Below are 230,686 nucleotides of genomic sequence, written 5' to 3'. Positions count from 1 at the left end.
CCTTTATCTTATTTATTTATATGATTGCCTTTTTATTTGTTGTAACCGCTCTCTTATCAGTTTTCCATGTTTCGGCATCGGACCCCATAAGTGGAGAGAAAGTGGAAGTTCAAAACCTCTTAAGCCGTGAAGGCATCCAATGGATTTTGCCGAATATGATTAAAAACTTTTCCGGCTTTTTACCACTGGGATCTATTTTAGCTCTTATGCTAGGGGTAGGTTTAGCAGAAAAAGTTGGATTGTTAGAAGTTTTGATTCGGAAAATGTCATTAAAAGTCTCAGGGAAATACGCTAGTTATTTAGTTGTATTTGTTGCCTTTTTTAGTCATGTTTCTTCTGATGCTGCGCTTGTTATTATGCCTCCCCTTGGTGCTTTAATTTTCCTTGCTGTGGGACGTCACCCTGTTGCTGGGTTGCTCGCTGCCATCGCTGGGGTTGGTTCAGGTTTCACCGCCAACTTATTAATCGTCACAACTGATGTCTTGCTTTCAGGAATTAGTTCGGAAGTAGCGAAAGGCATGAATGCAAATTTGACCGTTAATGTTACTGATAACTGGTTCTTTATGGCGACTTCCGTTCTCGTACTCACGGTAGTTATATCCTTGATTACAGATAAATTTGTCGAGCCGCGCTTAGGAAAGTATGAAGGTGGCGGCCAGCATAAAAAATTGGAGCAATTAACGAAGCAACAAAACAAAGCACTCCTGGCTACAGGAATTTCAGCATTGATTTTTATAGCTGTTATGGCCGTTCTAGTCGTTCCAGAAGGAGCTCTATTGCGAAATCCAGAAACTGGAGCCATTCTCCCCTCTCCATTCATGTCTGGAATTGTCGCAATCATCTTACTCTTCTTTTTTACAGTTTCTATTACTTATGGAGTTAAGGTGGGAGCAATCAAGAAACAAAATGACATTCCGGAATTATTGGTGGACCCAATTAAAGGAATGGCCGGATTTATTATTATGGTTTTCCCGCTTTCCCAGTTTGTCGCTTGCTTTAACTGGAGTAATATGGGTAAATTTTTGGCTTTATCCATCACAGATCTCTTGGAACAGCTAAACATAGAAGGTGCACCTGTCCTAATTGGGCTAATGTTCTTATCTGGACTTCTTTCCATGTTCATTGCCAGCGGATCTGCAATATGGTCTATATTGGCACCCGTTTTTGTCCCAATGTTCATGGTATTAGGCTATCATCCTGCCTTCGCCCAAATGTTGTTCAGGGTAGCGGATTCATCTGTACTGCCATTGGCACCTGTATCTCCATTTGTCCCACTATTCTTAAGTTTCTTACAAGAGTATCGAAAAGATGCAAAACTAGGAACTTATTATTCTCTTATTTTGCCTTACCCGATTATCATCTTCATCATTTGGACGCTATTGGTAGTCGTTTGGTATTTCCTTGGCCTCCCAATTGGTCCTGGAGTATATCCGAAATTACCGTAATTTGAAAAAATCTCAAGCGCCCCGCATGCCCCTTATCCGACTTGAGCGGCTGGGCTGCTTGGTCTGGACACCAAATCGTATTATATGAATTATCATCAAATAAATTAGGAGTGAAACGAATTGGATATTATTTCTTTAAGACGTGATCTTCATCAACATCCAGAAGTTGGCTTTACGGAATTTCGAACTGCTTCAAAGGTAGTGGAAGCACTAACTTCTCTGAAATATAACGTGATATTTGGGAAAGATGCTTTAGATGGTGATTCTCGCCGTGGAGTCCCCCCTATAGAAGTATTAGAGGAAACATTTAATAGAGCATTACAAGATGGCGCCAATCCAGAAATCCTCCAAGAAATGGAGGGTGGATATACTGCCGTCATTGGTATATTAAAAGGAAAAACTGATGGCCCAACCGTAGCTTTCCGCTTTGATATGGATGCATTGCCTGTTACGGAAAGTACTGATTCTGACCACTTCCCGCAAATAAACGGTTTTCGTTCCAAATATGAAGGGAATATGCATGCCTGTGCACACGATGGCCATACAGCAATTGGCTTAGGACTTGCTGAAAAATTAGCTGATGGGAATTTCGCAGGAACGGTAAAACTTATTTTTCAACCAGCTGAAGAGGGAGTACGCGGTGCCTATTCAATGGTACAAAAAGGGATTTTGAATGATGTGGATTATTTATATTGTCTGCACCTTGGCACAGATGTCCCCCTAGGAGAATTTCATGGTGGTTCTTCCGGCTTTTTAGCAAGTACGAAAATGGCTGCCCATTTTCATGGGGTATCTTCTCATGCAGGTGCTTCTCCGGAAAAAGGGAAAAATGCATTGTTAGGAGCAGCCACCGCATTATTAAATATACATGCCATTCCAAGATTCAGTTCAGGTTCTACCCGCATAAATGTAGGTATTCTTAACGGAGGAACTGCCGCTAATATTATTCCAGCGCATGCAAAAATGGTCATTGAGACCCGGTCTGTATCCGAAGAAACAAATGCTGAAGTGGAGCAACGTGTTCGAAATATCGTGGCTCATAGTGCAGGTATGCATGAGCTTGAACATGAAATTGAAATTATAGGTCAAGCAATTACGATTCGTTGTGATCAAGAACTTGTCGAACTGGCCATGGAAGAAGCCAGGAATGTAGATGGTTTTTCAACAATCAAAGCATGCAGGGAATCCGGTTCTGCAGGTAGCGAAGATGCAAGTTTTATGATTCGAAGAGTACAGGATATTGGCGGGAAAGGGACATATATGATTATTGGGACTGATATTCCTGCACCACATCACCACCCTAAATTTGATATTCAAGAAGAAGTTTTACCAAGGAGTGCAGAACTTTTGAATCTAATTGCAAGACGCCTATTAAAATAATTCTTCAGAATATATATAGGAAGGAAAGAGTGTAAAATGACACATGTAAATAGATTATCGGAAATCATTGAACAAAAAAAAGAAAAATTCATTGAAGTCAGTGACTGTATATGGAATTTTGCAGAAACACGCTTTGAAGAATATCAATCTGCTGAATTGCTATGCAGCACGTTAGAAAACGAAGGATTTTCTGTTGAAAAAGGTGTTGGAAACATAGAAACGGCATTTATCGGTAGCTTTGGGACCGGTAAACCTATTGTGGCAATCATGGGAGAATTTGATGCGCTGTCAGGTATGAGTCAAAAAAAAGCTACAGCTAAACAAGAGCCAATAGTACAAGGTGAAAATGGCCATGGATGTGGTCACAATTTACTTGGTACGGGATCTTTAGCTGCAGCTGTTGCTGTGAAGGATTATATGGAAGAGAATCATATAAATGGGACAGTTCGTTATTATGGATGTCCAGGAGAAGAAGGCGGATCAGGCAAAACCTTCATGGTCAGAGAGGGTTTGTTCGATGACGTTGATTTTGCATTTTGTTGGCACCCACTGGATGTTAACGGCGTTATGTCGATGGATTCGCTTTCCAATTTCCAAGTGTATTATAAGTTTAAAGGCAAAAGCTCTCATGCAGCAGCATCACCACATTTGGGACGGAGTGCTTTAGATGCCGTAGAACTTATGAATGTTGGCGTGAACTATTTAAGAGAGCATATTATTCAAGAAGCAAGAGTCCATTATGCCATAACGAATTCAGGTGGATTATCGCCTAATGTTGTCCAACAAGATGCAGAAGTTCTTTATTTATTACGAGCTCCAGAAGTTTCACAAGTTCAAGATATTTACTTGAGAGTTTGTAATATTGCTAAAGGAGCTGCCCTTATGACAGGAACTGAATTGGAAATCGTTTTCGACAAAGCCTGTTCCAATGTTATCCAAAACAATGTGCTAGAATCCGTCATGTACAAGAATTTTCAAGAATTAGGTATTCCACAACACGATGATAAGGAAAAACAGCTTGCCAAAGAAGTCCGCGCCACCTTAACCGAACAAGAAAGGAACGGTACAATCAATCCTTTTAAAGATAATCAAGATGATGCATTGGCAAATTGGTTAGAACCCATCGAGGGCTCCCAAGCGCCATTAACAGGTTCCTCGGATGTGGGAGATGTTAGTTGGATTGTTCCTACTGCCCAATGCACAACAGCTTGTTTTGTTCTTGGGTCACCATTGCATAGCTGGCAGTGGGTTACACTGGGATCAACATCCATTGCCCATAAAGGAATGCTTCATGCTGGCAAGGTTATTGCGGCAACTGCAGTAGAAGTGCTTCAAAATCCGGAATTAATTGAAAAGGCAAAAACAGAGCTAAAAGAACGATTAAAAGGGAAAAACTATATCTCCCCTATTCCGCAAGATGTAAAGCCTTCAGTTAAAAGATAGACTAGATTGGTGAGTTGCTGTAACCGTCAATTGTCCGTAGATATATGGTAATTTAGTTCATGGAAACTTATTATGGTTCGGAAAACATATCTTTCATCAAAAGATGTTCCCAAACCAACACCTTCAACTCCTCAAGTATGGTTTTTATCTATATGTTAGAACAAAGTTGATTGGAGAGAAAGGTGCGAGACTCCTGCGGGAAAAGCGCGTCTAGGGAGACCCCGCAGGCGCAAGCCGAGGAGGCTCGCGGACCGCCCGCGGAAAGCGAGTGCCTGGATCGGAAATCTACGTCCAAATTGTACAAGCCATAAAAAAACTGTGGTAAACTCGATTTCTTCGAATTTGTCTACAGTCCTCAGGGATCTTCGATTGGAAGGTCCCTTTTCCATTTTGGCTTTTATTAACTCTCGGAAACCTCTAAGTGTCATAAAAATTAATGGTAAGAAAGCTTATCCCTTCATATTCAACAGATATCCTTCCATATCGTGCTTGCTTTTTAATATAACTATTAGCTTTTCAGGGTCACTCTTTTGAAGATCTGCAAATCTCATTTTCATGTCTTTTTTGCGAGGAAAGTAGGTGGTCATGATAAATTTAACAAACTGCCAGTCTAATTTTTCATTGCAGCCTTCGCCCATATCAGGTCTTGTTTTACCTAGATAAGATAACCAACGTTTTATAACACGGTAAAGGCAAACACGGAGAGGAAGTTCTAAATATATAATCGTATCGGCAAGCTCCGAACGTAAATTAAAAGAATTACTATAGTTGCCTTCCATTATCCACTTGTCATGACTCAATACTTCCTTCTGAGCAGAAATAAAATCCTCTAAGGGAGCCTCCACCCAGCCAGGCCTCCAGTAGAATGTATCCAAATGATGTACTTCGATATCCAAATTATCTCCAAGTCTTCTTGCAAAAGTGGATTTTCCGACACCCGCGGACACTCCGATAACCATGATACGTTCCATTTATATACCAGCCTCCTCACTTTATTAATTGAAATAACCAGTAAGTCTACCAAATATATATAACCTTTTTAACATCCGTCTTCCTCTGCACTTCCCTTTTAGTTACATAGAAAAGGCGACCCTTCTTGAATGAAGAATCGCATCAGTTATAGAAAAGTTAGTATGGTTACTGCGGTGTCCTGTCAATGAACCAGCCTGACTTATATTATATCTCTATTAAATCAGTTGCCCTAAATGTTTCTTTGCCTCGTAATCAACAAGTTTTTCATCCAGCTTAATACGTGCCAGATAATCCGGGTTGGCTATAAGCGGACGTCCAATCGCCGCAACGTCAATAATGCCTTTTTCCAGTGCGGCTTCTGCGGTTTCAGGATCAAGCCCCCCTACACCAATTATGATTCCATCCCAGTGGCTGCGTACCAATTCATGCATCGTCAATCCTCTTGCAATCGGTTTGGTAAATTCCATCGTGGATGGGTGAATCATTTTGACTCCTGTTTCATTGAACGCTTCAATAAATGTTTGGATCGCTTTTTCAGGGTCTTCCCACATGTAAGACGGCTGGTCAATTTTCAAAGCCGAAAAACGAATAAGGGTACGTTCCACTCCAACCGCATCAATAACTGCTTTTAGCACTTCCTTCATAAAAGTCAGACGCTGTTTTAAATCACCACCGTACCGATCGCTCCTTTTATTGGAGGTGTCAGAATTGAACTGGTCTATTAAGTAGCCGTGTGCACCATGAATTTCAACGCCGTCAAAGCCAGCATCCATTGCATTCTTTGCAGCTTGTTTATATTGGTTCACAACTTCTGCAATATCCGTCTCTGTCATTTCTTCAGGAATGTCAAAAGGTTTACCGAATCGGGAAACCTTACCTTCTGCAGCGATGGGTGACGGAGCCTGCGGAGGAAGTCCTCCTGCAATTTCATGGTGACTTGCACGGCCCACATGCCAGATTTGCGCAATAATCGTTCCGCCTTCTGCGTGCACTGCTTCCGTTACTTTTTTCCAGCCGTTGATTTGCTCTTGAGTATATATTCCGGGAACCCCAGGATTGCCCTTTGCTCTTGGTGAAATCACTACACCTTCAGTAATGATAAGCCCGATTCCATCTTGTGCCCGTTTTCGGTAATATTCTACGGTCAGGTCATTCACAACACCCGTTTCTTTATCGGCAAACGCCCTTGTCATAGGAGCCATTGCCGTTCTTGTTTTTAAGTTCCATGCACCAATTGTTACAGGTTCAAACATTTTGGTTTTCATTGTATTCATTTGAATTCCTCCTGTTAACCGCCTTTACCTGGGCTAAATTTTAATAACTATTACTGTGTAAGATTATCCGATAAGTGGTTGATTTTCAAATAATTCACTCAGTTTTTATAGCTTCCGATAAAATATGGTAATAAAGACCAATGAAAACGATTTATTCACGGTTATTGTTTTTTCCAAACAAAAAGCCAGACAGAGAAAATCTTTCCCCTGCTGGCTAATTTATCTTTTTTCATTAATATCTTATTAGTCTCGAGCTGTCCTGATAAAAAACGACACGATCAAGCCAATGATTGCAAGGACAAGACCGAAAATAAAAGCATCTTGAACGCCTGCAGTCAATGAACCGCTGATGGCAGATGGATCGAACGGATCTTCTGCATTTGCCATATAATTTTTTTGGGATGCTGACATGATTGTAATGGCAACGGTTGTACCGATGGCCCCCGATACTTGTTGCAATGTATTCATTAGAGCCGTTCCATCCGGATAAAGATTTTTCGGCAGTTGATTCAGACCATTTGTCTGGGCCGGCATCATGACCATCGAAACACCAATCATAAGGAGGGTATGCATGACGATTACCATAATGATCGTCGTTTCAGTCGTTACGTTCGTCAAAGTCCATAACATGACAATCATGATAATGAAGCCTGGGATCACTAACCCTCTTGGCCCGAACTTATCAAAAATGCGCCCAGTAACTGGAGACATAATACCATTAAGCACTCCACCCGGTAATAGTACAAGCCCAGCAGAAAACGCAGCTAATGCAAGACCGGTTTGCAGGTATAACGGTAAGAGAATCATGGATGACATGATGATCATGAAGGTGATGAAGACGGTTATTAACCCTAACGTGAACATCGGGTATTTAAAAACGCGCAAATCAATCATCGGTTTGTCCATGTTGAATTGCCTCACAGCAAACAGGAATAGCGCTATAAGTCCAACAATGATCGAAGATAGAACTATCGTATTGCTCCATCCTTGCTCTCCGACAATACTAAAGCCATAAACAATACCCCCAAAACCAATGGTCGATAAAATAATGGATGGTACATCGATTTTAGGTTTGGTGATCGTTGAAACGTTTTGCATATATTTGAGACCGAATAGTAAAGCGATCACAAAGAACGGCAAAGACACCCAGAAAATGTAATTCCACTTTAGGTTTTCGATAATCAAACCTGAAACTGTCGGTCCGATGGCTGGGGCAAACATGATCACCAGCCCCATCAATCCCATTGTCGCTCCCCTTTTATGAATAGGGAAAATCAATAAAATGGTATTGAACATGAGAGGTAATAAAAGACCCGTTCCGATTGCCTGGATGACACGAGCTAGCATCAAGATGCCGAACCCAGGTGCAATTGCTGCAATGAGCGTCCCAATGATGGAGAACACCATTGAGGCAATGAATAATTGACGAGTATTGAACCACTGAATCAAGAGTCCCGAAACGGGAACCAATATCCCTAATGTTAATAAGTAACCCGTTGTCAGCCATTGCACGGTGGAAGGACTGACATTGAATTCTTGAATTAGATCCCCCAGCGCCATGTTTAATGCCGTCTCACTGAATAACCCAATGAACCCTGCAATTAAAAATGCAATTAATATAGGGGTCGTTCTAATGACTGGGTTTTGTTGCTGTGTTGCATCTGCAGACATAAAATAATTCCTCCAATTACTAACTGTTCGACCTAAGCTTAAGATAATTTTTCCGCATGACTTATTTATTTATTTATTTATCAGCAATAATGGTATCTGTTCCGCAATGGCTTGGAGAGGTTCCCCGTTTTTTGCCGTTAAGGATAAAAGGATACCGCCTTCAATTAAAGCATTAATTACGATACTCAATTCTTTTGCCCGTTTCTCACTGAATTCCGCCTCGAGTAATTTCTTCACATATATGGATTGCCAATCTTCTATCGCTTCTTGACAAGCCGTTCTTATCTGCTCACTCGTCGTATATGTTTCCGCTGCAATCGTCCCGATTGGCAGTCCTAATAGATTTTCACTATCACCAAATACCTCGGATAAACGAAAAATATGAGACTGAATGGCTTTGATAGGGTCTTCAATTTCATCAAATCCCCGTTTAATTTCATCTATCACGAATTCTTTTGTATGAATAATCGCCTCGATCGCCAATTCTTCTTTGCCTTTCGGAAAATAATGATACAGCGAACCTTTTGGGATGCCACTTTCCTCAATAATGTCCTTGAGCCCTACACCGTAATATCCACGTATCCGAAAAAGTCGGGAAGCAGCCTCAATAAGAATGTCTTTCGAGTTTCGTTTTTCTGCCATAGCTGGATCACTCCTTAAAATTATATCAACCGGTCTATTAGAGACTATACTTGGATATCATTGTTTTGTCAAAAATGACAAAGCCTATGAATGGAATATGCTATTGAACTCATTGAAAACAAAAAGAACACCTCATAATGGTGTTCTCTGCAAGTTTAAAAAATCGAGGAATCAATACCTACAATCCGCTACTTTTTTAAAACGCTTCCAATAATAATCAAAATATTCGGCCGGCCATCATTATCTTCAAGGATTCTTGTCATGATTTTTGAAATCAAGAATAGCAATTACAAACATGCCAAAGCTTAGCATTAGGGAAATAACTTCGAAAGTACCCATTCATACATCGCCTCCTTATATCCAGCTTTTCCTGATCAGAGATTGTCCTATACAAGAAAAAGATGAAGCAGTGGCTTTTAAACAAAAAAAGCAAACCCATCAGGGTCTGCCCTCGTACTTAATTCTTATGATTGATCGTTGAAACTTTCTTTTCAAAAGACCGATTACTGTTAATAACCAAGTTTTTTTTCCACAACGTTTATTAGGGGTTTACCGTCAGAAAAAAGCTTTAAATTTTTCAAGAATAATTCCATCACACGATCTAGGTATTTGGAAGAGTTGTAAGCATTATGTGGGGAAACCATGACATTTTCCAGCTGCCAGAAAGGGTGATCCTTAGGTAAAGGTTCTACTTCAAACACATCTAGAGCCGCTCCTGCTATGTGCCCATTGCTCAAGGAATCAATTAAATCTTCATCCACAATCGTATTACCGCGGCCGACATTAATTACATAGCTGCCTTTTTTCATTTTATTTAAGCGTTCTTTATTAAAAAAGTATGAGGTATCTTTTGTAAACGGGAGTGCCAAGACGACAAAATCGGACCTGGAAAGGACCTCATCCACTTGATCCATACCCATTATCAAATCCGCAGGTTCATATTCTTTGTTCCTCTTGGAGGGATTCCGGCGGCACCCAATAACGGTCATACCCAGTGCTTTACATCTCTTCGCTATCTCATAGCCAATATCACCATACCCAATTATCCCCACTGTCGCATTTTCAAGATCTTTCACAGGAATTTCAACCCAGGTTTTGTTTATTTGATTTCTGATCATTGTCGGTACGCCTCTTGCTAACGAAGATAGCATCGCAATTGTATGCTCGGCTATCGGGACAGATGTACAGCCTTTGACATTGGTGATGATGACATCACTGTTCTGTATATCTTCATTCAGCATGGCCTCAACCCCAGCACTGTCTGAATGGACCCATTTAATCCTTGGAGCTTTTTTTATAATGTTAAGATTATCATGAAGCCCCAGCGTATAAAGGACATCAAACTTTGATAAATCAACTGTTGGCTGTGGTTCAGGTTCGCCGAATTCCCATGGCTCGACAACAACTTCTGAACAAATCGCCTTAAACTCATTGATGTATTTTTCCGGTATATCGACCCTGATATAAAGTGAAGGTGCTATTTTCTTAGAACCAGACATTATAAAACCTCCTCAAGAACCTCCGATTCCCTTTTCCCTCTTTTATGGGAAGGCAATCCGTTGCGATTATACCATGCCGTGCTTTATGATCATTTCAAGAAATCTGGTTGCTCTTTTCTGATTCTGTCCCAAAGAGGTTGAAAACTCAGCCAACCCTCATATTCCGTTCCCGTTTGTTCTGCCGTTAACTTTGCATACTCTTCTTCTATAAAAATCCGCTTACCTACAGATTCAGCCATTATCTGTGCTTGACATGAACGTTCCATCGTTATGAACCACCAAGCAGCTGAATCTACAGATTGGCCGACCGTTAACAATCCATGATTGCGGAGGATGACAGCTTTGTATTGACCTAAAGCCTTAGCAATGCGCTTTCCTTCTTCGGATGCATAAACCACACCAGTAAAATCATCAAATAATGCATGGTCATTGTAAAATTGGCAGGCATCTTGCGTAATCGGATCTAGCAGTCTTCCTAAGGAAGACCATGTCTTTCCATAGACCGAATGAGCATGTGCCGCAGCAATCGCTTCCGGTCGCGCTTTATGGATTTCAGAATGAATGGCAAAGGCAGCACCATTCACAGAATGTTCACCCTCTACAATATCACCTTTATGATTAACCAATATAAGATCCGAAACGGAAATTTGACTAAAATGCATCCCAAACGGATTGACCCAGAAATGGTCTGTATATTTAGGATCACGGACGGTAATATGGCCAGCTATCCCTTCATCGAAACCGAACTTTGAAAAAAGGCGGAATGAAGCTGCCAAACGTTCCTTCCGGTGAGTTCGTTCCTCTTCCATTGTATTGAATGTTGCGGGTTGCAGGGAAATTGTCTTTGTCATTTTTCTTTCCTCCTCGATTCTGTTTCCTCATTTTTTGCCTACCATCAATTAGCCATGGTGTCCATGTCCGCATTATCCTTTACATCTTGCTTTACCTCATTATTGGGGCTGAGAAAAGTAAGGGTAGTGATGACAACAAAACTAGTAGCGAGTCCGTATAGAATGGGTTGAGTGGAGGAAGGTCCATTAATGACCAATCCAACAATAATAACGATCATGCTAGCTAGAATGGAGTAGAATGCAGCTTTAGCCGTGACTCTCTTCCAAAAGAAGCCAAGAATGATTGGAAAGAACACAGCGCCGGATAAGATTGCGTAAGCTACATCCAGTGCAACTAAAATATCTTGTATCCATATCGAAACGATTATCGTCAATACACCAATCGTTAAAGTTGTAATTCGAGATGTTTTTAAAAATTGACGTTCACTCATTCCTGGACCGATATATTTTTTAATGATGTCATTAACAACTAAAGTGGACGAAGCAAGCAAAGTTCCTGAAGCTGTGGACATAAGGGCAGATACCACACTCGCAATGACAACCCCCAATAGACCAGCAGGTAAAGTTTCCATCGCTATACTAGTAAATGCATTTTGTGGATCGCCTAAATTAGGAAGGATAATAAAAGCGCACATTCCAATGATACTGATTGCAATCGCATAAAAAACACTATATATTCCCGCTCCTACCGTTCCACCCCGGGAGATAGCTTTGGTTCGTGCGGTAAAAAGACGCTGCCAAATATCTTGGCCAACAACTACCCCTAGAGTAAATAGTAGGAAATATTGAAAAATTGTTTCTCCGCCAATATTGCCTAACTCGAAATGTGATGCAGGAAGATTTTCTTTAAGCGAGCCCCACCCTCCTGCCTTAGAGATGCTCATCGGAAGCATGATAAAGAAAATGCCGATCGTCATGATGACGAATTGCACGACATCAGTCATGGTGACTGACCACATACCTCCTAAAATTGTATAAAATAAAACGATCCCACCCCCGACTATCATGGACACCGTTAAGTTCCAGCCAGCCAAAACATGTAAAATTGTCCCCATCCCAATTACTTGCGTTACAGTCAGCATGAATGTGTAGATAACAGAGACAAGGGCACTGATCAATCTTGTTTGAGAGTTGTAGCGCTTCTCAAGCATTTCACTGATTGTCAATACTTTTAAATCAAAGATCTTATTTGTTAAAAACAACCCGATGGCAATAATGCCGAGCCCGATCATCACCACTAGCCAAATACCGGATATCCCAAACTGATAACCTAACTTTGCTGTTCCTAGAGTAGAAGCTCCCCCTAATATCACAGCAGCTAAACAGGATAAATACATAAAATGACCAAGATTACGTCCTGCCACAATGAAATCATCTGCTGTTTTTGCCCGTTTGGATCCGATTACTCCCACAATGATTAAAACAGAAAAATATAGAATCATGATCGATATATCCAAAATATGCATTTATACATCTCCTTTTGGGCTTGTTATGTTCTATCGCTTTGTAAAGAGGGAAGGAAGGGATTTCACCGATACCTTCCTTCTTTACAGTAAAAATGAGGAATTACTTGTTAAGCTGTGTTTCCAAATCTCCGGCTCTCTCTTTTTTCTCCAGTTTCCCTTTTTTTGCGAGAGCGATGAGTGTGATGAATTCATAGACAATATTAGCTGCTGCGGCAGCCGTGATTTGTCCGTGATCGTATGATGGTAAAACCTCAACAAGGTCGAATCCAACAAAATCTATATTCGTCAATCCTCTCACTAAGGCTAAAGCATCATCAATGCTGGCTCCGGAAACTTCAGGGGTACCCGTTCCTGGAGCATAGACCGGATCTAAAAAATCAATGTCAAAAGATAAAAACACCGGACCATCCGCAACACGCTCATGAATGACCCTTAGCATCTTTTCGACCCCGATACGTTTATAATCGTTTGTCGTATAAACGCCCAAACCTAAATCCCGGGCATCCTGAAGATCTTCCGGTCCATACAGACCGCCCCTCATACCAATTTGAAGAGATCGTGATACATCGATGAGACCCTCTTCTATCGCGCGGCGAAAAACGGTTCCGTGATTATACTTTTGATCAAAATAACTATCCCAAGTATCAGAGTGAGCATCGAATTGAAGCAGGGCAACTGGACCATGTTTTTTTACGATCGCACGTAACTCCCCTAGCGTAATGGAATGATCGCCTCCCAATGAAATGGGAATGATCCCTTTTTCAATGACGTGGGTAAGCTCTTCTTCAATCTTTTTATATGTTTCAGAAATATACCCCGGAATGATCGGAATATCCCCATAATCAATTCCGGATATATAGTCAAAAATATTAATATCTTGTTCTGGATTATAAGGACGTAAAAGGATTGAAAAATCGCGAATGGCTTCTGGTCCGAATCTCGCACCTGTTCTAAATGATTGCCCGGAATCAAATGGAATTCCCGTAATGACAAAATCCATATGTTCATCTACCCGTTCAACAAATGGGAGCCTCATAAACGTACGCACTCCACAAAAACGGGGTGATTTGAATGAGTCTTTCGGTTGATACTTCATCATGTAACATCCTCCTAAATTCTAATTCTGCTATTATTATTTTTCACTCCACTGCAATGGCAGATGTCATACAAACTTCCATCTTTTCAAATAGAATGGACATATATAACACCTTGTTTGGAAATTCTCTTCTTACCTTTTACTTAAGCAAGATTCAGGCCAACTATTTCGCTGCGGTATATAAGGCTTTTCATTATTTTGTTTCATCAAATGATTAAAAACTTAATCATTTTCTTGTTTTTTGATTTAATTTTTGATTATTTAGACTATTTGATTTATATTTTAATTAAACAGCATCCCAAAACCGAAAGGAGCGGAATGTATGTACGACGACATGCTGGAGGAAGAACTAAATAAGATTATTGAAACATCGAATAATAACATTCTCATTACCGATCAAGATGGAATCATTTTATATTCCAACCCAAAGCTTTGGGAGATTTATGGTATGGAAAGTGACTCTTATATCGGTACCTCCGTCTATCAATTAGAAAGCGAGGGCCTTCTCACACCTTCCATCAATGCGATTGTTTTAAAAGAAAAGAAAGCGAAGCGCATAATGCAGGAAACGAAAACGGGTCATGTTGTCATGTCGACTGGCTATCCCATTTTTAATAAGGAAGGACTACTCGTTAGGGTAATCAGCTATGGTCAGGATCAAACCGAGATCCTGCAATTGCAGGATCAATTTGAACAATTACAACGAAAAGTAAAAGGCTATCAAACGGAAGTCGAGGATTTAAGAGAAAAGGAACTGGATTACCATTATTTGATTGCTAGAAGTAATGAAACGAAGCATATTTTAAAAACGATCCATAATGTTGCAAAAACCGATGCCACGATTCTCTTATTAGGACCTTCCGGGGTAGGGAAAAGCACTTTTGCCCGTGCTGTTCATGACCAAAGCAACCGAAAGAAAGAACCTTTTATCGAAGTGAATTGCAGTACGATACCTGATAGCTTGTTTGAATCGGAAATATTTGGCTATGAGCCGGGATCATTTACAGGGGCAAATAAACAAGGGAGGCAAGGCCTGATTGAGCAGGCTGACAGCGGAACTCTTTTCTTGGATGAAATCGGGGAACTCCCACTTGCCATGCAAGCTAAATTACTGAAAGTATTACAGGAAAAAAAGATAAAGCGCATCGGTGGAAAAAAAGAAAACCATATTAACTTCCGCCTGGTTGCAGCAACTAATCAAGATTTGAAGGAGATGGTAAGTCAAGGTAAGTTTAGATTGGACTTATTTTATCGTTTGAATGTGATTCCCATCCAAATTCCGGCATTACATGAACGTAAAGAAGATATCCCTCTCTTAATTCAGCATTACTTACAGAAAACCAGTGATAAATACCAGAAATTCAAAAAAATCCATCCATCGACTTATGAAGTTTTGACTCATTATCATTGGCCCGGAAATATACGGGAATTAGAAAACTTAATTGAACGGTTGATCCTGACCATCGAAGAACCAATTATATTTCCCGAACACCTTCCGCAATCCATCACAGGGCAAATTGAACAGCCTGAAGACTCCAACTTCCTTGCAATCGAACAGGATTGTAAAGAGAATTTCGATTTAAAGAAGACACTGGAAAAGGTTGAAAGGCAACTGATTGCAAAAGCATGGGAAAAATGTAAAACCACATACGAAATGGCAGAACATTTGGGCATCAGCCAGCCAACAGTCATCTATAAATTAAAGAAATACAAAAAGTATTTGTAATTTCATCTGGACTAGAATCCCTGCTGACCTTGAATGGTCCTTAACCTTTAGTCATAAATGAATTCAAGCTAAGGGCGCTTTTTGAAACCTTATATGCCGGCAATTCAAAGTGAAAACTTTGAATCGGAAATAATGCCAATTAAAAAGCCCTAAACATTCAATCAAAAAAATCCACATTCAAGATGAATGGGATTCACAAATATCATTTACGTTTCCATATTATTACGGTTAAAGTTTACATTAATTAATCGAATGATAGTCAGTGAAGCTTCTGCAACACCTGTTAGCGACCATTCACAGGAACGGTAAACACAGTGTTGGTTCCATTCACTGTGAATGACCCTGAATTTTTGTTACTCATAAGCGGAAACCGGTTGCCCCCACTATTCCTGTTGGACCGGTTTCACCTGTTATTCCTATCGCTCCTGTAGCTCCGGTTGTTTCTCTGCTTTATAGACTCAATAATTCATACTGAAAAATTCATCCTTGTATGTTTCCCCAAAAATGTGGTTTTTTCACATCTTAGTCGACATGCAAAAAGGCTCCCATAAATGGAAGCCTTCAATTACTAACATAGCAATCTTGTCAAACATTTTATGCATTCAAGCTTTTTTCCAATTTGGAACCCCAAGATTCGCGGATGATCAACTCATCTTCCAGAACGAATTTTTTCTTTTCAATGGTTCCGCCTTTCATTAATGTCAGCAATAGGTTCGTTGCCTTTTTAATATTTTTTTTTGACCATCAAGCCAATATAAGGATCGTCGTCAAATAAAATCGATTTCATTTCTTTCAGGGGTTCCACCTGAAGAAAAAGGTGAACACCTAACCTGGCGCACGAATCGTAATCAAATCCCAACTGGGACCGGTCTTGGTTTCAGATAAACTAACCACTACTTTAAAGACATCTTAATGGTATTTTTAAATATTAATATTTCTAAACTTAATTGATTTTATCTTAGGAATCCTAGCCATCCTTAGAACTAAACCACTTATTAGTTCATAAATATTAACATACTAAACGACCTTCCTGCTCTCCCACTCTTCACTTTTCCATCAAAGACACCATTCTAAAAAAATATTTTACTATATCAGCAGATTAGGAATAACATAAACCTATTTTGAGATGATTCCATCAACAAAAAGAGGCACCCATAATGGGAGCCTGAATTTTTAGTGAAGGTAAGCTATTGTATGTGAACGGCCACCATTCCGCATCCCTATGCGACACGATAGTTGAGAAATGTGATATTCCACCCAGTAACTTAACTTTTCTAATGTACGGAATCTAAAAAAAGGATAGTAAGTTATTTCACTGCCTTTTTAATAGCCTTCACTTCATATAATGATCCTTCCGAACTGACGATATATTCAGGCTTTGGTTTCCCAAGGTTTGCTTTATGGCCTGCGATATGGGCTTCACTCTTTTCCCACTGCTTCCAATGCGCCCCCGACTCCCAATTGATCATAATGATGACCTCTTCATTGCCGCGTCGTACTTTTTTCACCTAGTCGATAACGATGCTCATTATCAATTATTGCGCCTTTGACTTGGGGCCTTAGAACTCTAAATCCCAAAAACAAAATAAAAAATGAATCAGAAAGTCATGCAGATCTTCCTGACCCATTTTTTATTGTCATTCACCTTTTATCTTTAAGACTTTTGGGAACATAGTCATTAAGTTTGTTAAATAAAGAAGTAATATAGGAGCTCAGTTCAAATCGATCATCCTGAACAAATTCAATTAACGACACTCCATCCTTTTTCATATCTTTTCCCCCTTTTAGTATTATCCCGGTGCATGAACATTTCAGTCACTAATACCTGTGTATCCCGCCATTAGTCCACTTACATCTACTCTCCATCGTTTTCTTTATTTGATTATACAAGAAAGCGCTTACAATGTAAAATATTATAATACTATAGATTGCTATTTAATTAGAATGTTCCAGTTATATAAAGCTTCATCTTCATCATATTTAAATTATCAAGCAGTGCTGGCTTTTAGGTGTACTTTCAATATCATTACTACTTGTCTTGTTCACAGTGTATGAAATTTCATGAAATGCCCTTCAATATTTCAGTTAAACGAAGGAACTCTTCCTTATCACGATTTCTTAATGAGTCATCGATTTCTTTTTCGATTTGTGCTCTCCGGTAATCACTAAGGGCCTTTTTTAAAACCATTTCAGCCATCTCTTCAGGTTCAAGCGATGTTCCTGGCAATTGCTTCTCCATACGAAACCAACTCCTTAACCTTTTTTCTATTATACTAAATAACTTGGAGATTATTATTATTTCTTTAAATCTTATCCTTTCCTCTTTTTCATTTCCTTATCCACATGATTTCCACTTTGCCACTCTTCTATACATAAAAAATTCTAAATGTTTTGAGTTTAATTTTCCACCTTAGTTAAGACTTTTTCATTTTATCCGGGAAGATTAAATCATTATTCCCATTACTTTAGAACGAATTATATTCCAATACAGGTGATGAGAGCTATGTTATTCGCTTCATTTTTTCAGAAAAATCAGAAATATATTGACCGGTATGGAAAGGCCCTCTAAAATAATCTAAATAATCCATTTTTTTACTTATATTCCTTAAGCATCATTTTTGTTCATTTCAGCTTTATTTATTGCTGTAAACAATTTTGATGAAATACTACGCATTAAAGGAGCATTTCCATGAAAAAAAGTCGCGTTCTTTTCGCTAGTTTAGCTGGTTCCGTTATTGAGTGGTATGATTTCTATTTATACGGGACAGCAACAGGCCTAGTTTTTACAACTCTATTCTTTCCCAATCATGATCCTGCGATTTCACTTCTTCTCGCCTTTGTCACTTTCGGGGCTGGTTACGCTGCCCGGCCAATCGGAAGTATCCTATTCGGCCATATGGGTGATCGCATCGGACGGAAGGCAGCACTCATGTTCACCCTTATTGGTATGGGAGGGAGTTCAATGCTTATCGGTGTTCTTCCCACTTATGCCCAGGTTGGGTTGGCCGCCCCCGCCATCTTGGTGGTGCTGAGGTTGATTCAAGGAATTTCCTTGGGAGGTGAATGGGGCGGAGCCATCCTATTGGCAACGGAATCTGCTCCAAAGGGTGTCCGTGGGTTATATGGATCCATTCCCCAACTAGGGGTCCCCATCGGTTTGGTTGCCGGTTCATTCAGCCTAACCCTTATCAGTTCCTTGACAACCGATGCCCAATTTTTAGCTTGGGGTTGGCGGATTCCATTTCTTTTAAGCGGTGTACTGATCGCATTGGCAATCTGGGTAAGGAGTGGCATTGAAGAAACGCCGGAGTTCCAGCAGCAGAAAGATAGCGGTGATCTTGCGAAGGTTCCCATTATTGAAACGTTGAAACACGATTGGAGAAGTGTGCTGCAAGTGATCGGACTAAAAATTGGGGACGGGTTCTTCAATGTATTCATCATGTCCTATGTTCTCGTCTTTACTACACTGTATTTTGGTTATTCCAAAGATTCAGCCCTTACCGGTTTAACGATTGGCTGCGCTACAATGCTAATTACCATTCCTGTCATTGGTTACATCTCAGATTTCATCAATCGAAAAATCATCTATTTTGGGGGCCTGATTCTCCTTTTCGTCTTGGCCATCCCATATTTCACAATGATTGGGCGTGGGGTTGGCTGGTTCTACATTATGCAGGCAGTTGTACTCGGCGTCATCTGGGGGGCCATTTTTTCTACACAAGGGACATTATTCTCAGAGCTCTTTCCAGCCAAGGTCCGTTATACTGGATTATCTGTCGGTTATCAAGTCGCGGCAGCCATTGCAGGTTTCGGTCCGCTCATCTGGACTGCCATGGCTGAATCATATGGCCCATCCCCTTTGGTATTTGGCGGATTCATGATGGCAGGTCTCGCAATTTCCCTGGCGCTTTGTATATTATCACCGCATTTCAGCAGAAGGATGGAAAAGGATAAAACACTCAAACCACATGAGCTGGATTTGAACTGATTATAAAATCTCTGGCATGAGTAATAACAGAGGCTGCACGTCCTATCACGGACGAGCGGCCTCTGTTATTTTGAATGCATATACCTAGCTATACTTCCTTGCTTCCTACAATATCCAAAAGATCAGAAAGCGTCCGGATTTCATATGTGGGCTTGATTCCCAGATTATTATCCTTTTGATGGGGATTGTACCAGCATGTATCCATTCCATAATTCAAACCGCCCTGTATATCTGATGTCAAGGAGTCACCCACCATCAACGCTTTCGATATATCCGTGATCTTTAACTTGGAAAATGCATAATCAAAAATCCCTCTATCAGGCTTCTGAAACCCAGCCTCTTGGGAAATTATCAAAGTCTCAAAGGTATTGCAAAGGGGTGACCCCCCGATTCTTGCTGTCTGCACTGTTGTGAAGCCATTTGTTATAATAGCCAGCCGGCATCCTCCAAGCTTCTCGCAAACCTCTAAAGCCCCGGGCAGAAGATGTATTTCCTTTCCCAAATGTCCAAGGTACGCACCGCTGAACGCATCCGCATCGATATCAAGCCCATGCTTCAGGAACAATCGCTTGAACCTTTCCACTCCCAGATTTGTTAAATCAATACGCCCCTGTTCCAAGTCCCTCCATAATACCTGGCTGATTTCTTGGTAGCATCCCGCATAATCCTCCGCCCCTGTGGGCAAACCGAACTCCAAGAAGACTTCATGCAGTGCTTTTTTTTCCGATATCCCAAAGTCTAGCAATGTATCATCAACATCAAATAAGATAATCTCGTATTTCATCGCTGCCTCCATAATCATTTTAGTCCAACTTAACACATTTCCTTTAGTTACGTATTAATTATGCAAATTAATGGTTGAAAACTACAAAAAGGATAGCTTTTAAAGGCTATCCTTTTTTGTATGGTTCTTTATAGAAGACGCACCCCAATTCTTTATCGATAGTCATAGAAGATAAGGCGAATAGGACGGTTTCCAATACCACGCTTCCATTGATCAAGAAGTGATTATTCGTTTAACCGGCTCTTCTTCCTGAACCATTTGTTGGTCTTTTCTTGTAAAAGCACTAACAGCCAGCATGACGATAAGGTTAAAGGTAATGGCGACGATCCCTATATCAAGATCCTGTATGAAATGTGGTGCCTTCGGTAATAAAGTGGCCATTGTTGCCTCTGCCAGAGTAAAGTAAGCGACCAACACCACCCCTAAAATCATTCCTGCAGAGGCCCCCGCTTTACTTACCGGATTTCTCTTAAGCAAGCTGAATACTAAAGGAGGGAAAAGCTGCAGGACAAAACTGTAAGCCATGGTCAGTAACGCAATCATCGTATTACCTCCATAGAATGTAAAGATTAAGGAGACCAATGATACGATTGGAACAAATATACGGGTTAGTTTGGCAAGCTGTTCATTCGATGTGTCAGGCTTAACGGCTTTATAAATATTCTTTGATAAAATCGTGGCTGCCGTCAAAATTAACATCGAGCATGGTACAAGGGCTGCAAGCATGCCTGCTGCTCCGACAACGCCAACAATCCAGGGCGGGAAAGCATCTTTCGCGATTTTAAATAAGGCAAGGTCGGTATCTCCGCCTTGTAGATTCGGTATCTGCAAAACCGCCGTAAAACCGATAAAAAGAATGAAAACCAGAATGATTTGATACAGAGGTAAAATGGCAGAGTTTTTCCTGAGAGCCGATTCGTTTTGGGAAGATAAACTCGCTCCAAAGCAATGCGGCCACATATATTGGCCCAATGCGATGGTCAGGCAAAGGGAAATATACCAAGAGATGCTAAACCCTTCATCCGGAAGCAATAAGAATCCCGGTTTTGTTGCTTCAAGAGTTTCGAACATTGGTTGTATTCCACCGAAGTAATGTATTGGCAAATAAATGCCCAAAAACACAATTACGACAAGAATGAGGATATCTTTCAATACTGCCGTCCAGGCCGAACCATGAATACCTGACACATATACAAAAACAGTTACGCAGAGCATTCCGATCCAAACAGCAACCGTTGGGGGAATCAATCCATATGATGCTTCGGAAACGATGATTTGAAAGCCTTTTAATTGTAATACGATATAGGGAATCATTGATAGGACCCCGATAACAGCAACCAGAAGTCCCAATGGCTTACTATTATACTTTTTTGTGAAAAAGTCAGATTGCGTCAGCACATTATGTTTTTTCGCATAGCGCCAAATAGGGGGTAAAATCCAGAAAGGAACGATGTAAGTAAGAGCACAAAATATATAGATAGTGGGACCGCCCATACGGTATGCCGCTCCGCTGGCGCCAAGAAACACAAAAGTCGAAAACATCTCTCCTGCCATCAGAACGAACATGATTAAAGAACCGAAGTTCCTCCCCCCGACTGCCCACTGGTCAAGCTTCATTTCGCGCCCCTTTTTTGCGCGGATACCTAAGTAAAAAGCCAAAACAAGAGTCATGATGATGATTAATATGGAACTGTTCATTTATTCTCCTCCTGTCTATCACAGATCACACTGCTAATATAAAGGCAGATGGATGTCAAAATAAGCCAGGCTGTGGACCAAAAGATAATGAAAGGCAAACCGAATATATATGGCTCCACACGGTTAATCACGGATAATGAGCCAATCGCGGGTATGACGCTGAGCAGCACAATGATTTTCTTCAAATTGAAGTCCCCCTCTTAATAAATCTGTTAATGAAACGACTGTGAAAGCGCTTAAAAAAATGGGTTATGCACCTTGTTCCTTAACCACCTTCACAATGGCAGTAGCTTCACTACTAACCTCAAAAAAAGAAACAATATTACAAATTTTCAAACTGCTATTATCATTTTCTCTCTAATTAAGGTTGCAGGTCGGATTCCAGTGTAATCACCTTTTCCCTGGCTTACATATAGCATAAGAGACAAAATTATGCATCATCTGTTATGTCATTTCCTTATGCCTGGAATCTATTATAATGGATGAACTTATCCCCCCTTCCTTTTATTATTTGCAAGAGTTATGCCAATCTCTTTTATTCATGACCATTCACCTATAACTCTTTTAATACTAGTGATTTAAGAATCCCAATGGCCTTACAATTTTGTTTTTTTAATATTGATCATCTGATTCCTGAGTTTTAATCACCTCACCTGAACTGTTTTTAACTCATTAAACAGGTGACAATGTTGAAAACCAAACATAAGGAAGTCTCCTCCCTGCATTTATAATCATTTTTCACTTGTAGGAATGATTGGCAATAGAATGTGAGAAGGAAATTCCCTGCTATGATAAATCGTTTGTCTGGCCGTTTTTGTTTCACTGCTTTCAATCATTGATTTCCCTGTATTCGGGTTGGGGGCATATTGCGGGAAACTGCTCGATGAAATTTCAAGCAAGATTCGATGACCTGGAAGAAATACATTGCTTGTAGCCCACAAGTTAATTTCGTATTCAACGATTTCCCCATCCAGTTCTTTTTCAGCTCGATGGCCGTTCCGGTATTTTGCGTTGACGATTCCCTCGGTTAAAATAAGCACTGTGCCATCCGGTGATTCATCCACAAGCTTTGCAGTAAAATCAGTGTCCGCTGCGTCAGTTGATGCAAACAACTTCACTTTAACCGGACCTGTTACTTCAAGTGCTTCTTTCAATGGCTCAGAAGTATAAACAAGCACGTCGTTCCGCTTTTCGATTTCGCTCTGATCATATGGCCCCATTGTAAGTGGGCCGGAAAAAAGTGTAGCTCCACCCTTTGTCGGTACAGGGTTTTGGGGATCATATATATATGAATCCGTCTTTTCACCCTCCTGCTCATTTCTGCTTAAGCGCCCATCACCTGTTTTCGTATTCGCTTTTCCATTACTGTGCAAATAATAACTCGTATATTCAGTCCGTTCAAGTGGCCATTCCATTTCATCACGCCATACATTAATCCCCATCACAAATATTTTCACGGGCGCTTCCTTCTCAATACCATTTTCGATGCCTTTCAGCCAGTGATTAAACCAGCGAATATGAAGGTTGGTAATATCTTCTTCAAGGTTAATCCAATCCCCGGACGCGTGCACTCCAAAAGAGCGTTCACCTTGGACCGAGGAAAAAAGGCCATGGCTCCATGGACCAACAATAAGTTTTTGAGTATTGCTTAGTTGGCCATTCACTTTGTTCATTTCCACGTAGTTTTCCAGAGTAGGGCCGATAAAACAATCATACCAACCGCCCAAATGAAAAGCAGGCAGCTGTATCCTATCAAATCTCCCAGTAATACTTGAATTCTGCCAATAAGTTTCGTCTTCGATTGGGTGATTCAAATGTTCAAAGAAAAAGTTATCTTCGTCCAGAACCTTTAATGGCGGCCAATCATTAATAGGTGCATATGCATACAATTCCTCAATATTGTTGAGGGAGTCAGCAAGCATTCGAAATTCTGAAGTCATTTCCTTATTTTTTTCATACTTCCGCTTCAGCAAATCAGGCATAATCGATTCCAATGTCCACGTTTCAAAAAGGCCGAGAGCAAAAGCCCCATTACGATAAACCGTTCCATTTCTTTGGTCATTCAGCGTCATTGCTGGAAAAATGGCGATTAAGTGTGGAGGTTTTTTTTCTGCTGCAAGCAGCTGCGTGTATCCATAATAGGATAGGCCAAACATGCCCACTTTTCCCGTAGAATACGAAAGTGAAGCCGCCCATTCCACTGTGTCGTATCCATCATCTGCTTCCTGGCTGAATGGCCGGAATTCTCCTTCTGACTGAAATCGTCCTCTCACATCCTGTATGATGACAACGAACCCATTTTCAACAAGACGATGGGTGTCCAAATAACGATGGGAATAGAGCGGTAAGTCCTTACTGTACGGAAGCCTGGTCAATAACACCGGAAAATGCCCAGTCAAATTAGGTCTGTATACATCCGCATAAAGTACGGTACCGTCCCTCATCGTGCATGGCACATTTTTTTCGACAACTATTTCAACTTTTTTCATCATAACCGCTCCTCTTAGCTATACCATTGTTTTGAGTTACTTTTGACTTTGAATTAATGATCCCCATTCTGTGTTCCTTTCGTAAAAACAAAGAGACCAAGTGCTTTTCTTTCCAAGCCTTGGCCTCTTCCTTTTTTATAAACGATTGGCTTAACACTTGGATGCATCATTATATTCCGATGACCATTCAAGTATATTGAATGATCCTTTATAAATTCACATCAGACCTTGGATAAAATGATTGACTCGATGATATCCGTTACCCGGTCCCCCACTTCGGAAGTGGATGCCGTGCCATTCATATCGGGTGTGAGTACCCGGGCTTCCAGCAACAGTTGCTCAATCGCATCAAGAACAACCTTACCATGTGATTCATAGCCAAAAAAGTCGAGCATTTGGCTTGCTGACCAAATGGAGGCAAGCGGATTTCCGATACCCCTGCCTGCAATGTCAGGAGCTGAGCCGTGAATTGGTTCGAACATCGATGGAAATTCCCTTTCAGGATTAATGTTGGCACCGGCAGCAAGGCCGATTCCTCCAGCAAGCGCTGCTCCTAAGTCTGTTAAAATATCACCGAACAGGTTCGAAGTGACAACGACCTCAAAGCGCTTCGGGTCTTTGATCATCAGCATTGCCGCTGCGTCGACAAGATATGAAGCCGTTTCGACTTCGGGATATTCCCTGCTGACCTCTTCGAATACTTGATCCCAGAAAACCATCGAATAATTCAGGGCGTTGGCTTTAGAAATGCTCGTGAGCGATCTGCCTTCTTTTTTCGCGGTTTCAAAAGCATATCGGATGATCCTTTCCGTCCCTTTACGGGAAAACACACCGTTTTGCAGAACAACTTCATGTTCCTGCCCTTTAAACAGCCAATCTCCTGCGCCAGAATATTCACCTTCACTGTTTTCGCGGATGAACAGCATATCAATATCTTCACGTTTCACATCAACAAGAGGCAAGTGAGCCCCTTTTAATAATGTCACGGGCCGGATATTGACATACTGATCAAAACTTTTACGGATTTTCAATAATAGCTCCCATAGTGAAATATGGTCTGGAACGCCCGGAAACCCGACCGCTCCCAAATAAATCGCGTCAAACGCTTTCAGCTTTTCGATCCCATCATCATCCATCATTCTACCATTTTCGGCATAAAATTCGCAGCCCCATGGGAAGTATGTGAAATCCAATTGAAAACCTGAATCCAGTTCAGCCACTTTTTTTAATACTTTTATGCCTTCATTAATCACTTCAGGGCCAATGCCATCTCCTGCGATGACCGCAATTTTGAATTGTTTCATAAATGATCTCCTCGATTTTCAGTCTTGGTTCCAAACGACCAATTTCATTTCGGTCATTTCTTCCACAGCGTATTTAATGCCTTCACGACCAGTCCCGCTTTCTTTGACTCCGCCGTATGGCATTTGATCGACACGATAGGTCGGCACATCATTGATGATCACACCGCCTACATGCAATTCCCTTGATGCGTACAATGCGTTTTTCACATTGTTTGTGTATATCCCGGCCTGCAAGCCAAAGCGGGAATCATTCACTTGATCAATCGCTTCCTTCACTGAACCCACTTTATTTACAATGACAACCGGAGCAAATACTTCCTGGCATGAAACTTTTAGCGTATGATCCGCATCTGTAATGATTGTCGGCTCAAGAATGTCACCTTGCAATTTCCCCCCTGCTGCGATCTTTGCCTTACTGCCTTTAGTTTCCTCAATCCAGCCCAATACACGTGCTGCTTCCCCTTTGGAGATTAAGGCGGAAATATAAGTATCCGGATCCAATGGATTGCCAATTCTAAGTTTTTTGGCCGCAGCAGTGAATTTTTCGACAAACTCTTCATACACTTCTTCATGTGCATATACACGTTGCAATGAAATACAGACTTGCCCCTGATTGGAGAAGGCACCCATGATGCAACGATCGATAATGTTATCGATATCTATATCTTTATCAATGATTAAAGCCGAGTTCGAGCCAAGTTCAAGTGTGGTCTTTTTCAAACCCGCTTTGTTGCGGATTCCGATTCCAACGCTTGGGCTGCCTGTGAATGTGATCATGCTTACCCGATCGTTTTCTAAAATCGCTTCTCCGACCGTGCTGCCCGGACCTGTCACTACATTTAATACGCCAGCCGGCAGACCCGCTTTTTCAAAAATTTCTGCGATGAAAAGTGCGGACAGCGGAGTTTGCGAAGCAGGCTTCAAAACAATGGTGTTCCCTGCAGCTATTGCCGGTCCGACTTTATGCGCCACTAAATTCATCGGGAAGTTAAATGGGGTGATGGCACCAATGACCCCGATCGGCTCTCTTAACGTGTAACCAATTCGGCCAACACCGCCTATGGCTGCATCAAAAGGAATTGTTTCACCGTGAATCCTTTTAGCCTCTTCAGCCGAGAACTTATACGTTTCGATGGTCCTTCCAACTTCCGCTTTTGCGAACATGATCGGTTTGGCTGATTCACGGGAAATGATTTCTGCCGCTTCTTCCGCATTCTCCATTAATAACGCAGCAGCCTTCTCCAATATATCCGCCCTTTGATAAGCTGGCATTTTTGCCATGACTTCGCGCGCATTGTAGGCGGCTGCAATCGCCTTTTCGGTCAGCTCTTTATCCGCCATGGCAATTTGGGCGATTTCTTCCCCGGAAAAAGGGGAATATAGCGGGGCATAGTTTTCCGTTTCAACTTTTTCGCCATTGATCATCAGACATTGTTTCATCGATTTAAATTGATTCGCTAATTTACTCATTTAGGGCCTCCAATACCATTTCATGAAATTGAACAATTGCTTTTTCCGAAGAAGAATATCTACCTTTGTTAAAGGCACGGGAGCGGAAACCGATTTGTTCCAGCTCTACAAGTTCCACATCTTCTTGTCGGACTTGTTCGGCAAACGTAACAAGATCTTTCTCTTCCTGAGTCAAATTCTCATCGCGGAAATAATATGTGTAAACAGCCAAAGTCGTTTCGTGATCAATCGGAACCATTTGAATGGTTGCCATATTTCCGGGACCTGGATAGATGGTCAACATCAAGTTAGGCCACAGCCAGAAAAAGGATCCACCTTGCATTTCCGCCTGATTTAAATCGACCGTTCCGTAATTTTTATCCGGTTTAACGATCGAACCTTGCAGTGAATAGTTATCGCAAGTAATGATTTGGTAATCATCCATATCGAGTGCAGCAACAAAGCTTGGATGTGCTACATGGCAATGGTCACATTCTAAATAGTTATCTATGAACGCTTTCCAGTTTGCCTTGATCACCCTCGTTTTTTGGCTTGTTCTTTTTAACTCACTTAAAAACGGGTATTTACTTAAACGGTCAAAGAAATCGCCGTAGGATTCGCTAAGCGGTTTTGCATTATCATCCAAGTTTACAAAAATTAGAGATTCCAAGATTTCCATGCGAACGGAGCGTAAACAGGCATCTTGTACACAGGCTTCATCTTCTCCTTTAAAATTCGGCGCTTTGTTCAATTTCCCATCCAATTTGAATGTCCAACCATGATAACTGCATTGTAAAATTTTCTTCTTTCCTGATTCACTTTTTTCAAGCTTAGTGGCACGATGCGGACAAACGTTATAAAAAGCGCGAATCACCTCATCCTGGCCGCGGTTCACTATGATCGGCTCGTTGGCTACTTCTGTCGTAAAGAATGATCCCACTTTTTCCAATTGGCTGACATGACCCACAAGCTGCCAAGATTTAGAGAATACTAGATCGATTTCCTTTTCGAGAACTTTCGGATCCGTGTATTTGTCATATGTCAATGTTCTTTCAAATGTACGATTTGTTACATTTTCCACCTTGTTATAAGCCATCATTCATTTCCCCCTAAAAAATGATTACTAGCATCCCTGCCATACTAGCTATTAAAATTTGATATTTTTTAATTGATCCGACCTTCCGCTTCAACCGGCTGACACTGGTATATTGGCGAAAGGTTCCGTCGCCAACTTAATCGAATCTGTCGGACAACCATCAAAAGCATCTTCCAAGTCTTCCTCCAGATCTTCGGATACTTCAGTTATTCCTGTGTTAGCATCCAGGATTGAAAAGGCGATTCCTTCATCGTTATAATCAAAAATTTCCGGTGCAGTCGCTCCACATGCCCCGCAAGCGATACATGTCTCCTGGTCAACTATTGTGTATGTAGCCATGTGGTTTCCCCCTTTTACATAATTAAACGGACGCTGTGCTTTTCTCTTTACCTCCCATTGTGCTCGTGCTGTGCAGCGGCTGAACTTTCGCACTTGGGTCGATATGAACTTTTGCATTGCTCACTGCTGTTGGAGCTTCACCGAACCCGCTAGCAATCAGCTTCACCTTTCCTTCGTACGTGCAAATATCTCCTGCTGCGTATATGCCTTTGATATTCGTTTCCATTCTAGAATTGACAACGATGGAATTGTTTTCGATTTCAAGACCCCAATCCTTTATTGGCCCTATTGATGATACGAATCCATAATTGACAAGAACGTCATCGACCTCCAATTCAAACAGTTTTCCACTCTTTGCATCCGTCACAATCACTTTTTCTATATTTTCTTCCCCGATCAATCCGGCTGGGAGATAAGGAGTCAAGACCTCCACCTTGGATTGTTTCAAACGCTCTACACTGTGTTCATGGGCACGAAATTTATCCCTGCGGTGAATGAGTGTCACTTTTTCGGCTATCGGTTCAAGCATTAGCGACCAGTCGACCGCCGAATCACCGCCACCGAACACAACCACTTTCTTATCGGCGAATTGACTCATATTCTGGACGAAATAATGAAGGTTGGCATTCTCAAATCTTTCTTCACCTTCAATTTTTAGTTTCCGAGGCTGGAATGCCCCGTTTCCAGCAGTTATGATTATCGCTTTCGTGTAATGTGTTTCTTCGGATGTCGTAATGGCAAACATCCCATCCGAAGTACGAACAATGGTCTCTACAGATTGATTAAGACAAATATCCGTTTTGAATTGACCCATTTGTTCCAGTAATCGATCGATGAGCTCTTGGGCCTTGATTTTCGGGAAACCTGCAATATCATAAATGTATTTTTCAGGGTACAAAGCAGATAGCTGCCCTCCCAATTGTGGGAGACTTTCAATGATTTTCACTGAAGCTTGGCGCATCCCCGCATAAAAAGCGGTGAACAAACCAACCGGTCCTCCCCCGATAATAGTGATGTCAGAGACTTCATACTTTTCTTCCAAATTCATTCCCCCCTAGATGTCTTCCTTGAAATAAGATAATTCCGCTTACTAGAATTCTGCTATGCTTAGATGTCGATTCATGCATAGCCAATCGTCAATTTCACCAATTGATAATTTTATATAATGCAATATGCATGCCAACCTCGAGACCCCCCCTTAATAAACAAAATATTTAGAATTTACTTTGAAAACGCTATCATACCGAGTTATAATTAACTCAAAATTGATGAAACATTATTCAGAAATCACTCATTCCCTTTTGAAAAGAGAGGATTAACTTATGAAAAGCACGGATTCTACTGAAAGTGTGGAGATGACGCTCCAAACTCTATTAAAAATTCTTGATCATTCCTCAGATGAGATTTTCGTCCTTGACGGCGAAAAGCGGATTCTTTACGTCAACAAGGCATGTGAGCGCCATTATGGGCTGAAACCTACTGATGTCATCGGCAAATATAATGTGGACTTATTTGAAAAAGGGTACTGGAAGCCCTCCATCGTGCCTGAAGTATTTAAAAGGAAAAAGCCTTGCTACATGAAACTGCAAACATATATTGGGACTGAATTGATGACATCAGCGATTCCAATTTTAAATGATGCAGGGGAAATTGAACTGGTCGTCACTACATCCACAGAAACCCAAACGTATAAAATGTTAAAAGCAAATGAAGCAAGTGGTGAGTCAAAAATCACTCATGACGAAGATGAAACGGGGAGATTCATTACTAATAGCGGTAAAATCAACCGTATCCTCACTTTTTGTGAAAAGGTGGCGCCGACTGATTCCACGATTTTGATCCAGGGGGAATCTGGAACGGGAAAAGGTGTGCTTGCCCATTTCATCCACCGGATCAGTAAGCGGAAAAGCAAACCTTTCCTGACGATCAACTGTGCAGCCATTCCGGAAGAACTGCTCGAATCCGAACTATTCGGCTATTCAAAAGGTGCATTTACCGGTGCAAACAAAACTGGAAAACGCGGATTGATTGAATCCGCAGACGGTGGCACTGTTTTTCTTGATGAAATTGGAGAAATCCCGCTCGCTCTGCAGGCAAAGCTTCTCCAAGTAATCCAGGACAAACAATTCATTCCCGTCGGCGGCAGTGAAATGAAAAAAGTCGACATCCGCATCGTCGCTGCAACAAACCAGAACTTAATAGAAATGGTCAATGATAAAAGATTCCGGGAAGATTTATTTTACCGTTTGAATGTGATTGATATTCAATTGCCTCCATTGCGAGAACGTAAAGAAGATATCATTCCCCTTACGTACAATTTTTTAAATAAGTTCAATGAAAGATATCATGAAAATAAAGTCATTTCGGAAGAATGCTTGAACCTATTAATTCATTATTCATGGCCCGGCAATGTACGCCAGCTCGAAAACTTGATTGAAAGGTTGGTCTTAATAAGTGACTCCGTTATCCTGATGTCCGACTTGCCTGAAATGATAACCGAGAACGTTGAACAGGTCACACAGATTGATCTCCCCACTACTCTCGATAAAGCACTTGATGAAACGAAACGGATATTGATCAGGAAATCTTACCAAACATATAAATCATCAAGGAAAGTCGCGAAGGACCTCTCTATCAGCCAAACGAAAGCCTCAGCATTGATCCGGGAGTACTGTGGGGACTTAATGAATAAATAGGCACAATGAAAATGCCAATGTCTGTCTATCCTTAAACAAGTCCATTTGCCCCCAACCGAAACATGCTGGTCATTCGTTGCTATTGATCGATGGTGAATGGTAAACACTTATATTCCAATTCATACGGGCTTCCATTTTAAATCAATCACTTAGCTATTAAATTCAGGTACGAACAGTAAATAAGAGACTTCCCCTTTGCGGGCAAGTCTCTTATTTTTAAGAAGATCCAACTATTTTTTCGCCTCTCGGCTTTGTACTATTTGAATCTGGTTCCCTTGTGATGCCAATTTGATTGAATTTATCATTAATGGATAGATTGTATGTCAATGATCCTGTGCCGGCTTCATCAGGCTTGAAAGTTCCTGCATTTGTCCGTTTTCCATCTTTCAGCAACCACACCTGATACACCTCGGACTTTTGAAGGCTCGGCAAATTCTGAATCTGAACGATTAACCTTCTTTCTTCACCTTGCTGCAAAATGTATGCAGCACCGTCCGTATTCATGGTTACAGCGGTCTTATCGGCAGGCTGCAAAGATAGCGATGTTTTAACCTCCATTGGCAGATCGATAGCTGCAAGTTCTTTTTTCAGTTGAATATTGGAATATAACAGCACGAACGCCAAAACCAGGGTGGCCAGCAAGAGACCTGAAGTGACTGGTGTAAACTGCTTAAAGAAAAAACTACTCCAATTCTTTTCCCTTCTCACCGGAACTTCATCATCAGTCTCAAAGACAAAATTCATAACCTCTGATTTCAGGGAAGAAGAAGGTTCTATTTCTTCGAAATCCCATTTCAATGAATTCCAGGCTTCCGTCATTTGTTCATACTCCCTAGTGCATTCAGAGCATTGCATTAAGTGTTCCGTGAATGCTTTTTTTTCTTTTTCTCCCAGTTCACCCGATAAAAATGAAAGCAGGTTAGTGCACTCTTTATCCATTTACAAACCACCTACTTCCAAATACTTTTTCAACAATTTAAGCGACTGGTGAAGTCTGCTCTTGATGGTACCAATCGGTTCATTTTCAATTTTGGCAATTTCCGTTAACGAGTACCCTTTCCAATACAGTAAATCAATCAGCCTTTTTTGCGGCTTGCTTAACTTACTTTTTGCATTGGCAATTTCACTGTGTAATAGCCCATTTTCTATATCATTATTAGGATCTTCTATGTCAATTGGATGGCTCATGTCCATGTGTTTGTTATTCCGGATATGAACGCTGTCTTTACGGACATAATCCACACACACATTTCGTGTAACGGTCAAAAGCCAGCTTACAAAGTGCCCCTTTTCGGGATTGTAACTGCTTTTTGTGGTCCAGAGCTTTAAAAAGACCAACTGCACAATCTCTTTTGTTTTTTCAGCATTTCCATTTGTGAACTTAAAAATAAATCCATAGATTAATTTAATATGCCGGTCATAAAGTTCTTCCAGAGCAGGACGATGCTTTTTCATTACTAATGCCATCAATTCCTTATCAAGTTTTTCTTTCAATCGCACCTGCAACTCCTCACAAGTAAATTTGGAAAAAACGTGTAACAGGAACGACCATCAGTGATCGTCCCCTTTTTCTTATTTTGGAAAAACCGTCTTGTTATTTACAATATACCAAACATTTTTCACACCTTCGCCATTGACATCTCCCGCTGCTTTATCATTCACAAAATAGTAGAGTGGAAATCCTTTGTACGTTACCTGCTCTTCCCCTGTATCTTCCCTTTTAATGGTTCCAAAGTCTTTTTCCTCAAATCCTTTAGGGGCGGCAAAATCCCTTTCCATGAACGGTGGCCATTTTTTCAGACAATCACCCATGCAATTGCTTTTTCCTGATTTATCATTCTTGAAAAAGTAAAGTGTCATTCCCTTGGAATCAGCCAGGTATTCGCCTGTTGTTTCACTTTCCAATAATTTTAGGCTTACTGCTTTTTCATCGGCAGTACCACTAACCACTTGATCATTTTGGGGTGAATCATCTGCTTCATTTCCACATGCCGCCAAAACTAGGACCATCATAAAAACTGAAAATACCATCCACTTTTTCATATACTCTCACTCCTCATAAATTTTACTTCCATCCCCATTTTTGAAATACTTGATGGGATTCTTCCGTTTTAAGATAATCAATGAATTGTTTTGCTTTTTTCTTGTTTTCACTCTTACTTGTTATGCTTACCGGGGTCCCTCTATAGAGCTTGTCTTCTTCAGGAAGTTGAACCAGGTCCGTCACATCCGCCAGACGGTAATGCCAGGATTCATATGTAATCCAGGCGTCCAATTTAGAATTTGCCTTCCATAGATCGATAGCTTCTGCACTGGACTTCACTGAAATGTCAATATTCCTGCTAATTCCAGGGATCAATCCTTTTCCTCCAGCCAAATCTTCCCATAGCCCCAGTTGCCCGGCTCCATTAACATCCACAATCTTTACGCCCTCCTTCGTTAAATCCTCCAATGACTGTATATTCTTTGGGTTTCCTTTTCTAACCAGAATTCCAGCTGACCGTACATACAATTCTGTACGTGTTTTTTCATCAAGGATCTCCGGATGATCATGCATGAATTCAGTCAGCATATACTCGGACCCTCCGTAAATGATATCCGCATCTCGTTTGGCTTGATCAATCCATTTTTCTTCAGGTCCCGCTGTAACTTCAACTTTTATCCCCGTTTCTTTCGTGAATTGTTCCGCCACTTCCTTGATAGGCCCAAGAGGGCCACCTGGACCGTATACTTTTACGACATCGTTGACAGCTTGCCCCCGTTTCGTACCTATTTCCGGTGAAAATCCTAACAGTACTGCCATTAATGAAATCCACCCGACAAAAATGACCTTTTTCAAGTCTTTCTTCTCTCCCTTCTAAAAAGCCTTTGTACTATAGATAACGGGACAAACTTCCAAACGGTTTGAAAAAAATTGTTAATTATTTTTATAAAACTTCTTCCCAAATATTTGACCCTATTTTTAGGTCTATAACGAATATCATCCTACTGCCAAATAATTTGGTAAAATGATCCTCAGCTATTCTACTTTTTCACTCATAACAAAAAAAACCCATTCGAAAAAGTATCTATTTTCGAATGGGGCATGGCATTAATAAAAATTGTTTTATTTTCGGTTCTTTAGATTCAGGGCGACTAGGGTAGGACAAACATACTCTTTCAATTCTCTCAAACCAAGTGGCAGAAAGGGTTAGCTTGATTTGCTTCCCTTTCTCTGTTTATTTCTTTTTCTAACCATAGCAATCACCAACAATAACAGAGGTATAATCGTTTGCATCAAAATTCCATGAAAAGGGAAGGCGACGATATCATATCGACTGACAGCCATAGAGCTAGGATACGACCAAAAGCTGAATTCTACAATCAAAATCCCTATCGGCCATACAACAGGACGATAGTCGGAGAGATTCAGCCACTGCGCGGTACCTAAAGCAGCCGCATAATAAAACACAGAAATTTTGACAAACGCTCCTACTATCCATACGGCCATGATGGCGGACTCCAAATGTTCAAAAAAGTCGGCCAAACTGATGTACCGAGATACATTCATCATGGGATAATTCTTCGTGGCTGTTGTTGACCCGAGTACAAAAAGAACCAGAAGATTCACCACAATTAACGTCATCATCACGGCAAAAACAGACATCATCCCGGATTTCATCCCTTTTTTCATATCGGTTAAAAAAGGGAGGAGAAAAATCATCAGAAAAAACTCGCTAAACCATCCACCCGGTATAATTGAACCCTTGATTGGAGGCATAATTCCATTCCCCAATATCGGGAATATATTCTTAAATTCAAGATCTGGGCCCAGTAGGACGATTAAAAGGAGGAGTGGAAAGATAAAAACAGGAACCAACAATTGGGCAGCTCTCCCCATCGCCTCTATCCCTCCACGGACGATAAAGGCACAGAGGAGTACCATCGATGCCATGATCACGCTAATCGGGGTTTTGACCAGAAAAGAGTCAACAATAAATTCTCCGTAACTTCTTAGGATTTGCCCTGTGATCGGGATATAAAAAAACAAGAATAAAAAACCGAGAATTTTCCCCGGAATCCGACCAATGATTTGTTCACTGAATTGGATAACCGTTTGTTTCGGATAAAGTTTGTGCAGTTTATAAGTGATATACACCGTCGCATACCCGATGAGAGACGCCAAAATGGGGGACAGCCATAAATCAGTTTTGGCATATTTCGCTGTGATGCTTGGAACACCGAGAACAGCCGTTGCCACAATCGTCGGATACATCATGAATGCCATCTGTAAAGATGAAATTTTACCTTTCTCCATCATCTTCCTCCTTTCCGTGATAGTATGTAAATTTGAAATCATGCAGCTAACAGATAGATTTACTTTTCATAAACTCTTCAATCGGCTTAAAAAAGAGTTTCAATCCATTCAGCTGGTTTCGGTTCCTTTATGATTTCTTTTCCTTACAACAGCAATCACCAACAATAACAGAGGAATAATCGTTTGCATCAAAATTCCTTGAAAAGGGAAGACGTTGATATCATTACGACTGACATCCACAGAGCTAGGCAACGACCACAAACTGAATATGAAAATCAAAATCCCTATCGGCAATACAACAGGACGATAGTCGGAGAGATTCAGCCACTGCGCTGTACCTAAAGCACATGCATAATAAAAAACGGAAATTTTCACAAACGCCCCCACTATCCATACCGCCATGGCGGCGGATTCTACATGTTCAAAAAAGTCGGCCACACTGATGTATCGAGATGCATTCATCAAGGGGTAAAGCTTTGTGGATGTTGTTGACCCAAGTACAAAAAGAACCGTAAGATTCACCACAATTAACGTCATCATCACGGCAAACACAGACATCATACCGGATTTCATCCCTTTTTTCATATCTACCAAAAAAGGAAGAAGAAAAATCATCAGGAAAAACTCGCTGAACCAGCCACCTGGTACAATCGCACCCTTGATTGGAGGCATTATACCATTCGCCAATACCGGGAATATATTCTTGAATTCAAGATCAGGAATCAGCAAAATGATAAAGATTAAGATTGGAAAAATGAAAACAGGTACAAACAATTCAGCAGCTCGCCCCAACACTTCTATTCCCCCACGTACGATGAACGCACACAGAAGCACCATCGATGCCATGATCACACTAATCGGGGTACGTACCAGAAAAGAGCCGACAACAAATTCTCCGTAGCCTCTAAGGATTAGCCCCGTGTTCTGGATATAAAAAAACAAGAGTAAAAAACCGAAAATTTTCCCCGGAATCCGACCAATGATTTTTTCAGTGAATTGGATCACCGTTTGTTTTGGATAAAGTTGGTGCAGTTTATAAGCGATATACACCGTCAGATACCCTATGAGCGCAGCAAAAATGGGGGACAGCCATAAATCAGTTTTGGCATATTTCGCTGTGATGCTGGGAACCCCGATAATAGCCGTTGCCACAATCGTCGGATACATCATGAATACCATCTGTAATGATGAAATTTTCCCTTTCTCCATCTGCTTCCTCCTTTCTTTAATAGTATGAATGTAATCCCGCAACACCCACTAATAGAGTCACTTTTCCATAAACTCTCCAAATGGCCTGAAAAGAATTTCCACCCATTGAGTGGGTCCTGACATCTGTGGGAGATTGAACATGGACAGAACCAAGCCAGTGAGGAGCAGTGTAAGAAATGCCACTTTATCTTTTTTGGGATTTTTTTTCATTTTAGGCCATTCAAACAAAATGATTAAAGCTACGATCACGGTTGTACACAAAAAAGCCCCCCATCTCACTTGTCCTTCACCTCATTTTCAGACAAACCTGCCGGTTTGTTTATATAGCCCTGTCTTCGAATATGGGCCGCAACATCGATTTCCACTTCCATTTCCGCGAATATCTCATCCCAGTGGTTAGCTACCTTATTAAACTGTTTAGGATATTTCCTATAGAAATCTTTACCCAACCCTAAAATGTCCGCTTTCTTATCCTGAGTATGCAGAAAAGCCATCTCGATGCGTTTTTCTATATCTTTTTGATATGCTCGTTCTGCAGCTTTTAGAGATTTTGGACTTGAAAGGTCTAAATTCGTTTCATTTTGTATAACAGCTCCTTCTGTTTTTACCTTCACCAAAAATTTCCATTTATCATTGATAATTTGCGGAATGATCTTGACTTGGGCTGTCACTGGATTTAAAGAAATCTCCCCTTTCACACCTTTGGGTTGAAAGGTCACGGTATACGATTCCATTTCATCTCTTAACCACAATATCCCTCTTGTTTCTTTTTCCGTCATCGTCCCGGTCATCTTATCTTTTTTAAAAACGGCTGTTCCAACAATGTAAGGAATTCCCTGTAATTTCGTTTGCCCTTTCCCCGGCGGCAATATTTTAACGAATGGAAGTGCAGCCGCTTGAGGCTTACCCGTTAACATTTCATCTAAATCCTGTATTGTGACCAGCATCCCAATATGTAAATCAGATAGTTCTCTAAGCACTTCCCCTGAATAGTTTTCCAGGGGTGGCAAAGATTCAAGGATAGGCTTTGCTTCCCCTTTGCTGACATACACATTTGCTTTCTCTCTTGGCTGCGGATGGCGCAGCAAAAAATCCATCTGCTTTTGAATTCCTTCCTTCGCTAACTTTTCACCGAATACAAATACTTTACAATGTCCCCAAAATATTTTTCGCGGAAGCTTGCTTTGAAGCTTAGACAATGCATCTGAAATATTGGAGCCTTTTGCAGATCTCACCATTGTCGTAACCCCACTCCCCCCTTGACTGCTCCCTCCTTGACCGCCTCCACTGCTAATTGAACTTGGAATAAAGACTTGGACGGATAGTTCGATTTGATTATTACCCTTCTTATCGATGGCGGCTGCTGTGACAATCGCCAAGTCAGTGATTTCTATTCGATCCCAACAACCGCTTAGAAAAGGGATCGTTCCACAAATAACGAGCAAAAGAAGGACGTTTTTCATGAAATGACGCCTCTTTCCTTTCTCCAATATCCTTTTTCGCCTCCAGCTATTATTCACTCCGTTTCACTCCCCCTTTTTGGATTTGGACTCTGTTCCGGGGCTTGACGGTATACATTAGAATCCCCTGTGAGACGCGGGCGTGTATCCATCATCCACCAAGGGGCTCTCCACAGCACATCTTTCAGCTCTTTACCTTTTAACGGCGCCAGTGGCGCTAAGTATGGAACGCCAAAGGAACGCAAGCTGCATAAGTGAATGACTATGGCGATTATCCCCATCATGATGCCAAGCAGTCCTAAGGTACCGGCAAGCAGCATCATTGGGAAACGCAGCATCCGGAAAGTAATTCCGGCAATATAACGGGGCATCATAAAAGAAGCGATTCCCGTAATCGCAACCACAATGACCATTGGCGCTGAAACCAACCCCGCTTGTACGGAGGCTTGACCAATCACTAGCGCTCCAACAATGCTGACAGCGGAACCTACTTGCTTCGGCAATCGGACCCCAGCCTCTCTCAGTGCTTCAAAGGTTATCTCCATCATCAATGCCTCAACTAAGGCTGGGAAAGGGACCGCTTCCCGGGATGCTGCTACGCTTAGCAGGAGTGCGGTTGGAACCGCCTCATGATGGAACGTTAAAATAGCAACATAAAGTGAAGGAAGCAAAAGAGATAATCCCATAAAAAAATATCGTAACCAACGGATAAAAGTGCCTGCCATAAAACGTTGAGCATAATCCTCTTGTGATTGAATCAAAGAAAAGAAGGATATTGGTGCAATTAAAGTAAAAGGGGTTCCTTCTACAAGAATGACAGCTCGTCCCTCCAGCAAGCTGGCACAGGCTACATCCGGCCGTTCTGTCGACATAATCTGAGGGAAAGGTGAAAACGGATTGTCCTCGATCATTTCCTCAATGTACTCGCTTTCTAAAATTCCGTCTATTTTAATTCGTTCCAACCGAGTTGTAATCTCTTCAATCAATGTTTTATCCGCAAGGCCATCAATATAAGCAATTGAAACATTTGTCCTGGTAAGAGTTCCAATCTTCATCGATTGTATTTTAAGGGCAGGACTTTTGATAATACGTCGCAATTGGGACGTATTTACTTCTAGAGATTCAATAAATCCCTCTCGTGACCCCCTAACTCCCCCCTCTGCCACAGGTTCTTCAATCGCCCGCTTTTCCCATTTGGACAATCCCAGAGAAAATCCATCGCTTCCCCCTTCATATAGAAGGATCGGGTTTCCAGAGGAAATCGATTCAATGCAATCCGCCAACATATTCACTTTTACCACTTTAGGAACGGGCATTTTATGTTCAATAAACTCATTTAATGGTTGTGGTTCTTTTGATGACTCTTGCATGAGTGGAGATAGCACATATTGCTCTATCGCCTCGATGTCTGAGAGTCCCGCAATGTAAATGAGCATCGCCCGCGTCTTTCCGAAAAGTAAGAACGAGCGGAACATGACATCCGAGCAATTATCATAAACAGAACGAAGTGTTTCTACATTTTGACTGAAATTCACATCAAGTGAATCTGCAGGCTTGGAATCCAGGTAATCATTTTGTACCAGGGATTTTTTTTCTTTCTTTTTTCTTAACAATTTGCCAACATTACGAATCAAGCTGGTTACCCCCATTTTTTTGCAGGTCGCTCTAACTCCATTTTTCTATGTTTCTTCATTAAGGGTATTTTATACAGAAAATCCTGATTCCAGCATGAACTTATATTTAGCAGAATTGAAAAGCTACGTTATAAGTTGATATTGAATAAATCGTAAACCTTTGTGATATCCTGTTTGTAATTAATAACTAAGGGGTATAACAAAAACCGAGGCTACAGATTAGTCGAATATATCGTCTCTGTTTAAGTATGGATTTTGACCAAGATATGCAAGGCCATAAAGTAGGGGATACTTTTTAAAGGATGTATATTCGCTTTAAAATACCTCTGCTTTTTTATCTTTTTCATAGAAGTTTCATGGGCAATCAGACTAAAACATTAGAAGATAAGGGAGATTCTATGTCATTCTTAATCACATTGCTCGGATTATTGGTTTCCACAATAATCGCTACAATATTAAATGCCAAATGGACTCGTATTCCACTACCGATATATCAGATATCCATGGGAGCAGTGCTTTCATTATTGCCATTTCAATTATCGTTGGATTTTCATTCAGAATTATTCATGATCTGTGTCATAGCTCCGCTGCTCTTTACAGAAGGAAAAAATACGTCCCGTAAAGAAATGCTTGAATTACGAAAGCCTATTCTGTTATTGGCCTTTGGGTTAGTATTTGTGACCGTTTTTGCAGGAGGTTTTTTCATCCACTGGTTAATACCCGATTTGCCGATGGCTGTCGCTTTTGCTTTAGCAGCCACGATTACCCCTACGGATGCCGTAGCGGTACAATCGATTACAAAAGGATTGAAATTGCCCGGAAATATGATGCCCATCCTTGAAGGTGAATCACTTTTCAATGATGCTGCTGGAATCGTTGCTTTTAAAGTTGCCTTGGCAGCTGCTTTAACTGGAGTATTTTCTATAAAAGATGCTTCGCTTAATTTTATATTTGTAGCTTTAGGCGGTATTTTTATAGGTATCCTATTGGGCTATTTAATCGTTAAATTACGATTATTTTTACGGGTTCATGGACTTGAAGAAATCTCCATGTCCATTGTTATTGAACTGATTACGCCTTTTGCCATATATATGGTAGCTGAAGAATTCCATGTATCCGGCATCCTGGCAGTGGTTGCTGCAGGTGTAATACATGGCATCGAGCGGGATCGCCTGCAGAGCTCCACTACTAAATTGCAAATTGTATCAACTAATACATGGTCTGTATTAGGTTATGTTTTGAATGGACTTGTATTTGCCTTGTTAGGATTCATGTTGCCGAGTATTTATCAGGAAATTGAGTCCGGCTTAAATAGGGGTAATCTTTTTGGGATAAGTGTTTTGATTGTTCTTTTATTATTGGTGATCCGTTTTATTTGGGTATACATTCTGCATGATACTTTTACGAAAAACAGAGTGAATCCATTAGAACAATTCATCATGTCAAGGGTTCATCCAGAAGATAGCAATGACACCGATGAGGAGAATGTTTCAAGATCACGATTTGCATTTTTGACATCCGTTAGCGGCATTCATGGAACCATTACATTAGCTACAGCTTTATCCATACCATATTTTATGCCGGATGACACTTTATTCCCAATGCGTAATACAGTCTTGTTTATCGCAGCTTGCGTTATATTGTTAAGCGTCATATTGGCTACAGTTCTCTTGCCATTACTGGTAAAGACACCGATTGAATTTAAAGATGAACGCCTAACCACTGAAGAGGCTTATAAAATTGTTTTAAATAAAACGATCAATCAGCTGAGCAAAGAAGCAACCATCGATAATCAGAAAGCTGTCAATCAAGTGATGGAAGATTTAAATGAACAACTGATAGATTTGGAGAGGGGAATAACGAATAGACCGGATAATCGGACAATACGAGATTTAGTGGAGCTAGGTGCCAACAAGGAATTGGAGGTCGTTTCCGGATTAGTCGAAAAAGGGACTATATCGGAAACAGCCTTTGAACTTTATAAAGTGTATATTTCAAGAACCTTAAATTATATGCAAAAATCGTCGTTGAAAAGGGCTTTGATCAATTTGCAGGCGATTCTTTTCAAGAAAAAGATCAATGTCAAATGGGATAAGAAATGGGAAGCGAAATTAGAGGACTCCATCGTTAAAAATGCTGACCTGATCCGGGAGTTCCGTAAAGCACAAAAAGAAGCTTCAAAGGAAGCTATTTCATTGATCAAACAACAAACTACACCTAAAAACCGTCATGAAGTCATGCTTGTCATTCAAAGATATAATCGTTATTTGAATCCATTCGGAACATTAAGTGAAAAAGAAGCAAATCGCTTTAAAGAGATGGTGAGTCATTTTCAGTTGAATGCGATGCAAATCGAACGTGATATCATTCAGCAAATGGTTGAAGATGAGCAAATATCCATGCAAACGGCAACTGAGCTTAGGCAAAACTTAATCTATGATGAAATGTTAATGATACAAAATTGATAAATTATAAAGAGACACCGATACAACAAGGAGCGGTGTCTCTTTATTTAAATCCAAAGGGGGTCAAACAAATGGAGTAATACCACAGGAAAAATGAAATGAAAAGACCTGCTATAGATCAAGCAGGGATAAGGGATTTCAGTTTAAGTTGGTACGGTATCTTCATGGCACCTGATCCCATTATCCTTTTTGGTGTTCTTGTTCGGTCAAATGGTAAGTTAATAGTTTTGCAGCTTAACTGTTGTTTCAATTGAACATACAGCAGTTGATGCAAGGATCATGAAGCCGGCGGGTTATATGAAAATGCCTTTATTTTCTTGCGGTTCAGCTTTACACCGCTCTAACTGATCAATCCACGCTCAATTCCTTCTTTTATCAAGTCCATCATTCAATATTTTCACTTGATAGCGGAAATAGAGATAGAAAATGATCCATATGATCATATAGAATGGCACGAAAATCGCTATTCTAGTCACTAGTCCTTTTGCACTAAATGGAATCCAACCAACAAAGAAGGATAATAGGAAGTAAAGAATGCTGACAGTCAGGAAGTGCAGAATGGTTTGAGATAACAAATTCCATTTTTCATTTTCAAAGAAGAGTGTTGCCGTGCTGAAGAACCAGCCACATAATATGCAGCCTATCGCGTTTTTTACAAATATTCCACTGTCTAATGCAGTGACTTCCCCAAAGCCAATGACCCCAAAACACGTCAACACCATCACGAGTGCACCAAAGCAAATCCCTACAAAGCTACGGAATAAAAGTGTTTTCATCATAATCCCTTCCTTTTCCATTGAAATGCTTTCTTGATTCCTTGAACATAGTGCCGAGAAACATATTCTTTTTCTCCTGATCGGAAATACACACATAACGTCCCGTTGAAAGATGCCTCAAATCTGCTTAACTCATCAAGGTTGGCTATCACTGACTTGGACAATCGAACGAACTGATTACCAGGAAGATCCCTTTCAAGCTCATATAATCTTTCTTTCATTTCGAAAGTACCCTGTTTCGTCCGCACCATTATGGAATCCTGCTCTGTGAACAAACAGATTATTTCTTCCGCCCGGAAAACATGCTGCATTTCTCCTTTCCTGCCGACAAAATACGGTCTTTTCCTCTCCTTCAAGCGCTCCATCAGGCATCAGTTCCTGCACTTCCTCATTCCATTCATGATTGCGGATAAGCACCTCTATCGCCTTGATCTCCTCATCTATCTCTACGTTAATTTTCATTCTGCGACCTCCCTTTGCTTATAATGTAAGTATATTAATATCTTGATATTTCGCTTGTGATTTCCAGCTACATGCCACTTTATAGCGATAACATGCTTGAAATGAATACTCAGATACACGAAATAACCGCCCAAATAATTGGACGGTCCTTTGATATAAATCTAATTCCGATTTTAAATACGTTTACATTGATTAAGTTCACTCTTTGCTTGTAAAAGTACTTGGCATCACCACAGCGATTACCTCTCCACGGGCGCAAAGTTTATCGATGGCAAATACCTCTGTTTCGATTCTCCATTTTTTAGGATGAATTTCATGAACCGTCCCAACGGCTATTAATGGCACATCATTTGGGGTTGGCTTTACGAACTCCACTTTCAGTGAAGCTGTCACGAACCTTGGAGGCTCCACTCCTTCTCCAACTTCATGACCATTTTTACGATGCAATGCAATAGCAGCGGAACCTGTTCCATGACAATCAATTAAAGATGCAATCAAGCCGCCATAAACAAATCCTGGAATTGCGATATGCTCTGGTCGTGGTGTATAAATTGTCCTTGTTTGCTCGCCTTGCCAACCCGTTCGAAAATGATGACCATCTTTGTTTAAGCGACCACATCCATAACACCATGCAAATTCATCTGGATAATCATCTTGAATCGCTTTTAGCACATTTTCCTCCATCATCTCTCCTCCTTTTTCAGAATATTATAACATCATTAAAGGATAATCGGTCTATTTGGGTAATTGCTGAAAGATTAGTTTTTTTTGTAATTCCGTGATTCTTTAGTAAGCTTACGTCCAAGTTTTAATTGGAATGGTAAACTGACGCAGCTTTATACATACTGTGGAAATCGACAACATACATAACAAGTTTGCAAGAAGCCCTGGTCCTTTACTCGATATAAATGACAAAGGCCCCTGTAAGCGTGCAGCATTCAGGAGCTTTCCTTTGACTAATATATAGTTGTCTGCCATTGCATTGACTAATTGCATTATTAGAAGTTAAGCCTTTTTCTTAAATCCCAATACTTGAATGTCATTTTACCCATTTTCGACTTCGAAAGTGAATCATATTTACGTCCAAGTGCTAGGTTTTGTTTTTCTAACTTAGTAATTTGTTTAAGTTGAACTGTGTTCAGTTTTTTTAATTGCTTTACTTCTTTAACTAATTCTTTATTTTTCACTTTAATTTCAGTGTTTTTATTATCGACAATTGCCCGTTCTTTCATTGAAATTTCCACATCTTTTGGTTTTAATTTAGGAATGCTGTAGGTTTCAAATCCTATCGTTTTTAAATATGGCATGTTATTTTGAAAATTTTGTTCAAAGTTTCCATAACTTTTATGGATGTGGAAAAATGTATAACATCCAGCTTTTTCCGCTGAAATGATTTGACCATACCCAGACAGTTTAAATAGTTTTTCAACTCGTTTTATTTCTTCAGGTATGTTTTTGACAATATAGGTGAAAACTTCGTCAACATTAAACTCTGCAGACAATTTTTTCACTTTTTTTGATGGTGTATGCTGATTCAGTTCATCAAAGTCATCTTCATCAATATAAAACATATCCGTACTTTCATTTACATAATCTGTAATACGTTTGCTCCATAATAGTCCTTGCAGTTTTTTTATTGCTTCCGAAAATAGAAACTGTCTGCTAACTTGATACATTCGTTGTGCCGCAAACTCATATATATCCTTATTACATAGCGCTAATTTGACAGCGTCACGGAAATCCTTCTCTGTAACAGCATATAACGGGTAATCTTCGCCAAAAAGCTTTATATGCATTTCGGTTGGATTCATTATTACAGCCTTCCTTAAGATCCCATACTCCAATAGCTTTGTAGACAGTTCCAGACTGCTGTCCATTTCCACACTTCTCCAGGTTATCCCAATATCACCGTTCACGATTAATTGTTGAGCATTCTCCCTTGTCAATGCCCCGTACCATGTAAGCCCATCTGTATTTTTAAGGAGGTATGCCGCTTCTTCCTTAAACTGAGAATCATCTTTAACCCATTTGAATTTATCCCCCGCTACATCAAGTGATAGATTCGGAATCTCGCGTTTTAATTCTTTAAAAGCAGTAATGATGGGAATGGTCTTCCAATCCGGGTCGAATTTCCCTGTATATACAAGTTTGTTTTTTAACCGGGTCTGCCCTTCTGCTGATTCAACGTTCGGTATCATCGGGGTAAGTAGGGAAACTTTGTTTTTTTCTTTATTCAAATTAAGAATCTCAATGACAAATTCGCACATCTCTTCTGTTTGACATAAGAAATACGCACACTGATCATATATATTTTTAATGCTCTTAAATTTTTCTTCATTAACATCCTGACCTATGTGAGTCAAGCCTGTAGCATAAACTAATGTATTCTTTATGATATGATTATGCTTTGCTATTTTTTCAACAGTCTCAATGCTTCTTACAAATAGCCAATCATATCCCTTTTGACTCCAATAATGAGAAATGAGCATTTCAGCTATATCAAAATCAATGACACCTTTTTTTACCCATTCATCATCGTTGGCTTCAAAAAAAGGATCAACAAAAGGATTGAGGATGGTTATATTATCAAATTTCTCAAGAGGCTGAATTAAAATATCACGTTTGACCGGGCTAGCTAAAAGTAAGTCAACTTCGATGTTGGAATCTAACGCAATGGTCGATGCTAAGGAAGATAAAAATACTGCAGATCCATCCATTGAATTCATGTCAATAAAGCCAAATAGAAGCACCTTCATTTTTCTGTTTTCAACTAGTTCATGTGAATTCAAAGTTTTCACTCCAATGACTGAAATCTGATATGAATTTTTATTTTTTTATTTGTTCTTTAATAGATGATTTAAGCGCAAGATATTTTAACGTGAATTTCCCTGCATATGTAACGTTGAATTTGTGTTCTAATAACTTAAGTCTTCGTATTTCTTTGTTAAGCTTAATATTTTCTTTTTGGGCCATCTTACTTTTTTCTATTTCTTCCCGTAGCATATTATTTTCTTTTGTAATATTCTCAATTTTTTTTTGCTTTTCCGCGCCACTTTCCTCTATGAGCTCCAATGTCATGGACATCATGTCTTTCATTTGTAATTCAAGTTCCTCATACATAGTTTTCCAATATTCGTTTCGTTCGTCCATATTGAAAAAACTCCCCTCATTTAACCTTGGATAATCTCCAATTCTCTTTTAATAACAACATCTACCGCGCATTTTTCACGAATCGACTGAGAAGCTTGTTTTGACACTCTTAAAAATACGTCCGAGTTGTAATATAAGCGCTCTATTGCATCGGCAATTTCGATAGGGGACTCAGGCTTTGTTAGAAGGCCAGAAACGTCGTGTTTTACGAATTCCGGGATTGCCGTAATATCTGTTGAAATCGGCACTAGCCCACTCGACATTGCCTCACACATAGAAACCCCTTGAGAATCCAAACGGGTCGGGCAAAGGAAAATTCCATACTCCTTATGTAATGCAGCGATTTGCTCCTGAGATAGGAAACCTTTATGAATCGTCACATTCTCAAAATCCCGGATTGACTCAACGGTTTGATCGAACAATTTCCCATCACCATAAAATGCAAATTCCAACTTATCGAAGTATGGTCTCTTCGATAGTTCCAGCACTGCTTTCACCGATAAATCATTGGCATATTTTCGTGAAGCGTATGGCCTGATTGAAAGGACTTTTGTCCGCTTTTCAATAGGCTTTTCGATAAAGGTAAACAGATTGTCATCTATTACATTAGGAATGATTACTGAATTTTTCGATTCTGCTCTTGCGTCACATTCCGCAATATGTTCTTTGAACCATTTGGAAATATGAACAAATGTTGTATCCAATTCATTCGTTTGATAAAACCAATTCATAAAAGAAAGCTGTTCTACATAATAGTCGTCCGACATTTCAAGTATCTTCCTCAAGCTTTCAGGGCTTTCAAGAAAATTAAACCATCTTCTATGCCATGCTTCCGTTTCAAATCCATGTATCCAGGTGATAATCGGTAAATCTGTGTTCGTTTCTTTTATCGCTTGTACCATTTTGGGATTAACAAAATGAATGAGCGCTTTTTTATGTACTTTATGATTTAAGAAAATGCGCAGATGCTGTTCAGTTCCTCGATAAACAGGCACATCTTCATACGTATACTTTTCTGCTTTTTTATAGGCAGGATGCAAAACAAAGACATCAACCTTCAAACCCTCATCCAGATAAGCCTTGACTCTTCGGTGGATAAACCCATTCCGATATAACTGATCTTCATGTGGATAAGCATTCGTAATGATTACATATCTATCTTTTTCACTAAATGTAAGCTCATATAGATTTATAGATTCCTCCATTTTTGTTCACTCCTACTATTCAGTCATCTTCAATCAGCCTGCTACTTATCTGTAAATGAAGGATTTTTTTCAATCACTTTTAAAACCGTCAATCGATTATAACAAACATGTATTACTGAATATTGACATCAATATGAGAATTCTGTAAATAAAAGTAAAGTTTTCATGAACTTTTATATGTTTTTGTTAAGTTTAAGTAAGAACATAACCGGGAGGATCAGCATTCGTATAATCGCCCTCTTACATATAAACTATTGTATTTTAAGTCTGTTAATTGGAGTTGGGAGTGTAGAGCATAAAACCAAAAGCTTAGACTTGATTATTTTTTATATCCTTAATGAAATTTATTGGTTTAGACACCAATCAGTAAACTTTTTCTACCTTCAAGAATTATTCAAGCATGTTTTTGCAAGAATAGAATAGAATCGAAAAAAGACCAATTTGCTGAAGAGAGTGATATAGATGGAACCAATTACCTTTAAAGCTTGTGCAATCACTAATGAAATTGATTTGAACAAGATCGCCATTCATTGCGGTATCCCTAAAAAATTCACCTGGGAAGAGCCTTTAATCCTTAAAGGCGATATTCTAAGTTCCATCCTTAATAAAAATGTGGACGAATCACAACAGGTGCTGGTTTTTTCCTTTGGCAGCATTGTCTTCATTAATCACTCACACGCGGATGAGATTAAGGAATTTTCATCCTTTATCCATTCTTTCGAGCCGGACATTGATCTCGTTAATGTAGATAGATATACAGACGATTACAGCCTTCACTTCAGTGAAACTGAAAACATCAATTTGACAGACGAATATGTAGTTGTGCCTAAATATGAATTTTTCTACCCTGAATTAATTTCCACTATTCTCGCAAAATCGGTGGCACTTGAAAAAACCGAGGAACAACTCGGAAAAATTCACGACAAGCTCGAAGCCATGATAGACCGACTGGAAAAAGGCAAGCTGAGAATCGGCAACAAGGAACTAGCGAGGACGACGGCAAAAATCGTACGTCACGAGTACAATACCCTAGCGTATATCATGATTCTGGATAAACCTGATATTACATGGACAAGCAGTATTGCCGGCGAATTTTATGACAGAATGCTTGATTTTTTTGAATTGAATGATCGGTATAAAATCTTGAAAAGTAAAACTGAAATTTTATATAACATTATGGATGGGTTTTCTAACATCAGCCATTCGATCAGGGGACTATTCGTTGAATGGATCATTGTGATTCTCATTGTCTTTGAGATTGTTCTCACGATTTTAGAAATTGTAGGATGGATACCGTGAATTCTGAACATATCGTATCGATATTAAAATTATAGGGAAAAATCTCAAATAAGCATCATTAAGATGTTTCAGACTGTAGACAAATTCGAAAATCGGGTTTGCTTACAGTTTTTTTCTTTGAAAAACGTTCCAATTGATTTCAGAAATCCGCTCCCTTTCCGCCGACTGTCTGCCAAGCGTCTGCGGTGTCTCGGCTAGCCAGTTATTCGGCAGGAGTGTCGCAACTTTCTTCAATCTAATATGAGTTTCTTCCCATATAAAAGAGTAAAAAATTTTGGTAATCCTTCCATCGCTAAAGCCGTGAAAGGGATTATGGATAACACCATCCCGAACCCAATTTTGTCGACAAACTGAAGGGTCATTAAGATGCCTATTTTGCGTTTAACCACTCTTTCATTTTTAAGATACTGTGTATGGAAGTTTAATTAAATCCCATACACACCGGGGACTAGGTACTATGGGAGATTCCCATTTCCTTTATGCCTCTAATATGATTGATCCCCCTATCGTTTACCTCTCATGGGAGAACGTTTTGTCTTCTATCATACTCCCCCGAGGTTGCAAACACGTTCCACTGCCCTCTATATATTCCGGAAGTTATCTAAAGCTCCCTTAATCCAGAGCAAAGTGGAAAATAAATTCCTCCCCTTCTTCCCCATTAAATCTGTATCCTTTGTCAACGAATCCAGCTTTTTTATATAAATTTATCGCTGGAACATTCGAATGATGCACCGTTAGAATAATCTCATTTTTATCTGGATGACTTAGTTTGATCATCTCAGGCAACACTTTTAAAGTCTTAAAAGCCAGCCCCTTTTTTTGATGGCGCAAATCCAAGGAGAATGATTTAAGAAGAACCGCATTCTCATTACTTGTATATTGATTTCCCGCTTTATCCGTATATAAGGCAAAACAACCAATCAAATCCTGATCTAAATAAATGACCATGGGGAGATTATATTTATCCTTCCTGAAGTCTTCGATAACTTTCAAAGGTAAAGAAGTATAGATTGCTTGTTCTATAGGTAAACAATAGTTGCTCAGCGCCTCATAGTCATTTTCCATAAAAGGTCTAATAGTTAATCCAGTCACCAAACTTACACCCCATTTTTTACATTTTGATAAATCCATATTAACAGATACTAAAGTTTTACAATCCACTACATACAATAATTTCCAAGAAAGTTTTCACAAAAAAAGGAATGGCTTGTTTGCCATTCCTTCAGACTGTAGACAAACTCGAAGAAAAGCGAGTTGTTTAAATTTTTTTAAAAAACGTTCCTATTGGTTTCATCCATAAAAAAAGTAACCATGAAGGATAACCAAGACTTATTTTCTTCTTCTGTTTTGCAAATCATGATGTTAAATCATTCAGACGCTGATAATTCACTTTCCGTTACCCATTTATGGTTCTTTACTTTTTCTCCCCCCGTAGTCGGTGTGAAATCGACCATATAAACAGTCGTTTTTTCAGCAGATTCAACTTCAGCGACTGTCCCGTTCATCCCTTCCATATGAGAAGCATTTATTGTGACCTTCGCTCCGGGTTCATACGTCTTCTCACCTGCACCTTTGATTTCTTCGTGTATGATCCATTTATGATTTTCTACCTTTTCTCCGCCAGTTGCAGGCGTATACGAAATTGCATAAGCAGTCGTATCAAATGCACCCACTATTGTTGCTTCCGCCCCCTTCATGCTTTCCATATGACCTGATTCGATAATCGCTTGACTTCCAACTTCATAGGTTGGATTTTCTGCAGCTTTTAATCCTTCTGGAACATCACCCGAGTTAGAATGGTTCATGTCCATTTCACTATGTTCCATTTCTTCTTTTTCTTCTTTGTTCTTATCATCGCTGTTGGAACATGCGCCAAGGACTAAAAACAGCGCTGCTAATAATGATAGGATGATAGGCAATTTTGTTCTTTTTTTCATATTGAATAAAACCTCCTTTATGATCGCATCCATTTTAGCAATTAAATATGCAGAAAATAAGGAGTGACTTGTAACAAAAGAAATGGTGTCCTCATACTTTTTTTATGCAATAGTCCTGTTTTACCTGATAGCGTTAATATTAAAGGTCTGAAAAAAGAAGAACCTTTCTCCGCAGATAGAAAAAATCACCTTTTTTTGTTGAACAGAATTCTATTTAGCCACCACAATCGCTACTTTTATTGCTATTCGACTTTTCTTGCAGAAACTTTTTGAATTGCTCTTTTGTAACATCCGATTTCATTGCCAATATGACTAATTCCAGCCATTCGGCAGGAAGGTTTCTATCAAAATCCTTCATATCATCATCTCTTTCTTTTTATTTTCAGTTTATTTTTCCAATTTTGTGTAAAACTATATTCGGAATATCATTATAAATTATCTCAATCTTCCATAGCAGCATTTTAGTGTAAATTTAATAAGTCTTTACATTTACATATAAGGCCCCAATGTTTGTTTGTAATCAGGGAATTCCCCATTCTTCTATATTAGTAACCTTAATTATTTAAATAATAAAAGTGAACAGCATGCATTCGATCGTGGTTTAACAGAGGTAAAAAGAGATGGTTTATTGATAGAGGTTATTTGAGGTGAACAATCCTGCCAGATATTGCCTGGAAATCAAGCAAGAAGGACTTGGTCAAAAGTCCTTCTTATGTCTAGTCTCCCAAAGAGTCTCCCAAAGTTGATTGTTCGATTTTTTGTATGATATGTGAAAGGTTCATGGAGGCATGTTTTTTATAATCCCTGCCTATGGATTTGAATAACCCTTTCGCTATACCTATTAACATGGTTTTGGTATGTCCATCCGAAATAATGGACTTATTAGGGAAACTTGATTCAGCTTGCGCACCGCCAATCTTATTAGCTGTTTCCTTAATAAAATCAATGATTTTAATTTCCTGGATTTTTCCTTCGATATCGGTTTTATAGATAATTTGTTTTCTCCAAAGCTTTAGCTCAATTCTCTGTTTAGTATAATCGAAGAGGTCTTCCGTAATATGAACATTGCTCATTTGAATGGAATCTTTAATCGGATACAATTTCGGGTTAGGATTGATTTTCTTAATTAATGATTGGTCAATCGTGACCTTTTCCCGCTTTATGCGCGTAATTTTCGTTTCACATAGAATCAGCCTTAACTGTCCGGCAATTATATTGTTGAACTCTTCTAAACCAAAGAGTTCAACGAGCATTACGCTATATTCCAAAATGGTGATCGCTTCATCGAATTTTCGTTTAGCAGCTGCATTCGATCTAGTAAAAACCAATCTATTCTTCCTCTCCATATCCTTCTCACCCCACTGAATTAGAATCTATTGAATAAATAGTAAAAACTTCCGTAATGGATGTTTTAGACTGTAGACAAATTCGAAAAAAGCGAGTTTACCTACAGTTCTTTAGAAATTCGCTGCCTGTCCGCCAGCCTCCTCGCCGGTATTCATAAAAAGACTGTCGGGAATGGACAGTCTTTTGGTATGGACGCCTTTGATATTTAGTCCTTTTTTCCACTATCTATCGAAGTGCTGTTTCATTAACTCCTTAAATCGTGTTCCATCTATTTCTTCTTTCGTCACTTTCCCATCTTCCCACTGTGTAAAGGATGTATCAGTTAAAGTGATGTTCCCGCTGTTTGTCAAACGGGTGATTAATGGATGCTTATTAAATGGCGATTGGGGATTTTCCCTGATGATCGTTTGGACCTCATTAAGTTCCGCTACATTTCCTACCGGTTTTGAAGAATCGAAAGCATACCCTTTTCTCCAATCGCGATCTTTATGTTTCAGTTTTAATTCAAGGATATGATCTCCATGGTCGGTACTTTCTTTTTTTATCCTGAACTCACCATTTTGGGAAACGACCGTTTCTCCGTTCAACGGAACTGGTTTTAAAGGCAGATTCCCGCCAAAACCCGTATCGATCAAATAGGTTCGGCCCTCATGGTTCAATAGAATGGTGACATGGGTCCTTCCTATGGTCATCCACCCCTGATTATAGATGACACCCCGAACCAAGAATACATCAAAGTCATTTTCCTTCAGGAAAAAATAAAGGGCTGCATTCAATTCATAGCATAATCCACCCTCATTCCTCACGAGGACTTTGTTCATGATATTCGTTTTATTGATATCACTCAGATGGGATGCCATGATCGATAAGTTTTCAAAAGGAATGGTTTTCGCTGTCTTATCCAGAATTTCCTCTAATTTCTCAAATGTCAGTTTCACATCTTCCTGGAGCCCTATTCTTTTCCTGAATAATGAATTCAGTTCATTCATTAAGATTCCCCCTTTAGACAGATACCGACGAAGAGCATCTTGACTTTGTATATATTCATTATACTTTGTCCATATTTCATTCTTCAATCAATCTTCCATTAGCTCCACCTTTTCCTTTTTCCTTTTCCCTTTCCACCACTTCCCCAGAAACTTCATTCGCCCTATTCCGGGGTGGCTTAGAAAAATCTTTAAATAGTAATTTTTCTGCACCTACTGCTTTCATTTGTCCCACTTCTTACTATTTAAAATGGTGTCTTGAAGATGGAAACTATGCTACTCCAAAACATATCCACACGCAAATAATCAGACTTTGTAAACATAAAAAAACCGATGTCCCTTTAGGGGCCATCGAGCCTTTTTTGAAAAGTTTCCATTACCTTTTATTAAGCGATTGACTTCTATCCAGGTCATGATGCAATTGTGCTGCCGGAACCTTAGGGCTAGGAATCTGCCCTTTTGCAACTGGTTCAGCTACATATACAAAATCCCCCGTACCATCTGGGGCGCTTCCTGTTGCCCACAGGCCGTCTCCTGATTCAATACCTTCTGACAAGTTCCAGAATTCGTACGCTTCCGGTTGAGATTCCATTTCCGCTTCCGGTGGGAATGACGCGGGAACGACAATGCCATTTTTTTCTTCAAGTTCTGCAATGGCCGCCATCCATTGATATTGGTGGTAACGATCACGGGCTAACATTTTACGGAAGGTTGCACGTACCCCTTCATCTTTGGTCATATGATATAAACGGGCCACTTGAAGGCGTCCTTGGCTTTCAGCATGCAGATTCGATCGCATGTCCGCTAATAGATTTCCGCTCGCTACAATATAAGATCCGTTCCAAGGCACTCCATTCGAGTTGGTTGGCAGTCCGCCAAGTCCGCTTACGAGCAAATGCTGGGGATTAATTCCACCCATGATTGCTGCTGTAGCTGGATCTTTTGCGGCCTCTGCCTGATCTTCCGGAGAAGCGCCATCAAGTAATTGACTAATGAGCGAACAAAGCATCTCTACATGTCCAATTTCCTCTGTACCAATATCCATCAGCATATCTTTGTATTTTTCTTCCCCACGGCAGTTAAAGCCCTGAAAAAGATATTGCATCATGACAGTCATTTCCCCAAACTGTCCACCTAACACTTCCTGAATTTGGCGTGCAAGCATCGGATCTGGCCGCTCTACTTTAACTTCAAATTGCAATTCTTTTTGATGACGAAACATTTTGACTCCTCCTTTTATTAATAGTTGACTTTCTAAATTTTTATTACCCGCCTGTCCATGCTTGAAACATGAATCCAGTTATAATGAACAGTAATTGGAAAAAAATACATTAAATGAAAATTGAACATTGAACTAAAAATCCAGGATTATATTAGGACCATGAATGGATCACTAATAAGATTTATAAAAGATCCATTTACCTGTCTATAACTTTGCAATACAGGGTAAAGTAGAAAGAACCATATATAGGAAAATCAACCACATATAAAGAAACTTAAAAGGAGGATGGAAAATGGATTTCAGGCCCCGAAATCAAAAAAATCAATCCATTTCAGAATTACGATATACTTATTCCGCTCGTAATCTATGGTCTGGTTTTCTATTCGGGCTCGGATTGGTGGCATTCATCGATGAAGCCATCTTTCATCAGCTATTACATTGGCACCATTTCTATGACAAGTCCACATCCAGTATCGGACTTGTCTCGGATGGTTTATTTCATGCCCTAAGCTGGTTCGCAACGGTAGGGTCTCTGTTCATGTTCGCTGACCTTCGCCGCCGAAAGGGATTATGGCTGAAAAGGTGGATAGGAGGAGTTTTGCTCGGGGCAGGTTCTTTTCAGTTATATGATGGGACCATCCAGCACAAGCTAATGCGTCTCCATCAAATTCGTTACAATGTCGATATTCTCCCATACGACTTGATTTGGAACATTGCAGCCGCAATCATGATACTGATCGGCATTACCTTCCTCATTCAAACATGGCGCAGCTTACTTAAAGTGAAAGAAGGCGGTCGCAATGCACAGTAATGGACATATTCATGATATTGGAACTGGTTTTGAACCGATTTTTTTGATTCTTTTCTCGCTTGCTATAGTTATTTATCTAGCAGCTGTCGTAATTTCGAACCGCCGCTATAAAAAATGGCCCTTATACCGTACGTTCTTTTGGATTCTTGGTACAATCTGTGCAACCTCTGCAATTATAGGCCCCATAGCCAATCGCGCGCATATGGACTTCACGGCGCACATGGTTAGTCATTTACTGCTTGGTATGATTGCACCAACCCTCCTCGTGCTTGCTGCACCTATTACTCTTGCACTGCGAACACTTGATGTACAATCAGCAAGACGCCTTTCAAATTTGTTGAAAAGTTGGCCGCTGCGCATTTTAAGTAATCCAATCACTGCTTCCGCGCTTAATATTGGGGGACTCTGGATACTTTATACGACTGAGTTATATGAGTTGATGCATCAAAATGCCCTTCTACATGCATTGGTGCATTTTCACGTGTTCATAGCGGGCTATCTATTCACTGCGTCCATGATTTATATGGACCCTGCGCCCCACAGGTTCAGCTTCATGTTTCGAGCTATCGTATTTACAATTTCACTGGCCGGCCATGATGTCCTTTCTAAATATATTTTTGCCCATCCTCCAAGCGGAGTCACCAAGGGACAAGCGGAAAATGGAGGAATGTTAATGTACTATGCCGGTGATGCCATTGACGTTGCACTTATTTGCATCCTTTGCTATCAATGGTTCAAAGCCACCCGGCCTAAGGGTTCACTTGCCTGTTAGAAGGTGGGTTCCATGATTACTTTAGTAAACTCCTATGTTTCTGTTTAATCGTCCAACATTTAGCTCATACTAATTTTTGATGAAAAAATTTAGGATGGAGCTGAATGGAAAATGGAATTTGAAGCTAACAATTCTACTGAAAATGCTCTTCGTGATTATAAAGCTGGAATCGGTGTCTTTACGCATAAAATGCCTGATCTCGCAGAGAAATTCAATTCGTTTACGGAAGAGTGCTTTAAAGAAGGTCAATTATCCCAGAAAGAAAAACAGCTTATCGCACTAGGAATAAGCTTATATTCACAAGATGAATATTGTATTATCTATCATACAAAAGGATGTCTTGATCAAGGCTGTTCCGAACAAGAAATTCTTGAAGCCATTGGCGTGACCGCGGCATTTGGCGGAGGAGCCACCATGAGTCAGGCTGTTACCCTTGTCCAGGAATGCATTCAGGAAATAAATCAGATGAAACAATGATAAAGAAGGGATAGGAGAGTTAGTCCTATCCCTTCTTTCTGTTCTTAACAAATGCTATTAATGACTCATGTTGTTGTTATTTCCTTGTGCGGGTGCATACGAATTCATCATTTGTTGCATATCCTGCTGTGCAAGCTGTGGAACTTGGTAGTAATGATGTTTGTTTTGATATATCGAAATCTCATATGCCATTTCAATGCAGTTCGGAACGGAATCTGCAAATACGCGGCGAACCACCGGATTCGTTATTTCAAGCGCTGCCATCGCTTTCATGGATGCTGCAGACTTGACAGCTCCAAGCATCAAGCCTGAAATGCATTCATCCGTAATTTCCGACACGGATTGCAAAGGTTTCTTTGGCTGTGTTGGTGTCAATCCATATATGAAATCGTTACCTTGGTTCATTTTGTAACTCTGGGTCCGTTTAGAAGGATCCTGGCCCGTTTGGAAGCACTCCAATGAAATATTATATTCATCTTGGATGAACTGATATTGACGATCCAGAATATCCATCAATTCCTGATCCTTTACATGCTGACGCAAAAGAGTGTATGTGTTTAAAGTACCAATCGTTCCAGACAACACTTCATGTACATCGAATAATTCGTGACCACCGTGATTCATTTGTGGTGGGATGGCACCCGTTTGCATGTTCTGATGTACTTGACCTTGTTGATATTGGTTTTGCATTGTATTTCCCTCCTCGTTTTATCAATCATGTGAACAAGTTTAGTATGTTAAACCCCAACTGGATTATTCAAACTAAACTCTTCCAAGAAGAACAATTAAGCGGCAGTCATGTTTTCTGTATAAAAAAAACGTGACGTTTTAAACTATAAACACTTTTATTTGAATGGGAGGATTTCTAATGACACATAAATGCTTCTATTGTACTGATGAAACGGAAGAAAAAAAATCCATGTTGTAACGTTTCAAGTTACTGACATGGATAGAAATGAAATGCTCTGTGATGAATGTTATCAAGAAAGGCTACAAGGAATAAAAGGCTAAAATCACTCCAACGTTTTCCAAGAATTAACGATGCATACATGGATTAGTACAGGGTAACTTAACTACGTTAAACAGTGAAATTCTTAAGGAGGATGGTTATGGGAATTTTAAGCGAAAATCCGAAAGAAGAGCCTATGCATTACGGTGAGGTATTTGGAACATGGGCATTTCTAACAACAAAAGGCTTGATTGCATGTCATCAAACTATGCGTAATCATACTGGTGATAAGGACCTTTATAAATTACTCGTAGAAGTGATCAATCAAGGGAAACAGGAAAGTGACCATCACCACCTGAAAGGCCTAAATCAAATTTAGAGGATATTCCCGCTGGGGCACGACTTCAAGATCCTGAAATCTGTGCTTCAGTATCAATCGATATTAATGCATGATTAGTTACTTGCAGCCAAATCATGGGTCAATGCATCCGCGAAGATATTGCACAGATGTTCGCACAATTCCATACCAAAAAGTGCTGAATTCCTACGATTGAGTAAGGAAAAGGGATGGCTTGTCCCTCATCCTCTTCATATTACTAAAACAAGTTTGTAAAAAGTAATGAAATATCCCCTTAATCATGTTGACTTTGTGATTGAATGCCCCAACATGATTAAGGGGGTTAATTCGGATAATGAAGGGACAATTAAGGCATCACTACCATTGCAGACTTTCGATTAAGTAGCACTTTGTACATTGTTGACTATAATCATTCTTTACAAATTCATGATTACAATTCTCCCGAAAAATGTTCAGCTCTCTTTTCAGCTGTTCCAATTGAGTTTCCAACTGTTTCATTTCAACTTTTATCTGGATTACCCGATTCATCGAATTCTCCCTCTCGTCGGAATCATTGATAGATTTCCCCGTCGGTTTTCCTGAATTCACTCGCTTTTTCTTTAAGCCCTTCATCGATTACCGACTCAAAACCCAGACCCTTTTCCTTCGCCAGATCACGGATGTCCTGAGAGATTCTCATACTGCAGAATTTCGGGCCGCACATTGAACAGAAATGAGCTGTTTTGGCACCTTCAGCCGGTAGAGTTTCATCATGATATTCGACCGCCCTTTCAGGATCGAGGGAAAGATTGAATTGATCTCTCCAACGAAATTCGAATCTAGCCTTCGAAAGGGCATCATCCCGTTTTCTTGCATGCGGATGACCTTTAGCAAGGTCAGCTGCGTGGGCCGCAATTTTATAAGTTATGACCCCTACCCGAACATCCTCTTTATTCGGAAGTCCCAAATGCTCTTTCGGTGTCACATAACAAAGCATGGCAGTTCCAAACCATCCGATCATGGCAGCACCAATCGCAGAAGTGATATGATCGTATCCAGGAGCTATATCCGTTGTCAATGGTCCCAGGGTATAGAATGGTGCTTCTTGACAGACTTCCAGCTGCTTATCCATATTTTCTTTAATTAAATGCATCGGTACGTGACCAGGTCCCTCCACCATGACTTGAACATCGTGCTTCCAAGCAATCTTCGTCAGTTCCCCAAGTGTTTCCAATTCAGCAAATTGTGCCTCATCGTTTGCATCTGCAATGGATCCCGGACGGAGGCCGTCACCTAATGAGAAAGAGACATCATACGCCTTCATGATTTCACAAATCTCTTCAAAGTGAGTATAGAGAAAACTTTCTTGGTGGTGGGCCAAGCACCATTGTGCCATGATGGAGCCCCCTCGGGAAACGATTCCCGTAACTCGCTTTGCTGTCATTGGGATGTATCGCAAAAGCACACCAGCGTGTATGGTGAAGTAATCGACACCTTGCTCAGCCTGCTCGATTAATGTATCCCGGAAAACTTCCCAATTTAAATCCTCCGCGACTCCATTCACTTTTTCCAATGCTTGATATATCGGAACCGTCCCAACTGGCACAGGTGAATTTCTGATAATCCATTCCCGAGTCGTGTGAATGTTCTTTCCAGTGGAAAGATCCATTATATTGTCTGCACCCCATCGTGTAGCCCAAGTCATTTTCTCCACTTCAGCTTCGATCGATGAACTAACAGCGGAATTTCCAATATTCGCATTTATTTTCACATGAAAATTACGTCCGATGATCATTGGCTCACTTTCAGGATGGTTAATATTTGCCGGAATGATAGCCCGTCCGCTAGCTACCTCTTCTCTTACAAACTGAGGGGCTACATTTTCCCTGATCGAAATGAACTCCATTTCTGGAGTAATGATACCTTTACGGGCATAATGGAGCTGGGTTACGTTTTGGCCTTTCACTGCACGCAATGGTTTTCTTTTCAATCCCGGAAAAACTTCGGCGTTGGATTGTGACTCAACTTTTTTATACCCGTTATCTTCGGGCTTTATTTCACGGCCATCATACTCTTCAACATCTTCCCGTTCCAGAACCCAGCTTCGTCTAATCGGGGCAAGACCTTTACGAATATCAATGGGATAATCTGAATCCGTATAAAAACCGCTTGTGTCATAAACTCGTAAAGGCGGATTTTCCTCTTCGCCGAATGCCCCTGTAGTCGGACTTAACTTAATTTCACGCATAGGTACTTTAATATCAGGTCTAGATCCCTCAACATACACTTTTTTACTCCCGGCAAAACTGGACATAATTGAAACGTTCATGTCATTTACAGAATTACTCATCATGATTTCATTTCTCCTTTTTAAGTTCATTTAAAAAGGACAAAATCCAATCCATTTCGCACGAAAAAGCCAGATCTCATATTTAAGACCCGGCTAACGTTAGTATGACTACAGAAATGACCAATTGAAATGTCATTGTTTAGTAGATTCTAACTTCCCCACGCTGGTATGAACCAGATCAGGTCCTGAGGGTTAAGAAGCTTAAGCGCTTCTCTCTCAGCCCAACTTTTATTGGACACCCCTAGTCTGAATAATTTAATTGATTACAGGGTAACTATATCTCACCCTTTTCATTCTGTAAATAATTTGAAAGACCTAATATTTTCATTACACCTCTCCAAAATTTGTTATTTGGAGAGGACCGTTAATTATTTCCCCAGGCTCTCAAGGATTGGGTAAAGCTCCTCTAAATGCTTGATTTCATAGGTTGGAATCACTTCATTCCGTTCCTTATCATGGCGATTTATCCAAACCGACTTTATACCTACCCGTGATGCTCCAAGGATATCGGTCATTAAATTATCGCCGACCATCAATACTTCATCCTTATCAAGCTCCATGATTTCCAAAGCATGCTCAAAAATGGAGGCATCTGGTTTACCTCGTCCAAATGCGCCTGAAATCACGATTTGGTCGAAATAAGGAACCAGTTCAGGCGTAATTTCAAGTTTGGTATTTTGCAGTTCAGGAGATCCATTCGTAAGCAATAGCAATTTGTACTTCCCTTTTAATTCATCCAGAACACGGAAGGATTCTTCATAGATAAATGGCTTTTTGCGTCTCTCGGCCGGGAAACGTTCTGCCAGTTCAAGCCCAAATTCCGGATCATCGATCCCTAATGCCTTCAAACCTCTCGTCCACGCTTCTTTCCGATAAGCCGGTGCAATCCCGGCCATCTTCCGGAATTCATCATGATCATCCTGAAAATTTCCCCATAATCCCTCAAATGGGTTGATTCCGATCATTTGAGTGAATGCATATGTATCGTAAGAAGAATAAAGCTCACGTGCTTCCTTTCGCACCGCTTCTTCAAACTCGTCGACATTCAGATCATATTTCTCCTTAGCCACTTCGCATGTGGCCACAAAAGCCTCTTTTACACTTTTCTGATCCCATAGTAATGTATCATCTAAATCAAAAAAAACTGCCTTCAGCAAAATGTCCACCCCTCTTTCCCTATTATTGAATTCGTAAAAATTACACTATTACAATAATAAACCACAACCAATAAAAAAAGAATAACTATTCGGAAAATGCCTTCCTCTTTCTTAAAATAAGCAAAAATGACTTACCCTTTCTGGTGGGAAACCTAATATTTTCCCCTTTATCATCTTTCAAATACATAAAGCTTTCCATTACTGGCAATCTTGAATTTTGGACCAGTGAACCCACGTCGTATCAGCTCTTTCCTTATATATACCATGAGGGCGGCATGACTCACGATCAGAACATCCCTGTCCCCCTTTGCTAAGACCTCATCCAATACTTTATTGATTCTTCGCTCTGCGATCTTAATTTCCGCCCTTGTCTGCTTGTTGATTACCGAGCAGCAGCGAATCCAGATGGCCCAAAGGATGAACGGCAGCTTAACCTTTCCTTTAAGAGGAGGGGAAGGTATTTCCCGCAGCTCCTCCATCCGATGAACCGTACCTGGATAGATATGTTCCGCTGTCTTGACAGCTCTCGACATATCACTGCTATAACATTCCTGCCATTCCTCCACACCAAATAAAGTCGTTCCGTAAATGATATCCGCTGCATCATAGTCCTCAAACCATTGCTTCATATCATCCGCCGTCACAGGTCTCCCAGTGGGAAATTCATGTGCCACCTTAAAATGCCGTACCAAACCAATTTTCATATATTCTCCTTTTTATCTTTTAAAATATACATTTCGTTTTCTTGTAAAAGTCCTTATCAATATATTACCCTATGTAAAACCATAAAAAAATGTATGTTGAAACTATAAAAAGCCTTACTGATCTCTCCTTGTCATTGTGTATGTTTAAAAAACCTAACGGATTGTGTCACTATAAACATTTGATTATGATAGCATCGAAAAAAGAGAAAGCATTTCGCCTTCTCCAGTTTTGGTTTATTCTATGAATTGAAGTTCCGTTATCGTACATCTTTTCCTGAATTTATATTTCCCGCTCAAATCACTGAATTGATAATCATTGAGGGATTTCCCCAGTTGTTCATTTAGCTTATCCACAATGATTGATTCCTCAATTGTCTCTTTCCAATTTTCCTTTCCTATTAACTCTTCGAACGGAATTGTAGTCAGGACTTCATCATATATCTGGATGCTTTGATCGATGCCGAAGCTGCCATAGATACTGCCATTTTCATCAGCAAAGATATGCTCCGATTCCAATTCTTCCACCAATACTTCTAGATATTCCTTTGACTTAACAGGCTTGATGGCAATCTCTGCTTCCGCCGTTACAGGTCCCAATCTCTTATCGACGATCTCTATCGTCAATTTAACGTGAACGGGCGGATACCCAAACCCTTCACAAAGTTCTGCTGCCGAATTATATACCATCTATACATCCTCCTTTTGTCACTATCATTATATAATATAAATACTCCATCTCATTACCAAAAACCCTTATTCAAGTTCACTTGGCATATGCTCCTTCATCAATTGAAGGGTCAGTCGTCACATTTCCGGATTCCCCTGAAACGAAAGCCACCCATTATAGTAAAAAAATCAGTGTAATCCTGATTTCTTCAGTTCAAAGGCATAATTATCATTCATATTTCACAACTCTTTTATACGTTTATCCATAATACGCCATTTACTATTTGTGAACATAGCCAAAAAGTCCAATGCAGCTCCATGCATTGGACTTTTTATAAGCTTCAGATTATGGCTTTAACACCACTTTAATGCATTCATCTTCGTGATCGTTAAAGATTTGATAAGCTTCACTCGCTTTTTCGAGAGGGGCTTTATGGGATATGATTTCCGTGGGGTCGAACTTTCCAGCCGTGATTTCATCAAAAAGCTTTGGCATGTAGTGAATGACTGGTGCTTGCCCCATTTTCAGGTTAATGTTCCTTTCAAATAAATTGCCTAATGGGAACATGTTATATTTGGATCCGTATACGCCAGTCAATTGGATCGTACCGAATTTACGTACGGCGTTAAGTGGAATCCCGATCGCGCTTAACGTTCCGCCCTGAAGTTTCAGCTTTTGCTCAATCGCCTCGATCGTTGATTTCTTGCCATCCATACCCACACAATCTATGACCTCATCGGCCCCGCCTGAAGTGATTTCCTAAATGTAGCTGCCCATATCGTTATACTCGTCGAAGTTATACGCCTCAACCTTATTCATCTGTTTTGCCTTATTGAGCCTATAAGGAAGATTGTCGATTGCAATGACCCTTTTTGCGCCTTTCATCCAAGCGAACTTCTGAGCCATCAAGCCAATCGGGCCACAACCAAGTACCGCTACCGTATCATCTTTCTTGACTCCAGCGTTCTCTACACTCCAATATGCGGTTGGCAGCACATCGGACATGAACAATAGAGCCTCATCTTCAAGTTCACATGACTCTATTACAAAAAAAGCCCCGGAAAACCGGGACTCACATAATTACTTATTAATTCCCATTTTCATTGTGATTATCATGCTTGTACTCTCTTAGTACCTCGCTGAATACATCAGGATAATTAGTGAACAGCCCCGTTGCACCCCATTCAAGAGCCTTTTTCATATCCGCTCTATCATTTACTGTATATGGATGGAATTGAAGGTCATGACTGCGAACCATCTTCACATATTGTCCATCAACCTTATTGAAGTTCGGGCCAACGCCAATTGCATATTCCTTAACGGATTCCAATTCTTCATCTGAAATGGTTGCTGGGTTCTTATAAGAATAGAGTTGCACAAGCGGTAACTTTGGACTCATGTCATGAACCTTCATAAGGCTTTCTTTACTGAACGATTGTATTAATACATTCTTGGTACGGCCTTTTGAATCCACCATTTTATATTCTTCCAGAACCTGCAGAAGTTCTTCTTCCATTCCTGGATATACTTCAGGGGACTTTGTTTCGATATAGTAATTGGCCTGCTTTCCGAACTTCTTAAAGACTTCTTCAAGAGTGGGAACCTTTAACCCTTCATATACCTCTTTTGCCAATTGCGGATATTTTTCATTAAACCATGAACCGGCATCCAGTTGCTTGATTTCTGCCAGCGTTAAATCCTTCACCAGACCTGTACCATTCGTCGTACGATCCACCTTTTCATCATGCATTGCTATCAATCTTCCATCCTTGGTCATCTGAAGATCGATTTCTATGTAGTCACCTTTCATTTGTTCTCCCAATTGATAAGCGGGAATGGTATGTTCAGGTGCATAACCAGAAGCTCCCCGATGTGCAATATTCACGATTTTCTTCTCATAAATAGATGAATTGGAATGATTTCCATTTGCAGCTGAGGCCCCCATGGAAGTAGCTTGCAATATAAAGGCCGCACTCATCATACAAAAACCGAATTTCTTTATATTCGTTTTCATTTTCCCTCTCTCCCTCCTATTATTACCATCATTTTAGAAGGGGAATGTGAATCTACAGATAATATAATGTAAAGAAATAATATATTAGTCAAAATGAGTAAAATAACCTATCAAAAAAATTACCCACAGTGCTTTCATTAGTTTGTTGTACCTAACCCAATATGAATGATGGCTTAATTATTGATTAAGCCTCTTTATCCAAAAAAATTATAAATGAGAAATGTGCTAAACATGGATACTGGTAATCTAATAAGAAAATATAAAAAGTTTCTTGGCATGTACATATTGAAATAGTAGAAAAAAACAGTCACCCAAATACCACCAACTAACCATTTACTCCTTGTTACTTAACTCCTTTCTTCGCTGTTTAATAAGTCTTTAACCGTTTCATTAATACGTCAAGTCTGCTATATCCATAATAAACCATGCTTAAAGCCGATAAATTTCAGATATTAGATCAGATGTTACAATGTTGACATACCAAGGGGGCATGGACAGAATTGTTCCCTAACTCCTTGACCTCCCCTTCCGGTACTATATATAGAGAGACTATCGATGGCAAAATCTATCTTTTTCTGATTTACAAAAAACTAGTATCATATTACTATTAAGCAAACAACAGAATATTAATATTAAGGGGAATTATGTTAAAAAATTATCAATATTATCAAAACAAACACCGATTTATACTGAAAGCATTCATGGCAATGATATCCTTTTTACTATTAGTTGGGATTTCTGTATCACCTATAAGTTGGAAAGATAATCCCTACGAGATGATATTACAGGTCATTTTAATATCGGGGATGATAATTTCTCTGTTATTTTACTTAAAAACAGAAGTCAATTTTTATAAAACCCTATTCATTTTCTTAATTACTGTTTATTTATACGGAAAATTCTTGATATTTCCAGATACCGCAATCATGATGTCTTTATTTGCTTTAGCACCCTTGATTCCCATTTTTCTCTTTGATAAAATCGGGTTTTATATTGTCGCCACTTTAAATTTCATATTAGGTCCCGCTTCCATCTTGATCATTTCAAAATCGGATCTTCAATATACTTATGAATATGTCGCTTTGGATAGTTTCGGCAACACGCTTAATTTCATCGCTATACAAATCATATTGGTATTCGTATTCATAGGAACCAATAATAGGGTGGAATCCACTAATGCATTTCATAAGGAAATACAGCAGGCCAAACAACTGAACTCAGTCGGACAGCTCGCTGCCACCATTGCACATGAGATACGTAATCCGATTACAGTCGTAAAAGGATTTGCCCAGTTATTAGATCAAGAGAAGGAACTGAATGAAACGGAAAAATTTTATGTACAGACCATGCTTACAGAACTTGAATATACACAAGTGATAATCAATGACTATTTGTCTTTGGCAAAACCTCAAACGGATAATGTACAGGTCATTCCTTTAAATTTCGAAATCCAAAAGATTTCCGATCTATTAACGAGTTTCGCCAATAATCGCAACATAGGCTTTCTCTTGGATTTCCGTGACGACCTGCACATTAACATGAATCCCATCGAGCTTAAGCAGATACTGGTCAATATCATGAAAAATGGAATTGAGTCAATGAACAATCCCGGATTCATCAAAGTGGAAACAGAGCAGGAACGCACTATGGCAAAAATACGAATAACGGATACAGGAATAGGCCTCTCCAAAGAACAGCTTGCAATACTCGGCACCCCATTTTATTCGCTTAAAGACAGGGGAACAGGTATCGGCCTGACCGTTTGTTATTCCATCGTTCAAAAATACAAAGGAAAAATCGTGGTGCAGAGCGAATTGAACAAAGGAACATCGTTCACCATTTATTTGCCCTTACATAGAGAAATCAATTAAAAACACGCTACAAACAAGAAAAGGATGACCACCCAAAACAGGGCGGGCATCCTTTTCAATTAGGCTTTAAAACTATCTTGCCATTTCAATAAATGATTTTCTAAAAAACGGACAAACGAATCGGAGATTTTGCCAGCGAGGGCAAAAATGATGATGCCTACGAATACGACGTCCGTTTGCATGAATGAACGGGCATCCTGGATCATGAAGCCCACCCCTCTATCCGCACCCAACAATTCAGCTACGACCAGGCACATCCAAGCCGCACTTAAGGCTAAACGGATACCAAGCAATATGTTTGGCAAAGCTGCCGGAATCATGAGCTTCGTTATTTGTTCCAGACGGCTAAACTCTAAGATTCGGGCAACATCGTATAGTTTTTTATCCACATTCCGAAGGCCCAAAAAAGTTTGTAAATATAGAGGAAAAAAAGCACCTAAAGCAATAAGCAGCACTTTGGATAGTTCACCAAACCCGAACCACATAATGAATAAAGGGGTAATCGCAAGTAAAGGAACTGTTCGTAACATTTGAATGCTTGGATTAAGATATTCCTCGGATTTTTTTTGCATGCCAACGATGACTCCTAGCAATAAGCCTAAAAAACCACCTAACGCAAAGCCAAGAAGAGCCCGCGTTAAACTGATTTGTAAATGCATGCCCATTTCCCCTGACTGAACGAGATCAATGAAAGTCGTGACGATTAATAAAGGTGATGAGAATAATTGGGCCGGCAGGATGCCAGCCGAACCTAATGATTGCCATGCAATCAACACGACAACGGGAAGGAACGAACCCCGCAATGCTGATTTGGCAAGTTTGGATTGTTTTTTCGTTTTCCTTATGACAAGCGACTTGTTTTGAGCAACGGTCTGTGTAGACATATTTTTCATCCTTCCTTTTTTCAAAAATTAATTAAATGCTCCAATCTTCCCTTTCTTCAGGATGATGATCAAGTTGGGTTAAAATGACGGTCCTGAATTCCTGAAACGCTTTGCTTGTTCGAGTTCTTGGATATGGTAAATCAATTGGAACGATAGCCTTAATCCGTCCAGGCTTTGCCTCCATGACTACCACTTTGCTCGATAAAAAGATGGATTCATCAATATCATGGGTGACAAGCACCATCGTTGTCATATTCTTCTCCCATATTTCTAGCAAAGCCTCTTGAAGATGCGTTCGCGTGAAAGCATCCAATGCACCGAATGGCTCATCCAGCAATAAAACTTCAGGATTACGTAATAAGGCCCTGGCAATGGCAACACGCTGCGACATTCCACCTGATAATTGGCGTGGATACGCCTTTTCAAATCCTTTTAGCTTAACAAGTGAAATTAAATCATCCACCCTTTTTCTAATGTCCGGTTTTTTTAATGGAAGGTTACCTGCAATATTTTTCTCCACGTTTAGCCATGGAAATAAGCGGTGCTCCTGAAAAATGAAACCACGGTCTTTAGAAGGGGCGCTAACCGGATGATCCCCTGCTATGATCGAGCCGTCAAAGTCTGAATCAAGTCCTGCGACCAGCTTTAATAATGTGCTTTTCCCACAGCCGCTCGGACCAATGATGGTGACGAACTCACCATTTTTGACGCTCAGATTTAAATTATCCAAAACATGGACACTTTCATTATCATTCTTAAATGTTTTGCTTACATGATTAATTTCTAACGTCGCTACCAATATCCTCACCCTTTCTCAAATAAAAAAAATAGAGATCCAGCAATAAGGCACATATTGTCCCTTTGCTGAATCTCTAGTTAACTAGTCGATTCAATATTTCATTTTATATTAACTTATCGATTATTTATAATCAACACCGAATACCAATTTATTTTATCGGATTAATCAATAAATAAATTGACAGATTATTCTAACACCTGTTAAGATGCATTCATACACAAATCCGCTTCACAAAAAACCAATTAAATAAAGGTCATGTGAATCAACTGGACTACCGGAGATTCAATGAAGAGTAACCCCGGCATACTCTTCGTTGAATCTCTTTTTTGTTATTAATCTGACTATCCAGATGTGGTAAGTGTAATAAAAAAGGAGGGAATTCATGAAGGAATATCGTAACAAGTTAACCGCAGTATTACTTGCCATCATTAGCATTGCTGTATTGGCAGGTTGTAATTCCGATGCCGGTAAAGCTTCCGGGAAAAGTGATCCACTTAAAGTTCATATTGCCTTAAATGGCAAGATGGGGCCATTGGTCATTGCAAAGGAAAAGGGATTGTTCGACGAAGAGTTTTCTAAACTGGATGCCCAAATCGAGTGGAGTGAATTCCCGAGTGGTCCCCCGCTTTTGGAATCCCTCGCTTCCAATCGGGTTGACCTATCTTTTTTAGGGGATGGTGCACTAATTGCCGGAATTGATAAGAATCTGCCATTTGAAGTGATTGCACAAACAGGTCGAGGTGAGTCATCTGTCCGGATCCTGGCTCAGCCAGAAGGTGACATAAAGAAGATTGAAGATTTAAAGGGAAAAACGATCGGTGTTGCCTCGGGGACAACGGGTCATGTGTATTTAATCAAGGCATTGAAAGCACATGGTTTAACGACTGATGATATTAAACTCATCAATTTACAACCGGATGATGCTCAATCCGCTTTTGAAACCAAACAATTGGACGCCTGGGCGATATGGAACCCTTATTACCTTAATAATATTGAAAAAGGTAATGCAGTCGCACTTAATGTAAAAGGAAAAATATTAGCTCCTGGTGCAATCATTGCACGTAACGAGTTTGCAAAAGCACACCCTGAAATCGTCGAGGCCTACTTAAAGGTTTATAAAAAAGCTGCCGATTGGCAAATTGAAAATCCAGATGAAGCATCTGAAATTTATTCTAAAGAAACTAAATTGCCTGTGAGCACAGTCAAAAAAATAATAACAGCTGAAGAACCAAATATCTACTTTACCGAAGATGCCATCAAGGCACAACAAGAATCAATCGATACTTTAGCTGGTGTGGGTTATATCAAGAAATCATTTAATTTTAAAAATCAGATCCACAATGAGTACATTGATGAAGCTTTTAAAAAATAAAAAAACATACCTTACAGGAGGAGATTGATTATGACGGAAACTAAAACACAACAATTAAAAGTGGTACCCGTAGCAGGAAGGATTGGAGCGGAAATTCAAGGAGTCCAATTAAGCGGAGACTTGGATTTAGCTATTTTCAGTGAAATCAAACAAGCGTTAAACGATCATAAAGTCGTATTCTTCAAAGGTCAAAACCATTTGGACGATGCCAGCCAAGAAGCATTTGCCAAACTATTGGGTGAGCCTTATGCACATCCTACAGTACCGGTCAAAGACAATACTAACTATATTTTCGAACTTGATTCCGAACGGGGTGCTAAAGCAAACCATTGGCATACTGATGTCACTTTTGTTCCAGAAGTTCCTAAATACTCTGTTTTAAGAGGTGTAACCATCCCTGATGTTGGCGGCGATACAGTCTGGGCAAATACCAATAAAGCATATGAGGACCTGCCGGATGGATTGAAGAAATTAGCGGATGGACTATGGGCAATCCATACAAATGAATATGATTATGCACAATTCAAACCAGCCGAAAACATTGATGATGAGGTTAAAAAGAAATATCGTGATATATTCGAATCGACCATTTATAAAACAAGGCATCCAGTCGTTCACGTGCACGCAGAAACAGGAAAAAAGCATTTGTTATTAGGCGGCTTTGCTGGAAGAGTGGAAGGATATACAACAAGTGAATCTGAAAGATTATTAAGCATCTTCGATTCATACGTCACGCGCTTAGAAAATACCGTGCGTTGGCAATGGAGTGAAGGGGACGTGGTCATTTGGGATAACCTAGCCACGCAGCATTACGCTATTGCCGATTACGGGGACCAGCACCGCGTCGTTCGCAGGGTCACTGTAGGAAAAGACGTTCCCGTAAACAAGGAGAACGAGTCGAGCAGACTAATTATTAAGAAATAAAACTCCTGTATCAAGTGTAAGAATCCATTACTTGACTTCCCCATAAGCGAATGACTGAGTTGAATGGTAAACACTCAAACCTCCTGAGGAACTGGCCTTATTGGAGTAATGTCAAAGGTAAAAAAGAAACTGCCGATATAGATATCGACAGTTTCTTTTCGTTTTCATCCAGCTTATTTTTGACTTACTGATGGCGTTTTTATCAGGATTAATTATCCTGAACGATTATTTCATCAATTATACCGTAATCCTTCGCCTCTATTGCGCTTAAGAAGTAATCACGATCTGTGTCCTTCGCCACCTTTTCGATAGGCTGCCCAGTCCTTTCCGAAATGATTTGATTGATATGATCCTTTAGTTTCAAAATCCTTCGGGCAGAAATTTCAATTTCCGTGGCTTGCCCCCTCGCACCACCAAGCGGTTGATGAAGCATTATTTCACTATTTGGCAAAGCGCACCTTTTCCCTTTCGTACCCGCCAATAAAAGCATGGCACCGAATGATGCAGCCATCCCCGTACATACAGTCCGGATATCAGGCTTAATATATTGCATCGTATCATAAATGGCGAAACCGGCACTGGTCGATCCCCCCGGACTGTTTATGAAAATGGTAATTTCCTTCTCATGTGCATCTGCTGCCAAGAATAACAATTGGGCAACCACACTATTGGCTAAATGATCGGTGATTTCTTCCCCAATCATGATGATACGGTCTTTTAGAAGTCTGGAATAAATATCATACGAGCGCTCACCCTTGCCTGATTGCTCAATTACATATGGAATTGTGGTCATATCTCTTCTTCCTCCTAACAATGATATTGGCTATGCAGCCATTGAGAGTGTGTTTGAAGGAGTGAAGCTTGATTTGGAAAGAATCGAACGATTCATAAGTTTAGGAATCATCGATTCACTGTTCAGGGATTTGAAAGATGGGATGCTTCTAATGAGGATATCAGGATTCTGGGCTTTTAAAGCCTGTGTCATCAGTGACAAGAGCCGCTGTTCCTCATCATCCTGCCAATCTTCCACACAAGACAACTTACGCTCTTCAACGTCATCGGCAAAACGCTTTTTCACACGGTTCAAGATTGCCTTTACAGCCGTTTCCGTGGTGTGTAAATAATCTGAGATTTCTTTTGACCGATAGAGGAATCCTTCCTTTAACAGGAAAACAACGGCTTGTTTCGGGGTAAGTGACTTTATTATATATTCAACCGTTTCAAAGGCATTTTCCCCAACTGATCCCTGTTGTTCGATATCCAACAGTTCGTCTAATGATTCTTTTTTTCTTTTTCGTATCGTATCAATCCAGGAATGGCGGGCTATCGTCTTCAATAAAGCCGTTGTTATCTCGGTTTTCTTTCCATAGCCCTGCATTGCCTTCAATATCGTTTCCTGTGCCAAATCATCCCCATCCCAATTATTTTGGGTCAGGAATCGGCAAAACCGAAGCAATTCAGGATAGACTTTACGCAAAATCGCATCGTTATCCTTTTCTTCAGAAATATCTTCCCTTAACTTATTTATCATTTTTCTCACTCCTTCAACACCCTCTATCCTATAAACGTTTCAGAAAGAGAAAAAGATATGGGGGTGAAAAATTTTCCTTCATTCTTCATTCTATTCTATTCCATTTTTTCCATTGGATTTCCTTTCATACTAAAAACCTGTTTGGTTAAATCCTAACAGGCTAGTGTCAATGTTCTATATGCAGCAAATACGGCCTCCCCCGCTGTACCCATTCGTCACCAATCATTTCAGCGAATTCTTATTTTCCAAAACACTTCATATTCCCCGTAAATCCCGCTCCGTTCCATTAAGCCAACCAGCCAAATCTTTGGATGCCCCCCCGCTCACGGTAATGTTCGGCAATATGTCCTTACCTTTTCGCTATACCCTGACGTCCCGGATATCCTTGTTGTCCTGAACTTCAAATTTACGGTTGATCCATAGGAACTCTGCTGCTATTCCAAGTGTTCAATGCATTCAACCGTATATTCGCTAGGTTCCATAACGTTTTCTTCAATACCGAACCAACTGGAGGTGCGACTCTCATTAGCGCTATCTTTACAATAGTTCACCAAAGAACCTGCTGGCTTCTCTTCTTGATCGCTCATCTCTTCAAAATTAACTGATCGCTCGTTATGACGCCCGCTGTCTGTCTTTTCATTCTCCAAATCTGCGAACATGAACATACAGTAAAAAACCGCAACCATAATTGCCATAGTAAACAACCTTGACATTAAAGGCAGTAACTTTTTCAATATAACTAAACCTCTCTTCTTGGTGGTTTCCCCAATCCTGTTAAAGCATAATAAATTCAGAATGAATTAATTCATCTTTTAAATATCCATCAAAACATCAGTTTAGAAAAATATTCCTATAGATTCATTATATCAAGTTCCAGAAGTTTTTAATGCCCTTATTCAACCTTAATACGAATAAACAACTAAAATACTCCGAACCCTTAAAAGTGGACAGTCCCAAAAATATCAGATACACCTCACATTGACTTCCATCCTTTTCAAGTGTTACTCTTAAATTAATAAAAAAGTATACATTCAAAACACTGATTCCATTAGCGTGAAATAAGGGTGATCTCATTTGCCAAAAGAACATTTAATTGACGTTCAACCAATCAGATCATTGGAAAAATTAGATGATATGAAATGGTCACTGAAGAGACATTGCAGCGAGAGAGACTACATATTGTTCTTGTTAGGCATCAATACCGGCTTGCGTGTGTCTGATTTATTATCGCTGAAGATAAAGGACATTAAAGGTAAGATGGAGGTCATCATCAAGGAAGGCAAAACAAAAAAGCCAAGAATAATACAGCTTAATAATGTATGTAATGAATTGGCAGCCTATATAGCCACCATCGATAGTGAATGGCTATTCCCCTCACGCAAGGGCGATAAGCCAATTAGCAAGATACAAGCCTATAGACAGCTTAATAAAGCAGCGGACATGGTGGACATCGAGGGCGTCGGTACCCATACCATGCGGAAAACGTTCGGGTACTGGCACTATAAACGAAGTAAGGACCTTGCTGAGTTACAAATGCTCCTTAATCATTCACATCCTGGAATTACACTAAAGTACATAGGGATTGCTAATGAAGGAACAGAGGACAGCTTAAATGATATTATGGGAGGACGGAAGAAATGTCACTGACTGAATACAATGCAAAATATGAATATATCATTCGAAGCAATATTTCCGATAGGCAAAAGGCATTGAAATTAGCTGATTTAATGACCGATATGAAAGGCCACCTTAGAAATGACATCGGGGAACATCGGAATAAAGAGGTACATGCATTATATAAAAAAGTATCTCTCCTATCCAACTTGTTATGATCACCTTAAGACCCTTGCCATATGTGCAGAGGTCCTTTTTTTGCCGTTAAAGTGAGTGATTTGTTTATTTAAGGCTTTAGACTGAACCTCACTTAATAATGCCACTGTACCAATCTGATAGGCCTTTTCCTGTAAGATCACACCAAACATAACGAAAAAGCTCTTATTACAAGCTTCATTCTCTCTCTTCTCTGACTCTCCTTAGCCAGACAACATCCGAATTAAAAATAACTCATCGCTAATGGTGTCAATGTTTAAAAATTAAACATACTTAGAGAATACTTTTTCGCCATCATTTCCAAGATTTTTATCCCGGCAACGCTGTTCCCCTTCTCATCCAGCGCTGCACCATAAATTCCAATCCCACATTTTCCGGGGACGGCCCCCATGATTCCCCCTGAAACACCGCTTTTAGCCGGAATGCCAACATTGATGGCAAATTCACCTGATGCGTTATACATGCCGCAGGTAACCATGAATGTCTTGCAAATACGGGCAATGTCCCCGGGGATGATTTGCTTTCCCGTCAACAAATCTTTCCCATTCATGGCCAGCACACAGCCTATCCTCGCCAAATCCTGGCTGTCCATTTCAATGGCACACTGCTTCGAGTACAATTCGATTAAGTCCTCCACATCCTCATTTATTACATTATGCTGCTTTAAAAAATAGCTTAACGACCTATTTAAGTCTGCTGTATTGTATTCTGACCGAGCAACATCTTCATTAAAACCAATAGTGGGATTTTGTGTCATTTCCCGGATAAAATCTAAAATACGCTTGAATCGTTCATTCACACTGTCACCTGCAATCATGTGGGTCACAGTCAATGCTCCTGCATTGATCATCGGGTTTAACGGCTTGGATGGCTTGTTTGTCTCTAACTTGGCAATCGAATTAAAAGGGTCACCAGTAGGTTCTTTACCTACATAGGAAAAGACATATTCCTCCCCTTTTTCCATTAATACAAGAGCAAGTGTCAAAACTTTCGATATGCTTTGCAGGGTCATTTTCCCACTTACATCCCCCGCACAATATCCTGTTCCGTCAGGATAGTAAATAGCAACTGATAAATTCCTAGGATTTACCTTTTCAAGAGCAGGTATATAGTCTGCCACCGTTCCCATATTTGTATATTCTTTTGCCTGATCGACCAGTTGCTGTAACTCGTCATTGGACCTGCATTGACATCCCATATTGTTCACAATTTGCCGCCCCTTAGAAAATTTGTTATTTGAAGTGTCTTAAATAGTGGTTTTATTATTTATTACCATATTTCATCGATATTATTTAAAAAATACGAAGCGGATAATAAAATAGAAGGAAGGTTAAAGGCGCTACTTTCTTCGTTTTATAGAAATCTTCAAATGCTGCTTCATCTATTATTTACTGATTTTAATTCTCCTTTGTAAGGACTTATCATACTTCCCTCCTGTCTTATCTAAAGGCACAGGCTCTGAATTATTTTCGTCGTGTTAAAGACAAAGAAAACAACTACATATGCGACAACGGTAAAGCAGTAAGACAGCTAAGCTAACGCCTTGTAAAAAATCAGGAGCAACTTCACTGTTCTTTAAAGAAGATTTAATTGAAAAAAGAAGGAATTATACGCCCTCAGAGGGAAATATAGACCATATGAATATTATTAAACTTTCATATGTATTTCACAATTGATGGAAAGTAGGAAAAGCCATGGGAAAATCGAAAAGTTTACAAGAAATCTATAACGCCAACCGTCCAGAAAATAATGAACTTTTCCGAGCGATACAACAGCATCTACAAATGAAGCATCCAGACAAACGAATGACAGCTACTAGAACATTGCAAATAATTGTGGCTGATTGTGTTTCATCTGGAGAGATGCGTAATGTGGAAGCCCGCCTACTTTACAGTTAATAAGGATCTGTTGTTTCATTAGACCTTTGAAATATTCAAACACATAAAGGATCTCATCAATGAAAGAATTTATAAAAAATCCAAAAAAATCCGGCCTAATCGTGCCACTTGTGACACTGGCTTTTTTTTGCAGCTATTTACTGGATGCTCAACCAGATACAACTTAAATAAATAAGACAACTCGATTATGAGCTGTCTTTTTTTAAGCAGGTAAAATCGGCCCATTTGTTGAATAAAGTAAATGGAATTAATATGTATCTCCTCTATCCATCTTGTTATGATCGATTCCGAGACCTAGCAATCGAGCTTGAATCAACATGTCCCATGTAATTTGGTTCGTTTCGTAAACTCAGCAACATTCATTCTTTCGCGTACTTCGTGCGCTTCGGGCAATCACTTTTGCCTTTGGAAAAGTCGCCTGTTATATACATATCTACTTTCACCTGGTGAGTTAAAATGCACAAAAGATAAAGATTGACAACACTTTTATCGTGACTCATACTAGAAGTGACTTAATGACAGAATATTAAGAATAGTGGAGGGGTAATTATGAATAAGATTTTCGTTCCTAACGCAATCGCCACTTTAACAAGTCTTTTCTATAGTTCGACTACAATGAATGAGTATCTAGCAATGAGAACCGCTCAATTCTACATTGAAGACCTGAAGTTATTGCAAGACGTGGAAGCTGTTGCCTTGGCAATTGAAAATCAAAATGCTTTCGCTTTAATGTCTAAATTTAAATTATTTGATTATAAGGCTGCTGAAGAAATTGAAATCGCACTATCCTCTTCTGGCTATACGGAAGCAGAGCTAAGTGCTATGAATATTGAAATCTAAAATCATTGACCAATCTGTTAATGGAACGAATGGTAGAGTTAATACTCTTTGATCCATTCGTTTTATTATTAATCGTAAGATCAAACGTACTCTATACTATTCTGATAAAATAATTATTTAATGGATAATATAAAGCGTGAATGACGTCACACTATTCGGTTGTATTCGTAAGATTCATATTCAACGTGTTCACCGCTTGAACGTTTGTAAGTTATTGTTTTCCTATGTAGCTTAGAATGGACGGATATTGAAAATGATAGAATATCCCCCTCCCGAACACTAGTATTTAGAAATACAATAATAAGAATAAACAATAATAAGACGCCGCCCGCGTGGGAAGCGTCTTTTTCTTTTGTTTGTTCTGCATTATTAAAAATATCAAATAAGTATAAGGGAAGCCCATATACCTCTTGGGTTTCTCCTATTATTATAAAAAAATCAACATTAACATTTAACACAGCCATAAAAAACTCCCTTCCAAGTCGACTATTATGAACATCATGCCTTGTCCACTTTTTTTACAGTCTACCTGAAAAGGGTAACATCAAGTCGAAGTCAGACATTACCTAGGTCGGAAAAATATAACAGCATTTTCAGCCTGAGCGTTTACAAACCCATTCCTAACCATACATAATACAACATCACTTATAGGAGCACCTACCCGTAGGAACTTTCTACACGGGGATGCGCTTCCGATTATTTCAATTTTAGCAATATTCTCAAAGTTTTCTTCATCTCTTACTATAATGACTACATCTGGACGCTTATTACTCATACAACCACCTCCTTTTGATGTCATAAATTAAATTATTCAGATGTACATGAAGTTGTCGCGGCTTTTTATTAATAAATTTCTAGGAAATAATTATCATTTTAAAGCAATGGGAGAGTCGCTAGATTCTTATCGAATAAACTTCACCGCGAGGTTGCCACGGAGATCAATCGGCAGCTTTGTTCCGCTAACAGGTAACGTTAGTTCAAACAACCGCCCTTTCAGTGGGCGTTTTTTCTAGGGCGAAAATCAAAACATTCTGATTTAACATAGCCTAAATAAAAACGCACGACTAAAAATCCGTGAAGACACGAAAAAACGGCTTTCCAATTAAGGAAAACCGCTTTATATCGTCGTTCTAAGATACCGGTGGCCGGGGTCGAACCGGCACTCCAATAGAAGAAAGGCGACCAATTTGCGGTCTTCTTCTACTTACACGGACGTATCGCCAATGCGCCTGTTCATATAGTCAACAGTAGTCTCAGGATACTCTGTATTGGTTTCCAATAAAAAATTTTATATCCATATGGTTACTTAATAGTTTAAGATTATTTGTTAATATTTTATGTTATTATCATAATGGTTAGCTTATCCATAAAAGGATGTAACTGAAATGAGTGATAATCGAACTATGACTCGGAGGAACTTATAATGAATAAATTTAGATGGTCAATGGTTGGACTTATAGTAGCTGCAGCAGCTATTTCAGTAATAATAACAATCAATCAGAACGCTAAAAATTATGAAGCAAAGCAAGAAGATACGGCTCCTGTTTTGGAGACAACGGAAGTGGAATACGAGACAACTGAAGAAGAAGATACGGAAGTAGAAACAATAAAAAATGAAAAAATTCTATATGAACTAGGTCTTGGCCCATCTTCAAAAAGAGAAGACGTTATGAAAACAATGCACAGTATGACTCATCAAAAAGTAGTTTCTGAAGAAAAATGGTACAACCTTGAAATGAATTCTGAAAACATCAATGCAGTCTATGAATTCATTAATGATAGCGAAGTTATTGACTATAAAAGTGAATTGCTAAGAATCGTAGGAAACTGGAAAGAAGGAAACTTCGACAATATAGTGGAAGATCACAATTACCTTTGGGGAGAACAAAATGGAAATGTCGGTAAAGCTACTGGAACTCTTACTCCTGAAGAAGAAGCCCAATTTATTAAAGCAAACTTTGAATAGTCATTACAAATCGAGCCCCTATTGTTTATATTAATATAAACAATAGGGGCTATTTCCGCTGACCCCCGAAGTGAAAATTTGATTCGCGGATTTATAATTCAGCAGATTCAGAGATATTCGCCCCCTGCCTTGGGGTAAATCGGTCATACCCCGGCTGCCACTCCCGATACACACGCATATGTCTTCGTTGGCACACGAATTGCTTTATTATTTTATTCATTTCGTTGTATGAAGCACGCAATTCTAGTTAACATAATAGACATTCGAGGCAGTCGATATGCAACACAAACCGCGTCATAACAACGTTTGTGCACAACGGATTATTATCGAATATACACTTATGTAAACATCGTTGATTTAACGCGATTTATACTACGCTAATAAGGGCGATGTACCCCGCTATACTGCATAATGCTGTCGGCCATTCCGTGTATAGGACACTGCATAAACGGTAAGCTGAGCCCCGGAGTTTCAGACGCCTATACCCACGAGGAGCACCGTGCAGGTGAAACGCCCCTCAGCCCTGGTATACGCCCTGTATTCGGAATACTTCGGAATGATCCCGTATCTTATCCTTTTAATACTCTCGGTAACAATTATTGACCGCCTTTGCTATGTCTAATTTAATCGTGTAATGCGTCGAAATGACGAAAGCTCATTCCGGTAGTATTTTATCGTATGTTCACGGATATTCCTTATTTCCCCATCCTTCAAAAACAACGCCAGTGCGTCGTCGAAGTCAAGGAAATCTGACCGCATGCTCCCACGCAGCTTCGAAATATCTTCCGTTGCTAAATCGTTATTACTCTTTTCCTTGCCAATTTTCGCCACTCCAGTACGGTTAATTACCCGATACAGCGCGTACGATTCGCCGCGTACGACTTTTACCTACAAAATCGTGCGCATACAACGAAAAAACGGCGACCTACCATTGCGGGTAGATTGCCGTCAAATCGACGTTTATATTAACGTATGTGATACCGGTGGCCGGGGTCGAACCGGCACTCCAGAGGAACACGATTTTGAGTCGTGCGCGTCTGCCAATTCCGCCACACCGGCATGTATGTTGGAGGCGGCAACCGGAATCGAACCGGTGGTAAAGGTTTTGCAGACCTCTGCCTTACCGCTTGGCTATGCCGCCAACGTTTTTGGAGCGAAAGACGGGATTCGAACCCGCGACCCCAACCTTGGCAAGGTTGTATTCTACCACTGAACTACTTTCGCATATGGCTGGGCTAGAAGGGATCGAACCTTCGCATGACGGAATCAAAATCCGTTGCCTTACCGCTTGGCTATAGCCCATTAACGTTGTATTCATTATATCACATTTATTGAAAAATGGGGCGACTGATGGGAATCGAACCCACGAATGCCTGAACCACAATCAGGTGCGTTAACCACTTCGCCACAACCGCCATTATAAGATTGAAATTGGCAGGGGTAGTAGGACTCGAACCCACACTGGAGGTTTTGGAGACCTCTGTTCTACCTTTAAACTATACCCCTATAAGATGGTGGAGGGGGGCAGATTCGAACTGCCGAACCCTAAGGAGCGGATTTACAGTCCGCCGCGTTTAGCCACTTCGCTACCCCTCCGCATATGGATGAAACATGGTGCCGGCAAGAGGACTTGAACCCCCAACCTACTGATTACAAGTCAGTTGCTCTACCAGTTGAGCTACACCGGCACTACAATGGTGGCTCAGGACGGAATCGAACCGCCGACACAAGGATTTTCAGTCCTTTGCTCTACCGACTGAGCTACTGAGCCAAACAATGAAAATGGCGGTCCCGACGGGAATCGAACCCGCGATCTCCTGCGTGACAGGCAGGCATGTTAACCGCTACACCACGGGACCATAGATTGCGGGGACAGGATTTGAACCTGCGACCTTCGGGTTATGAGCCCGACGAGCTACCGGACTGCTCCACCCCGCGACGTTAATAATGTTGCTATTAGGAATCAAGTTTTCGTGTTTAGCGTTTCAATAGGATGGATAATCAAACCCATTATGTAGAAACAACTTGTTCTTATTGAAAAATGGTGGAGGATGACGGGATCGAACCGCCGACCCTCTGCTTGTAAGGCAGATGCTCTCCCAGCTGAGCTAATCCTCCAATATGTTGTCTTAATGGTGACCCGTACGGGATTCGAACCCGTGTTACCGCCGTGAAAGGGCGGTGTCTTAACCGCTTGACCAACGGGCCAGGTATAAAATGGCGGAGAGCAAGGGATTTGAACCCTTGAGACAGGGTTACCCGTCTACACGATTTCCAATCGTGCTCCTTCGGCCACTCGGACAGCTCTCCAATAATGGCTCCGCAGGTAGGACTCGAACCTACGACCGTTCGGTTAACAGCCGAATGCTCTACCACTGAGCTACTGCGGAACAATATAAGCTTGGCGACGTCCTACTCTCACAGGGGGAAACCCCCAACTACCATCGGCGCTGAAGAGCTTAACTGCCGTGTTCGGAATGGGAACGGGTGTGACCTCTTCGCTATCGTCACCAAACATTGTTAGCATTTTCAAGACATATATTAGTATAACATCTTTTTGAGAAAATGCAAGAAGAAATTTTCATTCCTTCAAAACTAGATAATAAGAAGGTATTTCATTTTTTTAAAGCGTTGGTTAAGTCCTCGATCTATTAGTATCAGTCAGCTCCACATGTCGCCACGCTTCCACCTCTGACCTATCAACCTGATCATCTTTCAGGGATCTTACTAGCTTGCGCCATGGGAAATCTCATCTTGAGGGGGGCTTCATGCTTAGATGCTTTCAGCACTTATCCCGTCCGCACGTAGCTACCCAGCTATGCCTTTGGCAAGACAACTGGTACACCAGCGGTGCGTCCATCCCGGTCCTCTCGTACTAAGGACAGCTCCTCTCAAATTTCCTGCGCCCGCGACGGATAGGGACCGAACTGTCTCACGACGTTCTGAACCCAGCTCGCGTACCGCTTTAATGGGCGAACAGCCCAACCCTTGGGACCGACTACAGCCCCAGGATGCGATGAGCCGACATCGAGGTGCCAAACCTCCCCGTCGATGTGGACTCTTGGGGGAGATAAGCCTGTTATCCCCGGGGTAGCTTTTATCCGTTGAGCGATGGCCCTTCCATGCGGAACCACCGGATCACTAAGCCCGACTTTCGTCCCTGCTCGACTTGTAGGTCTCGCAGTCAAGCTCCCTTGTGCCTTTACACTCTACGAATGATTTCCAACCATTCTGAGGGAACCTTTGGGCGCCTCCGTTACTCTTTAGGAGGCGACCGCCCCAGTCAAACTGCCCACCTGACACTGTCTCCCACCCCGATAAGGGGCGCGGGTTAGAATTTCAATACAGCCAGGGTAGTATCCCACCAACGCCTCCACCGAAGCTAGCGCTCCGGCTTCTCAGGCTCCTACCTATCCTGTACAAGCTGTACCAAAATTCAATATCAGGCTGCAGTAAAGCTCCACGGGGTCTTTCCGTCCTGTCGCGGGTAACCTGCATCTTCACAGGTACTATAATTTCACCGAGTCTCTCGTTGAGACAGTGCCCAGATCGTTACACCTTTCGTGCGGGTCGGAACTTACCCGACAAGGAATTTCGCTACCTTAGGACCGTTATAGTTACGGCCGCCGTTTACTGGGGCTTCGGTTCAAAGCTTCGCTTGCGCTAACCTCTCCCCTTAACCTTCCAGCACCGGGCAGGTGTCAGCCCCTATACTTCGCCTTGCGGCTTCGCAGAGACCTGTGTTTTTGCTAAACAGTCGCCTGGGCCTATTCACTGCGGCTTTTCTGGGCTATTCACCCTAAAAAGCACCCCTTCTCCCGAAGTTACGGGGTCATTTTGCCGAGTTCCTTAACGAGAGTTCTCTCGCACACCTTAGGATTCTCTCCTCGCCTACCTGTGTCGGTTTGCGGTACGGGCACCTTACATCTCACTAGAGGCTTTTCTTGGCAGCGTGGAATCAGGAACTTCGGTACTATATTTCCCTCGCCATCACAGCTCCGCCTTAATGGAAACGGGATTTGCCTCGTTTCCGGCCTAACTGCTTGGACGCGCATATCCAACAGCGCGCTTACCCTATCCTTCTGCGTCCCCCCATCGTTCAAACGATGTATAGGTGGTACAGGAATATCAACCTGTTGTCCATCGCCTACGCCTTTCGGCCTCGGCTTAGGTCCCGACTAACCCTGAGCGGACGAGCCTTCCTCAGGAAACCTTAGGCATTCGGTGGAAGGGATTCTCACCCTTCTTTCGCTACTCATACCGGCATTCTCACTTCTAAGCGCTCCACCAGTCCTTCCGGTCTGACTTCAACGCCCTTAGAACGCTCTCCTACCATCGACACCTAATGGTGTCAATCCACAGCTTCGGTGATACGTTTAGCCCCGGTACATTTTCGGCGCGGAGTCACTCGACCAGTGAGCTATTACGCACTCTTTAAATGGTGGCTGCTTCTAAGCCAACATCCTGGTTGTCTAAGCAACTCCACATCCTTTTCCACTTAACGTATACTTTGGGACCTTAGCTGGTGGTCTGGGCTGTTTCCCTTTCGACTACGGATCTTATCACTCGCAGTCTGACTCCCAAGAATAAGTATTTGGCATTCGGAGTTTGACTGAATTCGGTAACCCGTTGGGGGCCCCTAGTCCAATCAGTGCTCTACCTCCAATACTCTCATCTTGAGGCTAGCCCTAAAGCTATTTCGGAGAGAACCAGCTATCTCCAGGTTCGATTGGAATTTCTCCGCTACCCACACCTCATCCCCGCACTTTTCAACGTGCGTGGGTTCGGGCCTCCATTCAGTGTTACCTGAACTTCACCCTGGACATGGGTAGATCACCTGGTTTCGGGTCTACGACCTCATACTCATTCGCCCTATTCAGACTCGCTTTCGCTGCGGCTCCGTCTCATCAACTTAACCTCGCATGAAATCGTAACTCGCCGGTTCATTCTACAAAAGGCACGCCATTACCCATTAACGGGCTTTGACTACTTGTAGGCACACGGTTTCAGGATCTATTTCACTCCCCTTCCGGGGTGCTTTTCACCTTTCCCTCACGGTACTGGTTCACTATCGGTCACTAGGGAGTATTTAGCCTTGGGAGATGGTCCTCCCTGCTTCCGACGGGATTTCTCGTGTCCCGCCGTACTCAGGATCCACTCAGGAGGGAACGAAGTTTCAACTACAGGGTTTTTACCTTCTTCGACGGACCTTTCCAGGTCGCTTCATTTACCCCGTTCCTTTGTAACTCCATGTTGAGTGTCCTACAACCCCAAGAGGCAAGCCTCTTGGTTTGGGCTAATTCCGTTTCGCTCGCCGCTACTCAGGAAATCGCGTTTGCTTTCTCTTCCTCCGGGTACTTAGATGTTTCAGTTCCCCGGGTCTGCCTTCAGTACCCTATGTATTCAGGTAAAGATACTGTTCCATTACGAACAGTGGGTTTCCCCATTCGGAAATCTCCGGATCAAAGCTTACTTACAGCTCCCCGAAGCATATCGGTGTTAGTCCCGTCCTTCATCGGCTCCTAGTGCCAAGGCATCCACCGTGCGCCCTTTCTAACTTAACCGTTAAAAAAGTCTTACAGATGCTTTGAAAAAAAATTAATTGCCTTCTATCTATTATCTAGTTTTCAAGGAACAAAGCAGAAAGAATGTCATCACATCGTGATGTTTGTCTTTCCTATTTGAATGAATTACTCATTCAAAACTGAACAAAACAAAAGCGCTCTCGTAATTATCCTTAGAAAGGAGGTGATCCAGCCGCACCTTCCGATACGGCTACCTTGTTACGACTTCACCCCAATCATCTGTCCCACCTTAGGCGGCTGGCTCCATGAAGGTTACCTCACCGACTTCGGGTGTTACAAACTCTCGTGGTGTGACGGGCGGTGTGTACAAGGCCCGGGAACGTATTCACCGCGGCATGCTGATCCGCGATTACTAGCGATTCCGGCTTCATGCAGGCGAGTTGCAGCCTGCAATCCGAACTGAGAATGGCTTTATGGGATTCGCTTACCTTCGCAGGTTTGCAGCCCTTTGTACCATCCATTGTAGCACGTGTGTAGCCCAGGTCATAAGGGGCATGATGATTTGACGTCATCCCCACCTTCCTCCGGTTTGTCACCGGCAGTCACCTTAGAGTGCCCAACTGAATGCTGGCAACTAAGATCAAGGGTTGCGCTCGTTGCGGGACTTAACCCAACATCTCACGACACGAGCTGACGACAACCATGCACCACCTGTCACTCTGTCCCCCGAAGGGGAAAGCCCTATCTCTAGGGTTGTCAGAGGATGTCAAGACCTGGTAAGGTTCTTCGCGTTGCTTCGAATTAAACCACATGCTCCACCGCTTGTGCGGGCCCCCGTCAATTCCTTTGAGTTTCAGCCTTGCGGCCGTACTCCCCAGGCGGAGTGCTTAATGCGTTAGCTGCAGCACTAAAGGGCGGAAACCCTCTAACACTTAGCACTCATCGTTTACGGCGTGGACTACCAGGGTATCTAATCCTGTTTGCTCCCCACGCTTTCGCGCCTCAGTGTCAGTTACAGACCAGAAAGTCGCCTTCGCCACTGGTGTTCCTCCAAATCTCTACGCATTTCACCGCTACACTTGGAATTCCACTTTCCTCTTCTGCACTCAAGTTCCCCAGTTTCCAATGACCCTCCACGGTTGAGCCGTGGGCTTTCACATCAGACTTAAGGAACCACCTGCGCGCGCTTTACGCCCAATAATTCCGGACAACGCTTGCCACCTACGTATTACCGCGGCTGCTGGCACGTAGTTAGCCGTGGCTTTCTGGTTAGGTACCGTCAAGGTACCAGCAGTTACTCTGGTACTTGTTCTTCCCTAACAACAGAACTTTACGACCCGAAGGCCTTCTTCGTTCACGCGGCGTTGCTCCGTCAGACTTTCGTCCATTGCGGAAGATTCCCTACTGCTGCCTCCCGTAGGAGTCTGGGCCGTGTCTCAGTCCCAGTGTGGCCGATCACCCTCTCAGGTCGGCTACGCATCGTCGCCTTGGTGAGCCATTACCTCACCAACTAGCTAATGCGCCGCGGGCCCATCTATAAGTGACAGCGTAAACCGTCTTTCCATCTTCTCTCATGCGAGAAAAGAACGTATCCGGTATTAGCTCCGGTTTCCCGAAGTTATCCCAGTCTTATAGGCAGGTTGCCCACGTGTTACTCACCCGTCCGCCGCTAATCTTAGGGAGCAAGCTCCCATCGATTCGCTCGACTTGCATGTATTAGGCACGCCGCCAGCGTTCGTCCTGAGCCAGGATCAAACTCTCCGAAGAAATGTTTGACTTGCTCATTTGCTTTTTTGATAGTGTGTGCTCACTTAAAATTTAACGTTGGCGCTTTGTTTTGTTCAGTTTTCAAAGAGCAATCTCGCTGTCGTTTACTTCGCAAGCGACTTTTACATCTTATCATGTTTTCAACTTCGTTGTCAACATGTTTTTTTAATTTTTTTAAGTTGTTTTCGTTTTGATGAAGCTGCGAAAGCTGATGTCCCGCAGCGACATGTATTAATATAACACCTATATTATTAATGGTCAACAATAAAATTGCATTTTTTTAAAAGTTTTTTGATACCCGATAAAACCGATGATATACCTCGTGTCCTTTTGTCTCCGCTTTGATAACATCGATTACCTTCTTCTCTATCAAATATTCCAATAAAACACCTAAGTCTACTGAATAAAACTTTACTTCCGGATGCTCCATTAGCTCCGCAATCGTCCACGGTTCTTCTTTCGTCCCCATTATTTCAACCAAATGCTGTGAACCCGCATTCGTCCTAGAATAAATAAGAAACTCACTCGCAAGGAATAGAAGCTCCAATCTTTTTTCGAGAGTTTCCTCACTGCTGATCAATTCTTTATACAACTTGAAGATTTCAGGTTCCATATGCTTCACTTGGTTCCAGACAGTAACCTCCGGATAAAAGCCTTGTTCAATTATTTCCAAACGGGCCAAGTGATGCAGGGAATGAACGATATGGTTGTACGCCTCAAGATGATGGCCTTTTTCAAAGAAGCTTTTCCCATCCATGTACCTGCGAATTAACTTTGCGAATTCCATCCCCATCTTTAACTTCCTTCCATAGAAGGGGAACTCACGGATTTCGGTTTTCAAACGGGCCAAATATTCATTCCGGTCAAAAAGGACCTTCCCGTTATATATCCAGTCAACCACTTTGCGGTTCGTGCCTAATAGGAGCCATTCTTTTAACTGGTCTTCCTTTACGATATGCAAGGCTGCCTTTTTATCCTGGTAAGTGTAATGTTTTAAAAACACGGCCTCTTCGGCTTCGTCTGCAATTACAAAAAGGATGTAGTCAAATGTATCGGTGATCGGGCTATTATCATCTCTTTTTTCTATTAACAAGATTCCAAGTGTAGATTTTAAACTTGCTCGCTCTTGATAAATCGGGCGAAGGATATCTTCCATCATAAATTCCTCCAAAACCTTTTTTTTTAGATTTTCGACAAAACTCTTCAAATTCCTGCTTATTTCCCTTACCCCAAACTATTTCAATTCAAAAGTAATATGTATCCTTTATTTCTTTTTTGTTCCATCCATGGTTTATGTTATAGTTAAATTTATATTTTAGGAGGGACAATCCATGGCTAAATATTCTAGCAAAATCAATAAAATCCGTACTTTTGCTTTGAGTTTGATTTTCATTGGCTTTATCGTAATGTACCTTGGGCTTTTCTTCAAAACGAATCCTGTTGTCATGACGATTTTCATGGGGCTCGGCCTTTTATTCATCATCGCAAGCACAGGGGTTTATTTTTGGATTGGAATGCTTTCTACAAAATCGATCCAGGTTGTCTGCCCTAACTGCAGCAAACCTACAAAAATACTAGGGCGTGTAGATATTTGCATGCATTGTGAAGAACCATTGACACTTGACAAAAAGTTGGAAGGCGAAGAATTCAACGAAAAATATAACCGGAAAAGCCTGCATGACTAGAGGAATTCCGCTAGCTGAATTCCCTTTCAAGAAGTCATTAACAATTGTATCATTTTTTGATAACATAAAAAAAGTTCCAACCAAGTGGAGGAACTTTTTTTAATGCGATTCTTTTTTCGCACAATCCGTACAGTCGCCGTAGATTTCCATCCGATGATGACTAACATTGAAACCGGTGACTTGTGCAGCGAAATGCTCGACTTCATCCAATGCAGGATAATCGAAATCCACAATTTTCCCGCAAGTTTGGCAAATTACATGATAATGATTCGTCGTCACAAAATCAAACCTCGCAGAAGAATCACCATACGTAAGTTCTTTTACCAAACCTACCTCACGGAACACACGCAGGTTGTTATAAACCGTTGCCACACTCATATTCGGAAACTTGCCTTCCAGCGCTTTATATATATCATCAGCGGTAGGGTGGGACATGGAGCTTATCAAATACTCAAGTATCGCATGGCGTTGAGGAGTTATTCTTACACCGGTATCTTTTAAGGAATCCAACGCTTCTTTTAACTGAACTTCAGACACCGCCATCCACCTCTTTTTCTCATTAAGTATGAATTCTTAAATTGTAATATTTATAAATAGTGTACCTTTTATGCGTTGAATTTGTCAATAATTCAATGGCTTAACCATTCTTTTTTAGTTTATTCATGAACACATTGAGTCTTTACCATTTTTTCATTGAGTTTAGTATCCCCTAGTTAAGTCGATTACGTTGGTAAAGTCTTTTCCAGCTTTCAGGTATTCACGCATGTTTTTTTCGAAAATGGCAAAGGTTCTTGGTAAATATTCTCCGCTTTTACTTGATAGATGCGGTGTGACTGTGACATTCTCCATCCTCCAAAACGGATGCCCTTTTCCCAAAGGTTCCGGATCAAATACATCCAAGATCGCATGAGACAATTCCCCGGCATCCAGGGCTTCGATCAACACTTCATCGTTAATCAGGTCGCCGCGGCCAATATTCACGAATACTGCAGATTCTTTCATTGCTTTAAAGTGCTCTTTTTCCAAAAGGCCCTTCGTTTCATCAGTACTTGGCAGGACGGATACGATATAATCGGCTCCCGGTATGGCTTCCAATAAATTATCGAGAGTATAAAGGTGATCGATGGATTCCACTGGCTTCCCGCTCCGGTTCACTCCCACCGTCGTCATCCCAAAGGCTCTCCCAAGACGAGCCACCTCTCCTCCAATTGCACCGACACCAATAACGAGCATAGTCTTGCCATTCAATTCTCCTACTTCAATCTTTCTATCCCACAATTCTTCCTTTTCATTCTTCATAAGCAGTTTCAATTTCTTTTCATATTGCAAAAGCATCCCTATCGTATACTCGGCCATCGGGATTTTATGAATGCCTCTTGCGTTGGTCACCAGAATGCCACGTTCCTCAATGGCTTTAAATGGCATTAATTCCATCCCTGCGCTCATGACCATGATCCATTTCAAGTTCGCCGCTTTCCCAATGATTTCTTCAGTTAAGTCTTCACCATATGTAATTAGTATTTTCGCTTCACGAAGCGGCCCATCAGTCCATCCTTTTTGATAAATGAAGTTCAAATCAGGAAAAGCTTCCATCATCTTCGTTTGGATGCCTTCATTCGGAATGACAGTCGAAAGTATTAACATGTTTATCTCTCCCTTTTAATTAACATAAAAAAACACGGGCTCTATGTGTCCCGCGCAACTTTCTTTGAGGAGGTATTCCCTTAATAAAGCATATTCAGGTGTCCCCTTTTTGAGTTGGACAAAAGCCTTACCCTTATTAAAAAAGGCTTTTTTTAAAAGAATTTGGGTTTAATGCATGTAATTCCGGCAAAATGAAAACGCCATCCCTTCTAATCGGGACGTCGTCAAAATAGATGTCACCGCCCCCATATTCGGGACGCTGGATCAAGACCATATCCCAATGTATCGATGATCGGTTTCCATTATCCGCTTCTTCATAAGCAAGCCCAATAGCCAAGTGCAGACTCCCGGTTATTTTCTCATCGAACAATATATCGTCCATAGGTTCCAATATGTATGGATTGATTCCAATTGCAAACTCCCCGATAAACCGGGACCCTTCATCAATATTCAGAATTTGGTTCATTTCAGAGTCACGATTGGAAGTTGCTTTAATGATTTTTCCCTTTTCCAAGTTTAATTCTATGTCACTAAAGGTGATTCCTTCATAGGTTGTGGGTGTGTTGAAGGATATCCTTCCATTGAGACTATCTTTTATGGGTGCTGTAAACACTTCCCCATCCGGTAAATTCTTTTTTCCGGCACATATGATGGCCGGCATACCTTTAATGGAAAAGGTCAAATCTGTCCCTGGTGAAACGATCCTGACTTTGTCAGTCCGTTCCATCAATTGTTTTAACGGTTTCAAGGCCGCCTCCATTTTCCCGTAATCCATGGTGCATACGTTCAACAGAAAGTCTTGGTACCTGTTGAAGGTCATGCCGGCTTTTTGCGCTGATGCGTTGGTGGGATAATTAAGTAAGACCCAACGTCGGTTGTTTACATAGAAAAGAGTGGGGGAATTCATAGCCTCCCCTTGAAGACGGTGCCTCTCGATGGGAACATCAGTCATTTCCACATCGTTTTCTTCCCCTGTGATGATAATGACTGCATCGATATCCGTATATTTCTTCAGAGCCCATTGCGAAGATGTGTCAAGTTGTTCCTTCACATTCCCTTGTAACAGGTGGCGGCTTATCTCATCGTCTTCGAGTTCTACATATGGATAAGCACCCACTCTGTATATTTCATCAATCAGCTCTTTCAATAACGGTTTCGTGTTGATATGCCCCCGTATGAGGATTCTCTCTTTTGGCTGTATTTGTATCGAATGATGAATCAGCCTGGCTGCAAGCTTCGTTATTCGCTCATCCTTCATCTGCCTGTCCCTTATTTTTCGAGGTCGCGAAGAGTTTCAAGCGCTTCTTCGACGTGGCCTTTGACTTTTACTTTACGCCATTCTTTGACTACCTTACCAGCCTTATCTATCAGGAAAGTTGAACGTTCAATGCCCATATACTCCTTGCCGAAGTTCTTTTTCAATTGCCACACATCAAATGATTCGGCCGCTTCATGATTCTCGTCAGCCAGCAGCAGAAAAGGCAATCCATGTTTTTCGATGAATTTTTCATGACGTGCCGCTGGATCTGGGCTAATACCAATGATGACCGCGTTCAATTCCTCGAATTGCTCATTATGGTCCCGGAAATCACAGGCCTCCGTCGTGCAACCTGGCGTCATGTCTTTTGGATAAAAATATAAAACAATGTTTTTCCCCTTTAAATCCGATAGGGAAACCATTTCACCATTGTTTGCAGGGAGTTTGAAATCAGGTGCTTTTTCTCCAATTTTAACAGTCATATTGAACCCTCCATTTCTTTCATTATGGTAAGAGTACCCAATAATCGAAAGAAACACAACTTTCATTTACCCTTCCTATCTTTCTGCTCCAAATCGATAACTGTCCGAATTACGAACGCTGCCGGCAGTGTATACCCGATGAAAGCCTGAATGGTAGCTATCATCCTGCCCATGCCAATCGGGGCTATATCTCCATACCCTACAGAAAACATCGTCATCGCACTGAAGTAAAAGGAAGTCTTCAACTGTTCATAGAAAGTGCCATCCAACCGATTGCCCATATCAAGAATCACCGAATGATTCTGAAGCTCGTATAATAAATAAATCAGTGCAAATCCAACCAATATCGTCGCATATAAATTGCCAAGCCACAGCATATCCTCCAGAGAAAACTTCTTTCCTCCCGACTCAACAAGAAATAACGTACGAATGCTCATCACCATGCAAAAAATGATTCCTGCAATCAAGATGTAGAAAGTCATCCCCCACGCCCCATTTCAAAACGCCACTCTCTCTATACATACTCCCTGTCCAAACAATATATTCTTTTTTAGGTACAGACCTCATACTTATCAACCACACACTCAATAAACTGATTCTTTTCCCGAATCTTTTTTTCCATGTTGACCCTTTTGGTCGGATATGTTAAGATTGTCTAAATTTTTATAATAGTTTTTATTTTAAAAATCTTCGGCCTGCAAACAGTTTATAAAGGCAGGTTTTGTAAAATTTCATATGTGGAAATAGGTTCCTAATTTTAAATTAGGATTAAAAGGGAAGTCCGGTGTAATTCCGGCACGGTCCCGCCACTGTAATGGGAGTGTTAGCGCCATCCAATATGCCACTGATCAAAAGATCGGGAAGGCCGCCGCTAATGATAATCCCTAAGTCAGGAGACCTGCCTATTTCGACAACACTGTTTTAACCTACGGGAGATAGGGAGGTGTTAGGGACCTTATAATTGTAAGGGGCATTCTGCATGCCTCTTATTTTAAGCATTTCTAACTTTCTCTTTTGACGGTTGGGGATGCTTTTTTTATTGTTCAATAAAATGAATGTAGGAGGATGGGAATTTTGAAAAGCAGTAGTTTGGGTTACCCACGAATCGGGGAAGATCGTGAATGGAAACGTACATTGGAAGCTTACTGGTCAGGTAAAATCGATGAAGCGGAATTTACGGCACAACTAAAGGCAATCCGTTTAGGCAACATACAAAAACAAAAGCAACGGGGCATTGATATCATTCCTGTCAACGACTTCACTTTCTATGATCAAATGCTCGATATGTCCGTCATGTTCGGTCTTGTACCTGAACGTTATTCAGCCTATGAAGGCGGTAGGGTTCCCCTTTCCGTATATTATTCAATGGCTCGCGGAAACAATGATCAAGTCGCTTCCGAAATGACGAAATGGTTCAATACGAACTATCACTATATTGTCCCTGAATTAAAACTGCCACAGCTGACTTTAACAGAAAATAAACCACTTGCAGCATATCGGGAAGCCAAGGAAAAGCTAGGGATTGAAACGAAGCCCGTGTTGATTGGACCTTATACCTTCATCTCCCTTTCCAAAGGCTTCAATAAACAAGAGATCCCTAGTATCATCCTGAGCTTGCTTCCCCTATACACGCAAATCCTGCGGGAGTTGGAGCAAGAAGGCGTGAAGTGGGTACAAATGGACGAACCTTCTCTTGTTTCATCCATTTCCAAGGATGATATGCAAACTGTTACTTACCTATATGAAAAGCTGAATGAAGCAGCACCAAACCTGAACATCATGCTACAAACATACTTTGATGCCGTGGAACACTACCAAGAAGTCATCGAATTAAAAGTCCAAGGAATCGGTCTTGATTTTGTACATGATAAAGGGAGGAATCTAAGTAATCTTGAAGCATTCGGCTTCCCAAAGGACAAAGTGCTTGCTGCAGGTGTGATTGACGGAAAAAACATTTGGCTATCTGATTTATCGAAAAAAATTCAATTAATCGAGACTCTTAAGAAAAAGGTAGCCGAAGACCAAATCTGGCTTCAGCCCTCTTGTTCCCTGCTTCATGTCCCAGTGACCGTTCGGAATGAAACCGCACTTTCAAAAGAAGTGAAACAGGCCCTTGCTTTCGCTGATGAGAAACTTGAGGAAATCACACTCTTGGTCAAAGGGAATAATCAAGGCTTTGAAGCAATCACCGAAAAAGTCGATGCCAATAAATTTACGGTTCAAACGTTAGCAAGTTCAAATGCACGGAATCATGGGACTGTACAATCGAAAGTCGAAAAGGTTAAAAGCAGGACCGCCGGCCGTCACATTCCATTTAAAGAGCGTTACCAAAAACAACAGGAATTTTTCAAATTGCCTTTCCTTCCTTCGACTACCATCGGTAGCTTTCCGCAGACATTTGAAGTTAAACAAGCACGCGGGAAATTCAAAAGAGGAGAATGGACCGCTCAGAAATATGAAACATTCGTAAACGAAGAAATCGGCAGGTGGATCGAAATCCAAGAAGAAATCGGTTTGGATGTTCTCGTTCACGGGGAATTCGAACGGACGGATATGGTTGAATACTTCGGCCATAAGTTAGGCGGTTTCGTCTTTCTGGAAAAGGGTTGGGTACAATCCTATGGGTCCCGCTGCGTGAAACCACCAGTCATCTACGGCGACATCCATTTCATCGAACCGATGACAGTAAGGGAAAGTGTGTACGCACAATCACTGACGAAGAAGACGGTAAAGGGAATGCTTACAGGTCCTGTTACGATTTTAAATTGGTCATTTGTCCGTGATGATATTTCCAGGGAGAATGTTTGCTATCAGCTGGCACTCGCTTTGGAAAAGGAAGTCATTGCATTGGAATCCGCTGGAATTAAAATGATTCAGGTTGATGAGCCTGCACTTAGAGAAGGTCTGCCATTGAAAAAGAACGATCGCGACGAGTATTTAAACTGGGCTGTGAATTCATTCTTGATATCCACATCAAGCGTGGAGGATACAACCCAAATTCATACGCATATGTGCTATTGCGACTTCAACAGTTTCATGGATGTCATCTCCTCCCTCGATGCTGATGTAATTTCCATCGAAACATCTCGTAGTCATGGGGAGCTTGCTTCCGCATTCGAGGAAAAAACATATGAAAAAGGTATTGGCCTGGGTGTGTATGATATTCACAGCCCGCGTGTGCCCGCAGTGGAAGAAATGGTCGATATGATTGAACGGGGCATCAAGGTATTGGATAAAGACCAGTTTTGGATCAATCCCGACTGCGGCCTGAAAACAAGGGGTATCCCGGAAACCGTCGCTTCCCTGAAAAACATGGTCGAAGCAGCAAAAATCGTCCGTGAAAACCTTTTAGCCAAACCAACAGGCCAATGATTGAAAAGAACGTTGCCCATCCAACACAGCAGTCACGGACTTTTTTAACCGACCTTGTTTTTCCACCGGATACAAATCATCACAATACCATCTTTGGCGGAAAAGTAATGGCATATGTTGATAAAATAGCCTGCATTTCAGCTATGCGTCATTGTCGAAAACCCGTTGTGACTGCTTCAAGCGACTCTTTTGATTTTTTGGCCCCCATCAAGACAGGGGATGCGATCAACCTTGAAGCTTATGTCACCTGTGCTCATCGCACATCAATGGAGGTATTCGTGAAAGTGGAGCGTGAGAACCTATTAACAGGTGAAAAACAGCTTACGGCACGCGCTTTTTTAACGATGCTCGCCATTGATGAAGACGGTAAGCCGACAAACGTACCTCAGGTCATACCGGAAACGGAAGAGGAAAAGCAGCAATATGTTGAAGCACAAGCAAGATATATTGAAAGAAAGAAAAAACGGAACTAAACAAAAACCCCTTCAACATGAATGCTGTTGAAGGGGTTTTTTTAGTTCCCTGCCCCGCGGTACCTCTTCACTCCCTGATTCCATATGAAAACGGATATCACGAAAAAGGAAACCCCGATTACAGGTGTGGCAAATGCATATGCATACCACTCTTCTTTTCTTAGGAAATAAGATGCCGGATAGACACCAACAAACGCGAATGGCAGCACCCATGTAAGGACAAAACGGATGACCTTATTATAAATATCAACTGGATAGCGCCCGTAGTTCCCGATATTGTACATCATTGGCATGATGGATGTTTTCGCATCCGACCAGAACCCAATACTTGCTATCGCAACGAATATGGCTGCATAAGCAAGGGCCCCGCCTATTGCAAAAATGATGAAAAGAATCGGGTCATACCACGCAAGCTGAAGATCCAATGAAATCCCCGAATAGAATATAATGATCAAACCGGTCACAACACCAAATAACGCTTCTAGTTCGATTCTTTCTAAAATGACTTGAAACAGGCTATGTATCGGTCTTGTTAATATCCGATCCATTTCACCTTTGACGATATAGCGGTCATTAAAATCCCAGATGTTGAAAAAGGCAGAAAAAAGGGCAAATGGGATAAGGAAGAATCCATAAATGAATATGATTTCTTCCCGGCTCCAGCCGCTTAAAAATTGGGTATGCCCAAAAACGACTAAGATAAATACCAGATTCACGACCTGATTCAGCAGGTCAGATAGGATTTCCATGAAGAAATCGGCTCTATATTGCAATCTGGTTTTCATATATTGACTCACATATTGAAAAAACATCGATACATAAAACATCCCGTCAACCTCCTTGAATAATCAGCTGTTTTTTTGCGACTATCCATAAAAGCTGAATCGGTATTATGAGAATGATGCACCAAATTAACTGCTGTAAAAGCGCCATGGCAATTTCGCCTGAACTGTACCCGTTCGTAAAAATCATGCTTGGTACATAGCTGATCCCTTGAAAGGGTAAATATTTCATCACTTCCTGCGCCCATACCGGATAGAAACTGATGGGCAGCAGCAGACCGGAAAATAAATCAATGATAACCCTTTTAGCCCGGATCAATCCGGCATTATTATATAAGAAAAAGGTAGTGATCCCCGTCAATAAGTTAATCTGTGTATTGATGATGAAGCTGAACAGCAAGGAAATGCCGAACATCCCCCACGTAGCCGGCTCGTGCGGCAATTCGATAGGAAAAATGAAAGCTACCAGCAGCATTCCTGGAATCGAGAAGAAGAAGAAACGGAATATCCCTTCCCCAAGTCCTTGCATCGTTTTCATGCCTAAATAGTTATACGGCCGGATCATTTCAATGGCGACCTTGCCGTCTTTAATTTCAGTGGCGATTTCGCGGTCAATATTATTGAAATAAAAAGCGCGTGCCATCCATGCAACCGCGACATAGGTTGTCATCTGCATACTTGAAAGTCCTTCGATGGAGCTTTTTTCCCCATATATCGCATTCCATAAGAAATAATAGGCACCGATATTAATGCTATAAATTAAAATGCCGGTATAATAATCTGTTCGATACGCAAGCATCATCAAAAAACGCATGCGGATCATTGCAAGATACTTTCCCATGGCCCTCTCCCTTCTTGATAGACACGTTGTTTCTTAATGATAAGAGAGTCAGACAGTGCCTTCTTCGTAAATGTTGCGAACAATCTCTTCAATGGACGTTTCATGGATTTTGATGTCCTTTATTTTAAAATGAGCTACAACAGCCGAAACAAGCTGTGAAATATGATCACTTTCTTCTTTCAACAAGGCAATGTATGTTTGATTTTTCTCATCATAAGCCCAGTTAGCAGTAAATGGGAGTGCCAATGATTGCAATTCCTTCAATGCGATCGGCTCGATGAATTGAAAATGGATCTGTTTTTCCTCAGCCCAGTTATCTTTCAAACTCTGTAATTCCCCATCATAAATGATCTGTCCCTCATCAAGCATGATTACGCGCTCACATAATGCTTCAATATCACCTAAATCATGGGTAGTCAAAAGGATCGTCGTATTATATTTCTCATTGATTTCTTTCAGGAACTCACGAATCTTCATTTTCACGAGTACATCAAGTCCAATCGTCGGCTCATCCAGGAACAGCAAAGGCGGATTGTGGATCAAGGCTGCCGCAAGCTCGCAGCGCATCCGCTGACCAAGTGAAAGTTTACGCACTGGCTTGTCCAGCAAAGGTCCGATATCGAGCGTCTTGATGACATGTTCCATATGATCGTTATATTGTTCATCCGTTACCTTATAGACCTTTTTTAGCAGCCTAAAGGATTCTTGAACTGCAATATCCCACCAAAGCTGTGACCGCTGACCGAATACGACTCCGATTGTCTGAGTGAACTTTTCCCTTTCTTTATGTGGATTCATTCCATTGACCGTGATTTCACCTGCTGTCGGTTCCAAAATACCTGTCAGCATTTTGATCGTGGTCGATTTCCCTGCACCATTCTCCCCGATATAAGCTACCATCTCACCCTTTTTTACAGTAAAATTGATATCATTGACGGCAGGGACGATCTTATAATTTCTGGTAAGTAAATCCCGGAAGGCACCCTTTAGCCCTGTACGGCTTGATGCCGACTTAAATTCCTTCCGAAGCTGTTTCACTTGAATTGCATCACTCATCCTGTTACATCCTCCGTAATCTCTTGTCCTAATGAATTAGTTTATCCAACCTAACCTTTTTAGACAATAAAAATGCTTGGATGCCAAATACCATTTTCAGGGCGAAATGATCGTTGTATCAGATACATATATAAAGGAGACGAGTATGCTATGAATATCAAAAAATTATTACTATCCCAAATTGAAAAGGTCGTTTTCGACCTTCGATATGACTTCCTTTATGAAGATGAGTACGGTGAATTATTATGCCAGGTCATCCAAAGGGATTCCAGCGGGTCGATCGAAAGCACACCCATCAGTTTCCATCTTTGCATTAATGAAGAGAAAGGAACCGGCCATCTAATCTATTACCAAGCCCAGGGCGAAATGAACCGCCAATCATTCGACATCGAAAACCCAGACACCATCTTGGCCATTCTTACTTTCATAATCGAAGTTTTGGGATCCGACCCCATTTCCGAAACAAAATGATGGCCCGGAATCCTGATGTTCTAGGGCTGCAGCGTTTCCACCAGGGAACTAATCACATTTCCTAGCCTTCCACCCCAGATTTACGGACGGAAAAGTGCTATGATAAAGAGGAAATATGTTTATATTTTTAGGAGGTTTTAAGATTGGATTTTAGTAATTCGGAGCTTTTACATAAAGAGGCATTAGAACATATCGTTGGCGGGGTTAACAGTCCATCCCGTTCTTACAAAGCTGTAGGAGGCGGTTCACCAGTTGCGATGGATCATGCCAAAGGTGCTTATTTCTGGGATGTTGATGGCAATAAATATATCGATTATTTAGCTGCATATGGCCCGATCATCACAGGTCATGCGCATCCACATATTACGGAGGCCATCGTTAAAGCTGCAGAAACGGGCGTTTTATACGGCACACCGACAAAACATGAAGTCAAATTTGCCAAAATGTTGAAAGAAGCCATACCATCCATGGATAAAGTCCGCTTCACCAATTCAGGAACCGAGTCCGTCATGTCCACCATCCGCGTTGCCCGCGCTTACACAGGACGGGATAAGATCATCAAGTTTGCAGGCTGTTACCATGGACACTCCGACCTTGTTCTTGTCGCTGCAGGTTCCGGCCCGTCCACTTTAGGTACACCGGACTCTGCCGGCGTTCCAAAAAGCATCGCACAAGAAGTCATCACGGTACCTTTCAATGATATCGAGTCATTTAAAGAAGCACTGGATAAATGGGGCACTGAAATTGCAGGCGTGCTGGTAGAACCGATTGTCGGCAACTTTGGAATCGTGGAACCAAGCCCTGGCTTCTTGGAAGAAGTCATTTCATTATCGCACGAAGCCGGATCACTCGTCATTTTCGACGAGGTCATCACAGCGTTCCGCTTCATGTATGGAGGGGCACAGGACTACTTGGGAATTCAACCCGATTTGACCGCGCTTGGAAAAATCATCGGGGGCGGGCTTCCTATCGGTGCCTATGGCGGTAAAAAAGAGATCATGGATTCTGTCGCCCCGCTGGGACCTGCCTATCAAGCAGGTACGATGGCAGGAAATCCTGCTTCCATGCTTTCCGGGATAGCTTGCTTAGAAGTACTTAAAGAAGAGGGTCTGTACGAAGAGCTTGACCGGCTGGGAAAAATCCTTGAAGAGGGTATCCTGACAGCGGCCCGCCAATATAATGTTCCGATCACCATCAACCGCCTTAAAGGGGCATTGACGATCTATTTCACCACAGAAAAGATTGAAAACTATGAGCAGGCGGAAAATACTGATGGCGAAATGTTCGCTAAGTTCTTTAAACTCATGCTCAACCAGGGAATCAATTTGGCACCGTCCAAATACGAAGCCTGGTTCTTGACAATTGCCCACACGGATGACGATATCGCTTATACTCTAAAAGCGGTTGAACATGCATTCAAAAACCTAATATAATAAATCGAATCAGCATAATTATGCATTTTTTATACACCCTCAGGATGTACATCAATCTTGGGGGTTTCTTATTCCCCTGTAATAAATCTTTAACATTGGCATTTCAGGCCACTTCCCACATAAATCCCACCAATCACAGCATCCAGCCCATTGTATAAAAAATTGATTTCTGAATATTTAAATGATATGATATGGATACATTTATATACATTTATACACTTTCTTTCAATCTATCAAAACTTGGACTATTGTTCGGGTTTACTAATATTTCCCCCATTAAACACATGCTACAGGAGGTGAAAGGCAGAGAATAAGGGAAACCTTATTCAAGCCACATATATGGCCCAACAATGGACACCTGCTACATTCAAAGAATTTCACAAGGAAGAACATGATGCCTGCGGTATCGTTTCCTGCATCGAAAAAAAGAAAATCCCTACTAACGAAAACATCTTTGCCTGTATCGACGCCTTGGTTAAAATGAACCATCGCTGCGGCTTCATCAATGGTGAGGGCGATGGCGCCGGCATCCATATCGATATTCCCCGGGCTCTTTGGAAAAAGAAGCTTGAAGCGGTAAATGTCGATTCAAGCATCGTCGATCAAGATTCCTTCATAGTCGGCCACTTATTTTTAAGCAAAAAAACAGAAGCTAACGACTTAAAAATCGAAGTCAAGGAGAAACTGCTCCAGCATGGTCTCTCATTGATATTCGAAACGGATAAAGCCTACCGCTCCGAGGCATTGGGACCGATTGCCATTCAAGAAGACCCAGTGTTCTGGCAATTTGCCTGTTCCTCCACCATCAATAACAACCAGGAGCTCTCAAATGTTCTTTTTGAGCTGACTACCGACATCGAAAAAAGTGATTTCATCCATGTTGCATCTTTAAGCCAGCATCATGCGGTATACAAAGTGATGGGTGCGGGGGATACGCTCCCTGCCTATTATCTTGATCTTGCAGACCCTTTGGCTGCCTCCACCATGACACTGGGACATAATCGTTTTTCAACTAATACTCTCTCAAGCTTCTTCCGGGTCCAGCCTTTCAGTGTACTTGGTCATAATGGCGAAATCAATACCATCGCCAAATTGCGTGATGAAGCGAAAATGATCGGAGTTCCCATCGCTAAAGATGGAAGCGACTCACAGGATTTAAACAAGACGATCGAGACTTTCATCTGCCGTCATGGCTACTCTTTATTTGAAGCTGTCGATCTTATGTTTCCGCCAATCATCAATGAAATCAAGGAATATCCCGAGCACTTACAAGACTTATATACGTATTTAAGGGAAGCATGGGGTCATTTTGCACAAGGTCCGGCAGGCATCATCTCCCGTTTCGGCGATGAAGCCGTGTTCTCTGTCGACTCTTTAGGCTTGCGCCCACTATGGAATATTGAAACGGAATCATCCTACATGTTCACTTCCGAACCAGGAATCATCCCTTCCAGTGAATATACCGGAGGATCCGAAACCGATGGGTCCAGGGGAAAAAATCGGTTTGAAATGGAACGGCGACCGCATTGAATTGTACACATACAAGGATTACCAGGATAAAGTATTTGAACTCTTCAATGATCGTTTCGTCCTTTCCAATGACCGAGTCCGCTTACAGCCCCAAGTTTTTGAAAAGGTTATCTCCATGACAAACACGCAAGCCATTCATAATGGTCAATATAAAGCCTTTGGGTGGGAAAGGGAGCATGTACAATTAGTGGAACAGATGGCCGAAAAAGGCGCTGAGCCCATTCGTTCACTTGGTCACGATGCGCCACTGGCAGCACTTAATCCCCAGCGGACCAACATCGCTGATTTCATCAAGGAAAGTGTGGCCGTTGTAACTAACCCAGCGATCGACCGGGACCGGGAAACCGAGCACTTCTCAACAAGAACCATCATCGGAAAACGTCCTTCCCTATTCGAAGCGAATAAGGCGGGAAATGTCACGGAGCTACTGACTCCCTTATTGATTGAAGGATCAACGGGTTATGAGTGCTCGTCAATCGTATCGCAGCCAAGCTATGATCAGTTCATTAAATATAACCAAGATCAAAAACTCGTGCACTTCATTTCATGCACGTTCAATGAGGCTGAAAACATCACGGTTGCCTTGACCAGGATAACGGATGAAAGTGTCAATGCAGTGGATGAAGGAAAAACGCTGCTCGTTCTGGATGATGCCCTTGCCCATCAAAACGGCAACCTTTGGCTTGATCCCCACCTTGTCACTTCAGCCGTCGATCAAGCGTTGGTCCGCACAGGCAAGCGCCGTGATTGTTCCATCCTTTTACGTTCAGCATCGCTAAGGTCATTACATGATATCATCGTTTCTTATGGTCTTGGGGCCAACTTAATCAGCCCCTATTATATGTTCCTTTCCTTATCTTCAGATGACATCAAGGGGGTTACCAATCTATATAACTCCTTGACGAAAGGACTTGAGAAAGTCATCTCGACCATTGGCATTCATGAGCTGCGCGGCTATGGAAGACTTTTCTCAAGCATCGGTTTACATGAGGAAATCGCGAAATATTTAAATGTGGCTAACTTCTTCGGATCCAATGATCTGGACTATAATTTCGATAAAATCAAGGCAGATGCCATCCAGCGGGCGGAAGATTACGGCAATGAAAAAGAACGGATGGGTAAGACCTTCCATCTGTTCCCTAGGATTTGGAAGTCTATTGGAGAAGTTGCTTCAACCGGGGACTATGATGCTTATCGCGAAAAGATCACCGAACAGGAAGAATCCAATCCTACGACGATCCGCCACTTGACATCATTAAAAACTTCAGATGCTTCCATCCCTTCTGAAGAAGTCAGTCTTTCGGTCGGCGAACAGGAATTGCCGTTCGTCATAGCATCCATGTCCTTTGGATCACAAAATGAGATTGCTTTCCGGGCCTATGCGGAAGCTGCCGAGAGGTTAGGCATGATCAGCATGAATGGTGAAGGCGGGGAAATAAAGGATATGCTGGGCAAGTACCCGAAATCCCGCGGACAGCAAATCGCTTCCGGCCGTTTCGGTGTCAATGCAGAACTCTTGAACTCTTCAAATCTATTGGAAATTAAAATTGGGCAAGGGGCAAAACCAGGTGAAGGCGGTCACCTTCCCGGTTCCAAGGTCACAGCGAAAATCGCAGAAGCCCGAAATGCAACAATCGGTTCCGATTTGATCTCCCCTTCCAATAACCATGATATATACTCAATTGAAGATTTGGCCCAAATGATCCATGAGTTAAAAACGGCAAATGACAAAGCGAAAGTTGCCGTCAAAGTACCAGTCGTTCCAAACATCGGTACGATTGCTGTCGGTGTCGCAAAAGCGGGGGCCGATATCATAACGCTTTCTGGTTTTGATGGCGGAACGGGTGCTGCCAGGATCCATGCACTCGCACATGTCGGTCTACCAGTTGAGATTGGTGTTAAAGCGGCCCATAATGCGCTGCTTGAGTCAGGTATCCGACAGAATGTTGAAATTTGGGCTGACGGTGGGTTAAAAAGCTCGATGGATGTATTGAAGGTAATGCTGCTTGGTGCAAACCGTGTAGGTTTTGGGACCCTTTCGATGATTGCCGTCGGCTGTACAACGTGCCGCGGATGTCACCTTGATACTTGCCATGTGGGAATCGCCACCCAAATTGAATCGGAAGCGCAGGCGAAAGAACATGGACTGCGCCGTTTTGTTCCACGAAAATTTGATTTAGCCGTTCAAGGATTAACGAATATGTTCAGTGCATTTGCAAAAGAGCTCAAATCTTTGACTGGGTCACTTGGGGTGAAGAATCTTCAAGATATCGTCGGACGTTCCGATTTGCTACAGCAAGTTAAAGGTCAACAATCATTGGATTTAACCTATTTATTGAAAAACCTGGATATAACACCGTTCTCCCATAAAGAAACGGCGGCATATTTGAATGAAGGCTCCATGCAGGTAGCTGTTGGCGCTGAATATCTTGATTCGCATGTAGATGATCTGCAGCAATCCCGTAGCTATAGCTCGATCACTTCCGAGCAGCGTGTACTCGGCAGCAGGGTGTCCTGTCACCGCGTTAGGGGCAGATTGGATGGATCATACAAAAAACTTCCTCCCGTTCACCTATCCTACCAGGATGGTTCCATCCCGGGTAATGGACTTGGGGCATACAATACGGAGGGAATTTCAATCAGCGTGAATGGCGGTGCCCAGGATGGCATTGGCAAAACATCGATTGGCGGTAATATTGCCATCTTTAAATCTCCAGGAAAAGATGGAAAGTTCTACAATGGCTCCGTCGGTAAGGGCTTTGGTTACGGTGCACAGCATGGTCTCCTCATTGCCCAAGGCGATGCCGATGCCAGGGCGGGAATCCGGCTTTCCGGAGCGGATATGATCATTGGGGGATTATTGAAACAACCACTTCCTGAAAAGGAAAACGGTAATATTGCGGTAACTTCCAATATTAAGGGATTCGCTTTTGAATACATGACAAATGGAAGAGGTTTAGTTCTGGGTGATCCCGGTCCATGGATTTGCGCAGGGATGACAGGCGGCGTCGTTTATTTACGGCAACAGCCCGAATCTGGATTAACCAAAGAGGTCATTAAGAAACGGGTTGCGAAAGGGGCAAAGATTTCCATTGAGCCCCTATCCGCAAAAGGCCTGCAGGATGTGGCTGAACTTCTGGGCAAATACACGGCCCTCTTGAAAGATCATGGCCAACCCGAAGAAGCGGCCTCTTTAGAGACACTGCTTCAAAATCCTGGAGAGCACTTCCTTCAGGTCGTTCCAGTTAAAGAACAGGCGGATCCTGCCGTATCCACGGAGTGATGCCGAAAATTAAAAAAGGCTGATGCTCTTCAATTCGAGCATCAGCCTTTTCCAGTCATATACCTCAGGAATAGTCTTTAAACGATGGAAAAACACAGTTGAAAACAATCAACAAATTGCCTATCGTTTCTTTATATATTAAACTTGATTTTAACTATTGTAACTCTAAGGAAAATCCTGTATATTACTTTTTGTTTACATCTTCTTATTTTAGTGTAAAGTACTAACAAATAAGTTAGAATACAACTTTAAGCAAAAGCCTATATATAAATAGAGCCTTTTCTTACCACGATCCATTACAACACAAAGAAAGGATTAACCCATATATGAAGTTTGGTGCCCGCATTCTCAAAACAGGAATAGCAATTGTTTTAGCGCTTTATCTATCGGAACTGCTTAATCTTCCTGCTCCTGTCCTTTCTGGGATTGCTGCAATTTTTGCAATACAGCCGACCATTTACCGTTCATATCAAACGGTGTTGGAGCAAGTTCAAGGAAATATCATCGGCGCATTGGTTGCTGTCTCCTTCGTTTTGTTGTTCGGAAATGATATTTTTATAATCGGTCTTGCCGTAATGGTTGTCATAACCATCAATTTAAAACTGAAAATGGATAAAACGATTGTCCTTTCCATCGTGACGGTCATTGCCATCATGGAAAGCCAGGAAGGGGAATTCCTGAATTTTGCCTTTATTCGTCTCTCATCCGTTTTGCTCGGTATCGTTTCTTCGTTCATCGTGAATCTGGTTTTCATTCCTCCAAAGTACGAAGCAAAGCTTTATACACGCATTACAGATGTAACGGAAGACATCTTGAAATGGATCAGAATCAGCACAAGGCATGCTACAGAACACACTTTATTGAAAAAAGACATCAGCCGATTGAAGGCGGAGTTACTCGATCTGGAACATATCTATTCCATGTACAAAGAGGAACGGGAATATTTCAAGAAGAACAGTGTAGCTAAAGCAAGAAAGCTTGTCGTTTATCGGCAGATGATCATAACGACAAAAAAAGCGTTTGAAACCTTGAAGAGAGTCCATAAATTCGAGAATGAAGTATATCAAATGCCTGAAGATTTCCAACGGAGCATCTTACAGCAGCTTGATTCCTTGATCCGCAAGCATGAACAATTGATATTACTGCATATCGAAAAAATCAAGTCCATCGACGAGATTGAAGATTGGGACCAGGATTGTCTAAGTCGTAAAGAGCTGCTCGCCCACTTTTTCGAACAGCAAAATCAAGTGGACGAAATGCATGATAATCTGGGCCATCTCTCTGCCCGCCTTGTACCATTGATTTCTGCAGTCATAGAATATGACGAACAATTGGAGCATCTTGAAAAGCTGATCGTCAGCTTCCAGTCCTTCCATAAGGAAGATAACGAATTATCTGTCCAGTATGAAGAAGATTAAAAAAGACGGTTCCCGGGAACCGTCTTTTTTCGTCTCTATTTCGAGCAGGCTCCTCATTCAATCATCCAAAAGGTTCTTATCAGCAGCCTTTTCAATCGTATCCAATTTCTGCAAAAGATCCTGCAGCTCATCTTCCGAGAATGAGTTGAAGTTCTTGCCCATCAATTGGTTATGATCCGCAAGGACTCTCCCCAAAATCGCTTCCCCTGCCTCTTTCAATTCAAGATTGATGACCCTGCGATCCTTTTCTGATGGCTGCCGTTTCACATAATCCATTTCGACCAGCTTATCTACAAAAACGGTAATCGCACTTGGCTTTACTGTTAAGAAATCAGCCAGCTTGGTCGATTTGATCGACCCCTCTTTTTTCAATATCAATAATATGAAAAACTGAGGCGACGTTAATCCATAAGGCTGAAGATTTTTTGCTACGATGGCCCTAAGCTTCTTCCTAATCCGAAAAATCTGCATTTCTATACTATTAGTTACTTCCCATTTAAATTCCAGCCTTCTCACTCCTTATATAGGACAATCCTACCTCTTAAATTTAATTAAATGCCATTCCATTGTCAAATTTACTTTCCATATATCCTTAAAACTAAAAAAAATTCAAATTTTTACCGTTCCTCTGTATTTATTTCCCACTATTTTTCCGAATAAATTACATGACAAAAAATAATTAAACTGGTAAACTCTTTACTTATAATATTAATACTTATAAAAATTAATATTTATTAAAATTAATAAATAAACTTTAGAATAGGAGGCGTTATCCAGTCTGGTAATGAACGTTAATCAAAGGGAATACATCATCAATATTTTTGGAGGCGAAACAAGTGAATAGAGGACGTTTAGTTTTAATCAATGTCATTGGTTTGGTTATTATTGTAGCGGTATTAGCCGGTGGGGCTTATTACTATTATGAAAGCACGAATTTCATTAAAACGGATGAAGCGAAAGTGTCGGGAGAGCTATATACCATCGTTGCCCCCGCTGCCGGTAAATTAGCAGATTGGGAGTTACACGAAGGAGACAGTGTAAGTAAGAATGACCAAGTTGCCAATGTAACCACCTTAGATGGAAAAGAAGCAGTAAAAACCGCAGCACAAGGTACAATCGTTAAAACACAAGTGCATGATGAGCAGCTTGTTCAAGCGGGTCAAACGCTAGCTCAGACCATCAATATGGATGATCTGTCCATAACGGCTAATATTGAGGAAAATAAATTGAAGGATATCGAAAAGGGTGACAGCGTCGATATTATCATCGATGGAGATCCCGATACTGTTTTCGAAGGTACATTGGAACAGATCGGTTATGCCACAACGTCTGTCTTTTCAGTGATGGGCAATCAAAACAGCAGCGGAAACTATACGAAAGTCACTCAAAAAGTACCAGTTAAAATTTCCATCAAAGCACCATCCGATAAAGTTCTGCCTGGAATGAACGCAGAAGTGAAAATTTCAACTAAATAAACCGGCTACACAGTTATACAGAAAGGAGGCTTTTCAATAAATGGCTTCTCAAACCATCTCAGTAAATGAAAACAAGGGAATGAAACAGTTTGCCCCCATGTTAATTATCTTAATGCTAGGTTTGTTCATGGTCATTTTGAATCAAACTCTGCTTAGTGTCGCCATGCCGAGGATGATGGCAGAATTCAATGTAGCCGCGACTACGATTCAATGGTTATCAACTGGATTCATGCTCGTGAATGGAGCCTTGATCCCACTGTCCGCTTTTTTAATAGAACGTTTTGGCACGCGGATTTTATTCCTTGCTGCCATGTTTCTATTCACTGTCGGGACATTCATCTGCGGCATTGCACCTAATTTCCCCGTCATCCTTACAGGCAGGCTGATCCAGGCGGCTGGCGGCGGGATCCTCCAGCCATTGGTCATGACGATCATCCTTTTCATCTTCCCTCCGGAAATGCGCGGGAAAGGAATGGGGATATTCGGACTGGCCATTATGTTTGCCCCTGCCATCGGTCCGACTTTATCAGGTTGGGTCATTCAGGAATATAGCTGGCGGGTCATGTTCTACGCAATGGTGCCATTAGGCATAATAGTCATAATACTTGCCCTTTTAAGCATGCATAATGTAGCAGAACCAAAGAAAATCAAATTGGATTTATTGGGCGCCTCTTTATCCTTGCTAGGTGTTGCATCATTACTATACGGTGTCAGTGAAGCAGGCTCCAAAGGGTGGACGGATTCAATCGTTCTGGGAACGATCATCATCGGGCTGATCCTATTGACCCTATTCGTGGTTCAACAGCTAAAATCGGAAACACCAATGCTCGACTTCCGTGTATTCAAGTATGACATGTTCGTATTATCGAATATCATTTCCGCCATCGTCACAGTGGCCATGTTTACTGGGATATTCTTATTGCCAATATATTTGCAGACTTTAAGAGGCTTCACACCAGTTCAATCCGGTCTATTGATGTTACCCGGAGCACTTGTGATGATGGTGATGTCACCCATTTCAGGAGCATTATTTGACAAAATCGGTCCTCGCCCATTAGCACTTTTTGGTTTAGCGATCACTGCTGTCACAACCTTCGAATTTGCTAATTTGACTACGGAAACTACCTATTCGACTTTGGTCATCATCTATGCCATCCGCGCACTTGGAATGTCTTTACTAATGATGCCGATCATGACAGCAGGGATGAACCAGCTTCCTAAGCATTTGAATACACATGGTACGGCAATGAGCAATACGCTGAAACAGGTTACCGGAGCCATTGGTACGAGCTTCGTGACGACCATTTATACTACCCGTGCTTCTTTCCATGGAACTGCTTTAGGAACGGAAATGAGTACGAGTGATCCCGGTTTTGTTCAGAATTTCCAAACAATCGTCCAATCCATCATGAGTTCGATGAATCAAACTAGTGAACAGGCACAGGAAACTGCCATGTCGCTGATTTCTTCACAAATCCAGGGTCAAGCAAATGTGATGGGAATCAATGATGCATTCTTTTGGGCAACAGGCTTCGCAATTGTCGGTATCGTTCTCTCACTGTTTTTGCGTGACGTTCGGAAAGACAAAGCAATGAAAAAAGCTAAACAGGAACATTTGGATGTACCTTTGCTTCCTTCACCAGTAAAAAAATCGGTTTAACTAAATGGGGGAATAAAAATGAAGATCTATGTTGTTTACGACAGTGAAGGTAACCATACGAAAGCACTTGCCGAATCAATAGCTCAAGGAGCAGCTGCGGTTCCTGGGGCTGAGGTTCTCATTGACCATGTAAACGAGGCGGATGTTTATAAGCTTAAGGAAATGGATGCAATCATTTGGGGCTGTCCCGGTCATTTCGGCACCATCAGTTCGAGTTTGAAAACATGGATTGATAAACTTGGGTATCTATGGGCGGAAGGTGCGCTGATCAATAAAGTGGGTGCTGTATTCTGTACGACCGCCACCGTACATGGCGGACTCGAGGCTACCATGCTGAACTTAATCACCCCAATGCTTCACCAAGGAATGATCATTGTGGGCTTACCCGGCACTGTCCCGGAAAACGCCTTATATGGTTCCTACTATGGAGTAGGGATAAGCTGTCCACCCGGTGTGGATGACAACATCACCAAAAATGACTTGCAGCTTGGAGAAGCATTAGGAAAACGGGTAGCCCATGTCACTCGTTCATTCATAAACGAGCTCTAGGAGGCTTGATTCAATGGGCATAATTCTAATTATCATCGTTGCCATAATAGCGGTTACGGGCTTAATCACGTTCAATATCAAAGCCTTATCACCTGAAGATAAGCCGCCGGGGATCGAGGAAGAGAACTCATTGGAAGAGTCCTCTTTCTCTTCGGCAGATGATTCCGTTACCGAAATCATCTCCCCAACAGACAATGATGAATTGAAAATGAAAGATCAGGATTATCGTTTGGCTCTTTCCAAGCTTCACAATCTAAAGCCAAATGATGAGCCAACTGCAGAAAAAAAGCCTAATCTTCGCAAAATGAAAGACGCGGAATATCGTGGTACATTAGAAGACTTCCAGGAAAATCGTGACTGAAACACACCCCCCCATTCGGCTATTCGCCTCTTTGGGGGTTTTCAATTACTATGCATGAAAGAAACATTTTCGACCTCTGCCGCCACCTTTAGCTTAAAGATCGACTGCAGGCTTAACTTATTTTTCTGGTTGACAAATATTCACAAAGACTTTAAGCTAAGGTAATGCAACACAAACAATTTTTTAAACTCAGCTTTTGTTGAGAGACGGAATTTTAAAAGGTTTTCCTTTTTTCGTTCGTCACTTGCCTTTTTGGCAGGTGGCGATTTTTATTTTTACAGGGGTGAAATACATGCAACTTTTGAAGTATTCCATAATGGTCTTAATCGGTTCGATCTCATATGGCACATTATCCACGATGATCAAGTTTGGATTCATGGATGGCCATTCTTCTGGAGAACTGGTCGGCAGTCAATACCTCGTCGGTTGGCTGATTGTCTCCGTGTTATTTCTTTTTTCGTTTAAATATAAAGTTTCATGGAAGAGTGCCGGATTACTTTTAATCACGGGCATGATGTCCACTTTCGTCGGAAAGGCATATGCCGTTTCCGTATCCGAGCTTCCCGCTTCGATTGCCGTTGTCTTTTTATTTCAATTTACCTGGATAGGCGTCCTTATAGAAAGTTTCTTAAATAAAAGACGCCCGGATAAAAATAAACTCATTGCCATTTTCGTTCTCTTCATCGGTACATTATTGGCGGGGGCGATCTTTGGTCAGCCTCTATCCGCCCTAAGCCTGAAAGGCGTATTGTTCGGACTATTGTCTGCGTTGCTTTTTGCACTGTATATGTACTGCAACTCTCAATTCGCAGTTGGGGAATCTTCAATGAAACGGTTGTTTTTCATTGCAACGGGTGCCATGCTGACTGCTGTATTCACGACTAATCCCGTCACACTTGTGACGAATCTTGTCCAAACGAACCTATGGTACTACGGTCTGCTGCTCGGCACTTTGGGTGTTTTAGTTCCTTTCTTTTTCTTTGCTGTCAGTTTGCCGAAAGTGGGTGTCGGGCTTGGAACGATTCTTTGTGCAGCAGAGCTGCCTTCAGCGATGGTCGTTTCCGTCATCTTCTTGAATGAACAGGTTACGTCACTGCAATGGTTCGGGATGTGCTTGATCATCGTCGGCATCGCCTTGCCTGAGGGAATAAAGCATCTGCCGCAATTCCTTCCTGACAGAAAAAAAACGCTGCATGAAAAAAGGATTTCATAACGTTTATCCACCAGTTCGGATAAGAATAAGAAAGACCATTCCCGTTAGCGGAATGGTCTTTCTTTTGTATATTGTTTTTCCTTTTCTCCTTAAGCATCCAATTGTTGCACTTGAAATAGGTTGTAGTAATGCCCTTGCTTTTTCATAAGTTCTTCGTGTGTTCCCATTTCCGTAATTTCCCCATTATCGATATGAACGATCCGATCGGCATGGGTGATGGTTGATAGTCGATGTGCCACGATGATGGTGGTCCGGTTTTTCGCCAAAATATCCAGTGCCTCCTGGATATAGTGTTCACTTTCCAAATCCAATGCGGATGTGGCTTCGTCGAGAACAAGGATTGGCGGGTTTTTCAAAAATACCCTCGCAATGGCCACCCGTTGCTTTTGGCCTCCGGATAATTTAACTCCCCGCTCCCCGACTTTCGTTTCATATCCTTCTTTTAAACCCATGATGAAGTCATGGGCATTCGCCGCCTTTGCCGCTTCAAATACTTCTTCATCACTTGCATCGGGCCGTCCCATAAGGATGTTGGCCTTAACCGATTCACTAAATAAGATATTATCCTGTAGAACCATTCCTATTTTATCTCTTAGGCTGCGGACTTGATATTTACGGATATCCGTCCCATCCAATAATACCCTTCCCTCCGTTACATCATAGAAACGGGAAATCAAACTGACGATGGAGGATTTCCCTCCGCCGCTCATCCCGACAAGTGCAATGGTTTCCCCTGGTTTAACATCCAAATTTATATGTTTCAAAACGGGTGCCTCTTTCTCGTCATAAGCAAACGATACATCCTGAAAGGTTATTCGGCCATCCACATGCTTCAGCTCTTTCGCTCCTGGTTCGTCATCGATATCATACTTCTCATCCACAAACTCAAAAACCCTGTCCATGGACGCCAATGTCTGGGTCATTGTCGTCGAAGAGTTAACTAAACGTCTTAGGGGATTATATAGCCGGTCTATGAAACCAACGAAAGCAACCATGGTACCCAGTGACAATTGTTCATGAATGACCTGATAGCCGGCAAATCCTATCACGAGCAGGGGGGCAATATCCGTGATCGTATTCACGACAGCAAATGACTTAGCATTCCAGCTCGTATGCTTTAGGGCCTTATCGAGGAAATTCTTGTTCTGCTTCGCAAACAATTCCTGTTCCCTGTCCTCTATCGCAAAGCTTTTGATGACTGACATCCCTGAAACCCGTTCATGAAGGTGACTCTGTACATCCGCTAACGCTTGGGACCGAATCCTTGTATAGGTTCTCAGCTTGCCGAAGAAATGCTTAATCGAAAATGCGTAAAATGGAAGCATGATGATGGATACAATGGTTAACTTCACGTCCATCGTAAACATGATGACTATCACTATGATGATCGTTGCGATATCGAGCCAAAGGTTCATCAGACCCGTAATGACAAAGTTCTTCGTTTGTTCCACATCCGTGATCATCCTTGAAATGACCTCGCCCACCCTTGTATTGGAATAATATTTAAAACTCAGTTTCTGTATATGAGTAAATAAATCATTACGAATATCATATAAGATTTTCGTTCCGGTCCATTGAGCGAAATATTGACGGTAATACTCAATCGGCGGTCTGACTGCAACGAAAATGAATATCATGATGGCCATTGCCCATAAAAGGCGTTCGGACTTCACGGCTTTGGACAGGTCACCATTTCCGATGATGTCATCCACTATATACTTACTGAGCAATGGAAGCAAAAGCGGAATCGCGAACTTTAGCAATCCAATCAGTACCGTCCCGATTATCTGCCATTTATATGGTTTGACGAATTGCAAATATCTCTTAATGCTCCCCACGGATTTCCTCCTTTTCTGAATCATTAAATCCAAATGATAAAAATAGTCCATAACAGTCAATTTGGAATCTTATATCTTATATGCAATTATATTTTCCTTTTCGATGATTAACTATCAAAAGGATTTTCATTCACTAACTTTCATAACCATTTATAGGAGGTTTAATGGTTCCTGCATTCTTGAAAGATTGAATCAGATAGTAGGCATGATACATAATGAAAAAGCCTGCCAATTATGCAGCAGGCCTTTTCTATCATCGATAGGTTAAAAAGCGTTCATACCAACTATCAATAAACTCTGCGGAGAATGGTCCTTTTCGCTGGCGTATCATATAAATCAAATAGTCTACGTTCTGTTTCAATATTGAATCGATGGCATCCGGGTAATTCATTTCTTTCCGATGCCTTTCATATTCATCCTCATCCAGCAAATTAAACGTCATATCTGGGAATACTTTAATGTCCAGGTCATAGTCAATGTATTTCAATGCTCCCGATTCGTATGTGAACGGCGAACTGATATTGCAATAATAATAAACCCCGTCCTCTCTCAACATACCAATAACATTAAACCAATACTTTGAATGAAAATAGCAAATCGCCGGCTCTCTCGTAATCCAGGTCCTTCCATCTGATTCAGTTACCATAGTACGGTCATTCGCTGCTATCACCAGATTTTGGGTCCCTTTTAAAACGGTCGTCTCTTCCCAGATACGATGGATATGTCCATTATGTTTATAGCTATGGATTTGGATTTTTCCTCCTTCGGCAGGAACAATCCCCATTTATCTCTCCCTACTTTCTATAGACACCCTGACAGCGTACTGTGCCCTATTCCGTTTGCAGTTTTTGTGTGTATTTAAAAATATATACTTTTTTCCATTTACCCTATATTCCTATATTATAGCGATTTATTCATAAATTTAAAACAAAAGTGGCTAATCTCCAAGTGAAAATGTGTAAATAAGTCGAAAAAGTCTGACCATCCACCCATTTTAACTAAGAAATTAGCCGGTTATTTATCGTATGGCAGCCTGTCCTTGCTGAAAATAACGGATGACTTCTTCCGTTTGCTTCTCGAACATATCATGGATACTTTTCAATTCCTGCTTTTTGAGTTGAATATCTTCCTGAATGGTGACTGCTTCACTCTCCTCTTCCAGGGCAAGGAGTTGCTTCTCTATATCTTGGCATCTTTCGATTTCGGATTGTAAAAGTAAAAGCTTATCCATCGTTTTCAACTGGTTGTTTATAAGCCGGTTAAATTCCTCCATGAATGCACCTTCCTAATCTGTATTTTTTCTATAGTATGTATATTCTATTTTTATCCGTTTTTTCCTTTGACATAAAATGTAAACACGACGAAACATTTGTCGAATCCAATGAAAGGCAAAAAAAAGCACCCTTCATAAAGAAGGATGCTTTTCATCGGCGATTAGCCTTGGCTTTTATTGCTTTGAGATTTTTGGTTTTGTTGTTTCACTTCTTGAACGTTAGTTTCAGAAGCAAACTCTGTACCGTATTGGCCTTGTGCTTGACCTTGACCTTTTTTTTGCTGAGATTGCGCGTTTTGTTGTCTCACTTCTTGAACGTTAGTTTCAGAAGCAAATTCTGTACCGAATTGGCCTTGACCTTGTTGAGATTGCGCGTTTTGTTGTCTCACTTGTTGAGCATTAGTACCTGCTTGTGATTTATTCATGTTTTTAGCCATTGATATCACCTCCACGATAATAAGATAACCATTATCCAGGAGTGTTATCCAACTAAAAACATTTAAATTTTTCCAGTTATATTAAACAAGCAATGAAATGCCTCCATCAACTATTACGGTTTGTCCACGAATCATACTGGCTCCATCGGAAATTAAAAACAGGATGGTATTCACCATATCTTCCACCTCGACCATCCGTCCAGCCGGAGTCTGTTCTGCCGCCTCGGCAAGCATTTCATCCCTATTCGGGAAAGACTTCAGGGCATCTGTATCGATCACACCGCCTGAAACGGCATTGACACAAATATTTTTTGCAGCTAATTCGACCGCTAAATATCTTGTCAGGGCTTCAAGCGCAGCTTTGGAAACTCCAACAGCTGTATAATTTTTCAAATAGCGAATGGACCCTAGTGAACTGATGCTGACGATTTTCCCCCCGCCGTTCCTCTCCATTAATTTCGCCGCTTCCTGTGCACAGAAAAGGAGGGCTTTTGTATTGATGTCCATGGTCCAGTTCCAATGGGATTCCTCCAGCTCCATCAACGGACGCTGCACTCCTGAAGCCGCATTATTGATGAAAATATCCAAACGTCCATAATAAGCATCGATTTCCTCGAACATGCTTTTCACTTTCGCAACGTCACCGACATTTGCCTTAACTACAAGAGCTTTACGCCCCAACGCTTCAATTTCGGCTGCCACTTCTAATGCTTTTGACTTGCTCCGGGCATAATTAATAACGAGGTCGTAACCTTCCTCTGCAAGCCTTATTGCCGTGCTTCTGCCTAAACCTTTACTGCTACCTGTAATGAGTGCCACTTTTTGTTCCATTCGTTTATTCATCCTTTCTGAGTAAACACCGAGTATTAAAAATCATTTTTTAAGGAGTGTTACTGTTATGTATGTTGGACGTGATATGACAGAGTTGTCGATGATGAAAAAATCGGATTGGGAAAATAGTGAACTTGCCTATTTTCATCACTCCCTTCAACAAATGGTACCTTATTTAAACCAAGAAGGACAGAGTATCCATAGCGAAATCCTCAAAGAAATTGAAAATAGAGGCGGACTTAACAGGCAGGAAGCCGATTATACTCATGGAACGAAAACCCTTTACGATTGATTCTATACGGATATGGCTTTGAAAATCAACAAATGGAAGAGGATATCTTAGCGGATATCCTCTTTTATGCTCCCAATATCACTAGCGCCTTTTTTTAATCACAATTTTATTATAAGACGTTATAGCCATTGCGCAAATCAGGGCTGTCCCCAAGAATGTTAACGAATATAAAGAAGGTGAAATTACCTTACCGAATACTGTTTCATTCTGGAGCGCCCCTGCTTGTTCCCATGCATTTTCAATGTCCGGTTTATATCGGCTCGTTTTTATGGACCCCACCATTATCGCACTCCCAAAATATAAAGCATGAATGATGATTGAACCCATGAATGCTTGAATGACTATCCTCATTCCCACGCCCCCAATACCCTTATATTACCACATAACCAAATGAGAGCCTTTATTCAATACGTTCTTTTTCTTTATACGCCTTCATCATTTTTTGGTGGGAAACCGGAAATGCCAACTCCTCCATCTCTGCTTCACTCACCCACTTAAGTTGCTGTTCTCTAAGTGTCTCTTCACTGATGGCATCTTTGACCACTCCAATATATGTGTCCACTTTCCAAACGAGATGTGAGAAAACATGTTCAATTCTCACAAGCGATTCAGTGATTTCAGGTTTGACGCCATACATTTCCTGAAACCGACTCTCGAAGAATTCCCGCTTATGCAAAAGGGATGAATGGTTTTCGAAGTTCGGATATTCCCAAAGATTTGCAAGCAATCCTTCTGATGCTCGCTTGTGAATTAAAAATTCACCTTTTTCATTCGTTAAAACGGCCGCTACAATTGGTACATCCCGTGTTTTTTTCTTTTGGATTTTCACCGGCAATTCCGACTGAACCCCGGATTCAAATGCTAGACAATGACTTTGAACGGGACATAATAGGCAGGCAGGCTTACCTGGTGTGCAGATTAATGCTCCAAGTTCCATCAAGGCTTGATTGAAGGCAGAGGTATGTTCATGATCGATCAGCTTTCTGACGGCAGCTTCGAATGTTTTTCTAGTCTTTGGCTTTGCTATGTCTTCATATATCATCAATATCCTTGATAAAACACGCATGACGTTTCCATCAACAGCTGGCTCAGGCTTGCCGTATGCGATACTAAGAATCGCACCAGCTGTATAAGGGCCGACACCTTTCAATTTTGAAATTTCCTCGGGATCATCCGGTACGATTCCATTATATGATGCCTTCACTTCCTGAACGGCACTATGCAGATTCCTTACACGTGAGTAATATCCCAGCCCCTCCCATGCTTTTAGGATTTTCTCTTCATCGGCATTAGCAAAATCCTCGAGTGTTGGGAACCATTCCACAAATCGGTTGAAATAAGGAATCACCGTGTCCACTCTCGTTTGCTGCAGCATTATTTCAGAAACCCAAACACGGTATGGATCCTTATTTTCCCTCCATGGCAATTCTCTTTGTTCTTCGAGAAACCAGGAAACCAAATCTTTTTGAAATTCTTCGATTTTTATTTTTTCTATTGTCGGGATCGTTATTTCTTTCACATCAGTTCCTCCAAAGATGTTAAACTCTTATCAAAAAGGGGAATACCTATAGTAGGTCATTCTTTTTTTAATATCATGTTCATATCCATTTATTTGTAACAGGCATGGAAAAAAGTAAAAATTTTATTCATTTGATGGTTAATATATAAATACGGTATGATGAGAGAAGACCATTTTTTTCAAATTGTGGCAGGGAGGTTAGTTTTTTGGATACAGGTACTCACTTTGTCATGGGAATTGCTCTTGGAGGTCTTGCCACATTAGATCCTGTCATTGCGCAGAGCCCAGTCACTGCAAGTGCAGTCATAGCAGGTACAATATTGGGATCACAAGCTCCAGACATTGACACCGTTTTAAAATTAAGGAATAACGCTGTATATATTCGAAATCACCGTGGAATCACGCATTCCATTCCCGCTGTTTTACTTTGGCCCTTGATTATCAGCGGAGCACTTTTCGCCATCATACCTGAAGCAAATTACCTTCATCTTTGGCTTTGGACCTTTTTAGCCGTATTCCTTCATGTATTCGTGGATATATTCAATGCTTATGGGACCCAGGCTCTTAGGCCAATTTCATCAAAATGGGTAGCTTTAGGGGTCATCAATACATTTGATCCGTTCATTTTTGGAATACATGTTGCCGGCCTGATATTATGGGGCTTTGGATTTCCTCCAGGCTATTTATTTCTTTCCATTTACGGAATACTCGTCATTTACTACATTTCCAGATTCAGGGAACAAGCTTTTATAAAAAAAATGGTCCGACGGCAAATTCCTGGAGCAAGGAAAATTCTTTTATCACCGACCATGCGTTTTCACCGCTGGAAAATTGCGGTTATTACCGAAAAGAATTATTATGTGGCACGAGCCGATAATGGATATGTGACGGTACTTGATACGTTCGATCGAGTGCCATTACCTGAAAGTGAAATTCTCGAAGCCGCCAAGAAGGATATCAACTTGGCAGCCTTTCTGTCCTTTTCCCCGGTTTACCGCTTTGAAATTGAACAGATAAAAGAATATTATGAAGTCCGTTTTATCGATTTAAGATACCGAAGCAATGGATATTACCCGTTTGTGGCAGTGGTCCATTTAGACAGCGAATTGAATATCTTGAATTCTTATACCGGCTGGATCTTTAGCGAAGCGAAACTGCAGAAGAAATTGAATATTATTTTGTAATCGCTGTATATTGAAAAAGAGCTGATTCCAGGGAACCCTCTCTGGAATCAGCTTTTTTAATGCAGTCGATTCTGCTGATTTAATAACTGTCGATATTTAGGGTTCTTTGCAATGAATTCGTGGAATTGCTCACCGTAGTTATCAATCCAGGTCCTTACAACACGCGATGTCATTTCTTCTCCGGCATATTCATGCCCAGCCTTTGCATAGGTCGCTTCGAAATCTTCCCATAATAATTCCACCCAAGTCAAAGCTTGCTCATACGTGATGTGTTCATTTTTCTCAAGCAGTATCTTGGTTAATCTTTCATGGTAATCATTCATTAGAACCACCTCATTGCCAATATTTTTACAGAATGAACTATACTGTCCCATACCCATACTAGTTGTAAGCGGAAACGCTTCTTTCTTTAATCTGATGCTTGGAGGAGAAAAATTTGCGAAATAAACAAAAAGGATTCCCCAACCAAAACAATAATAAATTCCATGGCGAGCCTCGTGCAAAGGCAAGATATGCTTCAAAGCGTGCAGATGGCAGTATTAATACACACCCTCAAGAAAGAATGAAAGCATCAAACGAGCGATCGAATTAACAGGTACACCAGAAGGAATCGGGTTTCTTCCCCGGTTCCTTTTTATTTCAGCATTGAAATCGGAAGTGCTTCTTCCTTACCGCTACCGCCTAAGCGGTAACCCCAGGCAAATACGCCGTTCATATAATCAATTTTGAAATAGACTCCGGGATCTCCGTCAATTTGATATATTTCACCTTTTTTGAAATCATCCGGATTTAACAAATAGGCCTTGGCCATCGTCACTTTTCGTTCCAATACGGAGTATTCATTAACCATTCCCAATTGCTCTGCTTTTCTCGCTTTTTCAGTCAACGCTGCAATTTCCTGTTGTAGTTCATAGGCGGACAACTTGCTGTATCTTACGTCGCTCATATATATGACTCCTTAAATGAAATATTAATTTACTTCTATATTAAACAAAATTTAGTGATTTGGCTATCGATGCACTTAATCCCCATCAGGATTGGAAAGATAACGCTCAATCAATTCTATTGGAAAACCTTTTCGGTATAATGCCTGCTTCATTTTTTGTTCATATTCGAAGCCTTCATGGTTTTTATATCGGCGTTGCATTTTTTCGGCATGGTGGCAAAGAGAATCCCATTGTTCATCTTCATCCTTTTCAACCGTCACATCTTCAAGTGCTTCATGGATGACATCTCTAGGGAAACCTTTCCGTAACAAGGTTTGTTCAACTTTCAGCCTTAAAGCTCGTTCGGAAATGTTTTTTTCCTTTTTGACCGCTTTTCCAGCAAGTTTCCTTGAATGTTCAATCTGAATATCATAGGGGTATTCCTTCAATGCCTCGACAACCAACTTGTCTTGCACCCCTTTTTCCTTAAGCTCGAGCTTAAGGGTAGTGGGCCCTTTATTGCCTCCATTCACATGGGTCCGTACGTAAGCCTTGGCAAATTCAAGGTCGTCTAAATAGTTAAAGCTGTATAGTTTATGTATCGCTTCTTTAATGATCGGCTCTTCCGTCTCCTTCTTTTTTAAATAAAGGCGAATTTCCGATTCCGAGCGCATTCGATATGATAAATAATTAAGTGCATCGGTAAATGCTTTTTGGATTTCATCATGGAATTGTATTTCAGCCAAAATCAGGTCATCAAGTTCCATGCCCTTTTTCAAATGAAATTTCAATAGCACTTCTTCATCTACACTGAAGGCATATTTTTCGTCAACGAAAATATTATAACGATCTTTACGTTTCTTTTGGGTTGTTATTTTTGTTATGTTTGGCATAAATCCACCCCCACCCCTACTTTACCCCTTTACGTTTACCATTTCTATATATAGCATGTCTAAAAATGAAAAAAGAACATGGGCATGTTAAAGTGAAGGAGAGAAAGGGAAAGGAAGTGGTTTTCATGAAAATTGCCATTGCTGGTGGAAGCGGTTTTGTCGGCACAGCCCTTATTGATGAATTATCAAAGGCAAATCATGATATATATATTTTGACACGTCATCCCGAAAAATTTAAAAAACAGACTAATTTGACATATATCGGCTGGTTGACCAAGGACGCAAAGCCGGAAAAGCACTTGGCGGGGCTTGATGCTTTCATAAACCTTGCTGGTGAATCCCTGAACAGCGGGCGTTGGACACCTGAACGAAAACGCCGGATTGTCGAGAGCAGGGTCGAAGCCTCCAAAGAGATGAACCGGATCATTTCCATACTGCCCGATAAAGTGTCCGTCATTATTAATGCAAGTGCAATCGGATATTATGGTACTTCGGAAGATGAGACCTTTACCGAAACCTCTGAATCCATTGGTGATGATTTCTTGGCCCGTACTGTTCAACTATGGGAAAAGGAAGCGGCTAAATCACGCCCTTACAGTAAAAGGTTGGTCCTAACAAGATTCGGGGTGATTCTGGGAGAAAAAGACGGCGCACTGCCAATGATGGTTCTCCCTTATAAACTTCTCGGCGGTGGAAAGATGGGCAAAGGGAATCAGTGGCTTTCCTGGATTCATATCCATGACGTGGTCCGTGCAATCATCTTTTGCATGAACGATCAACGGATAGAAGGTCCAGTCAATTTTACGGCACCGAACCCCGTTCAAATGGATACATTCGGGAAAACGATAGGAGCTGTCCTGCACCGGCCCCATTGGTTACCCGTACCTCCCTTCTTCCTCAAGAAACTGCTAGGGGAAATGAGCATACTTGTGCTTGAAGGACAAAATGTCCTTCCCACTAAACTTAAAGAGGTAGGATTCACCTTCTCCTTTCCAACCCTTAAAGAAGCTTTACAAAATATCTTAAAAGAAGATTCTCACGTATGAAAGGGTCATTTTAGGAAAAAATAGGGATATTAAGTGAAATGGAGATGATCTAATTGCTCAAAAAACACGATAAAGAGAAAAGTAACTTAACTAGTACCCAAGCGATTCTTTATGCTCGCGAATTTAAAAAGGCAGATCGAGCTGGTGGATATACCGAGAAGAAATCCCGTCGTTAGTTTGGAGTTTTTTCCCGTACATTTTGAACAGCCACTCAACACAAAATAAGCTGGAGATGATTAGTGAATTCATCTCCAGCTTATTTTTTATTCTAGGGGGCGCTAACATGGGACAAAATAACATACACCATAATCGAGATAAGAACAAACAAAAACTTCCTCAGGTTCCTAAAAACCTGAAAAGTGACGGACTTGACGTTGAATATTCTTCCGAACTGGCTGACCAGGAAGACATCGAGGCACAAGCCCGGGCCAATGCGGCTGACCGCCGTGCTCATAATCGCCGTTAATAAGCAGGATAAACCAAACCAAGGGGGAGTAAATCAGCCCCTTGTGTTTTCTTTATTTACATAGCTTATCCACAACCCTGTGTATATTGTGGATATATTCTGAAAATACTGACAAACTATAAGTACAATAACTCACCTTATTAACATGAAAATAATGTTATTTCTGGATAACCCTGTGGATTATGTGGATAAAAGGGATGTTATGCTAATCACGCTGCATTTTTGTTGTGGATAACTATTCTCTCTTCTTGATTTGTTCCACAGGATTATTATTTATATAATAGTTCATCTATATCTTTTACGGTCTTTATTAAATTTCTTCCTTCCAAGTATTATCGCATGCGAAGCAATACTATATGACTTTTCCACCCTAACTTGTCAGTGGTTTTATCGGCTACTGACCCCGGCATTAAAGAAGGTTCCCCAAACTTTTACCATCAACATTTTCTTCCAACTGTTTACGAAGCAAGAATTTTTGTATCTTCCCGCTTGCGTTTCGAGGCAGCTCATTACAGAAGATATATCTTCTTGGACGTTTATAGTTCGCAAGTGTAACACTGTTTTTACACCAGGTTTCTAAATCTGTTTCCGCTAGCGAAGGGTCTTTGGCTACGATGAAGGCCGTCACCATTTCCCCCCATTGATCATCCGGCTGACCCAGTACTGCACAGTCGAGAACTCCTTGGTGCTCATATAGTGTATCTTCCACTTCACGTGGATAAATATTTTCCCCTCCAGAAATAATCATGTCGTCCACCCGGTCCTTGACCCACAGATATCCATCTTCATCCAGGAAACCGATGTCACCGGAATGGTACCAGCCTTTGTAAAGCGCCTTTTCGGTCTCTCTATCTTTTTGAAAGTAACCCTTCATGATACACGGACCCTTCACAAGGATTTCCCCTGTTTCCCCAGGTTCCAGCCTATCCTCGGGATCCGATGGCCCTTCGTCATTCGGACGGGCAATGATGATTTCATGATCGGAACATGCCTTGCCGGCAGAACCCGCTTTCCTAATTTGATCTTCCTCCAATAGGAGAGTGATGGCGGGACCCATTTCAGTCATTCCATAAGCTTGGATGAACTGGATGCCGAGTTTCTCCTGACAGGCACGTACAAGTGTTGGAGCCATTGGGGCTGCTCCATAAAGCCCAAGCCTCAAACTCTGGAATTTGTACTCATCCAAGTTTTCCTGGATGAGCATGTTCCACATCGTAGGTGCAGCAAAAAACTTGGTGACTCCTTCGGATTCAATCAGTTCCATGACCTTTTTGGGATTAAACTGATGTAATATGACATTTGCGGCACCGACCTGTATGCGAGGTAAAAAGGAACAGTGCAATTCAGCACAATGAAACATCGGTGCAGTGATCAAACCGATATCAGAGCGTTCATACTTCATGGCCTCTTTTAAAATCTCGGCATGTTTGACCATGTCTTTATGAAGGTGAATGACCCCTTTGGGGCGTCCGGTTGTCCCGCTCGTATACATGATGGCATAGATATCATCTTCGTGAACGTCCACTTCATCTGGCTTCGATGAGATACTGGCCATTTTCTGGCGGTAACCTTTTGCATATCCAGGCACATCATCATCAATATACCAAAAAGCCGTTGTCGGAAATCGTTTTTCAACCGCGGCAACGTTCGATTCCAATTCGTGTTCGAATAAAACGACCTTTGGAGCAGCGTCGTTCAAGATGAAGGCCAACTCTTCCGGCATTAAACGGAAGTTGATCGGGTTAAAGATTGCACCGATTTTTGCACAGGCAAAGAATGCTGTTGCAAGCTCTTCATTGTTGTAAAGGTACGTAGAGACCCTGTCCCCTTTTCGCACCCCTTCCGCTTGAAGGGCCGCCGCCAACCTATTCACCTGCTCATTCCATTGAATGTACGTATAGCGGATATTTCTTCTCACGTCGTATATAGCTTCTTTAATGGGGAATTTCTGAACCGTCTGATCAAAGATATTTTTAATCGTTACTGACATATCATGTTCCTCCTCAAGTAACCACCATCAACAGGAAGAGTTCAGGCAAAGCCTGCAGATGGTCGGCTTCATCCCTTTTTCAGCTTTTACTTTCGTGCGAATTATGAATGTTCATAAATGGATAGTCCGGCTTCAGTCCAATCTTTCAATGATGGTTGCATTTGCCATGCCGTGGCCTTCACACATTGTTTGCAGCCCATAACGGCCGCCCGTCCTTTCTAACTCATGGATCATCGACACCATCAATCGGGCCCCGCTTCCGCCAAGAGGATGACCCAAGGCAATTGCCCCGCCATTTGGATTCAGCTTTTGGGGGTCTGCCCCCGTTTCTTTTAGCCAGGCAATCGGTACAGGAGCGAAAGCCTCATTCACTTCAAAGATATCGATATCATCAATTGTAAGACCTGCTTTTTCCAAAGCTTTTTGGGTGGCGGGAATCGGTCCCGTAAGCATCAGGGTGGGATCTGACCCGACAACAACCCGTGTATGCACTTTAAAGCGCGGTTTCACTCCAAGTTCTTCGGCTTTACTGCGTTCCATCAATAATAAAGCGGCAGCACCGTCACTGATCTGACTTGAGTTCCCTGCATGGATTAAACCGCCTTCTTGAAAAACCGGTTTCAATCCAGCAAGTACTTCAAGCGTAGTTCCATCCCTTGGGCCTTGATCTTCCGTAACTTCGATTTGATTTCCTTCTTTATCAGTACCCGTTACTGATATCATTTCACGGATAAAATGCCCTTCTTTTTGAGCACGTATTGCCTTGGCATGGCTCTCAACGGAAAACTGATCACAATCTTCCCGTGTTATTCCCCACTTATCGGCGATTCTCTCAGCTGACAAACCTTGGTTGATCACCTCATACGAGTCCATATACTTTTGGCTTGTTACAGCACCTTGATAATTAGACCCCATGGGAACTCGTGACATGTTTTCCACACCACCGGCCACTACCACATCCATATCACCTGACAAGATGGCCTGGGAAGCGAAATGGACTGCCTGCTGACTTGATCCGCATTGACGGTCAATCGTCGTTCCCGGCACTTCAATCGGAAATCCGGCAATCAGTGCAGCAACCCTTGCTATATCACCAGCCTGTTCGCCCGACTGTGAAACACAACCTAAAATGACATCATCGACAATAGCCGGATCGATGCCCGCCTTTTCAATCAGCTTCTTCAATACTTCCCCTGCCAGATCATCTGGGCGAACGTCTTTCAAGACACCGTTCCTTCTGCCTACTGGCGTGCGGATCCCTTCAACGATAACCACTTCCCGCATATACTCTCTCCCCTTCTCATCCTTTTATTATAGACCCAGATTCTTAGCGATGATTTTCTTCATGATTTCATTTGTCCCGGCATAGATGCTTGCTACCGGAACATCCCGATACCTTCTGGCAATCTTGTATTCCTCCATAAATCCATAGCCGCCATGGAGCTGCATGCATTCAATGGATATTTTTCTGGCAGTCTCCGTCAAACGCCATTTTGCCATCGAAACTTCCGTTACAACCTGTTCACCAGCCATATGTTTGGCGATCAATTGATCTAGGAAGGCACGCCCCATTTTGATTTCCGTTGCCATTTCCGCGATTTTGAATTGGGTATTTTGAAACTGACTTACGGATTTTCCGAACGCTTCCCTGCCCTTCACGTACTCAATCGTATCGGCCAGCATATCCTCAGATGCGGTTTGAGCACAAATTGCTACCACAAGGCGTTCCTGCTGCAGTTTTTCCATTAAGTAAGTAAACCCCTTGCCTTCTTCACCAAGCAGGTTTTCCTTAGGAATACGGCAATCCTCGAAGATGAGTTCTGCTGTATCCTGACAGTGCAAGCCAAGTTTCTTCAGTTTTCGCCCCCTGGAAAATCCGGGTGTATCCCTTTCGACCACGACTAAGCTAACGCCTTTATGTTTCGGAACGGCGCTTGGATCCGTTTTACAGGCAACGATGACCAAATCCGAATGAATGCCATTTGTGATGAATGTCTTTTGGCCATTTAATATGTAATGATCTCCATCCAAAATGGCAGTCGTTTTAATATTGGCCAAATCCGAACCTGTGCCAGGCTCTGTCATGGCAATGGCTGTAATGATTTCCCCTGTCGTGCATTTAGGTAGCCAGCGCTGTTTCTGCGACTCATTTCCGTATGCGGAAATATACGGAACGGTGATGTCACTGTGAAGTCCAAAACCAATGAAACCAGAACCGACTCTTTCCAATTCTTCATTAATTATGACAGCAAAGCCCCAATCTACCCCGGACCCCCCATAATCTTCACCAAGGTCCGGACATAAAAAACCCTGTTCCCCCATTTTCACCCAGAATGACCGGGGAATTATCCTCTCTTCTTCCCATCGTTCATAGTTGGGAACTGCTTCTTTCTCTAAAAACTTTCGGAATGACTTACGGAAAATTTCATGATCTTCACTTAGGTATGGATGCTTCATCTGTTTTCTCTCCTCTCCATTTCTTTGTCCGAGGCTCTTTTTCCAGATTTACATGGATTGCCCTGAAGGAATTAACAACTTACCTGGGTGACATTCTAATGGCCCCATCAAGTCTGATGGTTTCCCCATTCAGCATTGGATTCGTTATGATGCTTTCCGTTAGTTTAGCGTACTCTTCGGGATACCCGAGCCTTGGTGGGAATGGCACGGTTTTACCTAATGACGTCCTAGCTTCTTCAGGCAATGAATCAAACATCGGAGTATGGAATAGACCGGGTGCAATCGATACGACACGTATCCCTTTAGTGGCAAGTTCCCTTGCGATCGGCAAAGTCATAGCAACAATCCCCCCCTTAGAGGCACTATATGCGGCTTGTCCGATTTGTCCTTCAAAGGCAGCTACCGAAGCTGTATTGATAATGACCCCACGCTCCCCCTCTTGGTTCGGTTCATTTTCGACCATTTTTTCCGCCGCAAGCCGGATTACGTTAAACGTACCGATCAAATTGATCTGCACGACATTTGAGAACGCTTTCAATTCATGTATACCTTTTCTGCCTATGACCTTCTCTGCAATCGCAATGCCTGCACAGTTGATGACCGTATTGATGCTCCCGAATTTTTTCATTCCTTCATCCAATGCTACCGATACGCTTTCCTCACTAGTTACATCCGTTTTAATAAACAGCACTGAATCTCCCAATTCCTGAGCCATTTTAGTGCCGTTTTCTTCCGAGAGGTCAAATATGACCGCTTTTCCACCTTTTTTAATGATGTTTCTTACTGTCGCAGCTCCCAGACCAGAAGCCCCGCCTGTCACAACTGCAATGGTTTCTTGAATTTCCAAATTCCCACCCCATTTGTTTTCTAGAATATATATTCATCTCTCACTATCATCAAAACCTATTTTCAAGATTAATTTCACCGCTTGCCTGTTTCATCGTTCACTTTCAAGTCATGAAGGGTTTCGGTAAAGCCTTTGATTACCTGTTCAAAATCCTGCTTCAACCCATCCAGCTCTTTAATGCGTTCATTAATTTCGTTTAATTTCTGTCCTGCAGTTTCAATCGTTTTTTCCAATTGCTTAATGCCTGTCCTATCCTTATCGAATAAAAGGACTATATCCTTTATTTCCACTAACGAAAAACCATATTTCTTACCGCGCATTATGATTTTGAGCTGTGCATATTCTTTCTTTCCATAAACTCTTTTTCCCGATTCAGTACGCTTTGGCCTAAGCATACCCAGTTCCTCATAATATCGGAGGGTCCTTGTCGTCAATCCGAATTCTTTTGCTAACTCAGAAATGGTGTACATGTTAAAACCACACTTTACAAAGGGATTATTTACCTTTATTTTAACATTGACGTTAACGTAAACTTCAATAAATATTCACAAAATTTATAATATATAAAACTGCATGAAAGATTTATATTGATATACTATGGGTATATTCTTTTAAAAGAAGGGAATGATCGATCAATGCTATGTTCAAAAATATTAGTTGCTTATGATGAATCTGAATTGGCTCTTAAATCTTTAGAAAAAGCGATTGAATTAGCGAAGCTGGATCCCGCTATAGAAATCCAGGTACTTCACGCTGTAACGCTGCCGATCAAACCAAATATATATGGCAATGCCTTTCAGGAAATCGAAGAATCCATGCTCAAATATGGCAAGGAAGTGATTAAAAAAGCGGAAGCGCTTTTATCCGAAATCCCGAATGCATCCCAGACATTTGTCGTAGAGGGTTCAGCCATCACGACTTTATTGGAACATGCAAAATCCCAGAATTGTGATCTTATCATCATGGGCAGCCGCGGATTGAGTGGTTTCAAGGAATTCTTAGGCAGCGTGAGCCACTACATCGTTCAACATTCCCCAGTGCCCGTCTTGTTGGTCAAATAAAATTTACGGCAGATACTCTTGCCAGCCCTTTCATAAGCTGGGTTCCCCTTTGGAGTCCAGCTTATTTATGCGTGCATGAAACCCCAGCATAGCTTATCATGTTTTACAAACACTTCCGTTTACGGGTAAAATGAAACTAATTTTAAACGAGGATAACAGGTGACGCAATGGATATTAAACATTTGCAATACTTTATAGAGGTAACCAATTTCAATAGCTTCACTCGTGCTGCCGACCATCTATTCATTACCCAGCCGACCATCAGCAAAATGATTAAAAACCTGGAAACCGAGCTAGGTGTTGAGCTTTTTGATCGTTCACGTAAGCAACTGATCTTGACCGATGCAGGCAGGGTTGTCTTAGAGCAGGCAAAATTGATTGATAAGGCCTTTCACAATTTAGAAACGGAAATGGACAATTTATTAGGTTTAAAAAAGGGACATATACGCATAGGGCTGCCGCCGATCATCGACGCTTCTTTCTTCCCCCGAATTCTTAGCCGTTTTCACGAGGACTATCCCAATATTACCTTTCAATTAGTAGAGGATGGTTCAAAGAAAATAGAAGAATCCGTCCAAAATGACTTAATTGATATAGGAGTAATAGTCCTGCCAACCAACACCGCACATTTTCATCATTTTGCTTTTTTGGAAGAAGACATCAACTTGATTGTTCATCCCACCCATCCGCATGCTTATAAGGAAGAAATCGATTTGGCCGACTTGGAAAACGAATCTTTCATCTTATTCAATAAAGATTACGTCCTTCGTGATCTCATCATTTCATCCTGTAATGAAGCTGGTTTTTCTCCACATATCGTTACTGAAAGCTCACGCTGGGATTTTATTGAGGAAATGGTATACTGTAAACTTGGCGTTGCTCTATTACCGGAAAGTTTATGCCGTCATGATGAGCGCGTAAAGACAATCAAGGTTAAAAACCCCTCCATCAGTTGGAATTTGGGATTTATATGGAGTAAGGACCATTACCTTTCATACGCTGCAAAAGAATGGCTGAAATATACGAGGGAAGCGTTGTCTCATAAGTAGTGAATTATCTAGCATCATTGATGTAAGCACTATCATAGATTTGGGTTATGCACATGATAACATCTAACCATTTTACAAGGCGTTACGGCGGGGGTAGACTAGTATAAGTAAAAAGCACGGTAAATGCTGATGGATTCAATATATTCTAAAAAGGAGATATTCATGATCACTTTATCTAGTGTCGATGAGTTACAGGCAACAGAAGCAGCTCTGGAAAAGATTAAATATTCATACCCCGAACTATTTAATAAACTGCTCCATGTCGTTGCCTTAACACGGGCTCTTCAATTTAAATATCAATTTATGGGCACATTAATCATGGATGAAAACCCTGACGAATACACCCCTGAATTCGTTATGCCCTCCGTTATCGGATTATATATAGAGGAAATTCAAAAGTTAAAGGATGATCCGAATATCCAGGTATTACTTCAGACCTTCTCCCAAATTAAAAATATTGGATATGCCAAAATCAGTATGCTCGTGCTCGGTAAAAGCCCTGAATCGCTTTTAGGCGCTTCATATATCAAATGAAGCCCCCTGATATGCCCCGAAAAAAAAACCTCCCTTAATGGAAGGTTTTTTTCTTTACGTGTAATTAAAGCACTTTACTCAAAAAGGCTTTAGTTCTTTCCTGCTGGGGATTATTAAAAATCTCACTTGGAATATTTTCTTCAATAATATAACCTTCGTCCATGAAAATCACGCGATCTCCAACTTCTTTTGCAAACCCCATCTCATGAGTCACAACAACCATGGTCATGCCTTCCTTAGCCAGTTGCTTCATGACCTCAAGAACTTCACCGACCATTTCCGGATCTAGAGCGGAAGTCGGCTCGTCGAATAGCATGATTTTGGGTTCCATCGCCAACGCCCTGGCAATTGCGACGCGTTGCTTTTGTCCCCCCGATAATGAATCCGGATATGCGTTCGCTTTCTCGGCAAGTCCCACTTTCTTAAGTAGCTCCATCCCTCTTTGGGAAGCCTGTTCTTTGGAGATCTTGCGGACCTTTATAGGCGCAAGCATTATATTCTCAAGAACAGTCTTATGTGGAAATAAGTTAAAATGCTGAAATACCATGCCAACTTCCGTCCGGACTTTATTGATATTGACCTTCTTGTCTGTCGTATCAAGCCCTTCAATGAAAATATGGCCTCCCGTTATCGTTTCAAGTTGATTGATACACCTGAGGAAAGTGGATTTACCCGACCCAGAAGGACCAATCACCACGACTACTTCCCGAGGGGAAACGATTGCATTGATATTTTTCAATACATCATTTTCGCCAAATGACTTCTTTAGATTCTCCACTTTGATCATTCTGTTTTCAACCTTCTTTCGAGTCTATTTAATACGAAACTTAAAATGAGGGTTAGGAATAAATAGATGAAGGCACACGCCAAGTATGGCTCCCACACTTTAAAGTACTGACTCCCCATCGCTTTCCCCCAGTACATCAATTCCGGGGCAGCAATGACACAAAGCAGGGATGAATCCTTCAATAATACAATGAATTCATTTCCTAACGGAGGAATCATTCGTTTGAAAGCTTGGGGCAATACAACATGTATCATTGTTTGGATATGGGTCATTCCCAATGAACGCGCCCCTTCCATTTGCCCTTTATCGATGGATTGAATGCCCGCCCGGAAAATTTCGGCAATATATGCGGCTGCATTTAAAGATAAAGCAATGACACCTGCAGTTACTGCATTCGTTTCCCCAGTGAAAAAGGGCACAATTCCAAAATGGATTAAAAAGATTTGAACTAAAAGCGGTGTTCCGCGAAAAACCGTGACATAACAGTAAAATGGAAAGGCAAGCACTTTGTTTCTCATGAGTTTCCCTAAACCGATAAATAACCCCAAAAAAGTTCCGATGAGAATGGAGGAAACCGACAGCCCTATTGTAAGCAACGTTCCTTTTAATAAGAAAGGAGCATATTCAAAAATAATATCCCAGCGAAAACTCATTTTGTTTCCCTCCTAAGACCAAAAAAACTGCGTAACTTCACACGTAAAGTTACGCAATCTTTTACTATCCCTTTTTTTTATTGTTGTGCTTTCAACGTTTCAATATCTGGATCAGTACCAAACCACTCTTTATAGATTTCTGCATATTTCCCATTTTCATAAATGGCATTCACGGCTTTATCGAACTCCGGTTTCAATTCACTGCCTTTTGGGAACATAAGACCATAAAACTCCTCATTGAAGCTTTTGCTGTCTTCAACGACTTTCAGTTTTTGATCGGGGTTATTTTTCACATATTCTTCAACAACCGTATTATCAGCTACGACAGCCGAAGCTCCGCCTTTTAGTAATTCCTGAATGGCCAGGTTATTGTTTTCGAATTTTTTGATATCCTTGTGATTCTTTCCAAGAAGTTTCTCTACCGCTTCCTGTCCAGTAGTACCAGTCTGTACGGCAATGACGTTTCCTTTCAATTCATCTCCTGATTTTATATCACTATTCTCAGGAACGAGAATCTTGTTTGTGGATAAGAAATACGGAACAGAGAAGTCATAAGATTGTTTTCTTTCGTCATTCACTGTAATCGCAGATATGGCGACATCCGCTCTCTTACCTTCGATTTCAACAAAAATCGGATCCCAACCAACAGTTTCCACTTTAACTTCATAACCCGCTTCTTTTGCAACGGCATTGATGAAATCAACATCGAATCCTACAATCTTATCTCCTTCAAGATATTCAAATGGAGCATAGTTGGCGTCCGTCACGATCCTGAGTGTTTTCCCATTGGACTCTTCTTCTTTACCAGTTGTCGAGACTTCCTTATCCTTCCCGCATCCTGTCAAGACTAGTAACAAAGAAGCAACCATGGCAAACACTAAAAAAGAAACCTTTTTCAAAATAATCCCCTCTTCTCTCTCGTAAACTCTCTTTTTTTTTAAAAAAACAGATAAATCTAACTTTAGAGAACATTCAGTATATTCTTGTAAGAATATTATACGTTTATTTGTTTTTTTATGCAATAAAAAGTCGATAAATAACTTTAGTAAAATAAAATTTTAATCAATTAACTCGGTAAATCAAAAACGCAACTATGCACTAATAGGGAAAGTTGCACCCTTTTCCCCTTTACTCGAATTAATGGATATTATATTGAAAACAGTTAGCGCCATCTTTCAAAAGGTTTAATTGAACAAAAATAAGCAGCGGCCATATTAGCGTGGCCGCTGCTCGAATGATTATTATCGGACTTCCATATTCCCCTCTTCAATATCCAACATATCCAACAGGAAAATGAAGATCGGTATCCCGATGATCAATCCCCATATCCCAAGGAAATGCTCGGAAAACAATAGGATGATGAAGGTGAAAAATGTTGGAAGATTTGTTTTTGCCGACATGAATTTCGGATTTAAAATATAGCTTTCAATTGCATGGATCACAACAATCATGATTAATACAGCAATCACTTTGGGCATGCCGCCGATGCTATAGGCAATCATGCTAAGTGGAATGAGGGATATGATGACTCCTGCAACCGGAATCAAACCCAGGAAGAAAATCATGATCCCTAGACCGAGCAACTGCGGGAAGCCAAGGATCCATAAGAAAGTTACCGATAGGACGGCATTCGTAATGGCTATCAAGAACTGGACCTCAATCACCTTTCCGAATGAATTGATGAATTTGACGCCAAAGTGGCTTAAGTTTATAAAGAAAGATTTAAATTTGGCCCGCTTGAATTTAGAAGTGAAGCGAATGATTTTATCTTTTTCCAATAAGAAAAATAGACTGAGCAACATGGAAATGAAAATTTGAAATGCCAGTTTACCGAAATCGGATATATAAAGATAGAGTGTATTCATCTGAGTTTGAAGATCGAGCGGAGATTTCAGCTCGTTCATTATATTAATGGCATATTGAATGACCCTACTATCTGGTGGATGTTGAAAGAAGAAAACGATCTGTGTCACTAATTCCGTGAATTGTAGCGTAATGACCGGTAGATATTTATAAAGAACGATGGCTAAACAAGAAATGACGACTGCATATAAAAAGCTTATAACAACCTTAGAATTGATATGCATCACTTTATTCAGCCGAATCATGATAATTTGCTCCAGCCTTCCCATCAGGAAAGTGAAAACAAATGTGAATAACACGATATTAACCATACTACCGATGCTAATTAAAAAGAGGACTAACACAATTAATGTAATTAACCTTGAAAAACCTTCGCTTTGCAAATACTCTTTTACCACTTACCTATCTCCTAACTACCATTCTGCCGTGATAATTCCTTCTACCTTTCATTTTACACGTAATTGAGGAATTCTACTACAATTACCTTCCATTGACAAGAAAATTATTTGAATGATCAGTAAAACCCATGGTGGAGACGCCGTTAAGACCTTTTCGGAAAATTCGATCTTTTATCCCAAGCCATTTCTGCATGAAAAAACATCTGCCAAATCGGCAGATGCTAATCTTCATCCTTCACATCGATATCTTCGGGGATGGGTTCGTTATAATAATCCGCTAAATCCTTCTTATACTTCTCCATCTGTTCAAGATGCATATTAAACTGATCTTTAAAAATCAAATGCTGCTCACCATCATGAACGGTACGAATTTTATTTTGAACGATCAAACTTTCTATATAAGATTCCGGCATCGATAGATATTCCGCAGTCTCTTTTACTGTCAAGTACATGCCTTCACCCCTTTTCCTCTCTAACTATACTAGATATGAGGCATTATTTGAAGTGCTTGGTTTTTGATTGAAAATCCCTTGCATGACAAGCAAAGGACGAAACCGTTTCAGGGTTTTGGCATGCAACCTCAACAGCTTAATCGAGTTCCGTCAATGGAACATTTTGGTCAAAAAAACTTACAATCACTCCCAATAACATGTAAGATAATGTTAAAGTAATATATCGATATATTTAGAGGAGTGGACAAAAATGACTTTCTTTTATGTCATTCTTGCGGCAATTTTTGCTGTTTTACTGGTCAATTTCGTTAAAGGGCTAAGTGAACCGGCTAAATTAGAACGCTATCAAAATGAATTCCGTAAATACCATGCTGAAACTTTAGATCTGCATGCAACGGAAATCGTTTCAGAAGCATTGATAGAAAAGCTTAATAAAGCACTGGATTTCAATTATATGGAAAAGGTCAATGCTGAATTCCGCCTGAAGCATCCACGGGACTCACAGATAAAGGTCAATCAGGCATGGCGAGAATTGAAGCGCTACTTGATTATGGCTGCAGTGTTTGGAAAAGTTGAAATGTTTAATTCAGTCATCGATGAGTTGTGGCATATCATGCTGAAATATAGACGGGAATATGATGAGTTTTGCCAGGCTTTCATCGGTAGGACCATTCAGCACCATCCTCATTCAGAACCTGTTTTCAAACCCGATGAGCGCACTCTTTTTGACTTTTACTATGTACAGCTATTTACCGTGGATTCCCATTCCATTCAAAAATGGGGCAAATTTTTCAAACATGATAAAGGGCAAACGCTTCTCCGCGATTTTGAAACGTTGGAGCTGGAGCAGTTAAAAGAGAAATATATGCGGAAACCGACAAGTAAGCAAGCCGAACGGACCTTTGAATCTTTCACATCCCAATTTAAAGAAAATCGCCCCATGACAGAATTGAATTGGCGGAAAACGTACGACCAGACGGACTACGCAGCTCCTGCTTATTTCACTTATGCAAGCACCGATGATTTTGACAGTGAATTTAAAGATATTTTCGGGAATGAATCGAACACAGTTTCCTCTGGATCCGGCCATGCCGATCATGGTGGTCATAACGGTTCCCATGACAGCAGTTCTGATTCCTCTTCAAGCTGTTCTTCATGCAGTTCTTGTTCGTCTTGAGCTTCTAAAGCGTTTCAGTTTGTATCCACAAGCATATAAACTTGATAATGGATTGATGAAGCTAAGTTTGTTACTCAATCAATAATATTTTTAATTTTATCTTTTATAAGGAGTTACAACTGATATGGGTGATAATGAGATCCGAAAATTCAGGCCAGTTTTTGTATATGCAAATTTGGAAAGTAAAAAAAAATTAGTGCAAGGTTTAACTGAAGATCGAGTGAAATTAATTCAAGAATTAGAAAAATACAAAAATTCCCTTTCGCCATTTTTAATTAATGTTTTGCAAACTAATATAGATCAGTGGGAAATAGAAATTCATGATTGGCAAGAAGAAATAAAGAATATCGAAGAAGAGAAAGAGAGCTTTTAATTGCTCTCAGTTTGTAGACAAAAAGGGTTCGGAATTTATAAATTCCGAACCCTTTTTGAGATTTCCTTTGAATTTTCGTCCAAGGTTAAGAGATTGGGTATCTGACGCATTTCATTCCTTCTTCATTAATTCCACCGATTGAACCAATTCTTTATCCTTTGTTTATTTTTCTCAAGTACCTCCTTCGATGTCCGGTTGTCTTTTTGTTTTTTCCATTCAAAGAAAGATGCAATTCCGATAAGCAGCCCTCCGCCGATGATTAAATACAGCCACCATGGCATCTCGCCCCACATCGAATTGGTATTCATATAGACATTGAATAAAATGGTCCCGGTTCCAGCGATAAAATAGGATTTGTATTTCATCATGAATCCAAAGAGCATTGCTGCCAATGACACCGTGCCGATAATGAGCGCATCATATAAGGTGTTTCCTGCCATTGCATCAATGATCAAGGCTGAAAACAAGAGGAAAACAATACCACTTTCGATATATTGTGTGATTTTGCCTTTAACAAAGATTTTCCTCAGCAGAGTGGTGCTGACAATGAACAGCGGCAGAATATTCACCTCCTCCTCAAGTACAGCAGGTATCGTGAGCTGATCGACAATGACCCAATACGGATATAAACTGAACAATATCGCTGCAGCCATCTGGGATTTTCTTTCCAGCACCCCTGTAGTCGTGCTTCTCATCAAAATGAAATAGGCCGGAATCAGAAGTGCCACGAAGATTTCCAAAATGAAATGTGCTGGTCCCCCCGTCAAAACATCCATGTTCATGGCAAGAAGAAACAGCAGACCATAGACTCTGTAAAAATCCAATTGAAGTCCTGCCCCGCCTTTATCAAGCAAGCCTTTAAAGAATTTCCTGCTTAGCAGCACCATTATGGCCGTACACCCAAAAAGGAATGCCGCTCCAACGAAAGGCTGTAATGTGTCCGCGTACATGATGATGATCCAATACGGATACAGACTGAGAATTCCCGTTAGCCAAACGTAGATGACCTTTTCTTTTACATCCTTTGTGAAAGTTCCAATCAAGAAGAAGTAAACCGTGATCAAGAGCGAGACGACAACCTGGAGTAACTGGCTTGATGCTTCAGTTACTGGAATTCCCCTATTCATGGCAAGTAAAAACAGCAGGCCATATATCCTGTATGCATCGATGGTAATACCTGTTTCTTCCTTTTTGATTAAACCATCGAAATAACGCCGGCTTAAAAGCAGCATCCCTGACATACAGCCGAAAAGGAACATCAATCCCTTTACAACCGATAGACTGTCGGCATAGCCGACGATGTTCAGGAAGGGATACAGACTGACTAGAGCAGCAATATTGGAATAGATTTTCTTTTCTGGCTTTTCCGCTGTCAAGTTTCTCAGGAAAATGAAATAAGCGGTTAACAGAAGCGATACAAAGACTTGGAGTAACTGATGTTTAGTACCATTAAAAACCTCTACATTCATATCGATCAAAAAGAATAAACCATAGATCCTGAAAGGATCAAAGCTGATGATGCCTGATCCATTTTTATTGAGTAACCATATGGAATACAGTCTGCTTAACAACAACATTCCTGCCATACAGCCAAAAAGAACTGCCAAACTCGTGACGACTGAGAGTGCATGGGCAAAGTCCATGATATTGATGAACGGGAAAAGTCCGATGATGGCCGCTATTCCCGAATAAATGCTTTTTTCTTTCGTATGGATCGTGAATCTTCCCATAATGATGAAGTAGCCAGGCAACAACAGGGAAACAAAAATCCCCAAAATTGCAGAACCTGTATCGCTCATAAACACTTCCAGATTCAAAGTGCATAGATATAACAAGCCAAAAATCCGATAATAATCAATGACTCTCTTCGTTCCCTCTTGGTTGACCAATCCTTTGAAATGGCGTCTGCTAGCCATCACCATCACAGTCATGCATACAAGCAATACGATAATCGCCATAACCAAAGGTAATGTATTTACATACATATTATAGAAGATGAACGCAAGGCTTAGAGGAACCACAACATAGTTCCGCCAATTCCTTTTCATGAGCAGATACCAGGCAAATAAGAACTGTACAGTCATCACTCCTACCCAGACCAGTTCCCTGTTAAGCGGAAAATCCCGGATTGCCGTTTCCAATATGGATATGCTTATCCCTAAATGAATGAATGGAATAAGATAATACTCCATGATTCCTTTCCAATTCTTATTGGAAACCGACCACAGAATGGTTATGAGTCCTGCTGTTATCATCATGGATATTGATGTAATGAACTCTATTTGCCCCACGTTTGCAAAAAATAAATGGACCTGCAGGAAAAGGGCTGAAAACCCTAGGTACGTAAAAACGTATTTTTCCCATTTCACATGTGCCCTTAAAGCACTCAAAATATAAATCAACAGTTGTGCAGCATATAGGAACGGTGAACTTTCCGTATTAACAATGAGCAAATATCCAACGGGAATCGCCAGCAAATTGGCAAGGTGACTTGTATATTGGAAGTACAATTTCCCTTTCCCCGAATATTTCCCAAGCCATTCTCCCAAAAGGAAAAAGATAATAGGACCTAGCAGCACAAACGCAATCTTCAACACCATTGAACTCAAATCAAAAACATCGTAGAGTGAAACATATAGGCTGGCACTTGTAATCACGACAGGCACCCAGAATATGTGCTTCCGATGTATATGGACGGACCAGCCGTTTATTGCCGTAGCTATGGCGATGACTCCGCTTTCCTCCAAAGGTTTCAGTGAATCGAATGGAATCGATACCAAGGAAAGGAAGGAGAGTATCTGTGCGCTATATGCAAAAACAGGAAATAATTTATGATAACCCTTTTTAAATGTGTAAGCTGCACCGATGGAAATCAGTGAAACCCCCATTAAATAGACGCTAAGCGTTATATTTGACCGGACCCACTCTAAACTCTCCAACAAAAATGGATAGAATGCAACCAAAGCCAGTACGAAAGTGATTGGAAATCCGTATATGGCGTTTTCCTTCATATGCTTTGATTCGTCTTTTATATATGTGATTAAGAATAGCCCCGAGATCATGGCGAGCGCGACACTAACTGCAAGCCAATCCATTTCGCTGAATTTAATGGTCAGTATCACTAACATGATCATTGGGGAGATAAGTAAGATACTCTTCTTAAACAGGCTGTACCTTGGGTGACGGTTATATAAATATACTCCAACATATTGAATGGCCTGAAGAACGAAAACAAGATTTAAAATGGTAGACAAAGAGACTGGCAAAGCAAAGAAAAGATAAAGGAACGCTAAGTCGAAAACAACAACAGCCGGGTACGTGAAGCTTGGATTTCTCGAATGAAGGGAAAAATGGACAAGCTGAGCGGATACTATCATGAGCGCGATAAATATTTGCGCATAGTTCTCCTGGTACACCATCGCGTTACTATATAAGAAAACGATCCCGCTCTCAATCAAACTGGTGAACATGAAGTTCTTGGAAAGCTTAGTCATTTTAGATTTAGCCAGATATTTCGATAGCATAGTAAAAATGATTGGTACAAGTGCAAAAGCAATGACCATGTATTCACTTAAAAATGAGTTAAAAACAAAATGGATATATCCATACTTGAAAACGGCGCTAAAAGCCATTTCATAATATTTTTTTTGGAATTTGACCGAAAAAATTAAAAACAACACAGAAAAGACCATCAACGTTAGCGAGTACACCAAGTTACTTGAAAATAACGTCAGGATCACAAAGGCTTCCACGATGATCTTAAACTGGATGAATTGAAAAATGAATGGTTTGAATAACGTTAATGCTTTTTGATTTTTCAATTGCTCGATATTCCATAATAGTATTAAATTAAGAATGCCAATCGCCAAAAACATCCACTCGATAGTCGGCGTCACAAAGGCCAATCCGAAATAGCAGGTAATGCCAAACGTGAATATCGAAATGAAAATGAATATTTTCGACTTAAAGTAGTCAGCAATCTTACAATAAATCGCTAAACAAAGTAATCCCCCAAGAAACCCCAGTAGCCCCCGCCCCCCACCATTAAGTGAAAGGTACTCTCCAAAAATCCGATAATATGAAGCTGATAAAATCGTAATCGGAATGAATAAACCCGCTAGCGTCAGGAATGCAAAAGCTGTCTGTTCAATTTTCAGCTTCGAAGCGATGAAGGCCATTCCTGCAAAAATGACGGATACCATTCCAATGAAGAAAACTTTCAGGACCGCATTCAGATCCCCCCAAGAGGAAGTTGCTAAAATCAACCCGCCGAACAGAAGCAATATGACCCCGGTGAGCAGGATGACCGAGATATTCCGTTCCCTGATTTGCTCAGGTGTTTTCTTCGGCTTTGCCGGTTTTACCTGTTTCTCCCGCTTGATGGCCTGCTTTTGAATAACAGGTTTCCTATCAGTGATCTCCTTGACCGGTTCAAGACTTTCCTCGAAAACTGATTCATTAGTTTCATATGTGGTCTCCTCATCTTTCGTTATCGTTTCTTTCACTCCACTAGATTCACGTAATTTCAATGAAGATTCTTCAATCAGGCTATCTTGTACCCTCACCTCGGCACTTTCACCGATAATCGTTCCATGTCCTTGGATGGATTTCTTTTTTTCATGCCCTAAGCGCTTTTGTTTATGGAGGGCTAATTGGAAATGCCGATTGTATGCCCTGCTAATCCGGATATATTCTGATTTAGGGATGAGCCGCCTTTCCCATAAAACATCCAGTTCTTCTTGGAAAATACGCTTCCTTCTTTCTAATGTCATTTCTTCGTTTGAAGAATCATTCATCCCAAGATTCCCCTTCCTTCAAATAGACCTTCTATCATCTTATGTATATTCTCTTTTCGATAATAACAAAGTTTTTCCATTTTTTATATATTAAGGATGATGCACTGATAAAACAAGGAAGCCAGTGGTGTTCCTCCTGACTCAAAAAAAGAATGACTTCTATTGAAGCCATTCAACGCCTTTCCATTGATTTTAATTTATCCTCGCTCCTGATGATGCACAAATAAACGATCATTGAAATGAAAATCGAGGCGGCTGCCGTGATATAGATGCTCCTATAACCGAAGAGGAAGCTTATTTGCCCGAACACGATGGCACCTATGCCCACTCCAAGATCGAAAAATGAAAAGTATGTTGCATTCGCCATCGCCTTCCGATTGGGTGCCGTCTTTTCAATTGACCATGCCTGCAGCGCTGGCTGGACAGAACCGAATCCAAATCCATAAAGCACTGCCGCAATGTAAAGGACCGCTTCACTCGGCATCCATGCAAGCAGCAGCATCCCAGCCATGATGAGTAATGTTGAAGGCACGAATATGGCTCGATGTCCCCTTCGGTCATATAATCGACCCGCGAATAATCTCGTGACCATAAGGGCCATTGCATATACTAAAAAGTACCACTGAATGCCATCTACACCTTTTTCCGCTGTATATAGGGGAAGGAAGGTTGCAATTCCACCGAATGTAACGGAGATGAAGAAAATGAGCAAAGATGGCTGAAGAGCACTTTTTTCATATATATCAAACCTTTTGGCTCTGACAGCCGCCGAAGGATCACTTTCCACTTTTTGATACCGAATAAGTGATGCTGCAATGATGGCAAACAAACCTAATAATGAACAGATCAAAAACAACTCTTGAAACGGAATGACAGTAACTAGAAAAAGACCCAATGATGGCCCGAATGCAAGTGCTAAGTTACCCGATAATCCATAATACCCCATCCCCTCGCCACGCCGTTTCGCAGGGATTATATCGGAAGCAATCGTTCCTGATGCCGTTGAAGAAAATCCCCATCCGACGCCCTGTACAATCCGCATCATGAATAACAGGCCGATGCTCCCCATAAACCCGAATGAACCCACGGATAATGCAAAAATGGCTAACCCGACAGAAAAAACGATGCGTCTTCCCTTCGTCTCCAATAATCTGCCGGCAATTGGCCGAACAAGCAAGGCCGAAAAAGTGAAGATTCCAAGGACAGCCCCCACCAGGCGGTCGTCACCGCCAAGCTGCTCAACAAACAGCGGGAGGGTCGGCATCGTCATTTGAAACCCCATGAAGATGCACATATTTGCCAAACAGATCATGATGAAATCACGTGTCCAGATTTTATCAGTGCCTCTTACCCGTTCATCCACTAAGCTTTCCCTCATACCCCTTCACCTTCTAATTAAAATAGTCATTGCCAGTTTACTAAAATTGGTTAAAATAAGCGAATGATTTATTTCGTATACCTAAATATATATAAAAATAAAAGTCCAGTATGACACTGGGCCCCCCCCTTCATATCGAAATGCCAATATGTTCGTTTCCGTCCACTTACCTTCCTTACGCAAAAAACGATTTAAGTTCGCCAGGCTTTCTATTCATCATTCTTACAGCGAATTGTTTTAGTTCAAAATTCCATTAAACCACCCAGGTATCAACCATTCTGCTAGTGAGGAATGGTGGTATTGCCCTTGCCCTAGCTTATTGTATCCCTTATCTTTCATCTACCCGCCCGAACGAGTTTCTGTTCTTTTCTTCGCCGTTTATCTTGAAACATTTTTTGATCCGCTTCCATGAATAAGCTATCCATATTCCCTTTGGAATGCGAACGGTAAGCATGCCCGAATGACATACTGATGTGAGGGACTTTTTTTAGGGAGTTTTGCAGAAGGATTTCTTCCTTTAATAATTCACAAAGAGATTCTACTTCTCGCTTGCTTCTATCAATCAGCAGAATGGCAAACTCATCTCCTCCTACTCTCGCTACAACTGCGATGTCCGAGAAAATCCGTTTCAATAGATTGGCCGCTTCTTTAATCAATTCATCCCCTTTCTTATGACCATGCGTATCATTCATAAATTTCAGCTCATCTAGATCACACAATATCATGGCAACCGGAGTGTCAAAATCAAGATTGGATTTGGCAGATATTTTATCGAAAAACTGTCGATTATGGATATTCGTTAATGGGTCATGGGACATTTGATACTCAATATCCTGTATGAATCTCACTCTTTCATCAATATTCCGAATGATTCCTTGAACAGCTACCAATTGCTCTTTTTCATATATAGGTGTAGCATATTCCTCGAACCACCAATAATTCCCCTCGATATCTCTCCAGCGTTGAATGACAGGCTTAGTATAATCAATCCCAACGTATATCTTTTCATTTAGGATATCAAAGTCATCAGGATGAATCCTTTCAAAAGGCGAGGAAGGGTCATTATAGGCTTCTTCCAAGACGCCTTGACCTAGAAGTGTATTGATGGACGGACTTAGATACCTGAACTTGGAACTTGGGATTGATTCGTAGCAGTAGATAAATATCCTTAGAACTTTCCACTATATTAAAAACCTCTTTTTGCTCTTCGAATCCTTTCTTCAGATAGTCCTTTTCCCTTTTCTTGCGAGTGAAGATCATACATTTAAATATATTTAATGACAACTTATTGAATTTCATTCTACAGCCCCCATACTTTGAAGTCATTTTCATTAAAATCTTTTCCTTAGATTTGATGGCGGACTAACACTCATTACTTTTAACATAATTATCCTTTCCATATTATAATTCTAAACAACTAAAAGGAAAAACTATAAATATATTTTCTTAGAAAGGGGACCACTTCCAGCAAATTACCCACTCTATGATAAAATGAAAACAGAAGAACCACTGGCATCTTCTTTATTATCGGAAACTCGTCTATTCCTCTCCAGCCGGTCAGTACTTTGTTCCAACAAATATTGGCTTCTGTTTATCGTTCATTTCTAAATTGGCATTATTATAAAACACCTGCTGCTCATGAAGATGAAATGGCCGCATAATTGAAAAAAGCCGATCACAATTGGATCGGCTTTTTCATGCTTCACTATTTCGTTATCTCGATTTTCCCATTATTCGTTTCCAATTTCACTAAGTTTTCACCTTTGCCAATGACAGTATCGCCCTCATACTTACCAAGGATATCCACTCTCCCATTGTCAACATGAACATCGAAAGTTGTATTTGTCGGTTCATTCTCTGTTTTGATCATGATTTTACCATTATTACTTTCGAAGTCGATCTCCCTATCCAAGTCTTTCGTGACCAATGTAATTTTACCGTTATTCGATGACCCAACCAGTTTTCCCTCCACATTATTAAGATCCACTTTTCCATTAGCAGATTTCACTTCAACTTTTTCGGTTACTATATCATTTAATTCTACCCGGCCATTTTGAGATTTCACATTCAGATTTTCACTTTTCAATCCTGATATTTGCAATTTTCCATTATCGGATTCGACGACAAAGGATTTATAAGATTCATCAGGCACATACACCTTTAAATGTATGGATTGAATATGAAAACCAAAGCTAAAGGTACGTCGATCTTTTAATTGTACCGAAAGCTTCTTCCCTTCCACATCGGCAGTGAAATCCAACTTGGAAACATCCATCCCTTTTGAAACCAATTCTATCCTGGTCTCCTTATCCTTTGTTGGAACGATTTCTACAGTTGCATTGTCCGTGTCGATCTGAATGTCCGTCACGATCTCCGAAATCGTTTTTTCCTCTGTAGTCGTTTCCTTATTTGTCACTTGGGAAAAAGTAAACAGACTTCCTATTACTCCGACCAGTAACAATACAAGTGCAATGATTGATATTTTTTTTACATTAATCATTTTTCAAACCGCCTTTCACAAGGGAAGCGTTAAATTTTAAATAGCGAATAAATCCTTTAGTTAAAGCATTCGTAGCGACAAACATTCCCATGGCAATGAAAATGCCAATCCCGCATAGTCCCAATGCGAAGAAAAGATCGAATAATTGAAAATTGCCTATGGCAAGGTTAAAAAGCACGCCAAACGGAGCAAAAATGAACGCGATCGCCGAAGCCCATCCTGCAATGACAACTCCGATCAATGCTATAAATGGTCCCAAAACGATCACTAAATTAAAGAATCCCAAACCAATGACTGCCCAAACCGCCCGCATTACATTACCTGCAGAAGTCGTTTGTTCGACCTGACCAAGATGATAGGATGCCATCAGTTCCTTGGAAATCTGTCTAGGATTCCCAAGGGATTTGGAGATTTCCTGCTCTGACTTCCCTTCTTCCATTCCAATTTCGAAATACTCTTCGTAATCTTGAAGGATATCTTCCCGTTCCTCTAAGGTAAGTCTGGTTAAAGAGGCATTCAATTGTTTTAAAAATTGTTCTTTATTCATTGGTTCACACCTTCCTTGATTAATTGATTGACCCCATTGGAAAATTCATACCATTCCGTCAGCAGCTCTTGAAGGTATCTCCGGCCTTTGTCCGTTAATTTATAATACTTGCGTGGAGGCCCTTCTGTTGATTCTTGCAAATATGTCGTAAAATACTCCTCCTTCGTCAAGCGTCGTAAAAGTGGATATACCGACCCTTCCGATATTTCAATTTGATCCGAAATCTTTTGTACAAGTTCATATCCATAGCGATCCTGCTTATCCAGTAAGACCAGGACACATAGTTCCAGGACACCTTTCTTAAATTGTACATTCATAGCACCATCACTCCTTCCAAAAGTCTTTTAGTATAGTTCAATAAACAGTACTGAACACCGAACAATACATCTTATGTAAATAATTTACCACATGGTACTATTTATTGCAAGGTACTGAAAATGTTTTTTTTTGTACTACATGCATTCCTATTAGGGTAGAAGAAAATTAACATTATATTCAAAGCTGCAAGAGAATACGATGTATAATAGTAAAATATGGAAGGAGGAGTTAATTTGGCCAACAAAGAAATAACAAAAAAGCAATTCGAATTTCTTGAACATGAATTTAATTACCTTGAAAAGGAAGGAATCATCTCCCAGCAAGAGAAAGTGAGGATGTTAGGTTCCTATGATGTAAAAGGTAATTTGAACTTCATCACTATTCTATTATCCATTGGGGCACTTCTTTTAGGTTTAGGCGTATTGACCTTCGTAGCCAGTAACTGGATCTATTTAAGTAAAGCGGTTAAATTCCTGCTTATCATTGCATGCCTCATCGGAGTGAACTTTGCTGGCGTGAAGGTGCAGGCACGCTTGCCCAAAACGTCACGAAGTCTGCATTATGCAGGTATTCTGATTTTTGGTGCAGGGATTTTTCTAATCGAGCAGATGTTTAACATCAGCATCAATTTCAACAGTTCCTTTTTATTATGGGCGATCGGTACGGTATTCATTGGTTACTATTTGAAGGATGTCTTTGTTCTCCTTTTTACATCTTTCCTGCTTTTCATTTATATTAACGGAAGTATATTCGTTGATGAAACGTCTTATCCGCTTGCCATTCTTATATTTCTACCGGCTTTATACATTCTGTTAAAGAAATTCGATTACCCTAAATATTTGACTTTTTTCATTAACGCTTTAGCCATCAATACAATTGCCTTATTTCTTATGGAATTCGTGCCGAAGCTGGGTTTTGAAAATTCGAATACAATTGTCCTTTCCATTCTGTTTGTATTGGGAATCGTGCTTGCCTATATTCCGGTAAGAGCAAAATTACAGAACATCACACACATACAAGGGCATATCTTACATGGTATTACCGCACTCTTCCTTACCTTTGATTTTTCAATCTGGTTTCCTTTAGCTTATTTCGTTTTTCTGCTTTATCTCATTCTAAAAGGCAGTTTGACCAGCATCGTAATAATATGTGCACTGATTTTCAGATATTACATCTACTCCTTTGACTTCCTGCCAAAATCGCTTACATTCATCATTGGTGGAATCATGCTTATCGGTTTTGGCTTCTTCTTTGAAAATCAACGAAAAAAAGGAGGGGAACTCAATGAGTAATCCATCATTCCGGCCACTCATCGTATTTTCCATTCCAGTCTTGATTCTGTTAGTCTTGGCATTTCCTCCGGTCTGGACAACAATGACAGGAGATGTAATCAAGATCAAAACAGCCCCGGTCGACCCGACTGATTTGTTTAGGGGAAGCTATGTGGCTTTGAAATACGAAATTGAATCAGTTAAGCCGTCACAAGTCGATGACTCGATTAAAACCGGGTTCAATACAAGAAATATGGGTGATTATAAAAAGGTATATGTACGTTTAAAACAAAACACTGATGGACTATACGGTGTCGATTACGTAACGAAAGAAAAACCCGGCAAAGGCGTTTACCTAAAAGGGGAATTGGAAATCCCATATGACCTGCAAAATGCTAAAACCATTCAGATCAGATACGGTCTGGACAATTATTTCGCATCCGAAGAAAAGGCAAAGGAAATGGAGAAGGACGCATTGGCTAATCCTTCAGTGGCCGTCGTAAAAGTTCGTAATGGCAACGTTGTTTTAACCGATATCATCATTGAATGAATGACCCCCGGATATGACCAGCAAAAAGAGCATCGGTTTTTCGATGCTCTTTTTTGCAGGACTTTTTCATATGAACATCAGATTGTTACTTAATAACTCGTTTTGCCCCTATATATTTTTCCTTCCAATACTTATCACTCATTTTGACCACCTTAACCCCTTTAGTGGTGGTCCCGACAAATGTACCATTTCCATAATAGATTCCTACAAAAGAGACCTCCCCTTTCTTACCTGTCGCATAGAAGACTAAATCGCCCGCTTTTAAATCATTTTGCTTCACGGCCTTTCCGGTTTTATACTGTTCCGCACTCGTTCTCGGAATTTTCATTTCCGTTGCGGCATTTTTATATACATACTGGGTAAGACCACTAGCATCAAACCCTTTTGGAGTCGTCCCCCCATATTTATATTTGCTTCCAACCTGCTTCTTTGCCAAAGCGGCAACTTCATCACCATAATTGATAGAGGCTGAAGCATTAGCCGGACTGAAAATGAATGCCATCAATAATGCCCCGATTAAAACTATGGCTGCAAACCATTTTGAAACTGGTAAACTATAACTCATCCTTTTTCCTCCCCAAACTGAAAATGAACCACAATTTTAAATGTATGTTGCATTTCGGTTTTTAGACCAAAATCATTATCCCAAATCATCATCTCTGCCCAAAAAACAAATAACCAGATAACGCCGTTGTGTAACAAGTAACGGTGTTATCTGGTATATTCTACTCTTCAATAGATGAAAGAATAGTGTCCATTACTTAGGCTCCTTGTATTGTCGGGCATTTTCACTGTCGCTTAGACCTTTAGTGGTATGATCGACCACACCGCCGACCCCAAAAAATGTAAGCGCTATGAAGTTAATGATGCCTAAAGCCCCGTTCAATGCATCATCAGTAATGGTAAAGCCTATAGGGGTAATGAAATTATTTATGAACGCAGCAATCATCTGGGCCAATATTAAAAGCCCTGGAATGAGTACCGTGAATATAAACGTAGGATTCTTAAAACGCACTTTCCAGTTGATCATTACTTTTCCCCCTCTCTATCATATTAAGCCCGCTTCATTTAAGAGGGTTGCGGACTTGCTATATATTATGCGGCTTGTCCATCTTACGTTCGGAAATTCCATTCATAATCTATCACGCTAGTTCCCCTAAACAAAAAAAGCCCATCCGAGGATGGACCTTCTCTTAAACTTCAAAGTAGTTTTTTTAAAACACTAGAGAGCGCCTCACTTTAACAAGTAAGTAACAACTTCCTCAAGCTATATATATTCCTCAGCGTGCCCATGATCGAGCGTTCTTAAAACCTGAATATATTAAATGCTGGATTTTTCACACTCCAATTTTTTTCTCCAAAAACAATTTGATCCGTTCAGCAGCTTCTTTCAATCTCTCGGCCGGCTGGACCAAGGCCATCCGGACATACCCTTCCCCTTGCTTCCCAAAAGCATCGCCTGGGACGACCGTAACCCCTGCTTTTTCAATCAATGCATAGGAAAAATCCCGTGATTTCCAGCCAGCAGGAATTTGGGCCCAAATAAACATGGTAGCTGAGGTTTTCGGCACATGCCATCCCCCTTCAGCAAGACCTGATATCAAGGCATCACGTCGGGACTGGTATTCCTTAACTTGTTCTGATAGCAGCGAAAAATTGGAAGTTAGCGCCATCTCGGCAGCTTTTTGGATTGGATAAAAAACCCCATAATCGATGTGTGATTTCAACGTTCCCAGGATGTTCAGCGCCTCTCTATTGCCCACCGCATACCCAATGCGGCAGCCCGCCATATTAAAAGTTTTGGAAAGTGAGTTAAATTCAATCCCCACTTCCTTGGCACCAGGAATGGACATAAAACTAATTTGCGGATGATCATCAAAAATCAACTCTGAATAAGCAAAATCGTGAACCACCATGATCTCGTTCTTTTTCGCAAACGATATGACTTCCGAAAAGAAATCTTCATCAGCAAGGGCGGTGACAGGATTTCCCGGATAACTGATGATCATCATTTTGGTCTTTTTCACTATTTCATCCGGAATAAAGTTGAGCTGCGGCAGGAAGGCATTTTCGGCAGTAAGCGGCATCGGATGAATGATTCCGCCGGCAAGCTCTACACTCGCTTCATAAATTGGATATCCTGGATCTGGCACCAGCACATAATCTCCAGGGTTAATCATCGCCGTTGCCAAGTGTGCAAGGCCATCCTGCGATCCCATCAGTTGGAGGACTTCCCTTTCTGCATCCAGCTCCACTCCATAACGCATCCGATAAAAATAACGGACTGCCTCATTGAATTCAGGCGTACCTTTTAACGTATACCCGTAAGAACTGGGATCCTGCGCATATTTCACAAGCGTATCCACTACAAAATCAGGCGGTGGTAAATCCGGACTTCCTACACTCAAATCGATAACATCCACCCCTCGTTTCATTGCATCCTGCTTGCGGGTCGCCAACTCTGAAAATATTCCTGTTGTGAATCTTCCGACTTTTTCAGATGGAGTCATATTCATTCTACGATTCCCCTCTCTTAATGATTTTCTATCTATCATTATAGCAATCAATCTCGAGTATTTTAAGGATTCATCAGTATCTGTTCCAGAGCCTCATCAAGATGATGGAATTTAAATACATACCCCGCCTTTTCCAGCCTCTCAGGTATGACCCACCTGCTTTTTAATATCAATTCCGTTTCGGTTCCCATAAATAAAGCCCCCATTTCAAGCATGGGTGTTGGACAGGGAAGTCCTATCCTAATATTCATGAGCTTTCTCAAATGAGCCATCAGTTCACGATTTGTAACTGGATGAGGCGATGAACAATTGAACACCCCGCTCAACTCTTGATTCTTTCTCAGAAAAAGGACAATGTTAAATAAATCTTCTATATGTATCCAACTGAATTTCTGATTTCCTGATCCTTGATGGCCTCCCAGTCCGAATTTAACCAAATTCCTATATGGGGTCATCACTCCCCCATCGCCCAATACAATGGCGATCCGTAAAGCAATTTGTCTCGTCTTGGGTAATCGGAAATCGAAAAATGAGAGCTCCCACGCTTTCGCAACATCTACAGAAAAACCTGAACCGATTACACCATCCCCCTCCGTCATTGGTTTATCTTCAGCATGCCTATAAATCGTTGCCGTACTTGAGTTTATCCATAATGAAGGAGGATTTTCACATTGTTCAATCGCCTTACCTAGCATTTCAGTCGTATCAGTTCGTGAATCCAATATTTCTTTCTTATTCTTGGCATTGTAGCGGCAATTGACCGTTTTTCCTGCTAAGTTGATTAACATATCCGAATTATCGATCGTTTCCCTTATTCCTTCTTTATCTTCCCAGCCAGTATGCGGGGTTTGCCTGGAGATGATCCTTACCTCATATCCCAAATTCCTGAAATGCTTTTCAAAGTATTGACCGACAAAACCAGTCCCGCCAGCTAAAACCACTTTCTTCAGCATATAACCAACCCGCTTTCTTTTAGAGTGAATAGGCCGAGCCATAACCAGTTTCAACCTTTTTGTGAATTACTTCACAAGTATACCATCTTATTACAATAATTGGTATCACGAATAAATAACATACGCGTGCAACAATTTGTGAACTTGTCCAGGAAAATAAACTGGTCCTGATTGAATTAAACAGGAGCGATACTTTACATAATAGAAGGAATACGCAAAGATTAATACCTGAACAGATCATTGAATTTTCTATATTTTCAAAATAACCCCATATTCTCAGCGTCCATTCGTGTATAGTTAAAATATACCTGCTAAAAAGGGGAGATAATTATGAAATCGATAGAACTAATCATCTTAAATCTGGAAGAGGTTAGAAGAAGAAACATTAAACTATGGACATCAATACCTAAAAGCACACTCCATTGGAAACCGGACGACAAGGCAATGAGCTGTTTAGAAATGGTTAGACATGTTCTTGATAGTGAGCATTACTATCATTTATCCATTAAAAATCAAGGTAGCCTACAAGTTTATGAATCACCATTTGAAAAACAGCCACTTACCTCTGTTGAAGCGGAATTGAACTTTGCCGAACCTTACAGGCGTGATTTTTTGGAAACAATCATATCCTTCAGCGAGGACGACTTATCCAATATTAAAATCGATCGCTCCGATATGGGATATATCAGGGATTTAGGAGACATGTTGCTAAGAATCGCTTATCATGAGTCTGTACATACTGGTCAATTATTAGACTACTTAAGAACTGCTGGAGTTCCTAGAATTAACGTTTGGGATTAATCACATCATTTTCAAAGGGTGTTTCATAATGGTGAAGCACCCAGACTGTAGGCAAACTCGATGAAAATCGAGTTTGCCTACAGTTTTTTTATTGCTTGTACAATTTGGACGTTGATTTCCGCTCCAGGCACTCGCTTTCCGCGGGCGGTCCGGGAGCCTCCTCGGCGCCTTTGCGCCTGCGGGGTCTCCCCCTGGACGCGCTTTTCCCGCAGGAGTCTCGCACCTTCCGCTCCAATTAACTTAGTTTTAAATTTCAGATATAACCCTTTTGCCTATTCTTTATTGTTCTAAAATAGAATTATTTAAACTTGAGGTGATGAAGATGCTTGCTAAACATGATTCTAGAGATCAACTTGAAATGATTACTTTAAATCAACTGGTGCCGCAGACCGCAAAAGTTTTGTATTGGGACCGATTGTAGCACCTGGAAATTCACATGACAGTCAAATCTTAGAGCCACATGTTGAACAAGTGATTGAGAAAGTTGGAAAACCGGAAGCCGTTGCCGCAGATGCAGCTTGTAAATTCCCTGATGCTCCACTATTATCAAACATTCCAATCGATCACCAAGAAAATGTTTTATGCTAAGAAATTGTGGAAAAGTAATTATAGGAGGGATAAGAAATGATGTTATCTAAAAAACCAGCGGCCAGAATGGTTAGCTCCGTTATTCTAACCGGTTCTCTTTTAGGGGCAGGTGCATCGTTATCAACAGAACCGGTTGAGGCTGCATCCACAATGGATTCCGCCCCTGCCATAGCTAAGGAACACGCTCTTACCACCTTGCATGAAATCTACAACAAAGCTTTTTCAGGAGAAATGCCTTATACTGCCATGGGTTTGAAAATTAATGAAAACACCCAAAAAGATGTATATGAGACATTCGGTTCTCCCCCTGAGCCAAGTAACACAGATGAAACTTTTGACTATTACCATGCAGAAATGGGGCATCCGGGATTTGCATTTGCCTATAACGATGACAAGACCATCTCACAAATCCGATATTTTGGGACAAATGTAGAACGGGACCATAATCTAGGAAGCATCACACCAAAAGTTTTAGGAAAACAGCTCGGCAGTGCTGACGAAATACGCCATATTTCCAGTACGAATGAAATCAACTACATTTACAAGACAGGAAATTATGAACTGCAATTCATTGTCGGTGAAGATCGGACTGTAGATCATATCAATCTACTACAAGCTAAATAATATTTACGGCAAAATAGTCGTTACAGGTTGTAGAGAAAGAAAATTTTCTCTACACCTTTTTTATTTCGAGCCCCTCCCCTTTATTCCCTTTCAATTTCCAAACCACTGTTACCAGAATCGGTCTTTCCATTTACAAAAACCATACTCACCCCAAACGGATTCTTAATATTTTTACAATAAAATTAGCTTGTTCAATATTATTTCAATATATGGAGGTTGTCGGTAAGATGATTAATAAGTTCAGGGCTTTCACAGTATCGGTTCTAAGCATAGCCATCCTTTTTCAGGGTCTACCTGTCGCGGGTGCTGCAAATGATTCAGAAGACAATCAGACAAATCCGGGAGGCAGATGGATGAAGGGGGAATATCATGCCCATACCACTCAGTCAGATGATACCGAGGGCTCACAGAGCCTTGAAAGCTTGCTAAATAACGCATTTGATAAGTATGGCCTGGATTGGATGGGAATTTCCGACCACTTGAGGATGTCTTCAAGGGATGATGAGGGACATTTGATTCCAGGTGGGCCGATACCGCTGTCTCAAGGAATCATTCAATATCAAGCCCCGAAAATGGAACAACTGCAAAAAGAGGGCAAATATAAAAATAAAGTCATCTTTTCAGGCTTCGAATGGGATATGCCTACATACGAGCATGTCGGCATAGGCATTTTGGGAGATCAGCCGAGCTCACCTAAAAGTCTGAAAGCTGGCAATCAGTTCGAATATCTGTTCACCAACCAGGATGAAAAGATGTTCGATTCTAAGGATGTAGCTGTCTGGAAAGCACAGGATCAAAGAGCCAATAAGACATCCGAGGATGCCCGAACAGCATTGGCATGGCTTGAGAAAAATTATAAGCATACAAGTTATGCCATATTGAACCACCCATCAAGAAAGAGGGTGTACAACATATCTGATTTTCGTGACTTCAACAATATCGCCCCGGATGTCATGTTCGGATTTGAAGGTATGCCAGGTAACCAGATGGAGCCAGATCGAGGCGGATTAAATCTGACAACACCGGAAAACCGGACCTATGGCGGATCCGATTATATGCTTGCTAAGGTAGGGGGGGCATGGGATGCACTTCTTGGGGAAGGTCGTAAGTTCTGGAATTTTTCCAATTCGGACTCCCATTTTGAAATCAGTGAAAACCGCCTATACTCCAGTGGTTACTGGCCAGGAGAATATTCCAAGAATTATACATGGGTAAATGGCTCATCAATAAAATCCGTCCTTGATGGCATGCGATCTGGGAAATCCTTCTCTGTTTTTGGTGACTTGATCGATGCCCTTGATTTCCAAGCTAAAAACGGAAACAATGCGGTTGATATGGGTGGGGACCTTAAAGTGAAGGAAGGACAGATGGTCAAGATCACCATCCGATTTAAGAGCCCCCAAAAAAACAATAACGGGGACCCCGTCAAGGTGGATCACGTGGATCTAATTTCCGGGGAAGTAACCGGGAAAGCAGTGCCTGGAACACCTGCTTATAATAAATCCACCAATGATACGACAAAAGTTGTTAAACGCTTTACCAGTAAAGACTGGAAAACCGATCGCGATGGTTTTCATACCATCACTTACAAAGTCAAAGCAAATAAGGATCAATATTTCCGTTTGCGAGGCACGAACCTAGGGGAAAATGTCTCTGGAGAAACGATGGACGGGGAACCGCTGATCGATAAAAAGACTGAAATCGAGGATAACGAAACGCGTTTTTCGGAAATAAACAAACGTAACTATAAAGACCTTTGGTTCTATTCGAACCCTATATTCGTCAGCGTAGAGGATAGGAATCATGAAAAACACTAAGGTAAAAAGAATCTTGCAATAGTTCCGGACGGCCCAAAAAAGCCCCTTTTCCACTTAGCTAAAAATCATGTGGATGAGGGGCCTTTTGTCCCCTTGGATTCTTAATGATCACTTCCCTTTCAAATCCTTTTTCGGATAACGATACATCTTTCTTTTAGTATTATTTCACTTCAATGCGTGAAAATCCGTATAATTCACCAAGTTTCATTAACAATAATGATGTAAGTTATTTTCATTGACTTTTTTCCTTTTCTTGTATAGTATCACAGAGTATCAATCCCTATCAGATTACTAGGAGGTTTACCCAAATGAAAAAAATGGTTGCACTTTTATCGCTATTGTTAGCTTTCACGGTCGTACTTACAGCTTGTGGTACCAATACCAAAAATGAGGCAAACGATACCGACAATAAATCTTCGTCACAAGAAAGTCTGTATGATAAAGTCAAAAAAGATGGCGTATTAACCGTTGGAACTGAAGGTACATATCCTCCTTTCACATTCCACGATGATTCAGATAAACTAACGGGGTTTGATGTTGAAATTGCTAAAGAAGTAGCAAAACGCCTTGGAGTGAAAGCTGAATTCAAGGAAACACAATGGGACGGCATGTTTGCAGGCTTGGATGCTAAACGTTTTGATATGATCGCAAACCAAGTGGGCATCGATGAAGACCGTCAAAAGAAATATGATTTCTCTGACCCATATATTCAATCAGGGGCCGTATTGCTTGTACACAAAGATAATTCGGATATTAAATCCTTCGATGATTTGAAAGGCAAGACCTCTGCACAATCTTTAACGAGTAATTACAATGATCTAGCCAAATCACATGGTGCTGAAGTTACAGGCATTGAAGGATTTTCTCAATCCGTACAGCTTATTGGTTCTAAACGTGTAGATGCGACGATCAATGACAAATTATCGTACCTTGATTATAAAAAGCAACACCCGGATGCACCTATCAAAGTCGCTGATGAGGAAGAAAGCGGAGTCGCCAGCGGTTTAATGTTCAGAAAAGACAGCGGCAAATTAGTGGAAGAAGTAAACAAAGCACTTAAAGCAATGAAAGACGACGGCACATACGCGAAAATCTCGGATAAATGGTTCGGTGAAGATGTTTCTCCTAAGTAATATTTTCACCGACCCCGAGCGTATGAACCAGCTTGTTTCCATCGCTCAAACCTCCCTCTATCCCATGATAGAGGGAGCTATTAAATATACGATTCCACTAACATTGATCACATTCGTTCTCGGCCTTATTCTTGCTGTATTCACAGCATTGGCTAGATTATCTTCCATGAGAATTCTTCAAATAATTGCGCGTGTATATGTGTCAATCATCCGCGGGACACCTTTACTTGTGCAATTATTTATCATTTTCTATGGACTTCCAAATTTAGGTGTAACCATCGATCCTTTCATATCGGCTATTATAGGATTCTCTTTAAATGTTGGAGCATATGCTTCGGAAATTATACGAGCAGCCATTTTATCGATACCAAAAGGGCAATGGGAAGCAGGTTATTCAATCGGAATGACATATACCCAAGCTTTAAAGCGCATCATTTTGCCGCAAGCAGCTCGGGTATCCATTCCCCCATTATCCAATACGTTCATTAGCCTTTTAAAAGATACATCGCTTGCATCACTCATTCTTGTAACGGAATTATTCCGTAAAGCCCAGGAAATCGCTGCAAAAAACTATGAATTTCTACTACTATACATAGAGGCAGCTGCTTTATATTGGATTTTGTGTACCATTCTATCTTTCATTCAAGGAAGTTTAGAAGACAGACTTAATCGTTATGTAGCAAAATAAGAACCGCAGTAGTTAAAGGAGATTTTAAAATGATCAACATTAAGAATCTTCATAAATCATTTGGTGACCTTGACGTATTAAAGGGCATCGATTTGGAAGTGGAGCAAGGTAAAGTCATTGTATTGATCGGTCCTTCGGGTTCAGGTAAAACAACCTTTCTTCGGTGTTTGAATCTCCTTGAAGTACCCACGGACGGGACGATTGAAATTGATGAAACCATAATGGACTTCAAAAAACCCGTTAGAAAAAATTCAATTACATCTTTCCGCAGTTTGACAGGGATGGTTTTCCAAAGCTATAACCTCTTCCCCCATAAAACAGCATTGGAAAATGTAATGGAAGGCCCCATCATTGTAAAAAACATAGCCAAACATCGGGCGAAAGAAACGGCTGCTGCCCTGCTTACAAAAGTGGGCTTAGGTGAAAAAATCGATTTTTATCCGTTTCAATTGTCAGGCGGACAGCAACAACGAGTCGGAATTGCAAGGGCCCTGGCCATGGAGCCTAAGGTCATGCTATTCGATGAACCCACGTCCGCTTTAGATCCCGAACTAGTTGGAGACGTGTTACAGGTCATGAAAGACCTGGCGAAAGAAGAAGGCATGACAATGATCGTGGTAACCCATGAAATGCGTTTCGCCCGTGAAGTCGCCGACGAAGTCATTTTCATGGATGAAGGAAAAATAATGGAGCGGGGAACACCCGAGCAAATTTTCACAAATCCTAAAGAAGCTCGTACACGTAAATTCCTCAATATGATTCAATAAAAAAAACGGTGCTATTCAAGCACCGCTCGCGGCTCCCCCCATTTTTAGAAATGGGGGTTTTTGCAATCATTAAATTAATTAATGAGATGCTTGGACCTGTCTTGTCTGTGTCCTTACATGGTATAACTGAAAAAGAATCAAAGCAAAAACGGAAAGGATTGCGCCCGATATAAATGGTAAATCAATCGAAATCGAAAATAACCAACCGCCTATCGGGGGACCCGCAATCCTGCCGAACGAGTCGAAGGAAGATAGCAGGCCAGTGACACTGCCATGGCCCGTCATGGAACTTTTGGTCAGCAGTGCCGAAATTGCCGGCCGGATGAACCCATTACCCAATCCGAAGATCGTCAGGAAAATCGCCGATGTCCAAAAACCGGAAGAAAACAGGATGAGAATGAAACCAACTGCCGACACGATGATTCCCATTCGGATAACCGCGCCTTCCCCATATTTCTTTGTCATCCTCCCCACTAATCCACCTTGAACGATCGCACTGCCAAACCCCATGATCATGAAGATATAGCCTAATTGTACAAGACTTATATCAGCCTTTTTGGCTGCAAAATAGGCAAAAGTCGTTTCGAGTCCTGCCATTGAAAGGGTGACGATCAATTGCAGAAAGAACATGGTTTTAAGAGGCCCTTTAAAGGCTTTCCACATGGACTCTTTATTTATTGACTGTTTGGCCCTCTTTTCAACCGTATGTGATTCCTTTAGTATCGCAATCACTAAGAATAAAGTAATCAAAGAGGATATACCTGCAATGTAAAACGGTAAGTTCAAACTTGATTTGGAGAATACCCCGCCAATCGCCGGTCCGAAGATGAATCCAAGCCCTGTAGCGGCCCCGATGATTCCCATCCCTTTTCCCCGATCTTCCGGCGTCGTGATATCAGCCACATACGCCATTGCGGTTGGCATGTTTGCCGATGACAAAATCCCACCAATGATTCTGGCTACAAATAATACCCATAAGGAATCTGCCGAAGCCTGGATGAAAAACGAAAGGGCCAGTCCAGCAATCCCGATAATCATGACAGGCTTACGTCCTATCCGGTCAGATATACGTCCCCACATCGGGGCAAAAAATAATTGCATTAATGAATAAACAGCCATTAAAAGACCAAGCTCAGCAGGACTGCCACCAACCTTTTCGGCAAGGAACGGAATGACGGGAATGATGATCCCAAATCCGACCATGACTAAAAACATCACTAAAAAAAGAACGGGTAACACCTTTTTTGTTTCCATTATTTTTTTCTCCTTTTATTCTTCCACATTCGCTGCATACTTTTATTTAAAGGTTTGGGTCAAAAGAACAGCAACGAATTCCTTAATTATACTACTTAGCATAATCTTCCTAACAATACTTTAAACAGTTTATCATACAACCTTTACCAAATCAGTATGAAGTACGCTCTTCTTTCCGAAACTACCTTAACTAAATAAAGACCAGGCATCAGAATCCTGATCTTTACAGTAATTTTTCAGGTAATAGTACTTACGTCTTTTCCACTTTGTTTCGTGAAAATAATGAATGAGTTCGTTAAATATCTTTCCTCCCCTTATTTTTTCTTAAGGGGTACTCTATACTGTAGGGTATGATTGATGTTTGGGAGGTAGCAGAATGTCGAATGATCAGTGGATTTTAATTATTGACGATGAAGAAGATTTGGCACGTCTCATGGAGACAGTTTTACATAAAGAAGGTATCCCGAATATTGTTACGTCGGGGACGATTGCGGATGGGTGGGCAAAGTTTCAGGAGTTCGATCCCTCACTGGTCTTGCTTGATATTATGCTGCCTGATGGTGAAGGCTATGATTTATGCAAGCAAATTCGTGAAGTGTCGAATGTACCCATTTTATTTTTGTCGGCAAAGGATGAGGAAATTGATAAGCTTCTTGGGTTGGCGATTGGCGGGGATGATTATATTACAAAACCATTCAGTCCGAAAGAAGTTGCATATCGAGTAAAGGCGCAGCTGAGGCGTGCGGGCTTTTCAGAGGAAAAGGCCGTTCCGAAAAAACGGCAAGTTGGTCCTTTTGAGCTTAGTGCAAATGAAAATGAAGTGAAAAAGGATGGTAAAACGCTTGAGCTCACAGCTAAAGAAATCGGATTGATGAGCTGTTTTATGCATCATCCGGATCAGATCATGAGCAAGGAAACTTTATTTGAAAAGGTGTGGGGCGATGATTTCTTTGGCTCTGATAATACAGTGATGGTACATATTCGCCGTTTACGTGAAAAAATCGAGGCAGACCCTTCAAAGCCTTCATTTTTAATAACCGTTAAAGGGCTTGGTTATAAATTACAAACCAAGGGTGAAACAAAATGAAGTGGAAATTGACACGGCGCTTTTTAGGATCCGTTGTGACAATTGTTGTAATCGTAGGGATCGTAAATACAATTTTACTTTTATCTCTACTCTTTTATCGAGCCATGCATAATTTCGAGGCAGAGGAAGTTTCTGCTGAAAACTTTAGCAGAAACTTTTCACAATATGTGGAACTAATAGATAACAAACCGATCGTAAATGAAGAAGGGCTAGAAAAACTGCGGAACAATAACGCCTGGATACAATTTTTGAATGATGAGGGTGAGCAAGTTGCAGCCTTTTATACACCTCAAAAATTGCAAACCGTATATTCTCCTGTTGAAATCGTCCAAATGTATAAGTATAAGGAAATTGATGCAGAGACGACTGTTTTTGTCGGCGAATCCCATAATTTCAGCTATTTTGTAGGAGTTAAGGAACGGAAAATTGGCCGCTATGTAATAACCTATGATTATGAAAAAGTTTTTAAGAACTTTAACATCTTACTAGTAATATTTTTAATCGTAGATATCATCATTGCATTAGTCATTGGATTCTTATTTGGGAAAAAATTAACGAGTCCGCTGAACATTTTAATAGAAGGAATTCAGCAGCTTCGGGAGCGGCGCTTTAAAAAAATGAGCATACCAAAAGGCGTTTATGAAGATGTATTTCGAAATATGAATGAACTATCGGTGAAGTTGGATCATTATGAAAAAGAACGTGATCAGCTCGACCAGATGCGCGAGGAATGGATTAGCAATGTTTCTCATGACATGAAGACACCACTTGCTTCCATCCATGGATATACAGAATTGATGAAAGATAACGCCACTGAATTAACTCCACAGGAATTGTATGAGTTTACATCCATTATTAATAGACAGTCCGTTTATATGAAAGATTTATTGGATGACCTGAATTTAACGATGCGTTTGCGCAACCAACGACTTCCTTTGCAATTTGAAGATGTTGATATCGTTGGGTTTATAAGAGAAATGACGATCGAGCTTTTAAATGATTCACAATTTGGTGATCAACAGGTTGAGTTTGTGGCAAATTTGGACAAAGCAACACATAAAGTGGATAAAAAATTACTGAAACGGGCGATATTTAACCTTATCTATAACGCACTCGTGCATAACGAGGAAAATGTCGTTGTGAAAATACAAATTGATGATATTGGTCCACAATCAGAACTGCATACCCAAATTACCATTGCCGATAATGGCCGCGGTATTCCCGCCAAAGACTTAGAACAGGTTTTTGAACGCTACTATCGAGGTACGAATACTGCCAGTACACATGGGACCGGTTTAGGAATGGCCATTGCAAAGGACATCATCCTGGCTCATAAAGGTAAACTGGATTTGACTAGCATTGAAAATAAGGGAACCACGATCACGATACTTTTATAATTATTTTTCTTGCAGAGAAAGGGCTGTCCATAATTTACAGACAGCCCTTCTTTCCTATTTATTTTGTTTGTGCCTTTTTTGGAATGTCTTCGAATTTCACTTCATCATATGACGAAACTTCATCACCATTTTTTACGTACATCTTTAAGTAAGCATCTTTTCGAAGATTTTTTTGTGCCGTGAATTCAAGCGGTAACGTTTCACCATCTGCATTTTTAGCGTCAAGTTTATAAGAATAGTAAGTCATCACTGAACCATCATCCAGTTTGGTTTCATGTTGTACCCCATCCTCTGTAATTTGCAAATAATAATTGTCGGCATTCATGCGGTTAAAGTCGATTTTAGTAAGAGCGAAGACTCCTGCCGCTCCCAGTATAAACAAAATGCCAACTACCATAAGAAATTTCTTCATTTCGATCATCCTTCTGTTTTATTATTTTGTATGATAATACGATTGTAGGAAGCTGCCGTTAAGATATAATACAGACCGTAAATAACCGTATAAGCGATCATCCAGATCAACACAGGTTTTGCAAGATTCATCATCAATAAGCCCGAGAAGGCTTTTAAAGCAACCGCACTGTGTAATAACCCCACTGCCAGTGGAACGAAAAAGATTACAAGCACTTGTGATGCAATGGATTTCCGCATTTCTTTTGCGTTAACGCCCATTTTATGAAGCATATTGTATTGTGATTTATCTTCCTCTGCTTCCGTTAGAACTTTAAAGTAAATGATACTGCCTGTTGCCGCTAAAAAAACCAGGCCAAGAAAACTTCCGATAAAGAGCAATGAGCCTACACCTTCGATGCTTGTTTGGAAATCCTGAGGGGCACTGGAAAATAGCGCTTCTTCAGGCACTTGTTTTGCAATTTTTTCAGATAAATCCGTGGAAGCTTGATCAACACCGATGACACGATATTTTAGCGCTTCCCCTTCTTTTTGCAATAATTTAAATTGCTCATTCGATACGACCACTGCAATGCCTGCAGTTCCGGCATTTAGTACTGTTTGTGTTTTAAAGCTTTGGAATGTGATTGCCGTGTTGTTTTCTGTCCTGATGGTCTTGTCCTTGTATTGAGGTGAGAATCTTTTGTCATATCCAATATCTAAAATGACTGCTTTGCCATTATTCACATGCAGTGCTTCCTTGCCTTGCACTTCTGCTAATTTGTTATATGTTCTTTCATCGATTATCGTATAAATCCTTTTATCCGAGCTATCGAATGCCGATCCCTTATTCAATTCTTTCGTATTAAATGTGACAGATAGTGCTTCGACATTTTCATCATACTTTGTATTTGGCAATACAGCGCTGACTTGATGATCGCTTTTTGCATCCGTTTGCTGATACATGAAGGTATTCGGATCAACGGTCATAACTTGGTCATTCGCGTTGTAATAAAGACCATAAACCGCACCGCCAGCCGTTACCGTAGTAGCACTTAACACCGCAATTACGGTCAATGTACGTGCATTCCCCCGAATGCGATATAGCAGTTGCGAGATCGTCATCAGATGCAGGCCTTTCCAAAGCCATTTTTCATTTTTCTTAATCACGGCCAACACAAAGCCTGTAACGCTATGAAACAATAAAAACGTACCGGCAATAACCGTTGTCAAAATGATAAGTGCCGTCATTAAAAAGCCGACCTTTTCCCACACTTTAGAAGTAAAAAGATCTTGCATCGCCAACCAATAACCCATGACAATCAGGGAAACTCCCAGAATGGCTACAATCATCGATGGCTTCGGAGCCGCTTCCCCTTTTTTCGATGCATGGAAGAGATCAATTAGTTTAAATTGATAAATTAAACGATAGCCCTGGAATGATGTCACCAAGAAAATAATAAGAAATACGATAGAGGTGTTCAAAGCTGCAGATCCCGAAAATGTAAATGGTGCCATGACATCATAGCCCATTAAATAGATCAAAATCGTCATGAACCCTTTTGAACAAAGAAATCCAAGTAAAATCCCCACAACCAATGAAACCAAACCTAGCAATAGGTTTTCAAAGAAGAGCATAAAACCAATCTGACGATTACGTACGCCAAGCAATGCATACAATGCCACTTCTTTTTTACGTTTTTTCATAAAGAATGAATTGGAATAGGCAATAAAAATGGCAACGAAGAAAATTAGGATGACTGCCGCACCACTCATCAATGAATCTAATTTCTGTGATGAAGCCGTTTGTTCTGCAATTGTATCGCTATATTTTAATGTTACAAACGTGAAGTAGATGATAATGCTAAATACCATGGATGCGATATATAAAAAATATTGGGAGAGGTTTCGAGCAATATTTTTTCTCGCTAGACTAAATAACGTCATCTACCTCACCTCCAATTGTTGCAAGGACATCCATAATTTCTTGGAAGAAAGCTTTACGTGATTGGCCACGACGATAAATTTCTGCTGAAAGCGTACCATCCTTGATGAAAATGATCCGCCGGCAGAAGCTTGCGGCATATGCATCATGTGTCACCAACATGATGGTGGAATGATTTTTTTCATTTAGTTCACTTAAGCTTTCCAGCAGGCCTGTTGCTGATTTTGAATCAAGTGCACCTGTTGGCTCATCAGCCAGGATCAATGCAGGCTCTGTCACAAGCGCTCTGGCTGCAGCTGTTCTTTGCTTTTGCCCACCGGAGATTTGGTATGGGTATTTAGCTAATAAATCTTCAATCCCAAATACTTTAGCAATACGATTCACCAAGTTAGTAATTTCTTTCGCTGGAACTTTCGCAATCGCCAGTGGTAATAATATATTTTCCTTCACAGTCAATGAGTCTAGCAAATTGTAATCCTGGAAGATGAAACCAAGATTATCACGTCTGAAATCCGTTAAGTCAGCACCTTTCATATCGTGAATGCTCGTATCATTCATAAAAATTTTCCCTTCAGTCGGCGAATCAATGGTTGCCAACATATTGAGCAACGTCGATTTACCTGCTCCAGAAGGTCCCATGATCCCTACAAACTCCCCTTCATGAATGTCAAAAGATATATTTTCCAACGCTGTGTAGGCAGCGCTTGATTTACCATATGTTTTTTTTATATTTTCCACTTTTAATAATGGTTCCATTTGTTTCACCTCTTCAGTATTGTTGATACTTATACTTTACATGCTCATTCTTACAGCATCTTTGTGCCAACCTTACAGCAAGCTTAAATCCATAAAAAAAACGCCTTCCATTTAAATGGAAAGACGTTTTTTTTGGATTTTTCAAAAGGAAAAGTATTCGGGCATGGATCTTTATCATTTAACTTTGCTTCAATAGCCTGCGGTCGATTACAAAATTCCCAAATGGGATGAATGAAACGATGAAAATCATCGCCATTTTTAAAAAGGACCATTTTGATATGATGCTCACATAAAGTAATAAAAGCCCAAACACGACAAATAAGAAACCATGGATGCTTCCTAAAATGAGTGTTGCTTCCCCAATATCCAATATGTACTTAATGGGCATACCAATGACAAGCAATAGAACATATGAGATTCCCTCAATTATTGTAATAAACCGAAACCATCCAATAGCTGTAGAAAACATTCGCACATCCCCTTATTCATTGTACAAGTATGGCACAAACAGACTTCCAGCTTCTTGTCCCCCATCCAAAATGTGTTCCTCTATCATATTATATTACTGGCAGATCCCCTAATAAATAGTACCAGATTTTCCTAAAAATAGAGCAACAAAAGAAGCCCAATCCAAGGATTGGGCCAGATTATTTCTATAAGCTTAAAAAATGTTTCCAATTACTTACTACCAAGTAGCTGTTTTTAGTACCTTAGCATCTTAAGTCACATGTTAAAATTCCCTATTTCACTTTTCAACCAGGAAGGTTCAATATTTCCTTCTATAACACCTTGTTTACGTTTACTTCCATATTCCGCTATTTCTTCGAGACGCTTTTGTTCATAAGTTAATTTTTTCTCTGCTCTGGAAAATACCTCTTCAATTTTAACCTGTGAAACAACAACTACACCATCTTCATCTCCTATGACTAAATCACCAGGATGAACATTTACACCGCCACATGTGATCGGCGTATTAAGATCTCCCGGTCGATCTTTACACGGCCCTTTTGGAGTGATTCCCTTTGCAAAAATCGGAAACCCCAATTCACAAAGAGCCTCTTTATCACGAACAAAACCGTCAATGATAATCCCCTCAAGTCCTACTGCGTGCGCAGCCCCAGCCATTAACTCTCCAAGGTAGGCATTTCCTTTGTGACCTTTCCCATCCGCAATTAATACATAGCCTTCACTTCCAGCATATATGGCTTGATGAAGAAGTAAATTATCTCCCGCAATCATATCAACCGTCATGGCTGTTGCTATCACTTTCATTCCGGATGACACAGGCTTTATCTTATAATCCATTACACCAGCATTAGAATCATACAAAGCGTCTGCTATAAGGGTCGTATTTAACTTTTTAGCTCTATCAATGATTGACTTGGGTAATAACGGAGGCTTTTGGGTTAAGCTATTCAATGCTAACACCTCATTTTGTTATTTATTCATGAAAATTGATCGTTTCTTTCGATTCTACAAACAATAATAACTAGATTGATAATGTACCGAAAAGGATGGCTGTAATAATCATAACCAACGCTGATCCGACAGCGTATTTAAGTGAAAACTTAATATGCTCCCTAAACTCTATGCCGACAAGCCCAATCAATACATATACAGACCCGACCAATGGACTTAATAAATGTAATGGCTGCCCTAATAAAGAGGCCTGTGCAATCTCCAGTTTATCAATACCGAATCCCGAAGCAGTCTCAGCAATGATTGGAATAATACCGAAATAATAAGGGTCATTTGCCATTACAAACGTAAATGGCATACTGGTCAATCCTACAATTACAGGCAATTGTGGACCTAGAAAGTCTGGTATAATATGCACTAAAGTTGAAGCCATGGCATCCACCATTTCAGTTCCCTCCAATATTCCTGCGAAAATACCCGCAGCAAAGATCAAGGAAGTGACAGTTAGAATGTTTCCTGCATGTGCTTCAACTCTTCTCTGTTGCTCTTTTAAATTCGGGTAGTTTACAACCATGACTATAACAAATGCAATCATAAATAGAGCAGGTAATGGCAAAATTGCTTTAACTAAGGCAAAAACCAATAATAGTGTAAGAATGATGTTGAACCAATACAATTTGGGTCTTTTTAATGATTGGTCCGTAATGTCCTCCATTGATACGGCTATTTCACCTTCTGTTTCTGTATAATGACCATATACACCTAACCTTTTGCGTTCCCTAACCCCAAAAAACACGCCTAGCCCAATGACATATACTGCTCCAGCGATTATAGATGGGATAATTGGTCCTAGGAGTTCCATAGCGTCGTATCCAAAGATGGACATTACCCTTGCAGTTGGTCCCCCCCAAGGAAGTACATTCATGATTCCCATTGACATTGCTGGGAGACAAGCCAGTATTAACTTATTCATCCCTAACTTCTCGTATAATGGCAATAATGCTGTAACGACAATAAGATACGTGATCGTTCCATCCCCGTCCAACCCTACCAATAAAGACAATACTGCAGTAGTAACGGAAATCTTTAATGGATCCCCTTTTGATATCTTCACCATTCTTGTTACCAAGGGATCAAACATACCTGCGTCTATTAATATTCCAAAATATAAAATGGCGAATATCACCATTATTGCGGTTGGTGCAATTGTTTCAATCCCACTCATCATCATAGGTCCTAAATCAGTGAATCCGCCTATCAGAGCAAAAATGACCGGAATGATAATCAGGGCATTAAGTGCACTTAATCGCTTACTCATAATTAAATACATAAAAACAACAATCATCATGAATCCTAATATGGATAACATATATACCCCCCTTGTTTTGTATCCGTTTTCATTCAGAATTTCTTTAAAGGGATTCACTTGAATCCCCTTTAGTAATCACCCAAGCTTTTTTTGACCTTTTGGTTTAGAATGCAGCCTGTTGTTCGGCCCTGCCTTAAGAATAAAGCTTCCACCATCGTTCCCAATTGTACTTTTGATATTGCTGGCGATTTCGAGTAATGAGTCAAGATTAATGGCTGTCCGGATTCCCATTTCATGAAAGCCATGTACAATATCTTCTGTGGGAATATTTCCTGCAGCGTTAGGGGCATAAGGGCATCCTCCCAATCCAGTGGTGGAACTATCAAAATCAGTGACCCCTTGCTGCAAGGCTGCTACTGCATTGGCAAATGCCATTCCTCTTGTATTGTGTAAATGTAAAGTGAACTTGAAACTAGGGAATAAACCTCTAATGATACTTAACATTTCGGATACTTGCTTTGGATTTCCCATTCCAGCCGTATCTGCCAAAGAAACTTCGTTAACCCCCATATCTTTGTATCCTTCAAGAATGGATACTATCTTTTCCAGAGGTACCTTACCTTCATATGGACAGCCAAATGCTACCGCAATTGAACCTCCTACTTCTACACCATATTTTCCAGCAAGTTCTACAATCGGCAGGTGATCCATTTGTGCTTCTTTAACTATACAGTTGGAATTGGATAGGCTATGTGAATCTGTGGCAGATAATAATATCTTTATTTTTTTCATTCCTGCATTAATGGCACGTTCCGCCCCGCGCAAGTTGGGAACCAGCGCTCGGAACTTTACTCCATCTAAGTCCTGAACCCGCTTTACCACCTCTTCAGCATCTTTTAATTGAGGTATTGCTTGAGGATGCACAAAAGATGTAACTTCAATATGTTTGATCCCTGTACTTGCCAGACCACGGATAATGCGAATCTTTTCTTCTGTTGGTATCCATTTGTCTTCCATTTGAAAACCATCTCGCGGGAGAACTTCCCATATATTCACTTTATCAGGTACGATCATTTGTTCATTTTTCATGTTAGATGACCCCTTTGGCTTTTAGATTCGTTAATTCCTCTTCAGATAAACCAAGTTCTTCACTAAACACTTGTTTGTTATGCTCTCCCAGTTCTGGTGCACGATGACGGATACGCCCCGGTGTTTCTGAAAACTTAGGTACAATGCCGGGAACTTTAATCGTTCCAAACCGAGGGTGATCAACTTCCAAAATATTTTCCCTTGCTTGATAATGAGGATCTTCAAAGATATCCTTTATGCTTAATATTGGTGAAATGGGAACACCAAACTCATCCATTTTACCCAAAAGCTCTTTTTTATTTAGGGATTTCATAAAAGTCATAACAAGTTCTTGAAGGAAGCTATCGTTATTCATTCGTTTTTTATTTGTTATATAATCAGGGTTTTCTATCAAATCCGACCGCCCCATAGCTTGAGCCAGACGTTCCCATGTTTTTTGTGTACTGCATACCATAACAACCCAATGTCCGTCTTTTGTTTGGTAAGTACCGGAAGGACTTGAATGACCATGAAGCATAGGTGCTCTCTCTCGTACTTTACCGAGTTGGTCATGTTCAGCAATTAAGAAATCCATCATCCTGAACATCCCTTCATATAGTCCCATCTCAACGATTTGACCTTTTTCAGAGTTAGAAGTTTCACGATGAAAGAGAGCGCTTACAGTTCCAAAAGCAATATAAATGCCCGATATATAATCAAGTAAAGAAAATGAAGGACTTACTGGGGGGCGATCCTGAAACCCTTGTAAATAGGTATATCCCGAAAAGGCAGTACTAGGTGTTCCAAACCCTGCCTTTTCTGCATATGGTCCCGTTTGCCCGTAACCCGATTGCCTAGTCATAATGAGACGAGGATTCACTTCTCTCAGCTCTTCATAGCCTAGTCCCCATTTCTCCATTGTTCCAGGCCTGAAATTTTCTATCAGGACATCTGCAGTGCGAATTAATTTTTTAAATAACTCCCTCCCCTCAATAGTGCGAATGTCCAAAGTTATAGACTGCTTATTACGTGCAAGACCTGGCCACCTCAATGGTTCAGAACCCTTCCACGGTCCAAGACCCCTTAAAGGATCCCCTTTATCCGGAAGTTCCACTTTTAACACTTCAGCTCCCAAGTCCGCTAATAAGGTAGCTGCAAACGGAGCGGCAATCACAGTCGATGCATCGATAACACGAATTCCAGTCAAAGGTCCATTTGTTGGATTATCCATAATTAATACTTCCTCCTTGAAATTATGAGTCTGGTATTTTTGCTAAACAAAATGGGAATAAGAACTTTTACATAAAACTCTTTATTTAGTTCCATCTAATGAAACAATAAATTTCATTAGATGGAACTTTATGAATGAATTATAACAAAGCCACTTCTATCTGTCACGATAAAAATTAAAAAATTCTGTCTTTTAATCATTAAAATAAAAAACAGCGCCCAGTAAAAAAGGCGCTGTCAATAAATCTTGTCCACAATGTGGCTATTCTTTTGGGTCATTAAAACATTCTGAAATTTTTAAAGCATTCATCTTCACTTCACTTTTTATTGAATCCATTACAGCTTGCGTAAATCTTGTACTTGGCCCAGATACGCATAGACAAAAATTCACTTCTTGATCCACCCCAAAAATAGGTGATGCAACTGAATTAACTCCGGCCCCTCTTTCGTCTAAACTCATAGCAATAGATTCTTTTTGAATAATTGGCAATTCGTCTGATAGACTAATTCGTAATGCTTCGGAATCTAAATTTTTTAGAATTGATTCAACAAACGCCGGAGACTGAAAAGCCAATAATGCCTTCCCACCCGAACCTTTCTCCAATGGAAGTGCCTCTCCAATGCTTACTACATGACGGATTGATTGATTACTGCCGTATCGTGCAATACACCTTCGTTCCTTATTTTCAAGCATATATAGACTCACTGATTCTCCAATTTCATTTCTTAGCTTCTTCATGAATGGTTTTGCAAGTTCCGTTATTTCAAATGAAATGGTATTTTCCGCAATACGACCAAACTGATACATTTTATAGCCAAACTGATACTTTGAATTGGAGAATTTTTTTTGCAGAAGACCATTTTGTACTAGTGTATCTAATAGTCTGGAAGTTGTTGATTTTGCCAAATCTATCTTTTTCGAGATTTCCGTTAAGGATAATTCTGACTCTTCTAAAGTAAAGCAGTTCATTATATTAATTGACCGTTGAACTGTTCTTGACCCTTTCAAGCCTTCATTTTCATCCATATAAGCCCCCCCTTTACAATTATTCATCAACTGATTCTTGGCCATTTAAATGTGCTTCATTTATATTACGAGTGGTAATTTCAACATCATTTAACCAAAGATGGCTTTCCTTAATACGTTCAATTCCGAAACCAATTCGCTCCCTCATCCATATGCACGAAGGGAATATCCGTATCAATTACACCTTTGATTCGTTCTAATTCAACATTTTCCCCTTCAAGCCATTTCGAAAAATCTATTGAAGTCGGCTCCTGGTTCCCTCCCAAGGCAATCCAAGCTTTCATCTCCTTAGGTAAATAAGCGGAAGTATGAATCGTTCCCGCCCAGCTGCTATATAAATCCGAGAAGACACCTTGATTGGTATCATTAAACAACCTGTAAGCATCGTAGGCAGATGAAAGTCTCCCTTCATGATCTTGGATGATCTCCAATCGGCGTTTCGAATCGATAAGATGGTTACGGTTCTCATTTTTCATGATTTCAAAGTGATTGGTACAGGCATTTGACGTGCGCACCTCTACATTTCTCGGAGAGGTTTCAACGATATAGGTACTTCCGCTTTTATCATAGACGACGTAAGTGAAGGAATGACGATGCGGGATTTCCTTCAACATCGCGACCGCTTCTTGTACGTTCGCACAAGATTCAACAATCAGTCTGCCAATCATGCAGCAAATGAAACCATCACCAGGGTTCTTGCGATTCATGAAATTATAGCCTATCACCAAACCCTTTTCATTCATTCCATCCATTCGACCAGTCCCTCGCTGACTCGGGCCGATGCTTGAATACCCTTGATCGGTTGGCTGGAATAAGACATAGCGTCCTTCATAGGTCTTTGGGTGGTAATCATAATTGCGAATGAGATAATCATCGCCAGTCATGATGGAGCAGCCCGACCGAACATAATCCAAACGGTATCCACCGAACTCTTGCAGCACGCGGTCAATTGGCCATTTCAACGCTTCTTGCAACCCCAGTAATTCTTCCCAAACTCCAGGGGCGAATTGTGTAATTGCTTTCTTGACCTCTTCTTCCTCAACCGTAAACCGCGGCTGCCTAATCTTCCACTGATCTTCACGATTTTTTACCGTTAGTGAATCTTTTAATTTCTCCCCTTGCATGTATCCAAACTCATAATGTGTACCCCGAAATTGTATGACATCACTATATATTTGCTTCACAGCTTATCCCTCATTTACAGTAGTTGCTATTCAAATTAAGGATACTTGAAGTATTGTTGAAAATAAAGAAGATAAACCTTCAAAATTTACGAAACAACTCACTTGGCCTGTTCTGCTCCCCGTTGTTTACGGTTCGTTAACTGGCTTGGCATGTTTATAGCTTACAAAAGAATCTTTTCAATTAAAGGCCATCTCTGGACTTTAAATTAGATTAAACAAAATTGACCATACCTTATTTATATTTAACTTTTATATAAGGAGCACCTACACCATATGCAGTATTGGAATAATACGTATTTATAATCTTTCCAGTAGGATTTTTTACTACGTGTTTAAATCCCTTGATAAAGAACCATCAGACGGGTCTGAATACAAAGATTCGGTTAAGAATATGTTTCCTAGCAAATATTCAAAAAAGGCAATGAAAGATACAGGAGATGCTAGTGATTTAAAAGCAGAACTGCAGAAGAAGGTTAAAGAATGGGTAACCTCCTTCGGAATTACTGCTTCTTAAACTCGATATTTACATCATAAGTTGAAAATAAGATAAGCCTTTAAAATTTTTGAAACAACTCACCACCCCATATCTCCCTCATAATCTGTAACTAGGCACATTTATGAGGGGGACGGATCATGGAGATGGAATTAACGGCACTCCATTGGATTTATGTTGTATTTATTGCATTGATAATCGGGTTTATGGTAAAACGTCGTGATACTACCCTCATCTGCATAATTGGAATTTTCCTTTTGGCTTTAGTGGCTACAGGCAGTTTAGCCTCATCCGTAAGCGGGATATTCAACAGCTTCATTTTCGCAATTACGGAATTAATGTCCACGATTTTAATCATTTCAATCATCGTTGCCATGAGCACGGTTTTAACGAGGTCCGGCATTAATGATGTCATGATTGCACCGTTTGCGAAATTCATTAAGAATCCTACACTTGCCTTTTGGGTAATTGGAATCGTCATGATGATAATATCCTGGTTCTTCTGGCCATCACCTGCCGTTGCCTTACTTGGGGCTGTTCTGCTTCCCGTTGCCTTACGGGCTGGTTTACCTGCTCTTGGCGTGGCGATGGCGATGAACCTTTTTGGTCACGGAATAGCATTATCAGGGGATTTCATCATTCAAGCTGCTCCTAAACTAACGGGGGATGCCGCTTCCATACCAGTCGGTGATGTCATCGCTGCGAGCATTCCCCTTGTCATTACAATGGGGGTCGTCACCACCATCTCCGCCTTTATCCTTTTAAAGCGGGATATGAAGCTTGGAAGAATCAAGGCTGCGGATAATGAGGGAATCATCACAGATCAGACAATTAGTGAAGATCTGCTCACACTGGGACAAAAGAAGTTTTTTGCCGTTTTCATTCCGATTGCCTTTCTGTTGGATGTTGTGGCATTGTCGGTTTTGAAGTTGCAAGGCGGAGATGCCACGGCGTTGGTTGGCGGTACAGCCGTTTTCATTTTGCTGATTTTATCCCTTGTCGCACATAAACAGCAAGGACTTGAAAAATCAACGGCCTATTTGATTCAGGGTTTTCAATTTGGCTTCAAAGTATTCGGACCTGTGATTCCAATCGCCGCATTCTTCTATTTAGGTGATTCCGGATTCAATCAGATCATCGGTGACTACTTACCAAAAACATCACTTGGCATCGTCAATGACCTCGGTGCCGCCTTAGCGGCCTCCGTTCCTTTAACGAAAGAAATAGCCGCCGTCACATTAACGGGAATCGGTGCCATCACTGGCTTGGATGGATCGGGCTTCTCAGGCATTTCTTTAGCCGGATCTGTCGCCAAACTATTTGGAACGGCAATCGGAAGCGGAACCGCCACCTTGACTGCACTCGGGCAAATAACCGCGATTTGGGTTGGCGGAGGTACCCTGATTCCATGGGCATTGATACCAGCCGCTGCAATATGTAACGTCAGTCCCTTTGAACTTGCCCGCCGGAATCTGCTTCCGGTAACCATTGGTTTGGCAGTCACTACGATAGTCGCGATGTTTCTCATTTAATCGATCTGCATCGACGTTTGTCGACTCTGAAGCACGGAACGGCCTCTCAATTTCCATTCCCATATTTAAAAAGAGGTTCGGTTAGTCTCACCCCGAACCCTGAAAATGACTTGGTCATCCTTCATGTTTTTTTACTTTTTTATATGGAGTGATTGAAGAAATTTACGACACTCCTGCCGAATAACTGGCTAGCCGAGTCCCCACAGACGTTTACTTTGACGAGGCTTGGCAGACAGTCGGCGGAAAGGTAGCGGATTTATGAAATCAACTGGAACTTTTTTAATTTGTCTACAGTTAAGGTGATTGGAATGGAAGGTGCGAGACTCCTGCGGGAATAGCGCGTCTAGAGGAGACCCCGCAGGCGCAAGCCGAGGAGGCTCCCGGACCGCCCGCGGAAAGCGAGTGCCTGGAGTGGAAATCAACGTCCAAATTCTAAAACCAATAAAAAACTGTAGATATACTCGATTTTCATTGAGTCTATCTACAGTATCAAAGGACTGAATAAATCAGTCCTTTTTAGATGAAGATCGGGTTTCATGCTTATCCAAGCGGATAATTCCAAACTCACATTATATTAATTTTTTTTGACTTCTGAAACTAATTGGCGGAACAAATTTCGGTTGTATTCAAGACAGTCCGCAACCTTAAATCAGAACTTCACAACGACTATTGAGTAAATACTCTTGAATGATTTTTAAAACGATAGACTGGTTTTGCTTTATATAGAAATGATCACCCTTTAATATATGCAATCCTTCAATATGTGCAATGTATTCATTCCAGCTTTCGATACTTTCCTTCGTCACGGTATCATCCGAGCCCAATAGCAAAACGGCTTTATTTCCCACCTTTTTATCGCGTTTTTTTTCATGGTGATAGTTGGCTAAAACATTCAAGTCCGACTGGATTATCGGAAGGAATATATTCATGAAATCTTCGGTTTCTAGGAGTTCCTTGTTCGTTCCCCCGATTTTTTCAAGCGATCGTTTTAAATGTTTTGCATTAGAGCAATCGATTTGGTCTACTTTATAATTTGGAGACGATTTACTTGAAATGAATATATGCTCTACTTTTTTAGCATTTCTCTCTTCTAATTTTGCTGCAATTTCAAAGGCTACGATCGCACCCATGCTATGTCCAAACAAAGAGATGCTTCCCAGTGTATCCATTTGATGCTTCGTTTCCATTTCTTTCATTAATATATCCGTCAAATCCGCCATATGGTCACACAATGGTTCACTATATTTACTGCCATGTCCTGGGTATTCCAGCGGGATTACCTCTATCACATCATCATCAAATTTCCATTCTCTATAAAAAGATGCACTTCCCCCGGCATAAGGGAAACAAAAAAGTGTCTTCTTCAGCCCTTCCATCCCCCTTCTCCATGATCGATTATTTCAGCATGAACTTCATAAAGCTTTCAACATACCCTGAATCGATTTCCGGCATTTTCATTGATAGCAATTCCATTTCCTCCTTTGTTTTGGATTGCAGGATTTCCGACTCTTTTAATTTTGTTGATTCATCAATTAACTGGGACAAAGCACTTAATGAATGAATCTCGTTAGATTGTGTCTTTTCTTTTAATGATTGTAACCATTCTTCCAAATCCATGTTGGAGTAAGGTATTTCATTTTTTTCGAAAAAGGCGGTCACGAATTCACTTGAAACCCTCTGATCATTGAACATATGATAGATCCCGAGCTTCTGATTCTCATTCAATCTTGATATTTTGTAAATGAACTCACTTACAAAGTCGACTGGCATCAATTCAAAATGAATTTCCTCTTTAAATGGCAATATCCTTTGTTCAATAAATGATTCAAAAACCTTGTACAACATATCCTTCTCGTTCCAAACCCCGTTTGAATTAGATGAAATCCTGCCTAATCGGAAAATATCGATTGTCAGTCCATGTTCCCTTGCTTGAAGAAGCAATTTCTCGGCAACCCATTTGGACTGGCTGTACCCGATCATTAAATCGGGGGAGTAAACCAATTCGTCTTCCTCGTCCCATTTCCTTTCGCCGGTCAAGACAGAAAGCGTTGAGGCATAATGAATGTTTTTCCGAGTGTATGATGAAGCAAACTTAATGATTTCCACTACACCATTCACATTCGAAATCTTTGATTTGCTATATGGCTCGAAGAAATTCGTTTCGGCACCGACATGATACACATGAGAAACATCATTGCTTATTTTCTCATATGTCATATCATCCAAACCAAATTGATGTTTACTAAGATCCCCTTCAATTACAACGATTCTACTTACGAAATCATCCTGCCAAAGACCGTATTTCATTAAGGTATCTTTCAATCTATTTCTTGAAGGAAATCTAACCAAACAATAGATTTTGACATCTTCCAATTCCAGTAACAATTTATTTAATAGATGTGCCCCTAAAAACCCTGTTCCACCTGTAATCATCATATTTTTTTCAATTTCAACTGGTTTAGTGGATATTTCCCTTATTTTCTCCATCAACGCTGGAGCGAGCATGGAATCCTTCTCCATCACTGCTTCCATGCTGCCAGCTGATTCGGCTTCAAGTGCCTCAACAAATTTATTGACTGTGTTATTTCCCAATAATATTTGTAAAGTGGCCTCAGGAAGTACGGTTTCCTTCATTACATAGACCAGTTTTGTAGCTAAAATGGAATGGCCTCCATTTTCAAAGAAGTTGTCGTCCAATCCTAGACTTGGATTTCCTAATACATTTCTCCAAATCTCCAATACTTCTTTTTTCTTTCCAGTTTCTTGATTGGCTAAGGCAGTTTTATTTTGCATGATATCCATTTCCAATAATTTGTCTTTATCCACTTTACCGTTGGCATTAAGCGGGAACTCATCTACCCTGACAAAAAAATGGGGAATCATATAATTCGGCAATTCATTGCTCAGATAATCTTTAATATCCTTTTCAGCGTTTTCCGCTTTTTCATCTTTATGTTTGTAATAAGCGATAACATAATTCTCATCATTGATGTTTTTAACATCAACTACTGAACTTTCAATCTTCATGTATTTATCAAGCTTTTCCTGAATTTCATTCAGTTCAATTCTAAAGCCGCGAATTTTCACTTGACTGTCTTTTCGGCCTTTGTACAGAATTTCACCATTGTGTAACCGGACGCCATGATCACCTGTTTTGTACCACTTCGCCTGATTCAAATCATTCATGAGCAAAGCTTGTTCCGTTAATTGCGGCTGATTTAGATAGCCTCTCATGACCCCTTGACCGCCAATGTAGATCTCGCCTATTTCCCCATCCTCTACCTCTACTTGTTCTTCAGATAGAATCTTGATTTCTACATTGCTCAATGGCTTTCCAATGGGAATAACATCTGCATCTTTGTCTTCGACCTCATGGCAAATGGCAAAAGTCGTGCATTCAGTTGGTCCATACCCATTAATCAAGGAAAAATGACCGATTGTTTGCTTCAATCTTCTCACATGGGAAACCGAGATTTTATCTCCGCCAACCACAATTTTCTTTAATCCCTCAAAAATTAATGGATCCTCATCAACCATTGCATTGAAAAGACCTGTCGTAAAAAAAGCTACATCCACCTTTCCAATGGATATCGCTTCTTTCCAATCATCAAAAGAAGTGAACTCATTCGACATCAAGAATAAAGTTGCGCCATTCAATAAAGCTCCCCATATCTCAAAAGTTGCGGCGTCAAAGCACGGGTTGGAAAATTGAGCCACTCTATTTTTTTCGTTTATTTCAAGTATTTCAGAGTTCAATACTAAATTGACTACACTCTTATGCTCTATCATCACACCTTTCGGCTTTCCAGTCGTTCCTGATGTATAGATAACATACGCGAGACCATTCTCCGAAGAACGGTTAACGGGAATGTGCCCTTCCTTGCTTAATTCATTAATCTCAAATGGAATTGGTTCAATATCCAATTCACGGAGCTTCCCTTCTTGGCCATTAAACGATAAGAAGAAATTCATATCCGTATCTGCAATCATATATTCCAATCTTTTTAATGGGTACTTTTCGTCTATCGGAACATAACAACAGCCTGACTTTATTATCGCAAGCATCCCGATGATCAGTTCAATGGACCTTTTGCTTGGAATCCCGATCATTGTTTCTTCTTGAATCCCCAAATCAATGATCCTTTTAGCAAGATTATCTGAAAGAATATCTAATTCTTTAAAAGTAATTTGCCTGTCATTTTCACAAAGTGCCGCTTTTGACTGATTATCTTCCACGATTTTTATAAAAGCTTCAGTTATTGACATCAATTTATTCGTCGTCATCGATTTACTTATCATCGGGCCCCAACTTTCAAGTGATTTATTAATTTACCAATAGATAGTATTGTTTCATCTTCTGTTAGTTTTAAGAATATTTCCTGCATGGAATCCATAAAACGTAAAATTTCATTTTCATCGAATTTACTTTCTTTATAAATGATTTTATAGTGCAGCTTGGATTGCACTACAGCCGCAGAGAACGTAAGATCAAAATTGGTCGATTCACTTCCAACTGAATTTTCGATCATGATTTGCGAATCCTCTGCCAGTTCTGTGCTCGGATAATTTTCGAATACAAATATATGTTGGAATAATTCCTTATCCCATGGAATTTCAGCGTATCTCTTTATATCCGTAAGTGAACTGAACTCATACTCTCTCATTTGTAATTGCTTGTTTTGAATAGCAGTTAGATAGGATTGTAAATCATCATCCCAATCGATTTTCAAAGAGAATGGCAGAGTATTGATCAATAAGCCTACAGCTGATTCAATATGCGGAATGCTGAGGTTCCTTCCTGAGCTTGTCACCCCATAGCATACTGAGTCGCTTTCACTGAGGTAGGATAGAACGATGCTCCAAACTCCTTGAACAACGGTATTAATGGTCTTTCTATGACGCTTGGATAATTCTATTAATCTTTCGGTAAGCTCTTCAGGTAAGCTATATTCAATAACTTTATCCGATGTAAAAGCTACCTTATCCGTTTTATTACTCACTAGTGCTTTTACTTGTTCGAAATCCCTCAATTCTTTATTCCAAAAAGCTGCTTCTTCCTGTTTATTAATATTCCTGACATGATTCATGACTTGTTTATAAGCATTCTTATGTTCATCCCTGTCTTTCGACGTATTGGGTGGGTTTGGGTAATTATCCAAAAAATGATTAATGACAATTTGCAGGCTCCAGCCATCTATTAAAGCATGATGATGTGTCCATATGAATTTATAGCGATGATCCGATAGCTGAATCAAAGTGATGTTCATGAGCGGGCCATTCTCTAAATCCGTTTGTCTGTTTTTGCTATGCTCTAAAAGGTTTTCTAGTTTGGATTCTGACTCGTCTTCACTAAACATCGTTAGATCCACATGATTAAACACATAATAAATGTCATTAAGTATGATTTGATAACGGTCCCCCAATTGATTGCGCCTGAAAACGGATCTTAGAACGTCGTATTTTCTGCAGGTTTCATTCCAGGCTTCTTCTAATTTAACCAAGTCCAGATCACCTACTAAATCAATGGATAGCTGTGAAATATATTCAGGACTTTGGGTTACTTCGCTATGGAATAACATTCCTTCTTGAAGTGATGTCACTGGGTAAATCTCTTCAATGTTATTAAACTTATTAATGAAATGGGTGATCGTGCTTCCATCGACTATTTTCTCAGCTTCAAAATCCGTTTCGACAATAGAGTCATTCAAATCTGCACTTCCACTTAAAATTTTGTTTAAGTGTACTTCGACTTCTTTACATATCATTCGGAAGTTTTCATTGCTGCTATCGCCAATAATATTCAGCATGAGTCTATTGTTTACGATGCTGGCGACAAAATTGAGTTTATATGGAAATTTATAGTTCAAATCGATATTGCTGCTATTGGTTTGTTCCATATCACCAGTGTTATTAAACTGACCTAGATAGTTGTAACTCACAAGGCTATCTGGATAGTTATGATTCCGATTGGAAATATACTTCAGGATTCCAAAGTCAAACCCTTTGTTTGGCACATTTCTTAATATGTTTTTTGTATTTCTCAAGGTTGAGCCCAAAGTCGCCATTCCTTTAATCCTTACTGGATAAATCGAGGTGAACCACCCTACCGTCCTTGATAAATCAATATCATCCTCAATACCCTCTCTTCCATGTCCTTCCAAATCGAGCCAAAATTCATTGATTCCCATTCGATTGGAAAGTGCATGTGCGATAACGGATAATAAAACTTCATCAATCGTCGTTTTATGTTTTCTTAAAGTATTTTTAATGAGGTTTTGAGTTTGGGCCTCATTCACTTGTATTTTATTCATGTTTTCAAAATCACACGTTTCTCCTAAGTCTTCCGTCAGCGGAGATACTGGAACATTTATTTCCTTTTCCCAATATTGAACGGCCTCTTCTGGTAGGTCAGTGTTCTTGTATTCGTTTAGTTTCTCGGACCATTGTTTATAAGAAGTCGTTTTTAAAGGCAGTGATGGTTCTTGTTCATTCTTTATCTGTTGATAGCACCTTTCGAAATGTTCAAGAAGTATCCTCCACGAAACACCATCAACCACTAGGTGATGAATCACCCAAAAAACCCTTACCTCCCTTTGATCCCTGAATAGAAGGAACTTCATCAAAGGGCCATTGTGTATATTTAAACTTTGTTGGGCGTTTTCTTCTAGCTCATTAATTTCCTTCAAGCTTTTTTCATCTTTAATACTTGAAACATGATACTCATGAAAACTGCAAGCTGTATCAGCATTTGAAATATTGCCAATATATGAATCACCATGTTTTTCAAATAAAGTCCTTAAAACGTCGTGCTGATCAATTAATTTCATGATGATTTTTTTATATTGTTCAGTCGTCAACGTATTATCCTTCATCAAAACGACTGACTGATTCCAATGATGGATATTCTCATGATTTTCATTAAAAAACCAAGATTGAATAGGCGTCAACGGGACATAACCTGATACCGTTTCTTGAACCACTTGTTTTTGCTCCAGCTCATTTACAATATTCCCTAGCTCACGGACCGTTTGAAATTCAAATAAATCTTTAGGAGTTATAAATAAATCTTTTTCTTTTGCGGCAGAGCATATTTGAATACTGATGATTGAATCACCGCCACATTCAAAAAAGTTATCTTCCGGTCCTATAGTGGGATCGTTTAAAACATTTCTCCAGATTGTCAGCAGCTCTGTTTCAGTTTTGGACAAATCTTGCACATCCAGCACTTTTTCCTTCCTCTCATTCAACTGTTCCGTCCATTTCGGCAGGGATTTCCGATCAACTTTTCCATTCGGCGTCAAAGGAAATTTATCCAGTTGCATAAAATGAGCAGGAATCATGAAAGCAGGCAGTGTATCTTTCAATCGTCTTCTGATTGAATCTATCGAAACCTCATCATTCACCGTATAATAAGCAATTAGCCTTTTATTCTCAAATCCATCTTCCATTACCGTTACATAACTATCCTTGATTTCTGCTATTTTTCGTAATGAAACATTAACCTCCGATAGTTCAACACGGTATCCCCTTATTTTCACTTGATCGTCCGCCCTGCCTATATAAACTAATTCCCCAGCTTTGTTATGCTTAACTAAATCCCCAGTTCTGTATACATTTTCGGCAGGGTTGAATGGATTGGATATGAATCTTTCATTTGTCAGACTCTCATTATTCAAATATCCCCTTGCTAACCCAATTCCTCCAACGTAAAGTTCACCAACTGACCCTGCCGGCACTAGTTTCCGGTTTTCATCCAACACAAGTACGACCGTGTTGGTCAGAGGCTTCCCGATCGAAACAACGAATTCATCTGTAACATCCTCATTCGGGGGAAACATTTTAAAACTTGTACATACCGAATATTCCGTAGGCCCGTAGCCATTGAAAAACGATATATGTTTAAACTTTGAAACGAGCTCAACTGGACATTCAGAACCTGCAGATCCCAACACTTTAATCGTGCTCAATTCAATGATTGGCAGTTCTTTCAATACAGCAGGCGGTAAAATGATATGAGAAATTCCTTCACGCTTAATTTGTTCAACAAGTTTACTCATGTCAAATTGATTTTCTTTATCTACACTTATATGCAGCTCGGCACCGAATAATAGTGTGCTGAAAATCTCTATGACGGATGAATCAAAATTAAACGTAGCGAATTGCAGCACTTTAGCTGATGTATCCAAACACATCATTTCATTTTGGTTATAAACTAAGTTAATGATTCCTCTATGTTCTAACATTACTCCTTTTGGCCTGCCTGTCGTTCCCGAGGTATAAATGACATATGCTAAGTCTCTCTGATCCGCAATGTGAAGATTCGTTTCCAATAACAAATCCGATTCTTTTTCAATATCTTCAAAATATATTATTTTGGATGAGTCAATCAAACCATTCTTTCCGAGTTCTTTGTGACTCAAGCAATAGGAAATGGACGAATCCTTCACCATGTAGCTTAATCGTTCATCAGGATAATGAGGATCCAATGGAACATACGCAGCACCAGCTTTAATTACTGCCAACATCCCTGTCACCATATCAATTGATCGATTCATATAAATTCCTATTCTTTCTTCTTTAGAAATCCCTTTGCTTAGTAAATAGTGTGAGAGTCGATTGCTCTTATCATTCAATTCGCGATATGTAATGGTTCTCGGACCATCAACAATGGCTATCTTATCAGGAAACCGCTCAACAATTTTATGGAAGGCTTCTGGGATTGTGTCATTGATCCCCTCAAAACGAATGGTTTCTCCCTGCCATTCTTCCAATAATACTTTTTCCTGCCTCTTACTCACGACGGATACCTTGTCAATCGATCGTTCAGGCTGATAGGTAATTTTCCTAATCCACTCTAAGAAATTTTCAGCTAATAATTGAATGGTTTGTTCATTGAAGATCCCTGAATTATACTCAAAAGCGAATAAAAGCTTATCCTCATATTCTTCTGCAGCTAAACTCAAATCGAATTTTGCTGCCTTTGATTTTATTACTTCAGGCGTTATCTTTATGTATTCACTTTCAAATGAAGCTTTGGCATTATTTTGTAAAATGAAGACGGTTTGAAATAATGAAGTGCTTGCTAAATTTCTTTCAGGATTAATGACTTCAACAATTTTCTCCAATGTCATTTGCTGATGGTCATAGATGTCGATGATATGGTTTGTATTTCTTTCAAGAATCTCTTCGAATGTTTCCTCAAGTCCCAGCTTTAATCTAAAGGGCAGTGTATTGACAAAATAACCTATCGATTTTTCTGTTCCTTCAATCATTCTATTCGCCAAAGGACTTCCGACGATGATATCGTTTTGACCTGTATATTTTGCTAGAAAAGACTGGTACATCGTTAGCAGTGTCATGAATAATGTCGAGTTTTTTTCAAGGGACATCCGTTTTAAACCTTGGAGCTCTTCACTTGTTAGTTCCACTATGAAACTACTGCCATCGGTGCTATTTTCTTTTGTACGTATCGTATCTAAAGGAAGCTCCAATTTAGGTAATTCCCCAGATAAGTTTGTTTTCCAAAATAGCGATTCTTCTTTAATGTTATGTTCTAGCCAGCTTTTCTGCTCAATGGCAAAATCCTTATATTGTTTAAAGTCGTTTCCAAGGATAAGTTCCTTTTCATTCACTTCACTGTCATAAAAAGATAACCATTCGTCTAAAAATATACTCACTGACCATCCGTCAAATATGAAATGGTGGAGATTCACAAATAAAACAGACTCTTTTTCGCTCAATTTAACCAGTTTCACTGTCATGAGAGGACCTTTTTCCATTTCAAAGATTTCCGATTGGACATCTTCTTCAATTTGCAGCATACGAATCGTTTGCTGTTCGGGCTTTAACGCAGAGAGGTCGATTTCATCTATTTTAATGTACAAATCTTCCTTGATCTCCTGGTAGCCTTTCCCGGCATTTTCACGGACGGTGGTCCTTAAAATCTCATGTCTATTAACGACATGATTTACTGATTTTTCCAGTATTGAAGTATCCACTGCACCAGTAATTTTATATTTCTGAGGGATATTATAATTGATTGTCTTACCATTGAGTTTTTCGTTGAACCACAAAGCCTCTTGGTTACTGGATAAAACATGACCTTTTTGTTGCGCTTCAATGTGCTCAATGTCATGTTCTGAAATTTCATTAATGATGAAGGCCGTCAACGAATCGATTGTTGAATTTTGAAAAATATTTTTCAAGGTTAGAATTTGATTGTATTCTTTGTTTAATTTCGTCAATAACTTCATGGCTAAAATCGAGTGTCCGCCCACTTCAAAAAAATCAGCATCTTTATCGATTTGACTTGTTGATAAGACTTCCAAAAATGTCTTTTCCACAAAAGATGAAACTACTTCCGTTTCATCTTTCGGAGGCGTATTCACTTCCGGAAAGATCTTATGACTTAGCAATTTCAATGTAGGATTTTCAAACAAATCGGCTAATTTCATATTCCCATCAAGTCTTTTATTAATTTTAGATACCAATTTCATGGCTGTTATCGAATGCCCGCCCAATTGAAAGAAATCAGAATCCTCATTAATCTCACTGTTCAAGAAAAACTCTTGCCATATTTCTTTAAGTTCTTGATTAACGGATGTGGATGTGATCGCATGGTCACTTGTTGCTTGATGGTTCTTACACACATTATTTTTTAGTTTTGAAAAATCAACATCGACATATATTTCGTCAATTTGCTGTACTTTTGTAATTTGATTGGCAATCTGCATGAAGGCTGAATGGATATCATTTACTAGTGAACGCTCTATGAAGCAAGAATTAAAATACAATTTGCATTTAATCGTTTCTTTATTATCCTGGGCTTGTAATGATAATGGAAAGCTATGTGTCTCTTTTCCTCCTTCGATTTCCCAGTTAATATCAAACCCTTCACTTTTCGCTTCCGGATAATTTTCATAAACAAATAAAGTTTCGAAAATCGGATCTTCCTTCTTTAATTTCGTATGCCTTTTAATATCCACTAAAGAAATTTGAGAGTAATCAAGCATATTGTTTAATGTTTCCTGGAACCGTTTCAGTAAATCAGTAATGCTATCTGTATCGTTCATTTCAGCTATCATCGGAATCGTATTAATGAGCAGCCCAACAATTTCTTCGGATTTGAATAAGTTATTCGACCTGCCAGAGCTTACAATTCCAAAGACTATTCTATTTTGATTGGACATTTCCTTTAGGACGATCGACCAAATTAACTGCAATAATACATTAATCGTTACATGGTTTTTAGCGGCAAATTCCCTTAAAAGCTCACTCTGTTTTTTATCCAGCTCCCAAAATAGATCATTCTCCTGCTGGTTTTCCTTCACATGCTTCAGAACGGGGAATGTGATTGTCGGCTGCTCAATATCCTTTGCTAGCTCTTTCCAAAAACGGTTTAGATCTTCCGCATCGATTTTATTCATATACCGGATAAAATCTCCATATTGCTTCGGCTTATCAATAAGCAGTTTGGAGTCTTTTCCTACAATTCGGCTGTAAATAACAAAGAGTTCATCGATGACTATGCTGGTACTCCAGCCATCCAAAATTATATGGTGATGAGTCCAAATCAAGATATACTGATTTTCTTCGATCTTCACTAACTGGAGTTTCATCAAATTGGAGTTATTCACATCCATCTCCTGGGATTTGGATGTCACTCTCTGAATTTCATTTAATTGATCATGTTTACTCAATTCTGTCATATCGATTATTTCTGGTTGATAATCCATTGCATTGAATACAACCTGAACATTGTTTTCGATATTTTTAGAGATGACCTTCATCCTTAATGCTTCATGACGTTCTACAACCTGACTCCACGCCTGGAATAATGCATTTACTTCAAGAGCGCCCGTTATCCTGATTCGCATTTGAGAAATGTAAAGGTTCTCTGCTGTATTGTTCATTTCCAGTTCATAAAGGATTCCTTCTTGAAGCGGAGTTAATGAGTAGATATTCTGAATAGATTTCTCCAATTTTGCGCCTCCCGATTCCATTATCTTCGTGTCATCCATACCTGCCGACTGCAATCATTCTATTAAACCCTTAATCACCTTATTTATTGGAATTCAATATATGAAACAAATCTTCCTCAGTAAGCATCGCATCTGGAAAATCACTTTCTATTAAAGAAGCTTGGTCAAATTCAGTTCCCCTGATTTCCATGACGACATTACCAATAGCTTCTATTATTAAGTTCATCTTTTCTTCAGCTAATTTTGAGATTATTTTTATGAATAGTTTTCCGTCCTGGATCAATGCCAGGAAATGGAGTTTTGGTTTATTTTCAAACTCACCAAAGTCCCTGCTATTGGATGATTCAAATTGGGAGTCCAATCTTCCTAAATAATTAAAAGTAACGTGGATATCCGGCTCCTTAATGACCCCAGGGCATAAATATTTGATAACGCCATAATCAAAACCTTTATTTGGAATTTCCCTTATAGCATTCTTCGTGTTTTTTAAAGTGTCATCAAACGTCTCTCCTGAATGCAGCAATATCGGATACATCGCAGTAAACCAGCCAACGGTCCGAGTAACATCCATTGTTTCATCCGCCATTTCCCTGCCATGCCCTTCTACTTCCATCCAGAAGTCCTTCACTTCAAAAGACTTTTTCAAACTCTTTGCAATTAATGACAACAATACTTCTTCTACAGTCGCTTTTGATTGCCTTGATAATTCCTGGATCAATATTTCAGTTTCTTCTTCACTGAATGATTTCTCCATCGTTCTTTCTTCTTTAGCTATAAAGTCTTCCTCTATCTTAAAATCCGTTATTTCACTTTTTGTTTTTTGTTCCCAATAACGGAGTGTTTCAGGGTCCATCAACGATTCATTGTATTTTTTCAAGAAGTTTGACCAGTCTTTGAATGAAGAGGTTTTATAAGCAAGCTTCCCTGTTTGATTGTTTAAAGCTTGATCATGGAGAGTATTGAAATCCTCAAGTAAAATTCTCCAGGAAACTGCATCAATCAATAAATGGTGGATTACCCAAAAGAAGCGATACTTGTTTGATTGTTCTTTTAAAACAAGCATTTTCATGATCGGTCCATTACTTATGTCCAATGAACGTTGAGCCTTACTGTCCCATTCATCTCTCATTCTTATTCGCGTTTCCTCATCTAAATGATGTATATCCTTATAGACTAACTCCCATGTTTTGTGTTCTGAGTCTATATTCCCGATATATTTATTGTCATGTTTTTTAAATAGGGTTAACAATCCCTCATGATGTTCCACGATATGAGATAGAATTTTTTCAATGTCCTCCATTGGAGCACAGGAATCTTTACTAAAAACAATGGACTGGTTCCAATGATTGATGGAAGTCGTGTGTTCTGCAAAGAACCATTCTTGGATGGGGGTCAGTTCCACATTCCCTCTAGTGGCTATAGGTTGAATCATGACCTTATTTTCGGTTTTCGCGATCGCTGCCAGCTCTGCTACCGTTTGATTTTCAAAAATAGATTTTGGACTGATGATTATATTTTCCTGCCTTGCTAGAGAACATATTTGAATGCTCTGAATGGAATCGCCGCCAAGTTCAAAAAAGTTATCTCGGATACTTATGTCATCCAACCCTAAGACAGTCTTAAAAATCCGAAGAAGCACTTTCTCATTGACCGTCTCAGGTTCTTCCACTGTATTGCTTCTAGTTACGGGTACCGGAAGAAGCGCTGAATCAATTTTCCCATTTGCATTTAACGGAAATTTGTCCACTTGCATAAAGAATGAAGGAATCATGTAACTTGGTAATCTCTCTTTTAAAAATGCTTTTAAGTGGTCATGATTAACTTGTTGTTTGGATGTGAAATAAGCGATTATTTGTTTATTTAAGTTTTGCTGATCCTGAACCTTAATGAATGAGTCACTTACTTGCGGATACGCATTGAGATTGACCGAAATCTCATCAACTTCCACTCGGAAACCTCTTATTTTTACTTGATTATCTTTACGCCCCAGAAAAATCAACTCACCATCGCTCGTGAATTTTGCAAGGTCGCCGCTGCGATATAAACGCTTTCCAGATTTAAAAGGATGTTCAATGAACTTTTCTTTTGTTAAATCATCATTATTCACATAGCCAACAGCTAACCCTTCACCACCAATATATATTTCCCCTGCGGCACCTATCGGGACAAGTCTTTGCTCCGGACTTAGTAAATAGACGTCAGTATTCAGGATAGGTTTGCCTATCGATACTTTATTATTAGCAGTCTCATTGTTTTCGAATGCTTTAAACATTTCAATCGTGGTCCATACTGAATATTCCGTTGGACCGTAGGCATTATAAAAGTTTATATTTCGATAGCGATCCAGCAAAGCTATTGGACATTCAGATCCGGCTGAACCAACGAATTTCACATCAGATCCCTCTATATTGAGCTCTTGCAAAACTGCAGGCGGCAATACTAGGTGGGTTAACTTTTCACTTTTGATTTGATATTCCAACGCGAATAAATCAAACATTTCCTCCTTATTATTCCCGATATGCAGCTCTGCACCATTTAATAAGCTTCCAAAAATCTCATAGATAGAAGCGTCAAAATTAAATGTGGCAAATTGTAATACCCTAGAGGTCTCAACAAGTTGTAAGTACTTGTTTTGACTTTTTATTAAATTCACTACTCCTCTATGGGATAACATGACACCTTTAGGTTTTCCTGTCGTTCCCGAAGTATAAATTATGTAAGCCAGGTCGGAAGGTGCAATCGATTCGTTACAGCACTCGGTATCCACGTAATGGACGGATTCAAGATTAATCACTTTAGCTATTTTTTTTATGGCAGGAACCTCAACTTGATTCGTAATGCATATATCCATTTTCGAATCATTAATGATATATTCCAATCTTTCAGCTGGCAGCATAGGATCAAGCGGAACATATGCACATCCGGCTTTAATGATTCCCAACATGCCTATCACCATATCAATCGATCTGTTTACATGCAGCCCCACCTTATTGGAGCCATTTTCGATATTATTCCTAAGCAATTTCGCAATCACATTTGATCGTTGATCTAATTCCGAATAGGTAATGGACTTACCATTATCAGCAACGGCTAATTTCTTTGAATGCTTCTTAACGATTCTTTCGAATATGGAGGTGATCGTCTCATTTTGATCTGCATCCGAAACCTCACCTTGCCACTCAAATAACAATTGATTCATTTGATTGTCATCTAAATGCTCCAAATGACGTATAGGTTTATTTGCATTTCTGCAAATTTGGAATAACCATTTTTCAAAACTCAACATGAGTCTTTCAATTGTTTCCCGTCTGAAAAGTTCATCGGAATACTCAAACTCTAGGATTAGGTTATGGGAACCTTTTACTTTTATTGTCAGGTCATAATTTGAATAAGGAATTTCGAATTTGTCTTGTTCAAGAGTGAAGAATGAATTGCTAAAGTTCCCATCAAAGCTTTCTTCCATTGCCAATGCTGTTTGGAACAATGGGGAATGGCTGAGATCCCTGTCCGGATTAATGATTTCAACGATTTTTTCAAATGGAAAGGCCTGATGTTCCAATACATCCAAAATCACTTTACGATTTCGGTTCAATATTTCATGAAATGATTCTGTGGCATCCACGGTCAGCTTCAATGGCAGCGTATTGACAAAACATCCAACTGTCCGGGCAAATTCTAGCTGGCCGCGGTTTGCCACGGTACTCCCGACAATGATTTGATTCTTCCCGGTATATTGACTTAAAAACACTTGATAGGCGGTCATCATAAAAGCATATAAAGTCGTGCCATTCTCCTTTAAAATCCTGTCTATCAATACACGGAGTTCACCCGTTATCGCCATTTCCATTCTTCCACCTGAGTATGAAGGTGATTTTGGACGTTGAAAGTCAAATGGAAGTTCCAATGCTTCTTCCTCTTGATCTAAATAACTTTCCCAAAACCTCCTTTGGCTTGGCGTACTTTCCTTGACCCACTCCTTATGCCAGATAGCATAATCTAAATATTGCATGTCCAGAGGAGGAATATCCCCAACCTTGCCCGTTTGAATTCTTTCATAAATCTCCATTAACTCTTCGAAAAAGGTGACAAACGATACTCCATCAAAAATGATATGGTGAAAATTGCATACTAAATAATGTTTTTCTTCGTCAATTCGAAATAGTTTCATATTAAATAAATGATCATTTTCCAGGTCGAAACATCTTTCCATTTCTTCAGTAAGATGGGAGGTGACCATTATATTACTGACTTCGGGATCTACTTCCCGACAGTCTTCATAGGCAATTATGTTTCTGCTTTTTTTTGATAAGAATTGAAGGATTTGATGTTCTTCACCTTTGAAATTGGTTCGCAAAGTTTCATGGCGTTCAATCATGAAATCTAATGCCTGTTGCAGGTCATCAATGTCCACTACTCCATTTAAAATGAATTTAAATGGCATATTATAGAGCATTTTCCTTTCATTCAGGCTGTCAAACAGATACATTCGATCTTGATTATGAGATAGCATCCCTTCACTTTTCCCACGTTTATAAGGCTGATTTACCTCGACTTCCCTCATGCTGATAAGCATGTCCAGAAAACTTGCCAGCTTTTCTATATTCCATTGACTTGAAATGATTTCCGGTGTTAATTGAATACCAAACTCCCGTTTTATCGAAGACAAGAACTCATCTTTTTTTTCATTTGTGCTTAGTGATTCATTCATGTCCTCCATTAGTGATATTTCAAAAGGTTCGATAACAACTGAAATCAAGTTTAATAGCCTATCTTCCGTTTCACTGATTATCCTGTTCATAGAAAAACACCTCATTTCTTTTCCATTCAACCTAACTTATTAATATCATCCAATTGTTTGATGAGTACGGATAGTTCCTGGATGGTTGATTGTTCGAACATCACTTTGATTGGTAATCTCACTCCCATGTTATTCTTCACCATTTGAATGAATTGCATGGCTAAAAGGGAATTCCCTCCTAAGTCAAAGAAGTTGGAATCTGTACCTATAGTTTCTTGTTCTAAAATCTCTTTCCAAAATCCTATAAGCTTTTCCTCAATTAACCTTTCCTTAACAGCAATAGTTGTTTCCATATATATCCCCTCACTTAACTTTCATTTTTTCTAACATTTCGATTAAGATTCGATTAAATATAGAAAGTACTGATGACCTTAACTTTGGATTGACCGCTGCCTCATTAAACTTTATTTGAACACTTGAACCCGGGGTGATGATAATGACGATTGGATAATGGGTCGTTTCCCGTCCTTCTTTCAAACTCACATTGATTTCATCATTATTAGCTAGTAGCATGGGATAGTTTTCAAAAGCATATAATGATTCAAACAAATGATTCTCCAAATTAGCCCACTCATAAATCTCTGATAATGGTGTATTCTCATAGGCACTTAGTTCCAAAAACTCTTTTTGAACTTCATCGAGCAGTTCAATGTAAGTCTTTTCTTGGCTGATATGCTTTATAAATGGCACAGTATTGATAAATGGACCAACCATGGCCTCAATATTCCGGACTGGGATATTCCTGCCGGATGTCACTACACCGCAGCATACATTTTCCGTACCTTTTACTTCTTTTAAAGTGGCTAGCCATATAGTTAGAAAGAAAGTATTCATGGTAATCTTGTATTCCTGACAGAATCGTTGAATGGTATCAATCAATTCCTCATCCAGTACTTTCAAGTAACAATTTTCAATGTATCCCTCGCCTTCCAACACTCCCGTTATACTGGATCCGGAATTTCGGGCACCTTCCAATTTCCCTGCCCAATATTCCCGCAGCTCCTTATTACTCGTATAATCTTTCATATATTCAACATACTCTTTAAATGAAGCACTACCGGATGATGATGGTGTTATGGAATGATAAGAATTAAAGATGTCATTAATAACCATCGAATAACTCCAGCCATCCATAATAATATGATGGAATGTCCAAATTAATTGGTATTCATTGTCCGTAAGCTTAACGATCATAAATCGATTCAACCTATTGTTCTCGATATCTATCATCTTATATTGATCTGCTAACAACTTTTCCAGCTTTACTTGTTGATCCGTTATTTCTTCATATTCAATCTCGGGATCCATGGAATTCATTAACAATTGGTAGAATAACCCTTTTTTACTTGAATATAATTTCGTTTTTAAAATGTCATGTTTCCCTGACGTTGTCACAATGGCATTCTTTAATTTTTCAAAGTCCAGAAAACCTTTAATATCAAATATGAGTTGCACTTTATACTGGCTGCTCTCACTATCAAACAAGCTATGGTACAACATCCCTTTTTGCAAAGCAGTCAATTCATAAATATCAATAATTCCTGTTTCTTTGCGCAGTAGTTGGTTAAGTTCCTCTTCAGGCATATCCAACAATGGAAAGTCTTCCGGACGGTACATCTGTTTTACCAATTTTGTTTCTTCTTCCAATGTCCGCAACAATTCCGGCAAATTGCGTTGAAAATATCTTTCAAAATCTTCTCTTACGAAATGTCTGTTATAGTTTATTTTTATAGTTTGCTCTTCGTTCACTACAAGCAATTCAATATCGACTTCATGCTCGGTATAGGAATTATGTTGAATATCTTGTTCACTAAAAAAGATGACCTCTTTTGCAGCCAATTCATTACTTTGGTGAAATCTGCCTAAATTATTAAAACTGATGATCGGCCTATTTTGTTTCATATGTGTCTCGCCACATAATTCGGTCAGGATTCCATACTCAATCCCTTTATTAGGCAGTGTCCTTAACTTTTTCTTTGTGCCTTGAATCGTGTTCGAAATGGTTTCTTTATTTTCTATATAAACCGGGCTCATGGTCGTAAACCATCCTACTGTCCTGGACAAATCGACACCTGCAAATAATTCTTCGCGGCCATGTCCCTCCAAAGTGAAATGAATATCCTTTTTATTAAAATACTTCCCGATTAGCGTTGCGAAAACTGATAAATATATTTCATCAATAGATGCTTTATACGCTTTTGTCATTTCATTATAGATTTTGTTTGTAATCTCTTTATTCAGCTTCAATTCAAATGATTTTCCATCGTAAACATTCCCTGTTTTGACTATGGCGTTTTCGTTTACTGCCTTATGTTCATTCAGCCAGTACTCTTTAATGCCTAATGGAATGCTATTTTTGTATTGGTTTAGATTATTCGCCCATTCCTTATATGATGTCGTTTTAGTATCCAGTTTTAGTTCTTGATCGTTGATATCTTGAATATATAGCCGGTCAAAATCTTCGATCAATATTCTCCAGGAAACCCCATCAACAAGTAAATGATGAATGATCCAAATGATTACATGCTCATTTTGGCCAGTATTGATGCATTCGATTTTCATCAGTGGTCCGTTTGAAATGTTCATGCCCTGCTGTGCATCGTTCCCGAGTCTAGCTATTTCCCGTTCCTGTTTATCTTTATTCATATTCGATAGATTTACGTAATTCATAGTCCAATTTTCAGCCGGGTCGATATGCTTTTCCACTTTTGAAAATGATTCATCTTTATTGAACCTTGATCTCAGCCCATCATGATGTCTAACGATATGAGCCATGATCTTTTGCAGCAGCTTCTCATTCAATTTCGGGTATCCCTTTAACGTTACAGATTGATTCCAATGATTAAAATTATTTATTTGTTGAGTGAAAAACCAACTTTGAATAGGTGTAAATGGCGCCTTTCCAAAAACATCAGACTGATTTATCGTTAAATCGCCCGTCAATTCCACAACCTTTGCCAGCTCTTCGATACTTTGTTTTTCAAAGATGTTTTTTGAAGTAATGAAAAGATTTTCTTTCTTGGCAAGTGAACAAATTTGAATGCTTAGGATGGAGTCTCCTCCACATTCGAAAAAGTTATCAAAGATGGTTATTTCCTGATTATTCAACACCTCTTTCCATATCTTTAACAATTTTTGTTCCGTTCCATTATTGGCACTTTTATTGTTGGTTCCTTCCGTGTTCGTTTTTGTATCCGGCAGGCTCTTCATGTCGACTTTGCCGTTAACGGTTAGCGGAAATGACTCCATTTTAATGAAATAAGAAGGAATCATATATTGGGGAAGATGATTCTTCATATAATCCCGGATATAATTTTCTTCCAGGTCATTGTCGGAGATATAATAAGCAATGATGAATTTCTTTGCCTTAGATTCATCTTTTATCGCTATAAAGCAATCCTTTATACCTGTGCATTTATTTAGAACGGCACTGATCTCGCCAAGTTCGATACGATATCCCCTGATTTTCACTTGGTCATCCGCTCTGCCTGCAAATAGTAAATTTCCATCCTCGGTATACTTAACTAAATCTCCAGTTTTATATAGCTTCCTTGAAGGATTGAACGGATTTGGGATGAAGCTTTCAACGTTTTTCTCCGGATTATTTATATATCCTCTTGCAATGCCTTTCCCGCCGATATACAACTCGCCTATTTGACCCTTAGGAGTGGGCTTTATCCTGGTATTGAATACATATGCTTCTGCATTTAAGATCGGCTTTCCGATCGGGATCACTGTATCATCACTTGAAAGTACCTTATATGCTGTCGAAACGACAGTGCCCTCAGTTGGCCCGTAATTATTATATAAATCAAAATTCAAATGATCGGGTATTGTTTTTAAACGATCTCCCCCTGTCAAAATGGCTCTGATTGATTCTGGAAATTTCATATCGTTGATAAATAATTGCTCGAGCAGTCCCGTTGAAAAAAACGCGAGTGTGACTTTCTCCTTTTCTAACTTCTCCGAAAGGATCTCTACATCCAATAAATCATAGTAATCCAATATCACGAGTTTATTCCCATTTGTCAGGTAAGGGAATATCTCCCAAACGGAAGCATCAAAAGATGTATTCGAAACTAGTACTGCTGCATCTTTTCCATCGACAGAATAATAATTGATATGCCAATTACAGAGGTTAGCCAACCCTCCATGTTCAATCATGACCCCTTTAGGTTTTCCCGTTGTTCCTGAAGTGTAGATGATATAGGCCAGATCACTTTCCGATATCTTTCTTGAAACGAATTCTTCGCATTCAATTTCTCGTTCTTTTAGTATGTCTTCGATACATATTAGTTTTCCTTCATCACCGGGATACTTTGAAAGTCCTTCTTCATTACTTAAACAATATTTGATTTGAGAATCCTCAATCATATGTTTCAGCCGTGACTCTGGTTGTGACGGGTCCAAAGGCACATATGCCGCCCCAACTTTCATAATGGCTAAAATGGCCGTAACCATATTGATCGATCGATCCATAAAAATCCCAATTCTATCTTCTACATTTACATGGTTTCGGAATAATCGGTGCGCCACCTGATTTGCCCGGGCATTTAACTCGCTATACGTCACTTGGTCATCACCATGAACAATGGCAACATCACTTAAATTTGTACTTACTATATTCTCAAACTTAGTTATTACATCTTCAAAACGCTGATCTTCCACTTCTTGATTTACATTGCCTGTACCCATTTCGATTATTGATCGTAACTGTTGAGGCTCTAAGTAGGTGATGTCCTTTATCTTCTTGCTTTCCTCGGTTGTAATCTCTTGCAGCCAATACTGAAAATTACTAGCCATTCTTTGAATCGTCGCTTTATTAAATAATGATTTGTTGAATTCAAACGAAATGAATAATTCATCCCCATCCATTTCTTCTACCTGAACAACTAAATCAAATTTAGCTTTAAAGGTATTGATTTTTTTCGGCTTTAACGTGAAATTTCTATATGCCAGCTTTTCTTTTTGGTTATTTTGCAGGACAAATACTGTATCGAACAATGGCGTATTTCCCATGGTTCTTTCTGCCGATAAATATTTCAAAATTTCCTTAGTAGGTAAATTTTGATGGTCAAAAACACCTGCAATAGCTTTTTTATTTTTCCGCAATATTTCTTCAAATGAATCTTCCTGGGATACATTTAATTTAAAGGGCAATGTGTTGACGAAATACCCTATCAATTGTTCGGTATCCACATGGTTTCTCTTTGCCAAAGGACTTCCAACGACAACTTCCTCTTCATCAAAGTACACCGATAAAAAGGTTTGATAGGCGGTAAGTAAACTCATGAACAAAGTCGATTTCGTTTTTTTATGAAGACTTTCCAGGTTGTTTTGAATTTCTTTAGGTAACAAAAAGCTGATAATATCGGAAGTGCTTTTACCTTCTCCGGTTTTTTGATGATCATATTGTAAAAAGGACTTTTGCCGTAATGCAGTTATTTCATTACTCCAGAACTCATTATCCTTACCACTTACATAATTTGGCGAGTTTTTTTGCCATAAAGCATAATCTCCATATTGGATTGATTGGTTATCTCTATCATTTCGTTCGCCATTCTCGATTTCCTCATAAATGGAAAACCAATCATTGATCATTAATGGAGTCGACCAACCATCAAAAATAATATGGTGGATGTTACATAATAATTGATGTTCACATTCATTTGTCTTCACTAGCGAAATCGATAAGAGGGGACCATTTCCTAAATCAAATTGCCGTTCCGTTTCTTCCATCACCAAGTGATTTATTTTTTCTTCCTGCATGTCTAAAGGAATATCCGAAACATCGAAATAGTTAATATAATGATGAATCGACTCATCGAAAGCCAAGATGCCCATTCCAGATTCTTCTCTAATGACACTTTTTAATATTTGATGTTTATTGCTTAGCTCATCTAAAGATAGTTCCAGATTTCCTTCATTCACTTCACCTGATATTTCATACGAAAAAACTATGTTATATAACGATTTGTCTACATTGGTTTGGTGAATGAACCACAAATTTTCTTGTTCATATGTTAAAGGGTATGTATTTCTGGCATTAATATTGATCGGTGTATAATCTTGCTTTACCTCTTCTTTTTGACGAGTTTCTATGACCCGGGATAATTTCATAATCGTATCGTTCTCCAATAAAACTGAAGGAGCAATTTCAATTTGAAATTGATTTTTAATCTTGACAATTAATCTCATTATCGATAATGAGTTCATTCCACATTCAAGTAGGGACTGATTATTTTTTATAACCCCATTGCCTATGATGCTAACAACCAATTCTCTTACTTTTTCACTAATTGTTTCATCCACTGGACTCTTGATATTCGATGGAGCTTCACAGTCTTTTATGACGATTTTGGGTAATAAAGATTTATCCAGTTTGCCATTTACCGTTAGGGGGATGTTGTCCACCTTGATAAAAAAGCTTGGTATCATATAGGCTGGCAATGAGCTTTTTACACTTTCCCTCAAATAATCAGCAGCTAATTCTTCATCAGCAACATAGTATAAAAATAGATGCATATCATCATTAAATGCTTTATCCATCGTAACGACTGCATTCTTGATGTTTTTCAAATCATTATACGAGCTCTCTATTTCCCCTAATTCAATCCTGAAACCTCTTAACTGCACTTGCTCATCATTCCTGGCGATATATTGCAGATCACCATCATCCAAAACTTTCACTACATCCCCTGACTTATAGTAGAGAACATTATCAATATCCGTAAATTTCATCTTATTCATCATGGTATTTTTATAGTAGCCTAGCGAAACACCTTTTCCTGAAACGTATAACTCTCCCTCTTCATCTCCAGTTACTTCTGCTCCATTTTGATTCATCACCTTGAACCCAAGATGTGGCAAGACTTTTCCGATATTCGTAATTCCTTTTTCCACATCACCCTTAGCAATTTCTTTGTATGTTACATGCACGGTGGTTTCAGTTATTCCGTACATATTTATTAGCTTTGGCAGCCTGCCATTTTCGGGAGAAAACCACTGCGTCAATTTCTTGAAGTTTAATGCTTCCCCTCCAAAAATGATGTATTTTAAACTTAATTCATTTTGTCGGTTTATGAGTTCACCAATCACCTCGAAAAAAGCGCTTGGTGTACAATTGAAAACGGTTGTTTGTGTATTTATCAATAAATCAACAAAGGATATTGGATTTCTGCTTTCCTCAAATGAAACCACTACAACTTCTCCGCCATATATCCAAGCCCCCCACATCTCCCAGACAGAGAAATCAAATGCGTAGGAATGGAAAAATGTCCATATATCTTTATTATTAAACTCGAACAAACCGTCGCAGCCTAAAAACAAGTTCATGACATTTTCATGTGAAACGCAAACTCCTTTAGGCTTTCCTGTAGAGCCCGATGTGAAAATGATATAAGCTGGATCCTCTGGATCAATTAAGGTATGGAAATTCTCACTTGCCATATCATTTGAATTCTCTATCACTTCATCGAGGGTTACATAATTGCAATCAATGCCGCTAATCCGGCCTTTATCCCCAATCAATAACTTCAATTCTGAATTCTTTATTATATGCTTTACTCTTTCATCAGGACTTTTAGGGTCGATAGGTACATAGGTAGCCCCCAATTTAAGGAGTGCTATGATTAAAAATAAAACATGCTCCGACTTTTCAATATAGATTCCGACATTATCTCCTTTATTTATCCCTTTCTCCTTTATGTACAGCGCCATTTTATTTGCCAAGATATTCGTTTCTTTATATGTAAATTGCATATCCTTATTTCTTACTGCAATATTGTCTCCATATTCCCTAACACTTTCTTCAAATAGATTCGCTAAAGAATTCATCTTCATCATTTTCCCCCATTATTTTAAATATGTGCCTGATGCAACTGTCAACATATGAAAAACTAAAGAAATTAAAGCTATTACAATCGCTATGATTATTGCATTTCTTCTCTTGACGAGCGCCAACTTTTCCAAACTAAAACTGAATAGTATTAAACTGACAATGTAAAACAATTCAAACTCGGCCATGAAGGTGTGAAGAATGGAACTTTTATCATGCACCAGTAAGGATAAACTAGTAAATGTGGTTTCCTTGCTTTTAACCAATAATGCGATTATTGCATTAACACCAGATCCAATTACGATGCATATCCCAGCATTTATGACAGCTTGGCAAATTCCTTTAATATTTACCGGTCTTTCTTTTAAAACTAAAAATAATAGGCACACAATTAATATTTGAATGATGAAAGTGACCAATAATCCTAGAGCCCCCATTACAATTGTGTTAATGGCAAAACTCATGGCTCCGATTTCTGAAATGGACATGCCATTTAATACATTCATCCCTTTTTGATCCGCAGTATATAACAAAAGCGTCGTTTCGATACCTGCGATTAAACTGAGTATCAATAACGAAAATATTAACTTATGAACTCTATCCTCTTTTTTAAAAAGATATTGTACTAATTTATTATTGTTTTTAAATTCAGCATTTGCTTCCATTTTTAATTCCATTGGTATTCCCCCTCAATTATTTTCGTAGAATTTATTGGAAAGGTAACGCTTCTTATTTCATCATTCACGAGTACAACCGTTGATTTGTACTGGGAAAAATTCCTATAGAAAAGTGAGATGTTATCATGATTCATTTCAACCTTGGAAATCTCATAGATTTCAAGTGGTGAGGTCAATCCTGTTTTTAGTATTTTTGATAGACTTTCTTTTGCACTAAAGAAAATTTCCTTACTTAAAAGACCTTCACTATCCTTAATCATTTTTTTCTCGGTTTCTGTTAAATAGGTCTCTAAAAATTCAGAATCAGTTTTCGTTTTAGTTTCAATATCGATTCCCATTGGATGCAGTTGATCAAAAATCAATATTCCGAATGTTTTATCCGTATGAGTGATGGATATACCAATGTTCATGTTCATTAATAAGAACAAGTTATTAACAATAATCGGCTGTCCAAAGACTCCTTTCAACAGTGATACATTCTTTATTTCATCCAAATCTATATCTAAAAACTCCATAATTGCTTTTTTTCCAAAGTACAAACTTTTCTTTGCTTCGATGGTTCTTTTGCCATTTTGCAAATTAAGATAATTCCATTCCTTTTCGTTGAAAATATCATCAATATAGTCCAAATTGACTGAATCCGCTTCATAAAACTTGATGTAAGATTTATAAATTTTCTTCTTATTCATAAAATATTCAATCAATTATAATTTCCCTCCCCTCTTTTTTTAAAAACATCGCATTTTTTCTCCATTTTTTTCCTCAAAAATTTCTTTTTTTAAACAATTATTTCATTTTCTAGGTTAATTATTACCTATTATCATTATCGATAACACTTTATCACAACAATTTTGCCGAGTCCATTAAAAATTTGTAAATTATCTACATTACATAATAACTTTACCAATTTTTTATTATTTTTCCTTCTTAGTAGTATTTTCATAGGGATTTTAGTATGAAATATTTTAAAAAATGTGTATGAAGTGAATAAATTTTCTAATTAAAAAAGCCATATTTTATTTTTCACTATAATTTGTGAAAAATAAAATATGGCTTTAATACTGTTCGATCATTTTGGTTGTTTCGTAAAAATGTGCATTGCCTTTTTTAATATCTCATTCTCTTCCTGTAAATCTTTAATTATTTTATCCTTTTCCTCTTTCAGACTGAGACCTGATAAACCAATACTGGAGTCCGCCTGTCCCTCTTCATTTGTTTCTTTATAGATATTGACCCAATTTCTTAATGTAGGTGTCGAGATATTAAGTTCTTCGGCCAATTCCCTAGGTTTTCTGCCTTCTTCCAATACTAATCGAGCAGCATAAATTTTAAAATCTCTATCATGGTGCTTCCCCATAATAAGACACTCCTTTTTTAAATTTATTTAGTGCCGATTTTCTGTACTTCCTTTATATACTTTTCTAATATAACGACTTTCATAAATTATATTTCAACCTATTAATCAAAACGGAATTGATCGCTATTACGATCATTAATATTATGAGAGCTCCCATCAGGGGTTGGACACTGAACCAAACCAAGCCAAAATGAATGGCTGTAACCATGATTAATAATGGCAATCCATAAAGCAGGCTTATTAATACATTGGGGTTTGATTTAATGGCAGCAGATGGGTTCTCCCATTCTATACTTGGATTTTTCATATCATATAATGGTGTTAGAAGATTATAGCAAACCACTAAACAAGAAGTAATTAATAACATGACTGCATTTTCCATTTCCCAATAGCCAAAAAGTGTAAATATCATAAAGCTGATCAATACGGCTATAATTCCTATTATTGATGAAAATATCACTTTAGAAAAATAAACATATTTTTCATCAAAAGGGGCACTTTTCAGTAAATAATGATATTTCCCTTCTCTTGAATATGGGGTTCCGCTTATATTATTAATACAGCACAAGAAAAGGATCGAATATGAAAAGTATTTATCAAAGACTCCCTCTTTCGTTATATTCAAATAATTCGGGAACACTTCATTCTGAATCAGCAATAACATGACAAGTGAAAAGACTGGCGGCAATAAAAGACCTAAAGCGATTTGCATCTTAAAATATGCTTCAGATTTAATGATCCATATCTCTCTTTGTAAATAGTTACTCCATTGATTTTTTGATATATTAACCTTTGAGTTTTTCATATTCGCTTTGTTATTTCCCAATAACCCGTTTTTGAAATAATTAACGGAAATGTTTTCTATAATAAATGAATACAATAGGAAACCAATTACTAGTATCGAAATATAAATAATAATAAATTGAACTGTTATTTCATTTGATACAAAAGCATCCAGTATCCACTTAATCACTGGAATCATATTTGCGGTTTCAAACATATGTCTCATTATGGATTCCAACGAGTTTTTAAGCCCTTCAAAAGAATTCAAATCTATTTCCGAGATGACCTTTGATATGGCAATCGATGATTTTCCAGCAAAATATACAATGAAAATAATCGCAAGCATGAGGATGACAGCAATGTTCACCATTAAGTATGCTACTTTATTTTTGAATCTATAATAATACCTATTAATGCACGATAAGATAAAAAGCAGGAGCAAAGCCGTTAAACCATTGACAATCGGTAAAAATATGAATAATTTAAACGCTTCCATAAACTTTAGATCGAATATCAAGAAGCCTATTGTTGGCACCTGGATTACCATTGATAAGATGATGGGGACCCATAAGCCACTTAACACCTTAGCCCTTGATATTTCTTTATAGGTGAGTGGCAGAGGCGCCAACACTTTAAATTCATAATACGCAAATATTTGTGATGTGGACAAATAGCAAACCAACGCAAAGACGAGAATGCTAGAAATCGTTACATTATAAAACAGGAAGACCTCGGTATCTCCAAGAAAATAAACAAAAGCGTTTACGACAGTCAGCTGCAAAAACATATAAAAAACGGCTATTATCAGTACAGCCTGCAACATTGTCTGCTTGGGCATTTTATAGAAGGAAGAAATGAAAAATCTAGTTAACTGAAGTTTTTCCTTCATATACCTGAGCCTCCATAAAGGTAGATTCTAATGAACTTTCACCTATTATATTTTGTATTTCATCATGCAGGATGATTTTCCCCTCTTTTAAAATAGCCACTGTATTACAAATTTTCTCTGCCACATCCAGCAGATGCGTCGAGAAAAACACTGTACCGCCCGTTTCAACATATTGTTTGATTAACCCCTTAAAAACTAAAACGGCGTTTGGGTCTAATCCATTTAACGGTTCATCCATAATGATGATCGGGGGATTAATGGTAAAAGCCGCTATCAGGGATACCTTATGCATCATTCCATAAGAATAACTTCCCATTGGCTTTTTAATGGACTCCTGCATCCCAAACCGATTGATATATTTCCCCAAACATTCTTTGTCATCATTTCCATATAGGTTCATCAAGAAACGAATCCAATCAAATCCCGAAACATTGTTAAAAACATTGATAGTATCAGGGATGAAGAAAAATTGTTTTTTATATTCTATGCCGTCTTCTTTGGTAAGGCCATTTATTTCAACCTTTCCATTTTCAGAATCTAAAATACCTGTAATAATGTTCAGCGTCGTGGTTTTCCCTGCACCATTTGCCCCTATAAAACCTAAGATTTCCCCTTTTTTGATTTCTAGATTTACACCATTCAAAATCTTCTTGGCCGAGTAGCTTTTCTCTAAATCTGTGATGCTTAACAAAGTTATCATCCTCCCATCACTTCATGATTAACACATTTCCATCCCCAACTTACTCGTTATTGAATTTCTTTTTTGAAATCCATATATTCGTTACCAATATCGTTACTGCCGTTAACGCAAGTGCCGCTATTGCACCCCAAATCGCCTGTGAATTGACTGTGCCTAAAATCAGTATTTCCATGGCATGTTTACTCATGCTTGCCGGATTCACATTGTCTATAACCGGACTTAACCCAACTATGATTCTACAGCCGAGGAGAAATACTATCGAAATTAATGCAATAATACCCTGACTATTAAAAATGGTACTGATCATCGTCGTGAATGAAACGATAAATAGGATCCACAGCAGATAGAACAGCAAAGCCACTACTAAATCCCCAAAATCAACACTCGTAAACAAAAAAACTACATACAGATATGAAACCAAATATCCCAATGCTACACTGCAGGCAACAAACAGATAATTGGAAATGATTTTCCCGCTTATATAAGATCCAACCGTCACTGGCCTTGTAAGAATGAAAGCCAGCATTCCATTTGCTTTATCGGATTGTACGACTCCCATCATGGAAACGATGATGATCATGACCCCTAGCTGATCGAATTGAGACCCTAAGGTACTAGCAAGAACTTCGCCGCCTTTTTGGGCAGCCATGCTTGGATCAATGGTGATCCCTTGGCCCCCGCCCAGTGCCTCTAATATTGAAGGTAAATAATAGCTTACGACTGGTTGAGTTATTCCTAAAAATATAAATACAAGCGGTAGCCAAATCACTTTATATTCACGTAACATCTGAACAAATTCCTTTTTAGCTAAAACGGCAAAATTATTCATTTTTCCACCACCAATTTTAAGAATATCTCTTCCAATGTATCGTTATCTATTTCGAACCTTACAAGATCAACATTATGCTCTAAAGCATTCGCCAGTAACATATTCTTGTTTGACTCAATATTTTCCACTTCTATCTTCAATTTATTTCCCATTACCTCTACACCTTTGACAAAGTTCAAGCTTTTAACGTTTTCAATCCATTTTTGACTTTTAGAGGTTATGTCGACATTGATTTTATTTCCGCTATTCCTGTTTAATAATTCCGACATTGTTGTGTCCTCAATTTTTTTACCACTTTTTATAATGACAAACCTCTCACATATTTCTTCTGCATCGCTTAATATATGCGTCGATAATAAAATTGTCGTATCTTTCTTTATATCTTTTATGATGTTTAACACTTCTCTTCGGCCGATTGGATCCAATGCAGAAACCGGTTCATCCATGACAATCAATGCTGGTTTATGTAACAGCGCCTGTGCAATTCCAAGCCTTTGTTTCATTCCACCTGAAAAAGTCCGCACTTTGGAGTTCTCTTCCCCGCTCAACCCCACTTTTGACAATATCTCTGGAATGCCGCTTAATAATTCTTCCCTCTTGATACCTGAGAGCTGACCCATGAAAGTGAGGGTCTCTTTGGCAGTCATCCATTGAAAGAAGTTTGGGTATTGTGGTAAATAGCCTATTTCCTTTTTCATTTTTGAAATTTTCTTACCATCAAGCAATACTTCTCCCATACTTGGATCTATAATATCTGAAATCACTTTTATTAGTGTCGATTTACCAGCCCCATTTGGCCCTATCAATCCAACACATTCCCCTGATTGCAGTTCCATTGAAAAATTACTGACCGCTGTTTTTTCTTTGAATTTTTTTGTAACATTTTTAATCTCTAATTTCATATTCTTTCACTGTCCTTTCTACCAATAACGAAATACAGAATTGGACCGATAGTATTTGCAAAAATAATGATGAGTGTCCACAATAAAACATTTTTCCTCGTCTTTCGATTTCTGTATAAATCAATTAATGCTATAAGCACTAAAATCATTCCAATAGCAATTACCGGTAAAATAATCGGCAGAATAGACATGAAATCAATATCTTTCAATTCGTTCCATCCATAATGCAATTCCATATATACCACTCCTTTGAAAACGAAATATTATTATCATTATCGATAATGATAACATGAAAAATGGAATTTTGCACCTATTTTTTTCTTTAATAAAATATTGTTTTAGTTTTTATTGTTATTTATAATGATAATATTATCACAATGAATAATAATAAAAATATAGTGTTATTTATTAAATTTTATTTCATGAAGACATTATTTTTTTACCCTTATTTGAAAAGGCTTATTATTTACTTCGAAAAAATATTTCTGTAATATTATTTTTCAAACCGTGTCATTTTTATTTAAATGAAAATGATTCAAACATTACAATATATGATGAATTAAACTTATTATTCATGGCCAACATTAAAATTGATTGAAAATTATCCAGTTATAATTTCCAATGTGAGGAGAATAAGATGATTAATAAAGCTGAAATTTTAATGCATCCTGTAAGAATAAAGATTACCCAAGCTTTAATGAGAAACAGGGAAAATGGCTTAACACCATTGGAAATGTTAAAAATCATTAAAGATGTACCCCAAGCAACATTATATAGACATATACAGGTTCTGTTGGATTCAGGGGTCATTCGCATTGTAAAAGAGAAAAAAGTGAGATCCGTTTCCGAAAAATACTATGTTTTAAATGAAGAAGAAGCGCGACTTAGCGGGGAAGAATGGAAAAAATCTTCTAATGAGAAAAAGGTGAATTATTTTTCTTATTATCAATTATCCCTTATGACTCAATATCAAAACTATCTTAATAAATTAGAAGAAAGAGACTGCGCGGAGGATGGTTCAACCTTTTCCCTTTTAGAACTAAAGCTTGATGATGAAAGCTTTATTAACTTCCAAAATGAATTGAACGATTTAATGTTAAAATACTACAAAGCTACGAATCAAAGTGCTAAACAAGACTCTCCTATTCGAACAATCGGCGTTACAATTATTCCAGAATCATAAAAAATGAAAAGGCTGTTCCAAAACCATGGACTCAAGAACGGTGAATTCTATAGATGGAAACGTATCTATATATTCAACCAATCAGGTTGCAATCTCCGTTTTGAAACAGCCATTCATTATGGAATAAACTCTAAAATGGGTTTACCACTCTTTTTTTGGACAGGTCAAAAAGTGCCATACCCGCTGTCAGCAGCTCCCCAATGCTTCCTTGATGCTGCTGTATACTTCGTCCCACAGGTGCTTTTCTTCAGCAAAAGCCGCAGTTATCTTTTTAATAACTGCTTTTTGCTCTGCCTCGAAACGTTCATCACCCTTGGCCGGCAGGTCAGACCTCAACTCCATTACGTACTCTTGTACCTTTGGTGCACGAGGTCCCCAAACAGCTTTTTCTTCACCATTATTATCAATGAATATAAAAATAGGGATCGAACGCGCTGTTCCATTCGTTAAGTATTGATCCATCAGTTCAAGATTTTGATCTCGTAAAACCATGCGAGTTTCAATATTTGCCGCTTCAGATATATTCAGCAATATAGGAATATTCATCATCGCATCTCCGCACCAGTCTTCAGTAATGACAATGGCTCGAAGTTCCTTCGTCTTTAATTCATCAAAGAACCCTTGGTCCTCTGCAGAAATGGAAAAACCCTCCTGAATCGATTGTAAGTTTTCTTTATGAACTTTCATCGAAGCTACAAATTCTTTAGCAGGAATCCCCTTTTCAAACCATTCATTCAGTGTCGTCATACTATTTCTCCTAACTATTTTTAAATTAAAAGTACCATAAACCACTTATTATTTCATTGTTTCCACCCTGAAAAATAAAATGACAAATTGGTAAATTAAAACCATGTTTTTCTTTCCCGGGTAAAGGGAAAACTCTAAATACATTCAATAGCTTGCTAACTACCTATTTTATATTCATTAAAACATTGTTTTTTAGTTTAGGAGATGAAATTTTGTGGAAGGTTTTCTCTTTGCGCTACTCCCTGCATTGACATGGGGCAGCTTAGTGCTTGTTTCCGAAAAACTCGGAGGCAACTCTTATAATCAAACGCTTGGCATTACAATCGGTTCATTACTGTTCGCCATTATGATGTCTTTCGTCAATCCGCCGGAATGGAGCAGTCTAGTGTGGATTGTCGGCATCATTTCCGGGATAGGCTGGGCATTCGGGCAGTTATTTCAATTCAATAGCGTTAAGGAAATCGGGGTATCGAAAACCGTTCCCATCTCAACAGGACTGCAAATTCTAGGAAATACATTTTTTGCGGTTATCATTTTCAGGGAATGGAATGACAGGATGACAGTCATCATCGGCATTGTTGCAATAATCTGTTTAATTACAGGTGTCTTGCTGACGAGCTACGGCGATGGTGATAACAAAAAAGCGGGAAACATGAAAAAAGGGGTTTTTTATCTTGCCATTTCGACGGTGGGTTATGTTACATATGTCATTGTTGTCAGATGGAATGAAGTTGACGGATGGTCGGCGATCCTGCCGCAAGCAATCGGCATGTTCCTGGCTGCCCTGCTCCTTTCCATCAAACATAAACCGTTTAATAAGTATGCTAGGCGTAATATTCTAACCGGATTGATGTGGGCAGTCGGTAATATCGGTCTCCTGCTTGCTAATCCAAAGGTGGGCGTTGCCATCGCATTTTCATTTTCCCAAATGGGAATCGTCATTTCCACTTTAGGCGGCATCTTTCTTTTAGGAGAGAAAAAATCCAAAAAGCAAATGGCCTTCGTCATCATCGGGTGTGTACTCGTAATTGCTGGCGGAGTCATGATCGGCTTCACAAAAGAATAGTCAAAGGAGCGATGAATGATGTATGAAGATTTAGAGAAAAAAGTGGTAGTCATTACTGGGGCGGCAAAAGGGTTAGGAAAAGCCATGGCCGAAAGGTTCGGTAAAGAAAAAGCACATGTCGTATTAAATTATCACACTGAAAATGACGACCATGAGGAAATCATTAAAACGATTGAAGCTGCAGGCGGGAAAGCCGCAGCGATTCAAGGCGACGTTTCAAAGGAAGCTGATGTGAAGAAATTGCTTTCATTCGCTGCGGACACCTTTGGTACGATCGACATCATGATCAACAATGCTGGTATTGAAAATGAAGTGCCCAGCGAAAAATTGACGTTGGAAGATTGGCAGAAAGTCATCGATGTAAATCTAACGGGGATGTTCCTGGCAAGCAGGGAAGCAATCAGTTACATGCTCAATCATGGTATCAAGGGCAATATCATTAACATGTCATCCGTTCATGACCGGATACCTTGGCCTCATTTTGTCCACTATGCAGCAAGTAAGGGCGGAGTGAAGATGATGACTGAAACTCTTGCACTTGAATATGCTCCCAAAGGGATTCGCATTAATAATATTTCACCTGGCGCAATCGACACACCCATCAATGCCGAAAAATTCAATGACCCAAAAGCTAAACAAGAAGTCATCGACCTGATACCGATGGGATACATCGGAAAGCCGGAACAAATTGCCGCTTGTGCCGCTTGGCTAGCGTCCGCAGAATCTAGCTACGTAACGGGAATGACCTTATATGCTGATGGCGGAATGACCAAATATCCAGGATTCCAAGCAGGAAAGGGCTGAACTTAACTTGTTAGTTTTAGTAGCTGTTGATATTTCCCTTCTATAAACAAGAGACCTTTATGTATATGGATAGGAGAAAAGAATTTGAGGGACTAGGATTTCTCCATAGTCCCTCTTTCCTTTGTCCTTCCCTTATATATGACTTTATTTGATGGATTCTAATGAAAATGCGAGTAATTTAATCCCTTATTCCCATTAATTTGTTATTTCTTCGTTAACAAAGCGATTTTTTGGATTCTTTAATCCAAGATGATCACGGAGAGTGTCTCCTTCGTAGTCCAAACGGAACAAACCTCTCTCCTGTAAAATTGGAACCACCAACTCGACGAAATCCTCTAAGTCGCTTGGTAACAGTGGAAATTGAAGCATAAAGCCATCTGAAGCTTTTTCAGTAAACCATAACTCCATTTCATCGGCTACTTGAGCTGGTGTACCGACAAATCTATCCCGTCTGGCAGGACTGAAAAATCTCGCATATAATTCACCGACTTTTATGTCTTCTTCATCAATAATTTTCTTCATTTCATTAAAATTACTTTGTATGCTATTTACTGATGGAAAATCAACATCCTTCGCTGGTGTATCTAAAGAATATTTTGAAAAATCTACGTTGCCCATATAACCAGAAACGAATTTCAAACTCTCATAAGGGTCAACGAGACTTTGGAGTTTATTGTATTTTTGAATGGCTATTTCTTCGGTTTCTCCGATAATAGGGGAAATTCCGTGAAGGATGTGGAGCTCTTCCCCGCTTCTTCCAAAATCCATTAAAGACGATTTTAATTCTTGATAATATCGTTTCGATTCTTCAATGTTATCCCAATGAGTGAAAACGACTTCGGCTGTTCGAGCGGCTAATCGCTGCCCTGGTATTGACGCACCCGCTTGAATAATAACCGGCTGCCCCTGCGCCGAGCGTGCAATATTCAACGGACCTTTAACTGAAAAATAGTTGCCTTTATGCCGAAGCTCATGTACTTTATCAGGATCAAAAAAATGTCCCGTTTCTTTGTTATGCACAAACGCATCATCTTCCCACGAATCCCATAATCCTTGGACAACGTCGATGAACTCCTCCGCTCGTTCATAACGATGATCGTGCGCCCAATGTTTATCGCGACTGAAATTCAAGGCCGTTTCTCCGGTCGCATCAGCTGTCGTAACAACATTCCAGCCCACCCGTCCGCCGCTTATATGGTCAACAGAAGCAAATTGGCGAGCGAGTACATAAGGTTCACTGTACGTTGTAGAAGCTGTCGCCCCAATGCCAATTTTTTCTGTCGCTGCAGCTAATGCTGTAATAAGTACAATCGGATCAAACCGATTAAGTATTTGAGGATGTGATTCATGATTAATGGCCAAACTATCTGCCACAAAGGCAAGATCAAATTTCCCTTTCTCCGCAATTTTTGAGAGTCTTTGCAAAGCTTTTACATCGATACTTGCATTCGGATTTGATGCCGGATGCCTCCACGACGCAACATGCATGCCTGTTCCAATCAGATAAGCAGCTAACTTCATCTGTCTGTCTTGAGCCATTCTAATCTCTCCTTATTTATTAGAATATATCTCCTTATAACTGCTCAATTCTTTCAAGGTAATGAATGTTGGAATATAGTTTCCATTATAGGTCTCTTCAATAAACTTAGCCGTTTTCTCTGATTGATAGAGATCAACTAGTTTTCGGAAAACTTCATTGTCTTGGTCTTCACTCCTGGCCGCTATAATATTTATATATGGCTTTGCAGTACTACTTTCATGCACAAGAGCATCTTTTAAAGTGAGTCCCGCTTCTACCGCAACTCCATTATTAATCACCGAACCAGCTGTATCTTCCATCACACGTGGGGCACTTGCACCATCGACAGGAACAATTTTGATTTTCTTCGGATTTTCCTTTATTTTATCCTGTCCACCATTCCCGTCAAAGTCATCAACAACCTTTAAGAGTTTAGCTTCTTGTAATAACAATAAAGCTCTCCCCCAGTTAGCCTGGTCATTGGGCACAGCAATTTGTGCACCATTTGGAATCTCTTCCACCGATTTATATTTACTTGAATACAAACCAAGAGGAGCAATAATTGTAGTCCCAATTGGAACGATGTCTGTATCGTTTTTCGCATTAAATGAATCTAAATAGGCAACATGTTGAAAGGCGTTGATATCAATATCCCCTTCTGCCAGCGCTGCATTCGGATCATAAGCCGATGAGAAATTAACAATTTCAATTTCTACCCCTTCTTTTTCAGCCTGTTCCTTTAAAAATTCCCATGTTCGAAGTTCAGAATTTCTAATCCCGACCTTCACTTTCGTTTGTTTCCCTCCTGCATTCGTTGAATCACTTGTGCAACCTGTCAATAACACCCCCAAGATAAGCAATATAGGTAAAATACATTTTTTCATCATTCATTCCCCTCTCCCTCTGTTCAATACCCCCACTACACCCTTCTAATTTTTCGTTCGAACATATTTCCTAAACTTTGAACTCCCTGAACTACAATTACTAGAATTACAACGGTGACGAATATCGTAATGGTGCTAAAGCGTTGATAGCCATATGTTATCGCTACATCTCCAAGTCCACCGCCACCTATAGCTCCTGCCATAGCTGTAGCGCCCACTAAACCAATTGTTGCAGTTGTTATACTCAGAATTAACGACGCAAAAGCCTCAGGCATTAAAAACCTGAAAATAATTTGTAACGGCGTTGCTCCCATGGCTTTCGCGGCTTCAATAATGCCTTCATCCACTTCCAATAACGAATTCTCTACTAGTCTTGAGATATAAGGGCCAATATGAAGCACGAGTGGTACAATTGCTGCTGTGGTACCAATCGACGTACCAACAATTAGTCTTGTAAATGGGATAATCGCCACAAGCAAGATAATAAACGGAATCGACCTGAAAATGTTTACAATTGGATTCACTATAGAAAAAATAAATCTATTTTCATAAATATGACCTTTTCTTGTTACAACCAATAAAATGCCTAAGAATATTCCGATGATGCTTCCAAAAAAAAGTGAAATACTAACCATGTACAGCGTTTCCCACAAGGCGTTTAAAATGAGCTCTTTGCTTACTTCCATCCTTCGTAACCTCCTTCACTTCAACCTTTTGATTCTTTATAAACTGTAATGCCCGACCAATTTCATCATCATTTCCTATTATTTCAACAATTAAATTACCAAATGGGATGCCTTGTAACTCAGTAATATTGCCGAACAGAACGTTTATTTCCACATTAAACCTCTTCGCTGTTCTTGAAACGATTGACTGCCCAGAGCTCAATCCCAAAAAATCAATTTTAAAAATACGGCTGAAATAGGTATTCTCATTGAGCAATCCATAAACACTTGATGGCACTTCATCGCGAACAACCGATCGAATGAAGTTACGTGTTGTTTCTGTTCGTGGACGGGCAAAGATATCGATCACATCCCCTGATTCAATCACGCTACCATCCTCCATCACTGCAACCCGATTACAAATTTCTTTAATCACTTCCATTTCGTGCGTGATAATAAGAATGGTAATTTTATATTCATCATTTATCCGTTTCAGCAAATTCAAGATTGATTTTGTTGTTTGTGGATCCAAAGCTGATGTTGCTTCATCACATAATAAAATGGAAGGGTTTGTAGCCAATGCACGGGCAATCCCGACACGCTGCTTTTGTCCACCTGATAGCTGATTTGGATAATTCATTGCTTTATTTTCTAGGCCAACAAAGCGGAGAATCTCATAAACTCGTTCTTCAATCTCTTTTTTCTTTTTTTTACTTAACAATAACGGCATCGCTACATTATCAAAGACTGTTTTGGAATTAAGTAAATTAAAATGCTGAAAAATCATGCCGATATTTTTCTTAGCTTCACGCAAATCTTTTTCAGACATCTTTGTTAGATCTTTTCCTTCTACAATCACTTCACCTAAAGTAGGATATTCTAGCAGATTCACAGTTCGGATGAGTGTACTTTTTCCGGCTCCACTAAAACCGATGACCCCGAATATATCCCCTTTTTCAACGGTTATATTAATTTCCTTTAACGCTTCGATTTTCTTCTCTCCATCATCAAATACTTTTGAAACCTGACGAAATTCAATCAAAGTGGCCACCTCCTCTTTTTTACTAGCTTGGTATAGAATACTCCCTTCCCTTAAAACGCTGGCACGACGGCTCCTTCATATTTATCTAAAATAAACTCTTTGACCTTTTCCGTCGTTAATGCATTCGCAAGCTTTTGGATCGCTTTATCGTCCTTATTATCAGGACGAGCCACTAAAATGTTTACATATGGTGAATCCTTTCCTTCAATTATCAGTGCATCATCTAGAGGTTTTAACCCTCCTTCCAGAGCATAGTTTGTGTTAATGGCCGATGCTTCCACATCGTCAAGCGAGTGAACTAAAAGTGGGGAATCGACTGCAATGAATTCTATTTTTTTATCATTTTTTGTAATGTCCTCAATCGTATAATCCCCTGACTTGGAACCATCCAGCTCAATGATATTATTTGCTGCAAAAAGCTGTAACGCGCGTGAAAAGTTTACTGGATCTTTCGGGATAGCTACTTTCGCTCCGTCTGACAATTCCCCTATAGACTTAATTTTCTTTGAATAGACACCAAATGGTTCAATATGTACGCCCTTCACATTAACCAAATTTAAACCACTATCTTTATTTACTTGCTCTAAATACGGGGTATGTTGAAAGAAATTTGCATCCAATTCTTTGTTTGCGGTTTGTTGATTCGTTTGAATACCATCCGTAGAAATCACTACATCCAGTTTCACGCCCTGTTTTTCTAAATCCGGTGCGATAAACTCTAAAATTTCTGCATGTGGGATCGAGGCTGCACTAATTTTCAAAGTCACTACCTCATCTTTGTCTCCTTTACTCTCCGATCCTGTTTGCTCATTATTTCCACAAGCTCCCAATACCAGCAATGCTATTGTTAAAATCGTTACGGACAGCCATTTAATTTTCTTCAATGTTTCTCACTCCTCTTTCTTATCTTTTTATATTGGAATAACAAATATTTATCAGCTGTTTCATATCTGCTGGTATTTCTTTTCCTTCTATATGATAGTCTCATCCCCTAAGAGAAGCGGACTCAACAACTGAAAAGATTGGATCCGTTCTGTTTCTGTTCGAAGCGGTGTATGCAAAATAAATTCATCCACTTGAAAAACTTCCTGAAGTTCCTTTAAAATCCCGTTAACATATCCTGGAGTCCCAGCAATAACACTTGGGGTCTGCTCTTCTATTTCGTAAGCTTCACCAGCCTGCTTCTCAAATGACTCAGCCTGCTCACGTGATTGAACTGTAAGCGTCCGGCCACTTTGAAGATGAACTTTAAATAGTTTGTGTTCGCTTGCCAGCTCCTCTGCTTTTTGTTGGGTAGGAGCTGCCACAACCGCTACTGATACGATAAAACGACCTTCTGGGTACTTGCTTCGGTAAGCAGAGGAAGCTTCATACAGCATGGTATCATCACTATTAATAAATCTGGCGAATACAAAATCCATTCCTAGGTTAGCGGCTAGTTGAGCGCTGTCTGAACTTGCACCCAGCAGAAAAGTTTCGGGCTTTTCAGGCGGTATCGGCGTTGCTTGAATACCAGAAAGCAAATGATCGTCATTGATTGAATTTTCAATAATCTTCTGCAATAAGGATGCACGTTCCCCAAAATCCTTTCCATCATTTACAGTTCCAAATTGTAATGCCTTTGTTGATAAAGGAAATCCACCTGGTGCTTTACCGATGCCAAGATCTACCCTGCCCGGGGCAAGCGTGGATAAAACATGAAAATTTTCAGCGACTTTATAAGGACTGTAGTGCTGAAGCATGACACCTCCAGAACCTACACGAATGGATGTGGTCTTCGATAATAAATAAGAAATTAATACTTCCGGTGAAGAGCCAGCAACTTGTTCCATATGATGATGTTCAGATACCCAAAAACGGGTATATCCCCATTCCTCAGCTTTTTGAGCTAGGTTTACGGTTTGCTTAAGTGCATCAACTGCCGAATTCCCAGGAAAAATGGGGCTTTGATCTAATATTCCAAGCTTAAAATTCATATCTCTCTCTCCAATCATCAAAACCAAGTTAACAAATCGAATTAGTTGTTTTAATTTGATTGAAATTCATCCTAACATTGTAAACAAGCACTTGACAACACCTTAATTGATAGAAAAATTTATTTAATTGATTAAAAAAATCTATCATTCGCTTATGAGTATGGAATACCTCTGCCTAATAATTGACCAAGCTCTCGCCTATAATGGTTTGAGATTTAATCTTCTAGACCCTTTCAGAATAAGATTCATCAATGAGAGAGAGAGGAGTCTATGAAAAGCTGGAATGAATGAAAGAAGAGTGGCTATGTATTGAAGGAAAAAAAGGGGAGAATGTTCGCATCATGACTATACTTGAAATTAAGGTGGACCGAAACCTTTGGAGTTACAACAACAAAGGTACTAGGCACGAAATCGTGTCTGGCACCTAAGTCAAATATGTTCACCACTTACCATGGTTAGATAATAAATCCTTGGCACTTCCAGATAAAAAATAAGCGGCTTTAATAATGGCTTTTTCATCAATAGTAAAGGCTGGATGATGCCAGTCTTCGTTTCCGTTTGTACCAAAAAAGGCAAAGGTACCGGGGATATGTTGAAGGTAATAAGCGAAATCTTCACCACCCATTGAAGGTTCTGGATTGATTACGTGTAATGAATGCTCCAAAGCAGACCTGCGTGCCATTTCTGTGACAGCTGGATGATTATGAAGCGCGGGTGGTCCAGGAAACCAACCAATCGCAGCTTCCTGTGAAAAAGCAGCGGCGATATGATTCACAATCGAATAAAACTTATTCTTTAATTCTTCGCGTATCTCAGAATTAAAGGTTCGAATCGTTCCTTCCAATATGACGTCACCCGGAATTACATTCCAGGTGTTTCCACCTGTAATTCTCGTTACACTTACAACAGCACTATCTAATGGGGAGACATTCCGGCTGACGATAGTTTGAAGAGCGGTAATAAGCTGAGCCGCTGCCGCTATTGGATCTTTTCCGTGTTGAGGGATGGCCGCGTGACTCCCCTTCCCTTGAAGAACAATATGAAAACGGTCCACTGCCGCCATTAACGGGCCATCTTTTATTCCAATGGTGCCGACAGGCAAATTGGGTTTATTGTGCAGCCCAATCACAGCCGCTACATCGTCAATTTGACCATCTTTTATCACATGCACCGCTCCGCCACCAAATTCTTCTGCGGGTTGAAAAAGCAATCGCACTGTCCCGCAGAACTCTGATTGACATTCTTTTAAAAGGTAGGCAGCACCCATTACAGCTGCCGTATGAAAATCATGGCCGCAAGCATGCATCACTCCTTTTACTTTCGAAGCAAATGGCAGCCCGGTTCGTTCCTCAATCGGAAGTGCATCGATATCCGCCCTTGGCTACTGTCGGTCCGGGTTGGCCGCCCTTTATATCTGCAAAAACACCTGTTTTCAATCCTGTATGACGGATCTCAATGCTCTCTTCCTCGAGCCACGTTTGTATCGATTTTGTCGTTTCGAACTCTTCATTAGATAATTCCGGATATTGATGTAAATGGCGCCGTATCGATATTAAGCGCTTTTCCAGCTCTCGACTCATACAGTCGCCTCCTTCTATAAATCTAAGCGATAGCATTTTACTAAAATATCATGATTTTGAAATTCCTTCGTTCGATCCCGTTTAAAGCCAAACCATTCATATAGTTTAATGGCTTTATGCATCTTATCAGTAGAATGTAGATACAAACTGGACGCACCTTGCGATTTTGCATAATTTACACTAGCTTTTAATAATTCCTGTGCGATACCGCGTCCCCTTGATTCGGGATGAACGGCCAACAACCGAATGATTGGTGAAAAAATCCCAAGTTCCGGCTTTTCATATGCTTTTTCAGATGACTGAAAAAGCTGTAATGTACCAAGGATATCCTGATTGCACTTTGCAACCAACACCATATCAACATGTGGATTATCCACGGAAGATTGAATGTTTTTTAAATACCCTTCCCAGGCTTCCGGGTTCGAATATTCATGTTCATATTGTTGATAACTTTCAACCAATAAACGGCGCACCGTCTCTTTATCTTCTTCAATCAATTCATCGACTACGATTGTATTAATCATACGTCCTCCTTGGCCCCTTCCTTTAATTGGCCTTTTCTTGTAATAACGATAAGGAATAATCTCTTGATATCCGGTTTAAAAATTGTCGTGTTCGTTCTTCCTTTGGAGCATTGAAAATCTCCAATGGTGACCCTTCTTCAACAATGACCCCGCCATCCATGAAAAGAACGCGATCCGATATCTCTTTAGCAAAACTCATTTCATGGGTTACAATCACCATCGTGATGCCTTCCTGGGCAATTGCTTTTATGACAGAAAGCACCTCCCCAACCAACTCAGGGTCGAGTGCCGACGTTGGCTCGTCAAATAGAATCACCTCCGGATTTAAAGCAAGTGCCCTGGCAATTCCAACACGTTGCTGTTGCCCTCCTGACAATTGCGAAGGGAAATGGTTATGCTTATCTCCCAAACCTACTTTTTCCAATAACAGCTCGCTTTCCCGTTTCGCTTCAGCTTTCTTATATTTTTTTGTAACAATTAACCCTTCCATTACATTCTCCAAAACAGTTTTATGAGCAAATAAGTTATAATGCTGAAAAACCATTGCCGATTGTCTTCTAAGGGATAGGATTTCCCTTTTGGTCGCCTTCTTAGACTTCACCTTTATATCCCCCACTTGAACAATTCCCTCATCCGGTTTCTCGAGAAAGTTCAAGCACCTAAGCAAGGTTGTTTTCCCAGATCCACTCGGTCCAAGTATGGTAACTACTTCTCCCTTGCCTATTTTCAAATTAATTCCTTTTAAAACGGGCTGCTGGTTAAATGATTTTTTTATTTCTTTTAAATAAATCATTGTACTCCTCCTTGATTATAGGCAGTGGCCTTTTTCTCAATTAAAAACGAAAGCCCCTCTGCAATGATTGTGAGGCCCCAATAAATTAAACCAGCAGCGATAAATGACTCCAAAAATTTCAAATTGGTGGATGCAACAATATTGGCCGCTCCTGTCATTTCTTTTTGCGATACAACGAAAGCAATGGATGACGTATGCAAGAATCCAATGAAAATATTCGTGAAATTCGGGATGGACTGAGCAATGGCCTGTGGCAAAACAATTCGCGTCATGGCTTGAAACGAATTCATGCCCACGGAATAGGCTGCCTCCATTTGGCCATTGGAGACACTGATAATTCCTGATCTGAATATTTCCGATAAATAGGCACCCGCACTCAACGATAAGGCGGTTAAGACAAATAAAATGATCGGAATGGAATTAGATTGAATACCCAAATCAAACTTTTTAGAAATTTGATCGATTAATAATGGAAAACCGAAATAAATGAGCATGATGTGCATGATAATCGGTGTTCCTCTAAAGAAGGAAACATATCCATTTGCAACTCTACTTAGAAATTTCACTTTATATATCCTTATCAAGGCAACAGTGAGACCGATAATAAAACCTGCAAGAAGAGGAAGAATCGTTAAGATAAGTGTGATTGGAAGTGCTCTAATAATCTCCTTAAAAGCAGTCCAAATGAATGGTATATCAATCGTCAAGTCCTTCCCTCCTCTCTTTGTTATCCAGTAACAGACACATCAACAGTTTGATGCCGATTAATGCGGTTTTCATAAAGTCTGAATATTTTCTCGAACAATAGCACGACTGCATAATAGATAACGGCTAATGAGAGATAGACTTCGAGAGCATGTGCAGTTGCGGCAATCAATGTCTCTCCCCTACCCATCATATCCATTACGCCGATGGTAAAGGCAAGTGAGGTATCCTTCAAGGATCCGATAATAGAGTTTGCGATATTCGGAAAAGCAATCCTTATTGCCTGAGGAAGCACAATTCGAAAAAAACTTTGACTATTATTCATGCCAACAGAATAGGCTGCTTCCGTTTGCCCATAATCGACAGCCTTAATTGCTCCTCGGAATATTTCTGCGAAATGCGCCCCATTACTTAATGCATACGTAATAATGACAAAATACAGAGCATCCATTCTTGAAATATCAATATTAATGAATATAAGGATTGCAGGCAGTCCATAAAAAACTAGAAATAATTGTATTAAAATAGGCGTTCCCCGAATGAATGAAATATACAAAATGACTATTTGATTCAAAACAGGGATACGAAATAATCTCAGGATGGCTGCCGCTATCCCGATGACCATTCCTAATAAAACGGATGCTGCCAGAATTTTCAATGTTACGCCAAGATAATATATTAACGTCGGAATGAAATCGACGATTAATGAAGGATCAAATGCTTTCCCCATGCTTTAGCACCTCCGCGCTTACTACTATCTAATTAAAATCCCACTGAATAGTCGGCGCCCAGCCACTTTTTACTTAGTTCGCTAACTGCCCCTTCTTCTTTCAGTTCCACAAGTGCTTCATCAATTCTCTTCTGTAAAGGCGTTTCGTCTTTTCTTAGCAAAAAGTATACTTTTGAATTAAGAAGCGGCTCACCCACAACCTTTTGCTGTGCATCTGCTTGTTTATTTAAGAAGTCGACTGCAAATGGTGTAGTAATGGTAGCATCCGCCCGACCAGTTTTGATTTGATTCTTCGTATCATCTGTGCCTTGGCCAGAATAGACTATTTCAATACCGGCATTATTTTCTTTATTATACTTTTCAAGAAAAACAGCAGAATTGCTCGTTGCACTCACTATCGCTTTTTTTCCTTTTAGATCTTTAATGGAATGGATATCATTGTTGTCCTGATGAACTGTAACTTGAAGCGGAAAGACATTGTAGGGTTCTTTATTAAATAGAAATTTTTCTTCCCGTTCATCATTCACTTCCATTTGATGAGCAACAAAATCTATTTTGTTCGTTTCTAAACTTAATAATAGATTAGAAAATTCCATCGTTTTAAATTCAAATTCATATTCAGGCAGCTTTTCATCGATTTGACGAACCAACTCGACATCATACCCTGTTAGCTTACCATTCTTATCCAAAAAGCAAATATTAGGGAATTGCGTCCCTGTTCCAACAATGATTTTCTGAACTTTTTTATCTTTTGAATCCCCAGATTTTGCTGTACTCGTTGTTTCTTTTGAAGAGCAAGCTCCTAAAAAAGTTAGTAGCAGTGCCATAACAATTAGTAATGTTTTTTTCATCTCAATTCCCCCGTACGTTTTTAATTACTAACAATTGGTTCTTTATTTTCAATAATGCGATACAACGTTTCATCTAGAATTTTACGAAGATACACAATTTTTTCTCCATCGTGATCCCGTTCAGCAAAAATCTCATAGCCCCTTCTTTCATAAATGGAAACTAGCCAAGGGTGACGATCAGCTGTCGCCAAATAGACAGCCGGCGCTTTCACCTGTTTCCGAAGTGCATTTTCTTCCACCCAGGTTAACAAAGTCGAGCCAAAACCTTTTTGTTTGTATAGGGGGTCGACTGCAAACCACCAAATGAATGGGTACGGACTGAAATGATCAGGATCATTCCATGGATGACGAACTGTCACAGTGGAAACAATTTGGCCCTGCTCCTCTAAAACATAAGTGAGATTCCGCCTAATATTATTCGTCACTAGCTGTAAATCGGCTGTCGCAGCAAGAAAGTTAATATTCAATTCTCTGATTGGTTCATAAGCCCGAAGTGTGACGTTTAGCACTTCTGGAGCATCCTTTACAGTGGCAAGACGGATTAACTGTGTCATGATTAACTCCCCATTTCTATAACTTATTATTTACACAAGAATAGTCGGATTTATTTCTGCAATCTTTCCTTAATTCAATCAGTCATACTTATAGACTTAGATTTTAACGCATGATTTTTTGTTATTGTACACGTTTAAGTACTTTTTCAAGATGAGGAATTCCAATTTCCGTAACGCTCTCATATACACTACCTCGCCCAATTTCAATAATGGGCACATATCGAACACCATATTTGATTTCTAAAATATCTCGCCGATCATCATGATTGGTAACATCCACCGTTTGATAAGCGATCTCCTTTTCTTTTAAGTATTGTTTAACCTCCTCGCAATAGTGACATCCTTGTTTTGACCAAACGACGACAGATAACGCTTCTCCCATTTCTTATTCCTCCTTCAATTTTTAAATTGATTCTTCAATCATTGATTAATGCTTTCTTTCGCATAACGATTTTCCGGGAATGGAAGCCCCAAGTTGCCTCTTAAGGTTTCTGCTTCATATTCAGTACGATATATTCCCCTTTTTTGAAGGATAGGAACCACATAGTCTACAAAGTCACTTAAAGCATTTGGAACACTTGAAGAAAAGATAAATCCGTCCGCCCCCTTCTCTTCGAACCATTGCTGAATCAAATGCGCTACTTTCTCTGGAGTTCCAATGAAAGAAGTCCGGGGTGTTGTCTCCTTAAGTGCTACTTGACGGAGCGTTAACTGTTTCTCCTTCGCTTCCTGTTTAATTCGATCAGTCGTACTTCGGAAACTGTTTTTTCCGATGTCTCCGAGATCTGGGAAAGGTGCATCCAGTTCATATTGGGAAAAATCATGATGATCGAAGTAGCGTCCCAAATAGTCAAGCGCCTTATCTATAGAAACTAGGTTAGCGAGTTCTTGATATTTGTGCTCCGCCTCTTCCTCAGTTGCACCAATGATTGGCGCGATACCTGGCAGAATAACAATTTCATCAGGATTTCTCCCGAATGCAATAGCCCTGTTTTTTACATCCTGATAAAAAATCTTTGCATCTTCCAATGTTGGTTGACCTGTAAAGATTGCATCCGCTTCTTTAGCCGCAAAATTTTTGCCAGCTTCTGATGAACCAGCTTGAAAAACGACAGGTCTCCCCTGTTTAGATCTGGCAATGTTGAGTGGTCCTTGCACGGAGAAAAATTCTCCTTTATGCTTTAATTGATGCATTTTTGAAGAATCAAAAAACTCACCGGACTCTTTATCCCGAGTAAACGCGTCATCCTCCCATGAATCCCAAAGTCCTTTGGTGACTTGTATATATTCTGATGCTATCCGATAGCGTTTGGCATGATCAGGGTGTTCTTCAATCGTTTTGTTATAATTCAAGGCCGTACTCTCAAGAGGGGTAGTAACAAGGTTCCATCCGCCACGACCTTGACTAATGTGATCAAGTGAAGCAAATTGCCGAGCTACAGTAAATGGCTCACTGTATGAGGTGGAAACTGTTCCGACAAGCCCTATTCTTGATGTGAAAGCAGCGAGTGCGGATAAAATGGTAAGTGGTTCAAATCGATTTAAGAAATGCGGTATTGACTTCTCATTGATAAACAATCCGTCAGCAATGAAAAGTAAATCGAACTTTCCCTCTTCAGCCTTCTGGGCCTGCTCCTTATAAAATTCAAGACTAACACTGGCATCTGCTTGAATGTCTGGATGTCTCCAACCAGATATACTCCCTCCAACTCCATGAATAAGCGCTCCAAATTTCAACTTTCTCTGCTCAGACATCAATACTCCTCCTTTAATTAATCGGTTTTCAGCTTTGCTGACATCCACCAACTTCCCTAATTGCTGAAGTCTTTTTAATTTTGGCTCGTAACGTGTTTCTCTTCAGATAAGACTAATTGAAGTGGACTCAACAATCGAAAAGATCTGAACCTTTCTGCTTCCTTTAAAATCGGCGAATGTAGGATAAACTCATCTACCCCGTACTTTTCATGTAAATTTGCTAAGACTTCTTTTACATAAGAAGGAGTTCCAGCAATAATATTGGAATCTTGTTCTTCTATTTCGTAAGGCTCCCCAGACTGCTTCCCGAATAACTCTGCTTGCGCTAGTGTTTGGACCGTGACAGAACGACCGCTTTTGAGATGAACTTTCACAATCTTCTGGTCACCTGTTAACTGTTCTGCTTCTTGTTGTGAAGGAGCAGCAATCACTGAAACCGATACCTTAAAGCTCCCAGCTGGATAGATACTTTGGTAAATGCGTGAAGCATCTTCGAGTACAGTCTCATTACTATTGATAAATCGAGCAAATACATAAGCTATACCAAGATCGGCTGCTAGCCTGGCACTGTCAGTACTTGCACCAAGCAGAAACATCTTAGGCTTTTTGGAAGGGAGTGGTGTCGCTTGAATGCCTGCAAGCGGGTGAGTTTCATTAACTGAATTTTCGATTATTTCTCGCAGGAAAGATAACCGCTCTTCGAAATCTTTTCCATCATTCACAGTTCCAAACTGTAGCGCCTTCGTTGATAAGGGGAGGCCACCTGGTGCCTTTCCGATGCCCAGGTCTACCCTGCCTGGTGAAAGATTCGATAATACGTGAAAGTTTTCCGCCACTTTATATGGACTATAATGCTGAAGCATAACTCCTCCGGACCCTACCCGAATCGATTTTGTCTGGGCTAATAAATAAGAAATCAATACTTCCGGGGAGGACCCCGCCAACTGTTCGGCATGATGATGTTCCGATACCCAGAAACGGGTATAACCCCACTCTTCTGCATGTCTAGCCAGATTAATGGTTTGCTGTAGTGCATCAAATGCTGAAGCTCCTGGAAATATCGGGCTCTGGTCTAAAATGCCAAGCTTATAACTCATATTCTCTCCTCCGCTTTAATTCAAAGTTTACTTATGTGAATAATTATATTTTGACATATCCTATCATCTAAAACATGCTAATGGCAATGGTTTTACTAATAGAAAAAAATATTGTATTGATAGAAAATATCTATCAATTCGATTGTATCTGTAATTGCTGAGGGTTTTTCTCAAATTTCCGAACTGATAAGAGAATGTCTTTCCATAATAAAGGGGATTCCATCCCGTGATTTAAATGCGTCAGATGGATGTGCTGCTTAATCTTGATCAAATGTGACACATCCACTTCAATCAAAGTTCCCTGTTCTAACTCTTTTTTAATACATAAGTACGGTAAAAATCCGATACAGCTTCTGCTAAGAATTAGCGACTTCGCCACTTCCAGGTGATCAACCTGAAATTCAATGCGCGGCTCTACATTGGATACTTCAAAAATTTTATGAACGTGGTTCCAGTCAAACGCACCACACTCAAAAAATACCAACGGCTCCATTGCTAATTCCTGTACTGTTAGCCCAGTTCGAAGTTGAAATGGATGTCCTGGATACACGACTAAACGAATCGAATTATCAAGGGTTTTGTAATTTTGCAGACCACTATGTGTAACATCCTTCATAAAGGCTATATCAACCTGTTTCTGAAGCAATTTTTCCATTAATGCATCATTTGTTGCTGAAATAAATTTAAAGCGTAAATTGGGGTTTTCCTTTTTCCATAGAGGAAGAGCAAATGGAATAAAGTATTGCGATGTAATGATATTAGCCCCTATCGTTATTTCCTCCAGTTCGCTTCCTCTTTTCAACTGCTTTTTCCCCTGGTGAAAGGTACGAATAATTTGATCCGCAAACGGAATGAAGGCTTTCCCTTTTTCGGTTAAAATAATCCCTCTTCCTTGCCTCTCAAATAGTACTGAATCGAGTTCACTCTCAAGCGTCTTAATTCTTGCCGAAACCGTTGGCTGTGATAAAAACATTGCCTCTGCGGCTTTATGAAAACTATTAAGGTGAACAACATACATAAAAGCTTCAATATGATCAATATTCATCTTGCCAACTCCTTTTTCCAAGTGAACGCAAAAAGCTCCTGTTCGCTTATCACGTTCAGGAGCTTTCGGTTGTCCAATCAGCTCATCACTTATAATAATTCTTTCTCCGATTTTAATCTGATAAAACCAATAAGTAAAGTATAATTTAATTAACTGAACAACCAAAAAATCACGATATATTTTTTACGTTTTCATACATTATGATATTCAAGGAACGTAATAGTAATTATGCAGATGAAAATTTCAGGATTCTAAGTAAATATAACGAATACTTTTTTGGCCGTTTCAGAACTTTTCCAAGCTGTCCATCCTGTCTAGGTTATATTTTTTTCTCCTTATAAAATAGAAAAGAACGGTCATCCTAATGGAGTAATCCCAATAATGACATAAGGAGAGAAACTACATGCCTCAGCAACAAATTGATATCAATCAATTAAATCAAGCAAAAGCAAACGTTACCCTTACGCAAACCTTACTTTCACAAGCAATTGAAAAATCTTCCTCTGATCCAACTTTGGCACAAGAAGCCATTAAACAAGCGGCTCAAGAAATCGCCCAAGCCCAATCTTCCGTAAATCAGGTTTACAATACAGTACAAGCTCAGCAAGCGGAATGATTTTGAGTATTATCTCGATTAATTAATTCAAAACAAGAAGAAAGAGGCCTATATCCAAATTTAGGAATAGGCCTTTATATAACGAATATTTATGGTGAATCCAAGCTTTTTCAAACCCACTTATTTAATGGCGGTATGCTTTGTGGGAACTTAAACGCATTGTATGGATCATACCTCGTTTTCACTTCCCTAAGCCGTTTGAAATTTTTTCCATAATACGCAGTTGGCCAATCTTTGATTAGAGTATCCGGCCAATTTACATAGTCACCGGTAGTAAATGGCGACAAGGCATGCTTCAGGTCCTTGATCCAACGAATGTTTAGCCGCTCTTCTACTGGATTGGTCCATGTAGCCTGATACTCCTGGGCGATGATGGCATCGCGATAATAAAAAGCTGTCTCCTTTGGATCTTTAAGGCCCGCCACTCCTCCTAAGGATTGGTGCCAAATGGCTGCATTTTCATTTGGAGCATTTCCTAAAAAATGTTTCATGGTCATGATTGCTTGCTCCGGAAAAGCTTTTTCAATGAAAGATCCTGACCTCTTTCGATACGCCGGTTGATTTCCAGCTGGATAATCAAAGAATCTTACGGCTTCAATGTATGGGACTTCCTTTATCATGACATTTATTGGTGAACCAGTTTTTGTCAAAGGCTTTAATAGCTGCTTCAATCTATGTGACGATCCAACAAATTCACCTTTAGCAAAAATTTCGTTTGCTTCCTTTGCCTTGAATTCTATTTCTGAAGTTAAGCATTCATCAGCTTGAGGGGCCCAATCCTGCCAGGCTTCAAACACCGCTTCGAAATCTTCCCACCCCCATGTGACGGAGAAAACGGATACCCTTGATACGGGGGTTACCCTGAAAGTAAGAGAAGTGACTATGCCAAAGTTTCCCCCTCCTCCCCCGCAGCATGCCCAAAATAAATCACTATTGATTTTCCTATTTGCTTTAATGAGTTTGGCGTCCCTCTTTCCACACGCCCTTACCATTTCTATTTCAAGTAGATTGTCACAAGTAAGTCCAAAACGCCTCGTTAACATACCTATTCCACCGCCGAGCGTAAGACCTACAACACCAACACTGCTTTCGGTCCCTGCCGGAATCGTCGTTCCATAGTTCCATAACGTATTATATACTCGCCCTAAATCAGCTCCGGCTTCAATTTTTGCGATCATTTTTTCACGATTGACCTTGATATTGTACATTTCACTAATATCAATGACTAGACCGCCATTCACTAATGAAAAATTTTCATAACTATGCCTGCCGCTCCTAACCCGGAAAGGTGCATGATTTTCCCGGGCCCACTTCAATGAATTCAACACATCATCGGAATTTTGACAAAACACAATGACCTTTGGGAATTTAGAAAAACTTAAGTTATTATTTATCCTGGCACGCTCATACTCAGCATCATTTGGTGTAACGATACGCCCGGTAAGCTTAGTTCTTTCCAAAAGATAACCCCTTCCTCGGGTAAATATGTTACATCCTATGAAAAAATCTGGCAGGAAGATACATTCCCCTTGCTGTCCCTCCCTTGTAATGGGGTCAATTTAGCTTTACTCGTGAATTCAACGGTTTTACTCGTAAATTTCGCTGTTTTACTCGTGAATTCCACGCATTTACTCGTGAATTCCACAATTGATCCAAAAAAACAAAAAAAGCCCTTCTCGAATTAAGAGAAGGGCTTTTTTTACCTTATCAGGAAATCTCATCATCGGATTTAACATCCAATGGTGTTCGTTTATCCATTTTCAGCATGTAATAACTTGCTGCGACCAAGGCTAGGAAAACGATCCCGACAACCAAGGAAATCCTTGTACTAGGATTGATCCACATACCGACAAGCACCATCAGTAAAAAGGCAATCGTCGCATAGTTACTGTAAGGGGCCAACGGCATTTTGAACGGATGTTTCTCCATTTCAGCAGCATTCACCTTTCTGAATTTAAGCTCACTGATAAGTAAGACAAACCATGGAATCATCCCGGGCAATACACTCGCACTGTACACATAAAGGAATAATTGAGGCGGTGCAAGGTAATTCAGGATAACCCCGATGCCCAATCCTAAAAGTACAGCGATCGTGCAATATGCCGGCACTCCATTTTTAGATACTTTAGCAAAGGCTTTCGGAGCTTGGCCATTCAATGCCAGTGTGTAAAGCATACGTCCTGCACTGAAAATCCCACTGTTGCATCCAGACATTGCTGCAGTGATTACGACAAAATTAATGATGCCTGCCGCTGCAGTGATACCTATTTTGGCAAAGGTTGAAACAAATGGACTGCCTAAGTCATCCAGTTGATCCCAAGGGAATACTGTCACGATGACGAATATGGCACCAATGTAGAAAATTAAAATGCGCCATATGATTGATTGGATCGCTTTTGTTACGGTCTTGGTTGGATTTTTCGCTTCTCCTGCTGTGATTCCGATAAGCTCAACGCCTTGATAGGAAGCCACTACTAGGGAAAGCGCGAAGAAGAATCCTGTCCAGCCTCCCGTAAAGAAGCCGCCATTTGCCCAAAGATTCGATAATCCAATAGCATCCCCGCCATTCCCTATTCCAAAGAAGATAAGGCCAAGGCCGGCAATGATCATCAATATAATCGTTATGATTTTTATAAGCGCAAACCAAAATTCAAATTCCCCGAAGGATTTAACCGAAATAAGGTTTGCCGCCCCCAAGATGATCATGGCGACCACACCTGGTATCCAAGCAGGTAACTCCGGGAACCAATATTGCATATACAACCCAACCGCGATGATTTCGGACATTCCGACGATTACCCATTGAAACCAATTGCTCCAAGCAGTCATATAACCTGCCAAGGGATGTATATAGCTGCTCGCAAAGGTTGCAAAAGAACCTGTAGTCGGTTCTAAATATAGCATCTCACCCATGGAACGCATGATGAAAAATATAAAAATACCTGCGATTGCATAAGCAAGCATAACAGAGGGCCCGGTCCATTTGATGGTGCTCGCAGAACCCATGAATAAACCGACCCCGATGGTTCCGCCTAAAGCTATCATTTGAATATGTCTTGATTCCAGCCCTCTCTTTAATTCCTTGTTCGACATGATTAACTCCCCCAGATGCAATATCGGTAATGCTTTTCCATCCTTGCCACGAACGACTCTCTTTTAATTAGAAATGCTTTATCGTAATCAATATTACATAACACTTCAATTATATTTCCTTATCTTATAATAGTAAATATTCTGTAAAAATACAATTGTATTTTTGAAAAAAACAGTTACCAATAATATCTTGTCGATTTTTCTAATCTAAAAATATCATTTTAAAAAAATGATGTTCAGTATTTTATAATAGTGATCGTTCAAAAAGAGCAGAAAACTATCACTTCTGCTTAAACCTTAAGTTAAATACAAACCACTATTAAACTGCGATAATGCCTGTTTCATTTCAAAAATATTTGTTGACCTACCGAAAAATTGATGATAGAATTCCAATATTATTTTATAAGCATAATGAATGATCCAACAGTGGAAGATTAACACTGACAGACATTTCTTCACAACCGCATACAAGCAAGCGATGAATGCTATGGATGACACTATAGCAGGAGCAGCTTCTGGAGAGACTGTACAAGATGCAGCGCCGAAGGATTCACAATCTCAGGCAAAAGGACAGAAGAGTAACGAATGATAGAATTGTTATTCTGAACCCTTTAAGAGATTGGTATTATCCAATCTCTTTTTTTATTGTCCATTTTGTGATTGGACTTAAAACTACACTCTTGAAAACCAATGGAATAGGCAAGCAGGGCAAAAAATCACGTCCCTCTCTCCAAGACCATGCAGGTTGAAATCATTCACTAACAAGACTATAAAAAACGGGGGCGTAAGAATTGGCTAAACAGGAATTAAAAAGAGATTTAAAAAATCGACATGTACAACTGATTGCAATAGGAGGAACCATTGGCACCGGTTTATTTTTAGGATCCGGAAAAGCCATACAATTGGCTGGACCTTCCATTATATTCTCCTATCTGATAATAGGGATTGCCTTGTTTTTTGTGATGAGGGCGCTGGGCGAATTGCTATTATCCAATGCAGGTTATGCATCATTCACTGAATTTGCAACCGAATATGTCGGTCCATGGGCTGGATTCGTGACAGGTTGGACATATTGGTTCTGTTGGATCATGACCGCAATGGCCGATATCATAGCTGTCGGTGTCTATATACAATATTGGTTCGATATCCCTCAATGGATTCCAGCTCTAATATGCCTAGTCATTCTGTTAGGGTTGAACCTATTGACCGTTAAGTTATTTGGCGAATTGGAATTCTGGTTTGCCATCATTAAAGTAATCACGATCCTTGCCTTGATCATCGTAGGAATCATTCTATTGATCATCGGCTTCAACACCAATACCGGAACGGTTTCCGTAACGAACCTATGGAATCATGGGGGCATGTTCCCCAATGGCATTTCCGGATTCCTATTATCATTACAGTTGGTCGTCTTCTCATTTGTCGGTGTCGAATTGGTCGGGGTTTCCGCAGCGGAAACGGCGAACCCGAGAAAGAACATTCCTTCTGCCATCAATAAAATCCCTGTCCGGATTTTACTTTTCTATGTTGGTGCCCTATTCGTCATTCTCTGTGTCAACCCATGGACACAACTTGATGCCTCAAGCAGCCCATTTGTAGAGGTCTTTGCGTTAATCGGCATTCCTGTCGCTGCAGGAATCATCAACTTCGTCGTGTTGACATCCGCTGCTTCTGCATGTAACAGCGGTTTATTTTCAACAAGCCGAATACTCTATACGTTAAGCAGGAATGGCGAAGCCCCTGCTAAACTGGAAAAATTAAATAAACAGGCTGTTCCAAGCAATGCCTTATTAACATCCACAATCGTTGTATCAATAGGGGCATTATTAAGCAAGCTGATACCGGAACAGGCATTTACCGTCGTGACGACCATCAGTGCCATCTGTTTCATTTGGGTATGGAGCATTATCTTGATCTCCCATCTCAAATATTCGAAAACAAGGCCTGATCTAAGAGCCGAATCGACTTTCAAGGCTCCTTTTACACCCTTTGTCAATTACGCCATTTTAGGATTATTCCTATTCATCCTTATTGTTATGCTGTTCGCTGAAGCTACACGACTATCACTGCTCTTGACCCCGATCTGGTTCATACTCTTGGTGATACTATATAACTATCGGAAAAAAAATAGCTAAAGGAAATAAAGCCTTGAATTCAATTCGAATTCAAGGCTTTATCCATCTAAGAAACATATCAAGATTAGGCAGTTGGCGCGTTTTTGCTAAAATATATCACCCAACTCCATTAAATTTTATATCAAAATAGTGTAAGCTATTATATATCATCGGACCTTTTTAAAAGAAGGTAAATCCGTCTTGTATGAATTTTCCTTCCCGGTTTGGTTCACCCAGCCATCAGTGGCATTGAAGAATAAACCCCATTGATGGACGTTTCACTTATTTAAAACGGAGGGGTTTGTTTAATGAAGATTATATATATCCTTACTCTAGTTCCTTTTATAGGCATACTAGGATTTCTACCTTTTGTTAATAAAATAGAACCATACGTATTAGGAATGCCTTTCAATATGTTCTGGATGGCTATGTGGGTTGTCCTTACCTCTGCCATATTGGGCATCATGTATAAGCTGGATCCCAGGAATCGGGAAGGTGACCAGAAATGAATATTGCTCTCTTAATCATTTTAGCATTTTTACTTCTATCGATATTTTTAGGGATACGCTCTTCAAAAGGAAAAGATATGAACTTGGAACAATGGACGGTGGGCGGACGTGGTTTTGGTGCGATTTTCGTCTTTCTGCTGATGGCCGGGGAAATCTATACGACCTTCTCCTTCCTTGGCGGCAGCGGCTGGGCATATGGCAAGGGCGCACCCGCTCTATATGTTCTAATTTACATTACTCTGTCTTACGTATTATCCTATTGGCTCCTTCCGGAAATATGGAAATATGCCAAAGAAAATAAACTGATGTCTCAATCCGATTTCTTTGTGAGCAAATATAAGAGTCCCAGTTTAGGAATTTTGGCTGCACTTGTCGGTGTGGTGTCGATGATTCCAGTGATCGTCGTGCAGCTGAAAGGATTGGGAATCATTGTCTCAGAGGCATCTTATGGTGCCATCTCAATGTCCGAGGCAGTTTGGATGGGGGCGATCAGCCTTACCATTTATGTGATGATCTCCGGTATACACGGTTCTGTTTGGATAGCGGTCATTAAAGATATCATGATGGTCGCCATAATAGGATTTTTGGGGATTTATCTGCCGATCCATTACTTTGGCGGATTTCAGCCGATGTTTGAAGCGATTGATGCGGCCAAACCTGGTTTTCTAAAGTTCCCTGACCAGGGACTTAGCGTATCATGGTTTATCTCCACGGTAATATTGCTCGTATTCGGTTTCTATATGTGGCCACAAGTTTTCAGCGCTGTCTATTCAGCACGCAGCGGCAAGGTATTTCGAAAAAATGCCATCATCAGCCCTTTATATACACTCATGCTGTTATTCGTCTTTTTCGTTGGGTTTACAGCTATATTGAAAGTGCCCGGACTTGTTGGGGCAGATGCAGACCTCTCATTGCTGCGCCTTTCGATTGAGACCTTTGATCCATGGTTTATAGGCATAATCGGCGGAGCTGGATTGTTGACCGCATTGGTGCCGGGATCCATGCTTTTGATGAGCGTCGCTACACTGCTCGCGAAAAACGTATATAAGGAATTTGCACCAGCAGTGTCCGATCGCCACGTTGTACGATTGGCAAAGCTTCTTGTTCCAGTCATTGCCCTTATAGCCGTCTACTTCACCTTAAACGGCGGCGAAACGATGTCAGCATTAATTCTAATGGGATACAGTCTCATTACACAGCTATTCCCGT

General features: G+C 40.1%; 204 protein-coding genes, 15 tRNA genes, 3 rRNA genes, 5 pseudogenes and 3 riboswitches (2 of these 230 cut by a window edge). Of the genes and pseudogenes, 63 read left to right on the top strand and 164 right to left on the bottom strand.

Going from position 1 to position 230,686, the window contains the following annotated elements; all coding sequences use genetic code 11:
- The 3 genes from AC3ISB_RS04220 to AC3ISB_RS04210 form a co-directional block, all read left to right on the top strand.
- On the top strand, positions 1-1,445 hold the 3' portion of the coding sequence (locus AC3ISB_RS04220) for an AbgT family transporter (RefSeq protein ID WP_141993788.1). 100 nt of this gene lie to the left of the window's left edge; the window shows 1,445 of its 1,545 coding nt (coding positions 101-1,545); its start codon lies beyond the left edge, outside the window; it ends in the stop codon at positions 1,443-1,445.
- Positions 1,446-1,565: 120 nt separating this feature from the next.
- Positions 1,566-2,825 (top strand): amidohydrolase, encoded by a 1,260-nt coding sequence (locus AC3ISB_RS04215; protein WP_141993787.1) that lies wholly within the window; start codon positions 1,566-1,568, stop codon positions 2,823-2,825.
- 36 nt (positions 2,826-2,861) lie between these two features.
- Positions 2,862-4,268 carry a M20 family metallopeptidase gene (locus AC3ISB_RS04210; RefSeq protein WP_144528555.1) on the top strand — a complete coding sequence of 469 codons (1,407 nt, stop codon included), beginning with the start codon at positions 2,862-2,864 and terminating at the stop codon, positions 4,266-4,268.
- Between the two features lie 449 nt (positions 4,269-4,717).
- On the opposite strand, the gene AC3ISB_RS04205 is transcribed toward AC3ISB_RS04210, so the two are convergent.
- The 9 genes from AC3ISB_RS04205 to speB all read right to left on the bottom strand — a co-directional run bounded on the left by AC3ISB_RS04205 (position 4,718) and on the right by speB (position 13,742).
- Positions 4,718-5,239 (bottom strand): P-loop NTPase family protein, encoded by a 522-nt coding sequence (locus tag AC3ISB_RS04205; RefSeq protein ID WP_480340046.1) that lies wholly within the window; start codon positions 5,237-5,239, stop codon positions 4,718-4,720.
- A gap of 216 nt (positions 5,240-5,455) precedes the next feature.
- Positions 5,456-6,514, bottom strand: coding sequence for an alkene reductase (locus AC3ISB_RS04200; RefSeq protein WP_480340047.1), 1,059 nt, complete (start codon positions 6,512-6,514; stop codon positions 5,456-5,458).
- Between the two features lie 243 nt (positions 6,515-6,757).
- The gene (locus AC3ISB_RS04195) at positions 6,758-8,185 is read right to left on the bottom strand and encodes an MDR family MFS transporter (RefSeq protein ID WP_480340048.1); all 1,428 of its coding nucleotides are present in this window, start codon (positions 8,183-8,185) and stop codon (positions 6,758-6,760) included.
- Positions 8,186-8,254: 69 nt separating this feature from the next.
- On the bottom strand, positions 8,255-8,827 hold the full coding sequence (locus AC3ISB_RS04190) for a TetR/AcrR family transcriptional regulator (RefSeq protein ID WP_480340049.1): 573 nt from the start codon (positions 8,825-8,827) through the stop codon (positions 8,255-8,257).
- Between the two features lie 246 nt (positions 8,828-9,073).
- On the bottom strand, positions 9,074-9,166 hold the full coding sequence (locus tag AC3ISB_RS04185; RefSeq protein WP_220126990.1) for a putative holin-like toxin: 93 nt from the start codon (positions 9,164-9,166) through the stop codon (positions 9,074-9,076).
- A gap of 170 nt (positions 9,167-9,336) precedes the next feature.
- Positions 9,337-10,326, bottom strand: a complete 990-nt coding sequence (locus AC3ISB_RS04180; protein WP_480340050.1) for a D-2-hydroxyacid dehydrogenase — start codon at positions 10,324-10,326, stop codon at positions 9,337-9,339.
- A gap of 89 nt (positions 10,327-10,415) precedes the next feature.
- On the bottom strand, positions 10,416-11,177 hold the full coding sequence (locus AC3ISB_RS04175; protein WP_489275618.1) for a class II aldolase/adducin family protein: 762 nt from the start codon (positions 11,175-11,177) through the stop codon (positions 10,416-10,418).
- Positions 11,178-11,221: 44 nt separating this feature from the next.
- Entirely contained in the window at positions 11,222-12,643 is a 1,422-nt protein-coding gene (locus tag AC3ISB_RS04170) for a sodium:solute symporter family protein (RefSeq protein WP_141993781.1), read from the bottom strand.
- Between the two features lie 100 nt (positions 12,644-12,743).
- Entirely contained in the window at positions 12,744-13,742 is a 999-nt protein-coding gene (gene speB / locus AC3ISB_RS04165; protein WP_480340051.1) for an agmatinase, read from the bottom strand.
- A gap of 319 nt (positions 13,743-14,061) precedes the next feature.
- On the opposite strand from speB, the gene AC3ISB_RS04160 reads away from it, so the two are divergent.
- Positions 14,062-15,465 (top strand): sigma-54 interaction domain-containing protein, encoded by a 1,404-nt coding sequence (locus AC3ISB_RS04160; RefSeq protein WP_286178714.1) that lies wholly within the window; start codon positions 14,062-14,064, stop codon positions 15,463-15,465.
- Positions 15,466-16,772: 1,307 nt separating this feature from the next.
- On the opposite strand, the pseudogene AC3ISB_RS04155 reads toward AC3ISB_RS04160, so the two are convergent.
- The 3 genes and pseudogenes from AC3ISB_RS04155 to AC3ISB_RS04145 form a co-directional block, all read right to left on the bottom strand.
- Positions 16,773-16,970: pseudogene (locus AC3ISB_RS04155) on the bottom strand (antibiotic biosynthesis monooxygenase family protein); the annotation flags it as partial.
- A gap of 136 nt (positions 16,971-17,106) precedes the next feature.
- Entirely contained in the window at positions 17,107-17,235 is a 129-nt protein-coding gene (locus AC3ISB_RS04150) for a hypothetical protein (protein WP_260398103.1), read from the bottom strand.
- Positions 17,236-17,524: 289 nt separating this feature from the next.
- On the bottom strand, positions 17,525-17,704 hold the full coding sequence (locus AC3ISB_RS04145; protein ID WP_098370899.1) for an IDEAL domain-containing protein: 180 nt from the start codon (positions 17,702-17,704) through the stop codon (positions 17,525-17,527).
- Positions 17,705-18,154: 450 nt separating this feature from the next.
- Between AC3ISB_RS04145 and AC3ISB_RS04140 the strand changes: the two genes are divergently transcribed.
- Positions 18,155-19,453: an MFS transporter gene (locus tag AC3ISB_RS04140; RefSeq protein WP_144551773.1), complete on the top strand. Its 1,299-nt coding sequence runs from the start codon at positions 18,155-18,157 to the stop codon at positions 19,451-19,453.
- Positions 19,454-19,541: 88 nt separating this feature from the next.
- On the opposite strand, the gene AC3ISB_RS04135 is transcribed toward AC3ISB_RS04140, so the two are convergent.
- From AC3ISB_RS04135 to AC3ISB_RS04095, 9 genes are all read right to left on the bottom strand, one after another.
- Complete coding sequence (locus AC3ISB_RS04135) at positions 19,542-20,237, bottom strand: YjjG family noncanonical pyrimidine nucleotidase (protein ID WP_098370897.1); 696 nt, start codon at positions 20,235-20,237, stop codon at positions 19,542-19,544.
- 213 nt (positions 20,238-20,450) lie between these two features.
- Entirely contained in the window at positions 20,451-21,935 is a 1,485-nt protein-coding gene (locus tag AC3ISB_RS04130) for a sodium:solute symporter family protein (protein ID WP_098370896.1), read from the bottom strand.
- Positions 21,932-22,120 carry a DUF3311 domain-containing protein gene (locus AC3ISB_RS04125; protein WP_089363537.1) on the bottom strand — a complete coding sequence of 63 codons (189 nt, stop codon included), beginning with the start codon at positions 22,118-22,120 and terminating at the stop codon, positions 21,932-21,934. Before AC3ISB_RS04125 ends, AC3ISB_RS04130 begins: the two co-directional genes overlap by 4 nt.
- A 546-nt stretch (positions 22,121-22,666) precedes the next feature.
- On the bottom strand, positions 22,667-24,427 hold the full coding sequence (locus tag AC3ISB_RS04120; RefSeq protein WP_489275615.1) for a CocE/NonD family hydrolase: 1,761 nt from the start codon (positions 24,425-24,427) through the stop codon (positions 22,667-22,669).
- A 218-nt stretch (positions 24,428-24,645) separates the two neighbouring features.
- Positions 24,646-25,728, bottom strand: coding sequence for a tartrate dehydrogenase (locus tag AC3ISB_RS04115; RefSeq protein WP_098370894.1), 1,083 nt, complete (start codon positions 25,726-25,728; stop codon positions 24,646-24,648).
- A gap of 18 nt (positions 25,729-25,746) precedes the next feature.
- Positions 25,747-27,198 carry an aldehyde dehydrogenase family protein gene (locus tag AC3ISB_RS04110; protein WP_489275613.1) on the bottom strand — a complete coding sequence of 484 codons (1,452 nt, stop codon included), beginning with the start codon at positions 27,196-27,198 and terminating at the stop codon, positions 25,747-25,749.
- A complete protein-coding gene (locus AC3ISB_RS04105) occupies positions 27,191-28,273 on the bottom strand; it encodes an aromatic ring-hydroxylating oxygenase subunit alpha (protein WP_063235396.1) in 1,083 nt (360 codons plus the stop codon). The genes AC3ISB_RS04110 and AC3ISB_RS04105 overlap by 8 nt, the downstream gene beginning before the upstream one ends.
- 90 nt (positions 28,274-28,363) lie before the next feature.
- Positions 28,364-28,612: a ferredoxin gene (locus AC3ISB_RS04100; protein ID WP_098370892.1), complete on the bottom strand. Its 249-nt coding sequence runs from the start codon at positions 28,610-28,612 to the stop codon at positions 28,364-28,366.
- A gap of 22 nt (positions 28,613-28,634) precedes the next feature.
- The gene (locus tag AC3ISB_RS04095) at positions 28,635-29,654 is read right to left on the bottom strand and encodes an NAD(P)/FAD-dependent oxidoreductase (RefSeq protein ID WP_480340055.1); all 1,020 of its coding nucleotides are present in this window, start codon (positions 29,652-29,654) and stop codon (positions 28,635-28,637) included.
- Between the two features lie 280 nt (positions 29,655-29,934).
- Here AC3ISB_RS04095 and AC3ISB_RS04090 point away from each other — a divergent pair, with 280 nt between their 5' ends.
- On the top strand, positions 29,935-31,308 hold the full coding sequence (locus tag AC3ISB_RS04090; RefSeq protein WP_480340056.1) for a sigma-54 interaction domain-containing protein: 1,374 nt from the start codon (positions 29,935-29,937) through the stop codon (positions 31,306-31,308).
- A gap of 216 nt (positions 31,309-31,524) precedes the next feature.
- On the opposite strand, the gene AC3ISB_RS04085 is transcribed toward AC3ISB_RS04090, so the two are convergent.
- From AC3ISB_RS04085 to AC3ISB_RS04045, 9 genes are all read right to left on the bottom strand, one after another.
- The gene (locus AC3ISB_RS04085; protein ID WP_480340057.1) at positions 31,525-32,247 is read right to left on the bottom strand and encodes an anti-sigma factor domain-containing protein; all 723 of its coding nucleotides are present in this window, start codon (positions 32,245-32,247) and stop codon (positions 31,525-31,527) included.
- On the bottom strand, positions 32,248-32,802 hold the full coding sequence (locus tag AC3ISB_RS04080) for an RNA polymerase sigma factor (protein ID WP_076368029.1): 555 nt from the start codon (positions 32,800-32,802) through the stop codon (positions 32,248-32,250).
- 78 nt (positions 32,803-32,880) lie between these two features.
- Positions 32,881-33,351 carry a COG4315 family predicted lipoprotein gene (locus AC3ISB_RS04075; RefSeq protein ID WP_098370887.1) on the bottom strand — a complete coding sequence of 157 codons (471 nt, stop codon included), beginning with the start codon at positions 33,349-33,351 and terminating at the stop codon, positions 32,881-32,883.
- Between the two features lie 22 nt (positions 33,352-33,373).
- On the bottom strand, positions 33,374-34,111 hold the full coding sequence (locus tag AC3ISB_RS04070) for an extracellular solute-binding protein (RefSeq protein ID WP_141993811.1): 738 nt from the start codon (positions 34,109-34,111) through the stop codon (positions 33,374-33,376).
- 387 nt (positions 34,112-34,498) lie between these two features.
- Entirely contained in the window at positions 34,499-35,605 is a 1,107-nt protein-coding gene (locus AC3ISB_RS04065; protein ID WP_141993774.1) for a GerAB/ArcD/ProY family transporter, read from the bottom strand.
- A gap of 108 nt (positions 35,606-35,713) precedes the next feature.
- Positions 35,714-36,814, bottom strand: coding sequence for a GerAB/ArcD/ProY family transporter (locus AC3ISB_RS04060; RefSeq protein WP_141993773.1), 1,101 nt, complete (start codon positions 36,812-36,814; stop codon positions 35,714-35,716).
- Positions 36,815-36,871: 57 nt separating this feature from the next.
- Positions 36,872-37,075, bottom strand: coding sequence for a hypothetical protein (locus AC3ISB_RS04055; protein ID WP_286178713.1), 204 nt, complete (start codon positions 37,073-37,075; stop codon positions 36,872-36,874).
- A 14-nt stretch (positions 37,076-37,089) separates the two neighbouring features.
- Positions 37,090-38,277, bottom strand: a complete 1,188-nt coding sequence (locus AC3ISB_RS04050) for a Ger(x)C family spore germination protein (RefSeq protein ID WP_480340059.1) — start codon at positions 38,275-38,277, stop codon at positions 37,090-37,092.
- A 53-nt stretch (positions 38,278-38,330) separates the two neighbouring features.
- Positions 38,331-39,923 carry a spore germination protein gene (locus AC3ISB_RS04045; RefSeq protein ID WP_480340060.1) on the bottom strand — a complete coding sequence of 531 codons (1,593 nt, stop codon included), beginning with the start codon at positions 39,921-39,923 and terminating at the stop codon, positions 38,331-38,333.
- Positions 39,924-40,306: 383 nt separating this feature from the next.
- On the opposite strand from AC3ISB_RS04045, the gene AC3ISB_RS04040 reads away from it, so the two are divergent.
- Positions 40,307-42,373: a Na+/H+ antiporter gene (locus AC3ISB_RS04040; protein WP_489275609.1), complete on the top strand. Its 2,067-nt coding sequence runs from the start codon at positions 40,307-40,309 to the stop codon at positions 42,371-42,373.
- A 359-nt stretch (positions 42,374-42,732) separates the two neighbouring features.
- Here the strand turns inward: AC3ISB_RS04040 and AC3ISB_RS04035 are convergent, their stop codons facing one another.
- The 7 genes from AC3ISB_RS04035 to AC3ISB_RS04005 form a co-directional block, all read right to left on the bottom strand.
- Complete coding sequence (locus tag AC3ISB_RS04035; RefSeq protein ID WP_489275608.1) at positions 42,733-43,152, bottom strand: DUF3021 domain-containing protein; 420 nt, start codon at positions 43,150-43,152, stop codon at positions 42,733-42,735.
- Positions 43,149-43,400, bottom strand: a complete 252-nt coding sequence (locus tag AC3ISB_RS04030) for a LytTR family DNA-binding domain-containing protein (RefSeq protein WP_489275606.1) — start codon at positions 43,398-43,400, stop codon at positions 43,149-43,151. The genes AC3ISB_RS04035 and AC3ISB_RS04030 overlap by 4 nt, the downstream gene beginning before the upstream one ends.
- A complete protein-coding gene (locus AC3ISB_RS04025) occupies positions 43,351-43,611 on the bottom strand; it encodes a hypothetical protein (RefSeq protein ID WP_480340089.1) in 261 nt (86 codons plus the stop codon). Before AC3ISB_RS04025 ends, AC3ISB_RS04030 begins: the two co-directional genes overlap by 50 nt.
- Positions 43,612-43,809: 198 nt before the next feature.
- On the bottom strand, positions 43,810-44,295 hold the full coding sequence (locus AC3ISB_RS04020) for a PaaI family thioesterase (RefSeq protein ID WP_480340063.1): 486 nt from the start codon (positions 44,293-44,295) through the stop codon (positions 43,810-43,812).
- 314 nt (positions 44,296-44,609) lie between these two features.
- Entirely contained in the window at positions 44,610-46,400 is a 1,791-nt protein-coding gene (locus AC3ISB_RS04015) for a glycosyltransferase family protein (protein ID WP_489275605.1), read from the bottom strand.
- Positions 46,401-46,437: 37 nt separating this feature from the next.
- Entirely contained in the window at positions 46,438-46,761 is a 324-nt protein-coding gene (locus AC3ISB_RS04010; protein WP_480340065.1) for a hypothetical protein, read from the bottom strand.
- Positions 46,762-46,781: 20 nt separating this feature from the next.
- Positions 46,782-47,966: a glycosyltransferase family 4 protein gene (locus AC3ISB_RS04005; RefSeq protein ID WP_480340066.1), complete on the bottom strand. Its 1,185-nt coding sequence runs from the start codon at positions 47,964-47,966 to the stop codon at positions 46,782-46,784.
- A 462-nt stretch (positions 47,967-48,428) separates the two neighbouring features.
- Between AC3ISB_RS04005 and AC3ISB_RS04000 the strand changes: the two genes are divergently transcribed.
- Positions 48,429-49,265, top strand: coding sequence for an RMD1 family protein (locus AC3ISB_RS04000; protein ID WP_480340067.1), 837 nt, complete (start codon positions 48,429-48,431; stop codon positions 49,263-49,265).
- A 102-nt stretch (positions 49,266-49,367) separates the two neighbouring features.
- On the opposite strand, the gene AC3ISB_RS03995 is transcribed toward AC3ISB_RS04000, so the two are convergent.
- The 8 genes from AC3ISB_RS03995 to AC3ISB_RS03960 all read right to left on the bottom strand — a co-directional run bounded on the left by AC3ISB_RS03995 (position 49,368) and on the right by AC3ISB_RS03960 (position 54,757).
- A complete protein-coding gene (locus AC3ISB_RS03995; RefSeq protein ID WP_286176981.1) occupies positions 49,368-49,499 on the bottom strand; it encodes a hypothetical protein in 132 nt (43 codons plus the stop codon).
- 378 nt (positions 49,500-49,877) lie between these two features.
- Positions 49,878-50,357, bottom strand: a complete 480-nt coding sequence (locus AC3ISB_RS03990; RefSeq protein ID WP_480340068.1) for a GNAT family N-acetyltransferase — start codon at positions 50,355-50,357, stop codon at positions 49,878-49,880.
- A 275-nt stretch (positions 50,358-50,632) separates the two neighbouring features.
- Positions 50,633-51,202 (bottom strand): YdhK family protein, encoded by a 570-nt coding sequence (locus AC3ISB_RS03985; protein ID WP_489275604.1) that lies wholly within the window; start codon positions 51,200-51,202, stop codon positions 50,633-50,635.
- A gap of 214 nt (positions 51,203-51,416) precedes the next feature.
- Positions 51,417-51,560, bottom strand: coding sequence for an anti-repressor SinI family protein (locus tag AC3ISB_RS03980; RefSeq protein ID WP_489275603.1), 144 nt, complete (start codon positions 51,558-51,560; stop codon positions 51,417-51,419).
- 358 nt (positions 51,561-51,918) lie between these two features.
- On the bottom strand, positions 51,919-52,548 hold the full coding sequence (locus AC3ISB_RS03975; RefSeq protein ID WP_141993760.1) for a hypothetical protein: 630 nt from the start codon (positions 52,546-52,548) through the stop codon (positions 51,919-51,921).
- Between the two features lie 222 nt (positions 52,549-52,770).
- Positions 52,771-53,538, bottom strand: coding sequence for an arylamine N-acetyltransferase family protein (locus AC3ISB_RS03970; RefSeq protein ID WP_480340069.1), 768 nt, complete (start codon positions 53,536-53,538; stop codon positions 52,771-52,773).
- A 76-nt stretch (positions 53,539-53,614) separates the two neighbouring features.
- Positions 53,615-53,761 carry a hypothetical protein gene (locus AC3ISB_RS03965; RefSeq protein WP_480340070.1) on the bottom strand — a complete coding sequence of 49 codons (147 nt, stop codon included), beginning with the start codon at positions 53,759-53,761 and terminating at the stop codon, positions 53,615-53,617.
- 150 nt (positions 53,762-53,911) lie between these two features.
- A complete protein-coding gene (locus AC3ISB_RS03960) occupies positions 53,912-54,757 on the bottom strand; it encodes a manganese catalase (protein ID WP_480340071.1) in 846 nt (281 codons plus the stop codon).
- Positions 54,758-55,049: 292 nt separating this feature from the next.
- Between AC3ISB_RS03960 and AC3ISB_RS03955 the strand changes: the two genes are divergently transcribed.
- From AC3ISB_RS03955 to AC3ISB_RS03945, 3 genes are all read left to right on the top strand, one after another.
- Entirely contained in the window at positions 55,050-55,568 is a 519-nt protein-coding gene (locus AC3ISB_RS03955) for a DUF2243 domain-containing protein (protein WP_480340072.1), read from the top strand.
- Positions 55,558-56,340 (top strand): cytochrome c oxidase assembly protein, encoded by a 783-nt coding sequence (locus AC3ISB_RS03950; protein ID WP_489275602.1) that lies wholly within the window; start codon positions 55,558-55,560, stop codon positions 56,338-56,340. Before AC3ISB_RS03955 ends, AC3ISB_RS03950 begins: the two co-directional genes overlap by 11 nt.
- A gap of 111 nt (positions 56,341-56,451) precedes the next feature.
- Entirely contained in the window at positions 56,452-56,817 is a 366-nt protein-coding gene (locus AC3ISB_RS03945; RefSeq protein ID WP_098370871.1) for a carboxymuconolactone decarboxylase family protein, read from the top strand.
- Between the two features lie 57 nt (positions 56,818-56,874).
- Here AC3ISB_RS03945 and AC3ISB_RS03940 read toward each other — a convergent pair whose 3' ends face one another.
- Positions 56,875-57,507 (bottom strand): spore coat protein, encoded by a 633-nt coding sequence (locus tag AC3ISB_RS03940; protein WP_141993756.1) that lies wholly within the window; start codon positions 57,505-57,507, stop codon positions 56,875-56,877.
- Between the two features lie 419 nt (positions 57,508-57,926).
- Between AC3ISB_RS03940 and AC3ISB_RS03935 the strand changes: the two are divergent.
- Positions 57,927-58,379, top strand: a pseudogene (locus AC3ISB_RS03935) (DUF3231 family protein).
- Positions 58,380-58,481: 102 nt separating this feature from the next.
- Here AC3ISB_RS03935 and AC3ISB_RS03930 read toward each other — a convergent pair.
- The 7 genes and pseudogenes from AC3ISB_RS03930 to AC3ISB_RS03900 form a co-directional block, all read right to left on the bottom strand.
- The gene (locus tag AC3ISB_RS03930) at positions 58,482-58,652 is read right to left on the bottom strand and encodes a hypothetical protein (protein WP_179891032.1); all 171 of its coding nucleotides are present in this window, start codon (positions 58,650-58,652) and stop codon (positions 58,482-58,484) included.
- Positions 58,653-58,674: 22 nt separating this feature from the next.
- Entirely contained in the window at positions 58,675-60,456 is a 1,782-nt protein-coding gene (thiC, locus tag AC3ISB_RS03925; RefSeq protein ID WP_489275601.1) for a phosphomethylpyrimidine synthase ThiC, read from the bottom strand.
- A 135-nt stretch (positions 60,457-60,591) separates the two neighbouring features.
- Positions 60,592-60,706: riboswitch (TPP riboswitch) on the bottom strand.
- Between the two features lie 115 nt (positions 60,707-60,821).
- Complete coding sequence (locus AC3ISB_RS03920; protein ID WP_098370868.1) at positions 60,822-61,610, bottom strand: HAD family hydrolase; 789 nt, start codon at positions 61,608-61,610, stop codon at positions 60,822-60,824.
- Between the two features lie 170 nt (positions 61,611-61,780).
- Entirely contained in the window at positions 61,781-62,314 is a 534-nt protein-coding gene (locus AC3ISB_RS03915; RefSeq protein ID WP_144551733.1) for a histidine phosphatase family protein, read from the bottom strand.
- Positions 62,315-62,548: 234 nt separating this feature from the next.
- Positions 62,549-63,001, bottom strand: a complete 453-nt coding sequence (locus tag AC3ISB_RS03910; RefSeq protein ID WP_480340074.1) for a hypothetical protein — start codon at positions 62,999-63,001, stop codon at positions 62,549-62,551.
- Positions 63,002-63,326: 325 nt separating this feature from the next.
- A pseudogene (locus AC3ISB_RS03905) lies at positions 63,327-64,034 on the bottom strand (zinc-binding dehydrogenase); the annotation flags it as partial.
- A 34-nt stretch (positions 64,035-64,068) separates the two neighbouring features.
- A complete protein-coding gene (locus tag AC3ISB_RS03900) occupies positions 64,069-64,995 on the bottom strand; it encodes a glycerophosphodiester phosphodiesterase (RefSeq protein ID WP_144528511.1) in 927 nt (308 codons plus the stop codon).
- Between the two features lie 644 nt (positions 64,996-65,639).
- Here AC3ISB_RS03900 and AC3ISB_RS03895 point away from each other — a divergent pair.
- Positions 65,640-66,866, top strand: a complete 1,227-nt coding sequence (locus AC3ISB_RS03895) for an ATP-binding protein (protein ID WP_480340075.1) — start codon at positions 65,640-65,642, stop codon at positions 66,864-66,866.
- A gap of 59 nt (positions 66,867-66,925) precedes the next feature.
- On the opposite strand, the gene AC3ISB_RS03890 is transcribed toward AC3ISB_RS03895, so the two are convergent.
- A complete protein-coding gene (locus AC3ISB_RS03890; protein ID WP_141993749.1) occupies positions 66,926-67,750 on the bottom strand; it encodes an ABC transporter permease in 825 nt (274 codons plus the stop codon).
- Positions 67,751-67,781: 31 nt separating this feature from the next.
- Complete coding sequence (locus AC3ISB_RS03885; protein ID WP_377413241.1) at positions 67,782-68,552, bottom strand: ABC transporter ATP-binding protein; 771 nt, start codon at positions 68,550-68,552, stop codon at positions 67,782-67,784.
- Between the two features lie 379 nt (positions 68,553-68,931).
- Here AC3ISB_RS03885 and AC3ISB_RS03880 point away from each other — a divergent pair, with 379 nt between their 5' ends.
- Entirely contained in the window at positions 68,932-69,921 is a 990-nt protein-coding gene (locus tag AC3ISB_RS03880) for an ABC transporter substrate-binding protein (protein WP_141993747.1), read from the top strand.
- A 30-nt stretch (positions 69,922-69,951) separates the two neighbouring features.
- Positions 69,952-70,845 (top strand): TauD/TfdA dioxygenase family protein, encoded by an 894-nt coding sequence (locus AC3ISB_RS03875; protein ID WP_098370860.1) that lies wholly within the window; start codon positions 69,952-69,954, stop codon positions 70,843-70,845.
- A 208-nt stretch (positions 70,846-71,053) separates the two neighbouring features.
- On the opposite strand, the gene clpP is transcribed toward AC3ISB_RS03875, so the two are convergent.
- The 3 genes from clpP to AC3ISB_RS03860 form a co-directional block, all read right to left on the bottom strand.
- A complete protein-coding gene (gene clpP / locus AC3ISB_RS03870; RefSeq protein ID WP_480340076.1) occupies positions 71,054-71,638 on the bottom strand; it encodes an ATP-dependent Clp endopeptidase proteolytic subunit ClpP in 585 nt (194 codons plus the stop codon).
- Positions 71,639-71,668: 30 nt separating this feature from the next.
- On the bottom strand, positions 71,669-72,376 hold the full coding sequence (locus AC3ISB_RS03865; protein ID WP_480340077.1) for a sigma-70 family RNA polymerase sigma factor: 708 nt from the start codon (positions 72,374-72,376) through the stop codon (positions 71,669-71,671).
- A gap of 434 nt (positions 72,377-72,810) precedes the next feature.
- Positions 72,811-73,071, bottom strand: coding sequence for a hypothetical protein (locus AC3ISB_RS03860; RefSeq protein WP_098370857.1), 261 nt, complete (start codon positions 73,069-73,071; stop codon positions 72,811-72,813).
- Positions 73,072-73,510: 439 nt separating this feature from the next.
- Between AC3ISB_RS03860 and AC3ISB_RS03855 the strand changes: the two genes are divergently transcribed.
- Both AC3ISB_RS03855 and AC3ISB_RS03850 read left to right on the top strand, forming a co-directional pair.
- Positions 73,511-74,023, top strand: coding sequence for a tyrosine-type recombinase/integrase (locus tag AC3ISB_RS03855; RefSeq protein WP_452453631.1), 513 nt, complete (start codon positions 73,511-73,513; stop codon positions 74,021-74,023).
- Positions 74,014-74,208: a hypothetical protein gene (locus AC3ISB_RS03850; RefSeq protein ID WP_480340078.1), complete on the top strand. Its 195-nt coding sequence runs from the start codon at positions 74,014-74,016 to the stop codon at positions 74,206-74,208. Before AC3ISB_RS03855 ends, AC3ISB_RS03850 begins: the two co-directional genes overlap by 10 nt.
- 254 nt (positions 74,209-74,462) lie before the next feature.
- Here the strand turns inward: AC3ISB_RS03850 and glsA are convergent, their stop codons facing one another.
- Positions 74,463-75,404 carry a glutaminase A gene (gene glsA, locus AC3ISB_RS03845; protein ID WP_489276849.1) on the bottom strand — a complete coding sequence of 314 codons (942 nt, stop codon included), beginning with the start codon at positions 75,402-75,404 and terminating at the stop codon, positions 74,463-74,465.
- A gap of 496 nt (positions 75,405-75,900) precedes the next feature.
- On the opposite strand from glsA, the gene AC3ISB_RS03840 reads away from it, so the two are divergent.
- Together AC3ISB_RS03840 and AC3ISB_RS03835 are read left to right on the top strand one after the other, a co-directional pair.
- Complete coding sequence (locus tag AC3ISB_RS03840) at positions 75,901-76,104, top strand: hypothetical protein (RefSeq protein ID WP_489275599.1); 204 nt, start codon at positions 75,901-75,903, stop codon at positions 76,102-76,104.
- Between the two features lie 549 nt (positions 76,105-76,653).
- Complete coding sequence (locus AC3ISB_RS03835; protein ID WP_098370854.1) at positions 76,654-76,944, top strand: hypothetical protein; 291 nt, start codon at positions 76,654-76,656, stop codon at positions 76,942-76,944.
- 146 nt (positions 76,945-77,090) lie between these two features.
- On the opposite strand, the gene AC3ISB_RS03830 is transcribed toward AC3ISB_RS03835, so the two are convergent.
- Positions 77,091-77,408 carry a hypothetical protein gene (locus tag AC3ISB_RS03830; RefSeq protein ID WP_489275597.1) on the bottom strand — a complete coding sequence of 106 codons (318 nt, stop codon included), beginning with the start codon at positions 77,406-77,408 and terminating at the stop codon, positions 77,091-77,093.
- Between the two features lie 98 nt (positions 77,409-77,506).
- On the bottom strand, positions 77,507-77,719 hold the full coding sequence (locus AC3ISB_RS03825; protein ID WP_489275595.1) for a hypothetical protein: 213 nt from the start codon (positions 77,717-77,719) through the stop codon (positions 77,507-77,509).
- Positions 77,720-78,367: 648 nt separating this feature from the next.
- On the opposite strand from AC3ISB_RS03825, the gene AC3ISB_RS03820 reads away from it, so the two are divergent.
- Entirely contained in the window at positions 78,368-78,910 is a 543-nt protein-coding gene (locus AC3ISB_RS03820; protein ID WP_489275594.1) for a DUF6241 domain-containing protein, read from the top strand.
- Positions 78,911-79,888: 978 nt separating this feature from the next.
- On the opposite strand, the gene AC3ISB_RS03815 is transcribed toward AC3ISB_RS03820, so the two are convergent.
- The 19 genes from AC3ISB_RS03815 to AC3ISB_RS03725 form a co-directional block, all read right to left on the bottom strand.
- A tRNA-Leu gene (locus AC3ISB_RS03815) sits at positions 79,889-79,969 on the bottom strand.
- A gap of 8 nt (positions 79,970-79,977) precedes the next feature.
- Positions 79,978-80,051: transfer RNA gene (locus AC3ISB_RS03810), tRNA-Cys, on the bottom strand.
- Between the two features lie 8 nt (positions 80,052-80,059).
- Positions 80,060-80,134, bottom strand: a tRNA-Gly gene (locus tag AC3ISB_RS03805).
- A 3-nt stretch (positions 80,135-80,137) separates the two neighbouring features.
- Positions 80,138-80,212 (bottom strand) — tRNA-Gln (locus AC3ISB_RS03800).
- Positions 80,213-80,249: 37 nt separating this feature from the next.
- Positions 80,250-80,325: transfer RNA gene (locus tag AC3ISB_RS03795), tRNA-His, on the bottom strand.
- A gap of 17 nt (positions 80,326-80,342) precedes the next feature.
- Positions 80,343-80,416: transfer RNA gene (locus tag AC3ISB_RS03790), tRNA-Trp, on the bottom strand.
- 6 nt (positions 80,417-80,422) lie between these two features.
- Positions 80,423-80,506 (bottom strand) — tRNA-Tyr (locus AC3ISB_RS03785).
- Positions 80,507-80,522: 16 nt separating this feature from the next.
- Positions 80,523-80,598 (bottom strand) — tRNA-Thr (locus AC3ISB_RS03780).
- Between the two features lie 7 nt (positions 80,599-80,605).
- Positions 80,606-80,681, bottom strand: a tRNA-Phe gene (locus tag AC3ISB_RS03775).
- 12 nt (positions 80,682-80,693) lie between these two features.
- Positions 80,694-80,769, bottom strand: a tRNA-Asp gene (locus AC3ISB_RS03770).
- Between the two features lie 5 nt (positions 80,770-80,774).
- Positions 80,775-80,848 (bottom strand) — tRNA-Met (locus AC3ISB_RS03765).
- Between the two features lie 104 nt (positions 80,849-80,952).
- A tRNA-Val gene (locus AC3ISB_RS03760) sits at positions 80,953-81,028 on the bottom strand.
- A 15-nt stretch (positions 81,029-81,043) separates the two neighbouring features.
- Positions 81,044-81,118 (bottom strand) — tRNA-Glu (locus AC3ISB_RS03755).
- Between the two features lie 10 nt (positions 81,119-81,128).
- Positions 81,129-81,220, bottom strand: a tRNA-Ser gene (locus tag AC3ISB_RS03750).
- A 5-nt stretch (positions 81,221-81,225) separates the two neighbouring features.
- Positions 81,226-81,300: transfer RNA gene (locus tag AC3ISB_RS03745), tRNA-Asn, on the bottom strand.
- A 9-nt stretch (positions 81,301-81,309) separates the two neighbouring features.
- Positions 81,310-81,425 (bottom strand): 5S ribosomal RNA (rrf, locus tag AC3ISB_RS03740).
- Between the two features lie 116 nt (positions 81,426-81,541).
- Positions 81,542-84,474, bottom strand: a 23S ribosomal RNA gene (locus tag AC3ISB_RS03735).
- A 177-nt stretch (positions 84,475-84,651) separates the two neighbouring features.
- Positions 84,652-86,202: ribosomal RNA gene (locus AC3ISB_RS03730) — 16S ribosomal RNA — on the bottom strand.
- The 16S, 23S and 5S rRNA genes sit together here with 15 tRNA genes alongside, the layout of an rRNA operon.
- Positions 86,203-86,482: 280 nt before the next feature.
- Positions 86,483-87,358 carry a nucleotidyltransferase-like protein gene (locus AC3ISB_RS03725; RefSeq protein WP_141994507.1) on the bottom strand — a complete coding sequence of 292 codons (876 nt, stop codon included), beginning with the start codon at positions 87,356-87,358 and terminating at the stop codon, positions 86,483-86,485.
- A 175-nt stretch (positions 87,359-87,533) separates the two neighbouring features.
- On the opposite strand from AC3ISB_RS03725, the gene AC3ISB_RS03720 reads away from it, so the two are divergent.
- On the top strand, positions 87,534-87,887 hold the full coding sequence (locus AC3ISB_RS03720) for a YgzB family protein (RefSeq protein WP_076371179.1): 354 nt from the start codon (positions 87,534-87,536) through the stop codon (positions 87,885-87,887).
- Positions 87,888-87,986: 99 nt separating this feature from the next.
- Here the strand turns inward: AC3ISB_RS03720 and perR are convergent, their stop codons facing one another.
- From perR to AC3ISB_RS03695, 5 genes are all read right to left on the bottom strand, one after another.
- Complete coding sequence (gene perR, locus AC3ISB_RS03715; protein ID WP_230304218.1) at positions 87,987-88,430, bottom strand: peroxide-responsive transcriptional repressor PerR; 444 nt, start codon at positions 88,428-88,430, stop codon at positions 87,987-87,989.
- Between the two features lie 156 nt (positions 88,431-88,586).
- On the bottom strand, positions 88,587-89,531 hold the full coding sequence (locus AC3ISB_RS03710; RefSeq protein WP_098370629.1) for a D-2-hydroxyacid dehydrogenase: 945 nt from the start codon (positions 89,529-89,531) through the stop codon (positions 88,587-88,589).
- A 136-nt stretch (positions 89,532-89,667) separates the two neighbouring features.
- Positions 89,668-90,789: an aminopeptidase gene (locus AC3ISB_RS03705; RefSeq protein WP_141994482.1), complete on the bottom strand. Its 1,122-nt coding sequence runs from the start codon at positions 90,787-90,789 to the stop codon at positions 89,668-89,670.
- Between the two features lie 11 nt (positions 90,790-90,800).
- Positions 90,801-91,271 carry a thioredoxin-dependent thiol peroxidase gene (gene bcp / locus AC3ISB_RS03700; protein WP_452453010.1) on the bottom strand — a complete coding sequence of 157 codons (471 nt, stop codon included), beginning with the start codon at positions 91,269-91,271 and terminating at the stop codon, positions 90,801-90,803.
- A gap of 62 nt (positions 91,272-91,333) precedes the next feature.
- Complete coding sequence (locus AC3ISB_RS03695; protein ID WP_098370627.1) at positions 91,334-91,753, bottom strand: potassium channel family protein; 420 nt, start codon at positions 91,751-91,753, stop codon at positions 91,334-91,336.
- A 246-nt stretch (positions 91,754-91,999) separates the two neighbouring features.
- A riboswitch (cobalamin riboswitch) is annotated at positions 92,000-92,191 on the top strand.
- Between the two features lie 145 nt (positions 92,192-92,336).
- Here AC3ISB_RS03695 and metE point away from each other — a divergent pair.
- Both metE and AC3ISB_RS03685 read left to right on the top strand, forming a co-directional pair.
- Entirely contained in the window at positions 92,337-94,643 is a 2,307-nt protein-coding gene (gene metE / locus AC3ISB_RS03690) for a 5-methyltetrahydropteroyltriglutamate--homocysteine S-methyltransferase (RefSeq protein ID WP_489275590.1), read from the top strand.
- Entirely contained in the window at positions 94,640-95,116 is a 477-nt protein-coding gene (locus AC3ISB_RS03685; RefSeq protein WP_283900819.1) for an acyl-CoA thioesterase, read from the top strand. The genes metE and AC3ISB_RS03685 overlap by 4 nt, the downstream gene beginning before the upstream one ends.
- 41 nt (positions 95,117-95,157) lie before the next feature.
- On the opposite strand, the gene AC3ISB_RS03680 is transcribed toward AC3ISB_RS03685, so the two are convergent.
- The 3 genes from AC3ISB_RS03680 to AC3ISB_RS03670 are packed head-to-tail and all read right to left on the bottom strand — an operon-like array spanning position 95,158 to position 97,795.
- On the bottom strand, positions 95,158-95,943 hold the full coding sequence (locus AC3ISB_RS03680) for an ABC transporter permease (protein WP_098370626.1): 786 nt from the start codon (positions 95,941-95,943) through the stop codon (positions 95,158-95,160).
- A 4-nt stretch (positions 95,944-95,947) separates the two neighbouring features.
- The gene (locus tag AC3ISB_RS03675; protein WP_098370625.1) at positions 95,948-96,739 is read right to left on the bottom strand and encodes an ABC transporter permease; all 792 of its coding nucleotides are present in this window, start codon (positions 96,737-96,739) and stop codon (positions 95,948-95,950) included.
- A 48-nt stretch (positions 96,740-96,787) separates the two neighbouring features.
- Positions 96,788-97,795 (bottom strand): ABC transporter ATP-binding protein, encoded by a 1,008-nt coding sequence (locus AC3ISB_RS03670; RefSeq protein ID WP_489275587.1) that lies wholly within the window; start codon positions 97,793-97,795, stop codon positions 96,788-96,790.
- A 150-nt stretch (positions 97,796-97,945) separates the two neighbouring features.
- Here AC3ISB_RS03670 and AC3ISB_RS03665 point away from each other — a divergent pair, with 150 nt between their 5' ends.
- The 4 genes and pseudogenes from AC3ISB_RS03665 to AC3ISB_RS03650 all read left to right on the top strand — a co-directional run bounded on the left by AC3ISB_RS03665 (position 97,946) and on the right by AC3ISB_RS03650 (position 105,930).
- Positions 97,946-98,266 (top strand): hypothetical protein, encoded by a 321-nt coding sequence (locus AC3ISB_RS03665; protein WP_141994487.1) that lies wholly within the window; start codon positions 97,946-97,948, stop codon positions 98,264-98,266.
- A gap of 143 nt (positions 98,267-98,409) precedes the next feature.
- The gene (locus AC3ISB_RS03660; protein ID WP_141994488.1) at positions 98,410-99,699 is read left to right on the top strand and encodes a glutamate-1-semialdehyde 2,1-aminomutase; all 1,290 of its coding nucleotides are present in this window, start codon (positions 98,410-98,412) and stop codon (positions 99,697-99,699) included.
- Between the two features lie 339 nt (positions 99,700-100,038).
- A pseudogene (locus tag AC3ISB_RS03655) lies at positions 100,039-104,512 on the top strand (glutamate synthase-related protein).
- 326 nt (positions 104,513-104,838) lie between these two features.
- Complete coding sequence (locus AC3ISB_RS03650) at positions 104,839-105,930, top strand: FUSC family protein (protein WP_098370620.1); 1,092 nt, start codon at positions 104,839-104,841, stop codon at positions 105,928-105,930.
- A gap of 57 nt (positions 105,931-105,987) precedes the next feature.
- Here AC3ISB_RS03650 and AC3ISB_RS03645 read toward each other — a convergent pair whose 3' ends face one another.
- Positions 105,988-106,446: a MarR family winged helix-turn-helix transcriptional regulator gene (locus AC3ISB_RS03645; protein WP_081395760.1), complete on the bottom strand. Its 459-nt coding sequence runs from the start codon at positions 106,444-106,446 to the stop codon at positions 105,988-105,990.
- Positions 106,447-106,766: 320 nt separating this feature from the next.
- Here AC3ISB_RS03645 and AC3ISB_RS03640 point away from each other — a divergent pair, with 320 nt between their 5' ends.
- The 5 genes from AC3ISB_RS03640 to AC3ISB_RS03620 all read left to right on the top strand — a co-directional run bounded on the left by AC3ISB_RS03640 (position 106,767) and on the right by AC3ISB_RS03620 (position 111,188).
- Positions 106,767-107,405, top strand: a complete 639-nt coding sequence (locus AC3ISB_RS03640; protein WP_489275584.1) for a biotin/lipoyl-containing protein — start codon at positions 106,767-106,769, stop codon at positions 107,403-107,405.
- Between the two features lie 40 nt (positions 107,406-107,445).
- Complete coding sequence (locus tag AC3ISB_RS03635) at positions 107,446-109,065, top strand: DHA2 family efflux MFS transporter permease subunit (RefSeq protein ID WP_377394743.1); 1,620 nt, start codon at positions 107,446-107,448, stop codon at positions 109,063-109,065.
- A gap of 18 nt (positions 109,066-109,083) precedes the next feature.
- Entirely contained in the window at positions 109,084-109,614 is a 531-nt protein-coding gene (locus AC3ISB_RS03630) for an NAD(P)H-dependent oxidoreductase (RefSeq protein WP_489275582.1), read from the top strand.
- 13 nt (positions 109,615-109,627) lie between these two features.
- The gene (locus AC3ISB_RS03625; RefSeq protein ID WP_480339884.1) at positions 109,628-109,975 is read left to right on the top strand and encodes a hypothetical protein; all 348 of its coding nucleotides are present in this window, start codon (positions 109,628-109,630) and stop codon (positions 109,973-109,975) included.
- A gap of 292 nt (positions 109,976-110,267) precedes the next feature.
- Positions 110,268-111,188 carry an EamA family transporter gene (locus tag AC3ISB_RS03620; protein WP_098370616.1) on the top strand — a complete coding sequence of 307 codons (921 nt, stop codon included), beginning with the start codon at positions 110,268-110,270 and terminating at the stop codon, positions 111,186-111,188.
- 89 nt (positions 111,189-111,277) lie between these two features.
- Here the strand turns inward: AC3ISB_RS03620 and AC3ISB_RS03615 are convergent, their stop codons facing one another.
- From AC3ISB_RS03615 to fabL, 5 genes are all read right to left on the bottom strand, one after another.
- Positions 111,278-113,026, bottom strand: coding sequence for an ABC transporter ATP-binding protein (locus AC3ISB_RS03615; protein ID WP_098370615.1), 1,749 nt, complete (start codon positions 113,024-113,026; stop codon positions 111,278-111,280).
- A 253-nt stretch (positions 113,027-113,279) separates the two neighbouring features.
- Positions 113,280-113,810 (bottom strand): nucleoside tri-diphosphate phosphatase, encoded by a 531-nt coding sequence (ntdP, locus tag AC3ISB_RS03610; protein ID WP_063234823.1) that lies wholly within the window; start codon positions 113,808-113,810, stop codon positions 113,280-113,282.
- Between the two features lie 234 nt (positions 113,811-114,044).
- Positions 114,045-114,299 carry a YgaB family protein gene (locus tag AC3ISB_RS03605; protein WP_098370614.1) on the bottom strand — a complete coding sequence of 85 codons (255 nt, stop codon included), beginning with the start codon at positions 114,297-114,299 and terminating at the stop codon, positions 114,045-114,047.
- A gap of 161 nt (positions 114,300-114,460) precedes the next feature.
- Complete coding sequence (locus AC3ISB_RS03600; RefSeq protein ID WP_098370613.1) at positions 114,461-114,736, bottom strand: gamma-type small acid-soluble spore protein; 276 nt, start codon at positions 114,734-114,736, stop codon at positions 114,461-114,463.
- A gap of 81 nt (positions 114,737-114,817) precedes the next feature.
- On the bottom strand, positions 114,818-115,567 hold the full coding sequence (gene fabL / locus AC3ISB_RS03595) for an enoyl-[acyl-carrier-protein] reductase FabL (protein ID WP_489275578.1): 750 nt from the start codon (positions 115,565-115,567) through the stop codon (positions 114,818-114,820).
- 67 nt (positions 115,568-115,634) lie between these two features.
- Between fabL and AC3ISB_RS03590 the strand changes: the two genes are divergently transcribed.
- Positions 115,635-115,859, top strand: a complete 225-nt coding sequence (locus AC3ISB_RS03590; protein ID WP_489275577.1) for a hypothetical protein — start codon at positions 115,635-115,637, stop codon at positions 115,857-115,859.
- A gap of 81 nt (positions 115,860-115,940) precedes the next feature.
- Here the strand turns inward: AC3ISB_RS03590 and AC3ISB_RS03585 are convergent, their stop codons facing one another.
- Together AC3ISB_RS03585 and mutY are read right to left on the bottom strand one after the other, a co-directional pair.
- A complete protein-coding gene (locus AC3ISB_RS03585; protein WP_098370612.1) occupies positions 115,941-116,210 on the bottom strand; it encodes a hypothetical protein in 270 nt (89 codons plus the stop codon).
- Positions 116,211-116,259: 49 nt separating this feature from the next.
- Positions 116,260-117,378, bottom strand: a complete 1,119-nt coding sequence (gene mutY / locus AC3ISB_RS03580; RefSeq protein ID WP_098370611.1) for an A/G-specific adenine glycosylase — start codon at positions 117,376-117,378, stop codon at positions 116,260-116,262.
- A 206-nt stretch (positions 117,379-117,584) separates the two neighbouring features.
- Between mutY and AC3ISB_RS03575 the strand changes: the two genes are divergently transcribed.
- Positions 117,585-118,562 (top strand): metal-dependent hydrolase, encoded by a 978-nt coding sequence (locus AC3ISB_RS03575; protein ID WP_489275574.1) that lies wholly within the window; start codon positions 117,585-117,587, stop codon positions 118,560-118,562.
- A 56-nt stretch (positions 118,563-118,618) separates the two neighbouring features.
- Here AC3ISB_RS03575 and AC3ISB_RS03570 read toward each other — a convergent pair whose 3' ends face one another.
- Positions 118,619-118,885: a YfhJ family protein gene (locus AC3ISB_RS03570; protein ID WP_098370609.1), complete on the bottom strand. Its 267-nt coding sequence runs from the start codon at positions 118,883-118,885 to the stop codon at positions 118,619-118,621.
- Positions 118,886-118,998: 113 nt separating this feature from the next.
- Between AC3ISB_RS03570 and AC3ISB_RS03565 the strand changes: the two genes are divergently transcribed.
- The gene (locus tag AC3ISB_RS03565) at positions 118,999-119,154 is read left to right on the top strand and encodes a small, acid-soluble spore protein K (RefSeq protein WP_098370608.1); all 156 of its coding nucleotides are present in this window, start codon (positions 118,999-119,001) and stop codon (positions 119,152-119,154) included.
- 42 nt (positions 119,155-119,196) lie between these two features.
- Here the strand turns inward: AC3ISB_RS03565 and AC3ISB_RS03560 are convergent, their stop codons facing one another.
- On the bottom strand, positions 119,197-119,508 hold the full coding sequence (locus AC3ISB_RS03560; protein ID WP_034305394.1) for a YfhH family protein: 312 nt from the start codon (positions 119,506-119,508) through the stop codon (positions 119,197-119,199).
- 75 nt (positions 119,509-119,583) lie between these two features.
- A complete protein-coding gene (recX, locus tag AC3ISB_RS03555; RefSeq protein ID WP_141994498.1) occupies positions 119,584-120,381 on the bottom strand; it encodes a recombination regulator RecX in 798 nt (265 codons plus the stop codon).
- A 125-nt stretch (positions 120,382-120,506) separates the two neighbouring features.
- On the opposite strand from recX, the gene AC3ISB_RS03550 reads away from it, so the two are divergent.
- The 3 genes from AC3ISB_RS03550 to AC3ISB_RS03540 all read left to right on the top strand — a co-directional run bounded on the left by AC3ISB_RS03550 (position 120,507) and on the right by AC3ISB_RS03540 (position 121,893).
- Positions 120,507-121,427 carry a TIGR01777 family oxidoreductase gene (locus tag AC3ISB_RS03550; RefSeq protein WP_489276847.1) on the top strand — a complete coding sequence of 307 codons (921 nt, stop codon included), beginning with the start codon at positions 120,507-120,509 and terminating at the stop codon, positions 121,425-121,427.
- Positions 121,428-121,480: 53 nt separating this feature from the next.
- Positions 121,481-121,603: a YfhE family protein gene (locus AC3ISB_RS03545; RefSeq protein ID WP_081088510.1), complete on the top strand. Its 123-nt coding sequence runs from the start codon at positions 121,481-121,483 to the stop codon at positions 121,601-121,603.
- A 107-nt stretch (positions 121,604-121,710) separates the two neighbouring features.
- Entirely contained in the window at positions 121,711-121,893 is a 183-nt protein-coding gene (locus AC3ISB_RS03540; RefSeq protein ID WP_141994499.1) for a YfhD family protein, read from the top strand.
- A 409-nt stretch (positions 121,894-122,302) separates the two neighbouring features.
- Here AC3ISB_RS03540 and AC3ISB_RS03535 read toward each other — a convergent pair whose 3' ends face one another.
- From AC3ISB_RS03535 to AC3ISB_RS03515, 5 genes are all read right to left on the bottom strand, one after another.
- Positions 122,303-123,883, bottom strand: a complete 1,581-nt coding sequence (locus AC3ISB_RS03535) for a fatty acid--CoA ligase (RefSeq protein ID WP_480339880.1) — start codon at positions 123,881-123,883, stop codon at positions 122,303-122,305.
- A gap of 132 nt (positions 123,884-124,015) precedes the next feature.
- Positions 124,016-125,167, bottom strand: a complete 1,152-nt coding sequence (locus AC3ISB_RS03530) for a thiolase family protein (RefSeq protein WP_141994501.1) — start codon at positions 125,165-125,167, stop codon at positions 124,016-124,018.
- A gap of 27 nt (positions 125,168-125,194) precedes the next feature.
- On the bottom strand, positions 125,195-126,340 hold the full coding sequence (locus AC3ISB_RS03525) for an acyl-CoA dehydrogenase family protein (RefSeq protein WP_141994502.1): 1,146 nt from the start codon (positions 126,338-126,340) through the stop codon (positions 125,195-125,197).
- A gap of 79 nt (positions 126,341-126,419) precedes the next feature.
- Positions 126,420-127,187, bottom strand: a complete 768-nt coding sequence (locus AC3ISB_RS03520) for a 3-hydroxyacyl-CoA dehydrogenase (protein ID WP_098370603.1) — start codon at positions 127,185-127,187, stop codon at positions 126,420-126,422.
- A 74-nt stretch (positions 127,188-127,261) separates the two neighbouring features.
- Positions 127,262-127,657: a MerR family transcriptional regulator gene (locus AC3ISB_RS03515; RefSeq protein WP_098370602.1), complete on the bottom strand. Its 396-nt coding sequence runs from the start codon at positions 127,655-127,657 to the stop codon at positions 127,262-127,264.
- 165 nt (positions 127,658-127,822) lie between these two features.
- Here AC3ISB_RS03515 and AC3ISB_RS03510 point away from each other — a divergent pair, with 165 nt between their 5' ends.
- From AC3ISB_RS03510 to AC3ISB_RS03500, 3 genes are all read left to right on the top strand, one after another.
- Positions 127,823-128,248 carry a universal stress protein gene (locus AC3ISB_RS03510; protein WP_137020306.1) on the top strand — a complete coding sequence of 142 codons (426 nt, stop codon included), beginning with the start codon at positions 127,823-127,825 and terminating at the stop codon, positions 128,246-128,248.
- Positions 128,249-128,415: 167 nt separating this feature from the next.
- The gene (gene cidR, locus AC3ISB_RS03505; RefSeq protein WP_098370600.1) at positions 128,416-129,297 is read left to right on the top strand and encodes a cidABC operon transcriptional activator CidR; all 882 of its coding nucleotides are present in this window, start codon (positions 128,416-128,418) and stop codon (positions 129,295-129,297) included.
- A gap of 162 nt (positions 129,298-129,459) precedes the next feature.
- Positions 129,460-129,831 (top strand): hypothetical protein, encoded by a 372-nt coding sequence (locus tag AC3ISB_RS03500; RefSeq protein ID WP_480339879.1) that lies wholly within the window; start codon positions 129,460-129,462, stop codon positions 129,829-129,831.
- A gap of 64 nt (positions 129,832-129,895) precedes the next feature.
- Here AC3ISB_RS03500 and AC3ISB_RS03495 read toward each other — a convergent pair whose 3' ends face one another.
- The 5 genes from AC3ISB_RS03495 to AC3ISB_RS03475 form a co-directional block, all read right to left on the bottom strand.
- Positions 129,896-130,618 carry an amino acid ABC transporter ATP-binding protein gene (locus tag AC3ISB_RS03495; protein WP_048685484.1) on the bottom strand — a complete coding sequence of 241 codons (723 nt, stop codon included), beginning with the start codon at positions 130,616-130,618 and terminating at the stop codon, positions 129,896-129,898.
- A complete protein-coding gene (locus AC3ISB_RS03490) occupies positions 130,615-131,271 on the bottom strand; it encodes an amino acid ABC transporter permease (RefSeq protein ID WP_144550567.1) in 657 nt (218 codons plus the stop codon). The genes AC3ISB_RS03495 and AC3ISB_RS03490 overlap by 4 nt, the downstream gene beginning before the upstream one ends.
- A 77-nt stretch (positions 131,272-131,348) precedes the next feature.
- Positions 131,349-132,170: a basic amino acid ABC transporter substrate-binding protein gene (locus AC3ISB_RS03485; RefSeq protein WP_098370597.1), complete on the bottom strand. Its 822-nt coding sequence runs from the start codon at positions 132,168-132,170 to the stop codon at positions 131,349-131,351.
- A 342-nt stretch (positions 132,171-132,512) separates the two neighbouring features.
- Positions 132,513-133,532 (bottom strand): AI-2E family transporter, encoded by a 1,020-nt coding sequence (locus AC3ISB_RS03480; RefSeq protein WP_260398008.1) that lies wholly within the window; start codon positions 133,530-133,532, stop codon positions 132,513-132,515.
- A gap of 221 nt (positions 133,533-133,753) precedes the next feature.
- A complete protein-coding gene (locus tag AC3ISB_RS03475) occupies positions 133,754-133,984 on the bottom strand; it encodes an excisionase family DNA-binding protein (protein WP_048687214.1) in 231 nt (76 codons plus the stop codon).
- Positions 133,985-134,234: 250 nt separating this feature from the next.
- On the opposite strand from AC3ISB_RS03475, the gene AC3ISB_RS03470 reads away from it, so the two are divergent.
- Together AC3ISB_RS03470 and AC3ISB_RS03465 are read left to right on the top strand one after the other, a co-directional pair.
- Complete coding sequence (locus AC3ISB_RS03470) at positions 134,235-135,161, top strand: glycine-rich domain-containing protein (protein WP_480339878.1); 927 nt, start codon at positions 134,235-134,237, stop codon at positions 135,159-135,161.
- Positions 135,162-135,285: 124 nt separating this feature from the next.
- The gene (locus AC3ISB_RS03465) at positions 135,286-135,534 is read left to right on the top strand and encodes a hypothetical protein (RefSeq protein ID WP_489275568.1); all 249 of its coding nucleotides are present in this window, start codon (positions 135,286-135,288) and stop codon (positions 135,532-135,534) included.
- Positions 135,535-135,659: 125 nt separating this feature from the next.
- On the opposite strand, the gene AC3ISB_RS03460 is transcribed toward AC3ISB_RS03465, so the two are convergent.
- The 6 genes from AC3ISB_RS03460 to AC3ISB_RS03435 form a co-directional block, all read right to left on the bottom strand.
- A complete protein-coding gene (locus AC3ISB_RS03460) occupies positions 135,660-140,330 on the bottom strand; it encodes a hypothetical protein (RefSeq protein WP_489275567.1) in 4,671 nt (1,556 codons plus the stop codon).
- Positions 140,331-140,502: 172 nt separating this feature from the next.
- Complete coding sequence (locus AC3ISB_RS03455) at positions 140,503-141,708, bottom strand: MFS transporter (RefSeq protein ID WP_141992597.1); 1,206 nt, start codon at positions 141,706-141,708, stop codon at positions 140,503-140,505.
- 335 nt (positions 141,709-142,043) lie between these two features.
- Positions 142,044-142,787: a sensor domain-containing diguanylate cyclase gene (locus tag AC3ISB_RS03450; protein ID WP_489275565.1), complete on the bottom strand. Its 744-nt coding sequence runs from the start codon at positions 142,785-142,787 to the stop codon at positions 142,044-142,046.
- 626 nt (positions 142,788-143,413) lie between these two features.
- Complete coding sequence (locus AC3ISB_RS03445) at positions 143,414-144,208, bottom strand: DUF4097 family beta strand repeat-containing protein (protein WP_489275563.1); 795 nt, start codon at positions 144,206-144,208, stop codon at positions 143,414-143,416.
- A complete protein-coding gene (locus AC3ISB_RS03440) occupies positions 144,201-144,755 on the bottom strand; it encodes a DUF1700 domain-containing protein (protein ID WP_489275561.1) in 555 nt (184 codons plus the stop codon). Before AC3ISB_RS03440 ends, AC3ISB_RS03445 begins: the two co-directional genes overlap by 8 nt.
- On the bottom strand, positions 144,752-145,072 hold the full coding sequence (locus AC3ISB_RS03435; protein ID WP_144527963.1) for a PadR family transcriptional regulator: 321 nt from the start codon (positions 145,070-145,072) through the stop codon (positions 144,752-144,754). Before AC3ISB_RS03435 ends, AC3ISB_RS03440 begins: the two co-directional genes overlap by 4 nt.
- A 234-nt stretch (positions 145,073-145,306) precedes the next feature.
- On the opposite strand from AC3ISB_RS03435, the gene AC3ISB_RS03430 reads away from it, so the two are divergent.
- Both AC3ISB_RS03430 and AC3ISB_RS03425 read left to right on the top strand, forming a co-directional pair.
- Positions 145,307-146,365 (top strand): DUF2157 domain-containing protein, encoded by a 1,059-nt coding sequence (locus AC3ISB_RS03430; RefSeq protein ID WP_179891019.1) that lies wholly within the window; start codon positions 145,307-145,309, stop codon positions 146,363-146,365.
- Positions 146,358-146,894, top strand: coding sequence for a GDYXXLXY domain-containing protein (locus AC3ISB_RS03425; protein ID WP_098370587.1), 537 nt, complete (start codon positions 146,358-146,360; stop codon positions 146,892-146,894). The genes AC3ISB_RS03430 and AC3ISB_RS03425 overlap by 8 nt, the downstream gene beginning before the upstream one ends.
- 85 nt (positions 146,895-146,979) lie before the next feature.
- On the opposite strand, the gene AC3ISB_RS03420 is transcribed toward AC3ISB_RS03425, so the two are convergent.
- The 4 genes from AC3ISB_RS03420 to AC3ISB_RS03405 all read right to left on the bottom strand — a co-directional run bounded on the left by AC3ISB_RS03420 (position 146,980) and on the right by AC3ISB_RS03405 (position 150,363).
- Complete coding sequence (locus AC3ISB_RS03420; protein ID WP_098370586.1) at positions 146,980-147,459, bottom strand: C40 family peptidase; 480 nt, start codon at positions 147,457-147,459, stop codon at positions 146,980-146,982.
- 192 nt (positions 147,460-147,651) lie between these two features.
- The gene (locus AC3ISB_RS03415) at positions 147,652-147,924 is read right to left on the bottom strand and encodes a phage holin (RefSeq protein ID WP_098370585.1); all 273 of its coding nucleotides are present in this window, start codon (positions 147,922-147,924) and stop codon (positions 147,652-147,654) included.
- Between the two features lie 307 nt (positions 147,925-148,231).
- On the bottom strand, positions 148,232-149,410 hold the full coding sequence (locus tag AC3ISB_RS03410; RefSeq protein ID WP_480339873.1) for an LL-diaminopimelate aminotransferase: 1,179 nt from the start codon (positions 149,408-149,410) through the stop codon (positions 148,232-148,234).
- Positions 149,411-149,472: 62 nt separating this feature from the next.
- On the bottom strand, positions 149,473-150,363 hold the full coding sequence (locus AC3ISB_RS03405; RefSeq protein ID WP_141992760.1) for a TIGR01777 family oxidoreductase: 891 nt from the start codon (positions 150,361-150,363) through the stop codon (positions 149,473-149,475).
- Positions 150,364-150,693: 330 nt separating this feature from the next.
- Between AC3ISB_RS03405 and AC3ISB_RS03400 the strand changes: the two genes are divergently transcribed.
- The 7 genes from AC3ISB_RS03400 to AC3ISB_RS03370 all read left to right on the top strand — a co-directional run bounded on the left by AC3ISB_RS03400 (position 150,694) and on the right by AC3ISB_RS03370 (position 156,781).
- On the top strand, positions 150,694-151,164 hold the full coding sequence (locus AC3ISB_RS03400; protein WP_098370582.1) for a DinB family protein: 471 nt from the start codon (positions 150,694-150,696) through the stop codon (positions 151,162-151,164).
- 405 nt (positions 151,165-151,569) lie between these two features.
- Complete coding sequence (locus AC3ISB_RS03395; protein ID WP_480339872.1) at positions 151,570-151,752, top strand: hypothetical protein; 183 nt, start codon at positions 151,570-151,572, stop codon at positions 151,750-151,752.
- Between the two features lie 36 nt (positions 151,753-151,788).
- A complete protein-coding gene (locus AC3ISB_RS03390; RefSeq protein WP_286178578.1) occupies positions 151,789-152,376 on the top strand; it encodes a YjgB family protein in 588 nt (195 codons plus the stop codon).
- A 227-nt stretch (positions 152,377-152,603) separates the two neighbouring features.
- The gene (locus tag AC3ISB_RS03385) at positions 152,604-154,193 is read left to right on the top strand and encodes a CehA/McbA family metallohydrolase domain-containing protein (protein WP_480339870.1); all 1,590 of its coding nucleotides are present in this window, start codon (positions 152,604-152,606) and stop codon (positions 154,191-154,193) included.
- 308 nt (positions 154,194-154,501) lie between these two features.
- Positions 154,502-155,326, top strand: a complete 825-nt coding sequence (locus AC3ISB_RS03380) for an amino acid ABC transporter substrate-binding protein (RefSeq protein WP_098370580.1) — start codon at positions 154,502-154,504, stop codon at positions 155,324-155,326.
- On the top strand, positions 155,310-156,014 hold the full coding sequence (locus tag AC3ISB_RS03375; RefSeq protein WP_480339893.1) for an amino acid ABC transporter permease: 705 nt from the start codon (positions 155,310-155,312) through the stop codon (positions 156,012-156,014). The genes AC3ISB_RS03380 and AC3ISB_RS03375 overlap by 17 nt, the downstream gene beginning before the upstream one ends.
- Positions 156,015-156,043: 29 nt before the next feature.
- Positions 156,044-156,781 (top strand): amino acid ABC transporter ATP-binding protein, encoded by a 738-nt coding sequence (locus tag AC3ISB_RS03370; protein ID WP_144550539.1) that lies wholly within the window; start codon positions 156,044-156,046, stop codon positions 156,779-156,781.
- A gap of 78 nt (positions 156,782-156,859) precedes the next feature.
- Here AC3ISB_RS03370 and AC3ISB_RS03365 read toward each other — a convergent pair whose 3' ends face one another.
- Positions 156,860-158,035, bottom strand: a complete 1,176-nt coding sequence (locus AC3ISB_RS03365) for an MFS transporter (RefSeq protein WP_098370577.1) — start codon at positions 158,033-158,035, stop codon at positions 156,860-156,862.
- A gap of 376 nt (positions 158,036-158,411) precedes the next feature.
- Here AC3ISB_RS03365 and AC3ISB_RS03360 point away from each other — a divergent pair, with 376 nt between their 5' ends.
- Together AC3ISB_RS03360 and AC3ISB_RS03355 are read left to right on the top strand one after the other, a co-directional pair.
- Complete coding sequence (locus AC3ISB_RS03360) at positions 158,412-159,122, top strand: response regulator transcription factor (protein ID WP_144527955.1); 711 nt, start codon at positions 158,412-158,414, stop codon at positions 159,120-159,122.
- Positions 159,119-160,519, top strand: a complete 1,401-nt coding sequence (locus tag AC3ISB_RS03355; protein WP_489275557.1) for a sensor histidine kinase — start codon at positions 159,119-159,121, stop codon at positions 160,517-160,519. The genes AC3ISB_RS03360 and AC3ISB_RS03355 overlap by 4 nt, the downstream gene beginning before the upstream one ends.
- A 58-nt stretch (positions 160,520-160,577) precedes the next feature.
- Here AC3ISB_RS03355 and AC3ISB_RS03350 read toward each other — a convergent pair whose 3' ends face one another.
- The 10 genes from AC3ISB_RS03350 to AC3ISB_RS03305 all read right to left on the bottom strand — a co-directional run bounded on the left by AC3ISB_RS03350 (position 160,578) and on the right by AC3ISB_RS03305 (position 170,847).
- Positions 160,578-160,931: a YxeA family protein gene (locus tag AC3ISB_RS03350; protein ID WP_098370574.1), complete on the bottom strand. Its 354-nt coding sequence runs from the start codon at positions 160,929-160,931 to the stop codon at positions 160,578-160,580.
- A 5-nt stretch (positions 160,932-160,936) separates the two neighbouring features.
- On the bottom strand, positions 160,937-162,856 hold the full coding sequence (locus AC3ISB_RS03345; protein ID WP_489275555.1) for an ABC transporter permease: 1,920 nt from the start codon (positions 162,854-162,856) through the stop codon (positions 160,937-160,939).
- Positions 162,843-163,610, bottom strand: coding sequence for an ABC transporter ATP-binding protein (locus AC3ISB_RS03340; protein WP_098370572.1), 768 nt, complete (start codon positions 163,608-163,610; stop codon positions 162,843-162,845). Before AC3ISB_RS03340 ends, AC3ISB_RS03345 begins: the two co-directional genes overlap by 14 nt.
- A 178-nt stretch (positions 163,611-163,788) precedes the next feature.
- Positions 163,789-164,079, bottom strand: coding sequence for a DUF3817 domain-containing protein (locus AC3ISB_RS03335; RefSeq protein WP_489275553.1), 291 nt, complete (start codon positions 164,077-164,079; stop codon positions 163,789-163,791).
- A gap of 254 nt (positions 164,080-164,333) precedes the next feature.
- Positions 164,334-165,029, bottom strand: coding sequence for an RraA family protein (locus AC3ISB_RS03330; RefSeq protein WP_480339868.1), 696 nt, complete (start codon positions 165,027-165,029; stop codon positions 164,334-164,336).
- A 70-nt stretch (positions 165,030-165,099) separates the two neighbouring features.
- Positions 165,100-166,398, bottom strand: a complete 1,299-nt coding sequence (locus AC3ISB_RS03325) for a CitMHS family transporter (protein WP_098370570.1) — start codon at positions 166,396-166,398, stop codon at positions 165,100-165,102.
- 75 nt (positions 166,399-166,473) lie between these two features.
- A complete protein-coding gene (locus AC3ISB_RS03320) occupies positions 166,474-167,427 on the bottom strand; it encodes a hydroxymethylglutaryl-CoA lyase (RefSeq protein WP_480339867.1) in 954 nt (317 codons plus the stop codon).
- Position 167,428: 1 nt separating this feature from the next.
- A complete protein-coding gene (locus tag AC3ISB_RS03315; RefSeq protein ID WP_144527948.1) occupies positions 167,429-168,637 on the bottom strand; it encodes a CaiB/BaiF CoA transferase family protein in 1,209 nt (402 codons plus the stop codon).
- 261 nt (positions 168,638-168,898) lie between these two features.
- The gene (locus AC3ISB_RS03310) at positions 168,899-169,663 is read right to left on the bottom strand and encodes an IclR family transcriptional regulator (protein WP_179891018.1); all 765 of its coding nucleotides are present in this window, start codon (positions 169,661-169,663) and stop codon (positions 168,899-168,901) included.
- Positions 169,664-169,782: 119 nt separating this feature from the next.
- Positions 169,783-170,847, bottom strand: a complete 1,065-nt coding sequence (locus AC3ISB_RS03305) for a C45 family autoproteolytic acyltransferase/hydrolase (RefSeq protein WP_098370566.1) — start codon at positions 170,845-170,847, stop codon at positions 169,783-169,785.
- Between the two features lie 328 nt (positions 170,848-171,175).
- Here AC3ISB_RS03305 and AC3ISB_RS03300 point away from each other — a divergent pair, with 328 nt between their 5' ends.
- Together AC3ISB_RS03300 and AC3ISB_RS03295 are read left to right on the top strand one after the other, a co-directional pair.
- Entirely contained in the window at positions 171,176-171,361 is a 186-nt protein-coding gene (locus AC3ISB_RS03300; RefSeq protein ID WP_141992612.1) for a hypothetical protein, read from the top strand.
- Between the two features lie 119 nt (positions 171,362-171,480).
- Positions 171,481-172,872 (top strand): hypothetical protein, encoded by a 1,392-nt coding sequence (locus tag AC3ISB_RS03295; protein WP_098370564.1) that lies wholly within the window; start codon positions 171,481-171,483, stop codon positions 172,870-172,872.
- 644 nt (positions 172,873-173,516) lie between these two features.
- On the opposite strand, the gene AC3ISB_RS03290 is transcribed toward AC3ISB_RS03295, so the two are convergent.
- The 14 genes from AC3ISB_RS03290 to AC3ISB_RS03225 all read right to left on the bottom strand — a co-directional run bounded on the left by AC3ISB_RS03290 (position 173,517) and on the right by AC3ISB_RS03225 (position 203,861).
- Positions 173,517-174,248 carry a thioesterase II family protein gene (locus AC3ISB_RS03290; protein WP_480339865.1) on the bottom strand — a complete coding sequence of 244 codons (732 nt, stop codon included), beginning with the start codon at positions 174,246-174,248 and terminating at the stop codon, positions 173,517-173,519.
- Between the two features lie 19 nt (positions 174,249-174,267).
- Positions 174,268-177,171 carry a non-ribosomal peptide synthetase gene (locus AC3ISB_RS03285; RefSeq protein WP_489275551.1) on the bottom strand — a complete coding sequence of 968 codons (2,904 nt, stop codon included), beginning with the start codon at positions 177,169-177,171 and terminating at the stop codon, positions 174,268-174,270.
- On the bottom strand, positions 177,168-184,853 hold the full coding sequence (locus AC3ISB_RS03280; protein WP_489275549.1) for an amino acid adenylation domain-containing protein: 7,686 nt from the start codon (positions 184,851-184,853) through the stop codon (positions 177,168-177,170). The genes AC3ISB_RS03285 and AC3ISB_RS03280 overlap by 4 nt, the downstream gene beginning before the upstream one ends.
- Before the next feature lie 79 nt (positions 184,854-184,932).
- Positions 184,933-189,651: an amino acid adenylation domain-containing protein gene (locus AC3ISB_RS03275; protein WP_489275547.1), complete on the bottom strand. Its 4,719-nt coding sequence runs from the start codon at positions 189,649-189,651 to the stop codon at positions 184,933-184,935.
- Positions 189,652-189,677: 26 nt separating this feature from the next.
- Positions 189,678-189,944 carry a phosphopantetheine-binding protein gene (locus AC3ISB_RS03270; RefSeq protein WP_098370559.1) on the bottom strand — a complete coding sequence of 89 codons (267 nt, stop codon included), beginning with the start codon at positions 189,942-189,944 and terminating at the stop codon, positions 189,678-189,680.
- Between the two features lie 10 nt (positions 189,945-189,954).
- Positions 189,955-197,496: an amino acid adenylation domain-containing protein gene (locus AC3ISB_RS03265; RefSeq protein ID WP_489275545.1), complete on the bottom strand. Its 7,542-nt coding sequence runs from the start codon at positions 197,494-197,496 to the stop codon at positions 189,955-189,957.
- Between the two features lie 9 nt (positions 197,497-197,505).
- Positions 197,506-198,165, bottom strand: coding sequence for a hypothetical protein (locus AC3ISB_RS03260; RefSeq protein ID WP_141992619.1), 660 nt, complete (start codon positions 198,163-198,165; stop codon positions 197,506-197,508).
- The gene (locus AC3ISB_RS03255; RefSeq protein WP_480339860.1) at positions 198,156-198,869 is read right to left on the bottom strand and encodes a 4'-phosphopantetheinyl transferase family protein; all 714 of its coding nucleotides are present in this window, start codon (positions 198,867-198,869) and stop codon (positions 198,156-198,158) included. Before AC3ISB_RS03255 ends, AC3ISB_RS03260 begins: the two co-directional genes overlap by 10 nt.
- Positions 198,870-199,234: 365 nt before the next feature.
- A complete protein-coding gene (locus AC3ISB_RS03250) occupies positions 199,235-199,522 on the bottom strand; it encodes a transposase (protein ID WP_098370555.1) in 288 nt (95 codons plus the stop codon).
- Positions 199,523-199,601: 79 nt separating this feature from the next.
- Entirely contained in the window at positions 199,602-201,194 is a 1,593-nt protein-coding gene (locus tag AC3ISB_RS03245) for a hypothetical protein (protein ID WP_489275543.1), read from the bottom strand.
- Positions 201,169-201,885 carry an ABC transporter ATP-binding protein gene (locus AC3ISB_RS03240; RefSeq protein WP_489275542.1) on the bottom strand — a complete coding sequence of 239 codons (717 nt, stop codon included), beginning with the start codon at positions 201,883-201,885 and terminating at the stop codon, positions 201,169-201,171. Before AC3ISB_RS03240 ends, AC3ISB_RS03245 begins: the two co-directional genes overlap by 26 nt.
- A 49-nt stretch (positions 201,886-201,934) precedes the next feature.
- Positions 201,935-202,723 (bottom strand): ABC transporter permease, encoded by a 789-nt coding sequence (locus AC3ISB_RS03235; protein WP_141992622.1) that lies wholly within the window; start codon positions 202,721-202,723, stop codon positions 201,935-201,937.
- Positions 202,720-203,625: an ABC transporter ATP-binding protein gene (locus AC3ISB_RS03230; protein WP_098370551.1), complete on the bottom strand. Its 906-nt coding sequence runs from the start codon at positions 203,623-203,625 to the stop codon at positions 202,720-202,722. The genes AC3ISB_RS03235 and AC3ISB_RS03230 overlap by 4 nt, the downstream gene beginning before the upstream one ends.
- The gene (locus AC3ISB_RS03225) at positions 203,622-203,861 is read right to left on the bottom strand and encodes a PLD nuclease N-terminal domain-containing protein (protein ID WP_034305547.1); all 240 of its coding nucleotides are present in this window, start codon (positions 203,859-203,861) and stop codon (positions 203,622-203,624) included. The genes AC3ISB_RS03230 and AC3ISB_RS03225 overlap by 4 nt, the downstream gene beginning before the upstream one ends.
- Positions 203,862-204,262: 401 nt before the next feature.
- On the opposite strand from AC3ISB_RS03225, the gene AC3ISB_RS03220 reads away from it, so the two are divergent.
- Positions 204,263-204,808: a helix-turn-helix domain-containing protein gene (locus tag AC3ISB_RS03220; RefSeq protein WP_098370550.1), complete on the top strand. Its 546-nt coding sequence runs from the start codon at positions 204,263-204,265 to the stop codon at positions 204,806-204,808.
- Between the two features lie 186 nt (positions 204,809-204,994).
- On the opposite strand, the gene AC3ISB_RS03215 is transcribed toward AC3ISB_RS03220, so the two are convergent.
- Positions 204,995-205,555 (bottom strand): thioredoxin family protein, encoded by a 561-nt coding sequence (locus AC3ISB_RS03215; protein ID WP_489275539.1) that lies wholly within the window; start codon positions 205,553-205,555, stop codon positions 204,995-204,997.
- Between the two features lie 214 nt (positions 205,556-205,769).
- Between AC3ISB_RS03215 and AC3ISB_RS03210 the strand changes: the two genes are divergently transcribed.
- Together AC3ISB_RS03210 and AC3ISB_RS03205 are read left to right on the top strand one after the other, a co-directional pair.
- Positions 205,770-206,621 carry a GRP family sugar transporter gene (locus AC3ISB_RS03210; RefSeq protein WP_144550520.1) on the top strand — a complete coding sequence of 284 codons (852 nt, stop codon included), beginning with the start codon at positions 205,770-205,772 and terminating at the stop codon, positions 206,619-206,621.
- Between the two features lie 18 nt (positions 206,622-206,639).
- A complete protein-coding gene (locus AC3ISB_RS03205) occupies positions 206,640-207,425 on the top strand; it encodes a glucose-1-dehydrogenase (protein WP_489276844.1) in 786 nt (261 codons plus the stop codon).
- Positions 207,426-207,620: 195 nt separating this feature from the next.
- Here the strand turns inward: AC3ISB_RS03205 and AC3ISB_RS03200 are convergent, their stop codons facing one another.
- The 17 genes and pseudogenes from AC3ISB_RS03200 to AC3ISB_RS03120 form a co-directional block, all read right to left on the bottom strand.
- Positions 207,621-208,964: an LLM class flavin-dependent oxidoreductase gene (locus AC3ISB_RS03200; protein WP_489275537.1), complete on the bottom strand. Its 1,344-nt coding sequence runs from the start codon at positions 208,962-208,964 to the stop codon at positions 207,621-207,623.
- A 12-nt stretch (positions 208,965-208,976) separates the two neighbouring features.
- Positions 208,977-209,828, bottom strand: coding sequence for a MetQ/NlpA family ABC transporter substrate-binding protein (locus tag AC3ISB_RS03195; protein WP_179086149.1), 852 nt, complete (start codon positions 209,826-209,828; stop codon positions 208,977-208,979).
- A gap of 35 nt (positions 209,829-209,863) precedes the next feature.
- Positions 209,864-210,514, bottom strand: coding sequence for a methionine ABC transporter permease (locus AC3ISB_RS03190; protein ID WP_076371001.1), 651 nt, complete (start codon positions 210,512-210,514; stop codon positions 209,864-209,866).
- Complete coding sequence (locus AC3ISB_RS03185; RefSeq protein ID WP_480339856.1) at positions 210,456-211,535, bottom strand: methionine ABC transporter ATP-binding protein; 1,080 nt, start codon at positions 211,533-211,535, stop codon at positions 210,456-210,458. The genes AC3ISB_RS03190 and AC3ISB_RS03185 overlap by 59 nt, the downstream gene beginning before the upstream one ends.
- 50 nt (positions 211,536-211,585) lie before the next feature.
- Positions 211,586-212,419: a MetQ/NlpA family ABC transporter substrate-binding protein gene (locus tag AC3ISB_RS03180; RefSeq protein ID WP_098370542.1), complete on the bottom strand. Its 834-nt coding sequence runs from the start codon at positions 212,417-212,419 to the stop codon at positions 211,586-211,588.
- 87 nt (positions 212,420-212,506) lie between these two features.
- Positions 212,507-213,511, bottom strand: coding sequence for an LLM class flavin-dependent oxidoreductase (locus AC3ISB_RS03175; protein ID WP_141992630.1), 1,005 nt, complete (start codon positions 213,509-213,511; stop codon positions 212,507-212,509).
- 439 nt (positions 213,512-213,950) lie between these two features.
- Positions 213,951-215,091 (bottom strand): annotated as a pseudogene (locus AC3ISB_RS03170) (amidohydrolase).
- Between the two features lie 14 nt (positions 215,092-215,105).
- The gene (locus tag AC3ISB_RS03165; RefSeq protein WP_480339853.1) at positions 215,106-215,615 is read right to left on the bottom strand and encodes a GNAT family N-acetyltransferase; all 510 of its coding nucleotides are present in this window, start codon (positions 215,613-215,615) and stop codon (positions 215,106-215,108) included.
- A gap of 22 nt (positions 215,616-215,637) precedes the next feature.
- Positions 215,638-216,408 carry an amino acid ABC transporter ATP-binding protein gene (locus AC3ISB_RS03160; RefSeq protein WP_098370538.1) on the bottom strand — a complete coding sequence of 257 codons (771 nt, stop codon included), beginning with the start codon at positions 216,406-216,408 and terminating at the stop codon, positions 215,638-215,640.
- Positions 216,405-217,115, bottom strand: coding sequence for an amino acid ABC transporter permease (locus AC3ISB_RS03155; RefSeq protein WP_480339852.1), 711 nt, complete (start codon positions 217,113-217,115; stop codon positions 216,405-216,407). The genes AC3ISB_RS03160 and AC3ISB_RS03155 overlap by 4 nt, the downstream gene beginning before the upstream one ends.
- A gap of 20 nt (positions 217,116-217,135) precedes the next feature.
- On the bottom strand, positions 217,136-217,843 hold the full coding sequence (locus AC3ISB_RS03150) for an amino acid ABC transporter permease (protein WP_141992633.1): 708 nt from the start codon (positions 217,841-217,843) through the stop codon (positions 217,136-217,138).
- Positions 217,844-217,875: 32 nt separating this feature from the next.
- Positions 217,876-218,694, bottom strand: a complete 819-nt coding sequence (locus tag AC3ISB_RS03145; RefSeq protein WP_098370535.1) for an amino acid ABC transporter substrate-binding protein — start codon at positions 218,692-218,694, stop codon at positions 217,876-217,878.
- A 20-nt stretch (positions 218,695-218,714) separates the two neighbouring features.
- Complete coding sequence (locus AC3ISB_RS03140; RefSeq protein WP_489275534.1) at positions 218,715-219,248, bottom strand: GNAT family N-acetyltransferase; 534 nt, start codon at positions 219,246-219,248, stop codon at positions 218,715-218,717.
- 121 nt (positions 219,249-219,369) lie between these two features.
- Positions 219,370-219,630 (bottom strand): glutaredoxin family protein, encoded by a 261-nt coding sequence (locus AC3ISB_RS03135; protein ID WP_141992636.1) that lies wholly within the window; start codon positions 219,628-219,630, stop codon positions 219,370-219,372.
- Positions 219,631-219,668: 38 nt separating this feature from the next.
- Entirely contained in the window at positions 219,669-221,003 is a 1,335-nt protein-coding gene (locus AC3ISB_RS03130; protein ID WP_430095936.1) for an LLM class flavin-dependent oxidoreductase, read from the bottom strand.
- A 74-nt stretch (positions 221,004-221,077) separates the two neighbouring features.
- Positions 221,078-222,100, bottom strand: a complete 1,023-nt coding sequence (locus tag AC3ISB_RS03125; RefSeq protein ID WP_480339850.1) for an LLM class flavin-dependent oxidoreductase — start codon at positions 222,098-222,100, stop codon at positions 221,078-221,080.
- 133 nt (positions 222,101-222,233) lie between these two features.
- Positions 222,234-223,145, bottom strand: coding sequence for a LysR family transcriptional regulator (locus tag AC3ISB_RS03120; protein ID WP_347941276.1), 912 nt, complete (start codon positions 223,143-223,145; stop codon positions 222,234-222,236).
- A gap of 403 nt (positions 223,146-223,548) precedes the next feature.
- Between AC3ISB_RS03120 and AC3ISB_RS03115 the strand changes: the two genes are divergently transcribed.
- On the top strand, positions 223,549-223,761 hold the full coding sequence (locus AC3ISB_RS03115; RefSeq protein WP_057278656.1) for a hypothetical protein: 213 nt from the start codon (positions 223,549-223,551) through the stop codon (positions 223,759-223,761).
- A 110-nt stretch (positions 223,762-223,871) separates the two neighbouring features.
- Here the strand turns inward: AC3ISB_RS03115 and AC3ISB_RS03110 are convergent, their stop codons facing one another.
- A complete protein-coding gene (locus AC3ISB_RS03110; RefSeq protein WP_489275532.1) occupies positions 223,872-225,221 on the bottom strand; it encodes an FAD-binding oxidoreductase in 1,350 nt (449 codons plus the stop codon).
- Positions 225,222-225,468: 247 nt separating this feature from the next.
- Positions 225,469-226,854: an amino acid permease gene (locus tag AC3ISB_RS03105; RefSeq protein ID WP_144527923.1), complete on the bottom strand. Its 1,386-nt coding sequence runs from the start codon at positions 226,852-226,854 to the stop codon at positions 225,469-225,471.
- Positions 226,855-227,359: 505 nt separating this feature from the next.
- Positions 227,360-227,438: riboswitch (glycine riboswitch) on the top strand.
- A gap of 207 nt (positions 227,439-227,645) precedes the next feature.
- Here AC3ISB_RS03105 and AC3ISB_RS03100 point away from each other — a divergent pair.
- The 3 genes from AC3ISB_RS03100 to AC3ISB_RS03090 all read left to right on the top strand — a co-directional run.
- A complete protein-coding gene (locus AC3ISB_RS03100; RefSeq protein WP_489275530.1) occupies positions 227,646-228,989 on the top strand; it encodes an amino acid permease in 1,344 nt (447 codons plus the stop codon).
- Between the two features lie 287 nt (positions 228,990-229,276).
- Positions 229,277-229,477: a DUF3311 domain-containing protein gene (locus AC3ISB_RS03095; protein ID WP_098370527.1), complete on the top strand. Its 201-nt coding sequence runs from the start codon at positions 229,277-229,279 to the stop codon at positions 229,475-229,477.
- Positions 229,474-230,686 carry the 5' portion of a sodium:solute symporter family protein gene (locus AC3ISB_RS03090; RefSeq protein WP_489275528.1) on the top strand. Its footprint extends 266 nt past the window's final position, so only the first 1,213 of its 1,479 coding nucleotides appear in the window; its start codon is at positions 229,474-229,476; the stop codon falls past the right edge of the window. The genes AC3ISB_RS03095 and AC3ISB_RS03090 overlap by 4 nt, the downstream gene beginning before the upstream one ends.

This window comes from Peribacillus sp. GL_122 (assembly GCF_057835005.1).
Note: the sequence above shows the minus strand (reverse complement) of the source record. Positions and strands in the feature narration are given on the sequence as shown.

What these genes read in the sequence shown, in the direction of transcription:
- AC3ISB_RS04210 (WP_144528555.1), top strand. Translation starts at nt 2,862, where the DNA reads ATGACACATGTAAATAGATTATCGGAAATCATTGAACAAAAAAAAGAA.
- AC3ISB_RS04205 (WP_480340046.1), bottom strand. Translation starts at nt 5,239, where the DNA reads ATGGAACGTATCATGGTTATCGGAGTGTCCGCGGGTGTCGGAAAATCC.
- AC3ISB_RS04200 (WP_480340047.1), bottom strand. Translation starts at nt 6,514, where the DNA reads ATGAATACAATGAAAACCAAAATGTTTGAACCTGTAACAATTGGTGCA.
- AC3ISB_RS04195 (WP_480340048.1), bottom strand. Translation starts at nt 8,185, where the DNA reads ATGTCTGCAGATGCAACACAGCAACAAAACCCAGTCATTAGAACGACC.
- AC3ISB_RS04190 (WP_480340049.1), bottom strand. Translation starts at nt 8,827, where the DNA reads ATGGCAGAAAAACGAAACTCGAAAGACATTCTTATTGAGGCTGCTTCC.
- AC3ISB_RS04185 (WP_220126990.1), bottom strand. Translation starts at nt 9,166, where the DNA reads ATGGGTACTTTCGAAGTTATTTCCCTAATGCTAAGCTTTGGCATGTTT.
- AC3ISB_RS04180 (WP_480340050.1), bottom strand. Translation starts at nt 10,326, where the DNA reads ATGTCTGGTTCTAAGAAAATAGCACCTTCACTTTATATCAGGGTCGAT.
- AC3ISB_RS04175 (WP_489275618.1), bottom strand. Translation starts at nt 11,177, where the DNA reads ATGACAAAGACAATTTCCCTGCAACCCGCAACATTCAATACAATGGAA.
- AC3ISB_RS04170 (WP_141993781.1), bottom strand. Translation starts at nt 12,643, where the DNA reads ATGCATATTTTGGATATATCGATCATGATTCTATATTTTTCTGTTTTA.
- speB (WP_480340051.1), bottom strand. Translation starts at nt 13,742, where the DNA reads ATGATGAAGTATCAACCGAAAGACTCATTCAAATCACCCCGTTTTTGT.
- AC3ISB_RS04160 (WP_286178714.1), top strand. Translation starts at nt 14,062, where the DNA reads ATGTACGACGACATGCTGGAGGAAGAACTAAATAAGATTATTGAAACA.
- AC3ISB_RS04150 (WP_260398103.1), bottom strand. Translation starts at nt 17,235, where the DNA reads ATGAAAAAGGATGGAGTGTCGTTAATTGAATTTGTTCAGGATGATCGA.
- AC3ISB_RS04145 (WP_098370899.1), bottom strand. Translation starts at nt 17,704, where the DNA reads ATGGAGAAGCAATTGCCAGGAACATCGCTTGAACCTGAAGAGATGGCT.
- AC3ISB_RS04140 (WP_144551773.1), top strand. Translation starts at nt 18,155, where the DNA reads ATGAAAAAAAGTCGCGTTCTTTTCGCTAGTTTAGCTGGTTCCGTTATT.
- AC3ISB_RS04135 (WP_098370897.1), bottom strand. Translation starts at nt 20,237, where the DNA reads ATGAAATACGAGATTATCTTATTTGATGTTGATGATACATTGCTAGAC.
- AC3ISB_RS04130 (WP_098370896.1), bottom strand. Translation starts at nt 21,935, where the DNA reads ATGAACAGTTCCATATTAATCATCATCATGACTCTTGTTTTGGCTTTT.
- AC3ISB_RS04120 (WP_489275615.1), bottom strand. Translation starts at nt 24,427, where the DNA reads ATGATGAAAAAAGTTGAAATAGTTGTCGAAAAAAATGTGCCATGCACG.
- AC3ISB_RS04115 (WP_098370894.1), bottom strand. Translation starts at nt 25,728, where the DNA reads ATGAAACAATTCAAAATTGCGGTCATCGCAGGAGATGGCATTGGCCCT.
- AC3ISB_RS04110 (WP_489275613.1), bottom strand. Translation starts at nt 27,198, where the DNA reads ATGAGTAAATTAGCGAATCAATTTAAATCGATGAAACAATGTCTGATG.
- AC3ISB_RS04105 (WP_063235396.1), bottom strand. Translation starts at nt 28,273, where the DNA reads ATGGCTTATAACAAGGTGGAAAATGTAACAAATCGTACATTTGAAAGA.
- AC3ISB_RS04100 (WP_098370892.1), bottom strand. Translation starts at nt 28,612, where the DNA reads ATGGCTACATACACAATAGTTGACCAGGAGACATGTATCGCTTGCGGG.
- AC3ISB_RS04090 (WP_480340056.1), top strand. Translation starts at nt 29,935, where the DNA reads ATGAAAAGCACGGATTCTACTGAAAGTGTGGAGATGACGCTCCAAACT.
- AC3ISB_RS04085 (WP_480340057.1), bottom strand. Translation starts at nt 32,247, where the DNA reads ATGGATAAAGAGTGCACTAACCTGCTTTCATTTTTATCGGGTGAACTG.
- AC3ISB_RS04075 (WP_098370887.1), bottom strand. Translation starts at nt 33,351, where the DNA reads ATGAAAAAGTGGATGGTATTTTCAGTTTTTATGATGGTCCTAGTTTTG.
- AC3ISB_RS04070 (WP_141993811.1), bottom strand. Translation starts at nt 34,111, where the DNA reads ATGGCAGTACTGTTAGGATTTTCACCGGAAATAGGTACGAAACGGGGG.
- AC3ISB_RS04065 (WP_141993774.1), bottom strand. Translation starts at nt 35,605, where the DNA reads ATGGAGAAAGGTAAAATTTCATCTTTACAGATGGCATTCATGATGTAT.
- AC3ISB_RS04060 (WP_141993773.1), bottom strand. Translation starts at nt 36,814, where the DNA reads ATGGAGAAAGGGAAAATTTCATCATTACAGATGGTATTCATGATGTAT.
- AC3ISB_RS04050 (WP_480340059.1), bottom strand. Translation starts at nt 38,277, where the DNA reads ATGAAAAACGTCCTTCTTTTGCTCGTTATTTGTGGAACGATCCCTTTT.
- AC3ISB_RS04045 (WP_480340060.1), bottom strand. Translation starts at nt 39,923, where the DNA reads ATGGGGGTAACCAGCTTGATTCGTAATGTTGGCAAATTGTTAAGAAAA.
- AC3ISB_RS04040 (WP_489275609.1), top strand. Translation starts at nt 40,307, where the DNA reads ATGTCATTCTTAATCACATTGCTCGGATTATTGGTTTCCACAATAATC.
- AC3ISB_RS04035 (WP_489275608.1), bottom strand. Translation starts at nt 43,152, where the DNA reads ATGATGAAAACACTTTTATTCCGTAGCTTTGTAGGGATTTGCTTTGGT.
- AC3ISB_RS04030 (WP_489275606.1), bottom strand. Translation starts at nt 43,400, where the DNA reads ATGGTGCGGACGAAACAGGGTACTTTCGAAATGAAAGAAAGATTATAT.
- AC3ISB_RS04025 (WP_480340089.1), bottom strand. Translation starts at nt 43,611, where the DNA reads ATGAAAATTAACGTAGAGATAGATGAGGAGATCAAGGCGATAGAGGTG.
- AC3ISB_RS04020 (WP_480340063.1), bottom strand. Translation starts at nt 44,295, where the DNA reads ATGGAGGAAAATGTGCTAAAAGCGATTCAAGATGATTATCCAGATGAA.
- AC3ISB_RS04010 (WP_480340065.1), bottom strand. Translation starts at nt 46,761, where the DNA reads ATGGACGAACGAAACGAATATTGGAAAACTATGTATGAGGAACTTGAA.
- AC3ISB_RS04005 (WP_480340066.1), bottom strand. Translation starts at nt 47,966, where the DNA reads ATGGAGGAATCTATAAATCTATATGAGCTTACATTTAGTGAAAAAGAT.
- AC3ISB_RS04000 (WP_480340067.1), top strand. Translation starts at nt 48,429, where the DNA reads ATGGAACCAATTACCTTTAAAGCTTGTGCAATCACTAATGAAATTGAT.
- AC3ISB_RS03985 (WP_489275604.1), bottom strand. Translation starts at nt 51,202, where the DNA reads ATGAAAAAAAGAACAAAATTGCCTATCATCCTATCATTATTAGCAGCG.
- AC3ISB_RS03980 (WP_489275603.1), bottom strand. Translation starts at nt 51,560, where the DNA reads ATGAAGGATTTTGATAGAAACCTTCCTGCCGAATGGCTGGAATTAGTC.
- AC3ISB_RS03975 (WP_141993760.1), bottom strand. Translation starts at nt 52,548, where the DNA reads ATGGAGAGGAAGAATAGATTGGTTTTTACTAGATCGAATGCAGCTGCT.
- AC3ISB_RS03970 (WP_480340069.1), bottom strand. Translation starts at nt 53,538, where the DNA reads ATGAATGAACTGAATTCATTATTCAGGAAAAGAATAGGGCTCCAGGAA.
- AC3ISB_RS03965 (WP_480340070.1), bottom strand. Translation starts at nt 53,761, where the DNA reads ATGAAAGCAGTAGGTGCAGAAAAATTACTATTTAAAGATTTTTCTAAG.
- AC3ISB_RS03960 (WP_480340071.1), bottom strand. Translation starts at nt 54,757, where the DNA reads ATGTTTCGTCATCAAAAAGAATTGCAATTTGAAGTTAAAGTAGAGCGG.
- AC3ISB_RS03955 (WP_480340072.1), top strand. Translation starts at nt 55,050, where the DNA reads ATGGATTTCAGGCCCCGAAATCAAAAAAATCAATCCATTTCAGAATTA.
- AC3ISB_RS03950 (WP_489275602.1), top strand. Translation starts at nt 55,558, where the DNA reads ATGCACAGTAATGGACATATTCATGATATTGGAACTGGTTTTGAACCG.
- AC3ISB_RS03945 (WP_098370871.1), top strand. Translation starts at nt 56,452, where the DNA reads ATGGAATTTGAAGCTAACAATTCTACTGAAAATGCTCTTCGTGATTAT.
- AC3ISB_RS03940 (WP_141993756.1), bottom strand. Translation starts at nt 57,507, where the DNA reads ATGCAAAACCAATATCAACAAGGTCAAGTACATCAGAACATGCAAACG.
- AC3ISB_RS03930 (WP_179891032.1), bottom strand. Translation starts at nt 58,652, where the DNA reads ATGAATCGGGTAATCCAGATAAAAGTTGAAATGAAACAGTTGGAAACT.
- thiC (WP_489275601.1), bottom strand. Translation starts at nt 60,456, where the DNA reads ATGATGAGTAATTCTGTAAATGACATGAACGTTTCAATTATGTCCAGT.
- AC3ISB_RS03915 (WP_144551733.1), bottom strand. Translation starts at nt 62,314, where the DNA reads ATGAAAATTGGTTTGGTACGGCATTTTAAGGTGGCACATGAATTTCCC.
- AC3ISB_RS03910 (WP_480340074.1), bottom strand. Translation starts at nt 63,001, where the DNA reads ATGGTATATAATTCGGCAGCAGAACTTTGTGAAGGGTTTGGGTATCCG.
- AC3ISB_RS03900 (WP_144528511.1), bottom strand. Translation starts at nt 64,995, where the DNA reads ATGAAAACGAATATAAAGAAATTCGGTTTTTGTATGATGAGTGCGGCC.
- AC3ISB_RS03895 (WP_480340075.1), top strand. Translation starts at nt 65,640, where the DNA reads ATGTTAAAAAATTATCAATATTATCAAAACAAACACCGATTTATACTG.
- AC3ISB_RS03890 (WP_141993749.1), bottom strand. Translation starts at nt 67,750, where the DNA reads ATGTCTACACAGACCGTTGCTCAAAACAAGTCGCTTGTCATAAGGAAA.
- AC3ISB_RS03880 (WP_141993747.1), top strand. Translation starts at nt 68,932, where the DNA reads ATGAAGGAATATCGTAACAAGTTAACCGCAGTATTACTTGCCATCATT.
- AC3ISB_RS03875 (WP_098370860.1), top strand. Translation starts at nt 69,952, where the DNA reads ATGACGGAAACTAAAACACAACAATTAAAAGTGGTACCCGTAGCAGGA.
- clpP (WP_480340076.1), bottom strand. Translation starts at nt 71,638, where the DNA reads ATGACCACAATTCCATATGTAATTGAGCAATCAGGCAAGGGTGAGCGC.
- AC3ISB_RS03865 (WP_480340077.1), bottom strand. Translation starts at nt 72,376, where the DNA reads ATGATAAATAAGTTAAGGGAAGATATTTCTGAAGAAAAGGATAACGAT.
- AC3ISB_RS03860 (WP_098370857.1), bottom strand. Translation starts at nt 73,071, where the DNA reads ATGGCAATTATGGTTGCGGTTTTTTACTGTATGTTCATGTTCGCAGAT.
- AC3ISB_RS03855 (WP_452453631.1), top strand. Translation starts at nt 73,511, where the DNA reads ATGAAATGGTCACTGAAGAGACATTGCAGCGAGAGAGACTACATATTG.
- AC3ISB_RS03850 (WP_480340078.1), top strand. Translation starts at nt 74,014, where the DNA reads ATGTCACTGACTGAATACAATGCAAAATATGAATATATCATTCGAAGC.
- glsA (WP_489276849.1), bottom strand. Translation starts at nt 75,404, where the DNA reads ATGGGATGTCAATGCAGGTCCAATGACGAGTTACAGCAACTGGTCGAT.
- AC3ISB_RS03840 (WP_489275599.1), top strand. Translation starts at nt 75,901, where the DNA reads ATGGGAAAATCGAAAAGTTTACAAGAAATCTATAACGCCAACCGTCCA.
- AC3ISB_RS03835 (WP_098370854.1), top strand. Translation starts at nt 76,654, where the DNA reads ATGAATAAGATTTTCGTTCCTAACGCAATCGCCACTTTAACAAGTCTT.
- AC3ISB_RS03830 (WP_489275597.1), bottom strand. Translation starts at nt 77,408, where the DNA reads ATGGCTGTGTTAAATGTTAATGTTGATTTTTTTATAATAATAGGAGAA.
- AC3ISB_RS03825 (WP_489275595.1), bottom strand. Translation starts at nt 77,719, where the DNA reads ATGAGTAATAAGCGTCCAGATGTAGTCATTATAGTAAGAGATGAAGAA.
- AC3ISB_RS03820 (WP_489275594.1), top strand. Translation starts at nt 78,368, where the DNA reads ATGAATAAATTTAGATGGTCAATGGTTGGACTTATAGTAGCTGCAGCA.
- AC3ISB_RS03725 (WP_141994507.1), bottom strand. Translation starts at nt 87,358, where the DNA reads ATGGAAGATATCCTTCGCCCGATTTATCAAGAGCGAGCAAGTTTAAAA.
- AC3ISB_RS03720 (WP_076371179.1), top strand. Translation starts at nt 87,534, where the DNA reads ATGGCTAAATATTCTAGCAAAATCAATAAAATCCGTACTTTTGCTTTG.
- perR (WP_230304218.1), bottom strand. Translation starts at nt 88,430, where the DNA reads ATGGCGGTGTCTGAAGTTCAGTTAAAAGAAGCGTTGGATTCCTTAAAA.
- AC3ISB_RS03710 (WP_098370629.1), bottom strand. Translation starts at nt 89,531, where the DNA reads ATGTTAATACTTTCGACTGTCATTCCGAATGAAGGCATCCAAACGAAG.
- AC3ISB_RS03705 (WP_141994482.1), bottom strand. Translation starts at nt 90,789, where the DNA reads ATGAAGGATGAGCGAATAACGAAGCTTGCAGCCAGGCTGATTCATCAT.
- bcp (WP_452453010.1), bottom strand. Translation starts at nt 91,271, where the DNA reads ATGACTGTTAAAATTGGAGAAAAAGCACCTGATTTCAAACTCCCTGCA.
- AC3ISB_RS03695 (WP_098370627.1), bottom strand. Translation starts at nt 91,753, where the DNA reads ATGACTTTCTACATCTTGATTGCAGGAATCATTTTTTGCATGGTGATG.
- metE (WP_489275590.1), top strand. Translation starts at nt 92,337, where the DNA reads ATGGGAATTTTGAAAAGCAGTAGTTTGGGTTACCCACGAATCGGGGAA.
- AC3ISB_RS03685 (WP_283900819.1), top strand. Translation starts at nt 94,640, where the DNA reads ATGATTGAAAAGAACGTTGCCCATCCAACACAGCAGTCACGGACTTTT.
- AC3ISB_RS03680 (WP_098370626.1), bottom strand. Translation starts at nt 95,943, where the DNA reads ATGTTTTATGTATCGATGTTTTTTCAATATGTGAGTCAATATATGAAA.
- AC3ISB_RS03675 (WP_098370625.1), bottom strand. Translation starts at nt 96,739, where the DNA reads ATGGGAAAGTATCTTGCAATGATCCGCATGCGTTTTTTGATGATGCTT.
- AC3ISB_RS03670 (WP_489275587.1), bottom strand. Translation starts at nt 97,795, where the DNA reads ATGAGTGATGCAATTCAAGTGAAACAGCTTCGGAAGGAATTTAAGTCG.
- AC3ISB_RS03665 (WP_141994487.1), top strand. Translation starts at nt 97,946, where the DNA reads ATGAATATCAAAAAATTATTACTATCCCAAATTGAAAAGGTCGTTTTC.
- AC3ISB_RS03650 (WP_098370620.1), top strand. Translation starts at nt 104,839, where the DNA reads ATGAAGTTTGGTGCCCGCATTCTCAAAACAGGAATAGCAATTGTTTTA.
- AC3ISB_RS03635 (WP_377394743.1), top strand. Translation starts at nt 107,446, where the DNA reads ATGGCTTCTCAAACCATCTCAGTAAATGAAAACAAGGGAATGAAACAG.
- AC3ISB_RS03630 (WP_489275582.1), top strand. Translation starts at nt 109,084, where the DNA reads ATGAAGATCTATGTTGTTTACGACAGTGAAGGTAACCATACGAAAGCA.
- AC3ISB_RS03625 (WP_480339884.1), top strand. Translation starts at nt 109,628, where the DNA reads ATGGGCATAATTCTAATTATCATCGTTGCCATAATAGCGGTTACGGGC.
- AC3ISB_RS03620 (WP_098370616.1), top strand. Translation starts at nt 110,268, where the DNA reads ATGCAACTTTTGAAGTATTCCATAATGGTCTTAATCGGTTCGATCTCA.
- ntdP (WP_063234823.1), bottom strand. Translation starts at nt 113,810, where the DNA reads ATGGGGATTGTTCCTGCCGAAGGAGGAAAAATCCAAATCCATAGCTAT.
- AC3ISB_RS03605 (WP_098370614.1), bottom strand. Translation starts at nt 114,299, where the DNA reads ATGGAGGAATTTAACCGGCTTATAAACAACCAGTTGAAAACGATGGAT.
- AC3ISB_RS03600 (WP_098370613.1), bottom strand. Translation starts at nt 114,736, where the DNA reads ATGGCTAAAAACATGAATAAATCACAAGCAGGTACTAATGCTCAACAA.
- fabL (WP_489275578.1), bottom strand. Translation starts at nt 115,567, where the DNA reads ATGGAACAAAAAGTGGCACTCATTACAGGTAGCAGTAAAGGTTTAGGC.
- AC3ISB_RS03590 (WP_489275577.1), top strand. Translation starts at nt 115,635, where the DNA reads ATGTATGTTGGACGTGATATGACAGAGTTGTCGATGATGAAAAAATCG.
- AC3ISB_RS03585 (WP_098370612.1), bottom strand. Translation starts at nt 116,210, where the DNA reads ATGAGGATAGTCATTCAAGCATTCATGGGTTCAATCATCATTCATGCT.
- AC3ISB_RS03570 (WP_098370609.1), bottom strand. Translation starts at nt 118,885, where the DNA reads ATGAATGATTACCATGAAAGATTAACCAAGATACTGCTTGAGAAAAAT.
- AC3ISB_RS03560 (WP_034305394.1), bottom strand. Translation starts at nt 119,508, where the DNA reads ATGAGCGACGTAAGATACAGCAAGTTGTCCGCCTATGAACTACAACAG.
- recX (WP_141994498.1), bottom strand. Translation starts at nt 120,381, where the DNA reads ATGCCAAACATAACAAAAATAACAACCCAAAAGAAACGTAAAGATCGT.
- AC3ISB_RS03550 (WP_489276847.1), top strand. Translation starts at nt 120,507, where the DNA reads ATGAAAATTGCCATTGCTGGTGGAAGCGGTTTTGTCGGCACAGCCCTT.
- AC3ISB_RS03540 (WP_141994499.1), top strand. Translation starts at nt 121,711, where the DNA reads ATGGGACAAAATAACATACACCATAATCGAGATAAGAACAAACAAAAA.
- AC3ISB_RS03535 (WP_480339880.1), bottom strand. Translation starts at nt 123,883, where the DNA reads ATGTCAGTAACGATTAAAAATATCTTTGATCAGACGGTTCAGAAATTC.
- AC3ISB_RS03530 (WP_141994501.1), bottom strand. Translation starts at nt 125,167, where the DNA reads ATGCGGGAAGTGGTTATCGTTGAAGGGATCCGCACGCCAGTAGGCAGA.
- AC3ISB_RS03525 (WP_141994502.1), bottom strand. Translation starts at nt 126,340, where the DNA reads ATGAAGCATCCATACCTAAGTGAAGATCATGAAATTTTCCGTAAGTCA.
- AC3ISB_RS03515 (WP_098370602.1), bottom strand. Translation starts at nt 127,657, where the DNA reads ATGTACACCATTTCTGAGTTAGCAAAAGAATTCGGATTGACGACAAGG.
- AC3ISB_RS03510 (WP_137020306.1), top strand. Translation starts at nt 127,823, where the DNA reads ATGCTATGTTCAAAAATATTAGTTGCTTATGATGAATCTGAATTGGCT.
- cidR (WP_098370600.1), top strand. Translation starts at nt 128,416, where the DNA reads ATGGATATTAAACATTTGCAATACTTTATAGAGGTAACCAATTTCAAT.
- AC3ISB_RS03500 (WP_480339879.1), top strand. Translation starts at nt 129,460, where the DNA reads ATGATCACTTTATCTAGTGTCGATGAGTTACAGGCAACAGAAGCAGCT.
- AC3ISB_RS03495 (WP_048685484.1), bottom strand. Translation starts at nt 130,618, where the DNA reads ATGATCAAAGTGGAGAATCTAAAGAAGTCATTTGGCGAAAATGATGTA.
- AC3ISB_RS03490 (WP_144550567.1), bottom strand. Translation starts at nt 131,271, where the DNA reads ATGAGTTTTCGCTGGGATATTATTTTTGAATATGCTCCTTTCTTATTA.
- AC3ISB_RS03475 (WP_048687214.1), bottom strand. Translation starts at nt 133,984, where the DNA reads ATGTACTTGACAGTAAAAGAGACTGCGGAATATCTATCGATGCCGGAA.
- AC3ISB_RS03470 (WP_480339878.1), top strand. Translation starts at nt 134,235, where the DNA reads ATGACTTTCTTTTATGTCATTCTTGCGGCAATTTTTGCTGTTTTACTG.
- AC3ISB_RS03465 (WP_489275568.1), top strand. Translation starts at nt 135,286, where the DNA reads ATGGGTGATAATGAGATCCGAAAATTCAGGCCAGTTTTTGTATATGCA.
- AC3ISB_RS03460 (WP_489275567.1), bottom strand. Translation starts at nt 140,330, where the DNA reads ATGAATGATTCTTCAAACGAAGAAATGACATTAGAAAGAAGGAAGCGT.
- AC3ISB_RS03455 (WP_141992597.1), bottom strand. Translation starts at nt 141,708, where the DNA reads ATGAGGGAAAGCTTAGTGGATGAACGGGTAAGAGGCACTGATAAAATC.
- AC3ISB_RS03445 (WP_489275563.1), bottom strand. Translation starts at nt 144,208, where the DNA reads ATGATTAATGTAAAAAAAATATCAATCATTGCACTTGTATTGTTACTG.
- AC3ISB_RS03440 (WP_489275561.1), bottom strand. Translation starts at nt 144,755, where the DNA reads ATGAATAAAGAACAATTTTTAAAACAATTGAATGCCTCTTTAACCAGA.
- AC3ISB_RS03435 (WP_144527963.1), bottom strand. Translation starts at nt 145,072, where the DNA reads ATGAATGTACAATTTAAGAAAGGTGTCCTGGAACTATGTGTCCTGGTC.
- AC3ISB_RS03425 (WP_098370587.1), top strand. Translation starts at nt 146,358, where the DNA reads ATGAGTAATCCATCATTCCGGCCACTCATCGTATTTTCCATTCCAGTC.
- AC3ISB_RS03420 (WP_098370586.1), bottom strand. Translation starts at nt 147,459, where the DNA reads ATGAGTTATAGTTTACCAGTTTCAAAATGGTTTGCAGCCATAGTTTTA.
- AC3ISB_RS03415 (WP_098370585.1), bottom strand. Translation starts at nt 147,924, where the DNA reads ATGATCAACTGGAAAGTGCGTTTTAAGAATCCTACGTTTATATTCACG.
- AC3ISB_RS03410 (WP_480339873.1), bottom strand. Translation starts at nt 149,410, where the DNA reads ATGAATATGACTCCATCTGAAAAAGTCGGAAGATTCACAACAGGAATA.
- AC3ISB_RS03405 (WP_141992760.1), bottom strand. Translation starts at nt 150,363, where the DNA reads ATGCTGAAGAAAGTGGTTTTAGCTGGCGGGACTGGTTTTGTCGGTCAA.
- AC3ISB_RS03400 (WP_098370582.1), top strand. Translation starts at nt 150,694, where the DNA reads ATGAAATCGATAGAACTAATCATCTTAAATCTGGAAGAGGTTAGAAGA.
- AC3ISB_RS03390 (WP_286178578.1), top strand. Translation starts at nt 151,789, where the DNA reads ATGATGTTATCTAAAAAACCAGCGGCCAGAATGGTTAGCTCCGTTATT.
- AC3ISB_RS03385 (WP_480339870.1), top strand. Translation starts at nt 152,604, where the DNA reads ATGATTAATAAGTTCAGGGCTTTCACAGTATCGGTTCTAAGCATAGCC.
- AC3ISB_RS03380 (WP_098370580.1), top strand. Translation starts at nt 154,502, where the DNA reads ATGAAAAAAATGGTTGCACTTTTATCGCTATTGTTAGCTTTCACGGTC.
- AC3ISB_RS03375 (WP_480339893.1), top strand. Translation starts at nt 155,310, where the DNA reads ATGTTTCTCCTAAGTAATATTTTCACCGACCCCGAGCGTATGAACCAG.
- AC3ISB_RS03370 (WP_144550539.1), top strand. Translation starts at nt 156,044, where the DNA reads ATGATCAACATTAAGAATCTTCATAAATCATTTGGTGACCTTGACGTA.
- AC3ISB_RS03365 (WP_098370577.1), bottom strand. Translation starts at nt 158,035, where the DNA reads ATGGAAACAAAAAAGGTGTTACCCGTTCTTTTTTTAGTGATGTTTTTA.
- AC3ISB_RS03360 (WP_144527955.1), top strand. Translation starts at nt 158,412, where the DNA reads ATGTCGAATGATCAGTGGATTTTAATTATTGACGATGAAGAAGATTTG.
- AC3ISB_RS03355 (WP_489275557.1), top strand. Translation starts at nt 159,119, where the DNA reads ATGAAGTGGAAATTGACACGGCGCTTTTTAGGATCCGTTGTGACAATT.
- AC3ISB_RS03350 (WP_098370574.1), bottom strand. Translation starts at nt 160,931, where the DNA reads ATGAAGAAATTTCTTATGGTAGTTGGCATTTTGTTTATACTGGGAGCG.
- AC3ISB_RS03345 (WP_489275555.1), bottom strand. Translation starts at nt 162,856, where the DNA reads ATGACGTTATTTAGTCTAGCGAGAAAAAATATTGCTCGAAACCTCTCC.
- AC3ISB_RS03340 (WP_098370572.1), bottom strand. Translation starts at nt 163,610, where the DNA reads ATGGAACCATTATTAAAAGTGGAAAATATAAAAAAAACATATGGTAAA.
- AC3ISB_RS03335 (WP_489275553.1), bottom strand. Translation starts at nt 164,079, where the DNA reads ATGTTTTCTACAGCTATTGGATGGTTTCGGTTTATTACAATAATTGAG.
- AC3ISB_RS03325 (WP_098370570.1), bottom strand. Translation starts at nt 166,398, where the DNA reads ATGTTATCCATATTAGGATTCATGATGATTGTTGTTTTTATGTATTTA.
- AC3ISB_RS03320 (WP_480339867.1), bottom strand. Translation starts at nt 167,427, where the DNA reads ATGAAAAATGAACAAATGATCGTACCTGATAAAGTGAATATATGGGAA.
- AC3ISB_RS03315 (WP_144527948.1), bottom strand. Translation starts at nt 168,637, where the DNA reads ATGGATAATCCAACAAATGGACCTTTGACTGGAATTCGTGTTATCGAT.
- AC3ISB_RS03310 (WP_179891018.1), bottom strand. Translation starts at nt 169,663, where the DNA reads ATGGATGAAAATGAAGGCTTGAAAGGGTCAAGAACAGTTCAACGGTCA.
- AC3ISB_RS03295 (WP_098370564.1), top strand. Translation starts at nt 171,481, where the DNA reads ATGGAGATGGAATTAACGGCACTCCATTGGATTTATGTTGTATTTATT.
- AC3ISB_RS03290 (WP_480339865.1), bottom strand. Translation starts at nt 174,248, where the DNA reads ATGGAAGGGCTGAAGAAGACACTTTTTTGTTTCCCTTATGCCGGGGGA.
- AC3ISB_RS03285 (WP_489275551.1), bottom strand. Translation starts at nt 177,171, where the DNA reads ATGATAAGTAAATCGATGACGACGAATAAATTGATGTCAATAACTGAA.
- AC3ISB_RS03275 (WP_489275547.1), bottom strand. Translation starts at nt 189,651, where the DNA reads ATGAACAGGATAATCAGTGAAACGGAAGATAGGCTATTAAACTTGATT.
- AC3ISB_RS03270 (WP_098370559.1), bottom strand. Translation starts at nt 189,944, where the DNA reads ATGGAAACAACTATTGCTGTTAAGGAAAGGTTAATTGAGGAAAAGCTT.
- AC3ISB_RS03265 (WP_489275545.1), bottom strand. Translation starts at nt 197,496, where the DNA reads ATGATGAAGATGAATTCTTTAGCGAATCTATTTGAAGAAAGTGTTAGG.
- AC3ISB_RS03260 (WP_141992619.1), bottom strand. Translation starts at nt 198,165, where the DNA reads ATGGAATTAAAAATGGAAGCAAATGCTGAATTTAAAAACAATAATAAA.
- AC3ISB_RS03250 (WP_098370555.1), bottom strand. Translation starts at nt 199,522, where the DNA reads ATGGGGAAGCACCATGATAGAGATTTTAAAATTTATGCTGCTCGATTA.
- AC3ISB_RS03245 (WP_489275543.1), bottom strand. Translation starts at nt 201,194, where the DNA reads ATGAAGGAAAAACTTCAGTTAACTAGATTTTTCATTTCTTCCTTCTAT.
- AC3ISB_RS03235 (WP_141992622.1), bottom strand. Translation starts at nt 202,723, where the DNA reads ATGAATAATTTTGCCGTTTTAGCTAAAAAGGAATTTGTTCAGATGTTA.
- AC3ISB_RS03230 (WP_098370551.1), bottom strand. Translation starts at nt 203,625, where the DNA reads ATGAAATTAGAGATTAAAAATGTTACAAAAAAATTCAAAGAAAAAACA.
- AC3ISB_RS03225 (WP_034305547.1), bottom strand. Translation starts at nt 203,861, where the DNA reads ATGGAATTGCATTATGGATGGAACGAATTGAAAGATATTGATTTCATG.
- AC3ISB_RS03220 (WP_098370550.1), top strand. Translation starts at nt 204,263, where the DNA reads ATGATTAATAAAGCTGAAATTTTAATGCATCCTGTAAGAATAAAGATT.
- AC3ISB_RS03215 (WP_489275539.1), bottom strand. Translation starts at nt 205,555, where the DNA reads ATGACGACACTGAATGAATGGTTTGAAAAGGGGATTCCTGCTAAAGAA.
- AC3ISB_RS03205 (WP_489276844.1), top strand. Translation starts at nt 206,640, where the DNA reads ATGTATGAAGATTTAGAGAAAAAAGTGGTAGTCATTACTGGGGCGGCA.
- AC3ISB_RS03200 (WP_489275537.1), bottom strand. Translation starts at nt 208,964, where the DNA reads ATGGCTCAAGACAGACAGATGAAGTTAGCTGCTTATCTGATTGGAACA.
- AC3ISB_RS03195 (WP_179086149.1), bottom strand. Translation starts at nt 209,828, where the DNA reads ATGAAAAAATGTATTTTACCTATATTGCTTATCTTGGGGGTGTTATTG.
- AC3ISB_RS03190 (WP_076371001.1), bottom strand. Translation starts at nt 210,514, where the DNA reads ATGGAAGTAAGCAAAGAGCTCATTTTAAACGCCTTGTGGGAAACGCTG.
- AC3ISB_RS03175 (WP_141992630.1), bottom strand. Translation starts at nt 213,511, where the DNA reads ATGAATTTTAAGCTTGGAATATTAGATCAAAGCCCCATTTTTCCTGGG.
- AC3ISB_RS03165 (WP_480339853.1), bottom strand. Translation starts at nt 215,615, where the DNA reads ATGATTAATACAATCGTAGTCGATGAATTGATTGAAGAAGATAAAGAG.
- AC3ISB_RS03160 (WP_098370538.1), bottom strand. Translation starts at nt 216,408, where the DNA reads ATGATTTATTTAAAAGAAATAAAAAAATCATTTAACCAGCAGCCCGTT.
- AC3ISB_RS03150 (WP_141992633.1), bottom strand. Translation starts at nt 217,843, where the DNA reads ATGGGGAAAGCATTTGATCCTTCATTAATCGTCGATTTCATTCCGACG.
- AC3ISB_RS03145 (WP_098370535.1), bottom strand. Translation starts at nt 218,694, where the DNA reads ATGAAAAAAACATTACTAATTGTTATGGCACTGCTACTAACTTTTTTA.
- AC3ISB_RS03140 (WP_489275534.1), bottom strand. Translation starts at nt 219,248, where the DNA reads ATGACACAGTTAATCCGTCTTGCCACTGTAAAGGATGCTCCAGAAGTG.
- AC3ISB_RS03135 (WP_141992636.1), bottom strand. Translation starts at nt 219,630, where the DNA reads ATGGGAGAAGCGTTATCTGTCGTCGTTTGGTCAAAACAAGGATGTCAC.
- AC3ISB_RS03130 (WP_430095936.1), bottom strand. Translation starts at nt 221,003, where the DNA reads ATGTCTGAGCAGAGAAAGTTGAAATTTGGAGCGCTTATTCATGGAGTT.
- AC3ISB_RS03125 (WP_480339850.1), bottom strand. Translation starts at nt 222,100, where the DNA reads ATGAGTTATAAGCTTGGCATTTTAGACCAGAGCCCGATATTTCCAGGA.
- AC3ISB_RS03120 (WP_347941276.1), bottom strand. Translation starts at nt 223,145, where the DNA reads ATGAATATTGATCATATTGAAGCTTTTATGTATGTTGTTCACCTTAAT.
- AC3ISB_RS03115 (WP_057278656.1), top strand. Translation starts at nt 223,549, where the DNA reads ATGCCTCAGCAACAAATTGATATCAATCAATTAAATCAAGCAAAAGCA.
- AC3ISB_RS03105 (WP_144527923.1), bottom strand. Translation starts at nt 226,854, where the DNA reads ATGTCGAACAAGGAATTAAAGAGAGGGCTGGAATCAAGACATATTCAA.
- AC3ISB_RS03095 (WP_098370527.1), top strand. Translation starts at nt 229,277, where the DNA reads ATGAAGATTATATATATCCTTACTCTAGTTCCTTTTATAGGCATACTA.